Genomic DNA, 223,836 nt, shown 5'->3' with positions numbered 1-223,836 from the left:
AGAACGCAGTGCGACAGCACGGGCAGCTGCCTGCGCGTGCGTGCGACCTGCGCGGCGTCGACGTCGAACAGCACCACGCCCTCTTCGCTGGCCTGTTGCGCCACCACCGTGCCCCAGGGGTCCACCACCAGCGACTGGCCCCAGGTCTGGCGGCCGTTCTCGTGCGTGCCGCCCTGCGCGGGTGCGACCACCCAGGCCAGGTTCTCGATGGCGCGGGCGCGCAGCAGCACCTCCCAGTGCGCCGCGCCGGTGGTGCGCGTGAAGGCGCTGGGCACCAGCAGCAGGTCGGCGCCCTGTTTGGCGAGCGCGCGGTACAGCTCGGGAAAGCGCAGGTCGTAGCACACGCTCATGCCCACGCGCCAGCTGTGGCCGTCGCGCGAAGGCAGCTCGAACACCACGGGCTCGCTGCCCGGCGCGATGACGCGGCGCTCGTCGTAGCGCTCGGTGCCGTTGTCGAAGAAGAAGAGATGGATCTTGTCGTAGCGCGCCACGCACTTCCCTTCGGGCGAGAAGGCCAGCGAGCTGTTGAACACGTGCTCGGCGTCGGTGCTCTCGATGGGCAGCGTGCCGCCCACGATCCACAGGCCGAACTCGCGCGCCGCGTCGGCCAGGAAGCCCTGCACGGTGCCCGCGCCGGCGGTCTCGCGCAGGCCCAGCTTGTCGGTGTCGCGCGCGCCCATCATGCAGAAGTACTCGGGCAGCACCGCGAGCTCGGCGCCGGCCGCGGCGGCCTGCGCGAGCAGGTCGTGGGCGCGTGCGAGGTTCACTTCGCGGGCGATGGCGGACACCATCTGGATGGCTGCGACTTTCATTGGGTGGTCTCCGATTTCCTGCCTTCGTCCGCGGTGGCGGGGCCGCGCAGCCCAGGCAGCCCTGGCAGCGCGGGCAGCCCCGGCGGCAGCAGCTGCAGCGACCGCGGCACCTTCGCTATCTTGGGGTCGGCCCAGCTGCCTTCGATGTGGAACTCCTGCGTGGCGGCCGCCGACAGCGGCTTGCTCAGCACCCATTGGGCCAGGAAGGTGCCCAGGCCGATGGCGGGGTTGATGGCCGTGGCCACCAGCGCGGCCGTGCCGGCGGTGATCTCGGGCACCACCACCACGCGCAGGTCGGTGGTCTCGCGCACGATGTCGGCCGAGCCGTCCATCAGCGCGGCGGCGTTCACGCCCTTCATCTGCAGGTTGTTGGTGCTGGCGATGCCGTTGCTGATCTTGGCGTCGCCGCGCACGAAGTCGAACGCGAAGCCCTGGCTGAACACGTCGCGGAAGTCGAGCGTGAGCCGGCGCGGCAGCGCCTGCAGGCTCAGCACGCCGAGCAGCTTGGCCAGGCCGGGGTCGGCCTTCAGGAACTGGCCCTGCTCCACGTCGACCTGCAGCTGGCCGCCCAGGCTCGGATAGTCGAGCGAGAACGGCGAGCCGCGCCAGTTGACGTCGCCCTCCAGGCGGCCCTTGCCGCGGCGCAGCACGCCCGGCATGCCGAAGCGCGTGAGCAGCTCGCCGGCGTCGGCGATGTCGAGCTTGAAGGTCATGCCGGTGCGGCGCTGGCCTGCTGGACCGCCGCCCGCGCCGGGCGTTCCCGCCCAGGTGCCCTTGGCCGCGAAGCTGGCCTCCGGCGTGGTGAAGGCGAGCTTGTTGAGCGCCCATTCGCGGCCCGCGCCGCCGCGGTTGACGGCGTCGATCTCGGCGCGGCCCAGGCGCTTGCCCAGCAGCTCGAAGTCGTCCACCACGATGTCGAGCGCGGGCAGCGTGTCGGGCTGCTCGTCGAGCAGGGTCTCGACCTGCGTGGCCTCGCTCGGCGCGATCTTCAGCCGCGCAAGCCGCGCGTACAGCCGGCCAGCCTGCGCGTGGCGGTATTCGGCGTAGCCGCTGAGCTCGGTGGCGTCGATGTTGGCGCGCCACAGGGCGCCGTCGCGCGTGCCGCCGAGCACCACGTTGTGCAGCGTGCGGCCCGCAATGGCGAGCTGCTGCGCGCGCACGGCGATGCGCGTGGGCAGGTAGGCCAGCGCGGGGTCGTCGGCGCGCTCGGTGGCTTCCGCGGACGCGGCGCCGCTGGCCGCGGCCGTGGCTGTATCGCCGAGCAGCCCCTGCCAGGCGCCCATGTCGAGCTTGGCGACGTTGATGTTCGCGAACACGCCCTTGTCGGGCAGGCTGGCCGTCTCGCCGGCCGCCAGGCCCACGCCGATGCTGCCGCGCGCCACCCGCACCTCGTTGCCGGCCAGGTCGCGCACGTACTGCACGTTGCCGATGCGGCCGAGGTCGAGCGAGAGCTGGTCCAGCGTGGCGGTGCCCACGGGCATGGTGCCGCCCTGCCTGGCTTCCCGGGTTTCGCGCGCCAGCACCTTCTTCTCGATGCGCAGCGGCATCTGCTCCTCGGCGCTCTTCACGAGCGGCGGCGGCAGCTGCAGCGCCAGGCCCTGCAGGCTGCTGGTCAGCGAGAACTCGGGCGTGCCGTCGCGCATCGAGAAGGTGGCGGCATACGGCGTGCTGCCGGTGGCCTTCTTCGCGAGGCGGGCGAGCCAGTCGACCTCGCGCGCGTTGCGCAGGCCGTCGGCGGTGGCCGTGCCCTGCGCCTTCAGCGCCACCTCGCGGTTGGGACCCGTGAAGCGGCCGCGGCCCTCCAGGCGGATGTCGCCGCCCAGCAGCCTGGCCTGCACGTTGGCCAGCGCGAAGCCGGTCTCGGTGAAGTTGAGCGTGCCCTTGGTCTGCGTGAAGGTCGGCGCCTCGGGCACGATCTGCAGCTCGTTGTCGGCCAGCACCACGCTGGCCTGCACCTTGGCGTTGTCCATGGCCGCGAGCGGCAGCTCGAGGTGCAGCTTGTAGTCGGCCGAACCGGTGGCGCGCGCGCGCATCATGATCTCGCCGGTTTCGCCGGCCAGCGGCGCGCCCGCGCGCAGCACCTCGGCCAGCGGGCCCCTGGCCTGGGCGTCGACGCGCAGCAGCGAGGCGTGGTGCGACATGTCGGCGATCTGCGCCTCGGCCTTGGTCACCTCGACGCCGGACGCGCCCACCAGCCGCCCGCGCGCGTTGCGCACCAGCATGCCGGCACGCTCGAACACGAGCTCGCCCGACAGCGCGGTGAGCGGCGGCCACACGGGCGGGGGCATGCCGTTGCGCGCGGCAGTGGCCGATGCGCTCGAGCTGGCAGCGGTGGTCCCGGTGGTGACCGGCACGCGAGGCGGCGCGTAGGCGTAGTCGACATCGGCCACCTTGGCCACGATGCGGAAGTCGCCCAGCTTCGGGTCCATGAAGGGCATGTCGTGCAGGTCGCCGCGCACGCGGAAGTCGACGCTGCTGGCGGTGCCCTTGGTGACGGCGTTGCGCACGTAGTCGCGCGTGTGCTGCGGAATGTCCAGCGGCAGGTAGCGGAACACGCGCGTGCCGTCGGCGCGGGTCAGCTTGCCCTGCAGGTCGAGCACGCCAGGAAAGCGCGCCTTGCTGCTCGAGGTGGCCGGGTCGCTGGTGCGCCAGCTGGCCTGGGCGTCGCCTTCGGCGTCGGCGTTGGCGAAGCTCAACCTGGACAGCTGCAGCTGGGCGTTGCCCTTGTCGAGCTTCCATTGGAGCTGGGCCGTGAGCCGGTCGATGGGGATCACCGGCTCCTCGAACACGCCGGGGAATTCGAGCGTGCCCTGCGCGATGGCCAGCGCGGCGGTGCCACCGGTGTGGGTGGCGTCGAAGTCGACGGTGGCGCCGCTCAGGCCGGGCGTGCCGGGGTGGACCTTGGGCGGGGTGGCATTGGCGGCGTTAGCCGAGTTCGCCGCGTTTGCCGAATTGCCTGCGTTGGCCGTGGCGGTCGCAGCGATGGTGGTGGGCGTGGCGGTGGTGGTGGTCGTGGCTGGCGCGTCCGTCGCGCCGGGCTGCGAGGCCACGCGCAACCCGCTCACGCGGCCCTTGGCCTGGTAGCGCTCGGGCGCGCCGAGCGAGCCCTGCCAGTTGAGGTCGATGTGCTCGACCAGCCCGCGCGGCGCGTAGGCGTCGAGCATGCGGTGCGTGGCGGCCCCGAGCGGCAGCCGGTCGGCGATGAGCGCCAGCGCGGCCAGGTCGAGGCGGTCGGCGCGCAGCGCGCCGTGCTCGGGCGTGCGGCCCTTGTTGGGGGAGTGCTGCAGCCACAGGTTGCCGCCGGGCCAGCGCATGCCGTCGCTGGTGTCGAACTGCAGCGCGGTGGTCGAGAACTCGAGCGTGTCCGCGGTCAGCTGCCCGGCCAGGCGGCCGGTGACGGCGCGCAGCACCAGCGGCGGCAGGTCCTTGCCGAGCGAGACGTCGACCTTGTCCAGCCCGAGGTCGGCCGCGCCGCCCACGACCTGGCCGTCGTCCACGTCGGCCCACACGCGCAGCGCGCCGTTGCCTTCGCGGATGCGCGCGTCCAGCGACACGTACTGGCCGAGCCGTGTCACGTCGATGTAGGGCAGGTCGGCATAGAGCTGGCCGTCCCAGGTCTGCCAGTGGCCGGTGCGCATCGACAGCAGCGGCTGGCGGAACTGCCCGCGCAAGGTGAAGCGCTCGCCCCACCCGGCCGGCGGGGTGGCGTCCAGGCGCAGGCCGTGGCGCCGGCCGCCGTTGCGCGCGACGAAGCGCACGTCGGTCAGCAGCAGCGGCTCGGCCTGGCGCTGCTCGTCGGTCCAGCGCACGGTGCCGCCTTCGATGACCAGTTCGCGCTGCGCGAAAAACCAGTCGGCGCCGCGGGTTTCTCCGGTCGTGTCGGTCGCCATGTGCAAACCAGCCACATGGAGTTTTCCCTGAGTGTCGCGGCGCACATCGAGCTGCGGACCTTCGATGTAGAGCTGCTCGAGATTGAGCCGCCAGAGCGAGCGCGGCGACACGCTGGCCACCACGCGCACGAGGCGAAGCGCCTCGCGGTTGCCGGCATCCTGCAGCGTGACGTCGCGCAATTCGAAGGCCGGAAAAAGCCCTTCGGAGCGGGCGGTGATCGAGCCGATGCGAACCGGCACGCCGATGGCCTTGCTAGCCTGTGCCTCCAGAGCGCCGCGAAAATCACCGATTCGCGGCACAATCCACGCGTGTAGGACAACGACTGACAGCGCCAGCAGAAGCCATGCAGCGATCAACAGACCCAACAGCCAGCGCGCTGTCACAGCGGTGAATTTGAGCAGACGTGAAGGGGAAGACACCGTGTCGTTCATTGAGGATCGCGCTGTGTCGGGAATTATGACCGCCAGCATTCAGAGGGGTTCCACGGAAACCAGCATCAGTGTGAACCAGTTGCCAGCCACTCCAACGCCAGCCGCGCAGGTCGCGTCGTCTTCCTACTCACGCTTCGTGCAGCGCCTGCGTCGCAGGTATGCGGCCGAGCTTTCATTGCTTCCCCCTGGCGCGCCGCGGCGCGATTCGATGACTGTGGCTTACGAGGCATTGCGCCAACGTGGGGACAGCGTGGGCGATGCGCTTCGGATTGTGCGGCAGCTCGTGATGGAGCGGCTTGTAACTCTTGATTGCGACGCGCAGGCGCCGCTGGCCGTGGTGACCACGGCCGTCACCGAACTCGCCGAGTTCGCGCTCGACATCGCGTGCCAGGACGCCTGCCACGAACTCGACGCGGTGCACGGCGCGCCGCTCGGCCCCGAGGGCCAGCGCTCGCAGCTGTGGATCGTCGGCATGGGCAAGCTCGGCGCGCGCGAGCTCAACGTGTCGAGCGACATCGACCTGATCTATCTCTACGACGTCGACGGCGACACCCAGGGCGACGCCGTCGGCCGGGGCAAGCTGTCGAACCAGGAATACTTTGCGCGCGCCGTGAAGCGCATCTACGCGCTGGTGGGCGACACCACCGAGCACGGCTTCGTGTTCCGCGTCGACCTGGCGCTGCGGCCCAACGGCAACTCGGGGCCCAGCGTGGTCTCGCTGGACGCGCTGGAGGAATACTTCCAGGTGCAGGGCCGCGAATGGGAGCGCTTCGCCTGGATGAAGAGCCGCGTGGTCGCCCCGCGCGACATCGTGCTCGCCGGCCAGGCCCAGGGCCTGCGCGGCGCGGTGCTGCCCTTCGTGTTCCGCCGCTACCTCGACTACAGCGTGTTCGATTCGCTGCGCGTGCTGCACCGGCAGATCCGCGAGCAGTCGGCGCGCCGCAGCGCGGGCCGCCCCGAGCGCGCCAACGACGTGAAGCTGTCGCGCGGCGGCATCCGCGAGATCGAGTTCACCGTGCAGCTGCTGCAGGTGGTGCGCGGCGGCCAGTTTCCCGAACTGCGCACGCGGCCCACGCTGGACGCGCTGCAGCGCCTGGCGCGCGCCAACCTCATGCCGCAGGAAACCGCCGATGCGCTGGCCTCGGCCTACGAGTTCCTGCGCCGCGTGGAGCACCGCATCCAGTACCTGGACGACCAGCAGACCCACGTGCTGCCGGTGGCCGACGACGACCTGCGCTGGATCGCCCAGACCATGGGCTATGCCGACTGCTGCCCGTTCCTGGCGCAGCTCGACACGCACCGCGAGTTCGTCGCGCAGGAGTTCGACAAGCTGCTCGGCGGCGAGAAGCCCTGCAACGGCAAGTGCAGCGGCAAGAAGGCCGCCGCGCCCGCCGACCTGGCCGACCTGCTCGACGACCTGCCCAGCGCGTTCGCCGAGCGCATCCGCGACTGGTGCGAACAGCCGCGCGTGCTGGCCCTGCGCGAGGAAACCCGCGTGCGGCTTCGCCAGCTGGTGCAGCGCACCGGTGTCTGGCTGAAGGAGCCCGACGGCGACGGCGAAGGGCAGACGCCGCGCCACGTCGATGCCGCGCTGCGCTGGGCCGACTGGATCGAGCCGCTGATGCGCCGCGAGAGCTACCTGGCGCTGCTGGTCGAACGCCCCGCCGTGCAGGAGCGCCTGCTGCGCCTGCTGGGCTCGGCCAAGTGGCCCGCGCGCTACCTGATGCAGCACCCGGGCGTGATCGACGAGCTGGCGAGCGACGAGATGCTGTCGGGCCGCTTCATGGCCGCCGAGTTCGAGCGCGAGCTCGAGGCGCGCCACGCCTCGCTCACCCGCACCGGCGAAGCCGACGAGGAGCGCCTGCTGAACCTGCTGCGCCACGCGCACCACGCCGAGGTGTTCCGCACGCTGGCGCGCGACGTGGACGGCCGCATCACCGTGGAACAGGTGGCCGACGACCTGAGCGCGCTGGCCGACACCACGCTGCGCGTGACCGCGCGCTGGTGCTGGCCACATGTGCGCAACCGGCACCGCGAGGTGGCGCAGTTCGCGATCATCGGCTACGGCAAGCTGGGCGGCAAGGAACTGGGCTACGGCAGCGACCTGGACATCGTGTTCGTCTACGACGACGACGACGAGCGCGCCGGCGAGGTCTACGCGGCCTACGTGCGCAAGCTGATCAACTGGCTCACGGTGAAGACGCGCGAAGGCGACCTGTTCGAGATCGACACGGCGCTTCGGCCCAACGGCAACTCGGGCCTGCTGACCACCAGCTTCGAGGCCTACGAGAAATACCAGCTCGGGCGCGGCAGCAACACCGCGTGGACCTGGGAGCACCAGGCCATGACGCGCGCACGCTTCGTGCTGGGCAGCGAGGACCACGGCGCCGAACTGGGCGCGCGTTTCGACCAGGTGCGCGAAGCCGTGCTGGTGGCGCCGCGCGACCGCGAGGCGCTGAAGGCCGAGATCATCGCGATGCGCAACAAGCTGCGCGGCGCGCGGCCGGTGAAGGCCGACCGCTTCGACGTGAAGCACAGCCCCGGCGGCATGGTCGATGCCGAGTTCGCGGTGCAGTTCCTGGTGCTGTCGTCGTCGGGCGATCACCCCGAGCTGATTCCCAACGTGGGCAACATCGCGCTGCTGCTGCGCGCCGAACTGGCCGGCCTGCTGCCCGAAGGCGTGGGCCGCAGCGCCGCACGCGCTTACCGGGAACTGCGCCGCGTGCAGCATCGCGCGCGCCTGAACGAAGAACCGACGCAAGTCACCCCGCCCGCACTGGCCGCCGAGCGCGACGCCATGCTGGCGCTATGGAAGGCAGTATTTGGCTGACGGCATCCGCTCCCCCATGACCACCGCGCTGGCCGCCTGCGCGGTGGCCGTCGCCGTCTTTCTCGCGGGTTGCGCGAGCGGTCCGCGCGGCGGCGGCGGCGGCAGCAGCGGCGGTGGCGTGGCCAGCGGCCGCGACGGCCCCGGCGCGAACATTCCGCCGAACCTTGCCAGCGTGCCCGACGCCGAGCCCCGCATCGAACCCATCCGCACCAGCGGCGGCACCAGCAAGCCGTACGCGGTGCTGGGCCGCGGCTACGCGCCGCTCACCGACGACCGGCCGTTCCGCGAATCGGGCATGGCCTCGTGGTACGGCACCAAGTTCCACGCGGCCTCGACCTCGAGCGGCGAGCCGTACGACATGTACGCCATGACGGCCGCGCACAAGACGCTGCCGCTGCCGAGCTACGTGCGCGTGCGCAACCCGGCCAACGGGCGCGAAGTGATCGTGCGCGTGAACGACCGCGGCCCCTTCGTCGACGGCCGCGTCATCGACCTGAGCTACACGGCCGCGCTGAAGCTCGACCTGCTGCGCGGCGTGGCGCCGGTGGAGATCGAGCGGATCACGAACGAGGACATCCGCACAGGCGCCTGGCGGCGCGAGTCGGACACGGTGTATGCCGCTGCACCAAGCGCAGCAGCTGCAGCGCCGCTGGCCGTTCCCGTGCGCATGCCGCCCACGCGCGTGGCGAGTTCACAGCAGCAGGTGCAGGTACCGGCCCAATGGGCGGTACCGGTTGCGGCCACCTACAACGACATACCGCCGCCGGCCTCGACGATGCCGGTCGTGCCGCAGACGCCGATGAGCACGACCACGACCACGCCGCCCAACGGCGGCGCGGAATCGGCGCAGTGGCCGCCGTCCACTCCGCCGTCGCGCCCGGCCATCGTGGTGAACGAGCTGGCGCCGCTGGAAGCCGCGCCATCGTCGCCACCGCCGCTGCCGCCCGGCGCGCCCGCACCGTCCACCGCCTTGCAGGGTTTCTGGGTGCAACTCGGCGCGTTCCGCGAAGCGGACGGCGCGCAGACCCTGCTGAACCAGGCCGCGCGCGGCCTGCCGTCGCTGGCACCGCAGTTGCGCGTGTTCAGCGAGGCCGGCACGCATCGGCTGCAGGCCGGGCCCTTCCCGTCGCGCAATGCGGCCGGCGAAGCGCTCGCGCAGCTGCGCGACAGCCTGCACATCTCGCCGATGGTGGTGGAGCGCAAGTAGGCCGAGGTTCGGCGCAGCGCAGGCTTCAGGCCAGCGGCTTGACCGGCACCGGCAGGCGCATGCCGACGTTCAGGCGGTTCCAGGCGTTGATCTGCGCAACGGCCACCGACAGCTCGGCGATTTCCACGTCGCTGAAGTTGGCCTTCAGCGCGGCGAATTCCGCTTCGCGTTCGTCATGGCTGTCGGCCAGCCGCGTGAGCGACTCGGCCCAGGCCAGCGCGGCGCGTTCGCGCGCGTTGAAGAAGCTCACTTCGCGCCACGTGGGCAGGCTGTTGATGCGCTGCCACTCCTCGCCCTGCGCGCGCAGGTCGCGCACGTGCATGTCGAGGCAGTAGGCGCAGCCGTTGATCTGCGAGACGCGGGCGAAGACGTAGTCGACGAGCACCTTGCCGAGCGTGCTCGGCTCGAGGGTGGTGTTCAGCGACAGCAGCGCCTCGAAGGACTTCGGGACGAGCTTGAACCAGTTCAGGCGTGCAGTGGTGTTCATGAATTGCTCCAGTGGGTTGCGATGACATCTGCTTACCCAATGAAGACGGGCGACCTGGCCGCCCTGTGACACGCGCGCGATCTATTTCGAGGAAAGAAGCTGCGCGATGCGCGCGAGCTTGTCGGGGTTGCGCTGCACGCGGATGCGCACGATGCGGTCGTTCTCGATCTCGAAGGTCTGGGCCGATTCGAGTTCGCCGTCGATGAAGCGCAGCATGCCGGGCTCTCCGTTGATCTCGACGATGTCCATGTGCACCGCCGGCCCCATGCGGCGCCACAGCGAGAAATAAAGCTGCGCCAGGCGCTGGCTGCCGCACAGCACCTTGTCGAAGGTCTGCACCTTGCCGCCGCCGTCGCCGATGAGTTCGGCGTCTTCGCTCATCAGCGCCTTCAGCTCCTGCAGGCTGCCGCGCGCCGCGGCGTCGGCAAAGGCGCGCAGCAGGCGCTGGTGGGTCTCGCGCGGCACGCTGAAGCGCGGGCGCCCTTCCTGCACCTGGGCCTTGGCGCGGTGCACCAGCTGGCGGCAGGCCGCCTCGGTCTTGCCGAGGGTGCGGGCCACTTCGTCGTAGTCGGCGTCGAACACCTCGCGCAGCAGGAAGGCGGCACGCGCCTCGGGCGCGAGGCGCTCGAGCACGGCCAGGAAGGCGACGGAGATGTTGTCGGCGCGCTCGAGCAGCTGTTCGGGCGTGGCCGGGGAGTCGGGCATGCCGGTCAGCGTGGGCTCGGGCATCCAGGCGCCGATGTAGTGCTCGCGCTGGACCTTGGCGGCGCGCAGCCGGTCGATCGACAGCCGGGTGACCACGGTCACGAGCCAGGCTTCGGCGCTGTCGAAGGTGTCTTTGGCGGCCTCGTGCCAGCGCAGCCAGGCGTCCTGCACGACCTCTTCCGCCTCGGCCATGGAGCCGAGCATCCGGTAGGCGATGCCCTGCAGGCGCGGGCGATGGCGATTGAAGGTGAGGGTGGCGTCGTCCATTGGGGGTAGACGGCTGGCATCTTAGGTTTGTGACACGAGCCCAAAAAAAATCGCCCCGGGTTGCGGGGCGATTCTTCTTTTTGGCGTTTCCGCGTACGGACTCAGGCGCCCTGGTATTCAGCCTTGGGGCCGAGCGTGGCCGCGACTTCCTTGCGGTAGCGGTTGAGCTCCTGCACGGTCTTGAAGCTGCGGTTCATCAGCAGGCTCAGGTTGTGCAGGATGCGCTCGCCCACCTTGGTTTCCCAGACGGCGTCGAATTTGATCTGCTTGTCGAGCCAGTGCTCGAGCCAGTCGGGGTCGGGCATGCGGCTCTGGATGGTGTCGTTGGGGAACAGCGACTTGTTCACGTGCAGGTTGGTCGGGTGCAGGGCCTGGGCCGTGCGGCGGGCGCTGGCCATCAGGACGCCGACCTTGGTGAACGCGGCACGCGCCTCGTCGCCGAACTTTTCCATCGCACGCTTCATGTAGCGCAGGTAGGCGCCGCCGTGGCGGGCTTCGTCCTGGCTCAGCGTGGTGTAGATGTGCTTGATGACCGGCTCGGTGTGCCACTGGGCGGCGCGGCGGTACCAGTGGTTGAGGCGGATCTCGCCGCAGAAATGCAGCATGAGGGTTTCCAGCGGCGGGGCCGGGTCGAAGTCGAAGCGCACCTCGTGCAGCTCGGCCTCGGTGGGCGCGTGCTTGGGGCTGAAGCGCTTCAGGTACTCCATGAGCACCAGCGAGTGCTTCTGCTCCTCGAAGAACCAGATCGACATGAAAGCGGAAAAATCGCTATCGTGGCGGTTGTCGCGCAGGAACATCTCGGTGGCCGGCAACGCCGCCCACTCCGTGATGGCATTCATCTTGATGGTCTGCGCCTGCTCTTCCGACAGCAAGGAAGCGTCGAACGACTGCCAGGGAATGTCCTTGTCCATGTCCCAGCGGACGGATTCGAGTTGTCTGAAGAGTTCCGGATAGAGCATCAATGTCTTTCTTTGGCCGCCGATTTTAGTCGGCCCGTTTGGCGCGACCATGACAGACGCGCGATGATGCGAATACGTGCGCCGTGGCGACACGGATGCACACCCCCTTTTCGAACACTGGAGTCCGCCATGCGAACCCTCTCCCGACTGTCGACCTTGTGGCGCTGTGCCCCGGCGGTTTCCCTCGTGGCGAGCCTGTTTTCCGCCCTTCCGGCCAGTGCCCAGAGCACCCCCGCGGCGCCCGCTGCGGCAGAGGCTTCCGGGTGCCCCGTGATCCTCCAGCACACCTTCCCGCGGCTGCAGGATGAAAAACCCCAGTCTTTGTGCCAGTACTCCGGCAAGGTGGTGCTGGTGGTCAATACGGCCAGCTTCTGCGGTTTCACGCCGCAATACAAGGGGCTGGAGTCGCTGGACCTGAAATACCGCTCGCGCGGGCTCGTGGTGCTGGGCTTCCCGTCGAACGATTTCGCCCAGGAATCGGGCTCGAACAAGGAAATTGCCGACTTCTGCGAAAGCACCTTCGGCGTGAAATTCCCGATGTTCGCCAAGACCTCGGTGCGCGGCTCCGACGCGAACCCGCTGTTCAAGCAACTCGCCCAGGCCTCGGGCACCACGCCCAAGTGGAACTTCTACAAGTACCTGATCGGGCGAGACGGCAAGGTCGTGCAGGCGTGGTCGAGCATGACGGCGCCCGATGAAAACGGGTTCGTGAACGTCATCGAGAAGCAGCTCGGACCAAATTGAGACTGGGCAGTTCACAAAAAGACGGATCGGTAATATTATTTACCGATGCGTCCAAGCCATCGTGAACCCAGAGAAACAAACGTTTACTACTCCGGCGGGAACCGTGCCGCGGGCGCCGCGCTCCTAACTTGCGTGGGCAGTGAGTGCCCACCGGTTTTCATGTTGCGAGGTCTTCCGGGCGCCTGCCGTCCGGTCGAAATCCCGAGGCGATTCTTCTCCTCCTCCCTCCCTCCCTCCTTCGCGTCGGGGCGCCTCGCAGCATTTTTGTCTTCCAGCCGGCCGGGAGGCGTGCAGTGACGCACACCGCCCGCATCGCCGTCATCGGCGCCGGCATCTCCGGGCTGGCCGCCGCGCACGCGCTGCGCGACGTGGCCGCCGTCACCCTCTTCGAAGCCGGCGACTACTTCGGTGGCCATGCCCATACGGCAACGATCGAACTCCCGCGCTCCGCCGCCGACCCCACCCGCGTGGCGCACGGCGTGGACACCGGCTTCCTGGTCTACAACGACCGCACCTACCCGAATCTGATCCGCCTTTTCGCCGAGCTCGGCGTCGAGACGGCGCTGTCCGAGATGTCGTTCTCGGTGCAGGCCACGCGCGACGACGGCGGCGCGCTCGAGTGGAGCGGCAACAACCTGGGCACCGTGTTCGCGCAGCGGCGCAACCTGTTCGACGGCCGCTTCCTGGGCATGCTCGGCGACCTGATCCGCTTCAACCGCCTGACCACGCGCATCGCCCAGGCCGGCACCGAAGGCGAACTGGCCCAGCCGCTGGGCGAATTCCTCGACACGCATCGCTTCGGCGCGGCCTTTCGCGACTGGTACTTCCTGCCCATGATGGGCTGCATCTGGAGCTGCTCGACCACGCAGATGCTGGCGTTCCCGGTCGCGACCATGATCCGCTTCTGCCACAACCACGGCCTGATCCAGATCGCCAACCGGCCGCAATGGCGCACGGTGAGCGGCGGCTCGCGGAACTACGTCGAGAAGATCGTCGCCGGCCTGGCCGCCGGACACGCCAACCTGCGCCTGAACACCCCCGTGCGCCGCATCGGCCGCTCGGGCGTCGACGTGCACGTGACCACCGATGCCGGCACCGAGCATTTCGACCACGTGGTGCTGGCCACCCATTCCGACCAGTCGCTCGCCATGCTCGGCGACGCCAGCCCGGCCGAGGCCGCCGTGCTGGGCGCGATCCGCTACCAGGCGAACCATGCCGTGCTCCACACCGACGCCGCCGTGCTGCCGCAGCGCCCATCGGCCTGGGCCGCATGGAACTACGAGCGCGCGCCCGCCGGCGAGCGCGAGGCCGGGCGCGTCTGCCTGCACTACCTGCTCAACAAGCTGCAGCCGCTGCCGTGGGCGCAACCGGTCGTCGTGTCGTTGAATCCGGTGCGCGAGATCCAGCGTAGTCAGGTCATGGCCGAATACGACTACGACCACCCGGTGCTCGACCTTGCCGCCATCCGCGCGCAAGGCGAGGTGCCGCTGCTGCAAGGCCGCAACAACACCTGGTTCGCGGGCGCGTGGATGGGCTACGGCTTCCACGAGGACGGCCTGAAGGCCGGGCTGGCCGCGGCCAAGGGCCTGCGCGCGCGCCTGGCGGGCCAGGACGCCCCGCTCGGCGCCATGGGGAGCGCGCTGGTATGACCCCGGCGCAGCCGATGCCGACCCCGCTGATGGGCTTTGGCGAGGTGCGCCACACGCGCCTGCGCCCGGCGCGCAACGCCTTCGTCTACCCGACCTACTTCCTGATGCTGCCGATGCGCGCGCTGCGGGCCCGCGGCAGCGACGCGGTGGCGCTCAACCGCCGCGCCGCGCTGTCCTTCCACGATGTCGACCACGGCGACGGCCGCGCGAGCGAACGAGGCGGCGCGCTGGCCTGGCTCGACGAGCTGCTGGCGGCCCACCGGATCCACGACGCCACCGGCGAGGCCTGGCTGCACTGCTATCCGCGCGTGTTCGGCTACACCTTCAAGCCGGTGAGCTTCTGGTACTGCCACACACCCGAAGGCGTGCTGCGCGCCATCGTGGTCGAGGTGAACAACACCTTCGGCGAACGCCACTGCTACCTGCTCGATCGCCCCGTGTACGGCGCCGAGCTCAAGGCAACCAAGGCCTTTCACGTCTCGCCGTTCTGCGAAGTCGCCGGCGGCTATCGCTTCCGCTTCTTCGTCGACGCCGACCTCACGCGCACCGTGGTGCGCATCGACCACGACGACGCCGAGGGCCCGCTGCTGCAGACCAGCGTGAGCGGCGAACTCGTGCCGATGAGCGCGGCCAGCGTGCGGCGCGCCCTGTGGCGCTACCCCGCCATGACCTTCGGGCTGATCGCGCGCATCCACTGGCAGGCCGCCCGGCTCTGGCTCAAGCGCGTGCCCTTCGTCGCCAAGCCGGCGCCGCCCACCCATTTCGTTTCACGCGACAACCAGCAGCAGGCGAATCCATGACTTCTACGACCACGGCCTCCCGCTTTTCGCTCCCGCAGGACGCACCCGGCGCCGCGCGCACCGTGCTCGGCCTGCTGCAGCGGCTGGCCTACGGGTCGCTCACCGTGCGCCTGCCCGACGACTCGGTGCGCCACTTCGGCGCCACGCCGGGCAGCGGCCCGACGGCCTCGCTCACGCTGCGCAACTGGAACGCCTGCAAGGCCGCGCTCAAGTCGGGCGACATCGGCTTCGCCGAGAGCTACATCGCCGGCGACTGGACCACGCCCAACCTCACCGAGCTGCTGAAGGTGTTCATCGCCAACCGCCGCGCCATCGAGGACGTGGTGTACGGCAGCTGGTTCGGCCGCCTGCTGTACCGCGTGCGGCACGTGATGAACCGCAACAGCAAGGCCGGCAGCTCGCGCAACATCCACGCGCACTACGACCTGGGCAATGCCTTCTACAAGCTCTGGCTCGACGAGACGATGAACTATTCGTCGGCCTGGTTCGAGGGCGACCTGTCCAGGCCGATGCCCGAGGCGCAGCGTGCCAAGGTGCGCCGCGCGCTCGAGCTGGCGGGCGTGCAGCCCGGCGACCGCGTGCTGGAGATCGGCTGCGGCTGGGGCGCGCTGGCCGAGATGGCCGCCACCGACTTCGGCGCCTCGGTGACCGGCGTGACGCTGTCGACCGAGCAGCTCGCCTTCGCCCGGCAACGCACCGCCGGCATGGGCACCGACCTGCGCCTGCAGGACTACCGCGACATTGCCGACGCGCCCTTCGACGCCATCTGCTCCATCGAAATGGTGGAGGCCGTGGGCCGCGAATACTGGCCGACCTACTTCCAGAGCGTGAGCCGGCTGCTCAAGCCGGGCGGGCGCGCCTGCGTGCAGAGCATCGTGATCGACGACCAGCTGTTCGACCGCTACATCGACTCGACCGACTTCATCCAGCAGTACATCTTCCCGGGCGGCTGCCTGCCGTGCCCGCGTGAGTTCCGCCGCGAGGCCGAGGCCGCGGGGCTTGAGGTGGTGGACGAGTTCGCCTTCGGCACCGACTACGCGGAGACGCTGCGCCGCTGGCGCGAGAGCTTCCTGGCGCAGCGCGGCCACATCCTGCAGCAGGGCTTCGACGAGCGCTTCATGCGCATCTGGGAGTTCTACCTGGCCTACTGCGAGGCGGCGTTCTCGCAGGCCAACATCGACGTGGTGCAGTACACGCTGCGCAAGCGCTAGAAACGCGCGGTCTTCCGTGCCTTCCGTGCCGTCTTCCCCCTCCGCGTCCTCCGCCCCGCCCACGCCTTCCGCGCCTTCCTTCGGAACCCTCGACGGCCTGCGCTACGGGCTGCTCGGCCTGCCGCTCGCGTTCGTCGCGTTGCCGCTGTACGTGCTGCTGCCCAACCACTACGCGCGCGCCTTCGGCGTGCCGCTGGCCACGCTGGGCGCGGTGCTGCTCGGCGCGCGGCTGCTCGATGCGCTGACCGACCCGCTGCTCGGGCGGCTCAGCGACCGGCTGCATGCGCGCTCGCCGCGGGCGGTGCTGGGCGCCGGTGCCGTGGCGGCAGGCTTGCTGCTGCTCGGGTTCGCCTTGCTGTTCTTTCCGCAGCTGCTGGTCGACCCTGTGCACCACGGCGCGCTGCTGGCGGCGGCGGCCGTGCTGCTGGCGCTGACCTACGCGGGCTACAGCATGCTGAGCATCGCGCACCAGTCATGGGGCGCCATGCTCGGCGGCGACGCGCTGCAGCGCGGGCGCATCGTCGGCTGGCGCGAAGGCATGGGGCTGGTGGGCGTGGTGCTGGCCTCGGTCATTCCGACGGTGGCGGGGCTGCCCGCGATGGTCGCGGTGTTCGGCGTGCTGCTGGTCGTCGGATGGCTGCTGTGGACGCGCGCGCCGCGCCCGGCGCGCGACGACAAGGCCCTCCATGTGCCGGTCGACCTGCGCCTGCCGCTGCGCCGCCCCGCGTTCCGCCGGCTGCTGGCGGTGTTCGTGCTCAACGGCATCGCGAGCGCGGTGCCGGCCACGCTGGTGCTGTTCTTCGTGCAAGACCGGCTGCAGGCGCCGGCCTCGCTGGAGCCGGCCTTCCTCGGGCTCTACTTCGTGATGGCGGCGGTGTCGATTCCGGCCTGGCTGCGGCTCGTGCGGCGCTTCGGGCTGGCGCGGTGCTGGCTGGGCGGCATGTGCATGTCGGTGGCGGTGTTCGCCTGGGCCGGCGCCATGGGCGCGGGCGACGCGGTGCCGTTTCTCATCGTTTGCGCGCTCTCCGGTTTTGCCATCGGCTCCGACCTGGTGCTGCCGGGCGCCCTGCTGGCCGGCCTCATCGCCGAGGCCGGCGACCAGCCGCACGCCGGCGCCTACTTCGGCTGGTGGAACTTCGCGACCAAGCTCAACCTCGCGCTGGCCGCAGGCCTGGCGCTGCCGCTGCTCGGGCTGGCGGGCTACGCGCCCGGCGCGCGCGACGGCACCGCGCTGCAGGCGCTCTCGCTGGCCTACTGCCTGCTGCCCTGCGTGCTCAAGGTGGCGGCGGGGCTGGCGCTGTGGGCGCTGGTGATCCGGCCCGCGGCTGCCGCTGCGTCGGCTGCTGCCGCGCCGTTGCCGATTCCGAAAGTCTCTCCTTGAAACCACTCAATCCGCCGCTGACCGACTGGCACGGCAAGACGGCGTGGATCGTCGGCGCCTCCTCCGGCATCGGCCGCGCCACGGCGCTGGCGCTGCTGGCACGCGGCGCGCGGGTGGCGGTGTCGGCGCGCAACGGCGAGGCGCTCGAGGAACTGGCGGCGCCGTACAACGAGGCCGGCCAGCCGCCGCGCGTGATCGTGCTGCCGCTGGACGTGCGCGACGCCGCGGCGGTGGCCGCCGCGCACGCACGGTTGCTCGCGGCCACGGGCACGGTCGACTTCGTGCTGCACAACGCCGCCACCTACGACGCGCTGCGCGCGGACGCCTTCGCGCTCGAGACGATGCTGGCGCACCAGCAGGTCAACTACGTCGGCGCGCTCAACGTGCTGGCGATGGTGCTGCCCGGTTTCGTGGCGCGCGGCGCGGGGCACATCGCCATCACGGGCAGCGTGGCCGGCTTCCGCGGGCTGCCCAAGAGCCTGGCCTACGGGCCGACCAAGGCGGCGCTGACCAACCTGGCGGAGGTGCTGTACATCGACCTGCACGCGCGCGGCATCGGCGTGAGCCTGGTGCAGCCGGGCTTCGTCGACACGGCGCTCACGGCGAAGAACGATTTCAAAATGCCGGCGCTGATCACACCCGACAAGGCGGCCGAGGCGATGCTCGAAGGCTGGCGCCGGGGCGATTTCGAGATCCACTTTCCGCGCCGCTTCACCTTCTGGATGAAGCTGATGCGGCTGCTGCCCTACCGGCTGTACTTTCCGGCGGTAGCGCGGTTCACGGGGCTTTGAGCCGAGCCCTGAAATGAAAAAAGCGCCTTGCGGCGCTTTTTTCATGGCTTCACGGTTTCACGGCTTCGTATCGATGAAGCTGGGCCGAAGCATCAGCTTGTCGTACAGCTTCGCCAGGTTGCTGTGGTCGCCGCGCCAGTCGATTTCGGGGAAGCGCAGGTTCAGCCAGCCGAGCGTGCAACCCACCGCGATGTCCGACAGGCTCAGGTGGATGCCGCTGCAGAAGGGCTTGTCGGCCAGGCCCTTGGCCATGGCGGCAACGCCGTCTTCCACCTTGGCGCGCTGGCGCTCGATCCAGGCGGCGCTGCGCTCGCCGTCGTTGCGGCCGGTCCAGGTGGCTTCCAGGCGCCAGAGCACGCCGGCGTCCATGACGCCGTCGGCCAGCGCTTCCCAGGTCTTGACCTCGGCGCGCTCGCGGCCCTGTTGCGGAATCAGCTTGCCGACGGGCGACAGGGTGTCGAGGTACTCGACGATCACGCGCGAGTCGAACATCGCCTCGCCGCCTTCCATGATCAGGCAAGGCACTTTTCCGAGCGGGTTCGAGCTCGAGATCGTGGTGTCGGCAGACCAGACGTCTTCGATCACGAACTGGTAATCGAGCCGCTTTTCGGCCAGCACCACGCGCACCTTGCGCACATACGGGCTGGCGGCGGATCCGATCAGTTTCATGAAGGCTCTCTCCCTAAGCAATGGCTACGTTTGTTAATAGTCATTTTAGGTGAACGGGAAAACCGGAGCCCCAAAACAGTACCCAATGTGTCGGTACCGCCCCACGGACCGCCGGCCGCCTAAAATTGAGGCATGAGCTTTTCCACCGTTTCCGCCCTCTCCCCCCTTGACGGCCGCTATGCGGCCAAACTCGCGGCGCTTCGCCCGCTGATGAGCGAGCAGGGCTATATGCACCGGCGCGTGCAAGTCGAGGTGGCGTGGTTCATTGCGCTGTCCGACTGCGGCTTCGCCGAATTCAAGCCCCTCACGGGCGGCGCCCGCAAGTACCTGATGGGCCTCGTCTCCCACTTCTCCGAGGCCGACGCCCTGGCCATCAAGGAGATCGAGAAGACCACCAACCACGACGTGAAGGCCGTCGAGTACTGGATCAAGTCCAAGTTCGAAGCCCGGCCCGAGCTGCTGGCCGCCGCCGAGTTCGTGCACTTCGCCTGCACCAGCGAAGACATCAACAACACCAGCCACGCCCTGCAGATCCAGGCCGCGCGCGAAAAGGTGATGCTGCCGGCCATCGACGGGCTGATCGCCAAGCTGCGCGAAATGGCGCACCAGTTCGCCAACGTGTCGATGCTCTCGCGCACGCACGGCCAGACCGCCAGCCCGACCACGGTGGGCAAGGAAATCGCCAACGTGGCGGTGCGCCTGTCGAAGGCCCGCGCGCAGATCGCGTCGGTGCAGTTGCTTGGCAAGATGAACGGCGCGGTCGGCAACTACAACGCCCACCTGGCCGCCTGGCCCGACTTCGACTGGGAAGCCTTCAGCAAGAAGGTCATCGAGACGCCCGCGCCGCTGGGCCTGGGCCTGAGCTTCCAGCCGTACAGCATCCAGATCGAGCCGCACGACTACATGGCCGAACTGTTCGACGCGGTGGCCCGCGCCAACACGATCCTGGTCGACTTCTCGCGCGACATCTGGGGCTACGTGAGCCTGGGCTACTTCAAGCAGCGCCTGAAGAAGGGCGAGATCGGCTCCTCGACGATGCCGCACAAGGTCAACCCGATCGACTTCGAGAACGCCGAAGGCAACCTGGGCCTGGCCAACGCGGTGCTGCGCCACCTGAGCGAGAAGCTGCCCATCAGCCGCTGGCAGCGCGACCTGACCGACAGCACGGTGCTGCGCAACATCGGCGTGGCCTTCGGCTACGCCGCGCTGGCCTATGCGAGCCTGGCCACCGGCCTGGGCAAGCTGGAACTCAACGAGGAAGCGCTGGCCGAAGACCTCAACGCCTCGTGGGAAGTGCTGGCCGAGCCGATCCAGACCGTGATGCGCCGTTTCGGCGTGCAGGGCGCCTACGAACAGCTCAAGGAAGTGACGCGCGGCAAGACCGTGACGGCCGAGGCGCTGCATGGGCTGATCCGCTCGCTGGAGATTCCGGACGAGGAAAAAGCCCGCCTCCTGGCCATGACGCCGGCCAGCTACGTGGGCAAGGCCGCGGAACTCGCCAGTAGAATTTAAGGCTTCGTGTACCGATACACCAGCCGCCTGAGGGCGGCTGTTTCACGTCGGCCGCACACCTTTCCAGCCAACGCCCGCGCGAGCGCCAGCCAGCAACACGCCCCAGGGACTCGCCGTCCCTTAGTTGGTCATGCGCGCGCCTTCGAGACGCTTCTGGCTCAGGATTCACCGCTGGACCGGCCTCACGCTCGGCCCGGTCCTCGCCCTCACGGCACTGCTTGGCGCGGTGCTGGTGGTGGCGTTGCCGCTCGACCGCTACACGCACGAAGACCTCTTCGTCGCCCGTTCCGCGGGTAACGGCGCCGCGGGTGACGGCGCCGCGGCCACACGGCCCGCACCGCTGCTGGAGCCGCTGCGCCAGCGGCTGGCCGCAGAGTTCGGCCCCGACGCCAATTTCACGCTGCGCCCGCCGCGCCAGGCCTCCGACACGCTCTGGGTGCTGGTGCGGGGCAAGTGGGAGGGCACGCTGTACCTCGACCCCGCCACCGGCGCGGAGCAGGGCCGGCGCGGCACGCACGAGGGCGCCTACAACCTGCTCTTCGAGCTGCACAGCAGCCTGCTGCTGGACGGCACGGGCAAGGGCATCCTGGCCTTCGTGGCGCTGGCCTACCTGTTCCTGCTGGTCACGGGCGTGGTGCTGTGGTGGCCGGCGCGCTGGCCGCCGTCGCTGCGCATCGTGCTCGACCGCGGCCTGCTGCGCGGGCTGTTCGACCTGCACCGCACGGGTGGCGCGGTGCTCGGGCTGCTGATTGCGGTGCCGGTGGCCACGGGCGCCTACATGGCGTGGCGGCCGCTGGGCAATTTCATCTCCGGCGTGGCCGGGCAGCAGCCGGTGAAGCCACCAGTCATCGCCAAGGGCGCCGCCACCGGCCCGCGCCTGCCGCTGGACGACCTCGTGGCCCGCGCGCAGCAAGCCTACCCGGGCCAGCCCATCGGCTACATCCAGGTGCCCGGCAAGGCCGGCCGGCCGATGCGCGTGCGCTTCCGGCTCGCCGACGACCCGCACCCGAACGGCATCGGCTCGGTGTGGCTCAACCCGGTGACCGGCGAGGTGCTCGCCGCGCGCAAGTGGCAGGACCTCGACACCGGCAACGGCGTGGTGGCGGTGATCTATCCACTGCACACCGGCGTGCTGGGCGGCCTGCTGCACCAGGCACTCACCGTGGTGCTGGGGCTGGCGCTGGGCGGGCTGGGCCTGAGCGGCGTGTGGCTCTGGTGGCGCCGGCGCGCCGAGCGGCGGCGCGCGCAGACACGACAACACATTCGCTCGACAACATAAAAGAGGGTTTCCTTGATCTCGCACAAACACCGACACCGACACCGGCGCACGGCCTTGGCCCTGGCGCTGCTTCCCCTGAGCCTGCAGGGCTTCGCCGCCGAGGCGCAGCCCGCGGCCGACCCATCGAAATCGCTCGAGGCCATCACCGTCACCGGCGACTGGCTCGGCAGCCCCAGCGAAACCAAGGTGCTCGAGCACGCCGGCGCGCGGACCATCATCGAGCGCAAGCAGATCCAGGAAAGCGGCTCGTCCAGCGTGCGCGACGTGCTGCGCCAGGTGCCCGGCGTGCAGGTGCAGGAGAGCAACGGCACCGGCGGCAGCGACATCTCGCTGAACGTGGGCGTGCGGGGCCTGACCTCACGCCTGTCGCCGCGCTCGACCATCCTGCTGGACGGCGTGCCGCTGGCGTACGCGCCCTACGGCCAGCCGCAGCTGTCGCTGGCGCCGCTGTCGCTGGGCAACCTCGAGGCGGTCGACGTGGTACGCGGCGCGGGCTCGGTGCGCTACGGCCCCCAGAACGTGGGCGGCATCATCAACTTCGTGTCGCGCGCGATCCCCAGGCAATTTACGGCCGAAGCCAGCGTGGGCGTCGAAAGCGCCAGCCATGGCGGCGGCCTCAAGACCACGCCCAACCTGTTCATCGGCGGCACCAGCGAGAACGGGCTGGGCCTCGCGCTGCTGTACTCGGGCACGCACGGCGACGGCTTCCGGCAGAGCAACGACCACACCAGCATCGACGACCTGATGCTCAAGGGCGCCTACCGCATCTCGAAGACCGACGACGTCGCGATCACGCTGCATCACTTCGAGGGCAAGGGCACCATGCCCGGCGGCCTGACGACGGCGCAGTTCGCGGCCAACCCGTTCCAGTCGGACCGCCCCTTCGACGAGTTCACGGGCCGCCGCACCGACGGCTCGCTCAAGTACACGCACAACGACGGCGTGAACAAGTTCGAGATGCTGAGCTACTACACGGACTCGTACCGCAGCAGCTACCTCGAGCAGGAAGGCACCGGCACCAGCGCCGGCAAGCGCCGCCTGACCACCGCGCCGCGCAACTACAAGACCTTTGCCGTGGAGCCCCGCTACTCGCGCCTGTTCGATTCGGGCAGCGTGGTGCAGGAAGTCAGCGTGGGCCTGCGCTACCTCCGGGAAGAAGCCTCCGAGGTGGCGGCGCGCACCGGCTACTACACGCCGTCGCCTGCCGAGAACGCCTACACCCGCCCCCAGGCCCCGTACCAGACCAGCAAGGGCGGCACGGTGGCGCACGCCGTCTACATCGACGACCGGATCGACTTCGGCAACTGGACGGTCACGCCCGGCGTGCGCTACGAATCCTTCCGCTCGCACAACGACGTGTTCACCGTGGCGAACAACCGCATCACCAATGCGATCTACCCGAAGATCGACTCCAACGAGGTGCTGCCGACGCTGTCGGTGCTCTACCGCATGAGCGAGCGCTGGTCGCTGTTCGCGAATGCCGGCGTGTCGTTCGGCCCGCAGCAGTACGCCCAGCTCGCGCAGTCCACCACCAGCCTGCACCCCGAGAAGGCGAAGACCTACGAGATCGGCACGCACTACAAGGGCGAGGCCTGGAGCGGCGAGCTGACGCTGTTCAACATCAACTTCGACAAGGAGCTGCAGCTGGCGCGCTCCATCACCGGCGACGTGGGCCAGTGGACCGACCTGGGCGCCACGCGCCACCGCGGGCTGGAGTCGGCGCTGCGCTACGACCTGGCCGACCTGAGTCCGTCGCTCAAGGGCCTGTCGGTCTCCGGAACCTACACGTACACGCAGGCCATCTCGAAGGCCGGCGCCTTCGCCGGGCGCGACCTGCCGTTCTACTCGCGCCAGGTGGCCACGCTGGGCGCGCGCTACGAGCGCGGCCCGTGGACCTTCAATGCCGACGTGTACGCGCAGTCGAAGCAGCGCTCGCCGGGTTCGCCGGACGACGGCGCGACGTACGTGACGATCGAAGACTCGACCGGTCGCCTGGGCAACGTGCCGGGCTACGCGACGATGAACCTGCGCGCGGCGTACGACTTCGGCAAGAGCATGAGCAACCTGAAGGTGGCCGTGGGCGTGAAGAACCTGTTCGACCGCCGCTACTTCAACCGCTCGGTGGACAACAACGGCGGCAAGTACGTGGGCCAGCCGCGCACGGTGTACCTGCAGGCGTCGGTGGCGTTCTGACCCCAGAGGGCTCGCGAATGGGCGCGAGTGGGCATCGGGCCTAAACTCGCGCACCCATGGCCCTCAAATCCACCATCTTCAAGGCCACCCTCGCGGTGGCCGACATCGACCACGGCTACTACGCCGACCATGCGCTGACCTTGGCGCGCCACCCCAGCGAGACCGACGAACGGATGATGATCCGGCTCGTGGCGCTCGCGCTCAATGCACACCAGCTGCAGGACGTCTGCCAGGGCGACGGCACGCTGGCCTTCGGCGCGGGCCTGTCCAACGTGGACGAGCCCGACGTCTGGCTGCGCGACTTCACGGGCGAAGTGAAGATCTGGATCGAAGTCGGCCAACCCGAAGACAAGCCCATCATCAAGGCCTGCGGCAAGGCGGACGAGGTGATCGTCTACTGCTTCAACCACGCGGCCGAGATCTGGTGGCGCGGCATCGAGAACAAGCTCACGCGGCCGCAGAACCTCAAGGTCTACCGCGTGCCGACCAACGCCTCGCAGGCGCTGGCCGCGCTCGCGCAGCGCAGCATGCAGCTGCAGGCGACGATCCAGGAAAACACGTTGACGCTGGGCGACGGCACGAACAGCATCGACGTCGAGCTGCTGCGCTGGAAGTAAGCCCGGGCCGTCAGGCGGCCGGCATCATTTCGCCGCACTGCCAGCACTGCTCGAAGCCGCCTTCGACCTGCTCGCCGCACACGCACAGCCAGTTGCGCTGCGGGCGGTGCTGCAACTCGTGCAGCAACTGCTTGGCCAGCTCGTACTGGCTCTCGTCGTCGATCCAGATCTCGGGCAGGCACTGGTCGGGCGGCAGCTGGCCCATGACCGCGCCGAGGAACTCGCGCTGCACCGTGGCGGCCACGCCCTCCTCGCGAAGCGCGTGCGCCCACACGGTCGCGATGGCGAGGTTGGGCGCTTGCGCGAGGCGGCGCATGGTCAGGGTGCCCCGTTCTTTTCGTCGTCGGGGTCGAACTCGGGCTCGGCAGCTGGCGCCGGCGCATCTTCTTCCCGGGCCTCGCGGGCCCGTTCGGCATAGCGGTTGAAGCGCCAGGCCGTGTCTTCCATCGTGATGCGGCGCCACGTGACGCGCTTTTCGACCGGCGTCATGGCGGGCCACAACTGCACCTCGTCGAAGCTGCGGCCGCAGCCCTTGCATTCGTCGTCGCCCTGGCTGGTGGAACAGATCGCGATGCACGGCGTGTCTGGCGTGCTCTCGTACCAGGCCATCCAGGCGGCCCACGCCTTGGGGGGAAAGCCGACCTCGTCGACCTCGTCCTCGTGGTGGAAGACCATGAGCGCGTAGACCTCGGCCAGCGCGCGCAATTCGGGGCCGAGCGTGACGCCGTCAGGCGAAGGCGTCTTCTCGCGCCAGTGGTTGATGGCGGCCTCGATGTCGGTGATGTGTATGGCGGCCATGGAACGTGAAAAAACAGCGGACGGCGATCATAGTCCGGCAATGTCCCGAAGCGCCGAAGGGACAAGATTGCTATTAAAACAAGAGCGTCACACGCACTGTTCATCAGCGTTTCCAGAGCGTTCTCTTCAAGACCCTGAAAACTTTAGATTGCGCCTGCGCGGGCTTCGATGCTCTAATTCCGCCCACGAAGGGGAGTAGCTCCCGACCGCTGTCCACGGCAGCGCGAATCGTCAGGTCGTCAATACGAAGCAAAACACTTCCGGCCTGTCGGACAACGCATGCGCACCTGCGCGGGCGCTGTCGAGCGAGACCTTCGATTTGAACCTGTGCAGGTTTGGTCGAAGCGTTCGCGAGTCCCCGGTGTCATCCCGGCCTTCATTCCTCGCTTTCGACCCTCCCGCATGGGATGAATCGAAACGCATCGGTATGCGCCTTCCGTCGTCACCCCTGAATGGGCGAGGCAGGGGCGCGAAGACAAAGAGGAATCTATGGAACTGTTCATGACCCCGGAGTTCTGGGTCGCTGTCGGTCAGATCATCATGATCGACATCCTGCTCGGTGGCGACAACGCCGTCGTCATCGCACTGGCCTGCCGCAAGCTGCCGCCCGCACAACGCACCAAGGGCATTCTTTGGGGCACCGCCGGCGCCATCATCCTGCGCGTCATCCTGATCTTCTTCGCGCTCACGCTGCTGGCCATTCCGTTCCTGAAGCTGGTCGGCGCCATCCTGCTGGTGTGGATCGGCGTGAAGCTGCTGGCCCCCGAGCATGACGACGCGCACGGCAACATCACCGGCAGCGACAAGCTGTGGGGCGCCGTCAAGACCGTGATCATTGCCGACCTCGTGATGAGCGTGGACAACGTCATCGCCATTGCCGGCGCTGCGCAAGGCGCAGGCGAAGGCCACCAGATGCCGCTCGTGATCTTCGGCCTGCTCGTGAGCATCCCGATCATCGTGTGGGGCAGCCAGCTGGTGATCAAGCTGATGGACAAGTTCCCGATGATCATCACGCTGGGCGGCATGCTGCTCGGCTGGATCGCCGGCACGATGGCCGTGTCCGACCCGGCACTGGCCAACGCCGCTGCCTGGACCTGGGTGCCCAAGGTGCCGCAGACCGACGTGATCAAGTACGGCGCCGGTATCGCCGGTGCACTGCTGGTGCTGGCCCTGGGCAAGTGGGTGGCCGCACGCAACGCCCGCAACAAGCCCGAAACGGCGGTGACGACCGGCTGAGCCGGCGTCGCACCCTGGAAACTTCCTGCCCCGCGCAGTCTCTGTCACTCTAACTATCCGAAGGAGCACACCATGGAAAAGATCATTCTTTACGTCGACGACGCCGTGTACGCCAGCGAGCAGTTCGCCGAACTTGCGCCAGACGCGAACAGCGTGGTGGCGCGCCATTGGGTGCTCGTGTGCTGTGCGCCTCGCATGACGCATCGCATCAGCAAGTGGGTGAGCCACAGCGCGCGCGAGAACTGGCGCGCCAAGTGGTTCAGCAAGGTGCAGGCGCAGATGCTGCCGCTGCTGGAACGCAACGGCGGCGAGGTTACCCCGGTGCTGGCCAAGGGCCCGCTCGCCGAACTCACGGCGCAGCTCAAGCGCGAGCACGCCGCAGCGCACGTGGTCGATGCGCGCCGCCCGAAGATCGGTGTCGACCTCGAACCCGTCACGCCCGACCAGAAGCCCGCCCACCAGTCGGGCTGGGCCTTTCCCGGTGCCGTGATGGGCATGGGCGCGCTGCTGGTCATGGCGAACGAGCTGGCGGAGTGATGTTGTGCTGCGCGTGAGCGCAGCGACCCGCCTGAGACAGGAAACCCCGTCTCGACGAGCCCCGGCGTGGCAACACGCCGGGGCTCGTTGTTTTGGGAGCCCTGCGGTATCCTGAGCCGCATGCGCATCATCCTCAAATGGCTGCTCAGCGCCGTCGCGCTGCTGGCGGTGGCCTATCTCTACAGCGGCGTCCAGGTCAACAGCTTCGGCTCCGCGCTGATCGCGGCCGCGGTCATCGGCCTGCTCAACATGATCGTGCGGCCGGTGCTGGTGGTGCTGACGCTGCCCGTCACCATCGTCACGCTCGGGCTGTTCCTGTTCGTGATCAACGCACTGCTGTTCTGGGCCGCGTCGGGCCTGCTCGGCGGCTTCCACGTCAACGGCTTCATGGCCGCGCTGCTCGGCTCGCTGCTGTACTCGCTGCTGGGACTGGTGATCGAGTCCGCGCTGGGCGGACTGCTGTCCAAGCGCTGAGCGCGCGCCCGGCGGCTACTTCAGCGGCGGCTCCGCCGCCTGCTCCTTCACCAGCACTTCCACGGCGCGCGCGCGGGTGTCGACGATCGACGCCTCGTAGTGATCGACCACCTTCGACTGCCGGATGATTTCCTGCGCGGCCTTGAAGCGGTCGCGCGCGGCGGGGTAGTCGAGGATCGCGACGTTCGCCTCGGCATCGGCACGCACCGCGCGCAGCGTGTCGTTCTCGGCGCCGTACAGGTTGCCCAGCGCGTGCCACACCGTCGCGTCGCGCGGATTCGCGGCCACCCAGTCGCGCAGCACCGGGATCATCGGCGCCGGTTGGCGCATGGCCGTGGCGGCTTCGGCGGACAGCAGCATCTCGGGGCGCTCCTTCGACTTGGCGTCGAGCAGCGCGGCCGCCTTGGGCGCGGCGCCCGCGGCGAGTTCGATCTCGGCGCCGAGCCAGCGCGCCTGCTTCGCCGCGGCCGGGTTCTCCGCCGCGCGCGCAAGCAGGCGCTCGACCATCGCGCGCGCCGTCTTGTAGTCGCGCATCTCCCTGGCCGACAGCGCCGCCGCGTAGAGCGTGCCGGCCTGCTGGGCGGGCGTGCTCTTGGCGAACTCGCCGCTGGAGGCCGCATCGACCCACACCCGCAGCACGTCGACGCCGGGCCGCGTCAGCACGCGGGCGCGCGAGGCGATCATGGCGTGGTCCATCGCCAGCGGCAGCGGCGGCGTGGTGTCCATGCGGAACTGGAAGCGGCCCTGCATGTCGGAGATGCGCTCGGTGGTCAGCGGGTGGCTGCGCAGGTAGGGGAAGGAGCCGTTGTCGTTCAGGCGCGAGGCGTACTGCAGCTTCTCGAACATCGCGGCCGCGCCCTGCGGGGCGAAGCCGGCCTGCGTCATCACGCCGAAGCCGATGCGGTCGGCCTCGCGCTCCATGTCGCGCGAGAAGTTCAGCTGGTTCTGCGCGAAGAGCGCCTGGCTGCCCATGATCACCGCCTGGCCGGCGTCGCCGCTGCGGCTCTTGCCGGCGGCGATCATCCCGAGGATCAGGCCCGCGATCATCAGCGGCATCTGCTTGCCCTGCTTGTCCATGATGCGCGCGATGTGGCGCTGCGTGACGTGCGACAGCTCGTGCCCGAGCACCGTCGCCAGCTCGTCGCGGCTGCCAACCGCGGCCACCAGGCCGAGGTTCAGCCCCAGGTAGCCGCCAGGGAGCGCGAAGGCGTTGATGTTGCGGTCGCGGCCCAGCAGGATCGTCCAGGCGAAGCGTTCGTCGAGCTCGGGCGTGAGTTCGCCGCGGGTGCGCGCCGCCGCCAGCAGGCGCTGCCAGATCTCCTGCACATAAGCGGCGATCACCGGGTCGTCGATGTAGTCCGTGTCGCGGTACAGCTCGCGGGCGATCTGGTCACCGAGATGGCGTTCCGCACTGGCCGTCATCTCGCCGCCGTCGCCCATGCCGGGGAGCACCTGCATCTGCGCCAGCGCGGGCGTTGGCAACAGGAGCTGCGAAGCTATCAAAAAAGTAGCGCACAGCGAACGAAGGGTGGGCGTCAGCTGGCTTTTTCGGGGGCGTTGTGGAGTCAAGCGCGGCATTCCTCGTCAGTGGCTCGGGCTCGTATGATGCCTCTTCACACCCGATCGTTCACCCATGAGCACACTCACCCATTTCGACGCCCAGGGCCAGGCCCACATGGTCGACGTCGCCGGCAAGCCCGCCACCCACCGCGTGGCCGTCGCCACGGGGCGCATCGAGATGCAGGCGGCCACGCTGGCGCTGATCGAATCGGGGACGGCGAAGAAAGGCGATGTGCTCGGCATCGCGCGCATCGCAGGGATCCAGGCGGCGAAGAAGACGAGCGACCTGATTCCGCTGTGCCATCCGCTGGCGCTGACGCGGGTGGCTGTTGCATTTGCCTTGGCCGATGCCGGTGGTACGCCGCAGGTGGCTTGCACGGCAACGGTCGAGACCGTCGGGCCGACGGGGGTGGAGATGGAAGCGCTGACCGCGGTGCAGGTGGCGCTGCTGACGATCTATGACATGTGCAAGGCAGTGGACCGGGGGATGCGGATCACGGATGTGCATGTGGTGGAGAAGCATGGGGGGAAGTCGGGGAGTTGGGTGGCGGGGTGAGTTCGGCGTAAGTAAACGCCAACCTCACCACAAGACCCGCACACCAGACTAGCCGACGAAAGGCCGAAAACTCGTTCTTGTCCCACTCCTGTCCCAATAAGGCACGAGATGGCATCGATTCGAGAACGGTTTGGCACGTGGCAAGCACGCGTGCGGCGAGAAGGCTACCCGGCTCAAGTGAAGAGCTTCGCCACGCGAACAGAGGCGAAGAAATGGGCGCGTCACATGGAAACGTCCATGGACGCGGGCGGCTATCGGTCGCGTACCAGCATGGACAAGGCACTGCTTGGCGAGGCGCTGCTCCGGTATTCAGCGGAGGTATCGCCGACCAAGCGCGGACACCTAGACGAGGTCATCCGCATCAAGGCGCTTATGCGTTCGAAGATGGCCGCCTTTGCGCTGGAGAAACTGACGCCTACGGTCGTTGCTGCTTTCCGCGACGAACGGCTAAGGGAGGTCAAGGCCGGAGCAGTCATCCGGGACCTTTCGCTGCTTTCCAGCGTCATCAATCACGCTCGGCGGGAATGGGGTGCTGGCATCGAGAACCCTTGCCTACTAGTAAAGAAACCGCCTGCCCCCGCTGGCCGGACACGCGTGCTCTCTGCTGATGAAGAAGGGCGCTTGCTGGTGGCAGTGGCCCCAGTAGGCCGACGCAATCCAGACATGCTGCCGCTGGTGCAGCTTGCACTGCATACGGCCATGCGCCGGGGTGAACTGTTGGCCCTCGAATGGAAGCACATCGACCTCGCCGCACAAACCGCGTACTTGCCGATCTCGAAGAACGGGCATCCGCGCAGCGTGCCGCTATCCCGCGCCGCTGTCGCAGCCCTATCGGTATTGCCACAACATATGGAAGGTCCGATTTTCTCGATATCTGCGCAGGCACTGGCAGCAGCATTCAGGAAAGCTACGACGCGGGCACACATCCCCGGTTTCCGCTTTCATGACCTTCGACACACGGCCACAAGCCGCATGGCCGACAAACTGCCCAACGTCATCGAACTCGCGGCAGTGACAGGGCACCGCAGCCTCCAGATGCTGAAATGCTACTACCACCCGAGTGCCGAGGCACTGGCCAAGAAGCTTGGTTAGGTCGAAGGTCCTGCGCATTGCGTGCGGCTACGAAGGCCTCAAGGCGGCGCAGCCGCTAGGCACAACCTGACACTCAGCGAGCAACATGTCGGGTTCGTGCGCTGTCTGCAGACTTCTATGTTGCGGTACCTATCTTACGCAAGGAAAGTCGCGCTTCGCGGCAGCGCTCTGCTGTTGAAGAGTGCGACCTTTCTTGTCTTCACGCCAAGGTCCTCTTGGCATTCCAGGCACTAACGTGCTCACGCGTCACCTGCTCTAGCCCGAACCTGCGGCTCTGAGCTAACGCTCCCCCCCTCGCTCGCGAAACCGCATGCCCTTCCCGGCAGGCGCAGCCGTGGGCGCACGAAAGACCTACATGAACTCCAACTCCACGCCTTCGGCGCCCACTCCCCGCTGGTATGGCAATGCGACCAGTCCTTACACACCTCAAGACACGCAGAGGCTCCCACGCCTTGGTCGCATCAACGATTTTTATCCCATCAGCCACGGCGTTATCGGTGTGGTGCTGCAGGACGGCTCTGTCGTGCTTGTCGAAGAGCGGGACTACTCCCTCATGCAAGCGGCAGGCTGGAGTGGGCGCTGGACGCAACGCAAGGTCACGGGGAACAACTGCTACCCGAGCATCAACCACGGAGACAAGATCAGCCCCCTCGCACGAATCATCTTGGACGCCCACAAAGGCGAGACTGTTCGTTACCGAAACGGCGACCGCAACGACCTCACGAGGGAAAACCTAATCCTCAAAGCCAAGGGCGGTAAGGTGATGGGCTTCAGCGGTCGCACCTGCCCGCAGGCTCCCATACTTTCCCGCGATGAGCGGGGGCGGGTGATCGCTGCTGTAGCCACGTCAGTTGGCTCGGCTTCTATTGATGATCGGGTCAACGTCGGAGAAATGGCAGTTCGCGCGGCAGCGCCTCGCGTGGCCGCATATCGCGCCGCTCTGGGCGGGCAAGCATGAAGCGCGGTCCCTTCGACCCGGGCATTGCCGACGTCGCCGACGTTCGGGCTGGGCCGCTCCCTGCATCCGAAGAACTCGTCCAACTGGCGCACGCGCGTTGGCTGTCCTCGCTTCGTAAGAATGGCAATCAGCCCAGCCCTGAGCATCAGCATGCCGGATGGCAACTGCTGCGGGCTATGGTGGATCAACTCTACGGTGTCAGCCCCGGGCGCTACGCCTACGCCGTGCCGTGTGGTGGCGGTAAGACTCAGGCCGTAGTGGCTCTTCTGCTTGCTATGTTTGAGCTTCAGGTGCTCGGGGGCAAGACGGTGCTCGTGGTTGCTCAACAAGTGTCCGCGCTTTGCAGCATCAAGCGGCAGCTACTGGACTCAGCCATTCCTGAGCACGTAGTCGGCATCATTCATAGCCTGTCTGACGCTGAGTACCCAAATACGGGGAGCGATAAACGGCCGATCATGCTTGCGACACACGCCCGCCTTCAACGGGATGGCTCTTTGCCCGAGTGCTGCCGGAATAGACGCGGCGAACTGCATGACCTTGTGGTCTGGGATGAGGCGCTAATCAGCACCGAGGCTATTTGTCTCGACTTGGCTGAAACGCGTACATCGCTGGGACACTTTGCTGAGCGATGCTCCGCTGTTGCCAAGGTTCACGCGCGACTACGGGACGCCACTGAGCAGGAGCATGCAAGGCAGCAGGCCGGACAGGATGCTCGGGAGATTGCACCGCTAATAACTGAAGAAGAAACAGCCCCCTTGGAAGTCGAGCTGAAGAGCACAGGGTACTTGGCCGAGACCGGACGGAAGCTCCGAGAGCAGGCTCTCGCCGGAATTAGGCTCTTGCGATACCCGATCAGCATCGTTGACGCCCGCAACGGGAACTCCGCAGGGCTCATGCGCTATGTGGTCAGGGTGCCCGATGAGCTATCGAACATCGCCATCCTTGATGCCTCGCATGCCATTGACGAACTCAGACAGGCGGACCCGACCATTCGATCTGGGACGACTGAAGCCATGACGAACTTCAAGGACTTCGGCGCCGTCAAGGTCAAGCACTATCCGATACCGTCAGGGCGAGACGCCATGAGGACGGAAGGTAGAGCGATTCTTGAAGCAGTCCGCATCGCCAAGGAACTCCCGCACGATGAACCCGTTCTCTTCGTCACCTACAAAGATGATCTTGAACGCAAGCTCAGGAGGGAATTGCAGGCAGCAGGTGTCTCGGCAGAAGCGGCATCGCGGAGGGTAATCACTTGGGGCCGACATACTTCGGACAACTCGTACACGCACTGCAAGCATGTTGTCCTTGTCGGTCTACTCCGCTTGCCATTGCTAGCGACAGCGTCTCAACTCGCAGCGCAAACTCGAGATCTTACGCATCGACGGAACAAGCTTGGGCTGCTCGGCCTAGAACGATCAGTCATTGCTGGCGAAGCAATGCAGGCGATAAATCGAGGGTGCATGCGATTGACGGATGCAGAGGGCAAAGCTCACCCCATGACAGCACACATCATCGCTCTCGATGACCTGCAACCGCTCCTGGAGAAGGCAATGCCCGGTCTGCAATGGCAAACGGCTGCCGTGAAGGAACCTACCCGGGCCGAAGCCGCAGCGGATCAGATCGTTCAGCATGTACTGAGCTTGCCCGAGAGCCCGAAACCGGTGAGTAAGCAATCGATCTTCGCTAGCATTGGATTAGACCTCCGCAAGGACGCCAAAGCTGAGGCAATGCAGCAGGCACTGGTGCTGCTGACTATGCGGGAGCTGACCCGGGGGACCGGCTTCCGCTGGGAAGAAGTCGGGCGGTCGTTGGTGCGTCGGGCTATCAGCTAAAAGAAGGGGGGTTCTCTCAATAGACTTTCTTATGAGAAGCCCCCCGTTCTTTTTGGGCGGGACTGCGGGGACGGCAGATTCCGGGCGGCAGATGGGCCCGCATCTTTCTTATTTGCGCCCCGTCGAGACTACTTGGCGTTCATTCGCTTGATGAGGTCGTCCATTGCCCGCTGACGATCTACAGAACTGGTCTCCAAGTGCTGAACTGCAACATCCGTTTCAACGGCTGCTGGCGCAGAGTCTAGGATTTCTTCATGCCCCTCCCCGTTCGCCGGTCGAGGCGCGACAAAGAGCTTGTACGCGAAGTACATGGCAATCAGAAATATCGCTGGACCAAGAACAACTGAGTAATTGCGGTCGTAGCTTTCCTGCCAAAGAAATGACCCGACCATCCACGAGATGCTCAGGAATATTGCTAGCCTGAAGCCGTAGTCTGATTGCCACCATCGAGCTTTGACAGCTCTCACCGTTCTTTCCGAAGATCGCTTGCTCAGCCAACTTCCAATCAGGAAAACTATGACCCCTAGGGCGAGTAGGAGCACATGCATCATGACTCTTGATGGGCGACCGGCGATCGCGCTGAGCACGCCGTTGCCAACTGCCGCCATGCACCAGAACACGCATACGGACTTCAGCACCCTGCCGAACTTATTCATGAGCGGCAGGTTCCATGGTATTGCTCCGTTGTAGAAATGCTCTGTGCGAGCCAGTGCGTTGCATCCCTTATGGAAGAAAAGCGCGGCGATGACTCACCGGTTTCCGGCCTTCGCACCACGCCGCCAGCAACATACTTTCCGTTTCGGAACAGGTCCCACCCTGACTTGCGCAACGTCGCAGGCTTGTGAGCATTGACGGGGCAAGCAACGTGGCAGTTAAACGAGGCAGGCCGCGCGATGCAAGGCTCCGCCCCGCTGTCCACCAATACCTCCTCGAACAGTCGGGCTCCTTCAACGCTCGGAGCAACTTTCAATGACGAGCGTGTACGTCTCTGCAGCGCTGGCGGAACTGGCCTATGGGTTTGCCATTGTTGCTTGACCGCTTGGCTTCGCTCGCATGCTTCCTCGGGGCAGATGAGCAAAAGCAATGTGGCCCGCTCAAGCCGCACGCCGTCATAGCGGTACCCCAAAACCGCCGCGCCCTCTTTCCTGCGCCGTGCTCGAACCTCAATGACCATGCCTTGATGATTGAGCATTGCCATTCCTCGCACTCCGCCGCACTCCTCCTCGACCAGTTGCGCTATGGCTTCCGCTTCAAGCTCTTCGATCATCCTGACCTCCAAATTCAAACGCCCAAAGAAAATCGCACCGCGTTGCTGCAAGCTCTTTCGGGCTGCAGAACGGTGGTGCGACTAGGAGTGCGTAGCGTCGCAGATCTGGCTAGGGCAATCAATGGAGCAGGTTGTACTGCGGCAACGCGGGGGCTTGCAGACTTTTCCCCGATGTGTCTGCGTCAGGTCATGCGCACATACCGGGGTAGTGCTTACGCCGGGCGCGGAGCGGTTCTCGGTGTGACCTCAACTGTCCAGACACCCAGCATCCATGATGCACATGCTCGAACTACAAAAATTGTCTGCTATTTCGAGGGGGCACCTGCGAAGACGCATGCAGGCATAGCCCCCCATGGGGGGGCCTTGATCAACATTCTGTGCCGCGCAGAGCCCGCAGAATCACGGGCTTCGCGCCGAAGGCTCTACTTGCTAGGCCACTGCCTGTTCAACGCGGTCGCGCAGCCGCATGATCGTCTGCCGACTCGTTTTGAACTCGCGAGCTACGGAGGCCACTGAGAGCCCCGCAGAAAGCTTTTCTCGTGCAGCAACTGCATCGGCACCAACGATAGCCTGCGGCCGCCCCATCGGCTTCCCAGCGGCCCTCGCGCGTGCCAACCCCGATTGCGTCCGCTCGATGAGTAGGTCCCGTTCAAATTCCGCCACGGCGGCCAGCACACCCATGGTCATCTTGCCCGCCGCGCTGGTCAGGTCCACGCCACCTAGAGCAAGGCAATGCACCCGCACGCCAAGGCCCGTAAGCGCCTCGACGGTAGCCCGCACATCCATGGCGTTCCGTCCAAGGCGATCCAGCTTCGTGACCACGAGCACGTCACCAGCCTCCAGTTTGTTGACTAACTGCGAGAAGCCCTTGCGGTCGGCGGTCGGCACACTTCCCGAGACGGTCTCTGCAATCGTGCGCTGTGGCGTGACCTTGAAACCTGCAGCGTCGATTTCTCGAATCTGGTTGTCGGTTGTTTGGTCGAAGGTGCTGACGCGACAGTAGGCAAAGACTCGGGACATAGGACGACTCCTGTACGAAAAGGTAGTCCGATAGTCACACAAGTCCGAAAGTTGTTCAACCCTAGGTTATGGACATGCTAAAGATGGGTGTCCGCAACCGGTCGTTTTGGGACGTTTGCCCATATAGCGGTCTGTCCTGGATACCGTAGCAACCCCATAGCTAGTCCATAACCACTAGAGCACAATTTGTGACAAATGGCTAACGGACGACAAGATGCGCATCACATCCATAGAAATCAAGAAATTTAGATCGATCACCGATCTTCAATTTTCCAGCGGTCCCCTGACAGTGATTTGCGGCCCCAACAGCTGCGGCAAGTCAAACGTACTGAGGGCATTAAAACTGGCTTTTATGGCGCATCATGACCCTGAAAAGGTAGGGCTGAATCTGAGCAACACTGCCAACAGCCCAAATGAGGTTGCGCGGGTGAAACTAACATTTGATTCGCCTAACTCTCGTTTAAGGCAGGACCTTGATCTTAAGGCGGCAGAGCCGTTTACCTATTTAGTTCAATTCAAGCGCAACGGAAAACTTGATGCATACCTAAACGGTGTTTTGCTCACAACTGAACGCCGCTTTCTATTTCTTCAATCAATCTTAGTCGTGCACGTTCCGCCGATTCGAGACCTGTCGGCCGGAGGTTTGGACCCATTTCGGGAGGCGCTTGCAGCTGTAATTCGTAAAGCACGCGGCCCCACTTCACTAAACAACTTAAACAACGCCTTCAAACAAGCCATTGTTGCGAACGGGCAAAACTACCTGCTTCCAGCCCAAGCAACCGCAAAGACAATTCTGAACGTCGATAATCTTTTGATCGACGCGGACGCACTTAATTTAAATTTGCTGCTTCCACTCGCCGGAATTAAGTTCAAAGTAAATCAACGCACGCTGAGCCTTGATAAGCTAGGGACTGGGCATCAAAGCTCGGTCATACTGAGCCTTTACAGGCAGTTAGGCACTTCCAGTGGAAAGTATGTTCTCTATCTTTTCGAAGAACCGGACAATCATTTGCACCCGACCTCACTTACTGCCATTGCGGATGACCTAAAAAGCTGCGCTACCGGCGATACGCAATCCTTCATTACCACCCACTCACCGTACCTATTAAATCAATTTCCGATCAGCTCGGTATTGGCGCTGCAATCAAAAAAAGACCGAACTACTGCACTGCGACCACGAAATCTCCAACGGACCGACTATCAGATAAGAGTGGCACTAGGCAAATATGGGCTGAGACCAGCAGAAGCGCTACTCAGCAGAAAGGTCGTCATTGTTGAAGGTGCCAACGATGTTATTACACTTAGAACCCTCATCGAATGCTACGACGGAATCTCAGCGGAAAGGCAAGACGTTCTGATTGTGGCTGCGGGGGGCAAAGAACCCGCACTAGATTTGTGCTCCTTGCTGCAAGAACTTGGTGCTAATTGGTTCGCCTTTGTAGACTGGGATGCCACTCACGACACTCGTAGCCCAGCGTTTAAAAGTGTAGTCACGGCTCAAAAGAGAGCAGACCACTTAATTGAACTAACCAACATACTCTCGTCATTGAGCTCCGTTGGAAACAAAAAAACAACTGCACAAAAAGCGGTCGACTCTTTGATTAATGAACTATCGCAGCCGATTGCACCCTTTACCCCTGACTTTTCACATTCGGCATTAGGAAAACACCTACTGAAGAGCAAAGCACTAAACACTGCGAGCTTTTCCAAACTCAAGGCAGCGGTAAAATCCAAACGTAAGCGAGTAATTAGGAGTTTGCTGCAGCCTGTAGGGATTCAGCTTTGGAGCGACACTCCTGAAGCATTATTACTAGGCACCCCGCAGGCCGAGGATATTATTGAATCTCTGCTTATGCAACACGGCAAGCTCAAACAGCCCCCCGCTCTGGCAGTCCGTCGCACAACGCTCGCTAACAAGCTTCATAAACTTGCCCACGAGCCAGAGCTGCTTGAAGAAATGGTTCGCAGTCTTTGGGCGGCGGATGAATTGAGCGGTGTCGAATTTCGCGACGCAGTCAAGATGGCGACGGATTGAGGCGCCTAGTGCCTGTCGAGCCTTTATTGCCGCACATACGCACGACCAAGGGCGACCATAATTTCGAAGGCCGTCACAGTTATGTGGGTGTTTTGGTCAACAGTTACCCATGTTTCCAGCGTCCCGTAGCTAGGCCGTCCGTCCGCTGAAGATTTTATATACCTCACACCCCAGCAGTCGATTCCAAGAAATTCTGGAGCCTTAATTAAGGCGGCGGCTAAGCGGTGATGCTGAGAAGTGTCGTCGCGCCAACTCGTGCCTTTCACCACCACCCATCCAGTCGGCGTTGAATACCTGATCTTCGCCGAGGGTTTGATAAATCGCGGATCAAGATCTACGTAGTCAGGGTGAACGACGCCATAGTCCCCAAAAGCCACGTCAGCATTTCCCGCGTCGACGATATTCTTCCAAGCCAAATACTCTTCCCGCGGAATTCGATTAATCGTATTCTTTTTGAATGAGCCCATGCTCGCAACCATACTTGAACCGGCAAAAATTATCTTTGCGGGCTTCAACTGCCGAATTGCAGTCAGCGCATCCGCAACAACATCTTCGATATTTCCTCGTCGCCAGTGGAACGATCTAAAGTCCATCACCACATGAAGCGGAATCCCTCTCGCGCCGATCACATCGCCGATTCGAGAGATTCTTTCTGCCAAGCCATCGGGTAAGACCAAATCTTCTGCCTCTAGCCTTACCGCGATAGCCGGGGGAGGCAAATTTGCAATCTCTGCACGAAGAGCGAGTTGGTACGGAACATCGCGCTCCAACCCAAAAACAGGTATGGGTGTCACCTTTGCTGCGTGCAAATTGCTCATCACCAATGCAAGAGGGTGGACACCATTGATAGCTCGCGCAGCCGGATTCACATCAAAAAGGTCCACATAGCAAGGGCCCTGATTCGCCCAAGCAAGCGCAATCATCCGAGTTTGCTTCAATAGGTGCTTCTCGACGTCAGGCGCTGCTGTCACCCCCGATTCAAGCGCAAGCACGTCAAAGAATGGCCTCACAAGACTTTTCACCTCGTCATCCAGGTGAGCCAGAGCCTTAGCTTCACCGCGTTTGGTTTTGAAGAAAGGCGAATAAAAAACGTCGTTCATGGCAACTCCCTAAGAGTGAAGACCGAACAGCTCCCGAAGACCACCTGCAGTAACGAATTCTTTAAGAATTCTATAGTTATTTGTTTCTCTACGAATGCGCCCAGCTACGATTGCCGGATGAATCATTAGTGAACTGGCCAAAGCCTTCACTGAGTCAGCGCGTTTTAGCCTATATGCATCACTACTCTTCCAAATTTGCCGCGGAATGAATGCCTCCGCCGCAAAAATATCTGCCTCTGTTTCAGTCTTATCTCGGCCCGCAGATTCAGAATCGTCAACGAAAGCAGTCCCCTTCCCGAGATGACGTTGCACGTGCACCAACTCATGCATCAAGGTAAACCAAAAATTATCAACTCGATCATGACGTAACGTCATGCCAATGACTGGAGTTCCATCCTCATCTAACATTGCAGCGCCATCGAGGTGGGTCTTTGGAAGATGAGGCTCGACCACAAGCACAACGCCCTTCATCGCCAGAAACTCTCTCGCCAAAAGTGGACCTTGCTCAGAGCCACTTAACTTCGATAACTGCCGCAGAAATTCGTCAGTAATTGAACCGGACACGTAGCGAATATCACTGCGCTTCAACTCTCTCGCCCGAATAAGCACTCGTGCGATCCAAGCATAAAGAGCGTGCGAATCACTTGCGCCAGAATCTCCAGCCAAAGACCTTCGCAACATTACCGGCGCGGAATTCGAAGAAGTGCGGCTAAAAAAAGACTTGATTAGTTGTTCGCCGGTCTTTCCCTCTTCGTTTTCAAACCAACCACGCTTTTTCATTTCTTTAAGAGGGAATAGCGTCCAGTCCTCTTCGACTGTAACTCCGACTTCACGCGACTGCCCGATTAGAAGTTCGGCGGGAATATAAAGTCGCTCATGAATTGACCTAATCATCTCCAAAGTCAAAGGCCGCTTTCTAGCCAAAACTTCGGATGCGCGGCTACGACTGCCGATAATATCCGCGAAATCCTTTTGCTTTAATCCCAACTCGGCCATTCTATATACCACCGCATCGATTGGGTCCGGTCGTTCTAAGAGAAAGCGTGTGGACTCATAGTTCTCAAGCAACAACGAAATAACTTCCAGTCTTTCAGCGGAAGGCGACCCTTTCGAGGGGTCCGCCAAAGCGATTTCCTTTGCCTCATCAAGCAACGCAGCGTACTGCACCTCATCTTTAATTACTCGCAATTCCATGAAATTTAGTGTCACAGTCCGTTCCCGACAGTGTTCTCAAACGAATTAGCGGCCAAAACGATAACTACCCCAGAGTTAAACGCGATTTGCACAGTGAGAGTGCATCCCACGTTAATTAAATTGAATGTGGCAAGTGTTGGAGCCACGAAAACTGCGGCTGGGAAAGAAGCCATCACATCCGCATGTCCTTGCCAAGAAGAATGCTTTGCCACTGCCACCCATAGAGCGACAGCCGTGTGGGCACTAGGGACCTCACGGGTTAGCCTTGTCAGAAGATCGCAGCCGAGAACTACCATGCAACGATCCTAGCACAGTTCCCAAAATGGGAACAACGGTTCTCGGATTGGGAATCTTCTGGGGCAACCTGCTTCTACCTCCGCTATTGAAGCAACGTTAGAGCGGCGCCCCGTTGATGGTCTACCATTGGATACTGGCGCAGATTTCCTGTCCCAGTTTTGTCCCACCCAGTGGGGCGAGGATTGAGTTTTTTAGTCTTTAGGCACGCGTATGTGGGAAGCGTCGGCGCTTCTAACCCATTGATCCGGAAGGAAAATGATGGAGGCGCTGACCGCCGTTCAGGTGGCGCTGCTCACGATCTATGACATGTGCAAGGCAGTGGACCGGGGGATGCGGATCACGGATGTGCATGTGGTGGAGAAGCATGGGGGGAAGTCGGGGAGTTGGGTGGCTCAGGATTGAGGCCCATTGCCATCGTTGATTTGTATGATCCGAAGGTCTTTCTTCCTGGGTTCCAAATGCCGAAGTCTCTACTCCTGGTGAGCCTTGTCGCTCTCCTCTCCAATGCCGCCCTCGCCAACACGCTCAGCGACAAGGTGGACGCAATGTCCGACAACGGGCGCCGCAACTTCACCGCCGCACTGGTGCAGCAAAGCGGCGCGGAGTGCCCCGCGGTGCAGCGCGTGTTCTTCCAGGGGCTGCTCGACAAGGCGGCGGTGTGGAACGTGAAGTGCAGCGGCAAGAACGCGGACTTCGGCGTCATCTTCTACGACGACCAGGCCAATACCACCCGCGTGATGCCCTGTGCGCAACTCAAGGAAATGGGCGCGCCCAGCTGCTTCAAGAAGTTCTGACGCAGCGCGCGCTGTCCGCCGCAGGCGATCAGCGCGCAGGAGCCGACTGCTGCAACTGCGCACCGGTACCAGAGACAGTCGCCCCCATGCCCGTGGCGCTGTACTGAACGGCCACCCGCATGCGAGCCGCCACGGCTATGCCGGCTCGCATGCCTGGCACGAAACGCGTACCGACAAAGGCAGAGATGGCAGAGGCCTCGAATACGCCCACTGGCGTGGCCTCGATGATCTTGACATCCTCTACCGCACCGCTGGCGCCAATCAACAGATCCAACACGACTTGGCCCGAACGAAAGCCGGCATTGGTAGGGTACGCCAGCTGTATCTCGGTGAGTGGGCGCGGAGGTGGATCGAGCTCGGAAGCAGGCAGATAGACCGCTGCCGAAGCCGACGCAGCAACGCCAGTATCGGGGGCAACGGGTGTCGGTGGCGTCGGCTGGGCCGCCCGCGCCTGCGGCACCTCGGCGGGCACTTCCTTTTCCTGCTGCGGTACAGCAACAGGTGCCGGCTCCACCGGCGCCGTGCGGGCCTGCACTTGCGCACGCGGCTCGCCCAACGGCGGTACAGGTGCCGGACTCGCATTCGTCTGCGGCAGGCTCTCCGGCAATGGCAATGGCAATGGCGCAGACGGCTCGCTGACCGGAGCCTCAATCCGCGATGGAGGTGAGACCAGCAACCGCGCTTCGATCACCTTCACCTTCGACTGCGAGGCGACGTGCGGACGATTCCACACGCCCCACAGCAACACCGCGTGCAGCGCGACCGACCCCAGCACCGCGGCGGACAGGGACCGGCGCGGCGCCGGGACCAACCTCAACGCACGAGCTCGCGCCAGCTGATGCGCTTGCCTTGCGGCGGCGGGCTGCCGACCGGAATGTTCACCGAGCGGGTGTTGCCCGACGCATCGCGCCCAAGGGCCCGGAACGTGCCGTCGGGCAGTCCGATCACGCCCAGCCCCACCACCACCGAATTGCTGAAGAACGGCACCGACGTCACCCGGTTCTCGCTGGAGCTGACAGGCTCGCCCGTGATGAGGTCGACATAGTTCAGCCAGCTGTAGCCGCCGCCGGAGCACATCGTGTTGCTCGGCACATTGGACGCAAACACCAAGGTGCCGAGAACGCTTTGCATGTCCACGTTCACGCGCTCGCCGTTGTCGGGCAGGTCGATGTACCAACCCTTGGTTTGCGTGCATGCGCCCGCACCGGTGGCTGCGCACTGGACTGTGCGCGTCGCTGTACTGCCCGAGCCGGTCTGCACCATCTCCAGGCCCTTCAGCTCGGTACGCAGGTCGGTGTAGACCGACGGATTCGCAACCGCCAGGGCATCCTGGAACGCGTAGACGGTCTGCGCGCTGGTGTCGGTCAGGTCGTCCGTGGACAGCAGCCGCCCCGTAGCCACAATCACCATGGTGGTCCCATTGACCTCGGCCAGTTGCGGCCGCGTGGTGATTGGCTGCGGGTTGCTGCTCTTGTCCTTCGCCGTGGCGAGCAGCGCCGCTTCGTACCCCGTCGGCTCAATGACGTTGTTGATGTCGAAGCGCCAGACGTTGCCCAGCAGGTCGGTGCCATAGGCGCGCTCTGCCGTGTTGTTGAACGCGTAGTTGTTCACGAAGATATTGATCTCTCGCAGGCCGCTCGGTGTCGCCGTGTCGCCCGCCGAGGTCGCGATGCGCTGGATGATCTCACCGGTGCCGGCGTTCAGCACATACAGATAACCGCGGCCATCGCCCCTGACCGAGTTGTTGTAGCCGGACGTGACCAGCACCACCCAGGTGCCGTCGCGCAGCTTGGTGATGATGGGGCGTCCGTAGGTCAACCCCACGTTGCAATCCGCGGTCGAGCCGATTGCGGCGCTCGCGCATGCGGTGCTCATGTTGAACTCCCACATCGCCTGGGGCGCAGCGGGATTGGTGACGTCCAGCGCGTAGTAGCCGTTGCCGCCATGACCCAGGCCGGCGACAACCATGGTCTTCCACTGGCCGCCGGTGTACACGTCGCCGGAGATCGGCGAGCCATCCACGAAGAACTGGTGCTTGTCCGCATAGTTCATGTCGGCCAGATTCCACATGTTGGGCATGACCACCTGCGGAACGAAGGCCCATGCTTCCTGGCCGGCATTGGCGTAGTTCGAGTCTGTCGAATTCGCCGGTGCGTAGAAGGCGTGCAGCATGCCGTCGTTGCCACCCACGTACACCATGGGCGTACGTGCCTTGTTCGTGGTCTTGAAGGTGTCGTAGCCGGCGTCCTGGTAGAACTGGTTGGGAGCCTTCACGAAGGCCGGTTGCGAATTGACGATGTCGCCCAGCACATGCGCCCGCGCCCGATAGAGCTTGGTCGTGTTGTAGACGTAGCCTTCCCGCTTGCGCTGACCGCGCAGGTAGTTCACCAGGTTCGCGCCGGTGACAGCGCTGCGCTGATCGACGGTGCCGGAGCTGCCGTCGCTCATGAACGGGTACTGGCTCAGGCCGGTCGTGATGGCCGTGCTGGTGAATGCAGCCTGCATGGCGACGCTCAGCCCGGTAGTCGCGGTGCCCGTGGGCAGCCCGCTGGTGGTGTCACAGGCCTTGGTGTTCCAGGTGAAGTTGACCAGGGCGCGCGTCGCCGGATCGCGTGCGTAGATCTTCCGGTTATCGCACTCGTCGCCCACCTTGGCGTCAAGCAGCCCGCGGGCGGACCACCTTACCGTTGTCGACAGACTGCCGGTGACGGTGTCAAGCTCTTGTGCCTGCACTTCACCGGTCCAGTCCAACGTGGTGAAGCTGGCGGTGTAGGCAACGTTGTCACCCGCCGTCGGCGTGAGGCTGGAGACCGACGCGCCTGCGCCGGCACCGGCTTGCGCCTTGATGCCTGAGAGCGCTTCCTTCAGGCCGTCCACCACGGTCTGTGGATCGCGGGCGCTGAAGTACTTGCCTCGGCCGTTGACGGCGGCGTGCCAGAAGTCATCGATGGAACGCGGGTCGTTGTATTGCAGCTGTGACAGGTTGGTGCCGTTCGGCCAGATCGGCCAGTTCACGGGCGGCGTGTTCTCATAGCTGCGGATCTTCGAGAAATCGCCGGCGATCGCGCTCTTGTAATTCTCTTGATAGTTCAGGTTGCCGGAGACGCCCAGGCCCACGACGAAGGTCGTCATGTGTTGCCACGGCGCGCGGTCGTCCTCGATGCCTTCGCCCAGTCGCGGAATGTCGTTCGACATCCCAGGGCGCAGGTCGTTGATGTAGTAGTACTGCGCAACGTCCGCCAGCGAATCGACACTGCCGGCCGTGCCGCTGCCCGTCACCGGTCCCTTGCTCGTCGTCGTTCCACCCCATGCGCCCGACACATCGACCACAGGCGGCGATGCCGGACTGGCGTAGCAAATACCGACGTCAGCCCAGTCCGTCTCCGTGGTCGTCTTGTCGCGTTCGCTGGCCGTGATGGCGGTGTCGCCGCTCACGTCGTAGGTCGCGACCGTCGTCTGCGTGCGACGCTGCACCTTCGTGCCGGGGATGGCGACGCAAGCCGTCGTGCGATAGCCATTGGAGGCCGTCGGTGCAATCGCTGAGCAACTCGTCACGCGGTCCGGTCCGACCGTGTCCGTGGAACAGGTGGTCGTCAGGAAGTTGCCGTCCGTGCCTGGCGTACAAGCGGCCACCGGTGTGGGCGCCGTGCTGGCCGTGTCGCACGTCACGATGGGCAGCACACCACGCGGCGAAGGCACGCAAGCGCCCACGGCAACACCTACGGTGGTATCGCTTGCGTTGCAAGTGGTACGCGTGAAATTGTTGCCGCTCGTCGGTGCTTCGCTGGTGCACGCGGAACCCGGCGTCAGCTGCTGGGGCTGCGAGGTGTTGTACGAACAGGAGGTGGTCTTGAAGTTCGCGTCGACACCGTCCGTGCAAGCAGCCACCAGCGATGGGCCGGTGTTCACCGTGTTGCAGCTCGTGGTGGTGAAGTCCGCGCTCGTGCCGGCCGTGCAGGTGCCCTGGGCGACGAAGGTCGGCCCGGTGTTCACCGTGTTGCAGGTCACCTGCTTGAAGCCATTGCCCGCCGACGGGGTTTGTGCCAAGCAGCTGCCGGCAGCGACGCCAGCGGTGGTGCTGGAAGGCGTGCATTTCACCGTGGTGAAGCCATTGCCAGAAGTAGGCGCTTGTGCCGTGCACGACCCCGGGGTCACGTTGGTCACCGCCGAGTTGTTGGTGCTGCAGGTCGTCACTGTGAAATTGCCGCTGATGCCGCCCGTGCAGCTTGCCACCGGCGCGGGCGTCGTCGGCCCGTTCATCGCGCAGGTCGTTGCCGTCCACGCATTGGCATTGCTGGCAGCCACGGCCGTGCAACTGCCCAGCGCCACGCCTGTCGGTCCTGTCAATACCGGCGCGGGACAACTGATGGTCACCCAGTTGTTGCCGGCGTTGCCGGTCTGAGGCGCGCAAGAGTTGGGTGCCACGGGCACCGTCTGGGTGGCCGCGTTGCAGGTCGTGGTCGTGTTGCCATTGCCTGGGCCGGCGGCTTGCGGCGCGCAGGTCCCGACATTCTGGTCTGGCAGGTTTTCGGTCCTGCAGGCCGTGATGACGTAGTTGGTGCTTGCGTTGCCACCAGGCGTGCACGCTGCAACCAGCGTCTCAGGCGTGGTGACGGTGCGGCAGCTCACGAAGCTCGGGCCGGTGGTGTTGGGCACGCACGATGCCACGGGAACATCGGTCTGGGTCACCGCCACGCAAGTGGTCTTGGTGCCATTGCCGGAGGTACCCGCCGTGCACTGCGACGGCAGGACTTGCGTGATCACGGGTGCGCTGTCCTGGCATTCCCGTTCGAGGAAACCGTTGGCCGACGAAGGCGACTGTGGCGTGCAACTCGCCACATTGGACCAACCGGAGAAAGCGGTACCGCCGCAGGTCGTCGTCACGTAGCCGTTCCCGAGAGCGGCGGCCGCAACGGTGCAACTGGCGACGGCCTGGTTCGTGGTGATCTGCTCCGTCTCGCACAAGGTTGCGACGTAGGTGGGCGAGCTCCCCGAGCCCGCCGTGCAACTGGCCACGGCCGTTCGCGGGCTTGTGGTGGCCGTGTTGCAGGTCGTGGTCGTGTAGCTGTTGCCCGCGCTCGGGCTGTCCGCAGTGCAGGATGCCTTCGGCACGAAGCTGTTGACGGGCGTCGACGCGCACGTGGTCGTGGTGTAGCCGTTGGCCGACGTGGGCAACGAAGCCGAGCACGAAGCCACACCGGTCGGACCGGTCATTTGCTGGTTGCAGGTGGTGACAACCTTCGTCGAGGAATTGGTTCCGGGCGTGCAGGTGAGCACGCCCGTGGTCGTCGGCGTGGCATTGCAAGAGGTCGTGACGAAGCTGCCGTTGGTGCCCGGCGTGCACGAGGTCACAGCGGTCGGCCCGGTCGTGTTGGCCGAGCAGGTCACGTTCGCCCAGCCGTTGCTGGCGCTCGGGCTGGCAGCGGCGCAACTGGCGGCCGCCGTCGGGCCCGTCGTTTGCGTCGCGCAAGTGGTCGTGGTGTAGCTGTTGCCCGCGCCGGCGGATTGCGCGGAGCAGGTCTGCACTGCCGTCGGGCCGGTCAACACCGGCGCATCGCAGGTGCGCGTGAGGTAGTTGTTTCCGGAATTCGGCGACTGCGCCGCGCATGAAGCGACGGCCGTCGGACCCGTCGTCAGCGTCAGGCAGGTGATGTTGCCGCTGTTGGTGCACGACGCCACAGGCGTCGTCGTCTCGGTGGAACCGTTGTAGGCCAGTGTCTGCGTCGTGCGCTGGAACTCCTGGCGAGTCGATTGCATCTGGTAGCTCTTGGTCACCAGCGGCTGGTTGGTGGACAGCAGCGTCAGCGTGTCCGTCTTCTGCATCTGGCTCGTGCTCTGCAGTTGCTGCAACGTCGTCTTGGCCGTCTGCTCCTGGGTACGCCAGGCCCTCGTCTGCGTCTGAGTCTGCGTGCGCGTGCGTTGCTGGATCCGGACGACGGTCTTTTGCGTGAACGACGTCGTCTGCAGCACCTGCGTGGTGCTTGCATACACCCTGCTCATGCCTCTGACCAACCAATCGGACTTCTGCATTTCCTGTCGCGTCGAACGGGTCTGCTGCTGCGTGCTTGACAGGGCCTGCAGGCTCTGGCGAGTTTCAGCAACCGTGGTCTGACGGTCCTGGGTGGTCGAGCGGCTGGTCTGGGTGGTCGAGGCGAAGACCTGTTCGGTGATCTTGGTCAGCGATTGGGTGCGTTTGGTCGGCTGCGAGGTCGAGCGGGAAACAACGGTGCTCGTGCGGAAGAATTCGCCGCTGTCGCAAGGCTGGTAGCGGTTCATCGACGACGTGGTCGTGTCCGTGCGGCTACCGGAGGTTGTGCCGTCCCAGATCGGACGGTGCGTGTACAGCAAGGGGTCGAAGCGATCCAGGATCGTCTTGGGGGTCAGGTTGCCGTCCTGGTTGCCGACGCGCGTCGTGCCGTCAATGCCCACCGGACCGCGCGTTTCCTGCGCGGTGTTCCAGTAGCCGTCGGTGGTCATGATGGTGAAGTTCTGCTGGCAGGTATACCTCACCGGGTCCGGCGTCATGTCGATGTTGATGCCGTCCGCACGGCCGGCATAGTGGCGACCAACCCGGGCCAGCCCTTCGCGTGCCGGAGAAGAGCCGTCGGGCGTCTGCCCGTACAGCTTGGCGTACCACGCGGCCTTTTGCGTGTCGTTGAAGTCGTCGATGGCCAGGTACTTGGTGGGGTTCACGCCGCTGTCGGCATTGGCCGAGTCACGCAGCGGGTTCATGCTGACCAGGCCGACGCGGAAACCGTCGTTGATCGGGTTGAATGCGAGGCTGATACTGCTCTTCACCATCGCCATGCGGGTGCGGTAGAAGGTGTACCAGATCGCAAAGTTGCGTAGTTCGTCGGTGCCTGCTGCGCCGGTGCCAGAGCGGGACGTGACCAATTTGCGGCGCCACAAGCCGCCCGTGGTGTTGGCCGTGACATTCGATTGCTTCAGGTCGACGCCAGCGAAGCGCACGCTCTCCATGTCGGTGCAGGGCGCGGCGTCATAACGCAGTGCCTGCGTGCCTTCGTACGTGTAGTAGTAAGCGGGCTGCGCCGGGTCCTCGGCGTCGTTCGCGACCTGCAACTGACGCGTGTTGCGGTCGTAGGCCCTGAAACTGGTCGCGAGGTTGGTGTTGGTGGTGCCGGTCGAGTAGAAGTCGTAACGGGCCGCACCGAAATCGACGTTGGTCGGCGGGTTCACCAGGTAGTAGCCGTCGGCACCGCGCGGCACCTCGTAGACCTTGGCCGGATCGTAGTACAGGGCGTTGCATTGCGCGCTGCGGTAGCCGATGGGCATCTCATAGCTTGGGTTGCCGCCTGGAAACTCCAGCTCGTCGGGCATGTGCGTGAAGGCCATGGACCGCGATGTATCCATCAACAGCATGACGTTAGGCTTGGGCACGGCCTGCCCCGTGCCAGCAACGGGCACGGTGGACAGTTGCGTCTGCGCCGCCTGCACGTCAGTCGTCGACGCCCCGTTCCCCCACAGGAGCGCACCGGCAATGGCCGACACGACAACCGCAAAACCCTTGGAGCGATTCATTTCCCTGCCCTCATAGCATGATTACTTGTGTATAACTGACAGCGCCGCGTACCCCGTCTACGCGGGCGGTGATGCGGTAGTAGGGCGACTTGGGACGCGAGAAGCCACCGCCAATGCCGCCGCCCGTGCCCAGCCCGGTGGTTGATTGCGGAATGACGCACTTCTGTGTCGTATCGCTCGGCGGCCCCGGCAACGCACAGAGCCGGTGGATCACGTATCGCACGCGGTTGCCCGTGCCGTCATCGGCGGTCGCTTCCTTGGCGGTGGACCAATCGAAGGTCATCGGGTTGAACGCATCGTCCCAGGTAGCGAAGTACGCCGCGTCGGGAATGTCGGCGTTGAGCACGTTGGGGGTCGTGCGCTGGTCATAGACCCACTTGAAACCCGCCTCGGTACCCAGATCGGCCAGCGAGGTGGCGTTCTGCTTGAAACCGACGTTGCCGGCAATCTCCACGCCGGTGCTGGTGGTGCGGAACATCAGCAACCCGGAGATCGTCATGACCACCAGCACAACCAGCGCGATGATCAGGACAACGCCGCGTTGCTTGCCCGTGCGCGATTGCCCGCGCGCGCCGCTTGTTCTCATGGCACCACCCCCCAGATCATGTTTCGCAGCGGCACGACCGTGTCGTACACCCGGTATCGGTAGTTGCGCCAGTTGTTGGCGGCGGCTTCGCCAGCAATGGCAGAAGCACCCGAATCGTTGGTGTTGTCGACGTTTCTCATCGCGAAGGCGATCGAGCCGTTGGCCCACTTCGGCGCCGACGCGGTTACCGGCACCGGCGGGCTCGATTCCACGTTCGGCCGCTCGTACTGCCGGCTGCGAATCAGCAGGCCGAAGCGCACGGCAAGCAAGTGAACGTAGTCAGCACCGGTGGGCAGCGTGTCGTACCACTCACCAGCGCCGATGACGCCGTCGCCCGAGGCGTCATAGCCGTACTGCGCCTTGAGCGTGACGACGTCCGTGACCACGTCGGACGCGCTCACAGGGTTCTCGAAGAGACGGTTGTAGCGGGTGAGCGACTGGCGGCTCGGGTCGACCGACCACACCGTCAGGGAAGGCGCCAGCCCCAGGTTGAACATGACACCGGAGGCAATGTCGGTATCCGTGCCGCCCGTCTTGTTCATGACGGCCGTCTTGATCAGGCCCTGGTTGGTTGTATAGATCAAGCCTGACTTGTGCTCGATGGCATTCGGATCCGCAGTGGAAAGCCCGGTGATCTCGACCAGATGGCACACCTTGCCGGAGGCCGTACTGGCAACAATTGCCTTGTCGCCGATAAGAAAGCCCTCGCGCGACTTCAGCGAGTTCGACTCCGCCGTCGACGACACGATCGGCTGGCTGGAAACGAAATAGGAGGAGTTGCCGTAGAGCACATGGATCTCGTCAGGCTTGTCGGTCACCCTGACGATCTCGACCGGGATAAGCTTGAAGCCGATGTTTTGTTCCGTGAGGGTCGTGTTGACCGCATTCACATTGCAACCCATCACGCTGGTGGTGGGGTCGGCAGGATCGCCGCCCGCCGTGCCGATACCGAAGCCCGCCAGTCGAAGGTCGCGGTCGAGCGCGAAAGCGCCCAGGGTGCCGCTGATCTGAGCGTCGTTGCCTGCCCCGACAGTCCGCTTGCGTGCGTCCCACAAGGTCTGCAACTGCACGATGATGAGCACGCAGATCAGCCCGACAACCAGGCCGACCATCAGTTCCAGCAGGGACACGCCTCGTTGCCGACGCGCGTGGCCGGGCCGGGAAGGCGAACAGGTTTGCAAGTCGTCTTTGCGCACGGTGCTCATTTCAGTTGATCAGGGTGGCAAACACATGGCGACGCTTCTTCGGATTCGATGGCACTTGCCAGCACACCGTGATCGTCATCTTGTTGTGACCATCGGCGGTCGAATCGATGCGGATCTGCTGCATGGACTCCGTCGAGCCGGGCAAGCCGCCATTGGGCGCGTCACGCACCGCCGCCGCCCAGGAAGTCACCACCGCATTGATCGAAGGGCCGCCCGAGAAGTCGCAGTCATCTCCGAGCTTCTGATGTTCGAAGGTAGCCAGCGAGGCCAGCAACGCCGCGGCACGCGCATCGCGATCCACGCCTGCGCGGCTGGCACTGATCCAGGCTTCTTGACCGATCTGACTCGCCCACTGCGCAGCCAGGGTGCGGTACTCCGCATCGGACTGCGTGGAGACTGCCTGCGCGCTCAGCCCCACCATGCCGAGGATGCCGAGCATGAACAGCAAAATGGCAACCACGGCCTCGATGAGAAACATGCCGCGCTGGCGCACTGCGCCTCGCGCCGCAGGGATGCGACGCAGCATCGGGTTGGAATGCGACTTCAACATTTGCGTGTGTCCCCTGCGCTCGAGGCAGCCGGATCGCACAAGCGCACCTGGCCGCCCGCGCTGGCGACCACCCGCAGGCAGCGAGCCGAGCCGCCTTCTTCGACACAAGTGCCGCCCTGCTGCTCGAAGTTGACTTTGGTAAGCGCGCCGACCAACGCACCCGCCGCATTGAAGCGGATGCTGGAAAAATCCGCATTGATGACGACCGAGGTTCCCTGCCCGGCACGCCCGCCGCCTTCGGCGCCGACCTTGCCTTGGATGAACACATGCGGGTCTTCGGTCGTCTCGGGTGTCTGGCGCACCATCCAGTTGGGGCCACTGGTCGTCAACGCCGTGGTCTCGACATTGGCCTCCACCGGGGAAGCGGTGGTGAGGATCAGCTCCACGGGAATGTTCCTGCGAAGAGCCTCGGCACGCGCTTGTTGCAACGAGGCAGAGAAAGCCTCCGCAGCGGCGAGGGTCTTCATGTTCTCGGCGTACTGGCGCATCGATGGCGCAGCCATGGCAGCCATCACCGCGAAGATGACCAGCGTCACCATCAGCTCGATGAGCGAGAACCCGCTCTCGCGAGCGGATCTCAGCATGTTGCACCCTTGCTTGTGATCCAGCAGCCTTGGAGGGCACCAGTCCAGCCGGCGTCCAGGCCGGTGGTTTCCTTGGCTCCACTGGCTGTCAAGGTGTAAACGAACCCGCTGGTACTCGTGTTGTCCAGACCTGTAGCAGTCACGGTGTATGCGGTTGCACTGAGGCCCGAGCATGCGAACCCGAACCCCTTGGTGGCGCTGGGTGGCGTTGCAATCGTTCCGGGATCACAAGCCCCCGCGTACGTGCGATTGTCTTGAAAGAACTGCTCCATCCGCGGTCGCATGCCAGCCAGCAGCCCCAACGCTTCAGATACCCGCGCACGCCGCACGTAATCCGAGTACTGCGGGATCGCGATCGCGGCCAGAATGCCGATGATCACGACCACGATCATGACTTCGATCAGCGTGAAGCCGGCACTGCGGAAACGGGTTTTGTAGAAGGTCATGACGGGCCCAAGAGCGCTCTGAGAGCAGCAGACACAAATGTGTATCTTTGTGTCTTAGCTTACGCTTCTTTACGTTCCGTAAAAAACCGCTTATCCGGAAACAAATGCCGCTTGTCGCGTCGGTATGGCCTTAGGCATCGCCCTGAGAAGTTGCGCCGCAGCAGCGATCAAGGCGCCAGTGAATCGACGGACTTGCCCTCGATCCAAGACCTGTATTGATGCGGAAATGCAACGCTGAATCGCTCTGCCTCACGCCGGGCCTCGCTGTGCATGCCCAGCAACTCGGCGCTTTCGATCAGCTTGACGATCACGCGAGGCTCGGGGGAAAAGTGCAGGAGCCGCAGAGCCAGCGCATGAACTTCCAGCGCATTGGCGGGGGTCACCGCGGTGAGGGTGAGTTTGGCGAAAGCCACTTGATTGGCGAACAGCCACGAACCGCTCAACTTTTCGAGGGTGTCTTGCTCGTATGCGGGCAGCCGCTCCTCGCGAGGCAGGTAGATCTGGCTGATGCGAATGTAGTCCCAACTTGCATAGCAGACGATGGCAATCAACCCGACGGCCGGAGCCATCGACAGAGCCGATGCCCACCGCGAGGATCGAGCCGATTCAGTTCGCTTGGCAGACCAGAGCACCCCGAGGCAAAGACCGAAGACCATCTGGAATGGCCCGTACCACAACGGGTATTCGAGCAAACTGTGCAGCACGATCACACCCAGCAGTCCCCACACCATGAGGCGGAACGGATCGCGCTCGAGCCAAGGTCGCGAAGTGACCACCAACCAGAGAAATCCACCGCAAATCAGAACTGCGGCGGGAATGCCGAGTTCGACCGCCAGATGCAGCGGCAGGTTGTGGGCGTTGTCGAGGATCTCGACGAAGCGCGCCCCGGGATACAGCGTGCTGTGCATGTAGTGCGCAAAGCTCAGCTCGCCCCAGCCCCACCCGCGCCACGGATGCTCCGCGATGAGGGTCAGCACGTTGTGCCAAAGAATCAGCCGGCTGTGGCCCACTGGCGCGCCCTCGCTCAGGCGCTGCGCCATGCTCTCGCCCGCGCCGCCGACGAGTTGCGGCAGCGTCCAGGCGGACAGGAAGTACAAGGGGACCAAGCACAGCAGCGCCATCGGGACGGGCAGGCGGTATGGCATGTTTGGATTCGCCGCACTCCGGCACGGCTCGCGTCGCTCCCGCCGCGCCATCCAGGCCGTTACGCCGACGATGAGCAGAAATTCGAGCAGGCCCGTCCGCGACGTAGAAGCGGCGGCCGCCACCACCAGCAGGGCGATTGCCGCTAGCCAGGCAAGGCGCCTGAGGCGGCCCGTGCTTCTGCGTGCCGCATAAAGCCAGAGCGCGGAAATCAGGGCCATGCTGATCAAGCTGGCGAACTGATTGCGCTGGCGCAGATTGCCGAAAGCCTGTCCGACCGCAGGCGCGCTTGTCCAAGGCTCCAAGCGATCAGCCAACCCGAAGTACTGCAACAGGCCGAGCACGGCGCTGATGAGCCCTGCCCCCAACAAACCCTGGGCAAGAACCGCATGCCAGCGGGCGCCGTAGTGCGCGAGGCTCGAACCAAGACAGGCGGCCATAACGGCGGCAAAGATGGCGAGCACGGCGGGGCTGCGGGCACTGAGACCGAGCCCTGCTTCGAGAGAAGCGGCGACAAGGAGTGCGACCACGGCGAGGCAAGCCATTACCCGGCCGCTCAACTGGAGGACGCTCGCGTTGACCAGGATCAGCAAAAGCGCGATGGACAGCCACGACACCAACTGCTGCCAAACGTTGACAGAAGGGCCTGCAACGACCGGGAAGATGAAGGGCAACGCGATCAGAGCACTGCCGGAAGCCGAGGTGGCATCCAGCGAGGCACTCTCAGTGGCAAACCGTGGCAGCAGAGCGAATTTCATGGCCGATCTTGCTCACGAGCCTAGCGCTTCTTTGAAGCGATGCGCGTGACTTTCAGACCTTAGGTTCAATATCAAACGGAAACTGGTTTCCGACCAAGCGCTAGACGAGATAGAAAGCGAAAGCAAGCCCCCTCGGCTCGTCCGTAGGTAGGCAACGAGGGATTGCTCTCCCACCTGAATTAGCCAGCCGACTTGTTAAAGTTGATTTCCATTTTTTTAAATTAACACGACCCACTAAGGGCACTCAAACGAAAAAAGCCGCCCGGAGGCGGCTTAATAATTGACCAAGCTAATTAGACACCCGGGCATTCCTTAGGCGACAGCTTGACGGCCACCGAGGTAGCACAACCCCAAGTACCTGTCGTGCCACCAGTGCCTGCGGTGTCAGCGCCGCGAGTCCAAGTGATGGTTTGACCATTCACTTGGGCGTTGCCAATAAGCGTGCAAACGATGGTGCCACCCGAGTTTGCAGGGGCAGTGGCACCGGTGAAGCCAGTCATGGTAATCGCGCAGCGCTTCGTTGGCGTATTCAGGCCGATATCGGTGACATTGGCGGGCGGCGTGCCCGAGGCAATGCGGTCTTCGATGTTCACCTTGGCGGGAGTAATTTCCGCAAGGCCGCCAGCAACTTGCGACTTGGCAACGTAATCCTGATATGCCGGCAGAGCCACAGCAGCCAAGATACCGATGATCGCCACAACGATCATCAATTCGATAAGGGTAAAGCCGGCCTGTGCGCGGCGAGCGATGGTACGACGGTTCATTTAACTAACTCCAGGTTGGTTGGTTGTTACGCCCGGGAACCTGCCCGGAGCGGAGTACCTTCCGCAGCATCCGTGCCAGCCTGTTTTCAATCGCTTACATCTCGGGATTAGTGATTTTGTTCACACTTCAGTTACAGCGAGTGACACTTCTTGCTCTCGCACGAGACAAAAGGTGACAAGTTTGTCACCTCCTCTTTCCAACCAACTCAAAACGTCAACACCCCGTCCGCCCTCAACCACCGGATGTCCCTGTGCGCCAGCCCCGCGACCTGGTGATCCACCAGCGCGTCGATCTGGCTCATGATCTCCTCGGTCTCCGCGGGCTTCGTGTGCGTGATGTAGATCGGGAACTGCTTGCCCGGATCGATGCGCGCCAGTTCGTCGGCCAGCACCGCCGGCGACAGATGCAAGCTGCGTTCGGCCAGCGCCTGCTCCCTGCTGCTGAACGCCGTCTCGATCACCAGCATCGCCACGTCCAGCGCGTTCACCCGGTCCCAGAACGGCGCATTGCGCTCGGTGTCTCCGCTGAAGACCCAGTGAGCGCCCCCTTCGGCGCGCCGCACAGCGAAGCCGCAGGCCGGCACGGTATGCACCGCCGGCAGGACCTCGATGCGCTTGGGCTCGCGGCTCCCCAGATCCAGCACCTGGCCCACCACGATGTCGTGAAAACTGACGAACGGCGCATCCGCGCTCGGAATGCTCTCGAAATCCGGCCAGATGACGTTGTTGAACACATGCGCCCTTAGCGCCTCGATGGTGGCGCGCAGCGCATGCACGCGCAGGGGACGGGTGCGGCGGCTGCCGACGGCGTCGAGCATCAGGGGCAGCGCGGCGATGTGGTCGAGGTGGCAGTGCGTCAGCACGACGTCGTCGATGCCGGCCATTTCGTCGAGCGTGAGGTCTCCGACACCCGTACCCGCGTCCACGAGCAGGTCGGTGTCGACCAGGAAAGACGTGGTGCGGCAGCCCTTGGCGATGGCGCCCGAGCAACCCAGCACACGAACCTGCATTGTGAGAGACCCCTTGTGTGTGTCTGTCGTCATTTGGTTTCGAACCGGGTTGCGCCGTCCCAATTCGGGTCTTGCGGCCGCAACGCCATCGAGGCTAAACGCTGGGCGTAGAGCTGGTAAAGGACTTTTTTGGCATCGGCAACGAGCAGCGGGGCGAGCAGGTTGCGGCCCACGGCCCAGTCCTGGCGCCGGTACGCGGCAAGCACTTCGGCCCATCGGGCGAGCATCTGCTGTGCCTGTTCGACCGCCTCGGGCGTGCGCGCGGCCAAGGGGGTGAAGACGGCCACGGCCTGGGCTTTGCCCTTGACCAGCACGCTGTCCAGCTCCTGCCAGACGTAGTCCGGCGCCAGCTCGCGTGTCGCGCCGCTGGCCACGATTTCCACCCCGTAGTGTCCGCTCAAGCCCTCCAGCCGGGAAGCGAGATTGACTGCATCGCCGACCACGGTATAGCTGCGGCGCGCGGTCGAGCCCATGTCGCCCACGCTCATCACGCCGCTGTTGATGCCGATGCCCACGCTGATCTCGGGCCGGCCGCTGGCGCGGTGGGCCTGGTTGATGTCGCGCACGGCGTCGGCCATGCCCAGGGCCGCCCGCACGGCAAGGGTTGCGTGGTCGGGCGTGTCGATGGGTGCGCCCCAGAAGGCCATGACGCAATCGCCCATGTACTTGTCGATGGTGCCCCGGTGGGCGCTGATGACGTCGGTAAGCCGGCTGAACACGGTGTTGAGGAAGGCCTGCAGCTCCGCCGGCGCCATCTGCTCCGACAGGCGCGTGAAGTCGCGCATGTCGCAGAACACCACGGTCATCGGCTTGCTCTCGGCGCGCATGCTGTAACGGTCGGGGTGCACCATCATCTCGTCGACCAACTGGGGCGGCACGTAGGTGCCGAAGAGCCGCACCAGCCCTCGCCGCGCATGCGACTCGACGAAGTAGCCCCAGCTCATGTTGAGCGCGAAGGCCAGCGCGGTCATCGCGAGCGCCGACGCCAGCGGCAGGACGAGCCCATGGCCTAGGTAGAGGCAGACGTTGACGCCTGTGAGCGCGGCGATCGTGCCCGCGGCCAGCAGCAGCGCGCGCGGCGCCGACAGCATCGACAGCCCGAACGCGAGCACCAGTCCCGCCGCCAGGATCAGCAAGACTTCGTAGCCGGGCGCGTAGTCGGGCACGCTGAGCAGGCGGTGGTCGAACAGGGCCGAGACGATGTTGGCGTGCACCTCCACGCCGGGAAACGCCGCTTCGACGGGCGTGGCGCGCAGGTCCTGCAGCCCCGGCGCGGTGGCGCCCAGGAGCACGATCTTGTCTTTCAGTTCGCCCGCTGCAAGCCGGCCTTCGAGCACGTCGGCCGCCGGCACGTAGCGGAACGACCCGCCGTCCGCGCCGCCGGGTCCGCGAAACGGCACCTGCATGCTGGCGGTCTGGTCGACCGGAATGCGCAGCCGGCCGAGCCGCAGGGACTCGAGCCGGGCCGGTGCGCTGCCTGGCGCGAAGGCGGGCCGCACCGCGGGCTCGCCGTTCGCCAGCCTGTAGACCGCGAGGCCCAGCGATTCGTAGTACCCGGGCTGCGCCTGGGCGCCTTCGTAGCGGGCCAGCAGCGGCACGCCGCGAATCACGCCGTCGCCGCTGGCGCCGACCAGCGTGTTGAGGAAACCCGCGGCCGGCGCGGCCTGCGCCAGCGCGGGCAGGCTGGCGCCGAAACCGTTCCAGGCCGTGGCATAGACGCCGCCGGCCGGGAAGGCGTCGCCGGCCACCAGCGGCGCCACGGGCAATCGGCCCTTGGCGCTGGGCGTCTCCGACCGGGTGAAGTAATAGCCCAGCACCACGCGCTGGCCCTTCAGGGCTTCGGCGAAGGTGGCGTCGTGGTCCAGCGTCGGGGCCAGCCGCTCGACTTCCGATGCCAGGCCGGGCATGTCCTTCAGCGGCCCGCTCGCGATCTGGCGCAGCCGGTCGAGGCCCGAGCTGCGGTCGGGCTCGAGGAACATCACGTCGAAGCCGATCACGGCCGCCTGCTGGCGAGTCAGCAGCTCGGTGGTGAGACGTGCGATCTTGTCGCGCGCCCAGGGCCATTGGCCCTGGCGCGACAGGCTGTCGTCGTCGACGTCGACGATCACCACGCGCGGATCGGGCGTGCGCGGCATGGTGGCGCGCAGCCTGATGTCGTAGATCAGCCGGTCAAGGCGTTCGATCGCGCTCAGTTGCCAGAGGCCGGTGGCATGCGCCAGCGCCAGCAGCACGGGCAGCAAGGTGACGGCAATGCGCGGCCAGTGCCGCCGCAGCTCGCTCACGGCATCCCGTCCAGGCGGGCTTGGCCGCGGCAAGCCAAGGAAAAAGACTCAGATGCGAACGAACTGCATGCGGGTGGCACCGCTGAGCTCGAGCACGTCGCGCTCCTGCAACGCCACTGCCTCGGTGCCGAGCTGCAGGCCGTTGAGCGTGACATTGCCCTCGACGCCCGCGGCCACGTAACCCTGGCGCCGGCGCGTGACGACCGCCACCGCGTCCCCGGACTTGCCGATGGTGGTGACGACCTTCTGCAAGGCGACGTCCTGGCCTTCGTTGACGCCGGAAAGCACCCGCAGCACGGGGATGCCGAGCTCGACCAGCGCGCCCGACTCCGTGGGCGCCGAAGACATCGGCATGCCGGCGCCGCCCCCGCCACCAGGGAACTCGGGCGTTGCCGAGCGCGCCGAACCGGGGCCGACGGCCAGGTTGCTGCGCGCGCGGAAATGGATGCGGCAGCCACCAACCTCGATGACATCGTTGTCCTTGAGCGCTTGCTTCTGGATGGCGAGCGCATTGACGTAGGTGCCGTTGGTGCTGTTGAGGTCTTCAATTTCGACTTCGCCGCCACTCATGTGCAGCACGGCATGCTCGCCGCTGACCGCCAGGTTGTCGATCACGATGTCGTTGTAGGCACGCCGGCCGAGGGTCGTGCGTTCCTTGGCGAGCGCCACTTGCCCGATGACAACGCCATCGACCGAGATGATCATCTTCGGCATTGCCGACTCTCCGAGTGCAAAGCTTGAACGAAATCGACCAGGACGGCGGGGTGCCGTCCGGGCTTGCTACTTGGCCGCGCGGGAAGTTTCCTCAACGCTGGCCCTTGCCAGAACAACCGAAATATTGTCACGGCCGCCATTGTCGTTTGCAATTGCAACCAAAAGTGAAGCTTTTTTCTGCAGCCCGACATCGTGCATCAGAAGCGTGAAAAGCTGCTCATCCGTGATCATCTCGCTCAGACCGTCGGAGCAAAGCATATACAGATCGTCCGGCCTTGCGCTGTGCTCGTGCATTTCGAGCGACACCTGGGCTTCCACGCCGACCGCGCGGGTCACGAGGTTGCGGGTGGGCGAATTCAGTGCTTCCTCGGCCGTGATGGCGCCCGCGTCGAGCTGTTGCTGGCGCAGCGAATGGTCGCGCGTGAGCAGTTCCAGCTTGTTGTTGCGCAGGCGGTAGCAACGCGAATCGCCGATGTGGCCGACCACCACGCGCTGCGGCCGGAACGCCGCCAGCACCAGCGTGGTTCCCATGCCCTGGAGCTCGGGGTTGGTCGTGCTGGCGTGCAGGATGGAGCCGTTGGCCTCGTCGGTGGCGGCCTGCAGCGCGCGCCGGACCACACGGGACGGCGCCTGCATGCCGGCCTGGGCGAACCACCGGCCGAAGCTGGCGTGCAGCAGCGAGACGGCCATGGCGCTCGCCACCTCGCCGCCCTTGTAGCCGCCCATGCCGTCGGCCAGCAGGGCCAGCCCCAGCGCGGAATCGACGTGGACGGCGTCTTCGTTGTGCGAACGCAATCGCCCGACATCGGTCAGGGCGGCGAATTCCCAGCTCAGCGGTGGACGGGTGGAGAACAGGGAAACGCCGACACTCGCCATGGTTTGCTAGCGCCGACTTCTGTGTGACTCAGTGCGCAGCGGCGTGCGCGCGCCGTTGCAGCATGCGGCCGACGGCCACCACGAACAAAGCACCGGCGGCAGCTGCCGCGTAGTGCAACCAGGGGTTGGCCGCGAGGGTGTCGCGCAGTGCCACGTCGCTCACGATGGTCTCGCCGCCGACCCAGCCGATCAGTGCGGCGCCCAGCATGACGATGATCGGGAAGCGTTCCATGAGCTTGATCATGAGGGTGCTGCCGAAAATGACCAAGGGAATACTGATTGCCAGGCCCAGGATCAGCAGGACCATGCTGCCCTGCGCGGCGGCCGCGACGGCAATCACGTTGTCCAGGCTCATGACCAGGTCGGCCAGCAGGATCGTGCGCACGGCGACCATCATGCTGCCGTATTCCTTCGATTCGCCTTCGCCTTCGTCGTCGCCGCTGAGCAGTTGCGTGCCGATCCACAGCAGCAGCAGGCCGCCGATGACCTGCAGGAACGGCAGCGCCAGCAGCTTGGCCGCCACCACCGTGAGCACGATGCGCAGCACCACGGCCGCGCCCGAGCCGAACATGACGGCTTTTTTCTGTTGCGCGGGCGGCAGCGATCGCGCCGCCATGGCGATCACGACGGCGTTGTCGCCCGACAGGATGATGTTGATCCAGACGATCTTGAGCAGACCTATCCAGAAATCTGTGCTTTGAAGGAGTTCCATGTCTCTGATCCCACTGTGTTTTATTTGAAAAAAGCGCCCGCAATCCAGTGCGGGCGCTTTTTTATTTCTGCGTGGTCCTCTCATGACCCGGCTCTGCGGCCGGTGTCGTGAAGCCGATTCTTACAGCTTGCCCTTGAGCAGCTTGGCCAGTTCCGAGAAGTTGCGCGTCACGGTGAAGCCGCACTCTTCCATGATGGCGAGCTTGGCGTCGGCCGTGTCGGCACCGCCCGAGATCAGCGCGCCGGCGTGGCCCATGCGCTTGCCGGGAGGGGCGGTGACACCGGCGATGAAGCCGACGACCGGCTTCTTCATGTGTTCCTTGCACCAGCGGGCTGCGTCAGCCTCGTCGGGGCCGCCGATTTCGCCGATCATGATGACCGCGTCGGTGTCCGGATCGTCGTTGAAGGCCTTCATCACGTCGATGTGCTTCAGACCGTTGATCGGGTCGCCGCCGATGCCGACTGCCGACGATTGGCCCAGGCCGATTTCCGTCAGTTGAGCCACGGCTTCGTACGTCAGCGTGCCCGAGCGCGAGACCACGCCGATGCGGCCCTTGCGGTGGATGTGGCCGGGCATGATGCCGATCTTGATTTCGTCGGGCGTGATCAGGCCGGGGCAGTTCGGGCCCAGCAGCAAGGTCTTCTTGCCGCCGGCCGCTTCCTTGGCCTTCATCTTGTTGCGCACTTCGAGCATGTCGCGAACCGGGATGCCTTCGGTGATGCAGATCGCCAGGTCCAGGTCGGCTTCGACGGCTTCCCAGATGGCGGCCGCGGCGCCTGCCGGCGGCACGTAGATCACCGACACGGTGGCGCCGGTTTGCGAAGCGGCTTCCTTCACCGAACCGAAGATCGGGATGTTGAAGATCGACTCGCCGGCCTTCTTCGGGTTCACGCCCGCCACGAAGGCGTTCTTGCCGTTCGCGTATTCCTGGCACTTTTCCGTGTGGAACTGGCCGGTCTTGCCGGTGATGCCTTGGGTGATGACTTTGGTGTCTTTGTTGATGTAGATCGACATGACTTGTTCCTTAGGCCTTCTTGACTGCTGCCACGACCTTCTGGGCCGCGTCCGCCATGGTGTCGGCGCTGATGATCGGCAGGCCCGAATCGGCCAGCAGCTTCTTGCCTTCGACTTCGTTGGTGCCCTTCATGCGCACGACCAGCGGCACTTGCAGGTTCACGGCCTTGCAGGCTGCGATCACGCCGGTGGCGATGGTGTCGCACTTCATGATGCCGCCGAAGATGTTCACGAGGATGGCTTCCACGTTCTTGTTCTTCAGCATGATCTTGAAGGCTTCGGTGACCTTCTCGGGGGTGGCGCCGCCGCCCACGTCCAGGAAGTTGGCCGGCTCGCCGCCGAACAGCTTGATGGTGTCCATGGTGGCCATGGCCAGGCCGGCACCGTTCACCAGGCAGCCGATGTTGCCGTCCAGCGAGATGTAGGCCAGGTCGAACTTCGAGGCTTCCACTTCGGCCGCGTCTTCTTCGTCGAGGTCGCGCAGGGCCACGATTTCGGGGTGGCGGAACAGCGCGTTGCTGTCGAAGTTGAACTTGGCGTCCAGCGCCATGACGTTGCCCTTGCTGTCACGGTTGAGCGGGTTGATCTCGACCAGCGAGGCGTCCGTCTCCATGTAGCAGGTGTAGAGCTTCTTCAGGATGTCGACCGTTTGCGCGGTCGAGTCGGCCGGCATGCCGATGCCGTCGGCGATCTGCTTGGCCTGTTCGTCGGTCAGGCCCTTTTCGGGGTCCGCGAACACCGTGATGATCTTCTCGGGCGAGGAGTGGGCCACTTCCTCGATGTCCATGCCGCCTTCGCTCGAAGCGATGAACGCCACCTTCTGGGTGGCGCGGTCGGTCACGGCCGAAATGTAGTATTCCTTGTTGATGTCGGCGCCGTCTTCGATGTACAGGCGGCGGACCTTCTGGCCTTCGGGGCCGGTCTGGTGCGTCTTGAGCTGCATGCCGAGGATTTCGCCGGCGATCCGCTTGACGTCTTCGATGGTCTTGGCGACCTTGACGCCACCGCCCTTGCCGCGGCCACCCGCGTGGATCTGGGCCTTGACGACCCAGACCGGGCCTCCAAGTTTCTGGGCGGCTTCGACCGCCTCCTGGACCGTGTAGGCCGGAATGCCGCGCGGCACCGGCACGCCGAACTTGGCAAGAATTTCCTTGCCTTGGTACTCGTGAATCTTCATGAGGGATGTCTCTCGGAAGGAGGAGGTTGAGAACGGGAGATCTGGGCTGAGAGTGTTTCTGCTCTGTTGCTCGCGGGCGACGGCAGCCTGACGGCTGGGGGCGGCGAACAACCGCGGACTGTATCATGGTGCGCCGCACCAATACTGTACGTGGGGTTGCGGTCAATACGTACTTTCTTCTAGACACTCCCCCGGATTCACAGCGAGCATCCCACCATGGCCAAGGTTTTCATCGACGGCGAAGCCGGTACCACCGGCCTGCAGATTCGCGAGCGGCTCCAGACGATGCCGCACATCGAACTCGTGAGCATCGCGCCCGAGCTGCGAAAGGACGTCAACGCCAAGCGCGACCTGATGGCCGGCGTCGACCTGGTGGTGCTGTGCCTGCACGACGACGCGGCGCGCGAATCGGTGGCGCTCATCGACCAGCTGCCGGGCAAAAAGCCCAAGATCATCGACGCCTCCACGGCGCACCGCATCGCCCCGGGCTGGGTGTTCGGTTTCCCCGAACTGGTGGAAGGCCACTGGCAGGCCGTGGCCCAGGCCGACCGCGTGGGCAACCCCGGCTGCTACGCCACCGGCGCCATCGCCATGGTGCGCCCGCTGGTCGACGCGGGCATCCTGCCGGCCGACTTCCCCCTCTCGCTGCCTTCCGTGAGCGGCTACTCGGGCGGCGGCCGGACCATGATCGAGGCCTACGAAAAGGGCGAAGCGCCCCTGTACGAGACCTACGCGCTGGGCCTGAAGCACAAGCACATCCCTGAAATCATGGCCTACACCGGCCTCACCCGCCGCCCGGTCTTCATTCCGGCGGTAGGCAATTTCAAGCAGGGCATGCTGGTGCAGTTGCCACTGCACCTCGACCTGCTGCCCGGCAAGCCGAAGGCCGGCGACCTGCAGGACGCCCTGGCCGCGCACTACGCGCGCAGCAACACACCCGAACAGTTCGTGAAGGTGCTGCCGCCGACCGACGACGGCAAGCTCGAGCCCCAGGCGCTCAACGACACCAACAACCTTGAGATCCGCGTGTTCCCCAACGAGGACCACCACCACGCCGTGGTGATCGCCCGCCTGGACAACCTGGGCAAGGGCGCCAGCGGCGCCGCGGTGCAGAACCTGAAGCTGATGCTGGCGCTCTGAGCGCCACCCCTTCAGCTTCTTCGCTTCTTCGCTTCTTCGCTTCTTCGCTTCTTCAGGTTTTCAGTTCACCAGCCAGAGCCCGACGCCCAGCAGCGCCGCATGCGCGCCCAGCGCGATATACAGCGGCGTGCGCGAGGGCTCGGCCATTTCCTGCAGCGTTTCGTTGATGCGGCGCGTGAGCAACGCGCGCAGTGCCGCATCCTGCACCGGGCCTTCGCCGGGTGCGACGAGCGGCTCGCCGTGCGCGGCGCGGCTTTCCTGCCATTCGGCCATCATCTCGCTCAGCGGCAGGCGGTTCAGCACGAAGCCCACCACCGAGCGCACCGCCCTGCCCTCGCCCAGCACCGGCGCCACCTGCTTCGTCAGCGCGTCGACCGACAGCCAGTCGGCCGCGCGGTGCAGCGTGCCGTGCGCGCGCGGCATCGCCTCGATGCGCCCGGCAATCGCCCCGCCCAGGCGCTGCGACACCGCCTCGCCGCGGGCCGCCACCAGATGCTGCATGGCGCGTGCACGCCCTTGCGCCACGCCGAGCATCACGTAGACCACGACGAACAGCAGCAGCAACACGGCCACCAGCACAGCGGGTGTGGTGATCAGCGCCACGATGGCGCCGGCCCCGCCGGCGCGCGCGGCGACATTGCCCGGCCCGTTCAGCTGGCTCAGGTAGAAGAAGAAAACGCCGCCGCCCAGGATCACGCCGAGCAGGCCGCCCTTGATGACGGAGCCCGCAAACGCCAGGCCGGCCTTGGCGCCGGTGCGAACGAGGGACGGTTGGCCGGTGGGATCTGTAGACATGCGGGGCTCCTCCAACTGATTTATTAGGTGAATTCCGCGCCACTCCTTCGAATTCCCTTCGGGTCGTCGCGGACTGGCGCTGAAAAATTCGGCGAATGCGAAGAAGTGCCGCATGGCACCGAACGCGTTGAATCATGCCATCGGCCCGGCCCACCAAAATCGCGGTCCATAAACACAAAGGGAGGAATTTCAATGGACCACAGGTTTCAAAAGCCCACGGGCGCATTTGTCGCGGCGTCATGGGCCGCACTGCTCGCAGGCGCCGTCGTTTACCTGATCGGGCTGTGGAACGCCACGATGCTGCTCAACGAAAAAGGCTACTACTTCACCCTGCTGATGTACGGCCTCTTCGCCGCCGTGTCATTGCAAAAGAGCGTGCGCGACCGGCTCGAGGGCACGCCCGTGACGGGCATCTACTTCAACCTGTGCTGGGTCTCGCTGCTGCTGGCCATCGGGCTGCTGGCCGTCGGCCTGTTCAACGCGACGCTCGCGAACAGCGAAAAAGGTTTCTACGCCATGGCGTTCCTGCTGAGCCTCTTCGGTGCCGTGGCGGTACAGAAGAACGTTCGCGACGTCTCGGCCCAGAAGAGCGGCACAGCGCCTGTCGGCGACATCCCCGAAGCCGGCTGACATCGGCAGCAAATCGGTGGGAAGGCGGGCGCCCTACTCGTTGTCGTTGTACCCGCTCGCCCCCATCAGCGCCGACAGCCGCGCGGCGATGTTGCCGACGATGCCGCGCACCTGCACCACGTCGGGCGCCGACTTCTGGTCGATGCGCTCGATGTACGGCACGTTGATCGACGCGATCACGTGGTCGGCCGCGCCCATCACCGGGAACGCGATGTTGGTGATGCCGCGCGTCTGCTGGCTCGGCATGGCAGAGTAGCCGCGCGCACGCACCTCCTGAAGAATGGCGAACAGCTCGCCCGGGTCCATGTCGAGCTCGCCTTCCACGTTGCTGTGGGCGCGCAGCATGCGCGCGCGGTCGATCTCGTCGCGAAACGCCAGCAGCACGTGGCCCGACGAGGTGTCCGTGAGCCCCATCACAACGCCCACCTTGAGCCCGAACGACCAGCGCTCCGGGCTCTCGACCTGCGCGATGACGACCACGCGCCCGCCCTGGTACATGGTCAGGTGGCACGACTGGCGCGCCCGGTTGGCCAGCTCGCGCAGCAGCGGCAGCGCGGCGCTCACCAGGCTTTTCAGCGGCTGCTGGCGGTGCGCCAGCTCGAACATGCGCAGCGTGAGCGTGTAGCGGTCGTTCTCGTCGACCTGCACGTAGCCGCGCCGCTGCAGGGTCACGGCCATGCGGAAGATCTCGCTGACCTTGCGCCCCACCTTCTGCGCCAGTTCGTTGAGCGTGTAGCCCGTGGCGCTGTCGGCCAGCGCCTCCAGGATGTCCAGCCCCTTCTCCAGCGCCGGCGCGGCATAGCGCAGCGCGCCCTCGCCTTCCGGCGCGGCTTCGGCCTCCGGGCCCGTGCTCTGGCCCTGGCTTTGTTGTTCTTCCGGCGCTGGTGCTTGCTTCATTGTTCCCTGCTCAGTTCGACCATCCACCGTCGATCATATGGATCGCGCCGGTGGTGAAGGCCGATTCGTCGGACGCCAGGTACACCACCAGCGCCGCGATCTCCTCGGGCTTGCCCACGCGCCCGAGCGGCTGGCGCGCCACGAAGGCGGCGCGCACGGTGGCCTCGTCGGCGCCGGCCTGCTCGGCCTGCGCCGCGATGCGGTCGCGCAGCGAGGGCGATTCCACCGTGCCGGGGCAGATGGCATTGCAGCGCACGCCCTGCTGGATGAAGTCGGCCGCCACCGCCTTGGTCAACCCGATCACCGCCGCCTTCGACGCGCCGTAGACGAAGCGGTTGGGCACGCCCTTCACGCTCGACGCGGCCGAGGCCATGTTGATGATCGAGCCGCCGCGCTCGAGCATCGCGGGCAGGAAGGCGCGGATGGTGCGGTACATCGACTTCACGTTGAGGTCCATGCTGAAGTCCCAGTCGGCTTCCTCGCAGGCCAGGATGTTGCCGCTGTGCACGAAGCCGGCGCAGTTGAAGAGCACGTCGAGCCGCCCCGCGGTCAGCGCGAAGGCCTGCAGCGCGGCGCTGTCGCGCACGTTGAGCGTGGCCGTCTTCAGGCCCGCCAGGCCTTCTTCTCGGGCCAGCGCCGCCAGTTCGGCCAGCGCCGCCTCGTCCACGTCGGTGGCCCACACGGTGGCGCCTTCGCGCGCCAGCGCCAGTGCGCTGGCCCGCCCAATGCCCTTGCCGGCGGCGGTGACGAGGGTGTTCTTTCCTTGAACGCGGGATGTCATTGGAGCGGTGTCCTTCAGGGGTGTTTGCCGGGTGTTGATTCGCACATGTGAAATATTAATTTCACTGATGAAATCAAATATACGCGACCACCGGACGCGGGATGCTCCTCAAAAACCCGTGGGTGCCCGCATGAAGATGAGTGATTACCCTCGAATTCGCGCAAACCCCAGCTTCCATCCAAAGCCATGCCGTTAACCTCAACGGTGAAAACTAGTTTTACCTAAGAAAACGAGATTCACCATGCCCCACGATCCCGCACTGCTCGCCCGCCTGCAAGCCTGCTACTCCGGCATCCTTCACGACGTGATGCGTGCCGCGGGCATGCGCGACTTCACGCTGCCGCCCACGCTGCGCCCGCTGATCGCCGGCCAGAAGCTGTGCGGCCCGGCCTTCACCGTGAACGGGCGCGTCGACCCCGCGGCCGATCCGCACGAGACGCTGATGGCGTGGACCGGATTCCTGTCGCGCGCCAAGCCCGGCCACATCGCCGTGATCCAGCCCAACGACTCCACCGTGTCGCACATGGGCGAGCTGTCGGCCGAGACGCTGGGCCGCAAGGGCGTGCTGGGCGTGATCGCCGACGGCGGCGTGCGCGACGCCGAATTCATCCTGCGGCAGGGCTTCCAGGTGTGGCACCGCTACTTCACGCCGCGCGACATCGTGGGCTACTGGCTGCCCGACGCGATGGACGTGCCGGTGCGCATCGGCGAGGTCACCGTGAACCCCGGCGACCTGCTGCTGGCCGACACCGACGGCGTGATCTGCCTGCCGCTGGCGCAAGCCGACGCCGTCATCACCGAGGCCGAACACATGATGGGCCGCGAGAACCTCGTGCGCAGCGCCATCCTCGCGGGCACCGACCCGCAAGAGGCCTACCTGAAGTACCGCAAGTTCTGAGCGCCGGATGCCGACCGCTCAAACCATCGACGCCCGGCTGGTGCTGCTCTCGCCCGCCGACAACTGCCTGATCGCCTGCACCCACCTGGGCGCCGGCACCGTGGTGCGGCTCGAAGGCGGCCCCGTCGCGCTGGCAAAGGACATCGGCCTGGGCCACAAGCTCGCGCGCCACGCCATCGCGGCCGGCGCCAAGGTGCTGAAGTACGACGCCGTCATCGGCAGCCTGCGCACACCGGTCGAGGCCGGCGCGCACATCCACACGCACAACCTCGACAGCGACTACACCCCGACCTACACGCTGGACGAGGGCAAGACCTTCGTCGGCCACGGCTGAGGCGCCCTTCCCCATGAACGCTCCCAACCTCCAGATCCATGGCTTCCCGCGCGCCGACGGCCGCAAGGGCATCCGCAACGTCGTGGTCGTGGCCTACCTGGTCGAGTGCGCGCACCACGTGGCGCGCGAGATCACGCTGAACTTCCGCCAGCAGGACGGCGAGAGCGAAGTGCACCTCGTCGGCTTTCCCGGCTGCTACCCCAACGCGTATGCCGAACGCATGATGGAAGCGATTGCCACGCACCCCAACGTGGGCGCGGCGCTGCTCATTTCGCTGGGCTGCGAGAGCATGAACAAGCGCAAGCTCGAGGAGGCCGTGGCCGCCTCGGGCCGGCCGGTGCACACGCTCACCATCCAGCAGAAGGGCGGTACGCGCACCACCATCCGCGAGGGCACGCAATGGGTGCAGTGGGCGCTGGCCGAACTCGCGCAGCAGCAGCGCGTGCCGATGGAGCTGAGCGAGCTGGTGGTGGGCACCATCTGCGGCGGCTCCGACGGCACCAGCGGCATCACCGCCAACCCCGCCGTGGGCCGCGCCTTCGACCTGCTGATCGAGCAGGACGCGCGCTGCATCTTCGAGGAAACCGGCGAGCTGATCGGCTGCGAGTTCCACATGCAGCGCCGCGCCGCCACGCCCGAACTGGGCGAGGCCATCGTCGAATGCGTGAACAAGGCCGCGCGCTACTACAGCACCATGGGCCACGGCAGCTTCGCGCCGGGCAATGCCGACGGCGGCCTCTCGACCATCGAGGAGAAGTCGCTGGGCGCGTACGCCAAGAGCGGCGCCTCGCCCATCAACGGCATCGTGAAGCCGGGCGACGTGCCGCCGCGGGGCGGCCTGTACCTGCTGGACGTGGTGCCCGACGGCGAGCCGCGCTTCGGCTTTCCGAACATCAGCGACAACGCGGAAATCGTGGAGCTCATCGCTTGCGGCGCGCACCTCATCCTGTTCACCACGGGGCGCGGCTCTGTGGTGGGCTCGGCCGTCTCGCCGGTCATCAAGGTCTGCGCCAACCCCGACACCTACCGCCAGCTCGGCGAGGACATGGACGTCGATGCCGGCCGCATCCTCGAAGGGCGCGGCACGCTGCAGGAGGTGGGCCAGGAGATCTTCGACGCGGTGCGCGGCGTGGCCGCTGGCGCCGCAACCAAGTCGGAGGCGCTGGGGCACCGCGAATTCATCCTGACCTACAAGGCCTTCGAACCGCTCGGCCCTTCGTGCCTGCCGCTCGCCAGCATCGCGCGCGCCGCTTGACCGGTGCAGGCGGCGCCATCGGCGCGCTTCCCGTCCTTACCGCCTTTATCGCCCTCTCCTTCCTGGACTCCCGGAGCCCCATTCCTTGAACTACCAGTTCGATTTCGCGCCCGTGCTCGCACAGTGGCCGCTGCTGCTCGAAGGCGCATGGACCACGGTGCAGCTGTCCTTCATCGCGACCGTGCTGGGCTTTGCGCTCGGCACCGTCTGCGCACTGGGCCGCAACAGCCGCCATGGCTGGCTGCGCAACCTCACGGGCGGCTATGTGGAGGCCATTCGCAACACGCCGTTGCTGATCCAGAGCTACTTCCTGATCTTCGGCCTCTCGAGCGCGGGCGTGACGATGCCGATCATGGTGGGCGCGGTGCTCGCGCTGGTGGTGAACATCGGCGCGTACAGCTGCGAGATCGTCCGCGCGGGCATCGAGTCGATCCACAAGGGCCAGCTCGAGGCGGCGCAGTGCCTCGGCCTGTCGAAGGTGCAGGTGTTCTGGCATGTGATCCTGCGGCCCGCCGTGGAGCGCGTGTACCCGGCGCTCGCGAGCCAGTTCGTGCTGCTGATGCTGGCCTCCAGCATCATGTCGTCGATCGGCGCGGAAGAGCTCTTCGGCGTGGCCAACCGCATCCAGTCGGACACCTTCCGCAACTTCGAGATCTTCATCGTTCTGTGGGTGGTGTACCTGGCGCTGTCGTACGCCATGCGCCTGGGTTTCTGGCTGCTGGGCATGCTGATCTTCCCGCGCCGGCGCAAGCTCGGCACGCCGTTGTGAAGAGGATCTGGACATGACGTTCATGCCGGTCGAACACCTCGGCTTTCTCGTGATGGGCGCGTGGGGCACGGTGCAGCTCTCGGCGCTCGCGTTCGTGGGCGGCGGGCTCATCGGCCTGGCGGTGGCGCTGGCGCGCGTGTCGCCCATCAAGGCGGTGCGCGTGGCCGCCGCGGGCTACATCCAGGTCATCCAGGGCACGCCGCTGCTGGTGCTGATGGGCGTGTGCTTCTTCGGGCCGAACATCGTGGGCATCGGCTCGGTGCCCGCGCTGGCCGCGGCGGCGCTGGCCATCACCATCTACGCGAGCGCCTTCCTCGGCGAGATCTGGCGCGGCTGCATCCAGGCCGTGCCGCGCAGCCAGTGGGAGGCCGCCGAATGCCTGGCGCTCACGCGCTGGGAGCGCATGCGCCGCGTGATCCTGCCGCAGGCGCTGCGCATCGCGACGCCGCCCACCGTGGGCTTCCTGGTGCAGATCATCAAGAACACGTCGATCGCCTCGCTGGTGGTCGGCTACGCCGAGCTTTCGTACAACGCCAAGGTGCTGAACAACTCGACGTTCCAGCCCTTCCTGTATTTCGGGTGCGCGGTGGTGCTGTATTTCGTTCTCTGTTATCCGCTGTCGCGATGGAGTCGCGCCCTTGAAAGGAAGCTCAATGCAGCCCGTGGTTGAACTCAACGGCGTACACAAGCACTTCGGCAAGCTGCATGTGCTGAAGGGCGTGTCGTTCTCGGTCGCGCGCGGGCAGGTGGTGGCCATCATCGGCCAGAGCGGCTCGGGCAAGAGCACGGCGCTGCGCTGCATCGACCGGCTGGAGACCATCGACAGCGGCACCATCCAGTGCTGCGGCCACGCGGTGCACGACACGGCGCTGAACCTGCGCGACCTGCGCAAGGACGTGGGCATCGTGTTCCAGAGCTACAACCTGTTCCCGCACCTCACGGTGAAGCAGAACATCACGCTGGCGCCGCAGTCGGTGAAGAAGATGAGCGCGTCCGAAGCCGGCGCCGTCGCCATGGAAGTGCTCGAGCGCGTGGGCCTGGCCGAGAAGGCCGACGCCTACCCCGAGCAGCTCTCCGGCGGCCAGCAGCAGCGCGTGGCCATCGCGCGTTCGCTGGCGATGAAGCCGCAGCTCATGCTGTTCGACGAAGTGACTTCCGCGCTCGACCCGCAGCTCACCGGCGAAGTGCTCAAGGTGATGGAGAAGCTCGCGGCCGAGGGCATGACCATGATCCTGGTGACGCACGAGATGGCGTTCGCGCGCGGCGTGGCCGACAAGGTCATCTACATGCACCAGGGGCTGGTGTGGGAGCAGGGCGACGCCAGCATCCTGAGCAACCCGCAGACGCCCGAGCTGCGCAACTTTGTCGGCACCGGGCTCTGAGTCGGGCCGCGGTCTTTCTTCTTTCCTTCCCCACAACTCCAGGAGACATTCGATGACCCGTTCCCTCTCGCCCAAGCGCCGCGGTGCCTTGCTATCTACCCTGATGCTGGCCCTGCCGCTGGCCTTCGCCAGCGCCTCGGCGCAGGCCGACCAGCTCGACACCATCACCGCCGCCAAGAAGATCCGCGTGGCCATCGACCTGGCCGTGCCGCCCTACGGCCTGAAGGACGAGAAGCTCAACGCCACCGGCTCCGACGTGGAGACCGCGCGCCTGCTCGCGAAGAGCCTGGGCCTGGAGCTCGAGATCGTGCCGACCACCGGCGCCAACCGCATTCCGTTCCTGCAGACCGACAAGGCCGACATCGTCATCTCCAGCATGTCGGTGACGCCCGAGCGCGAGAAGGTCGTCGACTTCTCGGTGCCCTACGCCGCCATCCTGGCGGTGGTGGGCGCGCCCAAGAGCATGACCATCACCGGCCCGGGCGACCTGGCCGGCAAGAAGGTGATTGCCACGCGCGGCACCACCAACGACCAGGAACTGACCAAGGTGCTGCCGGCCGGCGCGCAGGTGATTCGCTTCGACGACGACGCCACCTCCATCACCGCCGTGGTGAGCGGGCAGGCCGACATCTTCGCAACGGCGCCGCCGCTCCTGAAGACCATCAACGAGAAGAGCCCCGCCAAGCAGATGGAGCCGAAGTTCACCATGAAGGTCAACATGCTCGCCATCGGCATGCGCAAGAACGAGCCGCGCCTGAAGGCCAGGCTCGACGACTTCGTGAAGGCGCAGCTCAAGAGCGGCGAGCTCAACACCATCTACAAGAAGTTCCACGGCGCCGACCTCCCGGCCGACGTGATGCGCAACGGAGCCTGACATGCCGGCCTCCCGGCTTTTCACTTCGCTTCGCTCCGTGTCCGTGTAATTCGCCACCTCCCGAGGAGGAGGCGCGGCTCGCCTTGGGGCGGCCCGGCGGCGGCCGCCTCGTCGGCTCTCTCAGCAAAAAGGTATTCATGGCAAAGATCGACCAGGTCGAGATCGCGCAGATCGACATCGCGCCCAAGGTCAAGCGCACCGACGCCATCCAGTCCTTCGTGACGCAGGAGACCGTGATGGTCACCGTGCGCTGCGACGACGGCTCGGCGGGCACGGGCTACACGTACACCATCGGCACGGGCGGCTCGTCCATCGTGGCGCTGCTGCACGACCACCTGGTGCCGCGCCTGATCGGGCGCGACCCGCAGCAGTACGAGGCCATCTGGCGCGACCTGTTCTTCCACACGCACGCCACCGCCGTGGGCGCCATCACCAGCCTGGCGCTGGCGGCCGTCGACACCGCGCTGTGGGACCGCAACGCGCGCGCGGCGGGCCTGCCGCTGTGGCGCCTGGCCGGCGGTGCGCAGCCGCGCGTGCCGGTCTACACGACCGAGGGCGGCTGGCTGCACATCGAGCCCGCGCAGCTGGTGGAGCAGACGCTGGCCGCGAAGGCCGACGGCTTCCTCGGCGCGAAGATCAAGGTCGGCAAGCCGCACGTGGCGCAGGACATCGCGCGCCTGTCGGCGGTGCGCGAGGCCGTGGGCGCCGACTTCGAGCTGATGGTCGACGCCAACCAGAGCTTCACCGTGGCCGAGGCCATTCGCCGCGCGCGCCAGTACGCGCCGCTCGACCTTGCATGGTTCGAGGAGCCGATGCCGGCCGAGCACGTGCGCGGGCATGCGCAGTTGCTGGCCAGCACCAGCGTGCCGATCGCGGTGGGCGAGTCGATGTACCACCCCTCGCAGTTCGCGGAATACATCCAGCAGGGCGCCTGCTCGATCGTGCAGGCCGACGTGGCGCGCGTGGGCGGCATCACGCCGTGGCTGAAGATCGCGCACCTCGCGGAGGCGCACAACATCGCGATGTGTCCGCACTTCCTGATGGAGCTGCACGTGAGCCTGTGCGCGGCGGTGCCGAATGCGCGCTGGGTGGAATACATCCCGCAGCTCGACGACCTCACGACCAGCCGGCTGCGCATCGAGGGCGGCCATGCGGTGGCGCCGGAGACGCCGGGGCTGGGCATCGAGTGGGACGCCGACCAGCTGAAGGCGCGGCGCAAGTTCGCGCCGATCGTGGTGCGCGAAGGCTGAGGGCGAAGGCTGAAGAGGAGGGCGGCTCAGCCCGCTTCGAGCAGGCGTTGCAGCGCCTTGAGATCGCGCGCGATCCATTCGGCGTCACGCGCGAAGGCCGCATCGTCCATGTGCGGCTGGCGCAGCAGCGTGAACTGGAATTCGCAGGTGCCGGGCGCCACGCCGATCACGCGGAACGGCAGGTAGACCTCGGGCACGCCTTCGGGCGCGACCCAGTGGTCGAGCACGCCGAGCTCGTTGGGCGGCGCGAAGCGCATGCGGGCGTCGCCGCTTTCGGGCGTGCGCACGCTCCAGTGGTCGCCGTGCGGCACCAGCGCGCTCTTCGCGAGGCCGCTGGCCCAGTCGGGCAGCCGCGCCGGGTCGGCCGCCAGCGCGTAGGCGCGGCGCCATTCGCAGTTCACGCGCTGTGTGACGACGCGGGACTGCGCGGAAGGGTTGTCATTCGTCGGTTTCATCGAAATCGCTCCTGAGCACCTTGGAAACGACAGCGCCCGAGAAACCGCGCGCCATCAGGAATCGCATCTGCCGGGCCCGCTCCTTCGCGTCGGCGGGCGGGGCGTCGAAGCGGCGGCGCCACAGGGCCGTGGCGCGCTCGACTTCGGTCTCCTGCAAACCGGCCACCGCCTCGGCGATGGCCTCGGGCGCGATGCCCTTGGCCTGCAGTTCCTGCTTCACCCGCAACGCGCCCGAACGGGCCGCGCGCTGGTTGAGCACCGAGGCCACCACGCGCGGCTCGCTGATGAAGTCCTTGGCGGCGAGCTCGTCGAGCGCCTGGGCCAGCGTGCCGGGCTCTTCCTCGTGCCTGGCCAGCTTGCGCTCCAGCTCCGTGCGCGAATGCTCGCGCTGGCTCAGCAGGCGCAGGGCGCGGCCTTTGAGGGAAGGGGCGTTGAATGCCATTCGGGGGGACGCTCGCGCGGCCCCGAAGAGCCGCGCCTGGGCTTACTCGCCCTTGTCTGCCTTCTCGGCCTTGTCCGCCTTGGCGGCCTTCTGCGGCTTCTCGGGCGTGGCGCCGGCATCGGCGGCCAGCAGCGGAATGCCCAGCGACTCGCGCACCTTGTTCTCGATCTCGCGCGACAGCTCCGGGTTCTCGCGCAGGAACTCGCGGGCGTTGTCGCGGCCCTGGCCGATCTTCTCGCCGTTGTAGGCGTACCAGGCGCCCGACTTGTCGACGATCTTGGCGGTCACGCCCATGTCGATGATCTCGCCTTCGCGGCTGATGCCCTCGCCGAACAGGATGTCGAACTCCGCCGTCTTGAACGGGGGCGACACCTTGTTCTTCACCACCTTCACCTTGGTTTCGTTGCCGATGGCCTCGTCGCCCTTCTTGATGGTGCCGATGCGGCGGATGTCCAGGCGCACCGAGGCGTAGAACTTCAGCGCATTGCCGCCGGTGGTGGTTTCGGGCGAGCCGAACATCACGCCGATCTTCATGCGGATCTGGTTGATGAAGATGACCATGCAGTTGGTCTTCTTGATGGTGGCCGTGAGCTTGCGCAGCGCCTGGCTCATCAGGCGGGCCTGCAGGCCGGGCAGCGAGTCGCCCATTTCGCCTTCGATTTCGGCCTTGGGCGTGAGCGCGGCGACCGAGTCGACCACGATCAGGTCGACGGCACCGGAGCGCACCAGCGAGTCGACGATTTCCAGGGCCTGTTCGCCGGTGTCGGGCTGGCTGATCAGCAGGTCCGACAGGTTCACGCCGAGCTTCTGGGCGTATTGCACGTCGAGCGCGTGCTCGGCGTCGACGAAGGCGCAGGTGCCGGCCTGCTTCTGCATGGAGGCGATGACCTGCAGCGTGAGCGTGGTCTTGCCCGACGATTCAGGGCCGTAGATTTCCACGACGCGACCGCGCGGCAGGCCGCCGACGCCCAGGGCGATGTCCAGGCCCAGCGAGCCGGTGGAGACCACCTGGATGTCTTCGAGCGCCTCGCCTTCGCCGAGCCGCATGATCGTGCCCTTGCCGAACTGCTTTTCGATCTGGGCCAGCGCGGCCTGGAGGGCCTTGGCCTTTTCACTGTTGGCGACCGAGATGCTTGCGCCCTTGACGACTGCGTCCATGTGGAAATCTCCTTGAAAATCAATGGTTTGTGTGAAGTGCGGGTCCATCTGCTTTTAACCACAGGCTGGATGCTTGAACAGTAGTGTAGGGGCTGATGCTTTGGTGAAAGCCCATTTTTTGGTCAGTTTGCTTTACCATTTCGAGCCATGGTTGATGCCGCCTTTCCGACCGATCCCGACGCCTGGCGCCAGACCCACCTGGGCCGCCTGCTGGGCCATGCGATGCGCCGTTTCGACGAGCGCGTGCTCGAACTCATGGCGCACGACGTCGACGTGCCGCTGGCCCTGTCGAACCTCGCGGCGCGCGCGCAGATCAGCGCCGCGCACATCCACATCACGCGGCACCTCGCGCGCGAAGGTTCGCGCCTGACCGAGCTGGCCGAGCGCGCCGGCATGACCAAGCAGGCGATGGGCGCGCTGGTCGACCAGTGCGAGGCCTGGGGGTTGGTGACGCGCGGCCCCGATCCGCTCGACGCGCGCGCGCGGCGCGTGCTCTTCACGGCCGACGGGCTGGCCTGGCTGGACGCCTTTCGCGGCGCGGTGACGCAGGCCGAACGCGAGTTCCGCAGCAGCGTGGGAAACGACATTGCCACCGTGGTAACCATCGGACTCGAAGCCTATACGGCGGGCTAGACTCGCCGCAGAGACAAATGTGAACGGCGCCGGCGTGGCGCCCGACACCTGAAACAGGCCGGAGGTGGCGCATATGCGGATTCTGATTGCCGAAGACGACCAGGTGCTGGCCGATGCCCTGCTGCGCAGCCTGCGCACCTCGGGCGCGGCGGTCGACCACGTGGCCAATGGCTCGCAGGCCGACACCGCGCTCATGACCCATGACGAGTTCGACCTGCTGATCCTCGACCTCGGGCTGCCCAGCCTGCACGGCATCGAGATCCTGAAGCGCCTGCGCGCGCGCGGCTCGCAGCTGCCGGTGCTGGTGCTCACCGCGGCCGACAGCGTGGAAGAACGCGTGAAGGGCCTGGACCACGGCGCCGACGACTACATGGCCAAGCCCTTCAGCCTGCAGGAGCTCGAGGCGCGCGTGCGCGCCCTCACGCGCCGCGGCATGGGCACCACCAGCAACGCGATCCGCCACGGCCCGCTGGTCTACGACCAGGCCGGCCGCGTGGCGACCATCGACGGCAAGATGATCGAGCTGTCGGCGCGAGAGCTCGGCCTGCTCGAGGTGCTGCTGCAGCGCGCCGGCCGGCTGGTCAGCAAGGACCAGCTGGTCGACCGGCTCTGCGAATGGGGCGAGGAGGTGAGCCTCAACGCCATCGAGGTGTACATCCACCGGCTGCGCAAGAAGATAGAGAAGGGGCCGGTGCGCATTGCGACGGTGCGCGGGCTGGGCTACTGCCTGGAGAAGATCCAGAACTGAGGCCAGGGCTCGCCGGCCTCGGTTGCCTCGGTTGCGTTGTGCCGCGCGGTCAGGGCTGCTTGCGCAGGCCCGCCGACAGCATCGCCCCGTCGCCGGACTTCACCAGGAACATGATGCTGCGGAAGAAGCCATTGCTGTCGTAGGTGCCCGCAGGCACCAGCCCGATGGCGGCCGGGCCCGCATAGGGGAGGCCGGTGCGCAGCTGGCAGGCATCCTTCGCGTCGGTGCCTGCATTGACCGCGGCCATCTTCAAGCCGTACATGTTCTTCGCCGTGCCGGCTTGCGCCAGCGCGATGGTGCCGGAGAGGGTGCAGGTGCCCACCCGCACACCCGACGTGGTGCCCGTGAACGCGCCCTTCGCATCGACCTCGATCGACACGCCGATGCCGAAGCTCCTGTCCGCATTGGCCCACTTGCCGGCCACGCTGTCCTGCGAAACCGCCAGGGCGTTTTCCGCGGCGTAGCCCAGTGGCCCGAAGGCCGTGCTTTCACGCGAGCCGTAGGCGTAGCTGCCCTTCATCGACTTCTTCGCCTCGAAGGTGCCCGAGCCCGTGACGGGCGAGGCATCGGTGAAGTCGTACTGCGTGTCGGGGTTGAAGGACCAGTCGGGGCCCGTGACCTTGAGCGAGCCCCACAGCGTCCCGACGTTGAACTTGGTGGCGATCGACCCGTCGGCGCCGACGAAGGTGAGGTTGAGCAACGCGCCGTAGATGCCTTCGCTGTCGTTGCCCACCGCGGCGGTGGAGCCGGGCTGCGGCGCGCTCAGCAACGGCAGCGGCTCGCTGCCGGCGACCGGATCGCGGTTCGGTGCGGGCACCGGCGCGGGCGCGGGTGAAGGCGCGGGGGCAGGGGCGTTCGCGGCCAGCACCGGCAGCATCGGCATGCCGCCCCCTGCGCCGCCGCCACCGCCTCCTCCGCAGCCCGCGAGCCCTGCGGCGCACACGGACGCGACGATCCACAACGGCTGCGCACAGCCGCCCAATGAATGGGTCTTCATGACTCTCTCCCTGAGGTTTTTTTATTTGCAGAAACTGCACGCAGAGACTACAACCGGGCAGCCGCGCCGACGCCCGCCGGGCACGGCGGCGCCTCCCACTAAATCACGCCCGCCGACGATTTCTCTCGGCTCCCAGGAACCGATTCTTGAAGCTCTTCCAGCGCGCCCAGCGCTCCCTGTTCGGCGAAATCCTCGACTGGATGCTCACGCCGCTGCTGCTGCTGGTGCCGGTGAGCATCGGCGTCACGTACCTGGTGGCGCAGGGCATCGCCAACGCGCCCTTCGACCGCGCGCTCGAGCACAACGTGAAAGCGCTGGCCGAGCTGGTGACGGTGAAGGAAGGGCACACGCAGTTCGTGCTGTCGCAGTCGGCGCGCGAGATATTGCGGGCCGACGACGCCGGCCACGTGTACTACCAGCTGCTCGACGGCCACGGCACGCTGCTGAGCGGCGAGCGAGACATTCCGCAGCCCAACCTCGACGAGCCGCTGCCGCCCAACCAGGTGTTCCTGCACAACAGCGACGTGCACGGCCTGCCGGTGCGCGTGGCCTCGCTGTGGCTCGCCAGCGGCGTGGACGACGTGCCGCCCACGCTGCTGCAGCTGGCCGAGACGCGCGAGAAGCAGTCGGTGCTGGCGGCCGAGATCATCAAGGGCGTGCTGCTGCCGCAGTTCGCGATCCTGCCGCTGGCGGTGCTCTTGATCTGGCTGGCGCTGGTGCGCGGCATCAAGCCGCTGTCGGTGGTGGAGGCGCGCATCCGCGAGCGGCGCCCGGGCGACCTGAGCCCGCTCGACGAGTCGTCGGTGCCGCTCGAGGTGGTGCCGCTGGTGTCGTCGGTGAACGAGCTGCTCGACAAGCTCAACGACTCCATCGGCACGCAGAAGCGCTTCCTGGCCGACGCGGCGCACCAGCTGAAGACGCCGCTGGCGGGCCTGCGCATGCAGGCCGACCTGGCGCAGCGCGAGGGCGCCAATGCCGACGAGCTGAAGCAGTCGCTCAAGCAGATCGGCCGCGCCAGCAAGCGCGCCACGCACACGGTGAACCAGTTGCTGTCGCTGGCGCGCGCCGAAGGCAACAGCGCCAACGCGCACCACCAGCCCTGCGACCTGGCGCGGCTCACCATCGAGGTGGTGCGCGAGGCCGTGCCGCGCGCCATAGAAAAGCGCATCGACCTGGGCTACGACGGCGCCGAGGCGGGCGCGCCGGGCGTGATGTTCGACGGCAACCAGACGCTGCTGAAGGAGCTGGTGCGCAACCTGGTCGACAACGCGATCAACTACACGCCCTCGACGCCGGAGCGCCCCGGCCTGATCACCGTGCGCGTGCTGGCCGACCCCTTCGGCCACGTGCTGCTGCTGCAGGTGGAGGACAACGGCCCGGGCATCGCCGAGGCCGACCGCGAGCTGGTGTTCGAGCCGTTCTACCGTGTGCTCGGCAACGAGGCCGACGGCTCGGGGCTGGGCTTGCCGATCGTGCGGGAGATCGCCAACCAGCACCGCGCGCGGGTGAAGCTGGAGGACGCGCACCCCGGCAAGCATCCGCCGGGCGCGCTGTTCACGGTGCGCTTCGAGGGCGAGACGCCCGCCTGATCCGCGCGTTCAGGTCAAGGTCAAGGTCAAGGCGCCGGGGCCGGGGCCAAGGCCGGTGCCGGCGCTGCGGTCTTCGCTTCCTTGCGCAGCTGCAACCACTCGGGGTGGATCTGGCGCGACAGGCGCTGCGGCTCGCGCTCGTTGATGCTGGCGGGCGCCAGGCCGAAACCCGCGAGGTCGCCGCGCGCCCACAGGAAGTAGCCGGCGTTGGCCAGCAACACGACGATGAGCAACAGGCGCAGTTTCATGGGAGGTTCAGAAAGCCATGCCGCGAGGGCGCACGCTCACTTCGTCGCTGGAGATCAGCTGCAGCCCGGCGTCGGTGCGCACCTGCAGTTCGCCGCCCCAGGCCACGCCTTCGCACAGGCCGGCGGTGCCGTCGCTGAGCGCCACTTCGCGCCCGCGCAGCACGTCGCGCGTGGCGAAGCGTTCGGCAAACGGCCCGAAGCCGCGGGCTTCGAACGCGAGCACGCTGCGCACCAGCGGCGCGGCCAGCTCGGCCAGCACCTCGGGCGCGCGGGCGTCGGGGCGCCACTGGCGCAGCCAGGCCGGCGGCGTGCGCATGCCGTCGCCTTCGCGCGCGCCGATGTTCAGGCCGATGCCGATGACCAGGTAGCGCGCCGCATCGGCGCGGCCGGTGGAGGGCATGGCGGTCTCGATCAGGATGCCGGCCAGCTTGCGGTCGTTCACCCACACGTCGTTGGGCCACTTGAGGCCGACCTTGTGTTCGCCCGTGGGGTCGAGGCTCTCGGCCACGGCCACGCCCACGGCCAGCGACAGGCCCGACCAGTCGGCGGGTGCCAGCGGCATGCCCAGCGAGAACACGAGCGAGGCCGACGCTTCCTGCTGCGGCGCGCTCTGCCAAGGGCGCCCGAGCCGGCCGCGGCCGGCGGTCTGGCGCTCGGCCACGAGCAGCACGGGCTCGGCACGGCCGGCGCGCGCGCGGCGCATGAGCTCGGTGTTGGTGGAATCGATCTCGGCCACCGCCTCGACCGCGAAGCCGGGCAGCAGCGGTGCGACCGACGCGGCGATCCGGTCTTCGAACCAGGCGGCCGTGGTGCTTGTCATGGTCAGTCCTTGGCGGACTTTTCCTTCTTGGCGGATTTCTTCTCCGCCTTCTTTTCCGATTTCCTGTCGGCTTTCTTTTCGGCTTTCTTTTCGACCTTTTTCTCGGCCTTCTTTTCAGCCTTCACTGCTTCCTTCTTCTCGGCCTTTTTCTTGTCGGCCTTCCTGGCCTTCTTCTTTTTCTTCTTCTCGTCCTCGTCGTCCTTGGGCGTCAGCAGCGTGCCGCGGCACTCTTCCGAACCGCACCAGCAAGGAAATTCAGACAGGAGTTTCGGCGTGTACGGCTCGTCGATGATCAGGCCGTAGTCGTAATTGAGTTCTTCGCCTGCAGCGATGTTGCGCAATGCCTTGATATAAACGCGCCCATCGACTTCGTCCGCTTCGCAATTCGGCTCGCACGAGTGATTGATCCAGCGCGCGTCGTTGCCCTTGACGTTGCCGTCGATCACACGTCCGTCATCGATATGGAAGTAGAAGGTGTGGTTGGGCTGGGCCGGGTCGTGCGGATGGCGGCGCAGCGCTTCCTTCCAGTTGATGACCTCGCCCTTGTATTCGATCAGCGTTTCGCCTTCGGCCAGATCCTGCACGGCGAACACGCCGTTGCCGTGGACATCGGAGCGCCGCATCTGGATGCGGCGGCCTGCGGAAAGTGGGGATTTGGAAGGCATCGCCGAAGTCTGTTAGGTTGAATATGCACACATGCGCGTGTGCGCGTGCGCACACGCGGGAAGCCGCAGATTGTATGTGGCCCCCACGCCCCCGCACTGCGTGTCGTCGCTGCCCCCCGAGGGGGCCGCAAGCCGCCATGAGGCGGCTCGGCGGCGGCCTGAGAACTTTTTAGGAATTGTTGATGAAGACCTTGGTAATCGCAGAAAAGCCGTCGGTGGCACAGGACATCGTGCGTGCCCTCACGCCGGTGGCCGGCAAATTCGACAAACACGACGAGCATTTCGAGAACGACAGCTACGTCGTGACCAGCGCTGTCGGTCACCTGGTCGAGATCCAGGCGCCCGAGGAGTTCGACGTCAAGCGGGGCAAGTGGAGCTTCGCCAACCTCCCCGTGATTCCGCCGCACTTCGACCTGAAGCCGGTCGACAAGACGAAGACGCGCCTGAACGCCGTGGTCAAGCAGGCCAAGCGCAAGGACGTGACGCAACTCATCAACGCCTGCGACGCGGGCCGCGAGGGGGAGCTGATCTTCCGGCTGATCGAGCAGTACGCCGGCGGCAAGACCGGGCTGAACAAGCCGGTCAAGCGCCTGTGGCTGCAGTCGATGACGCCGCAGGCCATCCGCGACGGCTTCGACGCGCTGCGCACCGAAAAGCAGATGCAGGGCCTGGCCGACGCCGCGCGCTCGCGCTCGGAGGCCGACTGGCTGGTGGGCATCAACGGCACGCGCGCCATGACGGCTTTCAATTCGCGCGACGGCGGCTTCTTCCTCACGACCGTGGGCCGCGTGCAGACGCCCACGCTGTCGGTGGTGGTGGAGCGCGAGGAGCAGATCCGCAAGTTCGTCTCGCGCAACTACTGGGAAGTGCACGGCAGCTTCGCGGCCGAGGCCGGCGAGTACCCGGGCAAGTGGTTCAACCCCGACTGGAAGAAGGCCAACGCGCCGCTGCAGGCCAACGGCGAGCCCGACTCGGAACAGCGGGCAGACCGCGTCTGGAACGAACAGGAGGCCGTGGCCATCGCCAATGCCTCGCGCGGCAAGCCCGCCACCGTCACGGAAGAAAGCAAGCCCACCACGCAGGCCTCGCCCGCGCTGTTCGACCTGACCTCGCTGCAGCGCGAGGCCAACGGCCGCTTCGGCTTCAGCGCCAAGACCACGCTGGCGCTGGCGCAGAGCCTGTACGAACGCCACAAGGCGCTGACCTACCCGCGTACCGATTCGCGCGCGCTGCCGGAAGACTATCTGCCGGTGGTGAAGGACACCATGGTCATGCTCGCCGAGAGCGGCATGAAGCACCTGGCGCCGTTCGCCAAGCAGGCGGTCGACGGCAACTACGTGAAGCCCAACAAGCGCATCTTCGACAACGCCAAGGTGTCGGATCACTTTGCGATCATTCCGACGCTGCAGGCCCCCAGCGGCCTGAGCGAAGCCGAGCAGAAGCTCTATGACTTCGTGGTGCGCCGCTTCATGTCGGTGTTCTTCCCGAGCGCCGAGCACCAGGTGACCACGCGCATCAGCACGGTGGAGCAGGGTGGCAAGAAGTACCCCTTCCGCACCGACGGCAAGGTGCTGGTGAAGCCGGGCTGGCTCGCCATCTACGGCAAGGAAGCGCAGGACGACGAGAAGGAAGACGACAAGGACGGCAAGCGCCTCGTGCCGGTGAAGCCGGGCGAAGTCGTGAAGACCGAGTCGGCCGACATCAAGGGCCTGAAGACGCGCCCGCCGGCACGCTACTCCGAAGCCACGCTGCTCGGCGCCATGGAAGGCGCGGGCAAGACCATCGACGACGACGAGCTGCGCGAAGCCATGCAGGAGAAGGGCCTGGGCACGCCAGCCACGCGCGCGGCCACCATCGAAGGGCTGATCGCCGAGAAATACATGCTGCGCGAAGGCCGCGAGTTGATTCCCACGGCCAAGGCCTTCCAGCTGATGACGCTGCTGCGCGGCCTGGGCGTGGAGGAACTCTCCAAGGCCGAGCTCACCGGCGAGTGGGAATACAAGCTCGCGCAGATGGAGAAGGGCGCGCTGAGCCGCGACGCCTTCATGCGCGAGATTGCCGCCATGACGGAGCACATCGTCAAGAAGGCCAAGGAGTACGACCGCGACACCGTGCCGGGCGACTACTCGACCCTGCAGACGCCGTGCCCCAACTGCGGCGGCATCGTGCGCGAGAACTACCGCCGCTACGCCTGCACCGGCAAGAGCGGCACGGGCGAGGACGCCTGCGGCTTCTCGTTCGGCAAGTCGCCCGCCGGGCGCACCTTCGAAGTGGCCGAGGCCGAGGCGCTGCTGCGCGACAAGCACATCGGCCCGATCGACGGCTTCCGTTCCAAGGCCGGCTGGCCCTTCACTTCCGAGATCGTCATCAAGTACGACGAAGAGGCGAAGAACTGGAAGCTGGAGTTCGACTTCGGCGACGACAAGAACGCCGACACGGGCGAGATCGTCGACTTCAGCGAGCAGGACACCGTGGGCCCGTGCCCGGTGTGCGGCGCGCCGGTGTTCGAGCACGGCAGCAACTACGTGTGCGAGAAGTCGGTGCCGACCAATGCCCAGCCCACGCCGAGCTGCACCTTCAAGACCGGCAAGATCATCCTGCAGCAGCCGGTGGAGCGCGCGCAGATGGAGAAGCTGCTGGCCACCGGCAAGACCGACCTGCTCGACAAGTTCGTGAGCATGCGCACGCGCCGCGCCTTCAAGGCCTTCCTGACCTGGAACGCCGAAGAGGGCAAGGTGACCTTCGAGTTCGCGCCGCGCGAAGGCGGCAGCAAATTCCCGCCGCGCAAGACCTTCGGCAAGCCGGCGGCCAAGACCGCGGCCGCCAAGAAGGTGGCGGCGAAGAAGACGCCCGCCGCCAAGAAGGCACCGGCCGCGAAAAAGGCCGCCGCGCCGCGCAAGCCGGGCGCGGGCCTGAAGCCCAGCGACTCGCTGGCCGCGGTGATCGGCGCCGAACCGGTGGCGCGCACCGAGGTCATCAAGAAGCTGTGGGACTACATCAAGGCCAACGGCCTGCAGGACGCGACCAACAAGCGCGCCATCAATGCCGACGCCAAGCTCAAGCCCGTGTTCGGCAAGGACCAGGTGACGATGTTCGAACTAGCGGGCATCGTGGGCAAGCACCTCTCGGCGCTCTGACCATGCGGCGCAGGCACTTTCACGCGGGCGTTGCCGTCGCCCTCCTGGCCGCCGCCGGCCTGGCGCAGGCGGCGGCGTGGCCCGACAAGCCGGTGAAGCTGGTCGTGCCTTTCCCCCCGGGGCAGGCCACCGACATCTTCGCGCGCGCCGTGGCCGAACAGCTCGGCAAGCGGCTGGGCCAGCCGGTGATCATCGACAACAAGGCCGGTGCCGGCAGCAACATCGGCACCGAGTTCGTGGTGCGCGCGCAGCCCGACGGCTACACGCTGGTGGTGGCCGGCAGCGCGATGGCGGTGAACCAGACGCTGTACGCCAAGCCGGGCTTCGACCCGCGCAAGGACCTCACGGGCATCTCGCTGATCGCGAAGGTGCCGCTGGTGTTCCTGGCCACGCCCGAGAGCGGCATCCGCACGCTGGCCGAACTCACCGCGCGCGCCAAGGCCGAGCCCGGCCGGCTGAGCTACGCGAGCGCCGGCATCGGCGGCACGCAGCACCTGTCGGGCGAGATGTACAAGGCGGCGGCGCACGTGTTCGTCACGCACATCCCGTACCGCGGCAGCGGGCCGGCGCAATCGGACTTCCTGGGCAACCAGGTGCCGCTGATGATCGACTCGGTGACGGCCGCGCTGCCGCACATCAAGTCGGGCCAGGCCGTGGCGCTGGCCGTGACCTCGGCCACGCGCTCCTCGCAGCTGCCCGACGTGCCCACGGTGCGCGAGAGCGGCGTGGCCGGCACGAAGAACTTCGAGGCCGTGGGCTGGCTCGGCCTGATGGCGCCGCGCGGCACGCCGGGCGACATCGTCGAGCGCCTGAACCACGAGGTGACCGACATCCTGAAGAGCGAGCAGATGGCGCGCTTCATCCGCGAGCGCGGCGCCGAGCCCTCGCCCACCACGCCGGCGGAGTTCGACCGCTTCGTGGCGAGCGAGATCGGCGTCTGGGGCGCGGCGGTGAAGGCCTCGGGCGCCAAGCCCGAGTAAGCCGGCAGCTCAGGCCGGCGGCGCCAGCGCCTGCGCGCCGCGGTCGACCTCCGCGAGCAGCCAGCTGCGGAAATGGTCGAGCGTGGCCAGTTGGCCACGCCCTTCGGGGTAGCAGAACCAGTAGCCCTCGTTGCCGCGGTAGCCGCCGCCGGGCAGCGGCTCGTCCACCAGCCCGGACGCAATCTCGTCCTGCACCAGGCAGCGCGGCACCAGCGCCACGCCCATGCCCACCATCACCGCGCGGATCATGGTCTGGAACTGGTCGAACTGCGGGCCCGCCAGCGGGTCGAGCCCGCGCACGCCGTGCGCCTCGCGCCATTGCACCCACGACTGCGGCACCGTCACGTGGCGCAGCAGCGTGCAGCGCGCCACGTCCTGCGGCGTACGGATGACCACCTCGGCCTGGCCCGCGCGCGGCGCGATCAGCGCCACCTCCTGCCCCGCGAGGTAGTGCGAGCGGGCGCCGGGCCAGTGGCCGTCGCCGAACAGAATGGCGCAGTCGAGCTCGGGCCGCTCGAAGTCGTAGCCGTGCACGAAGGGCACGAAATGCAGCGTGATCTGCGGATGCAGCCGCTGGAACTCGGGCAGCCGCGGAATCAGCCACTTGGCGCCGAAGGTCGGCAAGGTCGACAGGTGCAGCGCGCCGCCGCCGTCGCCGCTGGTGATGAGCTCCAGCGTGGCCGCCTCCAGCTGCGCGAGCGTGGCGCGCACCGCCTTCTCGTAGCGCTCCCCGGCCGGCGTGAGCGCCAGGCGCTTGCGGCTGCGCTCGAACAGCGGCGCGCCGATCCAGCGCTCGAGCTCCTGCACCTGCTTGCTGACCGCGCCCTGCGTGAGGTGCAGCGCCTCGGCCGCGCGCGAGACGCCGCCGAAGCGCACCACGGTCGAGAAGGCACGCAGCAGGTTCAGGGGAGGGTTGAGACGGCGCAGCGACATGGAAGGATGCCCATTAAAACATTCCAGATCGGAATGTTAGCTGGTCTATCCTTTGCTTCAGTGAAGTGGCAAATCGCTTCTTCACTCTCAATGCACATTGGAATACACCCCATGCAACGTCGTCATTTCATCTCCACGCTGGCCGCTGCTTCTATCCTTCCAGGAATATCCTTTGCCCAAGGCAAGCCCATTCGCCTGGTCGTTCCCTTCCCACCCGGCGGCGCCACCGACATCACGGCGCGCGTGCTCGGCGAGCCCCTGGCCAAGATCCTGCAGCAGCCCGTGGTGATCGACAACCGCGCCGGCGCCGGCGGCTCCATCGGCATGGCCGAGCTGGCCCGCGCCACGCCGGACGGCCTGACCTTCGGCATTGCCACGCTGTCCACGCACGGCGTGAACCCGGCGGTGTACCAGAAGCTGCCGTACGACCCGATCAAGGGCTTCACCGCCGTGACCGAGATCGTCAAGGCACCGGGCGTGATCGTCATCAACCCGGCCAAGCTGCCGGTCGCCAACTTCGCCGAACTGGTGAAGTACCTCAAGGCCAACCCGGGCAAGGTGTCGTACGCCACGCCGGGCAACGGCACCATCGGCCACATGTGGGGCGAGCTGTTCAAGAGCAGCACCGGAACCTCGATGGTGCACATCCCCTACCGCGGTGCGGGCCCGGCCATCAACGACGTGCTCGCGGGCGAAGTGCCGGTGTACTTCGACCAGGTGGCCTCGTCGCTGCCGCACGTGAAGGCGGGCAAGCTGAAGGCGCTGGCCGTGTCCTGGAGCGGCCGCCTCGACGTGCTGCCCGACGTGCCGACCTACGCCGAGCTGGGCTACCCCGCCAACAACGACCCGTCGTGGTTCGGCATGATCGCGCCCGCCGGCACGCCCGCCGAACTGGTGCTGCGCATGCAGCAGGCCGTGGCCACCGCGCTGAAGGACGCCTCGGTGCGCGAGCGCCTGTCGCTGCAGGGCCTCTACGCCTCGGGCACCACGCCGGCGCAGTTCACCAAGCAGATCGCCAGCGAGATCGAGAAGATGAAGAAGGTGGCTGAATTCGCGCGCGTCCGATTGGACTGACCGACACCTGCCTATGCATCCAGTCCTGAAACTGATTCAAACCCGCGCCCAGGTGACCAGCGTCGCCGGGCAAACGCCGCTCGTGCTGGACTCCCCGCACAGCGGCACCGTCTACCCCGAGGACTTCGGCACGGTGCGCGAGCTCGCCACGCTGCGCCGCGCCGAAGACACCCACGTGGAGAAGCTCTACGCCTTCGCGCCCGCGCTGGGCGTGGCCTGGGTGGAGGCGCATTTCCCGCGCAGCTACCTGGACGCCAACCGCGACACCACCGAGATCGACACCACGATGCTCGACGGCGAGTGGACCGACCCGGTCTCCATCGACCCGCGCGTGCTGTCGAAGGTGCGCCTGGGCAAGGGCCTGATCTGGAAGCTCACCGACGAAGGCCTGCCGATCTACGACCGGCAGCTGCCCGTGGAAGAAGTGCGCCAGCGCATCGACAGCTGCTGGCGGCCATACCACGCGGCCGTGGCGCAGGCGATCGACGAGGCGCATGCGCGCCACGGCTACAGCATCCACATCAACTGCCACTCGATGCCCGCCATTGCGGCCAGCCACGCCACCGACTTCCCGGGGCTGGCGCATGCCGACTTCGTGATCGGCGACCGCGACGGCAGCACGGCCGACCCGGCGCTGTCGCAGAAGATCTGCGCACACCTGCGCGCCTTCGGCTACAGCGTGGACTACAACCACCCCTACAAGGGCGTGGAGCTGGTGCGCCGCAACGGCAAGCCGGCCGGCAACCGGCACAGCATCCAGGTGGAGATCAACCGCAAGCTCTACATGGACGAGGCCACGCTGGCGCTCGACGAGGCCGGCGCGGCGCGGCTGCAGGGCCACCTGCGCTCGATGGTCGAGATGCTGCTGGCCACGGACCCGCGCTGATCCCGCGCTGATCCCGCGCTGGTCTCTCGTGATCAGGCCGTGGCGGGCGTGAAGTCGGTCGACACCGACAGCGCCTCCCACGCCTTGATCTCCTCCTGCAGCGCGCCGAGCTTCTCGCGCACCACCTTCACCGCGTCCGGGCCCAGCAGCAGGTGCGCCGGCGGGTGGGCGGCTTCGGTGATGCGGATCATGGCGCGCGCGGCCTTCACCGGGTCGCCGTCCTGCTTGCCGCTGCGCGCCAGCCGCCGCTCGCGCACCGGGCCCATCACCGGCGCGTAGTCGTCGATGGTCTGCGGCGCGCGCACCATCGAGCGGCCCGCCCAGTCGGTGCGGAAACCGCCGGGCTCCACCGCCGTCACGTGGATGCCGAAGCTCGCCACCTCCTTGCCCAGCGTCTCGCTGATGCCCTCGAGCGCGAACTTGCTGCCGTGGTAGTAGCCCAGCCCCGGAAAGGTCACGAAGCCGCCCATCGAGGTGATGTTCAGGATGTGGCCGCGCCGGCGCGCGCGCATGAACGGCAGCACCGCCCGGGCCACGGCCACCGCGCCGAACACGTTCACCTCGAACTGCTGGCGCAGCTGGTCGAGCGACGATTCCTCGACCGTGCCTTCGTGCCCGTAGCCGGCGTTGTTGACCAGCACGTCGATCGGGCCGACCGAGGCCTCGACCTCGGCCACCACGCGCGGCACCTCGGCCTCGTGCGTGACGTCGAGCAGGCGCCCGAACGAGTGGCCGGGCTGCAGCGCGTCGAACTCGGCGCGCGCGGCCTCGTTGCGCAGCGTGCCCACCACGCGGTGGCCAGCGGCCAGCGCCTCCTGCGCCAGCGCGCGGCCGAAGCCGCTGCTGGCGCCGGTGATGAACCAGATCTTTGGGGAAGTCGAAGAAGCAGGCATGGCGAATGTCCTTGGAAGGGGGTGGAAGAAGCGATGACCTGACTGTGCGCGCGCCGCATCGCTTTGATAATCCGCCCAATCGACGAAGCACCTTGAAGCTTTTCTTCAAGATCAAACGGAAGCCACTCCATGCGCCAGGACCAGCTCGACGGCCTCGTCACCTTCGTGGCCGTGGCCGAAACCCGCGGCTTCTCGGCCGCCGCGGTGCGCCTGGGCGTCTCGCCCTCGGCCGTGAGCCAGGCGGTGCGGCTGCTCGAAAAGCGCGTGGGCGCGCCGCTGTTCAACCGCACCACGCGCAGCGTGAACCTCACCGAAGCCGGCGCTCGCTTTCTGGAACGCATCCGCCCGGCGGTGCAGGAGCTCGCCTCGGCCTCCGACGAACTGAGCGACAGCGCCGAGCGCCCCTCGGGCCTGCTGCGGCTCACGGTGCCGCGCGCGGCGTACCTCTTCGTGCTGCAACCGGCGCTCGCGGGCTTCCTGCGGGCGTACCCGCAGATCGATGTCGAGGTGTCGATCGACAGCGCGCTGGTCGACATCGTGGGCCAGGGCTTCGACGCCGGCATCCGCTTCGGCGGCATGGTCGAGCGCGACATGGTGGCCGTGAAAGTGGGCGCGCCGCTGGCCAACAGCATCGTCGCCGCGCCGCGCTACCTGGCCCAGCGCGGCACGCCCGTGCACCCGCGCGAACTGCTGGCGCACGACTGCATCGGCTTTCGCTTCGAGAGCTCGGGCCAGCTGGAGCGCTGGGAGTTCGAGAAGAACGGCGAGGCGATGACGCTGGCCGTGAGCGGGCGCCTGGTGATGAACGACGTGGCCGTGATGCTCGACGCGGCGGTGGACGGCATCGGCATCGCCAACCTGATCAGCAGCTACACCGAGCGCCACATCGCCGACGGCCGGCTGGTGCAGCTGCTGGCCGACTGGACCACGCCGCTGCCCGACCTCACGCTGTACTACCCCGACCGCCGGCGCGTGCCGCCCAAGCTGCGCGCGCTCATCGACTGCCTGCGCGCAACAACCCTGCCGGCGCCGGGCGTGTTGTTACAGGGCGGACGGGACGGCGGCCTATAGTGGGCCGCTATCCCTCAACCACCTCTTGGAGTTTCCAGTGAAGCCATTCATTGCCGCCGTGTTCGTGATCGCAATGGGCGCGCTGGTGTCGGGCTGCGCGGGCACCGGCTCGGCCGGCAGCGGCGCCAATGCATCGGGTGCGACCGGCGGCAGCGGCGTCACGGTGTTCGGCACCATCGACGCCGGCGTCAGCGGCACGACGAACAAGTCGTCGCGCTGAGCGCCCAGCGGTGTTGCCCGCTCAGGCCACGCCGGCAGTGCTGGCCAGGTAGCCGTGCAGCGCGCCCCGCAGCTGCCGTGACAGCGCCTGCAGATCGGGCCGCCCGCCGGTGCCGATGTGCGTGTGCGCCACCAGGCCGTAGATGATGGTCTGGCACACGCGGGCCACCTCCTTCACGTCCTTCTTCTGGCCATCGGCCGCCAGGTCGTTCGCGGCCTCGAGCACACCGACCCACTCGCCCACGAAGCGGTCGTACATCTTGCGGTAGGCCTCGGGGCTGGAGAGGTGCCGCTCCAGCAGGTAGTGCGCGCCCCAGGCCAGCGGCTGCGCGCGGTGCACCTCGAGCTGCGCGTCGATCACCGCGTCGACGATCTCGCGCAGCGGCCGGCCCGCATGCGCGGCGACGGCCGCGCGCATGTCCAGCAGCAGCGCCTTGGAGCGCAGGTGCAGGCAGACGCGCGCCAGGTCTTCCTTGTTCTCGAAGTACTCGTAGAAGCTGCCGAGCCCCGTGCCGGCCACGGCGGCAATCTCGCGGATGGTGATGGCCGCGTAGCCCTTCTCGACCAAAAGCCGAACAAAGGCCTCCTGCAGGGCCTGCGAGGTGTGACGGGCGCGGGACTGGCGCGGCTTTCTCCTCGGGGCGGCGGCCGGTGCGCGCGCGGCCGTCATGCGCGCCGAACCCGAACACCTTGCGCGCGGGTTGTTCCTAGAATTTTGAGTCCCATCGAATGGATTCTGCAATGGCCCCCGACGAAAGCCGCCCGGACGATTCCCACCCCGCCGTCTTCACGGCCCAAGGCGCCGATGCATGGCTGCCCAGCGCGCTGTCGCGCGGCCCCTGGGACCCGCGCGCGCAGCACGGCGGCGCGCCCTGCAGCCTGCTGGCGCACGTGGCCGAACGCGCGGCGCCCGGCCCGGGCTGGCAGCTGGCGCGGCTCACGGTCGAGCTGGTGAAGCCGGTGCCGGTGGCGCCGTTGACGACGCGCGCGCAGGTGCAGTCTTCGCGCGCCACGGTGCGCGTGGGCATCGACCTGCTGGCGGGCGAGGCGGTGGTGGCGCGCGCGCATGCGCTGCTGCTGGCCAAAAACCCGCTGGCGCTGCCGGCCGGCCTGCCGGGCTGGCCGCAACAGCAGCTGCGGCCGCTGCCTGGCGAGTGCAGCGAGCGCGTGCGCATTCCGGGCCTGCCCGACGGCGTGTCGTTCTACGGCAGCGCCGTGGAATCGCGCGTGGCCGAAGGCGACTCGGCGCAGCCCGGCCCGTGCAGCGCGTGGTTCCGGCTCGCGGTGCCGCTGGTGCGGGGCGCGGCCAACTCGCCCGCCATGCGCGCCGCGGCGGCGGCCGACTTCGGCAACGGCCTGAGCTGGGTGCTGCCGGCCGAGCGCTTCCTGTTCACCAACGCCGACATGAGCCTGAACCTGTTCCGCGCGCCCGAGGGCGAATGGATCGGCTTGCGCTCCGCCACCGAGGCGCACGGCGACGGCGCGGGCCTTGCCGTGTCCCACCTGTACGACGAGCGCGGGCCCGTCGGCATCGCCACCCAAACGCTGGTGCTGCGCGAACGCGCCGGCGCCTGACCCTTTTCACGGACAAGGAAGAGAAGAGAGACAGCGGCCATGACCACCACCGGCATCCACCCCGACAACCAGGTCCCCGAACTCAAGGACTACAACGTCTACACCAGCGACCCCACGCTGCGCGGCATGATCGCCAACGGCGGCGCCGCCTGGCGCGACGACGAGCTGGTGCGCCAGGGCGCGGAGTACGGCGCCGAGGCCACGCTGCGCGCCGCCGAACTCGCCAACCGCCACGAGCCCGAGCTGCACACGCACTCTCGCATCGGCGAGCGCATCGACCAGGTCGCGTTCCATCCCGCATGGCACACGATGATGATCGTCGCGCGGCGCAACGGCATCGCCAACCTGCCGTTCTTCGACGAGCGGCCCTCGGCCTGGGTGGGCTACGGCGCCTCGCTGTACATGCACAGCCAGATCGAGTCGGGCTCGACCTGCCCGACCACCATGACCAAGGCCTGCATTCCGGTGATGCGCCGCAACGCCGCGCTGTACGCCGTGCTGCGCGACAAGCTGGCGTCGAACGAACACGATGCGCGCGACATTCCGCTGGAACGCAAGACCTCCGTGACCGTCGGCATGGGCATGACCGAGAAGCAGGGCGGCAGCGACGTGCGCAGCAACACCACGCGCGCCGTGCCCGCGGGCAGCGGCCCGTGGGGCGAAGCGTTTCTTCTCACCGGCCACAAGTGGTTCTTCTCGGCGCCGATGTGCGACGGCCACCTGGTGCTGGCCAAGACCGACGAGCACGGGTCGTCGTGCTTCTTCGTGCCGCGCTGGCGGCCCGACGGCAGCAAGAACCCCATCCACATCCAGCGGCTGAAGGACAAGGTGGGCAACCGCTCCAATTCCAGCAGCGAGGTGGAGTTCAAGGAAGCCTGGGGCGTGCTGGTGGGCGACGAGGGCCGCGGCATCCCGACCATCATCGAGATGGCGACCGTCACCCGGCTGGACTGCGCGCTGGCCAGCGCCGGCTTCATGCGCCAGGCCTTCGCGCAGGCGCTGCACTACACGCGCAACCGCCATGCCTTCGGCAAGGCGCTGGTCGACCAGCCGGTGATGACCGAGCTGCTGGCCGACATGGCGCTCGAGTCGCAGGGCGCCACGCTGCTGGCCATGGGCCTGGCCTCGCGCTTCGGCTCCGCCGCGCCCATCGACACGGCCTGGCGCCGGCTGCTCACGCCCGCGGCCAAGTTCTGGAACTGCAAGCGCGCGGTGGCGCTCACAGGCGAGGCGATGGAGGTGTTCGGCGGCAACGGCTACGTGGAAGACGCGCCCATGGGCCGGCTGTTCCGCGAGGCGCCGGTCAACTCGATCTGGGAAGGCTCGGGCAACGTGATGTGCCTGGACGTGCTGCGCGCCGTCTCGCGCAACCCCGACGACGTGCACCTGGTGCTCGACCAATTGGGCGACATCGCCACCGGCGAGCCGCGCCTGCAGGCCGAGCTGCAGGCGGTGCGCCGGATGGTGCAGCTGCCGCCGCAGGACCTGGAGCGCCAGGCACGCCGCTTCACGCAGCGGCTGGTGCTGGCGGCGCAGGCCTGCCTGATGCTGGAGCACGCGAGCGCCGAGGCCTCGGCCGCCTTCCTGTCGAGCCGCTTCGATCCCGACTGGGGCGCGGTGACGGGCATCAGCGCCGGCACCAGCGATCCGGGCGCGCTGGTGCGCGCGGCCTGGCGTTGAAAGAACAGGAGTTGATGAAAGGGCGCTGAAAGCGCGCCGCGCTCAGCGCCGAAGCAGCGCCTGGCGCAGCAACCGCGCCGCGCGGTTGCGAATGCGCCCCGGCATGTCGCGCATGCTGCCCGTGCTGGTGCGCGGCGCCACCTTGGCGGTGGCGCAGGCCCACAGGAAGTCGTGCAGGATGGGCGTGTCGTCCACCGTCTCGGTGCTGCCGTACTTGTGGAACTCGGGGTGCCACTGGGTCGCGGAGATGTAGCTGCGGCCGCGGTCGGACCGGCGGCGAATGGCCTCGGGCACACGGTCGGGCAGGCTCCAGGCCTCGACGTCGAAGCCGGGGGCGATGTCCTTCACGCCCTGGTGGTGGATGCTGTTGACGCGCGCGCTCCGAACCTCGGGGTAGAGCTTGGCCAGCCGCGTGCCCTGCACGATCTCGATCTGGTGAAAGTTCTGGTCGTAGGTCACCGGGTCGCGGTGCTTCAGCGTCTCGGGGTGGCCGTGCTGCTCCTCGATGTCCTGGTACAGCGTGCCGCCGAAGGCCACGTTGATGAGCTGCAGCCCGCGGCACACGCCGAAGATGGGCTTGCCGGCCTGCTCGAAGGCCTCGACCAGCGCCAGGTCGTAGAGGTCGCGGATGCGGTCGCCGACCCAGGCGTCCTTCAGCGGCACCTCGCCGTAGCTGCCGGGCCAGACGTCCGCGCCGCCGTGCATCACCACGCCGTCGAGCCACTCGGCGTAGTGCGACAGCTTGGTGTCGCCGCGCGCGGTGTCGCCGGTGGGGCAGGGCACCATCACCACCATGGCGCCGGCGGACATGAGCCAGTGCGCGATCGATTGCTCGACGTACTGCAGCGTCTTGTTGGAGAAGAGCGAGCGGGCCGGGTCGGCGTGCGAGAAGCAGGCGGACAGGCCGATCTTGAGCCGGGCGGAAACAGGTTGTGTCATCACGGGACCGTCGTCGGAGGGAGCCGGACGCGGTGTGCGCAAAGGTGTGCCGAAGGAGCGGAAATGAAAGTCCATTGTGGCTCGTTGGCCTCTCGCACGGGGTCGGACGACACGCCAAGTATGCTTTCAACGCCACCAGGACCAAGAAGGAAGACAAGCCGATGAAAACGATCAAGGGCCCGGCCATTTTTCTGGCCCAGTTCGCCGGAGACACTGCCCCGTTCAACACGCTCGACGGCATCGCCGGATGGGCCGCGGGGCTGGGCTACAAGGGCGTGCAGATCCCCAGCTGGGACGCGCGACTGTTCGACCTGAAGAAGGCCGCGCAGAGCCGGACCTACTGCGACGAGGTGAAGGGCACGCTCGCGAAGCACGGGCTGGAGATCACCGAGCTCTCGACCCACCTGCAGGGCCAGCTGGTGGCGGTGCACCCGGCCTACGACGCGGGCTTCGACGGCTTCGCGGCGCCCGAGGTGCGCGGCGACCCGGTGCGGCGCCAGCAGTGGGCGGTGGAGCAGCTGCACTTCGCGGCGAAGGCCTCGGCCAACCTGGGCCTTACGGCGCACGCGACCTTCTCGGGCGCGCTGGCATGGCCGTACCTGTATTCGTGGCCGCCGCGCCCGCCGGGCCTCATCGAGGAAGCCTTCGACGAACTGGCGCGCCGCTGGCGCCCGATCCTCGATGCCTTCGACGCCGCGGGCGTGGACGTGGGCTACGAGATCCACCCCGGCGAAGACCTGCACGACGGCGTGAGCTACGAGATGTTCCTGGAGCGCGTGAACAACCACCCGCGCGCCTGCCTGCTGTACGACCCGAGCCATTTCCTGCTGCAGCAGCTCGACTACCTGGCGTACATCGACCACTACCACGAGCGCATCAGGATCTTTCACGTGAAGGACGCCGAGTTCAACCCGACCGGCAAGCAGGGCGTGTACGGCGGCTTCCAGAGCTGGATCAACCGGGCCGGACGCTTCCGCTCGCTGGGCGATGGACAGGTCGACTTCAAGGGCATCTTCTCGAAGATGGCGCAGCACGACTTCCCGGGCTGGGCGGTGCTGGAGTGGGAGTGCTGCATCAAGCACCCGGAAGACGGCGCGCGTGAAGGCGCGAAGTTCATCGCCGAGCACATCATCCACGTGGCGGACCGGGCGTTCGACGACTTCGCGGCCGGCGCGGTGGATGTGGCGGCAAACAAGCGGATGCTGGGAATCGGCTGAGGCGAGCCATCGCTCTGCGAATACTTCGAATATTGCGTTTATTTCGTTTAAGCCTAATATGGGTCCTGAAACCCTGCGTCCCGGATGCATTCGCATCGGGCGGCGGCGGCAAAGGACCTCCATGAACGAGCACGACGTACTAGACCCTGCAAGCGCGGCAGAAGCCGAGATGGCGGCTGTCGCTCACCAATGCCTGGTGTCCGCGCTGGACCACTCGAATGCCGATCACATCAAGATGATCCTCGACCTCTCGGGAAGCGACGGCGAAACCCGGGAATCTCCCGTCCTGGAACTGCCGCCGCGCGCGCTGAGATTCTTCGCCGACGTTCTGCGTCAGATGGCGAAGCGCGAACCCATGCTGCTCATGCCTCAAAAGCACGAGCTGACGACGCAGGACGCGGCCAACTTCCTGAATGTCTCCCGGCCCTTCATCGTCAGCGAGATCGAAGCCGGACGTCTGAAGTGCCGTCTTGTAGGCACCCACAGGCGCATCGAGTACGACGAACTTCGCCGATACCGTGCCGAGCAGAAGCAGCGGTCGGAGAAGTCGCTCCAGGAGGTCACGAAGCTGTCCGAGGACCTGGGGCTGGAGTTCTAGTTGGCGGGATCGTCGCGCTGCACGGCCGTGCTGGATGCCAATGTCCTGTATCCGACGTTGGTGCGCGACATCCTGATGAGCCTTGCCGTTGCCGACCTGTACCACGCGCGCTGGAGCGCCACGATCCAGGCGGAGTGGATGCGCAACCTGTCATCCCAACGGCCCGATATCGCAGCCCGTTTGCCGGCATTGGCCGATGCGATGAATGCGGCGGTGCCGGACAGCGTGATCACCGGCTACGAATCGCTGATTTCCTCGATCGAGCTGCCCGACGCGGACGATCGCCATGTCGTGGCGGCGGCCATCGTCGGCCACGTCGATGCGATCGTCACGTTCAATCTCGACGACTTTCCGTCGAGCGCGCTCGACCGGTTCAACATCGAAGTCCAGCATCCGGACCGGTTCGTGATGAACCAGCTTCACTTGCACAAGCTCAAGGCACTGACCGCGCTCAAGCAGATGCGCGCGCGGTGGAAGCAGCCGGAAAGAACCGCACGGGAGCTGGTGGAGGCACTGGACAAGCGAGGGCTGCCGCTGACAGCGGATCTTCTTAGCGAAGCCATCGACCTGATCTAGTTGCCGCCTACAGCAGCGCGACCAGCCGGCGCACAGCGCCGTCGATCTGCGCCTCCCCGATCAGCCCGTACCCGAACGCCAGTCCGTTGGGCACGCCCGGCGCGTTGGCATCGAGCGCGAAACGCGACAGCGGCGGCAGCACGATGCCGGCCGCGGCGGCGCGCTCGACCACCGCATCGGCCCGCGTGGCACCCAGCAGCCGGGCCGACAGGTGCAGCCCCGCGTCGGACGCAACGGCTTCGAGCCGCCCCGCGCCGTGCCGCGCCAGCGCCTCGAGCAACGCGGTGCGCCGCGCGCCGTACAGCTTGCGCATCTTGCGGATGTGGCGCGCCAGGTGCCCTTCGGCGATGAACGCGGCCAGCGCCTCCTGCGCCAGCACCGGGCCGTGCCAGTCGGCCAACTCGCGCGCCCGCACCAGCGCGGCGCGCGCCCAGGGCGGCGCCACCACGAAACCCAGCCGCAGCGCGGGAAACAGGCTCTTGGAAAAGGTGCCGACGTAGAAGACCGACTCGGCCCGGTCGAGCGTCTGCAGTGCGTCGAGCGGGCGGCCGGCAAAGCGGAACTCGCTGTCGTAGTCGTCCTCGATGACGACCGCGTTGCGCGCCCGCGCGAAGGCCAGCAGGGCGGCACGGCGCGGCGGCGACATCGCCACGCCGGTGGGGAACTGGTGCGAGGGCGTCACGCAGACCACGCGGGCCTCGGGCGGGATGCGGTCCACGCACATGCCTTCGTCGTCGGTCGGCACGGTCACCACCCGGGCGCCAGCCGCCAGCATGGCCTCGCGCAGCGACGGATAGAACAGCTGCTCGACCGCGACCACGGTGCGCCCAGGCACCACGAGGATGCGCGCCAGCAGCCCGAAGGCCTGCTGCGCGCCGGCGGTGACGACGACGTCGGCGGCGGTGCAGCCGACCGCGCGCGTGAACGACACGTGCCCCGCGATCGCCTCGCGCAATGCGGCCTGGCCCTGCGGGTCGGCGTAGTCCGCGAAACGAGCGGCCTGTCGCGCGGTATGGCGCAGTGCGCGGTCCGACAGGCGGCGCCAGATGTCGAAGGGAAACAGGCTCACGTCGGGCAGGCCGACGCGGAAGTCGTCGCGCGCGGCCTGCGGCTGCAGCGTGGGCGCGAGGTCGGCGCCGGGCACGTCGAGCGGCACCAGCCGGGGGTCGCGCCTTGCTGGCGTCGAGGCTTTCGGAGCGCGGCCACTTCGACTGCCACGACCGCCATGACCGCCGCGAGCAATCGGCAGCGTGTCGGCCACGTAGGTGCCGGCGCCGGGGCGGGCCAGCAGGTAGCCCTCGCTCAGCAGCAGGTCGTAGGCCGCGAGCATGGTGTTGCGCGACACGCCCAACTGCTGCGCCAAGGCCCGTGTGGCGGGCAGGCGCGCGCCGGGCTGCAGCCGGCCGTCGAGGATGGCGCTGCGCAGTTGCCGGTGCAGTTCGCGCAGCAGGTCGCGCGAGCCGGCGCCCGGCAGGCGGAGGGCGAGTTCGAAAAGTGGCTCCATGAACTTCGCCGATTGTGGTTCTTTTGAAGAGCCAATTGCAAACCTATCCTGAAGGCATCGAACACCCTCCAAGGAGCCCTTCATGCCCACCGATCCCGCTGCGCCCCGGCCCGACACGCTGCCCGCGAGCCTCGCCTGGCTCGCGCTGGGCGCCTTCGCCATCGGCACCGAGAGCTTCATCGTCGCGGGGCTGCTGCCCGTGCTCGCGGCCGACCTGCAGGTGAGCGCCGCGCGCGCCGGGCAACTGGTGCTGCTGTTCGCGCTGAGCTACGCGATCGGCTCGCCGCTGATGGCCGCGCTGTTCGCGCGCTTCGACCGCCGGCCGCTGCTGGTCGCGAGCCTCGCGGCGTTTTCGGGGCTGACGCTGGCGGCGTCGATGGCGCACGGCTTCACGCAACTGGCGTTGGCGCGGGTCGCGCTGGGGCTGGTGGCGGGCGTGTTCTTGCCGACCGCGAGCGCAATGGCGGCGGCCATGGTGGCGCCCGCGCTACGCGGCCGGGCGCTGGCCATCGTGAGCGGCGGCGGCACGGTGGCGGTTGCGCTCGGCGTGCCGCTGGGCGCGTGGATCGCGGGCTGGGGCGGCTGGCGCACGGCCTACCTGCTGATTGCCGCGGTGGCGGTGCTGGCGACCGCCGGGCTCGCGCTCGGCCTGCCGCGCGATGCGGCACGGGCGCCGGCCCCCACGCAGCGCGCTCCCGCCTTCGCCGTGGCGCGCGAACCGGGCGTGCTGCCCGCGCTGCTGGTGACCATGCTCTGGGCGACGGGCGGCTTCAGCTTCTACACGTACATCGCGCTGTTCCTGTCGGGCACGCTGGGCTTCGGCGCCGAAGGAGTGAGCGCGGTGTTCTTCGCGATCGGCGTGGCGGCGGCGCTGGGCACGGCGGCCGGCGGCTGGGCCACCGACCGCTTCGGCGCCGACCGCATGGCGCAGGGCTTCGCGCTGATGCTGGTGGTGGTGCTGGGCGGGCTCTCGTTCGCCGCGCAGATGCTGCCGCGCGGGCTGGCGCTGCCGCTGGTCGTGGCGCTGTCGGCGCTGTGGGGCTTCGCGGGCTGGGGCTTCGGGCCGGCGCAGGCGGTGCGGCTGATCCGGCTGGCGCCGGAACGCGCGCCGATGACGCTGTCGCTGCACGCGTCGGCGGTCTACCTCGGCATTGCGGCCGGCTCGGCGCTGGGCGGCGCGGCGATCGAACTGGCCGGCGTGGGCGCGGTGGGCTGGGTGGGCGCGGCCGCTCAATTCGCGGGGCTGGTGCTGCTGCTGCGTGCGGCACACCATGCACGAAAGGCACGCGCGGCCCGTTGCGCTGCGACGGAGCTATGTTTTTGATAGCAAATAGCGCTTGATCAATGGCCCTTCGGGGCCTTTTTCATGGAATCGTTGTAATTAAGACAAGCAGCTGTCATGCCTCGCAAGCTATAATGTCGGGTTCGTTTCGATACCACGACGAAGAATTTCGTCAATACCGCCGGCTGACCTGCACTGTCCCTTGGATTCTTCAGGCCCCTCATTCCCAAGCCGGCTTCACAGTGTGTTGGAGCGCCAGACCGGGCGCCCATGATTGCCACCACTGCCTTCGTTCTTGTTGAAGCGAATAGCGCGTTCGCCGCGCCATTCCGGCCGGCCCACGCCCGTTTTCAATTGTTTTTCAGGCACTTCGCGCTTTGCATCTGCGCGCTGTGCCAAGGCTTCATGGACATCATTCAACACAGTATCGCGGTGGGCAAGTACCTTGTTTCCCCGCTCATTCGACACCAGGACGACGGCAACTTCGCCGCTTCCGTCTCGATCCGCTCCGGCCACGGCAGCGGCATGCACGACCGCGTGATGCGTTTCACGCCGCGCTTTGCCAGCCATGCCGCCGCCCTGGGCTATGCCATCGACCAGGGCCTCGGCTGGGTGCGCGAACGCGCCCCCCAGGTCTCGAAGACGGCCCCTCTCGCGCTTGCATGCGCGGGCTGAAACAATCACGCCCAAATCCATCTCCAACACACATCGAACGATTCAGAGGTAACCACACATGCCCAAGGAAGAACTGATCGAAATGAACGGCGCAGTGACCGAAGTCCTGCCCGACTCGCGCTACCGCGTCACGCTCGACAACGGCCATCAGCTGATCGCCTACAGCGGCGGCAAGATGCGCAAGCACCACATCCGCATCCTGGCGGGTGACAAGGTGTCGCTCGAACTCTCGCCCTACGACCTGACCAAGGGCCGTATCACCTTCCGTCACCTGGAACGTCGCGGCCCGCCGCCGACCGGCGGCAACAACTCTCCCCGCCGCTGATCCGCGATTGACGAAGGCCTTGCGGCGCCCCGCGAAGGGCGCTGGCAAGGCTTTTTGTTTTTCGTGGGCCACGGCTGCTGAACGAATGACCACACCCACTCCCACAGCCGGCGGCACCCCAGCCGACAACGGCTTCGCCACGCTGGCGCTTTCGCCCCAGATGCTGGCCAACCTCACCCAGCTCGGCTACACGCAGATGACGGCCATCCAGGCCGCCGCGCTGCCGCCGGCGCTGCTCGGCAAGGACCTGATCGCCCAGGCCAAGACCGGCAGCGGCAAGACCGCCGCCTTCGCGCTGGCGCTGCTGTCCAACCTGAACCCGCGCCGCTTCGCCATCCAGGCGATGGTGCTGTGCCCCACGCGCGAACTGGCCGACCAGGTCACGACCGAAATCCGCCGCCTGGCGCGCGCGGAAGAAAACATCAAGGTCGTCACGCTGTGCGGCGGCGTTGCACTGCGCGGGCAGATCGCCAGCCTGGAGCACGGCGCGCACATCGTCGTGGGCACGCCGGGGCGCATCATGGACCACCTCGAGCGCGAGAACCTCGACCTCGGAGCGCTCAACACGCTGGTGCTCGACGAGGCCGACCGCATGCTCGACATGGGTTTCTTCGAAGACATCGTGAAGGTGGCGCGCCAGTGCCCCAAGGAACGCCAGACGCTGCTGTTCTCGGCCACCTACCCCGAAGGCATCGCCAAGCTCGCGCAGCAGTTCATGAAGAACCCCGAGCAGATCACGGTGCAGGCGCAGCATGAAGGCAGCAAGATCCGCCAGCGCTGGTACCAGGTGAAGGACAGCGACCGGCTGCACACCGTGAGCCTGCTGCTCGACCATTTCCGCCCCGTCAGCACGCTGGCCTTCTGCAACACCAAGCAGCAGTGCCGCGACCTCGTCGAGGTGCTGCAGGCGCAGGGCTTCAGCGCGCTGGCGCTGTTCGGCGAGCTGGAGCAGCGCGAGCGCGACCAGGTGCTGGTGCAGTTCGCCAACCGCAGCTGTTCGGTGCTGGTGGCCACCGACGTGGCGGCGCGCGGCCTCGACATCTCGCACCTCGAAGCCGTGATCAACGTCGACGTGACGCCCGACTCCGAGATCCACATCCACCGCGTGGGCCGCACCGGCCGCGTGGGCCAGCAGGGCGGCTCGGAAGGGCTGGCGCTGAACCTGGCCAGCATGAACGAGATGGGCTTCGTCGGGAAGATCGAGCAGCTGCAGGGCCGCGAGTCGGAATGGCACGACCTGGCCGAGCTCACGCCGGGCAAGGGCGCACCGCTGCAGCCGCCGATGGCCACGCTGCAGATCGTGGGCGGGCGCAAGGAAAAGATCCGCGCCGGCGACGTGCTGGGCGCGCTGACCGGCGACTGCGGCTATGCCAAGGACCAGGTCGGCAAGATCAACGTCAACGAGTTCTCGACCTACGTGGCGGTGGACCGCGCCATTGCCGAGGAAGCGGCGCGCAAGCTCTCCAGCGGCCGCGTGAAGGGCAAGTCGGTCAGGGTGCGGATGCTGACGCTGCAGTCCGAGTAACTGCCGCTGCAGGCTGCGGCGTGGCAAGCGCCGCGGCTTCGGCATGCGCCGAGGTTGGCGCCACGGGTGCATCGAGCACCGGGGCCGGTGCCGCATCGGGCGCCTGCTGCCGCGCCAGCTTTGCGGCCAGCCTGAAGGCCACCACCACCGCCAGCAAGCCGAAGATCGACGAGCCCACGGCCTGGCCGATCAGCACGCCGGCCGCGCCGTAGTGCGAGCCCCACCACGCGAACGGGATCGTGCCCAGCGTGGCGCGCCCCCAGTTGAACCCGGTCGACAGCAGCGGATGCCCGAGGTTGTTGAACGACGCGTTCGCCACGAACAGCCCGCCCGCGAAGAAGAAGCTCGCGGCCAGCCAGCTGCAGAACAGCGAGATCAGCTCGGCCGCCAGCCCGTCGGCCGAGAACGCGCGGATCAGCACGCCCTGGCCCAGCGCCAGCACCAGCCACGCCACCGCGACCGACGCCACCATGAACAGCAGGCTGTCGCGCAGCCCCTCCTGCACGCGCTTGTATTGCCCCGCGCCCAGGTTCTGCGCCAGGATCGGCCCGACCGCGCCGCTGAGCGCGTAGACCAGCCCGAAGGCCACCGGCGTGAGCCGGTCGATGGTGGCCGCGCCCGCCACCGCCGACGGGCCGAACTGCGCCACCGCATGCGTGACGAAGGCCGCGCCCACCGGCGTGGCCAGGTTGGTCAGCACCGCCGGCCCGGCCACCGTGCCGAGCGCGCGTGCGTCTCCGGCCAGGCGCGATGCATCGAAGCGCCCGAGCATGCGGTGCTTCACCATCACGCCGTGCAGCCCGATGGCCGCCAGCACCGTGCGCGAGACCACCGCGCTGATGGCCGCGCCGTCGAGCCCCAGCCCGAAGCCGAAGATCAATATCGGGTCGAGCACCGCCGTCACGAAGGCCGCCGCGAGCGTCACCGTCATCGAGCGGCGCGCGTCGCCCACCGAACGCAGCAGCGCCGAGGTCGCCATGCCGACGCCCAGCAGCGGCAGCGTGTGCACCGTCACCGACAGGTAGCGCTGCGCGAGCCGCGCCGTCTCGCCCTGCGCGCCGAGCGCGTGCAGCGCCGGGTGCAGGAAGAAGGCCGTGCCCGTGCCCACGACCACCGAGAGCGCCGCCATCAGCACCAGGCTGGAGGTGCCGATGCGGCGCGCGTCTTCGGTGCGCCCGGCGCCCACCGTGCGCGACACCACCGCCGCGATGCCGATGGTCAGCCCGATGCACAGCGACGCGTGGAAGAACCCCACCACGCCCGCGAAGCCGACCGCCGCGGCCGTCTCCTTTTCGCCGAGCAGCGAGATGTAGAACAGGTTGATCAGATCGACCGCGAACACCGCGATCAGGCCGATGGCGCCGGTGCCCGCCATCACGCAGACATGGCGCAGCAGCGACCCCGAAACGAAGCGTGCACGCGCGACACTGCCGGTTGCTTCCGTTACCGGCATGTGAAATCCATGGTGTGGCCTAATTGCGGGTCGAACATTCATCACTTTTACCCGAGCTTTTCATGCCCAAGACATTCCGTACCGAAGCCGAACGCGTTGCCACCCCCAAGCCGACGCCGATGCCCGGCTACACCGCGCCTCGCTCCGGTGGCGGCCAGAAGGTCAGCCTCGAACGCGGCACCGCAACGCGCAGCAAGAAGAACCCTGGCAAGCGCCCCACGAAGGGCGGCTGATCCAGCCCCGCTGGCTCCCCGCAGCCACGACGAACGCGCCCACGGGCGCGTTTTGTCGTTGGGGCGGCAGTTCATGCAGCTATAAGCAAGCGATGTCCGACGACAACCAGATCTTTATTCCCCCCTCGTTCTTCGCGGTGTACAGCGACGCGCGCCAGCGCCTGAGCGAGCCCATCGCCGTGGTGCGCGCGCGCTACGAGATCTGCGAAGACCTCGCCAACCACCTCGTGGGCCACGCGCAGATCCAGCACCACACCGAGGTGCCGGTCGAAAGCGAGATCCTGCGGCGCATCCACGCCGGGCTGGACACGCCAGAGTCGGGCGTATCGAACGCCGAGGCCACGTGGATCGTGCAGCGGCTGGCCGAGCTGCTGGGCTGGGACAGCCCGGAGCCCACGCCGGCCCCGGCGCCCGAAGCCGACTGACCGCCCGCAGCGGCGATCCGTGCTGCTCAAGGTCGGAGAACTCGCCAGGCACACCGGCCTCACGGTGCGCACGCTGCACCACTGCGACGCCATCGGCCTGCTCGCGCCCTCGGCGCGCTGCAAGCGTAATGCGGCGGCCGGCCCGGTGTGCTTCGCCGCAGCCCTCGTGCTGCTGCGCGCATCGCGTGGCGCCAATGGCTCGGCGCCGCATCACCTTCCCCACGCCGCGTTCTGGATCGCCTTCGCCTGCAACGCGGCCGCGCGGCTGTGGAGCTTCGCGCTGATCGGCGGTTTCTTGCGCTACCTGCCGCGCCAGAACGCCGCGTTCGTGGCGCTCGCCAGCTACCAGTTGCGGGTGCGCCGCACGCGCATCGGCACGCTGCTGAACGGTCAGCGCGCCGACAGCCGTTCCACCAGGAAGTCGACGAAGACCCGCGTCTTCGCCGCCAGGTGACGCGACGGATAGACCGCGTACACCGGCGTCCTGTCGGCCTCCCAATCTTCCAGCACCGCCTGCAGCCGGCCGGACGCCAGCTCGCCCTCGACATAGATGCGCGGGATCAGGCTCAGCCCGAAACCCGCGAGCACCGCGTCGCGCACGGCGATGCTCGAGCTGACCTTGTAGCGCCCGTCGATCGGCACGGCCACGCTGCGGCCGGCGCGCGTGAAGGTCCACTTGTTCGCGTGGTCCGACAGCGTGAACTGCACGCACTCGTGCGCCTTCAGGTCTTCGGGCTGCGCGGGCCGGCCACGGTCGGCGAAGTAGCCGGGCGCGCCGCACAGCACGTGCGCCATGGTCGTGAGCCGGCGCGCGACCAGGCTGGAATCTTCCAGCCGGTCGCTGCCGCGGATGACCAGGTCGTAGCCCTCGCCGATGAGGTCGCTGCGGCTGTCCTGCAGGTTCAGCTCGAGCCGCAGGTTCGGGTAGCGGCGCATGAACTCGGCGATGGCGGGCGACAGCGCGGTGAGCGTGAAGGTCATCGGCGCGCTCACGCGCAGCACGCCGCCGGGGCTGCTGCCCATGGGCGCGAGCGCGGCGTCGGCCTCGCTCAGGTCGTCGAGGATGCGCGACAGCCGCTCGACATAGGCCGCGCCCGCCTCCGTGAGGCTCATCTGGCGCGTGGTGCGGTTGATGAGCCGCACCTTCAGGTGCGCCTCCAGCTCGGCGATGTTCTTGCTGACGGCCGCCGCTGATAGCCCCATCTGCCGCGCGGCGCCGGCGAAGCTGCCCGCGGCTGCGGTGGTGCGGAAGACCTTGAGGGCCGTGAGATGGTCCATGCGCGATTGACGACTGTCGGTAAAGAATCAATTCATTATTCGAGCATTCACAACCATGGGTCAACTACTTAGATTCGACCCATGACACGCCGCACAAGCCCTGCCAGCCCCGCCAGCCCCGCCAACCCCGCCAACTCCGCCAACTCCGCCAGCCGCACGAGCCGCACCACCGACGTCCTCCTCACCGCGACCGCACCCGCCATCTGGGGCAGCACCTACATCGTCACCACCGAGTTGCTGCCGGCCAACTACCCGCTGACGGTCGCGCTGCTGCGCGCATTGCCTGCCGGCCTGCTGTTGCTGCTGATCGTGCGCAAGCTGCCCGAGCGCGCGTGGTGGGGCCGCATCTTCGTGCTGGGCGCGCTGAACTTCTCGGTGCTGTGGGCCATGCTGTTCCTCGCGGCCTACCGCCTGCCGGGCGGCGTGGCGGCCACCATCACCTCGGTGCAGCCGCTGATGGTGGTGTTCCTGGCCAGCGCCTTCCTGGGCGCGCCGGTGCGCGCGCTGTCGGTGGTGGCGGCGGTGGTCGGCATCGGCGGGGTGGCGCTTCTGGTGCTCACGCCGAACGCGGCGCTCGACGCCATCGGCATCGCCGCGGCCGTGGCCGCCGCCGTATCGATGGCCTTCGGCACCGTGTTGAGCCGCCGCTGGCAGCCGCCGGTGTCGGCACTGGCCTTCACCGCCTGGCAACTCACCGCGGGCGGCCTGCTGCTGTTGCCGTTCGCGCTGCTGCTGGAGCCGCCGCTGCCCGCGCTCACGCTGCACAACTGGATCGGCTTCGGCTGGCTCGGCCTCGTGGGCGCTGCGCTGACCTACATCGTGTGGTTCCGCGGCGTGGCGCGGCTGGAGCCCTCGGCGATCGCGCCGCTGGCCTTCCTGAGCCCGGTGACGGCGGTGATCCTGGGCTGGGCGCTGCTGGGGCAGGCGCTGTCGGCGTGGCAGGTGGCGGGGATCGGCATCGTCATTGCGAGCATCTGGCTCAGCCAGCGCGCGCAGCGCGGGGCGCAGCCGGTGGTGCGCGCCGTGCCGGCGGCGCGTCAGGCCGGCTGAGCCGAGGGTGAGGTGGCTTGCCTGAGCAGGCTCAGGTAGCCGGGCTGCACTTCCATGCGCGCCGTTGCGCCCTGGCGCCGCAGCAGGCGGTGCGCCTTCGGCAGGGCCCAGCAGGGCAGGTTGGTGAACATGTGGTGCTCGCAGTGGTAGTTGACCCAGTAGGGCGCCACCAGCAGGCGTTCGAGCCAGCCGGCGTGCGTGGTGCGCGCCTGGCGCATCGGGTCGACCTCGTTCTGCGCGACCAGCGCATGCTCGGCAATGTTGCGCACGCGGCTCACCAGCGGCAGCCAAGTGGCCATGGGCAGCAGCCACATCAGGAGCCAGGCCCACCCATGGCCCGCGACGGCGAAAGCCAGGAAGCCGAGGCCGTTGGCGACCAGGAAGCGCTTGTCCTTCGCCAGCTCGCGGCCGAACACTTTCAGCGCCGACTCGCCCGGCGCACGGTTGCGCATGCCCTCGGCGATGTGGCCGAAGCGCTGCTTGTAGAAGGTCTGCCCGCTCAGGTCGCGCACGACCTTGCGCCACATCGACGCGCGCGTGATGGGAAAGGGCGCCGACAGCACCAGGTCGGGGTCTTCGGCCTGCTGCACGAAGCGGTGGTGCTGCAGGTGGTACGGCCGGTAGTCGCGCAGCGTCGACGAGCACAGCCAGTAGCCGACCCAGTCGTTCACCTTGCGGTTGCGGTGCAGCCCGGCATGCGCCGCGTCGTGCATGAGGATGAACAGGCCCAGCTGCCGCGTGCCGACGATCGGCACCATGAGCGGCACGGTCCACGGCCACACGATGCCCACGAGCATCGCCGCGCCGATCGTGCCCCAGCAATGCAGCACCAGCCACAGCCCCCTCCACGACGAACGCGTGGTGAGCGAGCGCCACTCTTCGGTGCTGAAGAAGTCTTCGGGTTGGGCGCGGGGGGCGACGGCCATGCGTTTCAGTATGCGCCGGCATGCCGCGCAGGACACGCGGAATTCCCCGGGTACGGGCTTGGCAGAATCGCGCAGCCTCGGCCGATCGCTCCGAGAAGGACGCCCGCCATGCCCCTCGTGACCATCCGCCTCGCGCGCCGCGAGCCCCCCGCTTCGAAGGAACAGAAAGCCGCGCTCATCGCCGGCGCCACGAAGCTCATGCAAGACGTCCTGGGCAAGCGACCGGAAGACGTGACCGTGTTGATCGACGAGATCGACCCCGACAACTGGGGCCAGGGTGGGGAAAGTGCGACGGTGCTGCGGCAGCGCCGGCGCGAGGAAAGCGTCGACGGAGGCGCCCGGGCGGGCGGTGAACCGCCCGGCTAACGCCCCCGCTTACTTGTCGATGATCTTGCGCGCGAAGACTTCGAGGTAGTCCATCAGCCGCTCGGCGCCCGCGATGGCGGCGGCCTCGTCGCCGGTGGCGATGCCCTGCGCCAGCTCGAGGTGCGCGTTCGCCCCCTCGACGATCTCGCCTTCGTGCTGGTAGGCGTACCAGAAGCGCCGGCACTGCACGATCGGCGGAATCACGGCCTTCACCGCCGAGTCGTTGTGGCTCGCCTGGTGGTTGACGAGGTCGAGCGCATGGTCGGCGCGCATGTAGTCGGTGAGGTCGCCGCGGCCCGCGGCCTCGACCATCAATTCGGCGCAGCGGACGATGCCGGTGCGCTGCAGCGCGGTGGCGCGGCGCGCCGAGCAGGCGGCAATCAGCCGCTCGAGCACGCGCCGGGTCTGGATCACGTCGAGATGGTCCGCCAGGTCGATGGCCGACACCAGCAGCCCGCGGCGCGGCTGCTGCACGATGAGGCCGATGGACACCATGCGCATCAGCGCCTCGCGCACCGGCGTGCGGCCCAGGCCCGTGCGCTCGGCCAGTTCGGCCTCGACGATCTGGCTGCCGGGCAGGATCTGCAGGGTGGACAGCAGCGCCTCGATGGCGTCGTAGGCCACGTCGGCGGCACGGCGCTTGGGCAGGGGTCGGGGGTCGGGGGTCGGGGGTCGGGGCGGCCATGGTGTTCTTCTGCGGATGCGGCGTCATTGTCGGGCGTCGTCCCGGGCCGCGAGCGCCGCCAGTGTCCCGATGCGGACCGGCGACAGCGGCGGGCGCGGCACGGGCGGCGCCCAGCCGAAGAGAAACTGCGCCGCGTCACCGCACACGCGGCCCTGGCAGGCGCCCATGCCGCAGCGGCGGTGCAGCTTGGCGTCGGTCCAGCCCGTGCATGCCGCGAGCGCGGACAGGGGTACGTCTTCGCAGCGGCACACGAGCGTGTCGGGCTGCGGCATCGACTTGATGTCCGGCGCCAGCGCGAAGCTGCGGTGCAGCTGCGCGGCGAAGGCGTCCCAGCGGGCGCGCTCGCCTTCGTGCGCCTTGGCCTCGCGCGCATTGCCGGCGGCCGCATGGCCCGCGATGGTCCCCTGCGCCAGCGCGCGTTCGCTGCCGCCGAAGCCCGTGCACTCGCCGGCCGCATAGACGCCCGCGACGCTGGTGGCTTGCAGGGCATCGACCGACAGCGCTTGCGCCGTGAGCGCGCAGCCGAGCAACTGGCCAAGCTGCGTGTTGGGCGTGAGGCCGAAGCCGCAGGCGATGCGCTCGCATGCGATCTCGACCTCGCGGCCGCCTTGCAGCAGCCGCACCGACTCGACCTGCGTGGTGCCCTGCGCGGCAACGATGCGCGCCGAGGTGCGGTACTGCGCGTCGGCCAGCGTGACCGCCTGCGCTGCCTTGCCGGGCCAGCGCACAAGGCTGGCGCCGAAGCGCGCCACCGCGGCGAAAGAGGCCTGCTCGGCGACGCGCAGCACCTTCGCGCCCGCGGCGCGCGCCGTGGCCGCGGCGGCCAGCAGCAAAGGCCCGCTGCCCGCGACGACGATGCGCTCGCCCTCCACCGGCAAGCCGGCCTTGACGAGCGCCTGCAGCCCGCCCGCGCCCGTCACGCCGGGCAGCGTCCAGCCGGGAAAGGGCAGCAGCAGCTCGCGCGCGCCGGTACAGAGGATGAGCTTGTTCCACCGCATGCGCGTGGCGCCCTCGGCGTCTTCGAGCAGCAGTTCGTTCGCGAAGGGCGCGGCCACGGTGCGCGTGCCGTTGCGCACGCGGATGTTGGCGTGGCATTCGAGCGCCTCCCGCCACTGGCGCGCCGCCGCTGGCAGCGCCGCGCCGGGGCCGTCGCGCCAGATCTGACCGCCGGGCGCGGGGTTGTCGTCGATGACGACGACCGATGCGCCACTCGCCGCAGCCGCCACCGCGGCGGCCATGCCGGCCGGGCCCGCGCCCACGATCAATATGTCGCAATGGTTCATCGCCATGCCGTTCATTCCGTCGTCTCCACGCGCATGCCTTCGGCGCATACCGTCTGGCAGGCGAGCCGGCGCCGGCCGTCGACCAGCACGCGGCATTCCTGGCACACGCCCATGCCGCAGAACGGCGCGCGCGGCTGGCCCGTGACCGAGGTGCGCGCCACACCCATGCCGCCGGCCATGCGCAGCGCTGCGGCGACCGAGCTGCCCGCTTTCACGCGCACCAGGTGGCCGTCGATGTGCAGCAGGGTGTGGGCGCTCATGCCATTTCTTTCAGGCTGCGCGGCGCATAGGGCGCCGCGTCGAAATCGGGTGTCGCGCCGGTCATCAGCGCCGCCAGCAGATGCGCGCTGCCCGGCGCGGTGGTCACGCCCAGGCCTTCGTGCCCGACGGCCAGCCACAGCTTCTCGCGCCACGGGTGCTTGCCCAGCAGCGGCAGTCCGTCGGGCGATGCGGCGCGCAGGCCGGTCCACGAACGCACCGCGTTGAGGTTCGCGAGCCCCGGCAGGTAGTCGAGCGTGCGCTGGAGCATGCGCGCCAGCATCGGCGCCTCGACCGCGGGGTCGGTCGTGTCGAACTGGCGCGACGAGCCCACCAACAGCTGCCCGGTGGGGCGCGGCTGCACGTTGAAGGCGACCGAGTCGCCGTCGCTGTGGTGCGCGCTGGTCACGTAGCCGAGCTCGACGAGCTGGTGATGCACCGTGCCCGGGTAGCGGTCGGTGATGAGCAGGTGGCCCTTCTTCGGACGGATCGGAAGTTCGGGGCACAGCGCGGTCGCCTGGATGCCGTTGGCCAGCACCACCTGCGGCGCGCTGCGGCGGCTGCCGTCGGCCAGGCGCAGCGTGCCGTCGTCTTCGATGGCCTCGACCATCGCCTGCTCGACGCGGATCGATTCGCCGTTCTGCGCGAGCAACCAGCGCGCCGCGTTCGGTGCGTAGAGGATGCCGTCGCCCGGCACTTCGAGCGCACCCGCGAGGCCCTTGCGCAGCGCGGGCTCGGCGCCGGCGAGTTCGCCGGCGTTCAGCAGGCGGCTGTCGATGCCATGCGCGCGCAGCCGCTGCTGCTTGCGCTCGGCCTCGGCCATTTCTTCGTCGTTGGCCGCGATCCACAGCGTGCCGCACGCGCTGTACGCGCAGTCGGCGCTCATGCGCGGCGCCAGCGCGCGCCATTGCGCGACCGAACGGCGGCTCAGTTCGAGCTCGGCCGGGTTGTCGTCCATCACCACGAGGTGGCCCATGCCCGCGCCAGTGGCGCCGCCGATGCGCGCGTCCAGCACCCGCACGCGGGCACCCGCTTGCGCGAGCGCCTGCGCGCAGGCCGCGCCGACGATGCCGGCGCCGATGACGATCACATCCGCGTCCATGCCGCGCGGCGTCAGAGCCGGATGCCCCAGCCGAAGGGGTCGTCTTCTTCGATCAGCAGCGTGGCCTCGGCGCTGATGTGCGCGCGGCCGCGCAACGTGGGAATGACCTGGTCGCCGTCCATCGCGTAGCTGGCCTCGAAGCGGCTGCCGATCACGCTGGCCTGCGTCCACACGGCGCCGGGCGCGAGCTTGCCGTCGGCCGCCAGGCAGGCGATCTTGGCGCTGGTGCCGGTGCCGCAGGGCGAGCGGTCGTAGGCGTTGCCGGGGCACAGCACGAAGTTGCGGCTGTCCGCGCCCTCGCTGTCGTCGGCGAAGAGCTCGATGTGGTCGATCTCCGCGCCGTCCGCGCCCGTGATGCCCTGCGCCGCCAGCGCCTTGCGCAATGCGGCGGTGTAGCCGGTCAGCGCCGCGAGGTTGTCGCTGGCCACGCGCTGCCCATGCTCGCTCACCAGGAAGAACCAGTTGCCGCCCCAGGCGACGTCGCCGCGCACCACACCATGGCCGGGCAGGTCGACCGCCACCTGGTGCAGATGCCGGTACGCGGGCACGTTGCGCACGCTCACCGAGCCGTCTGCGTGCAGCGTGGTCGTCACGGTGCCCACGGGCGTCTCGATCTTGTGCTCGCCCACGCCGATGCGCCCCATGTGCGCCAGGCTCGCGACCAGCCCGATGGTGCCGTGCCCGCACATGCCGAGGTAGCCGGCGTTGTTGAAGAAGACGACGCCCGCCGCGGCATCGGGCGAGACCGGCTCGCACAGCAGCGCGCCCACCACCACGTCGCTGCCGCGCGGCTCCAGCACGGCGGCCGCGCGCCACTTGTCGTGCCGCTCGGCCAGCAGCGCGCGGCGCTCGGCCATGGAACCCTTCCCCAGGTCGGGGAAGCCGCCAATCACGAGGCGCGTGGGTTCGCCGCCGGTGTGCGAGTCGATGACCTGGATGCGTTGCATGGGCGGGGTCCGGTCAGTAGCTGGCGATGGGCACGGGGGCCTCGTTCTTGAACGTGAAGACGGTGATGGGCGCCTGCTTCATGTTGCCCTTGTCGTCGTACGCGTAGGTGGCGGCCACGCCCTTGTAGGTGGTCTTGTAGAGCTCCGCGCCCACCTTGTCGGGATCGATGGAGTTGGCCTTCTTCATCGACTCGCCGATGAACAGCACCTGGTCGTAGTACGAGGCGGCGTACGCATCGGGGTCGGCGTTGAAGCGCTTCTTGAACTTCTCCTTGAAAGCCGGGCCGGTCTGCGCCTTCTCGAGCATGGAGCCGCCCTGCGCGCAGAACACCAGGTCGTTGACCGCGTCGCCGCCGAGCTTGCCGGTGGCCGGGCTGCACACGGTGTCGCCGCCCAGCAGCTTGCCGGGCACGGCCAGCTGCTTCATCTGGCGCGCCATGGGCGCGGCCTGCGGCGCGTAGCCGCCGAAGAAGATGGCCTCGGGCGCCTTGGACTTCATGTTGGTCAGGATGGCGGTGAAGTCCACGGCCTTGTCGGTGGTGAACTCCTGGCCGACCACGGTGAGGCCCTGCTTCTTGGCTTCCTTGGTGAACTCCTCGGCGAGCCCCTGGCCGAAGGCGGTGCGGTCGTCGATGACGCCGACCTTCTTCACCTTCAGCACCTTGGCCGCGTACACCGCCATGCTGGAGCCGATCTGGTTGTCGCTGGCGATGATGCGGTACAGGTTCTTGTAGCCGCCCTGCGTCACCTTCGGGTTGGTGCCCACGGTGGAGACCATGGTGCCGCCGTCGCTGTAGATGCGCGAAGCCGGAATGGCCACGCCCGAGCAGTACGGGCCCATGACGAACTTGACGCCGTCGTCCACGAACTTCTGCGCCACGCTCACGCCGGTCTTGGCGTCGCACTGGTCGTCTTCGGAGACCAGCTCGAACTTGAGCGTCTTGCCGCCCACGCTGAGCTTCTTCGCGTTGAGTTCTTCCACGGCCAGGCGCACGCCGTTTTCATTGTCCTTGCCCGCGAAGGCATTGGGGCCCGACAGCGGACCGCTGTGACCGATCTTGACCACCTGCTCCTGCGCGTACGCCTGGCCACCGACGGCCAGGGCCACGAGGCCAGCGATGCCGGCGAGGCTGGAAACCGAAACCATGCTTGCTCTTGTCTTCATGCTTCTTCCTAGGTTGGGGACGATGAAAAGCGGCGAATGCGCGCGCTGCGACTACATGACCGACTGGTACTTCGCGGGCCGCGTGGCCAGCGCCTTCTTCACGACGCCCTCGATGAACGCGCGCTCCTCGCCGACGAGCGGCAGGCGCGGACGGCGCATGTGCTCGCTGCCCACGCCCACCAGCACGTCGATCAGCTTGAGGTTCTGCACCAGCTTGGTCGATACGTCCAGGTGCAGCATCGGCGTCATCCACTGGTAGAGCTTGAGCGCCTCGGCGAACTGGCCGGCCTTCATCAGGTCGTACAGCGCCACCGTTTCGCGCGGGAACGCGCAGCCCACGCCCGCCAGCAGCCCGTCGCAGCCCAGCGCCAGGCCTTCGTAGGCCAGGTCGTCCACGCCCAGGAACAGCTGGTAGCGGTCGCCCACCGTGTTGCGCAGGTCGGTGATGCGGCGGATGTCGTCGGTGCTTTCCTTGATAGCCGCGATCCATTCGCAGTCGGCCAGCTCGACCATGTGCTGCGGCTTCAGGTCGACGCGGTAGGCCACCGGGTTGTTGTAGACCATGATGGGTTTCTGCGCCGCGTTGGCGATGGTGCGCACGTTGAGCATGGCCTCGCGCGCGTCGGCCACGTAGATCACCGAGGGCATGACCATGAAGCCGGCCACGCCGAGCTTGTTGGCGCCGTCCACGTAGCGCAGCGCCTCTCGCGTGCTGGTTTCCGACACGTTGGCCAGCACCGGGATGCGGCCGTCGGCGGCGTCCAGCGCGATCTTCGCGACCTGCAGCTTTTCTTCCAGCGACAGCGTGCTGGCTTCGCCGAGCGAGCCGCAGGTGACGAGGCCGTGGATGCCGTTGCGGATCTGGAAGTCGATGTGGCGCGCCGTGCCCTCGGCATCGATGCTTTCGTCGGCGTGGAACTTGGTGGTGACGGCGGGGAAGATGCCTTGCCAGCGGGGATTGCTCACTTGATCGCTCCTTGTGGATGTGCGGTGTGGAAGCGTCGCACTTTAAATATATTAAGGATATATCGTCAAGATATTCGTAGTGCAAGCGCGCTTCCGCGCTCGGGCCTTGTGTGATACGCGGGATACGGGAGCGGAAGAAGGCCGCTACTTGCGGCCGTCGGCCGGGCGCAGCACGCCGCGCTTGAGGGTGACCGGCTTGCCGACCGGCGGCGCGGACTTGGTCTCGACCGTGCGCAGCGCGCCGTTGTCCATGCGCACCGCGACCTCGTAGACCGTGACGGTGCGCACGTGCTTTTCGATCTCGTTGCCCGCGAAACCGCCGCCGACCGCGCCCAGCACCGTGGTCGCGGCACGGCCGTTGCCATGGCCGAACTGGTTGCCGACCAGGCCGCCCACCACCCCACCGGCCACGGCGCCCACGCCCGAGGTGCTCTGAAGGCGCTTCTGCACAGGGCGAACCGATTCGACGTGGCCGCAGACCGCGCAGGGCGGCGGCGCGGGTGGCGCGGCGGCCATCGGGGCGGGCGAAGGTGCGGGCAAAGGTGCGGGTTGAGCGCCCTGGGCCTGCATCGGCACGGGCGCAGGTGCAGGCATGGGTGCCGCCGCCATCGCTTGCGGCGCCGGGCCCGCGGCCGTCGGCGGCACGGCCGGTGCCGCCGGCATCGCTTCAGGCTTGAAATCGTCCGGCGCCATGGGTGACGCGGCGGCAACGACCGGCGCCGGCGCGCTGGCGGCGGTGTCCGGCCCCTGCCGGTGCAGCAGCACGCCACCCAGCGCCACCACGGCCACGGCGAGCACGCCGATCGCGGCCCACAGCGCCTTCGGCGACTTGCTCACGGGCGAGCCCGCGGGTTGGTTGAACGGCGGCGTCGGATCCATGGGAAACCTCTTTGCTGTCCGGGACGGAATGCCCCGGAATCCAGCAGGAAGCATGAGCGCGGCCGGCGCGTTGTCAATTGACCGGCGTCCTACATGGGTCGCCGGGCATGGGCCGCCGGGCGCTAGGGTGCCCTGCCGATCGCCGCGACGCCCGAGAGAAATCGCTTCGTCTCGCTTCGCATGCCCTGCGAGACGGCCTCCCAGGTTCGCGGCGGAAAATCCGCGGGCAGCAGCGCCTCGACTTCGCCCAACGCTTCGTCCACCGATTCCGCCATCTCCAGCATCGCGTCCCACGCGGCGATGCCGCCGTTCTTGATCGCAAGCTGGTGCCAATGACGGGCCTGGATGGTGTGCAGCACGTAGTGCGCATTTTTCGAGCGAACCGCCATGGCCAGTCTTGCCTCGCGCTTGTGCAACTGCTGGGCGCCGTTGCCGAAATAGGGCCACATCGAAAGGATGTCGTAGAGCGGCGTCATCTCGTAGGCGTCGCCCGGTTGCAGGCGGATCGAGAAATTCTTGGCGTGACCGTCCGTTGCCGCGAGCAGAAAGAAGGCGAGTTGCGCGCGCAGAAACGTTGTGCCGTCGCTGCGTTCCCGGCTGCCCTGCAGCAGTTGCAGGCACCTGAGCATGCCGGGGCCGCCGTCCTGCTCGTACTTCCTGTCTGCGGGCAAACCCATCGCCTGGCAAAAATCTTCCTGCGGCAAGCGTGCAATCCATTCGCCGCCGGCCATCCGCATCCGGTCGAACCGCTCGACCACCAACACCCGCTGGTCGCCGAAGGTCTCCGTCGTCGTTCTCGCAACGGGCAATCCGAGCGCTTCGACGATCTGCGCGCAAAGCCACTCGTTCTGCACGGAGTCCGAGGCGTCCACGCGCCTCGACCCGCCGATCAGGCCCAGCGGAAGCTTGAAGATGTGCGTGGTGGGCGTCGCGCCTTGCGGGCGGCACCACCGGCCTTGCCACTGGGTCAGCGCCGTCTTCTCCTGGGCGCCGGCGATGGAGATGCGAAACAAGTCCTCGCCGCGCATGCTGCGCGTGTGTGCATCGGAGGGCACGGCGCGCAGCAGTTCGGCAATCTGCGCTTCGTCCAGCGCCTCGCAGTCCACGCGGTCCCAGCCCTGCGGGGCCATCCCCTGCGGCAGCAATTGCACGGCGCCGACGCAGTCGCGACCGATGGCCTCGAGCAGGTCGAACGCCTTGGTGCCCTTGACGTTGAAGCGGCGGCCCAGCCGGGCGCGAATCCTGTCGTTGTCGGGCAGCAGGTTGTCGAAGTAGTTCCTGACCACGTCGCCCCGCACCTCGCGCGCGGCATTGATCGGGATCGACAACGACAGCGAGCGGTGCCGCGGCAACGCCAGCCATTGCGGGTCGTACCGGAACGAATGAGCATCGCGGTCGACCGACCAGGTGCCGACGAACTCGCCGTTCATCCATGCATTCAGTGCTTGTGTCACCAGGCGTCTTCCCTCGTCCGGACCACGAAGTTCCGCCGCGATGTCGGCTTGACGTCCTTGTCCGGGTTCAGCGCCTGGAGCGCGCGCAGCAACTCGCCCGGGCCCGCGCTTCGCGCAGGGACAGCGCCAGCGGCATCCTGGACCACCAGGCTGACCAACACGGATTGATCGTTCATTCTCCGGACGGCCCAGCGCCCTGGGCCTTGCGGGAGTTTCACGTCGGTGTCCGGCAGCGTGCCGTACGCCCGCGCAGGCTCGTCGACAACGTGGAGCACGGGGGTCGAAGGCGCGTCTTCGCGCACGGCAAACGAGCCGCCCAGCGCCGACAACAGCCTCATCAGTTGTTCGAAGTTCACTGCGCCCGGATTGGCTTCGATCTCGGCAATCCGGGCCTGGCTGACACCGACGAGCGCGCCGGCCTGGGCCTGCGTCAGGCCGCGCTTTTTTCGCAGCGCCTTGAGGTGCGGCCGCAACTGATCGACGAAGCGCAGTGGATAGTCCATCTTGAGATCAAGATATCGGCCCTGGCTTGTTTTGTCAATATATTGGCCCTAGCCTATATCTTCAATATACAAGCCTGGACTTGTATTTGCGCAATACAAGCGCAGGGCTTTTGAAGCGCAGCCGGATGATGCAGCCAAGTGATGCAGCCGGCCTCAATCGATCTTCGCCCCCGAAGCCTTCACCACCGCCCCCATCGCGTCCCAGTCCGAGCGCAGCAGCTTCTGGAATTCCTCCGCGCTCTGGCTGCGCGGCTCCACGCCCAGGCGCTTGAAGCGCTCCTGGATCACCGGGTCCGCCAGCACCTTGTTGGCCGCGACGTTGATGCGTTCCACCTCGGCCTTGGACGTGCCGGCCGGCGCGAGCAGGCCGATCCACGAGTCGAAGGCGTAGCCCGGCAGGCCGCTCTCCGCCACGGTGGGCAGCTTGGGCAGGAAGGGGCTGCGCGACTGGCCGGTGGAGGCCAGCAGCTTCATGCGCGCGTCGTCCTGGAAGCCGATCACGCCGATGCTCGACGAGATCACCGCCTGCACGCGGCCCGCCAGCACCTCGTTGACGGCCTCGCCGGTCGACTTGGTGGGAATGTGCGTCATCTGCAGGCCGGCCTTGGCCAGGAACGAGGCCATGGCCAGGTGCGTGGCGCTGCCGTTGCCGGCCGAGGCGTAGTTGTACTTGCCGGGGTTGGCCTTGACCTCCTTGATGAAGTCGGCCGTGGTCGACACGCCCATGCCGCCCGCCACCGCCAGCACGTAGCCCGCGTTGCCGACGTTGGCCACGCCCACGAAGTCCTTCAGCGGGTCGTAGCTCAGCTTGTTGTACAGGAAGCCCGCGATGTTGTGGCTCGCGGCCGCCAGCACCAGCGTGCTGCCGTCGGCCGGCGCGCGCGCCACCATCGCCGCGCCCACGGTGCCGCCCGCGCCCGCGCGGTTCTCGACGATGGCGCTGGCGTTGAGCGCCGCGCCCAGTTCGTTGTTGAAGGCGCGCGCCACGGTGTCCTGCACCGCGCCGGTGCCGAAGGGCACGACGATGTGGATCACGCGCTGCTGCGCATGCACCGGGGCGATGGCGCACAGCGCCGCTGCGGCGGCGGCCAGGGCGGCCAGGGAACGTCGGGTGAACAGGGTCGTAGGCATCTGGGTGGCCGCTTTCATCATCGTCATCGACAGGGAGACAGGGAGGGAATCTCAGGAGCCCGACGGCAGCCAGCGCTGCACCAGCTTCACGAAGTAGCTGGCACCGATCGGGATGATCTCGTCGTTGAAATCGAACGAGGTGTTATGGATGATGCAAGGGCCGGGCCCGTGCCCGTCGAGCCGGTGGTCGCCGTCGCCGTTGCCCAGGAAGGCGTAGCAGCCGGGCCGCGCGATCAGCATGTGCGCGAAGTCTTCGGCGCCCATCACAGCGGGGAAGTCGTCGGTGACCATGTCGTCGCCCACCACCTCGCGCATCACGCCGGCCGCAAAGCGCGCCTCGGCCGGGTGGTTCACGGTCGGCGGCGACGAACGGTTGAAGAACACCTCGGCCGTACAGCCGTGCGCCGCCGCCACGCCCGCGGCCACCTCGCGCAGGCGGGCCTCGATCTTGTCGATGGCGTCGATCGAGAAGGTGCGGATGGTGCCGCCCACCGTGGCCACGTCGGGAATGACGTTGGGCGCATCGGAGCCCTGCAGCTGCGTGACCGCCAACAGCGCGCGCTCGGTGCTTGGAATGGTGCGCGCCACGATGGTCTGCAGCTGCTGCGCCAGCGTGACCACCGCGGCCACCGGGTCGATGCCCGTGTGCGGCATCGATGCATGCGTGCCGCGCCCGCGCACGGTGATCCTGTAGGTGTTGCTCGAGGCCATGAGCGCGCCTTCGTTCAGCGCGAAGCGGCCCACGTCACCCACCGGGAAGTTGTGCAGGCCGAAGACCGCGTCGCACGGGAAGCGCTCGAACAGGCCTTCGTCGATCATCTTCCTGGCGCCGGCCTTGCCCATCTCCTCGGCGGGCTGGAAGATGAAATGCACCGTGCCGTCGAAGTCGTCGCCGCCTTGCTGCGACAGGTGCCAGGCGGCGGCCAGCAGCATGGTGGTGTGGCCGTCGTGGCCGCAGGCGTGCATGCGCCCGGGGTTGGTCGACCTGTGAGCGAACTCGTTGGCCTCGTTCAGCGGCAGCGCGTCCATGTCGGCGCGCAGGCCGATGGTGCGGGCGCCCGTGCCCTTGCGAAGCACGCCGACCAGGCCGGTGCCCGCAATGCCGCGGTGCACCTCGATGCCCCAGCCCGTCAGCAGGTTCGCCACCTTCTCGGAGGTGCGGTGCTCCTCGAAACCGAGCTCGGGGTGGGCGTGGATGTCGCGTCGGATCTCGACGAAGCGCGCGGCATTGGCAAGGAAGGAATCGGCGATGTTCATGGCGGGGCGGGCTGCGAAAAAGTCGTTCGAATGAGGAGCGAACGATTCTGGCGCAGCCACCCGCTGTGTGCACATCGGGATTGCGAGGCTTGCCCGAGCACACCTCGAGCTGGCGAGGCTTGCCCGAGTACGCCTCGAGCTGACGAGGCTTGCCCGAGTACGCCCGGAGCTGACGAGGCTTGCCCGAGTACGCCCGGAGCTGGCGAGACCTACCCGAGCCGGCCTTCCTGCCGCAGCTTCGCCCCGATGCGCCGGATCTCGGCCTCGCCCTGGTCCAGCGTGGTTTGGCTGGTGTGCACCGAGTAGTGCCCCATCACCAGCTCGTGCGGGTGCCTGGCGGCCGAGCCCAGCACGAAGCGCGTGTCGCCATGGGCGACGAAGTCGATCGCGTCTTCCGACTCCTCGAACACCGCGAGTTCGCCGGTGCCGATCGGGCCGCCCTTGTCGTCAGCCACGCCGACCGCGCCCGCGCTGACCGCCAGCCACCCCACCGTGTGGCCGGCCGGCGGCACGTAGCGCCAGCGCTCGCCGTCCTTCAGCTCGACGGCCAGGTAGTTCATCGGCGACGGTGCCGCGATGGCGCTTTGCGCCGCGCCATGGCGCCCGAGCAGCACGCGCACCGGCCCCTCTTGCGGCACCTGCGAGGGCGCGAGGTACAGGCTGTGCGCCGGCGCGTTCTCTTCGGCGGCCGGCAGCGCCACCCACAGCTGGAAGCCGCTCACGCGCGTCACGCCCGGCGCGGGCCCGCCCGTGTGCCACACGCCGTTGCCCGCGCGCATCCACTCGACGCCGCCACCGTGCAGCGTGCCGCGCTCGCCGGTCGTGTCGTCATAGAGCGTGTCGCCCTCCATCAGGTAGGTGAGCGTGGCAATGCCCGAGTGCGGATGCAGCCCGAAGCCCTTGTGGCCGCCCGAGGTGTCGAAGCCGAACAGGTCCAGGAACACGAAGGGCTTCAGGAATTCGCCCAGGTCGCCCGGGCTCATGAGCCGCGTGATGCCGCCGTGGCGCGAGCCGCGCGTGCGATAGACGACGGGGCGGGTCCGCGTATCGACAGCCGTGGTCATGCGGCCTCCCGCGCGGTCTTCAGCGCCCGGGTCCACCAGGCCATGTCGTCGAGCATGGCGGTGGCGGCCTGCGCGAGGTGCGGGAAGTCGCCGAAGCTCTTGCCCTGCTGCCAGATGCCCATGAACTCCACCATGCCGATGTGCACCGCGTGGCGCACCGGCGCCATCTGCATCTCGACCGCCACCAGCCGCAGCTGCTCCACAGCGCGTGCCGCGCCCACGCCGCCGTAGCCCACGAAGCCGATCGGCTTGCGGATGAACTCCTTGTAGGCCCAGTCGATCGCGTTCTTCAGCACCGCGCTCGGGCCGTGGTTGTACTCGGGCGTGACGATGACCAGGCCGTCGAAGGTGGCCAGCTTGGCCTGCCAACGCTGGGCGGCTTCGTTCTTCACCGGACCCCAGGCCGGCGCGCCGGCTTCGTTGAAGAAAGGCAGCGGGTGGTCGCGCAGGTCGACCAGTTCGAACGCGAGGTCGGTGCGCTGATTGGCGATCTCGTGGATCCACTGCGCGGGCTTTTCGCCGAAGCGGCCTTCGCGGGTCGAAGCGATGACGATGCCGATGCGGGGTTGTGCTTGCTGGGTCATGGGGAAAGCTCCTGAATGAGGGAAGAAGAGAGCAGAAAAATGGGGAATGAAGGAAATCAGGCGGTCGTGCCCGCCGCCCGCGGCACCGGCCGCAGGCGCCAGGCCACAAAGGCCGACAGCAGTGCCAGCACCACCGCCGGCGCCGGGTTGCCGCCGATCAGCACCAGGTGCGTGGCCACCGCGCACACCATGGTCGCGGCCAGCAGCAGGCCGCCGAGGAAGCCGGTGGCGGGCACCAGCAGCAGCACCGCGCCGCCGACCTCGACCAGGCCGGTCAGGTAGCGGAACCACTGGCCGGCGCCGATGGCGTCGAACACCTGGACCATCTGCGGCAGGCCGGCCAGCTTGGCCGCGCCGGCGGCGCCGAAAGCCAGGGCGAGCACGATGCGCACGCCCCAGACGATGCGGCGCTGGGCGGGGGAAGAAGGGAGTGAGGAAGTCATGGCCTGAAGGTTAGGCACGCACCCATTGATCGACTAGACGGTAGAGTCGGATTGCACTCATCCAGAATTCAAAGGAATCAGCCCGCCATGATCGACCTCAACGACATCGCCATGTTTGTGCAGGTGGTGCGCTACGGCAGCTTCGCCGAGGCCGGCAGGCGGCTCGGTCTGCCGCCGAACACCGTGAGCCGGCGCATCCAGCAGCTCGAGGCGCAACTGGGCACGCGGCTCATGCAGCGCTCCACGCGCAAGCTCACGCTGACCGGCGCGGGACAGGATTTTCATGACCGCTGCGCGGGCGCGGTCGACGGACTGGTGGCGGCCGGGCAGGCGCTGGTAGCGGGAGGGCAGGAGCCCAGCGGGCTGGTGCGGGTGGCCGCGCCGGCGGACTTCTTCGATTTCTTCCCGATGGAGTGGGTGTCGGACTTCCTGGCGGCGCACCCGCTGGTGAAGCTCGACTTCGTGCTCAGCGACGCGGCCGCCGACCTGATCGCCGAGCAGATCGACGTGGCGTTTCGCGGCGGCGTGCTGCGCGACTCGGGCTACATCGGCCGCCGGCTGGCCACCCGCAGCGGCGGCCTGCTGGCGAGCCCCGCGTACCTCGCGCGGCACGGCGAACCCGCGACCCTGCAGGAGCTGGCCAACCACGACTGCGTGACCCCGCCGCATCCGACCGGCCACACCACATGGCGGCTGACCGGGCCGGACGGGGCGCAAGAAGAGGTGCAGGTCACCGGGCGCTTCACCGGCAACACCGCGCAGGCGCTGCGCAAGGCGGCACTGGCCGGGCTGGGCATCACGCAGCTGCCGCCGTCGATGGCGACGCGCGACGAGCAGGACGGGCTGCTGGTGCGGGTGCTGCCGCAGTACCGCGATACCGGGCGGGGGCTGAGCGTGGTCTACCCGAGCCGCGAGCACTTGCCGCTGGCGGTGTCGGCATTTATTCAGCTTGTGACGCAAAAGCTGGGCAGCATGGGGATCCTGTCCGACGTTGCACCGTAAGCTCATTTCCTCGCGCGCCGCCCCCACTCGACCTGGCGCATCCGGAAAGCAACAAAGCAGGAAAGCTGATGGCCATCTACTTGAAAGAGCTTGCCCATGCGTGACGCGGCAGATGAAGCAGAACCTTCGGGCCAGGGAGAGCTGGTGCTGTACACCACGGAAGACGGCAGCGCGCGGTTTTTTCTGCGGACGGAAGACGGCACCGTATGGCTGACGCAGATGGAACTGGCGGCGCTGTTCCAGACCTCGGTTCCGAACATCAACATCCACATCAGGAACGTGCTCGACGAGGACGAACTGTTGCCCGAGGCAACTATTAAGGAAGACTTAATGGTTCGAATCGAAGGCAAACGCGAGGTGCGGCGGCCTCTGAAGCTCTATAGCCTGGACATGATCCTGGCCGTCGGCTACCGCGTGAAATCCCCTCGCGGCACCCAGTTCCGCCAATGGGCGACGGCACATCTGAAGGAATACCTCGTCAAGGGCTTCGTCATGGACGACGCCCGGCTCAAGGACCCGGGAAGCTGGGACTATTTCGACGAGATGCTGCAACGCATCCGCGACATACGGGCATCGGAGAAACGCTTCTACCAAAAGGTGCGCGACGTCTTTGCGTTGTCGGTGGACTACAAGGACGACCCGGAGGCCGTGGGTCTGTTCTTCGCCGAAGTACAAAACAAGATGTTCTATGCGGTCACGCAGCACACCGCCGCCGAGATCGTCGTGCAGCGCGCCGACTCCGGCGCACCCAACATGGCGCTGACCGCATGGAAAGCAGGGCGCGTGCGCAAGGCCGATGTGATCGTTGCCAAGAACTACCTCAACGCCGACGAGATCGACCATCTCAACCGCATCGTCACGCTGTTCCTGGACTTTGCGGAGCTTCGCGCCGAGAGGCGCAAGGACCTGCGCATGACGGACTGGCGGGCCTATGTCGACACCTTCATCGAATTCAATGAAAGCCCGTTGCTCAAGGGCACCGGGCGCATGAGCCACGACGAGATGGTCGAGATCGTGCACGGAAGGTATGAGAAGTTCGACATCCGGCGACGCGAGATGCAATCGCAGGAAGCCGACGCCGAAGACCTCAGGGAACTGGAGCGGGCAGAACGCCAGCTGTCGCAAAACAAGGGCGAGCGCGACGCTTCCTGATACCGGGTCTCGCGGAGATGCCACGCATCAGAATGCGTGAAAATCCGTCGAATCGCATCCGTCAGGTCATCACTTCATGAAAATCGAAAAAGACACCGTCGTCACCATCAAGTACAAAGTCTCCGACGCCCAGGGCAAGCTCATCGAGGCGAGCCCCGAGCCGATGGCCTACCTGCATGGCGGGTACGAGAACACGCTGCCCAAGATCGAGCAGGCGCTCGATGGCAAGGAGAAGGGCTACCAGACCGTGGTGGACCTCTCGCCCGAAGACGCCTTCGGCCAGCGCGACGAGGCACTGGTTCGCAGCATCCCCAAGACCGACTTCCCGCCGGGCGTGAAGATCGGCGGCCAGCTGCAAGGCCGGCTCGACGACGGTACCGAGCATGTCTTCACGGTGATGAAGATCAAGGGCCCGGTCGTGCTGCTCGACGGCAACCACCCATGGGCCGGCAAGGCGCTACGTTTCAGCCTGCAGGTGACGGACGTGCGCACGGCGCTGCCGGTGGAAATCGAGCACCGGCATGTGCATGGGGCGCACGGGCACCATCACTGACAAGGCGCCAGCAGGCTGAGGCCGACGCGCTCGGCGGCCGCCTGCTCCGCCTGACTACTTCTTCCAGAACCTCGGCGCGTCCTCGATCTTCTCCAGCGCCTTCCGGCACGCCTTCGCGCCCGCCGGATGCCGCGCGGTGAACCACCCCACCGCAAACCACGCACGCGCATCGCGCCCGGTGGCTTCGCGGTACAGCGCCATCGCCACCGCCTCGTCGTTGAAATCGCCCAGGGCGTCCTGCGCGGGGCGCAGCGCCTTCAGGTAGCGCTCGGCCGCGTCCTTGTCCTGCGCATCGAACAGCGGCGCCACGAACTCGGCGAGGTAGCGCAGGCGCTTCAGCCGCTTGCGCACGCGGTGCTGAAGTTCGGTGTCGAGCGACTCGAAGCGCTCGCCGTCGTGCAGCACCTGCTTGTGCAGATGCTGCAGGCGCTTGCGCAGCAGGCGGCGAGCGTCGTCGGCGCTTGCCGGGCCAGCCTCCGCGGCCTCCTCAGATTCAGCATGTTCCACCGCAGTGAATGCGATCAGCGACACCAGCACGCCCTGGAACGCCGATGCGCGCACCGCGTCGCCGGGTGACGGCGCGCTGGCCGCCGTGTCGTCGCCCGCCAGCGGGTCGAACGCCGGCGCGCCCGCTTCAGTCAGCCGCGGCTGCGCGAGCTTCACGACCTGCTCGCGGTCGCGCAGCGCGCCCAGTGCGCGGAAAGCCTCGACCAGCGGCGGCTCCCATTCGGCCGGCTGGAAGTGTTCCGACGACGCATCGAGCGCCGCCAGTTCGCGCAGCGCCGTGCGCAGGCGGCGGATGCCGATGCGCAGCTGATGGACCTGCTCTTCGTCGCTGCTTCCCGCCGCGATCTCGCTCGCGTTCGGCAGCATCTGCGCGAGGCACGATGCGACCACGGCCTGTTGGACGGCGCGCCCGTCGGGGTGCGGCGTGGCGAAGCGCGGCGCTTCGGCCTTCACCGCGCCCGCGGTCTCCTTCGCCGCCAGCAGCCGCGCGCCGCGCTCGGCCTTCGACACGGTGCTGAACCACAGCCCGTGCTGCTGCGACCAGCGCCGCGCGAGCGACACCAGGCCGCGCACATCGCCGCTTTTCAGCTCCAGTTCCAGCTCGCACACCGGCGATTCGCGCTGCTCGGGCGTGCCTGCGAACGCGACGACCTTGCCGACATCCAGCGCCATCTCGACCACCGCGCCGCCGGGCCCGGTGACGCGCACGTCGCGCGTGAGCCGCACGATGTCGGTGGATTGCCGCTCGACCAGCGGTGCAGGCGCTGCGTCGCCCTCGCCGCCATGCCCCAGCAGCCTGGCCAGCCGCTCGCCCACGGGCGTGCCCTGGTGGCGCAGCGGATCGATCTGCGGTGCGGCGCCCGCCGTGCCCAGGTCGACGTTGTGCTCGAGCCGGTGCAGCGCGTTGTCGCCGGTGGCCTTCACGGTCTGCACCCAGCGCGGGCCCTCCTTGCGCAGCCGCAGCACCATGCCGTCGGCGGCCAGGCGCAGGTCGGCGGTGTCGAAGTAGCGGGCCTGCAGGCGGGTGCGCTCGACGGCGCCGCGTTTGAGGGCGGTTTCGACGGCCTTCAGGCGGCCGGCGGGAATGCAGAACTTGAACTCGATTTCCATGGCAGCCATGATGCCCCGTCTTCTCCGGCCCCCGCAACACGGAAGCACCGGGCGCACCGGGTCCATCGAGCGAGACGAGAAAGGGCACGGACCATGGCAACGACGAACCCGACCGAACTGCTGTCCGCCGGCGCGGCGCGCTGCGCCGAGGCACTGGCCTCAGCGCAGGTCAGCGCGGCCGCGCTGTGCGAGGCCGCCATCGCGCGCATCGAGTCGCTCGACGGCGCGCTCAACGCGGTGGTGGTGCGCGACTTCGAGCGCGCCCGCCGGCAGGCCGCGCAGGCCGACGCGGCGCTGGCGCGCGGCGAGCGGCGCGCGCTGCTCGGCGTGCCGATGACGGTGAAGGAGGCCTTCAACGTCGCCGGCCTGCCGACCAGCTGGGGACTGCCACCGTTTCGCGGCTCCGTGCCGGCGCAGGACGCGGTGGCCGTGCAGCGGCTGAAGGCGGCCGGCGCGGTGATCCTCGGCAAGACCAACGTGGCCGCCGCGCTGGCCGACTGGCAATGCGACAACCCGGTGTACGGGCGCACGGTGCACCCGCTCGACGCGCACCGCACGCCGGGCGGCTCGTCGGGCGGCGCGGCGGTTGCCGTGGCAACGGGCATGGTCGCGCTCGAACTGGGCTCGGACCTGATGGGCTCGCTGCGCATTCCGGCGGCCTTCTGCGGCGTGCACGCGCACAAGCCGAGCCACGGCCTGCTGCCGACGCGCGGCTTCGCGTTCCCGGGCACCGAGGAGCCGCCGGCGGGGTTGCCGTCGGTGATCGGGCCGATCGGCCACTGCGCGCAAGACCTGGCGCTGGCGCTCGACGTGCTGGCAGGCCCCGACGCGATGTGCACGGCCGACGGCCACGGTCGGCTGCCCGCGCCGCGCCATGCGGCGGCCAGCGGCTGGCGCGTGCTCGTGGTCACGTCGCATCCGCAGGCCGCCGTGGGTGCCGACGTGCGCGCGGCCGTCGAATCGGCCGCGCGGCGGCTTGCCGACGCGGGTGCGGTGCTGGCTCACCAGTCTGAGCTGCTGCCCGACCTGGCCGAGGTCGGCGACACCTACGGCGGCATCGTGCAGACGGTGCTCGCCCACGCCGAACCGGGCGGCCAGTCGCCGCTGTCGCTGCGCGCGTGGTTCGACCTGCTGGCCGCGCGCACCCGCATCCGCGCCCAATTGCGCACGCTGTTCACCCAGTTCGACGCCGTGCTGTGCCCCGTCTTCGGCTGCGCCGCTTTCGAGCACGTGAGCGAGCCGGACTGGTCGCGCCGCACGCTCGCCATCGACGGCCGCGCCACGCCCTACGGCGCGCAGGGGGCGGCCTGGTCGAGCCTCGCCAGCCTCGGCGGGCTGCCCGCCACCGTGGCACCCGCAGGCCGCACCGCCGGCAGGCTGCCGCTGGGCGTGCAGATCGTCGGGCCGTACTTCGAAGACCGCAGCACGCTCGCGCTGGCCGCGCTCCTGGCCGATCCACCAGTCAATCGGCCCGGCTGAAAAATCATGTGGACGGCGTCCAGTTTGTTTGGTATCTTTTGTGGACGGCGTACACAAGACGCCGGCAAAACCCATCATTCCCCTCACCGACACAGGACGACACCATGGCCACCAAGCAGATCTTCGTGAACCTTCCCGTCAAGAACCTCGACAAGACCAAGGCGTTCTTCGCCGCGCTGGGCTACACCTTCAACCCGCAGTTCACCGACGCCAACGCCGCCTGCATGGTGGTGCAGAAGGACAGCATCCACGTCATGCTGCTGGTCGAGGCGTTCTTCAAGACCTTCACCACCAAGAGCCTGGCGGACACCGCCACCAGCACCGAGGTGCTGCTGTGCCTGTCGTGCGAGAGCCGCGCCGAGGTCGACGAGCTGGTGGCCAAGGCCAAGGCCGCGGGCGGCACCATTCCGCGCGAGCCGCAGGACTACGGCTTCATGTACGGCCACGGCTTCCAGGACATCGACGGCCACCTGTGGGAGCTGGTGTTCATGGACCCGAACGTCGAGATGCCCAAGCAGTAACCAAGTCACCGGGCAAACGAGACGACCCCGCGGCAGGCACCAAGGACGAAAGACGAAGGAAAGAACGATGCCGATCGTTCCATACGCGCTCTTCACTGTTGCAGGCAAGGCATCTACCGGACGGCGGCGGCGCCCCGATATTCCAGTCACCGGCAAGGCAACATCGGCCATGCCCCACGTGCAAAGGAATATCGATATGTCCGAAGACAACAACAAGAGCCTCAGCCCCATCGTGCAGATCGCGCCCCTCGGTTTCCCGTGGCAGACGATCGACCCGTTCCTGTTCTGCGTCTACCACGACGACGCCTACCCGCAGGGCAACGGCCGCATGGGCCCCGAGGCGTCGCTGGCAGGCCGCCAGATCGGCCAGGACTTCAGCCGCAAGGACGGCTGGAGCATGTACCACGGCGACACGGTGCCGGGCTTTCCCTCGCACCCGCACCGCGGCTTCGAGACGGTGACCATCGTGCGCAAGGGCCTGGTGGACCATTCCGACTCGCTGGGTGCCACCGCGCGCTTCGGCGGCGGCGACGTGCAGTGGCTCACGGCCGGCAAGGGCATCGTGCATTCGGAGATGTTCCCTCTGCTGGACGCCGGCGCGCCGAACCCGCTGGAGCTGTTCCAGATCTGGCTGAACCTGCCCGCGAAAAGCAAGATGGCCGAGCCGCACTTCACCATGTTCTGGTCGGACGCGATTCCGCGCTTCGGCTCCGACGACGCGAAGGGCGGACGCACCGAGGTCGCGGTGATCGCGGGGCGCATCGGTGGCGACGCCGCGGGCGGCCAGGAACCGATCCAGCCGCTGGCGCCGCCGCCCGACTCGTGGGCCGCGCAGGCCGACGCCGACGTGGCCATCTGGACGCTGAAGATGACACCCGGCGCGCAGTGGACGCTGCCCGCTGCGGCCGGCGAGGGCACGCGGCGCATGCTGTACTTCTTCAAGGGTACGGTGGCGCATGTGGCGGGCCAGCGCGTGGAAGGCCCGGTGGCCATCGAGCTGCGCGCGGACATGCCCGTGGAGCTGGCCAACGGCCCCGACGACACCAGCGAGTTCCTGGTGCTGCAGGGCCGCCCGATTGCCGAACCGGTGGTGCAGTACGGCCCCTTCGTGATGAACACGCAGGCCGAGATCAGCCAGACCATGGCCGACTACCGCCGCACGCAGTTCGGCGGCTGGCCCTTCGGCGACTCGGCGCCGGTGCACGGCATGCAGACGGCGCGCTTCGCGAAGCACCCGGGCGGGCGCGAAGAGCTGCCGGCGCAGCCGGCGGCTGTTGTGGCTACTGCAGCTGCGGTGGCTGCAGCGGGTACGGTCAAAGGCTCTTGAGGGCCTCCGCGCCCGGCGCGGTCATGCTGGGCACGAACTCCAGGATGTCGGCGCGCGCGGCGCCGTTCAGCACGAACGGGTCGCGCGCCAGCACCGCCTGCAGCCCGTCGCGGTCGCCCGAACGCGCCAGGATCACGCCGCCCTTGCGCGGCACCTGTCGGCCCGAGGCCAGGAACAGACCACTTTCGTAGTGCTTCTTGAGCCAGGCGATGTGCGCGTCCATCAGCACGTCGAGTTCGTCGAGCGGCCGGATGTAGGTCAGTGTGACGATGAACATGGTGGTGACGCAGAGTCGTGGAACCACCATCCTATGGGCTTGGCGCCGCGCGCGCAGCGCCAAGGTGTGCACACCGGTAACCGGTGGTGAGAGCCTGTCCGGGCAAGGGGTGAACAGGCCCTAGTCGATCGCCACGCCGCCTTCCTTCACCAGCTTCGCGAACTTGGCGGTCTCCTCGCGGATCTGCCGCGCCATCTCTTCCTGCGTGCCGCCCAGCGGCTCGGCGCCGATGGCCTGCATGCGCTGCGCGAAATCGGGCGAGTGGATGATCTTCACCATCTCCGCGTTCAGCCGCGCCACGATGTCCTTCGGCGTGGCCGCCGGCGCCAGCACGCCGAACCAGGTGCCGATGTCGAAGCCCTTGAGCCCCGCCTCTTCCAGCGTGGGCACGTCGGGCAGCACCGACGAGCGGCGCGCCGTGGTCACGGCCAGCGCGCGCAGCTTGCCGCTCTTGATGTGCTGCAGCACCGGCGTGATGGTGTCGAAGGACATCGCCACCTGCCCGCCGAGCAGGTCGGTGGTGAGCGGGCCGCTGCCCTTGTAGGGCACGTGCAGCAGCCTGGTGCCGGTGCTGGCCTGGAACTGCGTGCCGATCAGGTGCTGCGCCGTGCCGTTGCCGTTGGAGCCGTAGGCCAGCTTCTCGGGCGACATCTTGGCCAGCGCCACCAGCTCGGCCACGGTCTTCGCGGGCGTGTTGGCCGCGTTGATCACCAGCACGTTGGGCACCATGGCCACCACGGTGACGGGCGCCAGGTCTCTCTGGAAGTCGTACGGCAGCTTCTTGTAGACGCTGGTGGCGATGGTGTGGTGCACCGCGCCCATCAGCAGCGTGTAGCCGTCGGGCTTGGCCTTGGCCACGTAGTCGGCACCGAGCGTGGCGCCGGCACCGGGCCGGCTCTCGACCACCACGGGCTGGCCGAGCGACTGCGAGAGCTTGTCGGCCAGCGCGCGCGCCAACACGTCGGTGGTGCCGCCGGCGGGGAAGGGCACGACCAGGTTGATGGGCCGCGCGGGCCAGCCGGTGGGCTGCTGCGCGAAGGCCAACGCTGTCGCGCCGAGCCCCAGTGCGAGGGCCGCGGCCCGCAGCACGGTGCGCCGGCGGCGCGCGTTCAAGGAAGAAGCGTTCATGGTTTTGTCTCCGGCTCGTTGTTTAGGTGCGCGCATCGAGGCGCGCGGATACCGTGGAAATCGCTCGTATCGCTCGAATCGCTCAGGCCGCAAGCCGCAAGGGCTCGCCGGCAATGTGCGCGCACACCGCGCGCGTCACCTGCTCGGTGGTGGCGTGGCCGCCCAGGTCGCGCGTGTGCAGCGACGGGTTGGCCGTGACGTGCTCCACCGCCTGCATCACGCGGCACGCGGCCTCGGCCTCGCCCAGGTGCTCCAGCAGCATCACCACCGACCAGAAGGTGCCCACCGGGTTGGCCAGCCCCTTGCCCATGATGTCGAAGGCCGAGCCGTGGATGGGCTCGAACATCGACGGGTAGCGGCGCTCCGGGTCGATGTTGCCGGTAGGTGCAATGCCCAGGCTGCCCGCCAGCGCGGCGGCAAGGTCGCTGAGGATGTCGGCGTGCAGGTTGGTCGCGACGATGGTGTCGAGCGTGGCCGGGCGGTTGACCATGCGCGCGGTGCAGGCGTCGACCAGTTCCTTGTCCCAGGTGACGTCGGGGAACTCCTTGGAGATCTGCAGCGCGATCTCGTCCCACATCACCATGGCGTGGCGCTGCGCGTTGCTCTTGGTCACCACGGTGAGCAGCTTGCGCGGCCGCGAACGGGCCAGCGCGAAGGCGAAACGCATGATGCGTTCGACGCCCGCGCGGGTCATCATGCTCACGTCGGTGGCGGCCTCGATCGGGTGGCCCTGGTGCACGCGGCCGCCCACGCCGGCGTATTCGCCCTCGGAGTTCTCGCGCACGATCACCCAGTCGAGCTGGCCCGGCGCGCAGCGCTTGAGCGGGCCGTCGATGCCCGGCAGGATGCGCGTGGGCCGCACGTTGGCGTACTGGTCGAAGCCCTGGCAGATCTTCAGGCGCAGGCCCCACAGCGTGATGTGGTCGGGAATGTGCGGGTCGCCCGCGGAGCCGAAAAGAATGGCGTCCTTCTTGCGCAGTGCGTCCAGGCCGTCGGCCGGCATCATCTCGCCGTGCGCGCGGTACCAGTCGCCGCCCCAGCCGAAATCTTCGAACGAAAACTGCAGGGCACCGCCGGAGGCCGCGGCCAGCGCTTCCATCACCTGGCGCCCCGCCGGGATCACTTCCTTGCCGATGCCGTCGCCGGGAATGGTGGCAATGCTGTAACTGCTCATCGATGTCCTCTTGAATGTGCTGTGCGAAAGGGCCACTGTAGGATTCGATGCGACGAACGATTCATGCCGAAAGTGAATCCATCCTTAACTTCAATTCAACAGTGAGGTGGCCATGGTTTCCCCCGTCCAGCCCGCCGACCTCGGCTTCTTCTCCACGCTCGCGGCCTGCGGCAGCCTGAGCGCCGCCGCGCGCGAGCTCGGCATCAGCACGCCGGCCGTGAGCAAGCGGCTCGCGCAGATGGAGACTCGCCTGGGCGTCACGCTGGTGAACCGCACCACGCGGCGCATGAGCCTCACGCCCGAGGGCGAGCTCTACGTGGCCAGCGCGCGGCGCATCCTCGGCGAGATCGACGACATGGCGCAGCTGCTGGGCGGCGCCAAGGCAGAGGCGCAGGGCCTGCTGCGCGTGAACGCCACGCTGGGCTTCGGGCGCAGCCACGTGGCGCCGGTGATCTCGAAGTTCGTGCGCAAGCACCCGCAGGTGGAAGTGCAGCTGCAGCTGTCGGTGAACCCGCCGCCGCTGACCGACGACGCCTTCGACGTCTGCATCCGCTTCGGCGCGCCGCCCGAGGCGCGCGTGATCGCGCGGCGCATCGCGTCGAACCGGCGCCTGCTGTGCGCCTCGCCGGCCTACCTGGCGCGCGCCGGCCAGCCCAAGGTGCCCAACGACCTCACGCACCACCGCTGCATCGGCATCCGCCAGGGCGACGAGGCCTACGGCGTGTGGCGCCTGAGCACGGGCCGCGGCGCGGCGCAGCGCACCGAGGCCGTGAAGACGCGCGGCGCGCTGAGCACCAACGACGGGGAGATCGCGGTCAACTGGGCCTTGGACGGCCACGGCATCCTGATGCGCGCCGAGTGGGACATTGCGCGCTACCTGCGCAGCGGCCGGCTGGTGCAGGTGCTGGCCCACTGCCGCACGCCCGATGCCGACATCTACGCGGTGTACCCGCAGCGCCACCAGCTGTCGGCGCGCGTGCGGGCCTTCGTCGACTTCATCGCGCAGGCGCTCGGCAAGGACGAGGCCGAGCCCAAGCCCGAGCCTGTATCGGCGCTCAGCCGCCGCTGAGCACCGACGCCACCAGCCACACGTTGGCCGCGCTGATCACGCCGAACAGCAGCCACGCCAGCGACTTGATGACAGGCCCGTTGGCGAACGCGCCCATCATGTCGCGCCGGCTCGTGAAGCGGATCAGCGGCCACATCGCAAACGGCAGCTGAAAGCTCAGCACCACCTGGCTGAGCACCAGCATCTTGCCCACGCCGCCGTCACCGAACCACCACACGCCGAACCAGGCCGGGCCCAGCGCCAGCAGGCGCGTGATCAGGCGGCGCTGCCAGCACGGGATCTTCAGGTCGAGAAAGCCTTCCATGATGATCTGGCCCGCGATGGTGCCGGTAAAGGTCGAACTCTGCCCCGAGGCCAGCAACGCGATGCCGAACAGCGTGGCCGCCAGGGCACTGCCCACGATGGGTTCGAGCAGCCGGTAGGCGTCGTCGATCTCGGCCACTTCGCGGTGGCCGGTGGCGTGGAAGGCGCTGGCCGCCAGCACCATGATGGCCGCGTTGACCAGCAGCGCGAGCGACAGCGACACCACCGCGTCGAGCGTGCAGAAGCGCACCGCCTCGCGGCGCGCCGCGTCGGTGTCGGCCACCAGGCGCGTCTGCACGATGGACGAATGCAGGTACAGGTTGTGCGGCATCACCGTGGCGCCGACGATGCCGATGGCCAGGTACAGCGCGCCCGGCTGGTGCAGCCGCTCCAGGCTCGGCGCGAAGCCCATCGCCACGCCGAACCAGTTGGGAGGCGCCATCGCGAGCTCGACGACGAAGCAGCCCGCGATGGTGAGCACCAGCCCGAGCACGATCGCCTCGACGCGGCGGAAGCCCGCGCCCTGCAGGCCCAGCACCAGCAGGGTGTCGAAGGCCGTGATGCCGATGCCCACCGGAATCGACACGCCGAACAGCAGGTGCAACGCCAGCGCGCTGCCCAGCACCTCGGCCAGGTCGCAGGCCACGATGGCCAGCTCGGCGCCCAGCCACAGCAGGCGGTTCACCAGCGGCGAGTAGTGCTGGCGGCAGGCGCGCGCCAGGTCCTTCTGCGTGACCAGGCCCAGGCGCACGCACAGCGTCTGCAGCAGCATGGCCGCGAGGCTGGCGAGCAGCACCACGAACAGCAGCCCGTAGCCGAAGCGCGAGCCGGCCTCGATGTCGGTCGCCCAGTTGCCCGGGTCCATGTAGCCCACCGACACCAGCAGGCCGGGGCCGGCGTAGCGCATCAGCTTCTTGAAGAAGGGCAGGTCTTGCGCGACGGCGACGCTGCCCTTCACCTCGGACGGGCAGAAGGGCGCGGTGGCCGTGCGGGGCAGCGGGAAGAACATGCGCGCGATGATAGGGACAAGTCCGTGGTGTTGTCGCCGACCGGACCGGCGCGGCGGGCCCGAATCTCTTAGGCTCTGGCGTCGCACCCATCAACCACTGGAGACTCTTTCAAATGATTCACGTCGTCGCCGTCATCACCGCCAAGCCCGGCCAACGCACCAGACTGCTCGAGGCTTTCGCCGAGAACCGCGCGGCCGTGCTGGCCGAAGCCGGCTGCATCGAGTACGGCGCCACGGTCGATGCGCAAGGCATCCCCCCGTCGAAGGCCAGCTTCGGCCCAGAGACCTTCGTCGTGATCGAGAAGTGGGAAACGCTGGCGCACCTGCAGGCACACGCCGTGGCACCGCACATGGCGGCGCACGGCGCGAAGACCAAGGAATTCGTCGAGAGCAAGCTGATCCACGTGCTCGAACCGGTCTGAGCCGGCGCGCCGAGGCGCCGAGGCGCTGAAGCGCTGACTCGAGCGAACACGCGCGCAAGCCCGGCTTCGCGCGCGGCGCGATGCGTGCTACCTTCGCGCCGGGAGCACGCGCCACCGATGCACCATGCATGCAATCCGGGGCCTCGTGGAGAGAGGGGACTGAAGACATGGCGATCTTTCGTTCGCAAGATTTGCGCTTGCGGTTGCACCCGCTCTTGCGCTTGCATTCGGGCTGGCTTTGTCGCGCTCTGCCCGTGTCCGGCGCACTGGCTGCCGCCGTTCTGGCCGCTGGCTGCGCGCCGCTGCTGGCACCGCCCTACGCGGCCGACTACGAAGCGCTCGACCGGCTCGAGGCCGCGCGCCCCGGCATGGTGGCCCTCGCCAAGGCACAGCCCACCGACCCCGAAGAACCGGTCAACACCGTGCAGCTGCGCCGTGCGAAGCTGCTGTCGCCCAGCGGCAGCTTCGCGCAGTACCTGCAGGACGCGCTGATGCGCGACCTCAGCGAAATTTCCGTCTACGACCCCAAGGCGCCCACGCGCATCGCGGCGCGCATCCTCGTGAACGACATCGACCTGGGCGTGATCAACGGCACGGGCCGCATGGACGTCGAGGTCACCGTCACGCGCGACAACGCGCAGCGCCTGCGCAAGACCTACCGCGCCGAGACCGCCTTCGATTCGAGCTACGCCAACATCGTCGCCGTGCCGGCCGGCCAGGCCGCTTACCCGCGCCTCGTGCGTGCGCTGCTGCGCAAGGTGTATGCCGATCCGCAGTTCGTGGCCGCCATCGGCCGTTGACCCGACAGGCCAGGAGGCGCTTCGATGCAGTTCACTCTTCCGATGACCGCGGTCCGGCGTGGTGCGGCCGTCGCCGTTGCAACGCTGCTGCTTGCAGGCTGCGTGCACCCGATCACCATGATCACCGAGACCGCGCCGCCGCGTTCGCAGGCGCACCTCGTGCCGAAGAAGGTCGCCTACGTGATGACCGACGCCGACCGCGACCTGGAGGTCGTCACGCCTGGCGGCAGCGGCGACCGCGTGAGCTACTACCCGTACCGCGACCTCGAAAAGTCGATCCGCGATGCGCTGCGCGCGGTGTACCGCGACGTGGTCGTGCTGCGCACCGCGGGCGACGCGAAGGCGAACGAGACGGCGGGCGTGTCGCTGGTGTTCGCGCCGCGCATCAGGACCGAGTCGAGCTCCTCGTCATGGATCAGCTGGCCGCCGACTTCGTTCATAGCCGAGGTGTCGTGCGTGGTGACCGATGCCGCGGGCGCCGAGGTCACGCGCGTGCGCGCGGCGGGCAACGGCACGGCGGAGTTCGGCGAGTTCAAGGGCGACTTCGGGCTCGCAGCGCGAAGGGCCGCGACGCGGTTGACGTCGCAGTTGAGCAGCGAGATCCGCAGGGATGAGAAGCTGCGATGAGCTTCTCGCATGCAGACGTCAGTCCAGACGTTGGTTGATCACTCGCGCCACGAAGTTCTCGAGCGACACGCGCACGGCTTTCTCCGTCGCCTTCCCCAGCGCTTCGGCGCCAGCAGGGCAGTCCCCGTCGATGGACTCCTGGCCAAAGCCACGAACCGTCGTGGTCGCGAGCTCTCGCCCCTCGGCGGACACGGCGGTGGTCCTGATGGAGAGTTCAACGCTCGCGTCCGCCGTGCCTGCGAAGAAGCCTGGCTGAAAACGCAGTCGCGGATTGAAGTCGTCGAGAGCGAAGGTGTACAGCACCCCGTCCTTGCCGGACTCCCCGGCGGTCTGAACTGGCACCACCGACTGATGCGCCGCGGAAACGGTACGCACGATAGACGTCTTGATGGCAGGCCCCACGCTGACGGGGTAGCTGTGCGCGCCGCAGATCTGTCCCGGCTTGACGACTTTCTCGAGGTTGGCGAGATCGCTGGATACCGCCACGTAGGCCTTGGTGGGCTGCACCCTGTCGCGACGCACTTCGTACGCAGCCGATGTGCTTCCGACTTCCACTTTGTGGGCGCAGCCGACAAGCAAAAGGGCGCCCAAACCAATGGCAAGCAATTTTCCGATCACACGCTTCTCCTCGTAATAAATTGTTATTCGATTCTAGAAGCGCACGAGAGCCCTTCGCCGCTGAAGTGAAACGTATCGCGGGCCGAACGAGAACATGGCGCTGGATCGGCACGGCGCTCAACCGACAATTCAAGCGATGCAAAAGACCGAAGCCCTTTGGGAGGACGCCGAACGCCGCGCACCGGAGCTTGCGCGGGAACTGGCCCGCATGGAGTTGGCGTTCTGCAACCGGGGGCCAGTCACCACATCTGTGGATGCGCTCGAGGCCGCCATTCGGTGCGGATGGCGCAGCGTTGTGGCATCGGCAAGGGAAGGCACAGTTTCTCTCGAGCCGTCATTCGTCGCCTCGCTGCACGCATCGGTCGCGCATCCCATTGATGCGCCGGGTGCGGGGGTCTTTCACGAAGGGCCATCCCCGATGGATTGGGCAGAGTTCAAACGCGCCCTCGACGATGCCGCGCTGGAGTACGGCATGGCCGACAACACGGAAGCATGGCTCCTTGCCCAGCTGTACTGGGGGCCGCACCTGGAATCGCTGAAGCTGTCCGTGGCATGGCTGCTCGGCAATGGGTTCCGGTTGCAGGAAGGGGCCCGCATGGTCGTGCCCAATGCCAGCCACGATGAGAAGTTGAAGGAGCGCCTGAAATGGGCAGGCCCCGGCGCCTGCGACGCAGAGGGCCTGCGCGGCTTTTTCGGATGGTACGAAACGCAACGAACGCCAGGCTAGTGCCGCAGCTTCCATCGGCACCATGAAAAAACGCGCCCTCGGGCGCGTTGTTCATTGAAGCCGCGAAGTCTTACTTCGACACGACCTTCACCATTTCCAGGCACTTGTTCGAGTAGCCCCATTCGTTGTCGTACCAGCTCACGAGCTTCACGAAGGTGCTGTCCAGTGCAATGCCGGCTTCGGCGTCGAAGATCGAGGTGCGCGGGTCGCCGCGGAAGTCGGTGGCCACCACCTTGTCTTCCGTGTAGCCCAGCACGCCCTTCAGCGCGCCTTCGCTCTGTGCCTTCATTTCGGCGCAGATTTCCTTGTACGTGGCTTCCTTCACCAGCTCGACCGTCAGGTCGACCACCGACACGTCGGAGGTCGGCACGCGGAAGCTCATGCCCGTGAGCTTCTTGTTGAGCTCGGGGATCACCACGCCCACGGCCTTGGCGGCGCCGGTGCTCGAGGGAATGATGTTTTCCAGGATGCCGCGGCCGCCGCGCCAGTCCTTGTTGCTCGGGCCGTCCACGGTCTTCTGCGTGGCGGTGGCGGCGTGCACGGTGGTCATCAGGCCACGCTTGATGCCCCACTTGTCGTTCAGCACCTTGGCCAGCGGGGCCAGGCAGTTGGTGGTGCAGCTGGCGTTGCTGATGATGGCTTCGCCGGCGTACTTCTTGTCGTTCACGCCGTAGACGAACATGGGGGTGTCGTCCTTCGACGGTGCCGACAGGATGACCTTCTTGGCGCCCGCGTCGATGTGCTTCTGCGCCGTTTCCTTCGTGAGGAACAGGCCGGTCGATTCGAGCACCACGTCGGCGCCGACTTCGTCCCACTTCAGCTGCGACGGGTCGCGCTCCTGCGTCAGGCGGATCTTCTTGCCGTTCACGACCAGCGTGTTGCCTTCGACCGTGACTTCACCCTTGAAACGGCCGTGCACCGAGTCGTACTGGAGCATGTAGGCCAGGTAGTCGGGCTCGAGCAAGTCGTTGATGGCAACGATTTCGATGTCGTTCTTGAAGTTCTGCACCGCTGCGCGCAGCACGTTGCGACCGATGCGGCCGAAGCCGTTGATACCGAGTTTGATAGCCATCTGACTTGCTCCTAAGGTTGAAAAACTTGTAGTGAACCGGCGAGAAGAAACGCTGCGACGCGATCAGTCGCGCAGTGCGGCTTCCACCGTGGCGGCCACGTTCTCCGCCGTGAACCCGAAGTACTTGAACAGCTCCGGCGCGGGGGCCGACTCGCCGTACGTGTCGATGCCCACGACGGCGGCGCAGCCGTACTTCCACCAGCCGCCCGTGCAGCCCATTTCCACGGCGATGCGCGGCAGCTTCTTCGGCAGCACGGCCTTCTTGTAGGCCAGGTCCTGGCGGTCGAAGGTGGTGGTCGAGGGCATCGACACCACGCGCACGGCGATCTTCTTCTCGGCCAGCAGCTTCTGCGCGGCCAGTGCGAGCTGCACTTCGGAACCGGTGGCGATGATGACGGCGGCTGTCTTCTTGCTCTTCAGGCCCACGGCCTCCGGCTCGGACAGCACGTAGGCGCCGCGGCTGATGTCGCCGAGTTCGCTCTTGGGTGCGTAGGCGATGTTCTGGCGGCTCAGCAGCAGCGCGGTCGGGCGCGACTGGTTCTGCAGCGCCACGGCCCAGGCCACGGCGGTTTCGGCCGTGTCGCCCGGACGCCAGACGTCCAGGTTGGGAATCAGGCGCAGCGAGGCGGCGTGCTCGATCGACTGGTGCGTCGGGCCGTCTTCGCCCAGGCCGATGGAGTCGTGCGTGAACACGTGGATCACGCGGCGCTTCATCAGCGCGGCCATGCGGATGGCGTTGCGGCTGTAGTCGCTGAAGGTGAGGAAGGTGCCGCCGTAGGGGATGTAGCCGCCATGCAGCGCCACGCCGTTCATGATGGCCGCCATGCCGAACTCGCGCACGCCGTAGTTGATGTGGCGCCCGATGGTGCCGTGCGGTGCCTCGAGGGGTGCGGCGGGCGCTGCTTCGTCTTCGGCGCCTTGCTTGGCTTCCACCGCGGGCATGGTCATGACCACGTGACCCTTGGCGTCGAAACGCAACGCCGGGGTGCTCTTGGTGTTGGTGAGGTTCGAACCGGTCAGGTCGGCGCTGCCGCCGAGCATTTCGGGCAGTGCGGCGGTGAAGGCTTCCAGCGCGAGCTGGCTGGCCTTGCGGCTGGCCACGGTCTCGGCCTTGGTGTGGGCGGCGACCACGGTGTCGAACGCGACCTGGTGGAAGTTCTTGGGCAGCTCGCCCTTCATGCGGCGCGTGAAGTCGGCGGCCAGCTCGGGGTAGGCGACGGCGTAGGCGGCGAACTTCTCGTTCCACTCGGCTTCGGTCTTGGCGCCGGCGTCCTTGTGGTTCCAGTCGGCATACACCTCGGCCGGGATCTCGAAGGGCGGGAAGTGCCAGTCGATGGCGTCGCGCGTGAGCTTGATTTCCTCGGCGCCCAGGGCTTCGCCGTGGGCCTTGGCGGTGCCGGCGCGGTTCGGGCTGCCCTTGCCGATGACGGTCTTGCAGTTGATCAGCGTGGGCTTGTCGGTCGACTGCTTGGCCTTGGCGATGGCCGCGGACACCGCGGCGGCGTCGTTGCCGTCGATCGGGCCGATCACGTGCCAGCCATAGGCGTGGAAGCGTTCGGCCACGTTGTCGATGTACCAGGGCTTGACCTGGCCGTCGATGCTGATGCCGTTGTCGTCGTACAGGGCGACGAGCTTGTTCAGGTGCCAGGCGCCGGCCAGCGCGCAGGCTTCGTGGCTGATGCCTTCCATCATGCAACCGTCGCCCAGGAAGGCGTAGGTGTGATGGTCGACCACGGCGTGGTCCTTGCGGTTGAACTCGGCGGCCAGCAGCTTCTCGGCCAGCGCGAAGCCAACGGCATTGGTGATGCCCTGGCCCAGCGGGCCGGTGGTGGTCTCGACGCCGGGGGTGACGTCGATCTCGGGGTGGCCAGCGGTCTTGCTGTGCAGCTGGCGGAAGTTCTTCAGCTCGCCGATGGGCAGGTCGTAGCCGGTGAGGTGCAGCACCGCGTACAGCATCATCGAGGCGTGGCCGTTGGACAGCACGAAGCGGTCGCGGTCGAACCAGTGCGGGTTCGCGGGGTTGTAGCGCAGGTGTTCGCCCCAGAGCGCGACGGCCATGTCGGCCATGCCCATCGGTGCACCCGGATGTCCGGAATTCGCTTGTTGGACGGCATCCATGGCCAGCGCGCGAATCGCGTTGGCCATCAGGGCTTGGTTTGCCATGGGCATGGGGCTTTCGGGGGAAAAGGGGTGGGTGGGATTGGGGGGAACCCGCGATTTTACCGGGCGAGCCCAAACCACTGCCGATACGGGCCGAACACCCCGCCGATGTTCTCTTGTGCAGCGCCCGAGCTCGACGCCCGGACTGCTAGAGTTGCGCCCCATGCACGGGCTGCACCTCACCGCCGACCTCCACGACTGCCAATGCGGCCTTCAATGGCTCACCGACCGCGAGGCGCTGGGCGCGGTCTGCCTGAAGGCGGTGGCCGCCGCCGGCCTGCAGGCGGTGGGCACGCTGGTGCACGGATTTCCCGCCACGCCCGCGGGGCCGGGCGGCGTCACCGCCACGGTGCTGCTGGCTGAATCGCACCTGTGCATCCACACCTGGCCCGAGCAGCGCGGCGTGACGCTCGACGTGTACGTGTGCAACTTCGGCGGCGACCACTCGGCCAAGGCGCATGCGCTGATGGAATGCCTGGTGTCGCTGTTCAAGCCGCTGCACAGCGAACGCAACGCGCTGCAGCGCGGCCGGGTCGCAGCTTGAGCGCAAAGATCGAAGTGAGCGCAGCCAGCGCAGTGCCCCCGGTCCGCGCGATGGTGCTCGCCGCCGGCCGCGGCGAGCGCATGCGGCCCTTGACGGACACCTGCCCCAAGCCCCTGCTCGAGGTGCGCGGCAAGCCCCTGATGCAATGGCCCATGGAGGCACTGGCGGCCGGCGGCTTCACCGGGCTGGTGGTCAACACCGACTGGCTAAGCACCCAGATTTCAGGCCATTTCGGCCCGACACCGTTGCTGGACAACGGCATCGCGCTATCAATTTCATACTCCGACGAGGGCCGCGACTTCGGCGGCGCGCTGGAGACGGCCGGTGGCATCGTGCGCGCGCTGCCCTTGCTGGGCGAGGTGTTCTGGGTGGCGGCGGGCGACGTGTTCGCACCCGGCTTCGAATTCACGCAGGCCGCGGCCGAGCGCTTCGTCGCCAGCGGCAAGCTCGCCCACCTGTGGCTGGTGCCGAACCCGGCGCACAACCCGAACGGCGATTTCGGGCTTTCCGCCGACGGCCTGGCGCTGAACACTGCCGCCGAGAAGTTCACCTTCTCCACCATCGGCCTCTACCGCGCCGCGCTCTTCGCGCCGCCGTACTGCGACATCCCGGCCGGCAACCCCGCGGGCGTGAAGGCCGCGCTGGCGCCGATCCTGCGCGCCGCCATGAACGACCGGCAGGTGAGCGCCGAGCTCTACACCGGCCCCTGGACCGACGTGGGCACGCCGCAGCGCCTGCAGCAACTCAACACCGGCGCTCCTTCGGCACCGCCTGCATGACACTCGCGCCGCTGCCCGACGCCTTGCGCCTGCTGCCGCAGCGCCTGCACGACCTGGCCCTGCAAGCGGCCGCCGAGCGCAACGACGGCGAGCCCGAAGACCCGCTGACAGTGCCGCTCTGCGAGAGCGACTTCACGCGCGTGAGCCTCGCGCCCATGCGCCAGGGCTGGCATGTCGAATACTTCGGCGACATCTGGGGCGAGGCCTTCGATGAAACCCTCGCCTGCCTGAGCCGCCAGGACGTGGCCGACTGCATCACTTCGCTGTCGTTCAGCGGCCCCGACAGCGGGGCCAACGGCACGCGCGAATGGACTTTCGCGCCGCTGCTCGACAGCGCGGTGAGTTTTCCCCGCCTGCGCTCGCTGTTCATCAAGCCGACGCAGCCGGAGGACCACAACCAGTCGCTGGTGTGCGCGAGCGGCCAGATCCTCGAAGAGGCCGGCGACATCGCGCGCTGGGTGCGCAAGACCCCGCGCCTGAGCGAACTGACGGTGCCGAACCCGCCCAACGCCGACTTCTTCGCCGTGCCGCTGCCGCAGCTGCGCTGCCTGTGCGTCGGCGCCCATTTCGACACCCAGCAGTTCATTCGGAACCTTGCCGCGGCACAGAACCTGCCGCAGAACCTGCCGGCCCTGACGCTGCTGGACTTTGCCGAATCCACCGAGCAGCAGATGGTGTGGCCGGCCGACCGGGCGCCGGGCGGCATCACGGCCTTCGAGGACTACGAGGCGTTGTTGAACGGTCCGCTGGGCGCGCGGCTGCGCGTGCTCCGGTTGCGCAACACCTGCCTGGACCTGGCGCAGCTGCAGCGGCTGCAGGGCCTGCGGCCGTCGCTCCAATTCATGGTCATCCAGTCAACGATCGGCGGGTATGTCAGCCACTTTGCACAGGATGTGTTCCCATGGCGGCACCTGGTACCCGCGGACCCCGGACTTGCACCGTATCGAAAGTGAAATCCCATGCTCAATGACACCCAGATCTACGCCGAGCGCCGCGCGCGCCTCGCCTCGCAACTCGGCAAGGACGGCATTGCCATCGTGCCGACCGCGCCCGAGCGCCAGCGCAACCGCGACAGCGACTTCCTGTTTCGCCACGACAGCTACTTCTACTACCTGACCGGCTTCACCGAGCCCAACGCCTGGCTGGTGCTGGCGGGCGACGGCCGCGCCACGCTGTTCTGCGCACCGAAAGACCTCGAACGCGAGATCTGGGACGGCTACCGCCTGGGCCCCGACGCGGCCCCCGCCGAGCTGGGCCTGGACGAGGCCTTCTCCGTCAGCGACCTCGACGCCAAGCTGCCGAAGCTGCTGGAGAACCGCTCGACCGTGTGGTTCCCCTTTGCCACCCACAAGGGCCTGGAGACGCGCATCGACGGCTGGCTGCAGTCGGTGCGCGCGCGCGTGCGCTACGGCGCGCTGTGCCCCGAGGAACAGCGCGACCTGTGCGGCCCGCTCGACGAAATGCGCCTCGTGAAGGACGTGCACGAGCAGGACATCATGCGGCGCGCCGCGCAGATCAGCGCGCGCGCCCACATCCGCGCGATGCAGCTGTCGGCACGCATGCTGCGCGAAGGCCAGGACGTGCGCGAGTACCACCTGGACGCCGAGCTGCTGCACGAATTCCGCCTGGGCGGCTCGCAGTACCCGGCCTATGGCTCCATCGTCGCGGCCGGCGCCAATGCCTGCGTGCTGCACTACCGCGCCGACGCCGCGCCGGTGCGCCCCGGCGAGCTGGTGCTGATCGACGCGGGCTGCGAGCTCGACGGCTACGCCAGCGACATCACGCGCACCTTTCCGGCCGACGGCAAGTTCAGCGGCCCGCAGCGCGCGCTGTACGACCTGGTGCTGCAGAGCCAGTACGCCTCGGCCGCCGCCACCAAGGCCGGCAACCGCTTCAACGACCCGCACGACGCGGCCGTGAAGGTGCTGGCGCAGGGCATGCTCGACCTGGGCCTGCTCGACGCCAACAAGGTCGGCGGCCTGGACGACGTGATCGACTCGCGCGCCTACTTCCAGTTCTACATGCACCGCACCGGCCACTGGCTGGGCATGGACGTGCACGACTGCGGCAGCTACGTCGAGCCCACGCAGGTCGGCGAGGTGAGCGAGCGCAAGGACCCGCTGTCCAACGAGCTCATCAAGAACCGCCCGAGCCGCATCCTGCACCCGGGCATGGTGCTCACGCTGGAGCCCGGCATCTACGTGCGCCCCGGCGAGGGCGTGCCCGAGCAGTTCCACCACATCGGCATTCGCATCGAGGACGACGCGATCGTCACGGCCACGGGCTGCGAACTCATTTCGCGCGGCGTGCCGGTGGACGCGGACGAGATCGAGGCGCTGATGCGGGCTTGACCGCGCGCTGCGACACCGGTGGCGGCGCGTGCCGCGCCTGCAGGAAGTCGATGAACACCCGCAGCTTGCGCGGCATCTGCGCGCGGCTCGGGTGGTACAGGTAGAAGCCCGGAAAGGTCGGCCACCAGGGCTCCAGCAGCGGCACCAGCCGGCCGCTCCTGAAGTCGTCGCGCACCGCGCCCTCGAAGGCCGAGGTAATGCCCGCGCCCGCGCGCGCCGCGGCCAGCAGCACCTCGCTGTCGTTGCTCACCAGCGGCCCTGACAGCGCGATGTCGAGCACGCGCCCGTCCTGCGCGTATTCCCAGCGATAGAGACCGCCCGTGGTCAGCCGGTAGTTCAGGCAGCGGTGCGCGCGCAGGTCTTCCGGCACGCGCGGCGGCGTGCGGCCCTTCAGATAGCGCGGCGCCGCGAAGGTGACCATGCGCAACGGCCCGCCCACCGGCACGCCGACCACGTCCTGCGCCAGGCTCTCGCCGAGCCGGATGCCGGCGTCGAAGCCGCCTGCGACCAGCTCGACCATGCGGTTGTCGCACACCACCTCGAGCGTGATGTCGGGCCAGGCGTCCGCGAAATCGCCCAGGTACGGAAACAGCAGCAGCTCGGCCGCCACGCGCGAGACGTTCAGGCGCAGCAGCCCGGCGGGCTTGTCGCGCGCCTCGTCGATGCCCGCGACCGCCTGCGCCAGCGCATCGAGGCCGGGCCGCGCCCCGTCGAGGAACTGCTGGCCCAGCTCGGTCACGCCCACGCGGCGCGTGGTGCGGTCGAGCAGCCGCACGCCGAGCTTGCGTTCCAGCGCGCGCACCGTCTGCGAAAGGGCCGAGGGCGACACGCCCAGTTCTTCCGCCGCGCGGGTGAAGCTGGCGTGGTGCGCCACGCGGGCGAAGGCGGCAATGGCGGGGAGCAGTTCGGGCGACATGGCTTTCATTATGAAGACCAGCTTCACAAAGCATCAACCCGACCGGGCTTTTTCCAAAGCAATGCGGCCACTACCTTCAAGGCCATGGCGACGCAACCGCGCCGCCGCACCCCTGAAAGGACATTCACCATGAAGCTCGACAACTACCTCACCCTCGGCCGCTCGGGCCTGCGCGTCAGCCCGATGTCGCTGGGCACCATGACCTTCGGCAGCGACTGGGGCTGGGGCGCCGACGCCAGCGAATCGCGCCGCATGTTCGACCTGTACCTGGAACGCGGCGGCAACTTCATCGACACCGCCAACTTCTATACCAACGGCAGCTCGGAGAAGCTGCTCGGCCAGTTCATGGCGGACCGGCGCGAATCGGTGGTGCTGGCCACCAAGTACACGCTGAACATGCAGCCCGACAACCCCAACGCGGGCGGCAACCACCGCCGCAACATGGTGCGCTCGGTGGAGGCCAGCCTGAAGCGCCTGGGCACCGACTACATCGACCTGCTGTACCTGCACATCTGGGACAACCTCACGCCCATCGACGAAGTGATGCGCGGCTTCGACGACCTCGTGCGTTCGGGCAAGGTGCTGTACGCGGGCATCTCCGACACGCCGGCCTGGCAGGTTGCGCGCATGCAGACGCTGGCCGACCTGCGCGGCTGGACGCCGCTGGTGGCGCTGCAGATCGAGCACAGCCTGATCGAGCGCACCGTGGAGCGCGAGCTGCTGCCGATGGCGCACGAGCTCGGCCTGGGCGTGATGGCGTGGTCGCCGCTGGGCAGCGGCGTGCTGTCGGGCAAGTACACGCGTGCCGACCTGGGCCACACCGAGGGCGCAGCGTCCGGCGTGACGGGTACGCGCAAGGACGTGGCCGTGGGAAGTGGCGCGCTGAGCGAGCGTTCGCTGGCCATCGCCGAGACGGTGGCGCAGGTGGCGAAGGAGCAGGGCCGCTCGTCCGCGCAGATCGCGCTGGCGTGGCTGCTGCACCGCACCGCGCCGGTGGTGATGCCGATCATCGGCGCGCGCACGCTCGCGCAGTTCGAGGACAACCTGGGCGCGCTCGACGTGCAGCTCGACGCCGAGACGCTGCGCCGGCTCGACGCGGTCAGCGCCATCGCGAAGGGCTTTCCGCACGACTTCATGGCACTGCCGATGACGCAGGGCGTGGTGTTCGGCGACACCGTGGCGCGACGCCCGGCTTGAAAGACGAAGCGGGCGGTCAGGCCATCAGCAGGCAGACCAGCCCGCCGCCCACGGCGATGGCCGCCGCGGCCGAGCCGATCCACGTGAACCGCCGCGGCGCACAGCCCAGCAACGCGACGGTCGCCAATGCCGCGGCCGTGAGCGCGCCCAGCCACAGCACCCAGCCGATCGAGCTGCCCGCGGCCTGCAGGCTCGCGCCGAGCGACAGGCACAGCAGCACCGTGCCGCCCAGCTGCAGCCAGCGCCGCCACGGCCCCGGTGTGCTGCCGCGGCCATAGACGTCTTCGCTGTGGCGGTCCATGGCCAGGCTCAGCGCGCAGAAGCCCGCGAGCGAGGCGGCGAACACGAGGGCGAGGAGCAGCGAATCCATCACGAGCCCTGTTCCGAAGTGACCAGCGCCTGCGGCACCTGCGAAGGCTGAAGGGTTTGCGCAGCCTGCGCCGCCCGCCTGGCCGCCGACGTGCGGCGCTTGCGCTCCACGATCCACACCGCGGCCGCGAGCCCCAGGCCGAGCGCCAGCGCGACGAGGTCGAAACCCGCCACCGCGCTCGGGCCCGAACGCAGGCTCACGCTCAGCGGCGCGGGGCCGGTGAAGGCATTGAGCACCGGCAGCAACGCGAACAGCAGCGCGCCCAGCGCCAGCTGCGCCTGCCACATGCGCAGCGTGGGCCGCAGCAGGCCCAGCACGGCGGTGGCGCCCCAGGCGGTGAAGAACCAGGTGATCTCCGCCTCGCCACGGTTGGCCACGTCCAGCGGCAGCAGGCGATTGGCCCAGAAGAACGACGCCATGGCCACCGGCAGCCCGGCGATCGCGCCAAGGTTCAGCCCGTCGACCAGCCGCAGCCCGAAGCCCACGCGCCCGCCCTGCTTGAGCGTCTTGGCGAACTTCTGGCGCTCCTTCACGGCCCACAGCAGCAGCCCGGTGGCCACCATCAGGCAGCCCGCGAGCCCCGAGAGGAACAGCAGCGCGCGCACCAGCGGAGCGCCGAAGCGGCCGATGTGCAGGCCATAGAGCACGCTGCGCGTTTCGGCGGCGGGCCTGGTGGTGTCGCCGAACGCGCCGATCATCGCGCCGGTCACGCCGTTGAACTGCATCGTCGGCTGCTCGTACGACAGCTGCGGGCCATCGGCGCGCCGCAGGATCACCACGGCATTGGCGTCGTTCGGCGAATTGACCGTGATGCGCCCGACGCCCGCGCCGTCCCAGTGCGCGGAGGCCTGCGCGAGCATCGGCGCGATCGGGGCCATCGGCGCGGGCTGGCCCGCGGCCTTGAACTGTTCGCGCACGCCGCCGGCAAACGCCTCGGCGAAGAAAGCCTGCGTGCCGCCGCTGTCCTTGTAGGCGGCCTGCGGGCCCCAGGGCATGTACATGAACATCAGCGTGACCAGGCCGGTGTACGTGATCATCGCGTGATAGGGCAGCGCCAGCACCGCCGTCACGTTGTGCGCATCGAGCCACGAGCGCTGGCCCTTCTTCGGGCGGAAGGTGAAGAAGTCCTTGAAGATGCGCTTGTGCGTGACGATGCCGCTGAAGATGGCCACCAGCATGAACATCGCGCAGAAGCCCACGATCCAGCGCGCCCACAGCGCGGGCATGTAGTGCAGGTCGAAGTGCAGGCGGTAGAAGAACTCGCCGCCGCGTGTCTCGCGCGCCGCGGCGCTGGCCTGGCCGGTGGCCGGGTCGAGCATCGCGCGGCCGAAACGGTCGCGGCGGTCGACCGGCGGCGCGCCCTTGGGCGGCGGCGGCTTGTTCCAGAAGAGGCTGGCCGACGGCTCGCGCCCGGTCGGCAGCGTGATGAACCAGCGCGGCGAGTCGGCCGCGTGCTGCTGCAGGTAGGCGTAGGTCGCCTCGGCCGACTGTGCTGTCGGCACCGCGGTGCGCGAGAGGCCGTGCAGCTCCGGCTTCATCCAGACGGTGATCTCGTCCCTGAAGTACGAGGCCGTGCCCGCCATGAACACCATGAACAGCACCCAGCCGACCAGCAGGCCCGACCAGGTATGCAGCCACGCCATCGACTGGCGGAATCCTTCCTTCATGCGGCGCCTCCGGCGGATCGCATGAGCAACGCGAGCAGCAGGCCCATCGGCACCGCGGCAATGGCGAGGCCCGACCACGCGCGCAGCGCCGTGCGCGCGGCGAAGACCCACATCACGGCAATGGCGAAGACGAGGAAGGAGGCCAGCGTGCCGGTCATCGCGGCTTCGCTGCGTGCCATGCCGAAGAGAGCGGGCAGGCACAGCGCGAGCAAGGCGGCGGACAGCGCCGCCACCCCGTAGCCGCCGGCAATGGCAGCCACCGCGCGCGACGCCACGCCGAGGCGATAGCGAACGCCGGCGGTCACGACGCGCGCCGGACGGCGCGCGGGGTCGTTCGGAAATTCATGGCGAAGGGGAGGAGAGACTTCAGAAGATGAGAATGATACGCATCTTGAAAAGCCTCTTCAGCCCCAGCCAGCTCGGACGCGGACGAAGAGGGACCTGCGGCCCGAGCGGCTTTTTCTTCTAGGGCACTGGCCCCGCCGGATGCCAGCGCGCCGAAGAGGCCCTCCACTCGAACTGCCGGGCTCCGATCCGCACCGCGGAGCCGGACGTCGGGTTGGCCGGAAAGTCCTGATCGTAGGCCCGCATGCGATAGCCCGTGAAGACGGCTGCACCGGTCGGCTGACCCGAGGAAGAAGCGACCGCGCCGCTGGCGCCGGCGAATTGCGCATTCAGCCCGAACGTGCCGCCCGCATTCCACGCAGCGGCTGCCTTTGCCGTCAGGGACGCGGACGTTGACGACGTTCCCGAGGTCAGGAACATCGCGACCAGGCGTCCGTCCGTGCGGACCGAATTCAGCAAGCCTGCGCCCGTTGCAGCGACACCCGAGCCCTGCCCGTCGACCTGCACTGCACCCGTCGGCGATCCCGACGCGTCGAAGATTAGACGCCACACTGCAGGGCTTGCGCCCAACAGCAGCGAGGCGAACGAAGTGGTGCCGAACATGCTCAGCTCCTGTTGTGGCCCGGCGCGTCGACCACGCGATGCGAAAGCATGCGCTTCATGCTTGCCCGCTCGGCCAATTTGCCAGGATGTTGTATTGCTCGATCCCGGAAACATCGAGTGCATCGATGGCTTCGTGATGCGAACGCTCTGCCTCGAAGCAGGCGCGCACGTGCGAAGCGATTGCGTTCTGCAGCGTGGCCATCTGCGCCGACGTCAGCGTGAGCCACCCTGACTCGGCCTTGAAAGGAACGTCCGCGTGGCCGTTGGCCTCCATGCCCCGGATGGCCTGCGCGATCCGCGTTTGATCGTCGATCCCCGTCTTGACCTTCATGCCGCCGGCCAACGCGATGCCGCCCGTTTCGATCACCCAGCGGTGCGCGGTGACCGCCACCTTCAGCCGTGCCCGACGCTCTTCTTCCGTAAGGACCGGTTCCGGCTCCGGTTCGGGATCGGCGGGCAGTGCTTCCAGCACCCACGCCCCCGCGACGGCGAAAGGCCATTTGCCAGGCGTCGGGGCGGGGGGCTGCACTTCGAGGCAGTCGCCTGGGATCAGGTACACACCCCCTTCCAGCGGAGACAGATCGCCGCTGGAGAGCGCCAGCTCTGACACGAACGCTCGCGTGCTTGGGTCGAATGAATAGACAGTCTTGCTCATGCGAGGCCTTCAAAACTTGATGATGGGAAGGTAGGCGACGTTGCTCGGTCGGGTCTCGGCGGCGACACGCACAGGGGTGTAGCTTGCATGCGTGCCCGGAATCGCCAGCGCACCGCGTTGCGACGCAGCGTTGCTGGTGTAGATGGAGCCCACCGTATAGCCCTGGTTGTCGCCACCGACGATCGTGCTGATGCTCATGCTGTTGTCGTGGACGTGCCCCTGCAGCGCATCCGGCTGCTTCGTGCCCCGTATACGTCCCGGGTCGATGCCGCGGCCTTCATCCCAGCCGCGATCGAATTCGCCGCGCGCCTCCGGGAGGTTGAAGGTGGTCGCTCCATTGCCAGCGCCGTAGTCGATGCCGATGGCCTGGAACAGTGCCGCGTAGATGGTGCGCGAGACCGCCGCGCCATTGCGCTTGAGCCAGCCCGACGGAGGTACGGAAGCCGCCGTGTAGCCCACGACGCCAGGCTCGACTTGCGCACCGATCACCTCTCGCCAGTCGGTCCTGACGACGGGGGTCGTGGGAGCCAGCACCGTCAAGGACACGCGCTTGTTCGCCTGCGCAAAGTTGACCACGGCGCCGGCGTTGCTCGAAGCCACGACCGTATCGCGCGAGATCGTGTTGGCCGCTACGTAGGTGCCTCGGCCAAGTTCGAACTCTCCGGTTGGACGGCCTACCGCATTCACGCTCTCGCAGAGGTAATGGACGGTCGAACCGACAGGGACTTTCTCGGCGAAAGTGAAATAGCCCAGGTCCGCGCCGGAGGTCACGAGGTTGCCGGTCCCGAGCGTGACGCACGCTTCGATGACTCGATTTTCGAAGACGACAGCCATCGTTCAGACCTCGAAAGTGACTTTGGTCGCGGTCTTCAGCCGCGGGGCGACACCGGCCTGGATCGGAATGACGGGGTCGAGCGCGCCGTACGTCAGGAGGATTCCGTTGCCAGCAGCGGCAGTGCCAACACCCAGATGCGTGGCGGTGGAAATGCCGGTGCCCGAGACCTCGACGAATTCCATTGCAGCAACCAGGTTCGCGACGTTCCCCGCCACGGTCCAGCCCGTCGGCCCTCGCGTGATGGCGACCCGCGCGTAACCAGGGTAGGCCACCTCATTGGTGGACTGGTTCGCTCCCGCGCCAGGCGCGGCCGTGTGGAGGCTGGCATAGACGACCGTCAGCGGTGCGGTCACCGCGTTGTCGGCAAGCCCTGAAATCGGGGTTGCCTGAAGAATCAGTTTGAGAAGTGCGTTGGCTGATGCAGTGGTGTAAGGCATGTGATGCTCCGGAGTTGAACGGGTTTAAGCAAGCTGGCCGATGGCGTCCGGCACAGCGGGGAAATCGGCGACGGGGTAATGCAGCAGGACGCTGCGGTCGGCGATGGAATCGATGAGCGCGGCATGGGCAGCCTCCGCGGAAAAGCAGCGCTGCACGTGCACCGTGACGACGTTGGCGACGGCCTGCAGGGCATCGCGCGTCATGCGACGAAAGCCGCCTGGCATCTTGAAATCAATCTCTTCGATGCCGGCCTGCGCCATGTCGACGATGGCTGCAGCCAGCGCGGCGCGGTCCTCGCGGCCCGTGCCCATGCGCAGACCGTCGGGCAGGCCGAGGCCCCCGACCTCGCACGCCCAGCGCCGGCGCGCGATCTCGGCCTTCAGGCCGGTACGGAGATCCTCGATGGAGCGCGGGTCGCACCAGGCATGCGTCGTCCAATCGAAGACGTGATCCGCACTCGGTCGTTCGGGCATCGGAACCGGTTCGCTGTCGACGATGTAGTGGCCGCGAGGCACCTCCCGCAAGAGCAGGGCCTCGGCAGGCGTCTGCAGTTGCGCGTCGCACCATTCGCGTCGAGCGACGGTGCCCCAGCGAAGCACTTCGCCGGTATTTCGGGTGTAGATGGTGAAGGAGAACATGGTCAACGGCGCGTGGACAGCGCGTAGATGGAAGTGCCGGCCTCGCCGGCGGAGGAGGCGAGCGAAAACATCGTCACGGTGTGAGCGCCGGGGGCCAATGGAATGACGATGCCGCCCGAGACCGTGCTCAAGGCAAAACCCGCGCCCCGCCACCTCTCCTGGCCGTCAACGATGATGAGAGCGAAGGCCGTCTCCCATACGAACGTGCAGCCGAAGATGAAGGTCTGCAGCGTGTGCTCCCCCGGGATCACGTGCGTGATCGTGACGGATTTGCCGGGAGACGCCGCCGCCGTAGGAACCGTCACCGCTTGGCCGCGCAGGTTGAACGTGTCGATCACGTCGACCTGGTTGATCGTCAGTCCCTCGTTCTGGAGATTGAACCCGGGTCCGGCGAGCCGGAACCGGCCGTCGGCCGTACTCATCTGCAGCAGCATGTTGCCGGCGTTCAACTCGACAACGGCCTGCCCGCTCTGGTGTCGCGCAAGGAGCCAACCGGGACCGCCGTCGCCGTGCCACTTGCCCTTGCTGCGGATGTACCCCCAGCCCCCTACGCCGTCGCCGGAAATATCGACCTGGCCCGCCGTCACATACCCCAGCCGGGACGTGATCGCCGACAGCTGATTCACGTTGATCGATCGCGCGGTGATCGTTCCATCGACCACCAGGTTGCCGTCGATGCCCACCGTCGAGACGCCCGACACCGACCCGACGACGAAGGGGTACTTGATCGCGCCCTGGGCATCGATGGTGCTGATGGCGAATCGGTCGACCAGCACGACCATGTCGCTGTCCTTGCCGTCGTTGTTCAGCAGGATGCCGGCCGTCTTGTTGCCCGCGACCACCTTCAGCCCCCACTTCGCCGAAAGGCGGCCCGTCTCATCGGCGCGCACCGCCGATTCCTGCGCAATGGACGCCTCGGCGCCGTCCACGCGCACCGCCAGCGTGGTGCGGGCGATGGCCTCGGCCTCGATGGCCGACGCGCGCGCGGTGCTCTCCTGTCTCACCGCGGCAATCGCGCCACGGTCGCTGGTTTCCGCGCTGTACGGCGTGACCGGGAATCTTCCCTGTTCGGCCTTGGCATAGCGAAGCCCGAGCATGCCGCCGGCGGTGTAGCCCGACCAAACGAAATTGACGCTCGCGGCCGCAGCACCATTCGGCGCCGCCGCCTCGACCGCGAGTTCGTTGCGGCGCTGCTGCGAGTTCAGAAAATCGTGCCCCCCGGCCTTCAGGCTTGCGGCGGTGCCCAGCGAATGACCCGCGCTGTCGAAGAACTCGAGAACCAGACCCGACTCGCCCGTGTCGGTGTTGAAGCGCGTGTCTGCGGACCCCGCATACCAGTTGCCGGGGCTGACCGGAAAACGAGGACTCGCAAACCAGCCGTTGGCGGGAACGTCGGACAGCAGCCGCGCCGAGGCGCCCCAGTCGTCCTGCGCCATCGTCCATGCGCCGGCACTCGCGGTCCATCCGTCGAGGTCGAACTCGAAACCGCCGTTGAACACCAGGTTCGCCCGCACGTAACCCACGGCTTTCGCCGCCACGGTGTCGATGCGCTGCGCCAGTTGCTCGTTGCCCTCGGTCACCAGGTGCTGCACCTGCGTGATCGCGGTGCCGCGTTCGATGGTCTCGTCGAGCAGGCGCTCCGCAATGCCGGAGTTGACGTTGAGCAGGTCCGCGACCATGCCGTCCAACCCTTCCTGCAGTTCAGCCAGGGCATCGTCGATCGACGGCAGCGAAGCAAGCTGTACATACCCCGCATCGCTGGCATTGCCGGCCATGTCGAACGCCGTCACCCAGTAGATGCGCGTGGCGGCCACCGGCTCGGTGCGCACGAAGTTCAGCGAGCCCGTGTGGCCGATCTCGACCGCCTCCGCCAGCGTCGCTCCCACCTTGACGATGTACGCCGAGACCGGCTGCGTGGTGCCGCAGGCCTGCCAGGCCAGCTCGATCTGCGCGCCCCAGACTTCGCCGCGCACGATGGGCTGGGCGGGCTGCGCGATGTCGATGGTGGCCGAGATCGGAACACCCCAGACCCCTTGTGTATTGCCATGCTGGGCCCAGACCTTCACCGTCCCGGCCGGCAGCCAGCCGATGTTGGCGGCCAGGGCCTTGCCGGTCCATCGCTCCACCGCCGTCTCGAACGTGGCGCCGATGAAGATGCGCGTCGCGCCCCATTCGAGCAGGTCGATGCCGGTGGGCGCCGACCAGCGTGCCACCACGCCAGCCGATTCGACGACGAGGCTCAATCCCTCGACGTCGCCCGGCTTCACGCTCGCGCCCTGCAGCGTGTGCGTCACCATCGTCCAGTAGCTCGACGCATAGGCCGTGATGAACCGCACGCGTACCTGGTACTCGCCATGCACCTCGAGGCCGAGCAGGAAGGTCTCGGTGGCCGTACCCGGCAAGGTGACGGACTGCCAGTCGCCGACCGGCGTGGTCGTGCGCCACTGCACCTGCACGTTCCCGCCGCGCAGCACTGCGTCGTCCACCGACGCAGACCAGCTCACCCGCGCGCGGATCACCAGCGTGCCGCCCTGCTGCACCATCTGCTCCTGGCCGCTGCGTACCTGCAGATCGAGCGGCGGCTGTGGCAGCAGGAACGGGTTCGGCAGGTTGGTGTTCGGAGAAGGGTCGCGCAGCACCTCGTCGGCCGTGTCGTAGAAGGCTTCCTCGTCCTCGATGACCTGGAACGACAGCGGCGAGCTCATCGAATAGCTCCAGTCCTGCACGCGGAACGGCTTGTTGGCAAAGCCGTACAGCACGCTCGTGAGCACGATGCGGTCGCCCGGCTGCAGGTGCCACGCCAGCATCTTCGGATGGATCTGCAGCACGAAGCCGCCCCGGCTCTGCTCGACGAGCACACGCGCGATCTGGTGGGTGCGTGCATGCGCCGTGGTGAACGGGAGCACGAGATCGAGGAACTTGTCCTTCTGGTCGTTGGCGCGGAAGACCGCGTTCTGGTACTGCTTGAAGTCTTCCGAGACGCCGGTGCGCGTCAGGTTGACGTAGGTGCCCCTCGCGCCGTTGTAGCGCGCGGTGCCGGGGTTGCAGGTCTGCACCACGGTGATGGGCGCCAGCAGGTCGTCGTCGGTCAACGCGAGCACCGGCGTGGTCCACGCGCCGGCCAGGATGCGCCAGACACCGCCCGATTCGAGGCTGTAGCCCGCCATCGTGTCTTCGAGCTGCTGGCGCGTGCTGTCGCGGTCCTGGTCCGAACGGAACATGCCGTCGCAGGTGTAGCGTGCGGCGCTGCTGCCGTAGTTGGCCCGGTCGGCCATGGCCGTGCCGGGGTCGTAGACAGGCGTCTCGCAGGCGTTGGCTGCAACGATCAGCGCGTTCTGGTCGATCTGGTCGTTGGAGGCCAGGTAGCCTTCTTCCGAGCGCAGGAAGTCGGCCAGGCACAGCGCGGGGTTGCGGCTGTACACCGTCGCTGCGCTGCGCGGGTCGTAGACCTTCTTGCCCTTGACGCTCGCCGTGATCGACGGCAGGCCGCCCTGGAAGCGTTCGACGAACAGGTTGAGCGTGACGACGATGTACGTGTAGCCGCTGAGCTTGTGGGCTTCGGTCCACAGGCCCTTGCTGGACGGCCACGGATCGAGGTTGTCGCGCATGTACGCATCGGCGGTGTCGACTCCGCCGGGCGACAGGTGGACCTGCACGTTGACGCCGGGCACGCCGCCGTTGATCGACTCCGAATCCGTGACGATGAATTCGGGATTCGAGGCATACCCGTTCGCATCGAGCGCGCCGAGCGAGACACCTTCGATCTGGATGTCGGTCACGGCTTCGCACGGGTGCGCGGCCAGGACCATGACGACGTGCTTCAGGTGGTTGTACTCGCCACCGGTGAGCACCGCCACGACGGCACCACCGACCGGTGCGGGCTCGCCGTAGATGACGGCATGCGGTGCATCGGACGCGATGATCGTGGTGGTGCGTTCCTTGAGGTTCGCGACGTCCTCGGCGAGCTTGCGGGCCGCGGCAGCCTTGGCCTGCTTCTTGGCTTGCATGTTGCCGTAGGCGCTTGCCACGATGGAGATCGCCGTCGAGACGATCATGCCGCCCACGGCGGCGGCCCCCGTAGTCGCGCCCGCCGCAGTTCCGATCCAAGCAAGAAATCCGGAAACAGGCTCTGCCATAGCAGCAGTACAGACCCCGGATAGCGCCCCAAGGACAAAAGCGAAACGAATCAAACGCGCCATGTGGCAACCCCCGAAGTAAGTGGCAAGAACACAAGCCGGTCGGCCGCCGGTGCCGCGATGTGCGACCCCGTGCAGATCCCGAAGCTGTAGCCCGACACGCGCCCGACCTTGCCGCCGCTGCGCGCCAGCACCACGTCGCCGCGCTGCGCCATCGCACCGGGCAAGGGTGGGCCGAGCCGCGCGGTGGCGGCCGGCATGAATCCGCCGGCAGAGCGCACCGCGCGCAAGGCAGCCAGCAGGCTTCTTCTGCCGATGGGCGCATCGGCCGCACGCAGGTCCGCCAGCGGGTCCTTGCCGGTGCGCTCGATGACCCAGTCGGCCGCGATGTGCGCGCAGTCGTGCCGGAAGTACTCGAAGGGTGCGTTTCTTCGCACCGCGATGAAATCGTCTAGGTTCTGCATGGTCATTTGCCTCGTGCCCGGGCCCAGTAGTTCAGTGCCATCTGCAGGTACTTGTTGACCCACACGGTGGGCGACCCGATCATGGAATTCAGGTATTCGAAGCCGCGCTCGCCAGGGTGCTTGACCTGGTGCTGGGCATCGTTGGTTCGAAGAGACGCGGGGTTGGAGCGCACGTCGTAGGAGGCGGTGCGGCACTCCATCGAAATCTTCGCGGTGGGGCCGTCGCGCTCGACCTTCATCTGGTCCATCACGCCCGCGAAGCGCAACACCGGTTCGCCGCTGACCTGCAGCGTGGCGGCGTCGAGCAGCGCGATCCACACGCGCACGCCGCGGTCCTGGTAGTCGCTCGGGTCGCCCAGTGCAAGCGCGCGCGTGCCGATGTCGACGGGCGACAGCGTGAGCGTCAGCTTCTCCGCGGCGCCGTCTTCGCTTTCGTGAAGCTCGCCGATGGAGCCGAGATTGCCCACGCCTTGCCACGTCTGGCCCATCAGCTGGAGCGTCAGCGGCCAGTTCGTGAAGCGCGCGGTGCCGCTCTGGAGCTTGAGCTCGACGAGGGCCAGCTGGCCGTAGGTCTGGGAGCGCGCGGCTGCTTGAAAGCCGGAGCTGGTCTGGATGGTCATTGTTCCCACGACTCCATCAGGTCCAGGCTGAAGCCGCCTTGCGTGCGCGACTCCGAGGCCCAGGTGGTCTTGGTGTCGACCCGCCGCATCAGGCAGGTCGGGCGGTCCCAGACGACCGTGCTGCCCGCCACCACCGGCGTGCGCAGCACGGGCTCGAACTGCACCGTGATCAGGCCGGCCGCATCGGCCACGGCATCGGACTGGACGTGCAGCATCTGGCGATGGTTCGAGCCCTGGTTGACGCCGATCCAGTCGCCCTGCAGCAGGGTCTTGCCCGCTTCGGAGGCGCCCAGGCGGATCGTCAGCCCGGAGGCGCCGGCCGCGGCCGGCGTCGCGGTCCACGCGCCGCGTGCCGTGCCTCGCGGCACGGGCTGCAGCATGTCGTGGACGGCCAGCACGTTGACCTGGCCGCGCATCGAATGCACCAGGGCGCGCCAGGCGGCGGCGTCCCGCATCAGCGGAATGCGCTCCTCGCTCACGAGCGCGCAGGTGCGGCGCGCGGGGCCGAGCACGGCCACCTGCATCGAACCCGATTCGCTGTTGCTGAAAGTCAGGTCGAAGACCTGGAGGCCGAAGTCCTGCCGCTTGACCGGCAGGTCGGACGGAAGTGTCACGATAGTCATTGGGGGAGCACCTTCACGCGCTTGAGTTGTTCCATCTGCCCGCGGTTGTTTTCCGCGAGCAGGCGTTGCATGTCGGCCATCACCGCGCCGCGATCGGAACGGGCGTCGATGTGGAAGACGTTGGAGGGCGCGAACTGGATGGTCGGCACGCTGTTCGCACCGCCTGGCGCACTGACCCCCAGGCGGCCGTCGGAGCCGCGGCGCAAGGGCATGATGGCTTCGGGGCCTGCTTCGCCCATGAGGCCGATGCCGTTGGCGAACGGGAAGAACGTGGGCTTTCCGACCACGCTGTTGGCGTAGGCATGCAGACCGGGGGAGGCGAAGACGTTGCCGTTGGCACTCTTGACGCCGAAGAAGCCGAGCACGGCGCTCACGGCGCTGCCGATCCAGCTTCCGCTGGAGCCGGAACCGGTTGCACCGCCGCTGCTGCTACCGCCGCTCGGGAAGACTCCCTTGATCGCACCGGAGAGCCAGTTGGAGAACCCCTCGACGCCCGGCTTCAACGTCGCTTCGTAGAGCGCGTCGGCAACCGACGCGGTGAGCTTCTTCTTGAGGGATTCACCCATCTTGTCGATCGCACTCTGACCACCGCCCTCCAACAGATTCACGAACCCATCGCGGAACACGCCGCCGATGTCGTCAGACATCTTCTTCGACGCTTCCTTGTTCGTGTCTTTTTCTTTCTTCTGCTTCTCTTCAGCGGTCTTCAGGCCCTCGGATTTCTGAGTGACTTGTCGCAAGTCCTGCTCGGCCTTCAAACGATCACGCAAAGACTGGATATAGGCAGGATCGACACTCTCGGTTGCATCCAGTTCGATGACCTGTCGCTCGAGCTGCGCGATGTTCAGCTTCTGGATTTCGTCCTTGGACAAACCAAACACGGCGTTCTGTTCCTCCAGCGCGCGCGTCTGCTCGCGGATCCTGTCGGTGGCTTGCTGCGAAGTCTTGAGCACCGCGTTCCGAGGCGTCGCATCCATCTCCGCGTAGGCGCGTTCGGTCTCGTCATTGACGAATCCGCGTTGCTGCTCGACGGTTCTCGAGCGAACCTCCAGCTTCTGCCTGTCGGCGGCCGAGCCCTTCTTGGAGCCCAGCAAACGCAGTTCCGCCTGGATGGCATCGTCCTGGTCCTTCAGATCCTTCAGGCGCAGGTCTCGCTTCTGGCGGACGACCGCATAGTCGTCGAGCAGGTCGCGCTTGCGCAGGCTGTCGATGTTCTTGAAACCTTCGGCGGTGACTCGCGCCTTGGCGTTGTAGTCTTCGCGGACAGCTTCGATGCTCAGCCGAAGACCTTCGTCTTCGGCGCGACCGACGCCAGAAGCGCCTGCTCCAACTTTGCGCTTTGCATCCCCCTTCTCTTCGTTGGCCTTGACGCTCTTGGCGAGACCTGCATCTCGCCGGCGAACTTCGTCCGCCTTGTTCAATGCGCCCGACGACGCGATCCTTCGACTCTCCTCGAGAGTCGCCAACCTGGCGACGGCGATATCTCGATCCTGATCCAGCTTCGCGCCGGCTTTGCCTCGCCCGAAAGCCGCACCGCCTCCGTTGCTGACAAAACCCCCGCCTTGTTGAATGACGTCGATATCGGCAATCTCCTTGCGGGCCGCTTCGATCTGTTTCTGAAGCGTGACCGGACGCCCGACATTGAGCATGGCGTCCCAGGCCTTCTGCGCGAACCCCGTGACGCTCAGCCAACCACGTTGAAGACTGCCAAGATTGGCGACGACCTCGGCGGTGCGCTCTTTCATCGCGATGGCGAAAGTCTTCTGCGCGAGCGCCGCCGCCTCCTCTGTCTTTCCTTGTTTCTCCAGGGAGACGATGCGCTCGTAGGTACTTGCGCTCAGGTAGTGATAGCTTTCGTTGAGCTTGACCGAAGCTTTGGACGGCTCGTCGGAAAGCTTGACGAAGTTCTCGACTGCTTCGTTGATCGAGGTGCCCAGCACACGGTTCATTTCAGCCGTCGCACCAGCCACCTCACTCACGACACTGCCCCCGATCCTGCCGGTGCTGACCACCGCTGTGATGGCCTCGGCGGCCTTGGCCTGCGTGCCTTGCGTGCCGGCGATCTCCACGGCTTTGGTCTGGAGCTGGTCGGTCGTGAGGCCAACGTAGTTGCCGGTCATCGTCTTCGCCTTGGCGTAGGCCACGGCTTCCTTGCTGCCTTCGACATACGCCTCGGTCAGCAAGGTCACGGCGCGGGTCGCCAGGTTGAACGGCGTCGCGATGTTCTTGACGTAACCGGCGACGCCACTCAACGTCGCTCCGACGCCGCCGAGCGAAGACACCAACTTCGAACCGTCTTCCGCCAAAGCGCTGAGCGGCGACTTTCCGCTCTGGATGCTGGCGTACAGGCTGTCGACAGAGGAGGAAACTTCCTTGATGGCGTTCGCGGCCTTCTCCTGGGCCGCCTTGGCTGCAGTTGCAGCTTTCGTCTTGGCCTCTTCGGCCCGGCTCGCGCCGCTTGAAATTTCGTCGATGAACTTCCCGAATTCGTTGACGACCCGAGAGAGGTCCGCATTCACCGACGACGCGTTCATCGTCATCTGAATCGCCATTTGTTGTGTTGCAGCCATGTCTGTATGGTCCGTTTGAGCTAAGAAAAAAATAAGGCCGACATCTGCCGGCCCCATGCTTCTTCGATGGCCTGAGGCCTCGCGATGCCGCTAGACGTTCAGCACCGCGATGCCTTCGTCTTCCATCACCTGCAGCTGCAGGAACACCTCGCGCTGGCGTGAGCGCGCGATGCCCAGGCGCTTCATGGCGACGTCGACGGCGCCGAAGTCCAGCCCCTGGAACCACGCGCCTGCCGCCCCCGCGACGACCCGCCACTGCGTTCGGCAGGCATGGAACACCTCGAATGCTTCCTGGTGTTCGGGCCATAGCTCGAAGGGTGGCGGGCCGCCGCCGTTGGCCGTCGAAGAGACGAGCCGGGTCGGGTCGAGACCGAGCGACGCGCACTGGCTGCGGAGATCGTCGTCCAGCTCGTCGTGGACGCGATGCCCTGCTCCGAGCACAAGGCGCGCGGCGCCTCTCAGTTTTTTACCGCGGCCGGGTAGGCATGCTCGAAGTAGCTGTAGGCAATGGCGGCCTCGAAAGACGGCCACTCCTCCACCGCCGCCGCGCGGTTCTCGGTGGTGCAGATGAACGGCGCGCCGTCGTCGCCCTCCAGCTCCTTCCAGTCGGCCAGCACCATGTCGAGCAGTTCCCTGTCGGTGAGGTTGCGCCCCTCCAGGCGCGACTGCAGGGTGTCGTTGTCGGACTTGGTCAGGCGCTTGAAGACGGCGCTGAAGCGCACTTCCTCGATCTGGCCGTCGCCGGGCACGCGCATCACGACCGGTGCGACGAAGGTCGGCTTGATGGCGATCTTGAGTTTCTGGGGCATCTCTGTGTGTTCCTCTGGTTGCGTGCCGCGAAGCTCAGCGAACGACGATCAGCCACTCGTCGTTGCCACCGCCGGTGGGCACGAACTCGAGCGGCACGGTGATCATCTGCACGCCGTCGACGTCGCTGAAGGTCGGCTTGCCGATCTGCGCATGCGGCGACACGAACTCCACGACATTGGTCGCGCCCTGGCCGTGCTTGAGCATCAGGTTCACGCGCTGGCTCGCGCGCGCCATGCCGATCCAGTCCTTGGTTGCGATCGAGGTGTTCTCGAAGGTGACGGAACCGGTCGAGACGCGCGCGGTGATGTCGACCGCGTCCACGGTCATCAGGTCGCGCTTGATCACGGTGTTGCCGGCGTCGAAGCTGAAGGCGTTGGCGGCCACGCCGAGGCCGTCGAGCGCGAGCGTGGTGTTGGCCTTGTTCACGCCCAGCGGGTCCATGAACCTGGTGTAGTCGGCCACGGGCAGCGGCGCGTCTTCGGCGGGCACGAACAGGCCGGTGAACTCGAACTGCCACTTCGGGATGCCCTTGGCATTGATGGTGGCCTTCACGTTGCCGTGCGCGTCGGTCATCTTGTAGACGGTGCCGTCGACGTTGCCGTAGATGGTGAGCGACTCGAGCGCGTCGGTGGCGGGCGCGAAGGTGGTGCTGACGCCGGGCGCGGAGATCACGCTGATCGCGCAGCCGCGCATCAGCGTGGCATATGCCGGCACGTCGCCGGCGGCGGCGACGCCCGCGATCTCGACCGAAAAGGCGATCTTGCTGTACTGCGTGACCAGCACCGAGCCGCGCGAGCCGAAGTACGGACGCACGTTGTCGCGCTGGACCACGTCGCCCTCGATGGGCGTCAGCGTGACTTCGCTGACCAGGATCGCATTGGCCGCGCCGGTGGGCGCCGCGTCGGTACCGCGTACCGTTTCAGCCTTGGCCAGGATGGCCATCTTGCGCATGAGTTTTGCCATGTCGGCGTTCTCCGTTGGTTGGTTGGTTGCTTGGGTTGTCGAAGGGAAAAGAGCTGCCCGTCGATGGGCAGTCAGAGGTAGCGCCAGGTCCGCAACTGCAGCGCGACGCCGTGACAGTGCACGCCGCAGAAGGTGACGAGGCCGGTGCCGTCGACCTGCACGCCGTCGGTGCGCTTGTCGTCGGTGAGCGGGCCGGTGGCGCATGCGCCGCCGAAGGTGGGATCGCCGCGCACGGCGTCGCGGATGTCTTCGACGAGCGCGTCGAGCACCAGCTCGGAAGCGGCGGCGTCGTCGAACGCGAGGTGGCCCTGCAAGGTCCAGCTGTCGACGCTCATCGCGCGGGCGGTGTCGACACTGCGCTCTTCGGTGGCGGTGCGCCGCAGCCACCAGCCGCGCAGCTGCTGGCCGCCGGCCGGCAGGTCGTAGAGGTAGAGCGCGCGCAGCGCGGCTTCGTCGGCCAGCGAGCGTTCGCGGTCGTGCACGCGGCCGATCTGCGGCACGGTGTTCAGCGTCAGCACGATGGCGCTGCGAAGGGTGTCGAGACGGCTCATGCCAGGGCTCCGTGGGTTGTGCGGGTTGTGCGGGAGGTCGAGCGCTTGCGGTTCTGGAAGTGCATCTGTCGCTTCGTTGGTTGGTGAATGAACTGTCGCGGCGAAGGCCCGGATGGCTGAGGCCGACATCTGCCGGCCCCGCGCTTCAGTTGATGCCAGGCCCGCTGCGAAACCACTGCTTGATGGCCTCGGCGAGCAAGGCCGTGCCGATGGCCATGGCGCCGCCCGAGGCGGCGCCGAACATCGCGGCGCGCTGCTCGACCGAACGCAGCCGGCCGTCGAGTGCGTCGAAGCGCGTGTCGAAGCTGTCCATGCGGCGGTTCTGCTGGTCCTGCCCGTCCTTCAGGGCCTGCACCAGGCCGTGAATCTGGCCGAGCAGCAACAGCTCCTGCGTGCGTACGTGGGGTTCGCTCATGGGGTGGGTCTTTCTGTAAGGAACTCGATCAGCGCGCGGTGCCGAAGCCGGTCCGCGGCGCATGACTTCGCGTTGATGTCGTGGTTGGTCCAGGCGTCTTCGACCGTGAGGCCGGCATCAGCAGCACAGGCCTCGCCGGAGGTGTCAGCAAGTCCGCAGGCGCCTGCGGGTACGTCGGCGCCCGCAAGGGCGCTGTTCCACATCCACACAGCAGCAAGGCTGAGGCGATGAGGGCCGCCGCCAGCGTCGTGCGGCTCGGCGGCGTCCGGCTTGGCTTGAGGCGCGGCATGCGGCACGGGACTGTCGTGCCGCACCCGGCCGGCAGGGGGAAGAACGAGGGCGATGCGCCGGCGCAGTTCATGGGTCGGTCCTTCGAGGGAGAGATAGCTGGCTTGCAGGGCGCTTGCGCCCAGCTGGTATCGGCCGGAAGCGGCGCGTCCGCGCTCGTACTCGGCTTGCATGTCGCTGGCGATCTGCGCCGCGCGCCGTGCTTCCTTCTGCTGCCAGGCCGCGCGTTCCTGCATGCGGCCGGCACCGTGGATGGCGGACGCGGCGGCGGCGAGCAGCAGCGCGACCGCAACGCCCACGACCAGGGCCGCCCCGGCCTTGCCCATCGGGGTCATGGCGCATTCCCCGTGCACTGCGCGTGCAGCTGGAGACGGTCTTTCCAGATGCCGGCGCAGGTCTTGTTGCCGGGCGCGGAGCAGTCGGTCTTGCCGACGTACTTCCAGCCGAGGATGGCGTCGCAGGCGCCCGTGTAGTCGCCTGCGTTCAGGCGCTGCACGAGCGTGGACGTGCGGCCTTTCTGTCCGCCGGTGCAGAAGTTGAAGGCGCCGATGTTGTAGGCCAGGCTCACGTACGCGTCGTACTCGTACGGGTGCAGCGGCACCTTCACGCATTGCTTGAGCGCGCTCTCGTAGGTCTGCACGTCGCGCCACGCGCGCTGCAGCGCGGGCACGGGCGTGGTGGTGTCGCCCATGCGCACGCCGCCGGTGGTGCCGAAGCCGATGGTCGGCACCGCCGTGCCGTGCACGGGATCGGGGTAGGCCTTGTCGCTGTAGCCCTCGCGCGCGACGATGCCGATCAGCCCCGCCGCGCTGAGCGCGAGCACGGCCAGCAGCTGCCGGGGCGCTTCGCCGCGCTCACGCGCGCTGCGCCGCGGCCGCTGGAAGAAGGAGGTTCGAGAGATGTCGTTGCCCATGTCCCGAATGGTCGGGCGAAGGGGTCGAACGACTGAGGCCGACATGAGCCGGCCCCTTGTTCAGGAAGCGCGGCTCCCTGGGTTGCGGTGCTTGTTGCGCTTGTTGCGCCGCGTCAGATCTCGCCGCCGTGCCAGACGACGCGGCCGCTGATGTGAAGCTCCGCGGCCTGCTCGGCGCTCAGCACCTGCGGCTTGTACGCGGGGTTGTAGCTGATGATCTGCAGCCCGCCGGTGGAGAAGTCGCGCTGCAGCACCTTCACGTAGTCGTGGCCGTCGAGCTGGATGACGTACACGCCGTCCTGGTCGAGCGACTTGGTGGCGGTGTCGACCAGCAGGATGTCGCCGTTGTTGATCTTGTCGGCCATCGAGTCGCCGCGCGCATGAACGATGCGCGCGTGCGCCGGCTTCACGCCCTTGCGCGCCATCCATGAACGGCTGAACGCGAAGCGGCCCATGTGTTCCTGCGAGGTGTTGACGGCGCCGTTGCCCGCGCTCACGCGCACGTCGAGCAGCTCGACCAGCACGAAGACCTCGTCGTCCAGCCCGCTCGACAGCTGGTTCGGCGGCTGGGCCGGCTGGAAGGGGTTGAGCTCCGACGGATCGACGCCGAGCGCCAGCGACATCACATAGAGCTGCTCGAGGCTGGCGTCGCTGACGCCCCGCTCGATGCGGCCCACCGTATTGAAGTGAAGCCCGCTGCGCTGCGCGAGGTCGTCGATGGTGAGCCCCTTCTGCTTGCGCAGGTCGCGCAGCCGCGCGCCTTGCGCGAGCGCCAGTTCGCCGACGCGGGTCTTCACATGGTCATCGTCGGGTGGGGTGTTGATTTGCGGCGTCACGATAACTTTGATTTGTGCGAACGCGCACATCCTAGACACCACGAGGTCTTTTTACAACCCACATCGTGTCGAAGGCAAAGTAAATATTCGTTTTCATGTTCTTCTTGATTGTGAAAACCTGATTTGTGTGCATAATCAATTCCATCGACACGAAACGAGATATTTCGATGGATTGGCACCCCGCCCAGGTTAAAGCAGCACTGGAAATGAGGGGAACCAACCTGTCCAAGTTGGCAAAACAACACGGATACGCGCATATCAACGAGGTTCTGCACCGACCGTGGGTTGCGGCGGAGCACATCGTGGCGCGTGCATTGGGGCTTGCCCCCGAAGCCATCTGGCCGGGCCGCTACCAGCGGCCGCGCAACAGGGGCATCGCGCTGACGCGCAATCCGAACGGCCTGGCGCGTCGCGGGCCGGTGGAAAAGAAAAGTGTCGAAGAGTGCCCGATGGCGGTTGCAGCCGTCACCGGGCGTGCCAGTGAACTGAGCAGTGCCACAAGCGAGGAGGAATGTACGGTGAAAAAAGGCTTTGTCGAATCCAGGGGCCAAGCGCGCCCGGCGGGAGGTGCCTGATGGAAAACACGATGTCCGAATGGTTCGTCGCCAAGGCGCTGATGGCGCTGTCGGAGCGCCGCGCCGAAGCGGCACAGGGCGAGCCGCCCGTTCCCACGGCCGCGCCCGACGCGGTGGTGTGCAACGCGGATCCGTTCGCCACCCGCCTGTGGAACCTGCTGCGCATTCGCCGCGCGCTGACGGCCGACGAGGCCGCCGCGTTGCTGGCCGATACGCACGCCGGCGATGAAAACGGCATGGCGCTGGGCCGCCGCCAGGCCGGCGCACTGCTGCTGTCCTGGTCGCGGCAATGCCCGCAGGCGGTGCGCGTCGATGCGCGCCGCGTCGACGGCATGAAGCGCTATGCGCTGCTGCGCGACATCGGCGCCACGCCGCCGGCGCCGCGAGGAGAAGCCCGATGACCGGCGTGCCCCCCGCCTACATGAGCGAGCCCTGGTTCGCCTTGCTGCAGGCGGCCTGTGCGCAGCGCCTGCGTTCCGAGGTCGCCGCGCAGCTGCGCCTGAGCCCCGCCGCGGTGAGCCAGGTGCTCAACGCCAGTGGCAAGTACGGCGCGGGCAAGGCCCGCACCGACCGCATCGCGCGCCGTGTGCTCGACACCTTCGGCGCGCCCGCGGCCCACGAGGAGGCCGGCGCATGAGCACGACCCCCGATCACGCACTGGCCGGCGAGGTCCGCCGCGCCGTGGCCTCGCACCTCGAAACGCACGAGGCGGCCTCGGCCAAGGAACTCGAACGCATGCTGGCCCAGCGCGTCGCGGGCTACCGGCCCGAGCCCGGCAGCACGGCCCTGCGGCAGCAGCTGGCCCGGCTGGAGGACGGCGGCCACGTGCACAGCGTGGCGGTCGGCGGCCGTGCGTGCTGGAAGCAGGGCCCGGCACCGCTGGCCGGCCGCATCGCGGCGGCGCGCCGCGTGCTGCGGCTCGACAGCAGCGTCTACGCGCCCGAAGCCGCCACGGTCGTGCGGCCCGGCGCGATGGACTTCGCCCGCATTCCGAGCCTGCTGCTGGGCCAGCGCTCCGGCTACTGGGGCACATCGCGATGAGCGGCGCCGCGCCAGCACCTTCGGACCACAACAACGCCAACGACAACGTCAACTCCTGAGAGGACATTCCATGCAAGAAGCCATCGCACACCACCCGGGTTACTGGAAAGACGCCAACGACGCACTGATCCCGGTGTCGAAGATCAAGCCGATCGACAAGGACCGCCACGCCGTGGTCAGCGAACTCTGCGAGCAGGCGCGCCGGCAGAGCGCGGCGCTGATCGGGTTCAAGCTGTCGGCCATGAATGCGGTGCACGAGTTCATCGAGCGCAGCCTGGCCGCCTACGACGTGAAGAAGGGCGGCAAGAAGGGCAACGTCACGCTGCTGAGCTTCGACGGCAAGCACAAGGTCGAGCGCCGCATGCAGGACACCGTGGTCTTCGACGAGCGCCTGCAGGCCGCCAAGGCGCTGATCGACGAGTGCATCCAGGGCTGGAGCAGGGGCAGCAACGCCAACATCAAGGTGCTGGTGAACGACGCGTTCCAGGTCGACCAGCAGGGAAAGATCAGCACCGCGCGCGTGCTCGGCCTGCGCCGCCACGACATCGCCGACGAGAAGTGGCAGCAGGCCATGAAGGCGATCGGCGACAGCATGAAGATCGCGAGCACCAAGCCCTACATCCGCTTCTACGAGCGCGACGACGCCACGGGCGAGTACACGCCCATCAACCTGGACGTGGCCGCCGCATGAGCCCACCGGAATTCATCGCCATGACACCCTTTCCACCGAACAGGATCGCGCCGGGGCTGCCGCCGCCGTACCGGCAAGGAGGCACCGGCCTGCGGCAGGCGGTCACCGCACTGGCAAGCGAACTGGCAAGCGAACTGCTGCCGCCCCGGCTGCGCGAGTTCGTGCGGCTGATCGGGCTGCCCGCCACCCTGCGCCTGATCGAGCGCTATGGCGGCCTGCGCATCTACATTCCGGCCCACCCGACGCCGGAGCACCCGATTGCGGGGCTGATCGGCTTCGACAAGCTGCGCGCGCTGAGCGCGGAGTACGCCATCGACGGCACCGGGCTGCGCTTCGTGCTGCCCAAGGCGCAGCGCGCGTTCGATGCCATCCGCAACGAGCGCATCCGCACGGACTTCAGCACCGGCAAGTCGGTGCGCGCGCTTGCCGCGGAGCACCGCCTGGTCGAACGGCAGGTGGCCCGCATCGTCGCGGACATCACGTACTAGAAAGCGAAAACGGCGGCCGGGCTCGCAGGCCCGGCCGCCGTGCCTGGCTCTTTACTTCGCCTGCAGCAGCGCGCCGGCTTCCAGCAGCACCAGCTCGTTGTCGTCCGCCTTGTTCGGCTCGCGGCTGCTCGAGAAGGGCAGGTTGTTGTCGTTGCCGACCACGATGTGCGTGGCGTCCACCACGTCGACGTTCTCGATGGTGAAGAACGGGAACTTCAGCACGCCGTCGTTCAGCGGCTTGCGCGCGAGCTTGTCGGGGTCGGCGATGTTCAGCAGGTCGATGTAGCCGATCTTGCGCGCCGCACCACCCACGTTCGCGTCGCTCAGCTCGACCTTGTAGACGCGCTTGAACCTGGCGATGTCGTGGAAGCAGTCGGTGCGCTTCTGGCCTTCGGGGCAGGCCTTGTCGCTGGTGCCTTCGCCGTTGTCGCGTTCGATGATCAGGCCCGTGGTGCCGTCGATCATGTTGAAGTCGCCGATGGCGTTGCCGTTGGCTTCCAGCACGTACTTCCAATGACGCCCGGTCCACTTCTCGGTGGCCACGTCGAACTCCAGCACGCGCAGCGCTTCCTTGCCTTCCACGCGCTCGTAGTCCTTGGCTTCCGCGTTCCACACCGGGCCTTCGAGCAGCGCGTAGAGCTTGCTGCCGTCCTTCGAAGAGGCCATGCCCTCGAAGCCCTTGGAGCGCTTGATCTGGAAGTCGACCGCGCCGCCGGGCGCGCCCGGCGTGGTCACGGCAGGGTGGTCGGGCGAGCGCACGGCCTTGCCGTCGACCAGCGTGTCGAACACCGCGAGCACCTTGCCCTTGAGGTCGGCCTTGATCAGGAAGGGGCCGAACTCCTCGCCGATCCACAGCGCGCCGCCGGCGAACTGGAAGCTCTCGGGGTCGAAGTCGGAGCCCGTCAGGTAGCGCTGCTTTGTGCCTTCGTGGACGATGCGAAACGGCACCTTCTTGTCGGGGTCGTGCAGGAACACGGTCTCCAGGCGGTTGAACTTGCCGCTCTTGAAGTCCACCTTGTAGTGGTTCAGGTAGAGCATGAAGTCGGGCGAGTTGGCCTTGGCGCCGGCGCCGTTGTCCGTGAGGATCCAGAACGAGCCGTCGTCCATCTTCTTGATGCCCGAGTGGCCCTGCAGCGGCTGGCCCTTGAAGGGCACCGACACGCCCGTGCCGCGTCCGGCCGAAAGACCCTCGACCGAGCCGATCGCCTCCACGCGCTTGGCCGTGGTGAACTTGCCGCTGACCTGCAGGTCGGCCGGCGCGTCCTTCGGTGCGGCCACGAAGCTCTGCGCGGGCAGCACGGCGTGGCCGGCGAGCGTGGCGGGGAAGGCGGTCTGCGCCGTCACGCTGCCGCAGGCGAGCGCGGTGGCCAGGGCGATGAAAGAAAGGGAGGCGAGACGCGTCATGGGCGGGAAAGTTCCAAGTCGAAAACGCGTGACCATGCCGGGCAGGCATGACGCAGCCATGACATCCGTTCAGGGTGCGATGTCTACCGTGACCTCGCGCGATTCGGCGCGCCCCTGGTCGTCGACCGCGCGCAGCACGTAGCGCCGGCCCGACTCCGCAAGGTCGGGCATCCACGTGATGCCTTCGCCCGGCGCGGCGCGGCCGATGAGCGCGTCGTCGGCGAACCAGTAGACGGTTTGCGTGCCGGCGGCGGCCTCGGCGCGCAGCACCAGCGGCTCGGGTTTCTTCACGCGCAGCGTGTGGCGCACACCGCGCAGCGGCGAGGTGATGAGCGGCGCGCCCTCGGGCGCGTTGCCGTCGTTCTCGCAGCCGTCGGACGGCGCGCTCGCGCGCGGCAGGCCGGCCTGGCGGAACAGGCGGCGCATGTCGCTGCCCCATTGCTCCACCACCTGCTGGCGCGCGTTGGGCTGCGGGCCGCACACCACCTTGCCGGTGGTCTCGTCGACCCACACCGCGCGGTGCAGGTTGCTGACCTGGATGGGCGACTTGCCGGCGATGAACCACGTCATGGCGCGCACCGGGCACAGCGCGTCGGGCAGGCCGCCCGTGGCCGCGCACACCTCGACCTGGCGCAGGTCGGGCGGCTGGCGCGACACCACCTCGCCGGGGTCGAGCCGCTCGGCGCGCAGCGCATCGACCATGCGCAGGAAAAGCGGCGCGGCCGCATCGACGCCCACCAGCGCGGGGTTGCTGCTGCCGTCGAAATTGCCCACCCACACCACCAGCACGTGGCGGCCGAACACGCCGGCCGTCCACGCGTCGCGAAAGCCCCATGACGTGCCCGTCTTCCATGCGATGGCGGGGCGCGCGGGCAGCGTGGTGTCGGGGCGCGGCGTGTGGCGCAGCATGTCGAGCGTGATGAAGGAGGCCTCTTCGCTCAAGAGGCGCAGCGGCTGCACCGGGCGCTCGTCGGGCGCGGGCTGCGTGTAGCGAATGGGCTGCGAGATGCCGCCATTGGCCAGCGTGGCGTACATGCCTGCCAGCTCCTCGGGCGTGACCTCGCCGCCGCCCAGCACCAGCGCCAGGCCGTAATGCGATTCGCTCTGCAGCTTCTGCACGCCCGCCAGGCGCATGAAGTCGTAGAGCCCGGGCTTCGAGAGCTTCGCCGCCACGGCCACGGCGGGAATGTTGCGGCTGCGAATGAGCGCCTCCTGCGCCGACAAGGGGCCGGCGAAGCGGTGGTCGAAGTTCTCGGGCGTGTAGGGGCCGAAGGAGGTGGGCGCGTCCTTCAGCATCGTTCTCGGGTGCAGCAGCCCCTGGTCGAGCGCGAGCGCGTAGATGAAGGGCTTGAGCGTGGAGCCCGGCGAGCGCTTGGCCAGCACGCCGTTGACCTGGCCCGCGATGGCGTCGTTGCGGAAGTCGGCCGAGCCGATCATCGCGCGCACCTGCATGGTCGAGGCGTCGAGCAGCAGCGCGCTCGCGTTGGTCATGCCCACGTCGGCATGCGTGCGCAGGTACTGGCCCATCACGCGCTCGAGCGTGGCCTGCATGCGCAGGTCGAGCGTGGTGCGCACCTCCTGCACGCCGCGTTCCTGCGCGAGCAGCATGTCGGTGGCGTGCGGTGCGAGAAAGGGCAGGCTGCCGCGCGACTGTGCCGACAGCGCCAGTTGCGCATCGGGCGCGTGCTGCTTCGCGGTCGGGTCGCGCTCGGCCCACAGCGCCCACAGGCGTTCGCGCGCCGATTGCAGCTCGGCATTGCGGCCGCGCTCGGCGATGCGCTTCACGGGGTTCTGCGGGATCACCGCGAGCGTCAGCGCCTCGGGCAGGCTGAGCTTGGCGGCGTCCTTGCGGAAGTAGATGAGGCTCGCGGCCTGCACGCCTTCGATGTTGCCGCCGTAGGGCGCGGTGTTGAGGTAGGCCTCGAGGATGTCGTGCTTGCTGAAGCGCGCCTCCAGCCACAGCGCGGCGAAGATCTGCGCGACCTTGCCGGTGGGCGTGCGGCTGTCGATGCCGTACACGCGGCGCGCCAGCTGCATGGTGAGCGTGGAGCCGCCCTGGCGGCGCTCGCCGCTGGCAATGCGCCACGCGCTGCGTGCCAGCGCGGCGGGGTTCACGCCGGGGTGCGCGTGGAAGCGGCGGTCTTCGTACAGCAGCACCGCGTCGACCAGCGTGGGCGAGATGCGTTCGAGCGGCACCCACAGGCGGTACTGCTCGTCGCCCGCGAGCGTGAGGCGCAGCAGCTCGCCGCCTTGCGCGTAGACGGCGCGCGAGCTGCCGACGGTTTCGCTGAGTTGCGCGTGCGGCCAGAGCCGCAGCAGGGCGAGCAGCACGGCGAAGACCGCGAGGGTGATCAGCGCCTTCCTTCCCCGGCTGCTGCTCCCTCTCCCGCTTGCGGGAGAGGGTTGGGGTGAGGGCGGCGGCGACGGATCAGGCACGGTGGTCATACGAAGGCCGAGCCCTCACCCTGCCCCTCTCCCCGAGCGGAGAGGGGAGAGGGGACAAGCAAGGTCACCTGCTTTTTCAATTGCCCACCACCTGGAAGCGCGCACCGGCCGAGCGCGAGAACACGCGCCGGTCGTACATCGCCTCGCCATACGCCGCCGGCACCACGTAGTCGCCCACGTTGGTGGCGCGCGCCTTGTAGGTCACCTCGAGCAGGTCCTTGCCCACGCCGCCGTAGAACACGACGCGGTCTTCGCGGATGTCGGCGTACTGCACCTTCCACGAACCGCCGCCGCCCAGGCGCTTCTTCCAGATCGGCGCATCGGCATTGGCATCGTCGTCGTCGCCCACCGCGTTCAACACCGGCTCCAGCCCGCCGGGCAGCACGTCGACCAGCGCCACGTCGTTGATCTGCGCGCGCTCCAGGCTGCGCACGCGCACCCGCACCGTGACCTCGTCGCCGAGCTTCACCTTGGTGACCGGGTTGCCCTTGGCGTCGAGCACCTCGTGGGAGATCTCCATGCCCTGGTTCACCGGCGTGGCGGGCACGTTGCGTTCGAAGCCCTGTTCGGCCCAGCTGTAGTAGAGGTTGAAGTCGCTGTCGTTCGACAGCTTCAGCTTGGCCGTGCCGGCCGGCACGGCGGCGCGGGTGATGGGGTTCACCGCACCCAGCGCGAGCGCGGCGGCCTGGCCTTGCGCGTTGACGGCGCTCGCCGTGAGCTTGCCTTCGGCGTTCTGCCCCACGGCCTCGAAGTACGAGTCGACCGCCAGCAGCATCGAGGCCGACGACAGGCTGTTGTACCAGCCGTCGCGCACCATCCCGGCCATGCCTTCCCACACCGCGGGCTTCAGCGTCTTCAGGCGCGCGGGGAAGTGGCGGCCCACCAGGTGCAGCGTCATGCTGTCGTGCACCAGCGGGTCGTAGTAGGCGCCCCACACGTTGCGGCGCTGCTTCTTCTCGGTGCGCGCGAGCAGGTCGCTCCACACCGGGTCGAGCAGCTCGTTGGCCACCTGCTCCTGCTTCACGAGCTGGTAGCTCGCGGCCAGGTACACGGCGCCCAGGTCGTCGTTCCAACCCTGCGCCTTCTTCGTGCGCCAGGCTTCGCGCAGGTTGGCCAGCGCGGCCGGCGCGATGATGCCCTGGCGTGTCAGCAGGTAGGCCGCCTGCGTGCGCTGGCGCCAGCCGTCGAGCGAGCTGTCGCCGCTGCCGAGCCAGCCCTGCAGGTAGGCATTGGCCTGCTGCAGCAGGTCTTGCGGCACGGGCAGCTTGTGGTCCTTCGCCTCGACCAGCAGGTGCACGGCGTACAGCGTGGCGAAGGCGTCGGTGCCGGCGCCGGGCCACAGCGAGAAGCCGCCGTCGGCCGTCTGCCGCGCGCGCAGTTGCACCAGGTAGCGCTCGAAGGTCTTGCGCGCCTCCGGCAGCGGGCCCTGCTCGGCCGTGCGGCCGCGCGCCATTTCCTTCACCAGCTCGGGGCGGCCCGCGAGCAGCACGGCCGGGAAGGTCTGGCTCGTGATCTGCTCGGTGCAGCCGTGCGGGTAGGCCTCCAGGTACTGCATGAGGCCGGTGGCAAAGGCCCACGGCGCGGCCGACACGGCCACATCGCTCTGGCGGAAGTTCGGGTACAGGTCGGCCTTGCTGCTCAGCTCCCCCGCGCGCTGGAAGCTGCCCGCCTGCACCAGCGTGACGAAGGGCGACGCCGGCCGCACGCTCACCTCGGTCGACAGGCGCGCACTGAAGGTCTTGTGCGTCGATGTGAACACCAGCGCGGAAGAACCCAGCACCGCCTGCTCGCCCGGCTTGGCGCGCACGTTGAATTTGGTGCTGGCTTCGCCGCGCTCGTTGACCTTCAGCGTCTGCGTGGCGTCGCCCACCACCTCGAGGCCACCGGAGGCGGTGAGCGTGAGCGCAATGGGCGCGTCCTTGCCCGAGCCCGCGATGTTGTTCGCCAGGCCCACGCCCACTTCCACGGTGTCGCCGGGCGCCATGGCCAGCGGCGCGTTCGGCAGGATCACCATGTCGCCGCGCACCACGGTGCGCGTGGTCTTGGCGGCGGTGGTCTCGTCGTTCACGGCCACGGCCATCACGCGCAGGCTGCCGTTGAAGCTCTCGGGCACGGTGTAGCTGAACTCGCGGCTGCCGTTCACGTCCACCAGGCCCGACCAGTAGGCCACCGGCTTGTCGCGCTTGCGCTTGAACGGGTTCAGGTGCTTGCCGAGCTCGCCTTCGCCGTCGCCGCCGGGCGCGGCGCCCTGCATGAGCTTCTTGAACTCCGGCAGGATCAGGTCGAGCGTCTGCAGCGTGCCCACTTCGAGCGCGCGCTTCTGGAAGAAGTGCTTCAGCGGGTCGGGCGTCTTGTAGCGCGCCACCTGCAGGATGCCTTCGTCCACCGCGAACACCACGGCGCGCGTGGGCTTGTCGCTGGTGAGCTTCATCTTCACCGTTTGCCCCGGCTTCACCAGCTCGGTGCTCGTGAGCTGCAGGTTGGCGGTGCGTTGCGTGAGCGCGGTGGCGAACGGCACGATGCCGTACGACAGCGGGCTCATGTAGACCTCGTCGGAGGCCGGGTCGCGCACGAAGTGCACGTTGATGTAGCCCGTGCCCTCGAAGCCCTTGGGCAGCGTGATCTTCTGCACCGAGGCGGTCTTGTCGGTCTTGAACCACGCATGCGCGTAGACCTTGTCGCGCTCGATGGTGATGAGGCCCGCGCCCACGTACGGCGCGCGGATGCTCACCGCGATCTCCTGGCCCGGCTCGTAGTCCTTGCGGTCGAGCGTGAGCTGCAGCTCGGCGTTGCGGTCGAGCGAGCGCGACACGTTGGCGTTGCCCGCCACGCTGTATTCCACGCGGCCGAGCTCCACCCCTTGCGCGTTGCGCACCACGTACGCGAAGTTGCCGGGCGCGCCGGTGTCCAGCGCCACGTTGTTGCCGGCGGCGGCAATGGCGAAGGGCTTCTCGTCGAGCACCACTTCCTTGCGGCGCGACTCGTAGCGGTACAGGCCGTTGTCCTGCTTGATGAGCACCGACAGCACCTTGCGCTCCACGCGCTCGAGCTTCAGCTCGGCCACGGCCGTCTTCTTGGCCTGCGGGTCGATGGCGATCACGGTGGCGTTGCGCGCGGCGCCCTTGCTCACGTAGCTGGTGTCGCCGTCGACCTTCACGCCCACGAGGTAGGGCATGTCGCTCACCAGCGTCTGCGCCTCGGCCGACACGCTGCGCCCGCCCTCGGGCTCGAAGGCCTTGGCCAGCACGTGCACCTGGTAGGTGGCCGCGTCGAAGCGCGACAGGCGCAGGTCGAACTCGGCCTTGCCCTCGGCGCTGGTCTGCACGCTGCCCAGGTCGTCGACCTGCTTGTCGGAGGCGCGCTGCGGGTCGAAGAAGGCGTAGTCGGTGAACGCGCGGAACACCGGGAAGCCGGGGCTCAGCGTGAGCGTGCCTTCCACCTTGCGGTCGGGCGCGGGCGTGCCGAACAGGTTCTGCACGTCGACGAGCGCCTTCAGGTCTTTCGGCCTGACCCAGCCTTCGGCGGCTTCGCTGCTGAGCTTGGCCGTGACCTTGGTGCGGTCGGGCAGGAACTCCTGCACCTTCACCGTGGTGCTGCCGATCAGCAGGCCCTCGACCTCGGGCGCGCCGGGCGAGGATTCGCGCGGCAGGTAGAGGTTGACGGTGTAGTTGCCGGTGGGCGAGGTGTCCTGCGTGGTGTGGGCGATTTCCGCCGCGCCGCCGGGGCCGAGCTTGAGCTTCTCGCGGCGCACGCTGAGGCCGCGCGCGTCGATGATCTCGGCTTCGAGCGGCAGGTCGCGCAGCGAGGTGGCCCAGTTGCCGGCCTTCACCAGCATCGCGATGTGCATGGTGTCGCCGGGGCGGTAGATGCCGCGGTCGCTGAACACGTAGCCCGTCATCTGGTTGGGCACGCCGGCCGCGCGCAGGCCGCCGACGTCGAAGCGCGAGATGTCCAGCGTGCGGTCGTTGCGGTTGAAGGGCAGGAAGCTCAGGTCGCCGTCCTTGCGCACGACCAGCACCACCGGCGTCTTCTCGCGCTGGTAGCCGGCCAGGTTGGGCAGCTTGGCGGCGCCGGTTGCGTCGGTGGCTTGCGACGCGACGATCATGCCGTTGCGGCCCCACACCTCCACCAGCGCGCCGGCCACGGGCTGGCCGGTGGCGATGCTCTGCACGAACACGTCGCGCGTGCCGTCGAGCGATTTCTTGGCGACGATGCCCAGGTCGGTGACGAGCACCAGGCGCTGGTCGATCTGCTGCGCGGGGTCGCCGCCTTCGCCGTTGCCGTCCGCATTGCCCTCTTCGTCGGACGACTGCGCCTGCTGCTGCTCGTCTTCGGACTGGCCTTCTTCGGCATTGCCTTCCGGTTTCTTCTTGGCCTGCGGGTCGTAGCCCTGCACCTTGAGCAGGAACACGCCGCGGCGGTCGGCCACGTCGCTGCGCAGGTACTCGGCGAAGTCGACGGTCTCGTAGTGCGCCTTGCCGGCGGGAATGCTGAGCGGGATCTCCTTCTGGAAGCGGTCGACCAGGTTGTCCGAGGTGAGGCCGCCGTAGAACTGCGGATGCGAAAAGTCGCCGCTGGTCTGCGTCACCAGGTGCTGCAGCTGCTGCGGCAGCAGGCGGCCGATTTCCAGGCGGATGCCGGGCAGGTCGCGCACGAGAATCGGCAGCTTGCGTTCGCCCGACAAGGCGAGCAGCGAGCCCTGGCTCATGATGGTGAGCTCGGGCGCGAAGGTCTTGAGCAGGCGCACGTCCTGGCGCGCGGCGCCGAGCTGGTAGCCGCCGGGCGTCTTCAGGCCCTTGGCCACGCGCACCAGCAGGTAGCGCCCACCTTCGGCTTGCGGCATGCGGAAGCTGACCATGTCGCTCACCTCGCGCTCGCTGGCGATGGGCTGCAGGTTGAGCTTCTTCGCGCGGCGCAGCACCGCGTCGGTCACCTTCGCCGGGTCGGCCGACCAGTCGAACTTTTCGTCGCTGTCGTCCTTGTTGCCCCTGGCTTCTTCCGTGGCGGGCAGCAGCCAGGCCTGCACCACGCGCGCCATTTCGCGCTCGTGCACGGGCATCGAGGCGGTGACGTGCATCACGTGCTCGGGCTCGCCGTTTTCACCGGTGACGATGGTGGGGTCGATGCTGGCGATGCTCAGGCTGAAGAGGCCGGGGATGTCGACCGCGCGCGACTGGTCGTTGCGCAGGGCCGGGCCGCCCTTCTGCGCGAGCGCGCCGGCCGTGAGGCTCAGCACCACGGGGCGCGTCTTCTCGGGGATGGACAGCGGCTCCGACTGCAGGGTGGCGTTGAGGCGCAGCTTGTCGTAGCTGACCGTGAACTTCTCGCTCGCGCACTTGCCCACGCCGAAGAACGAACTGCTGCAGGCCTGGTCGTAGGTGAGCACCAGGCGCTTCTCGAGCTCGGCGGTGTTCACGGGGTGCGAGAAGCGCAGCTGGAACAGCGCGCGGCGCACGTTGGGCTGCACCGGGTCCTGGTAGAACTCGGCCGCGGCGATCTGCGCGGTGAACTCGGGCGAGGTGAATTCGTACTTGCGCTGTGCCATCTCGATGTGCGGCGCGAGCGCGCCGCTGGCGAGCTGCACCTTGTACGGCTGGCCGATGGGCCAGTCCTGCGCGGGCAGGAATTCGAGGCGGTTCTGTTGGGTCCAGGTCCAGCGGCCGGCGATGGTGGGCTCGATGGTGACGCCGGTCGCTTCCTGGCCGATGCGCGCAATGGGCGCCACCGAAGCCGAGAAGGTCATGACGAAGGGGTTGGGCCCCCGGTCGAATTCGATCTGCGTGCGCTGCGGCGGCTCGATCTTCGCGGTGGCGACGACGGGCTCCACGCGGTCAGGCGTGAGGCCGTGCCACCACTTCAACACGGAGGGGCTGGCCATCCAGCCGGCCAGCACGAGCAGCAGGAGCAACACCAGCCAGGCCAGGCGCTGCTGCAGCCACTGCAAGCCGAGCAGCACGAACGCACCTGCGATGCGCAGCCACCCCGGGGGTCGCCAGGAACCGATGAGCCCGCGGGCCACCGGACGCAGGAAGCCGAGCACGCGGCCCAGTCCGGTGAAGAGCACGTCGCTGAGCGACGCGAGTTTTCGATTGGCGACTTGAAGCATGGATGCTCCCCACTGTGTTTTTGTTGGCGTCCGCGAGTGTGCGGACTGTCTGTGAAGCGCTGGCGCTGTGTGTGAAGTCTTCGTGAAAACTGCACAAGGCCCGCTGCCGGCAGGGCCGCGCCGTGAATCGGAACGTCAGAACGCCAGCTGCGGCTTGTTCACCATCAGATAGAACACCACGACCATGGCGACGAATGCCGGGTAGCCGAGCAGCTCCCAACAGCGCTGGTAGCGCGCATAGAGCGGCGGCAGCGGCGTGGCCTCGCGGTGCGCCTGCGCCGCAAGGGCCGCCATGCGGATCTGCAGCCACACCACCGGCAGCCAGCAGATGCCCGCGAACACGAACAGCGCGAGCGACACGGCGAGCCAGGGCGTGGACATCGGCCAGCCCGCCATGTGCGCCAGCGCGAAGCCGGTGGCCGGCTGCAGGATGACGGTGGGCGTGGTGAACCACCAGTCGGCCCGCACCACCAGCCGGCTGACCACGGCCTGCGCGGGCACGCTGCCGCTGCGGTTGGTGAAGAACATGTAGAACGCCGAGCCCAGCCCGGTGCCGACCATGAGCACGCTGGAGACGATGTGCAGCCACTTGAGGACGAGGTAGGTGTTCATGGCGCGGCGCGTCGATGGAGATGCCAGAGCAGGGCGGCAATGGGAAGGTTCTTGAGCAGCGGGCCGAGCGGGTGCAGCCACAGGCCCGGTTGCAGCACGGTCGCCACGAGGGTCATGACGGCCATCAGCGCGAGGGCGCAGGCGTAGCTGGCGCGGCCGGGCCGGCACCACAGCGCGAGGCCGATGGCGAGGTCCGCCGCGGCACCGCCGGCGATCAGCCACTGCACCAGCCAGGGCGGCGATGCGATGCCGGCCGCGGCCAGCACCTCGCGGCTCTGGCCGTTCAGTTCGATGAGGCTGGCGATGCCGGTGAACAGCCAGACGGCGACCAGGCTCCAGCGCAGCAGGCGGTCATCGCCGGGGCCCGTCATGCCGCGCTGCCCGCTTGCTGCGCGCGTTGCCACTCGGCGACCTCGTGCGCGTTCGCGGCAAGGAACGCCCGCATGCGCGCGAACCGGCGCTGCGTCTGCCGCGCGAAGACCCATGCGACCACCGGCTCCATCAGCCAGCGCAAGGCGCGCGGCCCCGACTCGATGGTGTAGACATAGATGAGCACCGAATGCCCCGGCGCGGTGTCGCGGTGCCGCATGGACGCAGCCCAGCGGCTGAAGGGAAACGAGCGGCCGACCATCGTCGCGGCCGCCACGTGCGGCCGGTCGAACGTGACGAAGCGCGTGCGCATCGACAGGCCGCGCAGCAGGCCGCCGCCGGTGTTCTCGGTTTCCGCGCCGACGAAGGGGCAGGGCGCGCCGCCCACCACGCGTGCCTGGCCGACCAGCGAGTCCCAGCGTGCGCGCCAGAGGTGATAGTGGAAGGTGTCGAACACCACGCCGGACGGTGCCGGCATGTCGAACTCAAAGCGACGGTGTGCCATTGCGCGGGTTCTCTTCGACCACGTCGGTCACCATGCCCCAGCGGGCGAACTCGGGTTCGAATGCGGGCAGCGCGAGCAGGCCGGCGCAGGCGTGCGCGCCGGCGGGCAGCGCATCGCCACGCGCGAGCCGGCGCGCCAGCAGGATGGCGGCCATGCACGGGATCTCGGGGCCGTGGTTGTCGTCGGCGGCAATGTGCCAGGCGCGCCGTGAGGCCTTGCCTTGCGCGTCCGTGCCTTCGACGCGCACCACCATGCCGCCGAGCGCGGTGCCGAGCGCGTCGAACACGCGGCCGGCCGAATGCAGCAGCGGCGCCAGCTTCTGCGGCGCGGGCAGCAGGCCGATGCGGCGCATGAACGCCATGACGGCGAAGGCGCGTTGCGCCAGCCCGACTTCGAGCGCGGCGCGGAACATGACCGATTGCACGCCGGCGTAGCGCGACGGAAAAAGCTCGAGGTCGGGGATGTCGCACAGCGCGCCACGGCGCTGCTTCATGCGCGCGAACGCGACCTTCACCGGGCCGGCCCAGCCGGGCATCTCGGTCCATCGGCCGCCTTGCCAGACGCGGATCGGCTCGCCGCAATAGGCGAGCACGCCGGCCAGCGTGGCCTCGCCGCGCGGTGCGCCTTGCGCCGGCGCGATGCAGATGTCGATGCTGCGAATGCCTTGCCAGCCGGCCGCGAGATGGTCGACCACCGCGGACGACAGCGCGGGCACGGTGCTCGCGCCGCTCACCGCCGTGCGGCCCGCGGCGTGAAAGGCCGCCTCGAGCGCCGACGGAAAGTCGCACACGAAGCGCCGGCCGTCCGCCAGGTCGATGTAGTGCGCGCCGGCTTCTGCAACGGCTTGCGGCACGCGGTAGTCCTGGCTCTGGAACGGGCCCGCCGTGTGGATCACGAGTTCCGCGCCCAGTTCGCGCAAGCTGCCGGCGAAGCCGGGCGCCTGCGCGTCGATGCGCACGCCACGCGCGTTGCCGCCGATCGACGCGGCGAATGCCGTGGCGCGCTGCGCGTCGCGTCCGGCCACCAGCAACTCGATGGCGGGGTCCGCGGCCAGCGCGCGGCAGATGCGCGCGCCGAAGTTGCCGTAGCCCCCGAGCACCAGCGTCTTCACGCCGCCACCCCTGCCACCCCGGTGCCCGCGACGTGGCCGCGCGTGAACGCCTCCTCGAAGATCGAGTAGCCCGACCAGTCCGCGTGCGCGAACGACAGCCGCCCCGCGACGACGCTGCCGCGGTGCGCGCCGTCGGGCGCGGTGCGCTGCGGACCGATCTGCGCGAGCAGGCCCGGCCGGGGAATGGACATCGCGTGCCCGTAGCGCGTGATGTCGATGCGCGTGGCCAGCGAGGGCAGGTCGGGGTGCGGCACCGACAGCTCGGCCAGCAGCTCGTCGCGCCAGCCGGTCCAGGGGCGCTCGAGCAGCAGCTTGCGCCCGTCTGCCGTGTCGTAGCCGCTCGGGCCCAGCGGGCGGTACCAGCTGAGCACGGTGCCGCGCGGCGTGGGGTCGAGCGACTGGTGGCGCGCATCGACGTAGCCGAGGCCGCGCGTGCCGTAGATCACGTTGTCCCAGCTCGGCGCGGCGCCGGCCCGGTCGGCCAGCGGGCCGCGCAGGTGCACGTTGGCCACGAGCCAGGGCGCGTAGCGCACGTGCGCGGCGGCGGTCTTCAGCACCTCGGGCGGGTTCTCGACCACGCGCGCGGCGATGAACACCGGCAGCGCGACGATGCAGCGCTCGGCCTGCCAGCGCACCAGCGACTTCGTGGCCGCGTCCCACGCGTCGACCTCGACGCCGCCGCGCACCTCGGCGATGCGCGTGACGACCTGGCCGGTGCGCAGGCGCTCGCCGAGCGGCCTGGCCAGCTGCTTCGTGAGCCAGCCGTTGCCCTCGGGCCAGGTGAGGATGCCGTCGCGCTCGGGGCTCGCGTCGTTCACGCTGCCGGTCGGGTCACCGGGCGCATGGAAGCCGTGGCGGCTCGCGAAGTAGTGGATGCCGGCCCAGGCCGACACCTGCGCGATGCCGGCGCCGTAGTCGTCGCGGCAGCAGTAGTCGAGGTACCAGCGCAGCTGCGCGTCGCTGAAGCCTTCGCTGTCGAGCCAGCCGGCGAAGGTGAGGGCGTCGAGCGCCAGCAGCTCGGGCGTGACGGCGACCTTGAGCGTGGGAATGGCGAAGTGCGCGGCGTGCTGCAGGGCGTCGATGCGCTGCGCGAACTTGCGGTACTGCGCGAGCGTGGGCTCGCCCACGCCGTGCACGGGCAGCAGGCCGTCCTGCCATTCGCCGCGGAAGAACAGGCGCTCCTGCGGGCTGTGGCAGAGGGTGACTTCGTCGTACTCCCAGCGGCCCGCCACGCGGCGGCGCAGGCCGAGTTCCTCGAGAAGGTCCTGCACCTCGCGGGCGTCGTCGCCGGGCACGGGCAGGTAGTGCGCGCCGAGCGGGCAGGCAATGCCGTTGACGCTGCCGCCACGCGCGTTGCCGCCGGCGGCGTCTTCGAGTTCGAGCAGCGTGAAGTCGTCGATGCCCGCGAGCCGCAAGGCCCGCGCGGCGCCCAGCCCCGCGACGCCGCCGCCCGCGATGACGACGCGCGTGCGCTTCACCGTGGCGGGCTGCGAGTTCTTGAGCGCGCCGTCGCGCATCGCGTGGCCGCGCGCCACGTCGATGCCGGTGAAGCCGCCTTCGATGGGAGGTGGCGGCGACTCGCAGCCGGCGAGCGCGAGCGCGCCTGCCGCACCCGCCGCAACGCCGAGGAATTCGCGCCGTTGCATGGGAGGCTAGTGCGCCATCACCTTGCCCCACTCCTGTTCGTAAGTGGTGACAAGGGTCTGGTTGGACAGGCGGTTCACTTCGGCCGGCACGCGCGCCATGTCGAGCGGGAAGTCGAACATCAGCGGCAGCGTGGAAGGCGACAGGAAGCGCAGGCCCGAGGGCAGCGCGTCGGGCATGCGGTACGGCCGGCGGCTCGCGATGATGTAGCCCCACTCGCCGAAGCTGGGCACATGCGCGTGGTACGGCGTGGCCGTGAGGCCGACCGACTCGATGGTGGTCGCCACGGTCCAGTAGCTCTTGCGCGCCACCAGCGGCGAGGTGGTCTGGATCACGGCGTAGCCGCTGGCCGACAGGCGCTTCTCGAGCAGGGAATAGAAGCTGTTGGTGTAGAGCTTGCCGATGGCGAAGTTGGTCGGGTCCGGAAAGTCGACGACGATCACGTCGAACATGTCGCCGGGCTGCTGCAGCCACTGGAAGGCGTCGGCGTTGACGATCTTCACCTTGGGCGACGACAGCGAATGGCCGTTGAGCGCGGCCAGGGTCTCGTGCGTGGTGAAGAGCTGGGTCATGTTCGGGTCGAGCTCCACCAGCGTGACCGACTCGACCGACGGGTACTTGAGGATCTCGCGCACCGCCATGCCGTCGCCGCCGCCGAGCACGGCGACCTTCTTCGGCGCGCCTTGCGCGGCCATCACGGGGTGCACCAGCGCCTCGTGGTAGCGGTACTCGTCGCGCTCGGCGAACTGCAGGTTGCCGTTCAGGAACAGGCGGTGGCCCAGCAGGCCGCGCGTGACCACGATGCGCTGGTAGGGCGAGGTGGCGCTGAAGACGATGCGGTCCTGGTAGAACTTGTCCTCGGCCAGCGTGGTGATGTGGTCGGCCCAGACGAAGGCCGCGACCAGCGCGGCCAGCGCCAGGAAGCAGGCCATGGCGTGCGCGCCGACGCGGCGCAGCTCATGGCGGAACAGCCACAGCGCCCACACGGCCACAGCCGCGTTCATGAAGCCGAACAGCAGGCCGGTGCGGATCATGCCGAGCTGCGGCACCAGGATCAGCGGGAACGCCACCGACACCGCGAGCGCGCCGAGGTAGTCGAAGGTGAGCACCTGCGACACCAGGTTCTTCAGCACGATGTTGCGCTTGAGGATGCGCATCACCAGCGGGATCTCCAGGCCCACCAGCGTGCCCACCACCATCACCAGGCCGTACAGCAGCAGGCGGAAGGCGCTGGGCACGTAGGCGTTGGCCAGGAACAGGATGGCCGGCAGCGCGCCGCCGATGAGCGCCACCATCAGCTCGATGCGCAGGAAGTGCGCGGGCAGCTGGCGGTCGAAATAGCGCGACAGCCACGAGCCGACGCCCATGGCGAACAGGTAGGTGCCGATGATGGTGCTGAACTGCAGCACGGAGTCGCCGAGCAGGTAGCTGCTCAGCGCGGCCGCGCTCAGTTCGTAGACCAGGCCGCAGGCCGCGACCACGAAGACGCTGGCGAGCAGCGCGATCTCTACGGGTTGCGGCCCCTTGGGCGGCAACGCCGTGCTGTTTGGAATGTCCATGGATCAGGCGGTCGCCGCCGGGCCGCCCCGAGGCGGCCCGCGCCTCCCCCGCGGGGGATGGCGAACGACACGAAGCGAAGCGAGGGGCAAGGCCGGCAGGCTAGTGGATCGCCGCGGCAACGATGATGCTGATGCCCAGGCTCATCGCCGCGACGACGAGGCCCAGCGCGACGTTCTGCTTCTCGACGATCTCGCCCCACAGGTCATAGGGGGTGATCTTGTCGATGATCAGGAAGCAGAGCCAGAAGATGATCACGCCGATCAGCGCGTACACGAGCGATCCGAGGACCACGCCCGGTTTCAGCCATTCAAATCCCATGGGGACCTCCAGTCGTAGTAATGAGAGACATCGCGAAAAACGTGACGCCTGCGGTGGACATCTTCGCCGTCATTTGTGGCCGCCGCCACTCGAGTAACCGCCATACGAACCGCCCGAGCTGCGCGAGCCGCCCGACGAGCCGCCGCTGCAGGTGCTCAGGATGATCAGCACGATGATGATCACCACGACGATCAGGATGATGGTGCCGCAGCCCATGCCCGAGGCGGCGCTCACGGGCAGCGCGTCGCCGCGCTTGAACATGTCCTTCTTGGTGTCGAGCTTGAAGGCGGTGGCCACGGCGCCGCTGTCGATCTTGCTGCCCGACGACCAGGTGAGCTCGTTGGCCGAGCGCTCCATGGACAGCAGCGCGCCGCCGCTGGCGAAGTCGCGGTTGAAGGTCTTCTGCCCGCGCTCGACCTGCCAGTAGAACTCGCCCGCCACGTAGGTGGTCTCGGCGTTGTAGGCGTACTGCTGCTGGTAGCGCTTGCTGAGGTAGGTGGCGCTGCTGCCGTTCTCGGCCATCACCGGCGCGCCGGTGGTCGGCTTGACCATGCTCCAGCCGTCCTCGGCGTCCACCAGGAAACTGAAGCCGCGCTTCTTGTTGAAGAGCAGGTACTCGTCCCAGCCGAACATCTCGTCGTCGCCGGGCTCGCTGCCCATGCGGTGCTGGAAGCCGACCACCTGCCACTGCACGCCCTGCAGCTGGCCCATGCTGCCCAGCGCGATGAGCGGGCGTACGGGCTCGTTCTGCGTGGCGTGCTTGAGCTCGCCGCCGATGCCCTGCGACAGGTCGATGATGCTGCTGCACGAGCGGCAGGTGATGGTCTTGCTGTCGGCCAGGTTGACGGTGACCGGCGAGCCGCAGTTGGGGCAGTTGAAGCTGCGGCCCTTCTCGTCCTTGGCGGATTCGTCGCGCAGGCCGGTGAGCTGCAGGTCGTCCAGCTGCACCGAGCGGCCCAGGTAGGCCGTGGGCGGCGCGGTGCCGTAGTCCAGGCTGAGCACCAGCCCCTTGTCGTTGCGCAGCTCGACCATGGCGAACGACTTGCCCAGCTCGGGCAGGTGCGGCAGTTCGCCCTGCGCCGAGGTCAGCGCGACCTGCTCGTTCGAGGTGACGGTGTAGCTCTGCCCCGCGAAGGCGGTGGTGGCGCCCACGCGCAGCTCGCTCCACGGCGGCGCGGCGCGCTGGATGTCGAAGGGCAGCGCGAACACGTAGGCGCCGTTGTCCTCGCTGAGCACGCCGGTGCGATCCGCGTCGAGCGCGGCAATCCACTCGGTCCAGCGCCCGCCCGGGTAGGTGTACTGCAGCCGGCCGATCAGCGTGAACGGCTTGTCCTGGATGCGGCCGGCGGCGAACAGCTGCAGCGGGCTGAAGTCGTCGAACAGCTCGGCCATCTTGCCGGTGCGCGCGAGCGTCTCGCCCTGGCGCACGACGGTGCTCTGGCAGTACGGGCAGACCGCGTGGGTCGATTGCGCCGAACGGAATTCGACGGGCGCGCCGCAGCCGGGGCAGGGCGCGCGGTAGTAGCGTTGGTTGCCGGTTTCCTCAGCCATGGTGCGCTGCGGAAAAAACGACGAACGAAGCGGGGGACACCGTTGAGCCGGCTAAGCCGGGCCGCCGGTATCGCCCCCTGCCAGGGGGGAGGAGGAGCGACACGAAGCGCGCGAAGCCTGGGGGTTAGACCAGCTTCTTGAGCAGCTCAACCTTCTTGGCGTCGAACTCTTCCTGCGTGAGGATGCCCTTGGTCTTGAGCTCGCCGAGCTTCTCGAGCGTGGTCATCACGTCGGTGGGGCTCACCACGGCCACGGCCGGTTGCTGCTGCGTGGCGGCGGCCTGCGCGGCCACGTTGGGGCTGAGGCCCTGCGCGAGGTTCTGCGCCAGCACCTGGCCCAGCGCCACGCCGGCACCCAGGCCCATGGCGTCGCCGGCAATGCCGCCGCCGCCCGCCGCGCCTTCGGCGAACTTGGGGATCGCCTGCGCTGTCTGGTACTGCATGAACTTGCCCATGTCGTTGCCGACCATGCCCATGCCGATCTTCTGGTCGAGGATCTTCTGCAGCTCTTCGGGCAGCGAGACGTTCTGGACCGTGATGTTCTCGAGCTTGATGCCGATCTTCTCGAACTCGGGCACCAGTTGGGCGGCGAGCGCCTGCGCGAACTGGATCTGGTTGGCCGCGAGGTCGAGGAAGGGCACGCCGCTGGAAGCGATGGCGTTGCTGATGTTCTGCAGCACCAGGCCGCGCAGCTGGCCGTCGAGGTCGGCCACGCTGTAGATGTCGCGCGTGCCCGAGATTTCGGTGTGGAACAGCTTGGCGTCGCCGATGCGGAAGCTGTAGTTGCCGAAGGCCCGCAGGCGCACGGCGCCGAAGTCCTTGTCGCGAATGGTGATCGGCTGGGGCGTGCCCCACTTCTGGTCGACCTGCTGGCGCGTGCTGAAGAAGTAGACGTCGCTCTTGAAGGGGGACTCGAAGAGCTTGTCCCAGTTCTTCAGGTACGTGAGCACGGGCAGCGTCTGCGTCGTGAGCTTGTACATGCCGGGGCCGAACACGTCGGCGACCTTGCCTTCGTTGACGAAGACGGCCACCTGGGATTCGCGAACGGTGAGCGAGGCGCCGTTCTGGATTTCCATCTCCGCCATCGGGAAACGCCAGGCCAGCGTGCCATCGCCGGTCTCCGTCCACTGGATGATGTCGATGAACTGTTTCTTGATGAAATCCATCAGCGCCATGGTCGCTCCTCTCGAGGTTTTTTCAGGTTTTGTCCGAACTGTGCATATTGCCACAGCGACTTGACGCCGGGCCCGTGCTTTTAGTCATGCTCGACCCCACCATGCGGCGTATGGCCTCTGCGCAAGGCCTTCCGAGCGAGGTCTACAATCGGCGCCCCCAGAAGAAGCGCCACCAGGAGCTACAGGCACATGTCCGATTCGACCCCCTCGACCCCCTCGACGTCCTCGACTCCCACGCCCGAAGACAAACGCGCCGAACTGCGCCGTGCCGCCCTCGAGTACCACGAGTTTCCCGTCCCCGGCAAGATCGCCATCGCGGCGACCAAGCAGATGGTCAACCAGCGCGACCTGTCGCTGGCCTACTCGCCCGGCGTGGCCGCGCCCTGCGAGGAAATCGTCAAGGACCCGGCCAACGCGTTCAAGTACACCTCGCGCGGCAACCTGGTCGGCGTGATCAGCAACGGCACCGCCGTGCTGGGCCTGGGCGACATCGGCCCGCTGGCCTCCAAGCCGGTGATGGAAGGCAAGGGCGTCCTGTTCAAGAAGTTCGCGGGCGTCGACGTGTTCGACATCGAGATCGACGAGAAGGACCCCGCCAAGCTGGTGGAAATCATCGCGTCGCTGGAGCCGACCTTCGGCGCCATCAACCTGGAAGACATCAAGGCACCGGACTGCTTCTACGTGGAGCGCGAGCTGCGCAAGCGCATGAAGATCCCGGTGTTCCACGACGACCAGCACGGCACGGCCATCACCGTGGCGGCGGCCATGGTCAACGGCCTGAAGGTGGCGGGCAAGAACATCGCCGAGGTCAAGCTCGTGACCTCGGGCGCGGGCGCCGCGGCCCTGGCCTGCCTGAACCTGCTGCTGAAGGTGGGCCTGAAGCGTGAAAACGTGTTCGTCACCGACCTGGCCGGCGTGGTCTACGAAGGCCGCGAAGAGCTGATGGACGACGACAAGCGCGCCTACATGCAGAAGACCGACATGCGCAAGCTGTCGGAAGTGATCGTCGGCGCCGACGTGTTCCTGGGCCTGTCCGCCGGCGGCGTGCTGAAGGCCGACATGGTCGCCAAGATGGCGGCCAAGCCGGTGATCTTCGCGCTGGCCAACCCGAACCCCGAGATCGCGCCCGAGGACGCCCACGCGGTGCGCGACGACGTGATCATGGCCACCGGCCGCACCGACTACCCGAACCAGGTCAACAACGTCCTGTGCTTCCCGTACATCTTCCGCGGCGCGCTCGACTCGGGCGCGACCACGATCACCGACGAGATGGAAATCGCGGCGGTGCACGCCATTGCCGACCTGGCGCAAGCCGAGCAGAGCGAGCGCGTGGCCGCAGCCTACGTCGGTGAAAAGCTGTCCTTCGGCCCCGAATACCTGATTCCGAAGCCCTTCGACCCGCGCCTGATGATGAAGATCGCGCCGGCCGTGGCCAAGGCGGCCGAGGAAAGCGGCGTGGCGCAGCGTCCGATCAAGGACATGGACGCCTACCGCGACAAGCTGCAGAGCTTCGTCTACGCCTCGGGCACCACGATGAAGCCGATCTTCGAGACGGCCCGCCGCGCCGCCAAGAAGCGCGTGGCGTACTGCGAGGGCGAGGAAGAGCGCGTGCTGCGCGCCGCGCAGATCGTGGTCGACGAAGGCCTGGCGCGCCCGACGCTGATCGGCCGCCCGGCCATCATCGCCCAGCGCATCGAGAAGTTCGGCCTGCGCCTGAAGGAAGAACTCGACTACGACATCGTCAACGTCGAGCAGGACCACCGCTACCGCGACTTCTGGCAGACCTACCACCGCATGACCGAGCGCAAGGGCATCACCGCCCAGGTCGCGAAGATCGAGATGCGCCGCCGCCTCACGCTGATCGGCGCGATGCTGCTGCACAAGGACGAGGTGGACGGCATGATCTGCGGCACCTGGGGCACCACGCTGATCCACCTGCACTACATCGACCAGGTGATCGGCAAGCGCCCCGGCGGCTGCGAAAGCACCCCGCAGGACGTGCCGGTGTACGCCTGCATGAACGGCCTGCTGCTGCCCGACCGGCAGGTGTTCCTGGTCGACACGCACGTCAACTACGACCCCTCGCCCGAGGAGCTGGCCGAGATCACGACGATGGCGGCCGAGGAAATGATGCGTTTCGGCCTGAAGCCGAAGGCCGCGCTGCTGTCGCACTCGAACTTCGGCACCAGCAACGAGCCCAGCGCCATCAAGATGCGCAAGACCCTCGAACTGCTGCGCATACAGGCGCCCTGGCTCGAGGTGGATGGCGAAATGCACGGCGACGTGGCGCTCGACAGCAAGCAGCGCGCGGTCGTCATGCCGCACAGCGCACTGGCCGGCGACGCCAACCTGTTGGTATTTCCGAACATCGACGCGGCCAACATTTCGTACAACCTGCTCAAGACGGCGGCAGGCGGCAACATCGCGATCGGCCCGGTTCTGCTCGGCGCGGCCAAACCTGTGCACATTCTCACGGCCAGTGCCACTGTTCGACGCATCGTCAACATGACAGCCTTGACAGTGGCTGACGCAAACGCCGAAAGATAGGCCCTTCGGCGAGAGTGGCCGCCAACTTAAAGCGCCACTCGAAGCCCCTGCGACTGCTCAAACTTTGGGCAGTCGCTTGCTATTTTCGCCAGCGTGGTGCACACTCGCGGGCTTGAATTTGCGGGTTAACCCCGAGGTTGATCGCCGATTCGGAACCCCCGCTCTTTTCTCTTGTGGTGCCCCATGGCGGCTTACGCCTCGATCACGTCCTCTGTCACAAAGTTTGCGCTCACCGGCCTGATGCTGGCGGCGTTGACGACCGGGGCCGAGGCCCGCGGATGGTTCGGCACCGGGAAAACGTCCAACGAAGGAACGATTGCACTGTCCGAATTGCCGGTTCAGGGCCAGCGAACCTATCGAGCCATTCTCGACGGTGGCCCCTTCCGGTACGACAAGGACGGCTCGGTTTTCGGCAATCGCGAACGTATCTTGCCGCCGGCCCGGCGTGGCCACTACCGCGAGTACACGGTGACGACACCGGGCTCGCGCAATCGTGGTGCACAACGGATCGTTTGCGGCGGTGAACAACGCACCACGCCCGAGGCCTGCTGGTACACGGCAGACCATTACGCGAGTTTCAGACGGATTGCGCCATGAGCGATGAAAACGACCTGAGCGGCGCCCCGAAGCGCCCCGAAGAAATGATGATGACTATGGAAAGACCAGCGGAGATGACTTTATCCCTTCGTGCCGTACGCCCGAACATCGTGCAATCGATCCGCGCGTTCCGCGTGAACGACCTGCAGGACGCTGCCAACGCAGCCGGCCAGCACTTCCTGTACGCCAACCTGGGCAACGCCCAGACCAAGCAGGACGTGCTCGACCTGATTGCGCAGCAGTTCACGTTCCCGTCCCATTTCGGGAAGAATTTCGACGCGCTGTACGACTGCATGACGGACCCGTTGCATAAATCGGGCCCGCAGCCTGGTTTCGTCATCGTCCTGGAACAGATTCCGGCCAACGCCAAGTTCGACAAGGAAGCGCGCGAGCAACTGCTCGACATCTTCCGCGACGCCTCGGACTACTGGGGCGACCGCAAGGTCCCGTTCCGGTGCTTCTATTCTTTTCTGTAGCCCGTTCTGCATCTACCAGCCAAGCAGAACGGGCGAACGAGGCTCAGCCGAAAGCTGAAACCCTCGACGGCATCGAAGTGAACAACACCAACGCAGCAGCAGCCACCGCCAGCACCGAGCCGGCAGGCGAAAAGATGCCGACCGACAAACTGGTCGACGTGTCGCCGCTGGCACTGCGCATGAGCAGCCCCTTCAACGCGGGTTACTGGCTCGCCGCTGCCTGAGCACCATCAGGCAACGCCCGTTGCGAGCGGTTCTTCGAACGAGTTCGCAACCCCCATGAAAAAAGCCCGTCTGTGACGGGCTTTTTTCATGGGGCGACGGATTGTGCCAACGCGACATATTCGTCGACGGGCACTTCCTCGGCCCGCCGCTGGGTGTCGAAATCGCCTGAAAAGCCGTGCTCCTGCAGCCACTTGCCCAGCGTGTGGCGCAGCAGCTTGCGCCGCTGGCTGAAGGCAACCTGCACGATTTCGCCCAGCCGCGCGGCATCGACGGCCGGCGGCGTGGCCAGCGGCACCATGCGAACCACGGCGCTGTCCACGCGCGGCGGCGGATCGAAGCTCTCGGGCGGCACGAACAACACGTTTTCCATGTCGTAGCGCCACTGCAGCATCACGCTCAGCCGGCTGTAGTCCGACGTGGCGGGCTTGGCCACCATGCGGTCGATCACCTCTTTCTGCAGCATGAAATGCTGGTCGGCCACGAGATGGGCGCAGCCCAGCAGGTGAAAGAGGATGGGCGTGGAGATGTTGTAGGGCAGGTTGCCGACCACGCGCAGCGGCTTGCCGGGGAAGCGTCCGGCCACCTCGGCGAAGTCGACCTTGAGCACGTCGGACTCGATGACATCGAGCTGCGGATGGTCGCGCAGGCGCTTGGCCAGGTCGCGGTCGAGCTCGATCACGGTGAGCCGGCCGAGCCGCTCGACCAGCGGCTGCGTGAGCGCAGCGAGCCCCGGGCCGATCTCGACCATGGCGTCGCCGGGCTGCGGGGCGATCTCCCGCACGATCGCATCGATGATCCCGCCATCGGACAGGAAATGCTGTCCGAACCGCTTCCGGGCGATATGTGCCATCAGGGAATCAGGACTGCGGTGGTTCGCGGTACTCGACGTACGCGCGGGCACGCACTTCCTGCACCCAGGTGCTGAAGGCTTCCTCGATGCGCTGTTCACGCAGCGCGGCACGCGCGGCTTCCCGCTGCTCGCCCTGGCTGAGCTTGGCATCGCGGCGGCCGACCACCTGGATCAGGTGCACGCCGAAGCGCGAGACCACCGGATCGCTGATCTGGCCCGGCGTAAGCCGGTCCATGGCCTCCTCGAACTCGGGCACGAACTGGCCGGGGCGCGACCAGCCGAGGTCGCCGCCGGCCTTGGCGCTCGCATCCTGCGAGTTGTCACGGGCCAGCCCGGCGAAATCGGCGGTGCCGGCCTGCACGCGGCGCTTGAATTCCGCCAGCTGGGCCACCGCCTGCGCGGTGGTGCGCTTGGGATCGTTCAGCAGCAGGATGTGGCGCACCTGCGTCTGCGTGACGGTGGCATCGCCCGAACCGATCTGTGCCTTGGCCAGCACCTTGAACACGTGGAAGCCGGCGCTGGAGCGCACCGGACCCGCGATGCCGTTGACGGCCGTCGATTGCGTCGCCTCGACGAACAGCGAGGGGTAGCGGTCGGCGCTGCGCATGCCGATGGCGCCGCCGTTGGCGCGGTCGGGCGAATCGGAGTTGTCCTGCACCAGCTTGGCGAAATCTTCGCCGGAACGGGCGCGCTGGGCCAGGCCCTGCGCCTTCTGCTGCGCGGTGGCGATCTGGGCGTCGGTGGCGTTCTCGGGCACGGCGACCAGGATCTGCGCCAGGTTGAGGTTTTCCAGCGCGACGTTCTTGACGGCCTGGTTGCGCTGGTCGCGCAGGTACTCGTCGGCCTCGGCATCGCTGATCTTGACCTTGGCCTCGACTTCGCGGTCACGCAGGCGCGTGAGCAGCAGCTGGTCGCGCAGGTCGTTGCGGAATTCCTTCAGCGAGATGCCTTCGGCGGCCACGCGGCGGCGCAATTCGACCAGGCTGATCTCGTTCTGCCGCGCCACGGTCTGCTCGGCCTGGTCGATCGCCACGTCGTCGACCTTGATGCCGCCTTCCTTGGCAAGCTGGAGCTGCGCACGCTCGGTGATCAGGCGATCGAGCACGAGCCGCGTGAGTTCATTGCGGGGCACGCGCTCGGCGTCGGGGTTTTCCTTCACCAGGCGCGCCACGCGGGTCAGCACCTCGGTGTTGGTGATCGGCTCGGAATTGACCAGGGCGACGATGAACTCGGCCGAGCGCTGCACAGGCGCCGCGGCAGGCGCGGCCGCAGGGGGGCGTGCCGCCGGCGGGCCGAGGCGCGGACCGGCGCGCATGATGTCCGTGATGCCGCTGCCAGAGCGGAAGCCCTGCGCACCCGCCGTTGCAGCCATTGCCGCAAGGCAACCGAGGGTGATGATGGAACGGATGTGTTTCATGGCTCTGGGCTCTGTCGATCGACTCAGTCGTAATTGGTGAAGCGGCTCGGCGCCTCGCCGGGTTGGCGCAGGGGTTCGTAGCGCTGGATGTTCTGCCGCAGGGCCTGCATCGGGCTCGAGCCGATGCTGGAGAACCCGACGAATTCGAGCTGGAACATGATGCGGGTGTTCGCCGTGACCTGGCCCGTGGTGATGCGCTGCAGCACCACGCGGCCGATCCAGCAGCAGCCGTCGTACTCGAAGCCCAGCACGCCGTCGGTGAGCTTCTTGTCCTGCAGACTGTAGTTCAGGCGGCCGACCGCATACCAGCGTCCGCCGCCCTGACCCTTGCCGGGACCGAGGTTCTTGCCCTTGTCGCCCCACAGGTCGTTGACGGGCCATTGCCAGCCCACGTCGATGGACTTGTTGCCGTCGGTCGCCGTCGGGGTCGTCGGCGCCTGGTAGCGGAAGGCCGCGCTCAGGTTGTGGTACGGCTCGGGGTTGTAGCGCGCGCTGATGGCCGAGCGCTCCGAGCGGCGGGTGTCGGGGTTGTACTGCACGACCGTGTCCAGGCTCCACTTGGGCGTCCAGTTGATCTGGGCGCCCACCAGCAGGTCGCTGGCGCGGTCGGTGACCGGCGTGCCGCCGGGCAGCGTGACCTTCTGGTCGCTGAAGCGCAGACGCTGCGCGATGCCGAAGCGCGCCGCCTCGACGCCGGTGGCCGGATCGATCAGGCGCGAGGTCACGCCGAGCGTGAGCGCATTGGTGTCCGACACGCGGTCGCCGCCCGAGAACGCGTTCTCGGTGTAGATGGTCGCGAAGCTGAAGTCGTTGGCCGCCGAATCGTAGTTCGGCAGCATGCTCTGGTTGCGGTACGGCGTGTAGACGTAGTACGCGCGCGGCTCCAGCGTCTGGCGGAAGGCACGGCCGAAGTAGCTGGCGTCGCGCTCGAAGATCAGGCCGCTGTCCAGGCTGAAGGTCGGCACCGTCCGGTTGCTGGAGGTCGGGAAGAAATACAGCGAATTCGGGTTGTAGGGAATGCCGCCGACGTACTGCACGCCGTTGATCGTCAGCTTCGGAATGTCCGCCTGCGGCACGTAGTAGTTGTACGAGGCCGCGTTCAGCATCAGCTTGGGAATGACGAACGTGCTTGGTGTGATGAACGGGCGGCTGATCGAGGCAACCGCCGATGCGCGATCGCCGTCGGGCTGCGACTGTTGATTGATGTCGAAACCTGGCTGGCCGCTCAGGATCGTGTTGACCCGGAAACGCGTGTAGTCCAGGTTCAGCGACACGTCGAAACCGTGCCAGTCGTACTTGCTGTAGTTGGCCGTGATCTGCGGCATCCGGTCGTACGCGGGAACGATCGGCGACAGGTTGTACTGCAGGTTCTGGTACTTCAGCGCACGGATGCTGCCGCTCCAGTCACCCTTGACCCAGCTGAGCGACGCATCATTGCCCAACTGGCGCTGCGTGAGCGACGGCGTGCGCGTGAAGTCACGCCAGTAATCGTTGTCGCTCACCCGGTTGATGGTGATGTTGGCCGCCAGCGAATCCAGGCCCAGCGCCTTGGCGTCGAAATCCTGGTGGTGGGTGAGCCAGAGGCCCCAGCGCTTGCTGCTTCCAGGCGCACTGGTCAGATCCTTGGCCTGGATCTCGCCATTCGCCAACTGCTGCAGCTGGCTCGTGCGCAGTTCGTTGTAGCGCTGGCCCACGAGCCGGTCGCCGCCCATCAGGTCGAAGCGGACGGTTCCGTTGTATTCCTTCTCGAGGTAACGGAACTCGTTGCTGAAGTTGACGCCGCGCTTGCTCATGACCGTGGGCGTGATCGTGGCGTCGCGGTTGGGCGCGATGTTCCAGTAGTACGGCTGCGCGATCTCGATACCGTTGACGTTGTCGATGCCGATGGTGGGCGGCAGCAGGCCGCTCTTGCGCTCGTTCGACAGCGGGAAGCTCACGCTCGGGAACGGCGGCGTGGTGATGCCCATGAAGCTCAGGCGCGCATTCTTCGCGACGCCTTCGTCTTCTTCGGTGTCGGTGGTCAGCGTGGCGGCGGTGAGCATCCAGGCCGGCATCCAGCCAGGAAAGTCTTCGCGGCGGCAGGTGGTGTAGGTGGCTTCGCGCGCCACCGACACGTTGGCGTCGACGAAGTCGATGCGCTTGGCCTCGCCGTGCGCTTCGTTCACGAGGAACTGGTAGCGCACGTTGTTGAAGAAGCCCTCGAAGGTCTCGAGCTTGAGCTGCAGCTCGGGGCCTTCGTAGATGTTGCCGCCCTGGTTGACCCGCACGTTGCCCGTGGCCTTGGCCCGGTCGTCGGGCTGGTAGTACTCGAGGCGATCGGCGGTGATGGACACCGGGCCGCGCCTCAGCGTGGCGTTGCCTTCGACCACGGTCTCGAGGTCGGGCCGCCCGGAGATGCGGTCACCGGTGACCAGGCTGGGCATCTGGCCGCGCTCGGCGGGCGTCAGCGTTTCGGTCAGCAGCGGCGTGCGCTTCAGCGTGAGCGGGCCTTCAAGGTTGCCGGCCGGCTGGGCGGACACGCCATGCACATGCATCAGGGCCAGAGACAGCAGGGCGAGCGGCAGCGGCGGGCTGGAGCGCCGCGGGGCGGCACGTCGGACGCGTCGGCTCATCAGGCGTCCCGCCCGGGCGTTCCGAGGGAAGCCGGCGACTCCCCGCGGGAAAGCTGCAGCGAGCGCACAAGGTGCCAAGCGTGAGGGCGTTGGGTCGTAGGCATCGGTTCGGAACGAAGGATCGTCGGGGGGGACGGCGCGGCAGGCCGGCGGGTTGCAGGGGCCGGCAGCAACCCGGCCCGGCCGGAAGCCGGCCGCGAGGGGATGCCGCGCCAGGCGGATTTGTAGAATCGATTATCCATGACAGCACCCCTGCCCCCCGCCTCTTTGGCCCCGAGCCCCGCCGAGACCATTCTCTGGACCGATCCGCAACGCGCCGACGCGTTCCGGGCCTGGCTGGCCGGCCTCGCGCCTGCCCAGGGCCTGCTGCCCGACACTGTGCGCCTCGCCTCGGCCGACGCGAGCTTCCGCCGCTATTTCCGCGTCGACACCACCGACCCCGCGGCCCCCACGCGCATCGTGATGGACGCGCCGCCCGACAAGGAAAACAGCGACCCCTTCGTGCAGGTGGCCCAGCTGATGACCGGCGCCGGCGTGCTGGCCCCCACAGTGCTCGACTGGGACCGCGCCAACGGCTTCCTGCTGCTCGACGACCTCGGCCGCCAGACCATGCTGGACATGATCGACCCGGCGCGGCCCGACGCGAGCCGCCCGCTCTACGACCAGGCCATCGGCGCGCTGATCAAGTGGCAGCTGGCGTCCAGGCCCGGCGTGCTGCCGCCCTATGACCGCGCGCTGCTCGAGCGCGAGCTGTCGCTGTTCCCCGAGTGGTACATCGGCCGCCACCGCGGCGTCGCCGTCGAAGGCAAGCTGAAGGAGCGGCTGGACCGCAGCTTCAAGCTGATCGTCGACAGCAACCTGGCGTCGCCCAGCGTCTACGTGCACCGCGACTTCATGCCGCGCAACCTGATGGTCGGCAACGGCCAAACTCTCGACGGGCACGGCGGGCACGGCGGGCTCGGCGGGCTCGGTGGACTCGGCGTGCTCGACTTCCAGGACGCCGTCTACGGTCCCATCAGCTACGACATCGCCAGCCTGATGCGCGACGCCTTCCTGAGCTGGGACGAGGAGTTCGTGCTCGACATCACCATCCGCTACTGGACCGCGGCGCGCAAGGCCGGCCTGCCGGTCGACGAGGATTTCGGCGCGTTCTACCGCGCGGTCGAGTGGATGGGCCTGCAGCGGCACCTGAAGGTGGCCGGCATCTTCGCGCGGCTGACGCTGCGCGACGGCAAGCCCAAGTACCTGGCCGACACGCCGCGCTTCATCGCCTACATCCGCGCCACCGCCGGCCGGTACATGGAACTGACGCCGCTGGTGCGCGTGATCGACGAGATCGAAGGCACGTCGGCGCTCACGGGCTTTGCCTACGGCCGGGTCTGAACCAAAAATACCTCTGAAAAAGCGCTCTTGCGCACGTCACACGTGCGCATGTCGCTACTGAATTAATAGCATGCCCCGTTTTCACTGCTCCGTGCCGCTGACCGCCGGCGCCAGCCTGGCGTTGCCGCCCGGCGCCGCGCGCCACGTCCAGGTGCTGCGCATGCAGCCCGGCGACGCGCTCACGCTGTTCGACGGCGCGGGCGGCGAGTACGCGGCCACGGTCGAGCGCATGGGCCGCAGCGACGTCGCCGTGACCGTCGGCGTGCACCTGCCCGTGGAGCGCGAGGCACCCCGCGCCGTGCACCTCGCGGTCGGCATGCCGGCCAACGAGCGCATGGACTGGCTGGTCGAGAAGGCCACCGAGCTCGGCGTGGCGAGCATCCAGCCGCTGGCCACCGCGCACGGCGTGCTGCGCCTGTCGGGCGAACGCGCCGAGAAGAAACGCGCGCACTGGGAAGCCATTGCCGTCGCCGCCTGCGAGCAGTGCGGGCGCAACCGCGTGCCGGTGATCCACCCGGTGCAGCCGTTCGCCGCTTGGGTCGAGGCGCAGGCCGAGGCCGGCGCGGTGCGCCTCATCCTGAGCCTGGCCGAGGGCACGCGCGGCATCGCCAGCGTGCAGGCGGCGGACAACGCGGGCGCCCTGGTGCTGAGCGGCCCCGAAGGCGGCCTGAGCGCCACCGAGGAGCAGCAGGCCATCGCCCGCGGCTTCGCGCCCGTCACCCTCGGCGCGCGCGTGCTGCGCGCCGAAACCGCGGCACTGGCTGCGCTGGTGTCGCTCGCCGGCCTCTGATTTCGGCCGGATCGGCCAAATCGGGTCAAATCGGGTCAAATCGCTCGGCCAATGGCCGAACTGGGACCGAAAAGGCGGTGTTTTCCGCGACGCGCGCGCGTACAGCATGAGAAACAATCGTTACTTCTTTAAGACAAAAGAAGGACTTTTGCCCCATGTCCCGCTTGCCAGGCGCCCGGCGCCTTGCCCACACGACCTCCGTCGCCCTCGTTCTTGCCGCGCTGTGCACGGCACAGGGCGCGCTGGCGCAAAGCCCGCCCGTCGCGCCCACGCCCACCCAGGTCAGCCCCGAGGTCGACAGGGCCTACGCGCAGCTGATGGCTTCGCCCGCCATCCAGAAGCTGCTGGACGCGGTCAAGGCCGACCATGAGCGTTCGGTCGACGACCTGAAGACGCTCACGGAGATCGAGGCGCCGCCCTTCAAGGAGCACAGGCGCGCCGAGGCCTTCCTCGCCCGCATGAAGGCACTGGGCCTGAGCCACGCGAAGATCGACGCCGAGGGCAACGTGGTCGGCCTGCGCAAGGGCACCGGCGGCGGCCCCCTGCTGGTGGTTTCGGCGCATCTGGACACGGTGTTCCCCGCCGGCACCGACGTGAAGGTCAAGGAGCGCGACGGCAGGCTCTACGCGCCGGGCATCGCCGACGACACGCGCGGGCTTTCCGTGCTGCTGTCGTGGCTCAAGGTGCTCAACGACAACAAGGTGCAGACCGTGGGCGACCTGCTGTTCGTGGGCAACGTCGGCGAGGAAGAGCTCGGCAACCTGCGCGGCATGAAGGCCATCTTCAACGAGCACCTCGACATCGACGGCATGGTCGGCCTGGAGCCCTCGCCGGCTGGTTCGGTGCTGGTGCTCGGCACCGCGAGCCACCGCTATGAGGTCACGTTCCAGGGCCCGGGCGGCCACAGCTTCGGCGCCTTCGGCCTGGTGCCCAGCGCGATCCACGGCATGGGCCGCGCCATTGCGAAGATCGCCGACGTGCGCACGCCGAGCTTCCCCAAGACCACCTTCACCGTGGGCACGGTCGGCGGCGGCACCTCGGTGAACACCATCGCGCCGGACGCGCGCATGGCCATCGACATCCGCTCGGACGACATGGCTTCGCTGCTCGAGGCCGAGAAGAAGATCCTGGCCGCCATCGACGAAGCCGTGACCGAGGAAAACAAGCGCTGGGGCGTGACCTCGCTGAGCGCCAGCACCAAGCTCATCGGCGACCGGCCCGGCGGGCGCACGCCGGCCGACTCGGTGATCGTGGAGGCCGCCACGCGCGCCAACGCGGCTTTCGGCCACCGGACGCTGCTGCGCGGCGGCAGCACCGACGCCAACGTGCCGATCTCGCTGGGCATCCCGGCCATCATCGTCGGCGGCGGGGGCAAGGCCTCGGGAGCCCATTCGCTCGCCGAGTCCATCGACGTGACAGACGGCTGGAAAGGCGCGCAGAATTCGCTGGTGACGGTGCTCGGTCTGGTGGGGGTGCAAGGGGTCAGCCCCGCACTCCTGCCCAAACGCACAGCGCGTACCAAGTAATTTGTCACGTTGCCAGTCCGAAAGTGGCTGTGCAACTTTCCCCTTAAGGTCCGCGGCATTTAACAATGCTGTCGGTTCTGTCACACACCAAGGAAACGGCCATGGGATTGCTCGATTCGGTACTCGGTCAAGTGCTGGGAGGCGCTGCACAACAGCAGCAGCCGCAAGGCGGAGGGCTCGGGGGGCTGGGCGATCTCGGCGGCCTGGCCGGCGCGCTGGGCGGCCTGCTGGCGAACAACGGTGGACAAGGCGGCCTGGGAGGGCTGGTCACCAAGTTCGAGCAAGCAGGCATGGGCGATGTCATCGGCTCGTGGATCGGCAAGGGAGAAAACCAGCCGGTCTCGGGCGACCAGTTGCAGAACGCGCTGGGCGGCGACACCATCGCCGCGATCGCCGCCAAGCTCGGCATCAACGCGCAAACGCTGCTGCCGATGCTCGCCACCATGCTGCCGGCGCTGATCGATCACCTCACGCCGCACGGCCAGGTGCCAGAGCAGGGCGTCGGCAACCACGACGACCTGCTGGGCTCGCTCAGCAGCTTGCTGCAAGGCAAGCAGCCCTGAACGGCTGCAGCCTCTTTCGAGAATTCGGGCGCCCGCGAGGGCGCTTTTTTTGCCCGTCGTTTTGCACCGCGCCCGGTCCGCCGCGCCGCCCGACGCATTGGCCGACAATGCCGCTCGCATCAATTCGAGGGAGAGCGTGGCATGGCGGTGGGTCGCAAATCGAAGGCGGAGGAAGGTCTGGCGGCGCAGCCCGACGGCACCGTCCGCTGGTCCAAGGGCATGCGCGAGGCGCTCGCGCGGTTCAACGACCGGGCCTGCGGCCATTGCGGCGGCCTGCTGTCCGCCGAGCGCAACCTGGCCGACAGCCTGGACTTCTATCGCCGCCACCGCGCCAGCTTCTACCCGCCACGCGCGGCGCGGCTGCGCATGCTCGAGATGCACGGCGCCGCGGCGGCCGAGCTGTTCTTCGAGCCGTCCCCGCACAAGGAGGCCGTGACCGACCTGCTGGCCATGCACGACGAGGCCGTGGTGCGCTTCTTCGTGACGCAGGTCAAGCAGATCGATTGCAAGAACGCGCTGGCCAAGCAGGCCGCGCGCTGGCCGATGTTCGTGCTGCGCGAGTTGCTCTCGGCCAACCCCGCGCGCCACCAGGCCGGCGCCGCGCTCGTGCTCGAGCTGCTGGCCGCCAACCCCGAATGGCAGGCGCCGCTCGAAGCCGCCTGCGACGACGCCCAGCGCAAGACCCTCGCGCGGCTGCAGGAAGACGGCTCCGACGGCGTGACCGACGCGGCGCCCGAGGCCTGGCCCGCGCTGCTGCGGCGTCCGCCGTGGAAGAACCGGCAGGCGCTGCCGGTGGTGCCCACGCTGGCCCTGCAGCCGCTGCAGCAGACCGCGGTGCTGCACTGGAACGACCTGCCGCCGCCGCAATACGTGCAGGCCACGCAGGGCGCGGCCGAGTCGGCCGACTGGCTGGCGCAGGAGGTGCGCGTCGCGCGGGAGCGCTCCGACGACTGGATACGCGAATTCGCGCGCAAGCAGCCCGCGGCGCCGGCGGCGGTGCAACACGGCGACGCCGTACGCAAGGCCTTGTGGATGCTCGGCATGCACGCCGAATGCATCGAGGCGGTGGCGGCCGGGCGCGCCATCACGCCCGACGACTTCGGCAAACCACCCGCCGAAGCCTGGACCGTCTCCGAATACCTCTGGCAACTGCCCGTGGCGCTGGCCGTCGGCGTGCTCACGCACGGCCCGGCCATGCCGCTGTACGTGGGCGACGCCACGCGCATCCGCCCGATGCTGCGGCACTTCGGCGTGGCCCTGCTGCCGGCGTTGCCGCGCTACCTCCGGCAGGGGTCGCGCGCGATGTTCGAGCTGACCTCGGTCGTCGAGTGGGACCAGCTCGCCGACTGGATCGCCAAGGGCTTCCACACCAACCGCTGGGTGCGCGGCGAGGCCGGCGACTGGCTGGCCCGCTACCCGGACGCCGCCGCGCGCGGACTCATTCCCGCCGCCCTGGGCGAACCCGGTGCCGCGCACGAAGCCGCCCAGGCCGCGCTGCGCTGGCTGCATGAAGAAGGCCATGCCGACGCGGTGCGCAGCCAGGCCCTGGCCTACGGCACGGAAGCCGCGCAGGCCGTGGAGCAGCTGCTGGCCATCGCGCCCGAAGACCTGCTGCCCGACGTGCTGCCCGTGCTGCCCAAGGCGTTGCCGCTCGCGGCGCTGCCTCGGCTGGTGCTGAACGACGGCGAAGGCAAGGGCCACGCGCTGCCGCAAGCCTGCGTGCCCGACGTGCTGATGGCGATGATGCTCGGCCGCGCCGACGCGCCCTACCCGGGCCTGCCCGCGTTGCTGGAGACGCTCGCGCCCGATTCGCTCGCCCGCTTCGGCCGGGCCCTGCTGGCCTGGTGGATCGGCAACGGCCGCCCGAGCAAGGAACGCTGGATGTTCACGCTGCAGGGCCGCCTGGGCGACGACGAAACCGCGCGCCAGCTCTACGGCCTGCTGCGCCAGTGGCGCGCCGCGCTCGACCGCGTGCGCGCCTACGACGCGATGGCGATGCTCGGCGACATCGGCAGCGACGCCGCCCTGATGCACCTGGCCGAACTCGCGCGCCAGACCCGCTACGACGACCTGCGCACCCGCGCCGACCGCATGCTCGGCGAGGTGGCCGAGCAGCGCGGCCTGAGCCTCGACCAGCTGGCCGACCGCACCGTGCCCGACCTGGGCCTGGACGCGCGCGCCCGGCTCACGCTCGACTTCGGCCCGCGCAGCTTCGAGGTGCGCATGGACGACCACTTCCAGCCCGTGGTGCACGACGCCAGGGGCAAGCCCCTGAAGACGCTGCCCAAGCCCGGCGCCAACGACGAGCCCGGCAAGGCCGCCACCGCAACCGCCCAACTGCGGGACCTGCGCAAGCTGGCCAAGACCGTCACCACCACGCAGCTCAAGCGGCTCGAAGCGGCCATGTGCGCGCAACGGCGCTGGGGCGCCGGCGAGTTCGTGCCCTTCTTCGCCAACCATCCGGTGCTGCGGGTGTTCAGCCGGCCGCTGGTGTGGGGCGTGTTCGATGCGTCCAACCGGCTCGAAGCCAGCTTCCGCCTCAGCGCCGAAGGCGAGCTGACCGACCTGCACGACGACCCGGTGAAGCTGCCCGGCACCGCGCGCATCGGCCTGCCGCACCCGCTGGAACTCGCGGCGCTCGACCCGTCGCTGGCCGCCGCCTGGGGCGCGGTGCTGGCCGACTACGAAATCATGCAGCCCTTCGAGCAGCTGACGCGCCAGACCTTCGCGCTCGACGAGGCGCTGCGCACGCGCCGCGACCTGCCGCAGTGGGCCGGCCGCCAGGTGTCGAACGCCGGGCTCATGGGCCTGGAAGCGCGCGGCTGGCTGCGCGAGGTGGGCGAGGGCGGCATGGTCGACAGCTTCAACAAGGCGCTGCCCGGCGGGCGGCGCCTGTGCGTGCAGCTGGAGGAAGGCTGGTTCGTTCAGGACATCCCCGACGGCAAGACGCTGCAGACCGTGCGCGCGGTGGCGCTGGACGGCACCGACAAGGCCGGCGGCACGCTGGGCGACATCGCGCCCATCGCCTTCAGCGAGATCGAGCGCGACCTGCAGCGCGTGATCCGGGACGCCGCATGAACCGCAACCTCTGGCTGCTCGCCATCTGCCAGGGCCTGTTCCTCACGAACAACGTCACCTTCATCGCCATCAACGGGCTGGTGGGGCTGGGCATTGCGCCGCACGGCTGGATGGCCACGCTGCCGGTGATGGGCTACGTGGTGGGCGGCGCGCTCACCACCGGCCTGGTGGCGCGCACGCAGCAACGCTTCGGGCGGCGCGGCTCGTTCCAGATCGGGCTGGCGGTGGCGCTGGCCTCGGCGCTGCTGTGCTGCTACGCGGCCGTCACCAGGAACTTCTGGCTGCTGTGCTTCGCCACGGTGGTCGCGGGCTACTACAACGCCAACGCCGGGCTCTACCGCTTCGCCGCGGCCGAGCTGGCGGCGCCAGCGTGGCGCGAAAAGGCGGTGTCGGTGGTGATGGCCGGCGGGCTGATCGGCGCGGTGGCCGGGCCCAACCTCGCGTCGGCCACGCGGCAAGCCTTTGCCGTGCCGTTCGCGGGCGCCTACGTGGCGCTGGCCGCGGTGGCGCTGCTGTCGATGGCCGTGATGCGCTTCATCGAATTCCCGGCTGCCGCCATGCGCAAGGAAGCCGCGGGCGGACGGCCGCTGGGCGAGATCATGCGCCAGCCGGTGTTCATCGTGGCGGCCGCCGCGGGCGCGCTCAGCTACGGCGTGATGAACCTGCTGATGGCCGCCACGCCGATCGCCATGCAGATCTGCAGCCTGCCGTTCTCCGACGCCGCGCTGGTGCTCGAATGGCACGTGATCGGCATGTTCGCGCCGGGCTTCTTCACCGGCCACCTGATCCGCCGCTTCGGCGCGCTGCCGGTGATGGGCGTGGGGCTGGTGCTCAACCTCGGGTGCATCGCCGTGGCGCTGTCGGGCGTGGAGCTGCACCACTTCATCGTGGCGCTGTGCCTGCTGGGCGTGGGCTGGAATTTCCTGTTCACCGGCAGCACCACGCTGTCGCTCACGGCGTACACCGCCGAGGAACGCGACCGCGCGCAGGGCGCGCTCAACTTCTGCGTGTTCGCGACGCTGGCCGTGACCTCGTTCGCGTCGGGCGTGCTGGTGACCACGCAGGGCTGGCGGCTGCTGAACTTCGGCTCGCTGGTGCCGGTGGTGCTGACGGGCGCGGCGCTGCTGTGGCTGGCGCGCAAGCGCGCCATCTAGATCGGGGAGGCCGCCGGGAATCGCCGATCGAGCCAGCCCCGCAGGGCGGCGAAGACCGGCTCGGTGTCGAGCTCGTTGAAGATCTCGTGGTACAGGGTGTCGAAGCGGTGCGCTTCGACCCTCCCGCCGGGCGCGGCGGCCTCGGCAAAAGCACGGCTGGCGGCCGGCACCACGAGGCGGTCGTCGCCCGCGTAGAGCAGCAGGGTCGGCACGGGCCAGGTTGCGGCGCGCTGCAGCACCGTGGCGCCCTCGCTCGCCAGGAAGCGCGCGAGGCGGCTGCCGATGCGGTCGTGCGTGAGCGGATCGTCGCGGTAGGCCTGCACCACGGCCGGATCGTGCGAAAGGTAGTTGTCGTCCAGCCCGTTGCCCACGCGCAAGTTGGGCGCGATGCGCGGCAGCACCGCGAGCAGCGCCTTCTGCAAGCCGCTCAGGCCCGGGTCGAGTCCCGGCGACGACAGCACCAGCCCGTCGACCGGCCGCACGCCGCGCGCCACCAGGCTCGCCGCGACCAGCCCGCCGAGGCTGTGGCCGAGCAACACCAGCGGCAGCCCGGGGTTCAGGCGGCGCGCATCGTCGACGGCCAGCGCGAGGTCGTCCACCAGCCGCAGTTCGCTCGGCAGGCCGCCGCGCGCGCCGCTCGATTCGCCGTGGCCGTGGTGGTCGTGCGCCCACACGGCAAAGCCCCACTCGTGCAGGCATTCGGCCACCGCGTGATAGCGGCCCGCGTGCTCGCCGAGCCCGTGCACCACCACGATGACGGCCCTTGCCGCGCCGGGCGCCGGCAGGCGGCGCAGCGCCAGCGTCTCGCCGTCCGGGGTGGACAGCGACACGCGCTGCGGCAAGGGCAGAGGCTGGGGCTCGCTCAAGCCGCGACAGGCTCCGACGCAGCGGCGCGGTGCGCCACCGGCAGGGCGGCGATCACCTCGGCCACGGCCGCTGTCAGCTTCTTGGCGTAGGGCACATGCAGGAACTCGTTCGGGCCGTGCGCGTTGCTCTTCGGGCCGAGCACGCCGCAGACCATCATCTGGGCCTTGGGGAAGCCGGCGCTGAGCATGTTCATGAGCGGAATGGTGCCGCCCTGGCCGATGTAGCCGCACGACGCGCCGAAGTGCGCCTGCGAAGCCTTGTTGAGCGCGTTCTCGAACCACGGCGTGATGGTCGGCGCGTTCCAGCCGGTGGCGCCGCCGCTGCTCTCGAAGGTCACGCGGGCCTGGTAGGGCGCGTTGTCTTCGAGCAGGGCCTTGAGCTTCTGCACCGTCTCGGCCGCATCGACCAGCGGGGGCAGGCGCAGCGACAGCTTGAACGCGGTGTAGGGGCGCAGCACGTTGCCCGCGTCCTTCAGCGCCGGGAAGCCTTCGGCGCCGGTCACCGACAGCGTGGGCTTCCAGGTGCGGTTGAGCAGCGCTTCCACCGGGTCGGTGGTGGTGGGCAGCGCGAACATGGTCGAGCCGCCGCAGTCGTAGTGCGCCCACGGAAAGCGCTTGTAGACCTCTTCGCCGAGGATCGCGGCGGTGGCCTTGGCCTGCGCCAGCCGGTCGGCCGGCACTTCGCAGTGGAAGCTCGCGGGCAGCAGGCGCCCGGTGGCGCTGTCTTCGAGGCGGTCGAGCACCTGGCGCATGATCCGGAAGCTCGAGGGCACCAGGCCCGAGGCGTCGCCCGAGTGGATGCCTTCGGTCAGCACTTCCACCTTCAGCGTGCCGCTGGCCATGCCGCGCAGCGAGGTGGTGAGCCACAGCTGGTCGTAGTTGCCGGCGCCGGAATCCAGGCAGATCACCAGCTCGACGTTGCCCAGGCGCGGACGCAACGCGTCGACGTAGGGCAGCAGGTCGTAGGAGCCACTTTCCTCGCAGGTCTCGATCAGGCCGACGATGCGCGGGTGCGCCGCGCCCTGAGCCTTGAGCGCCTGCAGCGCGGCGATGCTGGCGTACACCGCATAGCCGTCGTCGGCGCCGCCGCGGCCGTAGAGCAGGCCGTTCTCGTACTTGGGCGTCCAGGGGCCGAGGTCGTTGCGCCAGCCGGTGAACTCGGGCTGCTTGTCGAGGTGGCCGTACATCAGCACGGTCTCGCCCATGTCGGTGCCGGTGGCCGGCACTTCGAAGAACAGCACCGGCGTGCGGCCTTCGAGGCGCACGATTTCCAGCTTCAGGCCTTCGACCTTCTGCGCCTCGACCCAGGCCGCGGCGTTGCGCAGCACGGTCTCCAGGTAACCGTTGGCCGACCAGTCCTTGTCGAAGCCGGGCGACTTGGCGGGAATGGCGATGTAGTCGGTGAGTTGCTTGACGATGTCGCCGTCCCATCGGGCGGTGACGTCAGACAGGGCGCGCGCGGCGTCGAGCGTGCCGGCGGGCATTTCGCGGTGCAGGGGGGCGTTCATCGGGGGGTTCTCCGCGGGTGGACGAAAAAAAACGCATTTTGCGCCTTGAGGCGACCGCGCGTAGAGTGCGGGCGATCTCAACCCGGAGGGTCATGTGAGCAAGGCAGACATCAAGGTGGGCATTGGCGGCTGGACCTACGAACCCTGGCGCGACAACTTCTATCCCAAGGGGCTCGCGCACGCGAAGGAGCTGAACTACGCGAGCCGCAAGGTCAGCTCCATCGAGATCAACGGCACCTACTACAGCACCTTCAAGCCCGAGACGTTCAGGAAGTGGCACGACGACACGCCGGCCGACTTCATGTTCTCGCTCAAGGCCTCGCGCTTCTCGACCAACCGCAAGCTGCTGGCGGGCGCGGGCGAGTCGATCCAGCGCTTCATCGACAGCGGCGTGGCCGAGCTCGGCGACAAGCTCGGGCCGATCGTGTGGCAGTTCATGCCGACCAAGCAGTTCGATGCGGAAGACTTCGAGGCTTTTCTTTCGCTGCTGCCCGGGAAGGAAGGCAGCCGCGTGCTGCGGCACGTGATGGACGTGCGGCACGAGAGCTTCATCACGCCGGCCTACCAGGCGCTGGCGAAGAAGCACAAGGTGTCGACGGTGTTCACCGACGCCGACAAGTTTCCGTCGTTCGAGGAGCCCGAGGGCGACGTCGCCTATGCGCGGCTCATGATGGCCGACGCCAAGCTCAAGACGGGCTACGGCCCGAAGGCGCTGGACACGTGGGCCGAGCGGGCGCAGGGCTGGACCACGTCACCCACGAAGAAAACCGGGAAGCGCGACGTGTTCGTCTACTTCATCAACGGCGCCAAAGAAAAAGCACCGGCCGCGGCCGGTGCCTTGCTGGAGCGCCTGGGGTGGACCCCGCCGACTGCTTAAGTCCTAAGCAGCGGCGAGCGGCCTGGACTCAAGCCGCCTGGAGCGACGGCTTGGTGCCGTGGCTGATCTCGCCGGAAAGCTGGCCGCCTTCCTCGATCACGATCTTGCCGTAGCGGATCTTGCCGGTGACCTTGCCGGTCGAGTGGATCACGAGCTTCTCGCGCACCGTGAGGCTGCCGTCGAACACGCCGCGAATCTCGGCGATGTCGATCTCCGCGGAGCCCTTGAACTCGCCCTGTTCGGCGATCTGCATCAGGCGCGAGTCCATCGTGGCCTCGACCAGGCCTTCGACCACGAGCGTGTCGCAGTCGGTGATCTCGACGCCCTTGAGCTTGATGTTCGGGCCGACGGTGAGCTTGCTGCCGCCTTCCTTGACGGCGGGTGCAGCAGCGGCTGCGGGGTTCAGGCCGCCCTGCTGTGCGGTCAGCGACGATGGATTCACGGGGGTACCCGAGAGATTGGTGCCTGCGCCGACCAGCGGCGCGGGGCGGGAATTCAACGAATCGGTGTCTCGATCACGCTTGCCGAAGAAGGGGGACTGTGTAGCCAATGGGGAGCTCCTCAAGAAAGGGACTATCGTAAGAACGCGCTCACTGCATGCGGCACTTCATTGCGCAAGAAGCGTAACCGAATAAGTCGTGCGGACACATGACAATGGCGCTTCATGACCCGTTCGAACACCGAAGTTTCCAGTGGCGCGCCCACCATGCCCGCCATGCGCGCCATCTCGTCCGCCACCGACTCGCGCTTCGACAAGCCCGCGCACGGTTGGCGCCGCACGCTGTTCACGGTGATCTTCGAGGCCGACACGCGCGCGGGGCTGGTGTTCGACCTGGCGCTGATCGCGGTGATCGTCACCAGCGTGCTGGTGGTGATCCTGGACAGCGTGCAGTCGATCCGCGAACAGTGGCGCCCGCTGTTCAACGCGCTCGAATGGGTGTTCACCATTCTGTTCACGCTGGAGTACATCGCGCGGCTGTGCTGCGTGAACAAGCCGCTTCGCTATGCGCTGAGCTTCTACGGCGTGATCGACCTGCTCGCGCTGCTGCCGACGTTCCTGGTGGCGCTCGCGCCGGAGATGGCCTACCTGATCGACGTGCGCATCCTGCGGCTGCTGCGCGTGTTCCGCATCTTCAAGCTGTCGCGCTACTCGGTGGAGTACCGCGCGCTGGTCTCGGCCGTGGCGTCGAGCCGGCGCAAGATCATCGTGTTCGTCGGCTTCGTGATGCTGGTGGTGCTGGTGATGGGCACGCTGATGTACGTGGTCGAAGGGCCGCAGCACGGTTTCACCAGCATTCCGGTGGCCATCTACTGGGCCATCTCGACGATGGCCACGGTGGGCTTCGGCGACCTCGTGCCCAAGACCGACCTGGGCCGCGCGATCGCCTCGGTGATGATGCTGCTGGGCTGGGGCGTGCTCGCGGTGCCCACGGGCATCGTGACCGCCGAGATGGCGCGGCGCGGGCCCGACGACGACGAGACGGTGGTGGCAGCGGTGCCGCCGCGCGGCATTCTCGGGCTGACGCCGCCTCGGCCCGAGGTGCCCGCGGTGCCTGCAGTGCCCGCGAAACGCATCACTCCCGCGGCCAGACGGCGCGCCCTTGCGCAGCATCGCCGAGGCGCACGATGAAGGCGTCGGCATCGGGCTCGGGCAGCGAGAAGGCGAAGGCCACGTCGTCGCCGTGCTGCACGCTGTCGAGCGTCGCGCCCGCCGCGGCAAGTTCACGCCGCACCAGGCCTTCGAGCGCATAGGGCACCGAACAGCGCAGGCTGCGCTGGCGCACCAGCGGCACGAGCGTGGCGCCGAGCAACGCTTGCGCCACCGCATCGGTGTAGGCCCGCACCAGGCCGCCCGCGCCGAGCTTCACGCCGCCGAAGTAGCGCACCACCGTTGCGAGCGCGCCTTCGACCTGCTGGTGGCGCAGCACTTCGAGCATCGGCCGGCCGGCCGTGCCGCCGGGCTCGCCGTCGTCGTTGGCGGCCGACTGGCCACCGGCCATCAGGGCCCAGCAGACGTGCGCCGCGGCGGGATGCTCGGCGCGCAGCGACGCCACGACGGCCACTGCGGCCGCGCGGTCGGGCACGGATTGCACGCAGCCGATGAAGCGGCTCTTCTTGATGAGCAGCTCGCTGTGGACCGGCTCGGCGAGCGTGAAGCTCATCGCCTGTTCAGCGAGCGGCTCAGCCGCCGCCGCGCTCGAACTTGAACACCGCCGTGCCGGCGCGCGCGTTGGGCAGCCAGCGCACGCCGCGCCCGTCCTGCAGGCCGAAGGCGTCGAGCACGCGCAGGTTGTTCTTGCCGGCCAGCACCTCGAAGTCCTTGAAGGTGCCCACGCGGATGTTCGGCGTGTCGTACCACTGGTAGGGCAGGCGGCGCGTCACGGGCATGCGCCCGCGCGCAATGCTCAGCCGGTTGGGCCAGTGCGCGAAGTTGGGGAAGGCGACGATGCCGATGCGGCCCACGCGCGCGGTCTCCCGCAGCATCACCTCGGCATTGCGCAGGTGCTGCAGCGTGTCGATCTGCAGCACCACGTCGAACGAGGCGTCGTCGAACATCGCGAGGCCTTCGTCGAGGTTGAGCTGGATCACGTCGACGCCGCGGCGGATGCACTGCAGCACGTTGCCGTCGGCAATCTCCACGCCGTAGCCGGTGCAGCCGCGCTCGCGCTGCAGCAGGTCGAGCAGGGCGCCGTCGCCGCAGCCGAGGTCGAGCACGCGCGCGCCCTGCGGCACGAGTTCGGCGATCAGCCGCTGGTGGTCGAGGTCGCTCATTGCTGGAACTCCTTGGCGACGCGATCGAAATAGGAACGCACCACGCCCATGTAGCGCACGTCGTCGAGCAGGAAGGCGTCGTGGCCGTGCGGCGCGTCGATCTCCGCGTAGCTCACGTTGCGGCGGTTGTCGAGCAGCGCCTTCACCAGCTCGCGGCTGCGCGCGGGCGAGAAGCGCCAGTCGGTCTTGAAGCTCACGAGCAGGAACTTGGCGCTGGCCTGCGCGAAGGCGGTGCTGAGCTTGCCGCCATGGCTGCGCGCGGGGTCGAAGTAGTCGAGCGCGCGCGTGATCAGCAGGTAGGTGTTGGCGTCGAAGTACTCGCTGAACTTGTCGCCCTGGTAGCGCAGGTAGCTCTCGATCTGGAACTCCACGTCCTGCGTGGAATAGCGGTAGTCGAGCGCCGCGGCCTCACCTTCGACGGCGCTGCGCAGGATGCGGCCGAACTTGGTGTTCATCACGTCGTCGCTCAGGTAGGTGATGTGGCCGATCATTCGCGCGATGCGCAGGCCGCGCTTGGGGATCGCGCCGTGTTCGTAGAAGTGGCCGCCGTGGAAGTCGGGGTCGGTCACGATGGCGCGGCGCGCCACCTCGTTGAAGGCGATGTTCTCGGCCGTGAGGTTGGGCGCGCTGGCCACTACCACGGCGTGGCGCACGCGCTGCGGGTACTGCAGCGTCCAAGACAGCGCCTGCATGCCGCCGAGGCTGCCGCCCATGACGGCCGCGAGCGTCTCGATGCCCAGCGCGTTCAGCAGCTCGGCCTGGGCGTCGACCCAGTCTTCGACGGTCACCACCGGGAAGTCGGCGCCGTAGACGCGGCCGGTGGCGGGGTTCACGTGCATCGGGCCGGTCGAGCCGAAGCAGGAGCCGAGGTTGTTCACGCCGATCACGAAGAAGCGGTCGGTGTCCACCGGCTTGCCCGGCCCCACCATGTTGTCCCACCAGCCCTCGGAGCGGGCCTGGCCCTCGTAGACGCCCGCGACGTGGTGCGAGGCGTTGAGCGCATGGCACACCAGCACCGCATTGCTGCGCTCGGCGTTCAGGGTGCCGTAGGTTTCGTAGGCGAGCGTGTAGTCGCTGATCGATGCGCCGCTGCGCAAGGCCAGGGGGCCCGCGAACTGCATCGACTGCGAGGTGACGACCAAAGGTGGTGACGACGACATGAATGAAAAAACCCGGCCTCGCCAAAAACGAGCCGGGTCTGCCGCGCCTGTCTTTAGCTGAATTTATAAAGCGCCCGCAAGCTGTAGCAAATCGGCGCGAGGGGCAGTATATCGCCCCGTCTCATCGGCAGCCTACCAGCCGATGATCATGATGATGCCCAGCACCAGGAAGATCGCGGCCGAGATGCCGTGCACCAGCTTGATCGGCACGCGCCGCACGATCTTTTCGCCGAGCCACACCACCGGCGCATTGGCCAGCATCATGCCCAGCGTGGTGCCGGCCACCACCCAGAAGTAGTCGTGCGTGAAGCGCGCGGCCAGCATGACGGTGGCGATCTGGGTCTTGTCGCCCATCTCGGCCAGGAAGAAGGCGATCACGGTGGTGCCGAAGACGCCGAACTTCGACACGCCGGGGGCGTCGTCGTCGTCGAGCTTGTCGGGAATCAGCATCCAGGCGGCCATGGCGATGAACGAGCCGCCGAGGATCCAGCGCAGCACCTCGGGCCCGAGCCAGCGCGTGATGTAGTTGCCGACCGCACCCGCCAACGCGTGGTTGATGATGGTGGCAACGAAGATGCCGAGGACGATGGGCCAGGGTTTCCTGAAACGGGCCGCGAGCAAGAGTGCCAGGAGTTGGGTCTTGTCGCCCATTTCGGCGAGCGCAACTACGCCGGTTGCAACGAGAAAAGCTTCCATGATGAACGTGGGGTTCCTTAGGCCGAAGGACGCAATTGACCATGCAACACCCTTCGGCCATTTTTTTCCGAAGTTGCATGGTCAAAGGTCTCGCCAGGTATGTTCACTGCACGCGCCATGTCCCGTGTGGGGCAGGACAAGTCTGTTGACGCGGGCCCTTCTCGCAGATCGGAAGGCGGCTACTCCCCAATGACGGGGCGGATTCTACACACCGTATCGAAAGCGCCCCTCCAAGCCGTAAGCGTGCGCTAGCTTCCAGGTGCTTTTGAAGGTGCTACCTCAAGACGCAATTTCCCGCTTGCATTTTTGATATTTCCCCCATAATGCACGAGCCTCCCTCTTCATTTTGGTCGGGAGTCAGTTCGGTGATCGGTCAGTTTCGCGCGACTCGACGGCTCTCGTTTGAGTGATGCTTTCGGGACTCCATCGCTTTTCTTGATGTGTTTATAGGAGTCCCTCGATGGGCAACAAACTGTACGTCGGCAACCTGCCTTACTCGGTGCGCGACGGAGATCTCGAACAGGCCTTCGGGCAGTTCGGCGCAGTGACCAGCGCCAAGGTCATGATGGAACGTGACACCGGCCGCTCGAAGGGCTTCGGCTTCGTCGAGATGGGCAGTGACGCGGAAGCACAGGCAGCCATCACCGGCATGAACGGCCAGCCCCTGGGCGGCCGCAGCGTCGTCGTCAACGAAGCACGTCCCATGGAAGCACGTCCCCCGCGCAGCGGTGGCGGCGGCGGCTACGGTGGTGGCGGCGGTGGTTATGGCGGCGGTGGTGGCGGTGGCTACGGCGGCGGCGGTGGTGGCTACGGTGGTGGTGGCGGCGATCGCAGCGGCGGCGGCGGTGGCCGCTCCGGCGGTGGCGGTTACGGCGGCGGTGGCGGTGGCCGCAGTGGCGGCGGCGGCGGTGGTGGCGATGGCGGTTTCCGCAGCCCCTACGGTGCCGGTCCCCGCGGCGGTGGCGGCGGTGGTCGCAGCGGTGGTGGTGGTGGTGGCGGCTATGGCGGCGGCAACAGTGGCTACTGAGCCCTGCGCTTCCAGGCCCCCAAAGACGAAAGGCTCCCTCGGGAGCCTTTTTTCATGGCCGGCAGCCTGTGCGGCCCGCCAGGCCCGGCCTGGTCCGGCGCGCCCTCAGGCTTCGCCGCTGCGCTTCTTGCGCTCGCGGCCTTGCACGGCGCGGTCGAGCACGGCGTTGGGCAGCATGCGCATGATCTTGGCGACCACGCCCATCTGCCACGGGATCACGCGGTAGCTCGTGCCCGCCTCGATGGCGCGCAGCGCCTGGGCCGCGAAGTCCTCGGCCGTCATGAGGAAGGGCATGCCATAGCGGTTGCCCTGCGTGAGCGGCGTGTCGATGTATCCGGGGCAGAGCGTGACCACCTTCACCCCGCTCTTGAACAGCTCGCCGCGCAGGCTCTCGCAGTACGCGACCACGCCCGCCTTGCTGGCGCAATACGCCCCGTGCCCCGGCAGCCCGCGGATCGACGCCACGCTGCCGATGCCCACCAGCCGGCCGGTGCCACGCTGCTCCATGGCCCGCACGAACGGATGAAAGGTCGCGGCCAGGCCGACGTTGTTGGTGGCGAAGGTCTGCGCCAGCACGTCGAGGTCGGAGCGCTCGCCGGTGTCGATGCCGACGCTGATGCCGGCATTGGCGATGACCACGTCAGGCAGCCCCTGCTGCGCGATGCAGGCATGGCCGGCGGCCACGATGCTGTCGGTCTGCGCCACGTCGGCGCTGTAGATTTGATAGCGGTCCGCGCTGATCCGGCGCGCCTGAGCCCACGATTCGATCTCCGCCGTGCGGCGCGCGACCAGCGCCAGCCGGTACCCCGCGTCGTGGAAGCTCGCGGCCAGGGCCTGGCCGATGCCGCTCGAGGCGCCGGTGATGAAGACAAGCGGGGACGTGGTCATGCAGCGGTGGTTTTCTTTTTTCTTCTTCAGCGTTTCTTGGCGGGTGCGGCCGGGGCCGCCTTGGCGGCCGACGGAATCAGCACCCCGCGCACGCGGCCGTTCAGGTTGGCCACGCCGCTCAGGTTGTCGTAGTCGAGCGTGTCGCCGGTGAATTGGTCGGTGCCGCGCATGAGCGTGACCGGCTTGTTCGACGTGACCCGCTCGGTGTCGACATAAGCATGCAGGAAGTCGCCGCGAAACTCGAGCTGCGGCGTGGCCTTGCCGTTCGGGCTCACCGACGGTTCGCGAATGACGATGGCGTTGCCGAACAGCTGGATCTCGCTGCCGTCGGAGTTCGACAACCCGCGGTCGGCCGTTGCGCGGGTCACGAGGCCCTCGGGCGACACCGAGCGCATGCGCACCTTGTCGACCTCCATGGTGTCGGTGTCCGGGTAGTGCCGCCCTTCGACGCCGTGCAGTTCGCTGCGCAGGTCGCCGTTGGGCAGGAAGTTCTTGATGACGAAGTCCCGCATGAAGTAGTCGGGCTCGTGCGTGGGCGCGACCTTGGCCGTGGGCTCCAGCAGCTTGGGCGCGTTGCGCACCAGCCAGTAGGTGCCCAGCGCAACGGCGGCCGTCAGGATGATCGGCAGGTAGATCGTGGTGCGGTCGATGACGTCGCGCGCCATGCCCCACGCGCGTTTCGCGGTGCTCATGCGTTCGGGCTCCGGTTCGGTCCCAGCGCCGCGTCGAGCATGGCGCGGTACTGGCCGCAGGCCGTGAGCAGCAGGTCGCAGAACTCGCGCGCCGCGCCTTCGCCGCCGCGCGCCTGGGTCACGTAGCGCGCAATGTTGCGCACCTCGGCATGGGCGTTGGCCGGCGCCGCCGCGAAGCCGACGCGCGTGAGCACGGGCAGGTCGGGCCAGTCGTCGCCGATGGCTGCGGCCTGCGCCCAGCTGAAGCCCAGCTGGTCGAGCATGGCCTGCGCGGCGGGCAGCTTGTCTTCGGTGCCGTAGCGCACATGCTCGATGCCCAGCGCCTCGAGCCGCACGCGCAGCGGCTTGGAGTCGCGCCCGGTGATCACGGCAGGCACGATGCCGGCCTTGCGCAGCAGCTTCAGGCCGTAGCCGTCGAGGATGCTGAAGCGCTTGAGCGTCTCGCCGTGCTCGGTGAAGTACACGCCGCCGTCGGTCAGCACGCCGTCGATGTCGAAGAAAACAATGCGCACGTCCTGTGCGGCGAGCAGGGTCTCGGCCTGGAACTCGAGCGGCATCAGATGACCTTCGCGCGCATCAGGTCGGTGGTGTTGATCGCGCCCACGATCACCCCCGCGCCGTCGATCACGAACAGGCGGGTGATGCCGCATTGCTCCATGAGCTCGGCGGCTTCCACCGCCAGCGCGTCCACGCGGATGGTGCGCGGGTCGTGGTGCATCACGTCGGCGGCCCTGGGGCTGCGCAGGTCGGCGCCGGCCTCGATCAGGCGGCGCAGGTCGCCGTCAGTGAAGATGCCCAGCGCGCGGCCGTCGGGCGCGACCACCGCCGCGGCGCCGAAGCCCTTGTTGCTCATGGCGCGCATCAGCTCGCTGACGTTGGCGTCGGGTGCCACGCGCGGCACGTCGTCGCCCGAGCGCATCACGTCGCTCACGTGCGTGAGCAGCTTGCGCCCGAGCGCGCCGCCCGGGTGCGAGCGCGCGAAATCTTCCGAGCCGAAGCCGCGCGCGTCGAGCAGCGCCACGGCCAGCGCGTCGCCCATCGCCATCTGGGCGGTGGTGCTCGCGGTGGGGGCGAGGTTGAGCGGGCAGGCTTCCTTGGACACGCCGGCGTCGATGACGATGTCGGCATGGCGGGCCAGGGTCGATTCGAGGCGGCCGGTCATGGCGATCAGGGGCACGCCCTGGCGCTTGACGACCGGCAGGATGACGGTGAGCTCGTCGACCTCGCCGCTGTTGGAGATGGCCAGCACCAGGTCGACCGACTTGATCATGCCGAGGTCGCCGTGGCTGGCCTCGGCCGGGTGCACGAACATCGCGGGCGTGCCGGTGGAGGCGAGGGTGGCGGCGATCTTGCGGCCGACGTGGCCGCTCTTGCCCATCCCCATCACGACCACGCGGCCGCGCACCTCGAGGATCTTGCGCACGGCGTCGACGAAGCTCGGACCGACGCGGGTCTTCAAGCCGTGAACGGCTTCGGCTTCGATGTCGAAGGTGAGGCGTGCCCGAGCGAGGATGGCTTCGGGGTCGACCACGGGGGCCGGGGCGGGACGGGAGCTCATCGGGCGATTTTACGGGCCGGGCCATGCAGGGGCATGCCATGTCCCGTGGAAGCCCGGGGCACGGACATTGCTCTAGCATCGGCGCCCATGTCTTCGTTCGATCTCACGCTGTTGTATCTCCTTGCCGCGGTGATCGGCGTGGTGGCCTGCCGTTCCCTGAAATTGCCGCCGATGCTCGGCTATCTCTCGGCGGGTGTGCTCATCGGACCGCACGCGTTCGCGCTCGCGCAGAACACCGAAGGCATCCAGCACCTGGGCGAGTTCGGCGTGGTGTTCCTCATGTTCGTGATCGGGCTGGAGTTCAGCCTGCCCAAGCTGCGCGCGATGCGCAAGCACGTGTTCGGGCTCGGCCTGCTGCAGGTGCTGCTGACGATGACCATCGCCACCATCGGCGCGCTGGTCATCGCGCACTGGCTGCCGCCGTCGTGGCGGCTGGGCTGGCAGACCGCGCTGGCGCTGTCGGGCGCGCTCACCATGAGCAGCACGGCCATCGTGGTCAAGCTGATGGCCGAGCGGCTCGAACTCGAGAGCGAACACGGCAAGCGCGTGATGGGCGTGCTGCTGTTCCAGGACCTGGCCGTGGTGCCGCTGCTGGTGCTGATTCCCGCGCTGGGCGCGCCGCCCGAGGCGCTGGCCAAGGCGCTGGGCTTCGCGCTGCTGAAGGCGAGCTTCCTGATCGGCGTGCTGCTGTACGGCGGCCCGCGCGTCATGCGCTGGTGGCTCACGCTGGTGGCGCGGCGGCGCAGCGAGGAGCTCTTCATCCTGAACGTGCTGCTGATCACGCTGGGCCTGGCCTGGCTCACCGAGCTGGCCGGCCTGAGCCTGGCGCTGGGCGCCTTCATCGCGGGCATGCTGGTGTCGGAGACCGAATACAAGCACCAGGTCGAGACCGACATCCGGCCCTTCCACGACGTGCTGCTGGGCCTGTTCTTCATCACCGTGGGCATGTCGCTCGACTGGCACATCGTGGTCGAGCGCTGGCTGCTGGTGGGCGTGCTGCTGCTGGTGCCGCTGGCGTTCAAGCTGGGGCTGGTGACGGTGCTGGCCAAGGTGCTGGGCGCCACGTCGGGCGTGTCGCTGCGCACCGGCCTGTACCTGGCGCAGGCCGGCGAGTTCGGCTTCGTGCTGCTGACGCTGGCGCAGGAGCGCAGCCTGCTGCCGCCGTGGCTGGCCAACCCGGTGCTGGCGTCGATGGTGCTGTCGATGCTGGCCACGCCCTTCATCATCATGTACAGCAACGCCATCGTGCGAAAGCTGGTGGCCAGCGATTGGCTGCAGCAGTCGCTGCAGATGACGAGCATCGCGCGCAAGACCATCAACACCGCGCAGCACGTGATCATCTGCGGCTACGGGCGCTGCGGCCAGAACCTGGCGCGCATCCTGGAGCGCGAAGGCATCCCGTACATGGCGCTCGACCTCGACCCCGACCGCGTGCGCCAAGCCGCCGCCGCCGGCGACTCGGTGGTGTTCGGTGACGCCGCGCGCCTGCAGGCGCTGATGGCCGCGGGCCTGGCGCGCGCCAGCGCCGTGGTGGTCACCTACCTCGACGTGCCGGGTGCCATGAAGGTGCTGGCCAACACGCGCGCGCATGCGGCGCACGTGCCGGTGATCGTGCGCACGCAGGACGACCACGACCTGGAGAAACTGCAGGCGGCCGGCGCCACCGAGGTGGTGCCCGAGGCCATCGAGGGTTCGCTGATGCTCGCCAGCCATGCGCTGGCGCTGGTCGGCGTGCCGATGCGCCGCGTGATCCGCGTGGTGCAGGACCAGCGCGACGCGCGCTACAACCTGCTGCGCGGCTACTTCCATGGCGCCGACGACGACAACGCCGACGAAATCGACCACGAGCGGCTCAACAGCTTCACCCTGAGCGCCGGCGCGCGCGCCATCGGGCAGACACTGGCCGGGTTGGCGCTGCACACGCTGGGCGTGCGCGTGGCCAGCCTGCGCCGCCAGGACGGCCAGCCGCGCACGCTGGCCGACGACACGGTGCTGTCGGACGGCGACACGCTGGTGCTGTCGGGCAAGCCCGCCGCCTTGTCCATGGCGGTCGAGCGGCTGCAGAAGGGCTGAAGCACCTTCCGGGGTACCGCGCGGAGCCGGCCTAGCCTGGCCTGGCCGCTGGTGTCGGCTGGTGTCGCCTTCCGGCAGGGTCAGGCGAAGCGGCACGAAGTGCGCGCAGCCTGGGGCCGGGATCAGTTGATCAGCGTCGGGTTGCGCTTTTCTTCTTCCAGGCGCTGCTGGCGGCGCACGGCTTCGCACTGCGCATGCGACTTGAACTCGGCCTTCAGGCACTGGGAGGCCATGCACTGCGCCTTGGCGATGAAGTTGCGGTCGCCGCACGCGGCCGAAGGCTCGGCCGGCGGTGCGGGAGCCGCCGGCGGCGGGGCCGACGCGGCAACGGGTGCCGCGGGTTCGGGCGCACTGGGTGCCGGCGTGGCGGCGGTGGCCTGCTTGCGGGTCTTGGCCACCGCGGGCTTGGCCGGTGCGGTGGGCGTTGCCTCCGCCGACGCAGCGGAGGCATCGGGCTCGGCGGCGGGCGGGTCGGTCACGGCGGGTGCCGCGGCTGGCGGCTCGGGCGGGACGGCGGGCGATGCTGGCGCCGGTGCGGTCATTGCAGCCGGCACCTCGGCGGCCGGTGCGGCTTCGTCGGCCACCGCGGGCGCCTTGCGCGTCCCGTAGCCCGACCAGCCCGCCACGACCATCGCCACGGCAACGGCCAGCAGGCCCAGCCACAGCAGGATCACGCGCTTGCGCGGCGGCGCCGGCTCGACCGGCACGGAGCGGCGAACCTTGACCCGCGCCTTCTTGCGCTCGGCGCCCGGCGCCCGCGCGTCATCCGGCGCCGGGGCAAACGCGCGCGCGGCCGAGGGCGAGGGCGGCAGCTCTTCGTCGTCGTGCACCATGAAGACGGTCTGCTCGTCGTCGTCGCGCGGGCCGCCGCTCAGCCTGCCGAAGAACGACGGCCGTGCCGGCGCCCGGAAACGGGCGAAGACGGGCGCGGGCGCCGGGGGCGGCACCGGCTTGCCCTCGTCGAACAGCGGCGCCGGAATGGTCGGCGCGCGCAGCTGGGCGGGGGCGGTGGTGGCCCATTCGCGCTCGGGGCTCGGGGGTGGGGGGATCCGGTCGGGCGCGGCGGGCAGCTCGATGCCGCAGCCCCGGCAGAAATTGGCGCCGTCACGGTTTTCCGTGCTGCAGACCGGACAGATCAAGGCCATGGCTTACTGACTACTCTCGGGGATCCAAGGGGAAAACGGGGCTGGCCGATGGCGCGCATGGCCGCATCTGCGGGGTCTGGAAATTTCGGGCGGGTTGCGTGGAGCAGGCCGATTTGCGCTTCAGGTCACGGCCACGCGCTTGGAGCGGTGCGCCATGCGCTTGGCGATCACGGCGCCCAGCGCCAGCGCGATTTCCAGCGCCGTGTTCGGCTGGCGGTTCGACATTTCCACGAAACGCACCGAGGTGAGCCGCCACACGCGACCCGCGCCGGTGACCACCACGTTGGCCGAATGCGGCTGGCGCGAGAAGAACGCGCCTTCGCCCACCACCGAGCCGGCGGTGAGCACGGCGAGCTTCATCTGCTCCTTGCTGCTGACGCGGTGCACGCTGACGGCACCGCTTTCGATGAAGAACACCGAGCGGTCGGGCGTGCCCTGCTCGATCAGCACGTCGCCGATGCTGGTGTCGATCGGCTGCAGGTAGCCCGCCAGCGTCTCCCATTGCTGGACAGTGAACGTCAACGCAAAGGCGTCGCTGCTCAGGTTCTCCGCGATGACGCGGCTCAGGTTCTGGATGGACATGTTTTTTTCGACCCCCGCATGTGTGCCGAAGTATCCGCGAAGCTCGCAAGATTCGGCTACAAGTGTTTACGCTTTTGCGCGCGCGTGTCGCTATTTCCCAATGCAGAAGCGCGAAAAGATGACGCCCAGCAGGTCGTCCGCCCCGAACTCGCCGGTGATCTCGTTCAGCGCGTTCTGTGCCAGCCGCAATTCCTCGGCCAGCAGGTCGAGCAACTGGGCCTGAGCCGCAAGGTGGCCGGCCGCCAGCGCCAGGTGGTTTTCGACCTGCGCCAGCGCCTGCACGTGGCGCGCCCGCGCGAGGTACACGCCCTCGGGCACGGCCTGCCAGCCAGCCATGGCCAGCAGCTGTTCGCGCAGCGCCTCGATGCCCAGGCCGGTCTTGGCGGACAGGGCGATGCCTTCTTCGGGGTGCGCGCCGGGTGCCGCGTCCTGCTTGTTCCACACGTCGAGCACCGGCACGCTGGGCGGCAGCTTGCGGCGCAGGCCGGCCAGGATCTCGGCGTCGGCGGCGGCGTAGTCGCCCAGGTGGGCGCGCGTCAGGTCGTGCAGGAACAGCACGGCATCGGCGCTTTCGATCTGGCCCCAGGCACGCGCCACGCCGATCTGCTCGACCTCGTCGCTGCTCTCGCGCAGGCCGGCGGTGTCGGCCACGTGCAGCGGCACGCCGTGGATCTGGATGGTCTGTGACACCACGTCGCGCGTGGTGCCCGCCACCGCGCTCACGATGGCCAGCTCGGCACCGGCCAGCGCGTTGAGCAGCGAGCTCTTGCCCGCGTTGGGCTGCCCGGCGATCACCACCTTGATGCCCTCGCGCAGCAAGGCGCCCTGGCGCGCGCGCTGTTGCACGGCGCCCAGCTGCGCCTGCAGCCTGTCGAGCTGGCCGGCGGCATCGGCCTTCTGCAGGAAATCGATTTCTTCTTCGGGGAAGTCGAGCGTGGCCTCCACCAGCATGCGCAGGTGGATCAGCGCGTCGCGCAGCGTGTGGATCTCGCGCGAGAAGGCGCCCGACAGCGAACGCCCGGCGCTGCGCGCGGCCGCTTCGGTGCTCGCGTCGATCAGGTCGGCAATGGCCTCGGCCTGCGCCAGGTCGATCTTGCCGTTCAGGAAGGCGCGCTGGCTGAACTCGCCGGGCTCGGCCACGCGCAGGCCGGGCAGGCGCGGGCGGCCAGTGACCGGGTCGCTCTCGGCCGCGGCCTCCAGGCAGCGCGCCAGCAGCAGCTGCAGCACGACCGCGCCGCCGTGGGCCTGCAGCTCGAGCACGTCTTCGCCGGTGAAGGAGTTCGGCGACGGAAAGTGGATCGCCAGGCCGTGGTCGACCGGCTCGCCGGCGGCGTCGCGAAAGGGCAGGTAGGTGGCCTCGCGCGGCTTGAGCGCGCGGCCGCAGATCGCGTCGATCAGCGGCGCCAGCCTGGCACCCGACACCCGCACGATGCCGACCGCGCCGCGTCCCGAGGCGGTGGCGATGGCGACGATGGGATCGGTGGTAAGGGCGAGCATGGTGCGGATTCTTTCAGCAAAAAGGGCCGCTTTCGCGGCCCTTCGAGGGATGACTGGGGTGTCGTGCGGCTACTTCTTGGTGCCGAGCACGCCCAGGCGCTTGTTGATGAACCACTGCTGCGCGATCGACAGCGTGTTGTTCGTGATCCAGTACAGCACCAGGCCGGCCGGGAAGAAGATGAACATCACGCTGAACGCGAGCGGCATGATCCACATCAGCTTGGCCTGCATCGGGTCCGGCGGCGTCGGGTTGAGCCAGGTCTGGAACAGCGAGGTGGCCGTCATGACGATCGGCAGGATGTACCAGGGGTCCGGTGCCGACAGGTCGGTGATCCAGAGAATCCACGGTGCGTGGCGCATCTCGACCGACGACAGCAGCACCCAGTACAGCGCGATGAACACCGGGATCTGGATCACGATGGGGAAGCAGCCGCCCATCGGATTGACCTTCTCGGTCTTGTAGATCCGCATCATTTCCTGCTGCATCTCTTGCGGCTTGTCCTTCAGCCGCTCGCGCATTTCCATGATCTTCGGGTTGATGGCCTTCATCTTGGCCATGCTGGCGTACGCCTTGGCGTTGAGCCAGTAGAAGGCCGCCTTCAGCAGCACCACCAGCGCCACGATCGACCAGCCCCAGTTGCCCAGCACGCCGTGCAGCTGGTTCAGCAGCCAGTACAGCGGCTTGGAGATGATCGCGAAGATGCCGTAGTCCTTCACCAGGTCCAGGCCGGGAGCGATGGCTTCGAGCTTCTTTTCTTCCTCGGGGCCGGCGAACAGCGTGCTGTTCACGACCTGCGTGGCGCCCGGGGCGATCTTGGGCAGCGTGGCGACCATGGCCACGGTGAACAGGTTGTCGCCCAGGTCCTTCACGCGGAACTCGCGGCGCAGCTGTTCGCTGACCGGGTCGCCCTTGAGCAGCCAGGCCGACACGAAGTAATGCTGGACCATGGCCACCCAGCCGTCGTTGGCCGGCGGCGGCGGTTCGATCTTGCCCTTGGCGATGTCCTTGAAGTCGAGCTTGTGGAACTTCTTCTCGTTGGTGTACGCGGCCGGACCGGTGAAGGTGTTGGTGCCGAACATGGTGCCGGCGGCCACGGTGCCGTGGCGCAGCAGCTGCATGTACAGCTGCGCTTCGCGCGGCTGGTCGCTCACATTGACCACTTCGTGGCGCACGCCGATGGCGTAGTCGCCGCGGTTGAACACGTAGGTCTTGACGTACTTCAGGCCGCCGACCGGGGCGCTCTCGAAGCTCACTTCCAGCGTGTTCTGGCCGTCGGCCATCTCGCGCGGACCGGCCTTCGGCGTCATCGGCGTCAGGTGGTTGGGGAAGCGTTCACCGGTGTCGACCTGGTTGAGCAGGCCGGTCTGGGCGACGTAGCGGGTGGCGGGCGAGCCGTTTTCGAACAGCACCACGTGCTTGGTGCGATCGGCTTCGTCGTACTTGCGCAGCTCGAGGTGGTTGACCGTGGCGCCTTCGCTGTCGATCGTGGCCTTGAACAGGTCGGTGGTCACGCTGACCTGCTCGCGCGGTGCGGCCGCAGCCGCCTGCGTGGGCACGGCGCCGGCATTGCCGGTGGTGCCGGACGCGGTCGGCACGCCGTTGGCCGCGGGTGCGTTGGCGGGCGCCGCGGCCGTGGCGGCGGGCTTGCTCGACGGCAGGAAGGTCGGCTTGTTGCCGTTGAAGACCTGCCATTGGTCCCACAGCAGCACCAGCGAGAACCCAAAAATCACCCACAGGATCGTGCGGCGGATATCGTTCATGACGAAGACTTCTTGTCGGAGGAGAGAAGAGACGAAAACAGCGATCCTGACTTGTCAGTGCGACGCTGTGATTTCGGTGGAACCGGGTCGTGCCCGCCGTCGCACCAGGGCTGGCAACGCGCGATGCGGTGCAGCGTGAGGTAGCTGCCCTTGAGCGCGCCATGCACCTCGAGCGCCTCGATCGAATACACCGAGCAGGTCGGCGTGAAGCGGCACGACTGCCCGAGCCAGGGGCTCAGCAGCAGGCGGTAGCCCTTCACGAGGCCGATCAGCAGGCGTTTCATGACGAGGCAGGCGGCGAAGTGGGTGAACGCTCAGGCGACGGACGTGCAGGCCGCGCGGCCCGCGCCAGCAGTTGCTGGAGCTCGGCGCGCACCGCGCCCTTGAGCTTGTCCGAGGTGGCGCTCACGAACTCCTTGCGGTCGAAACCGGCGCGCAGACGCACCACGTGCGCAGCACGCGGCAAAGCGACGCCCGGTGCGGCGCTCACTGAATAGATCTGGCGCTTGATC

General features: G+C 67.6%; 215 protein-coding genes, 2 pseudogenes and 1 riboswitch (2 of these 218 running past the window's edge). Of the genes and pseudogenes, 91 read left to right on the top strand and 126 right to left on the bottom strand.

Annotated elements, in window-relative coordinates; genetic code table 11:
* Positions 1-812, bottom strand: partial view of a carbon-nitrogen hydrolase family protein gene (locus BM013_RS18150; protein WP_093129026.1) — the 5' portion only. It extends 4 nt beyond the left edge of the window; the window shows 812 of its 816 coding nt (coding positions 1-812); it begins with the start codon at positions 810-812; its stop codon lies off the left edge, out of view.
* Complete coding sequence (locus tag BM013_RS18145; protein WP_093129025.1) at positions 809-5,134, bottom strand: YhdP family protein; 4,326 nt, start codon at positions 5,132-5,134, stop codon at positions 809-811. The genes BM013_RS18150 and BM013_RS18145 overlap by 4 nt, the downstream gene beginning before the upstream one ends.
* Positions 5,135-5,159: 25 nt before the next feature.
* Here BM013_RS18145 and glnE point away from each other — a divergent pair, with 25 nt between their 5' ends.
* Positions 5,160-7,964, top strand: a complete 2,805-nt coding sequence (gene glnE, locus BM013_RS18140) for a bifunctional [glutamate--ammonia ligase]-adenylyl-L-tyrosine phosphorylase/[glutamate--ammonia-ligase] adenylyltransferase (protein WP_093129024.1) — start codon at positions 5,160-5,162, stop codon at positions 7,962-7,964.
* Complete coding sequence (locus tag BM013_RS18135; RefSeq protein ID WP_093129023.1) at positions 7,957-9,171, top strand: septal ring lytic transglycosylase RlpA family protein; 1,215 nt, start codon at positions 7,957-7,959, stop codon at positions 9,169-9,171. The genes glnE and BM013_RS18135 overlap by 8 nt, the downstream gene beginning before the upstream one ends.
* Positions 9,172-9,196: 25 nt before the next feature.
* On the opposite strand, the gene BM013_RS18130 is transcribed toward BM013_RS18135, so the two are convergent.
* From BM013_RS18130 to BM013_RS18120, 3 genes are all read right to left on the bottom strand, one after another.
* Complete coding sequence (locus BM013_RS18130; RefSeq protein WP_093129022.1) at positions 9,197-9,658, bottom strand: carboxymuconolactone decarboxylase family protein; 462 nt, start codon at positions 9,656-9,658, stop codon at positions 9,197-9,199.
* An 81-nt stretch (positions 9,659-9,739) separates the two neighbouring features.
* Entirely contained in the window at positions 9,740-10,630 is an 891-nt protein-coding gene (locus BM013_RS18125) for an RNA polymerase sigma-70 factor (protein WP_093129021.1), read from the bottom strand.
* A gap of 101 nt (positions 10,631-10,731) precedes the next feature.
* Entirely contained in the window at positions 10,732-11,589 is an 858-nt protein-coding gene (locus BM013_RS18120) for a ferritin family protein (RefSeq protein ID WP_093129020.1), read from the bottom strand.
* A gap of 129 nt (positions 11,590-11,718) precedes the next feature.
* Between BM013_RS18120 and BM013_RS18115 the strand changes: the two genes are divergently transcribed.
* The 6 genes from BM013_RS18115 (at position 11,719) to BM013_RS18090 (ending at position 18,165) form a co-directional block, all read left to right on the top strand.
* Positions 11,719-12,333, top strand: coding sequence for a glutathione peroxidase (locus BM013_RS18115; protein WP_093129019.1), 615 nt, complete (start codon positions 11,719-11,721; stop codon positions 12,331-12,333).
* A 293-nt stretch (positions 12,334-12,626) separates the two neighbouring features.
* Positions 12,627-13,982, top strand: coding sequence for an NAD(P)/FAD-dependent oxidoreductase (locus BM013_RS18110; RefSeq protein WP_093129018.1), 1,356 nt, complete (start codon positions 12,627-12,629; stop codon positions 13,980-13,982).
* 14 nt (positions 13,983-13,996) lie between these two features.
* Positions 13,997-14,782, top strand: coding sequence for a DUF1365 domain-containing protein (locus BM013_RS18105; protein ID WP_177225504.1), 786 nt, complete (start codon positions 13,997-13,999; stop codon positions 14,780-14,782).
* A complete protein-coding gene (locus BM013_RS18100) occupies positions 14,779-15,993 on the top strand; it encodes an SAM-dependent methyltransferase (protein WP_093129016.1) in 1,215 nt (404 codons plus the stop codon). Before BM013_RS18105 ends, BM013_RS18100 begins: the two co-directional genes overlap by 4 nt.
* Before the next feature lie 16 nt (positions 15,994-16,009).
* Positions 16,010-17,374 (top strand): MFS transporter, encoded by a 1,365-nt coding sequence (locus tag BM013_RS18095; RefSeq protein ID WP_371280324.1) that lies wholly within the window; start codon positions 16,010-16,012, stop codon positions 17,372-17,374.
* On the top strand, positions 17,371-18,165 hold the full coding sequence (locus BM013_RS18090; protein ID WP_093129014.1) for an SDR family NAD(P)-dependent oxidoreductase: 795 nt from the start codon (positions 17,371-17,373) through the stop codon (positions 18,163-18,165). Before BM013_RS18095 ends, BM013_RS18090 begins: the two co-directional genes overlap by 4 nt.
* A gap of 57 nt (positions 18,166-18,222) precedes the next feature.
* Here the strand turns inward: BM013_RS18090 and BM013_RS18085 are convergent, their stop codons facing one another.
* Positions 18,223-18,834, bottom strand: coding sequence for a glutathione S-transferase N-terminal domain-containing protein (locus BM013_RS18085; protein ID WP_093129013.1), 612 nt, complete (start codon positions 18,832-18,834; stop codon positions 18,223-18,225).
* Between the two features lie 132 nt (positions 18,835-18,966).
* On the opposite strand from BM013_RS18085, the gene purB reads away from it, so the two are divergent.
* The 4 genes from purB to BM013_RS18065 all read left to right on the top strand — a co-directional run bounded on the left by purB (position 18,967) and on the right by BM013_RS18065 (position 24,435).
* Positions 18,967-20,346: an adenylosuccinate lyase gene (purB, locus tag BM013_RS18080; protein WP_093129012.1), complete on the top strand. Its 1,380-nt coding sequence runs from the start codon at positions 18,967-18,969 to the stop codon at positions 20,344-20,346.
* Between the two features lie 130 nt (positions 20,347-20,476).
* Positions 20,477-21,625: a PepSY-associated TM helix domain-containing protein gene (locus tag BM013_RS18075; RefSeq protein ID WP_093129011.1), complete on the top strand. Its 1,149-nt coding sequence runs from the start codon at positions 20,477-20,479 to the stop codon at positions 21,623-21,625.
* Positions 21,626-21,637: 12 nt separating this feature from the next.
* Positions 21,638-23,818: a TonB-dependent receptor family protein gene (locus BM013_RS18070; RefSeq protein ID WP_218153664.1), complete on the top strand. Its 2,181-nt coding sequence runs from the start codon at positions 21,638-21,640 to the stop codon at positions 23,816-23,818.
* 56 nt (positions 23,819-23,874) lie between these two features.
* Positions 23,875-24,435, top strand: coding sequence for a YaeQ family protein (locus BM013_RS18065; RefSeq protein WP_093129010.1), 561 nt, complete (start codon positions 23,875-23,877; stop codon positions 24,433-24,435).
* Positions 24,436-24,445: 10 nt separating this feature from the next.
* On the opposite strand, the gene BM013_RS18060 is transcribed toward BM013_RS18065, so the two are convergent.
* Together BM013_RS18060 and BM013_RS18055 are read right to left on the bottom strand one after the other, a co-directional pair.
* Positions 24,446-24,751, bottom strand: coding sequence for a putative signal transducing protein (locus BM013_RS18060; protein WP_093129009.1), 306 nt, complete (start codon positions 24,749-24,751; stop codon positions 24,446-24,448).
* 2 nt (positions 24,752-24,753) lie between these two features.
* Positions 24,754-25,233, bottom strand: coding sequence for a DUF3717 domain-containing protein (locus tag BM013_RS18055; RefSeq protein ID WP_093129008.1), 480 nt, complete (start codon positions 25,231-25,233; stop codon positions 24,754-24,756).
* A gap of 489 nt (positions 25,234-25,722) precedes the next feature.
* Here BM013_RS18055 and BM013_RS18050 point away from each other — a divergent pair, with 489 nt between their 5' ends.
* From BM013_RS18050 to BM013_RS18040, 3 genes are all read left to right on the top strand, one after another.
* On the top strand, positions 25,723-26,469 hold the full coding sequence (locus BM013_RS18050) for a TerC family protein (RefSeq protein ID WP_093129007.1): 747 nt from the start codon (positions 25,723-25,725) through the stop codon (positions 26,467-26,469).
* 72 nt (positions 26,470-26,541) lie between these two features.
* Positions 26,542-27,006, top strand: a complete 465-nt coding sequence (locus BM013_RS18045) for a hypothetical protein (RefSeq protein WP_093129006.1) — start codon at positions 26,542-26,544, stop codon at positions 27,004-27,006.
* A 120-nt stretch (positions 27,007-27,126) separates the two neighbouring features.
* The gene (locus BM013_RS18040) at positions 27,127-27,480 is read left to right on the top strand and encodes a phage holin family protein (RefSeq protein ID WP_093129005.1); all 354 of its coding nucleotides are present in this window, start codon (positions 27,127-27,129) and stop codon (positions 27,478-27,480) included.
* Positions 27,481-27,495: 15 nt separating this feature from the next.
* Here BM013_RS18040 and BM013_RS18035 read toward each other — a convergent pair whose 3' ends face one another.
* Positions 27,496-29,058, bottom strand: a complete 1,563-nt coding sequence (locus BM013_RS18035; protein WP_093129004.1) for a M48 family metalloprotease — start codon at positions 29,056-29,058, stop codon at positions 27,496-27,498.
* Between the two features lie 55 nt (positions 29,059-29,113).
* On the opposite strand from BM013_RS18035, the gene moaC reads away from it, so the two are divergent.
* The 4 genes from moaC to BM013_RS18020 all read left to right on the top strand — a co-directional run bounded on the left by moaC (position 29,114) and on the right by BM013_RS18020 (position 33,478).
* Entirely contained in the window at positions 29,114-29,596 is a 483-nt protein-coding gene (moaC, locus tag BM013_RS18030) for a cyclic pyranopterin monophosphate synthase MoaC (RefSeq protein ID WP_093129003.1), read from the top strand.
* A 108-nt stretch (positions 29,597-29,704) separates the two neighbouring features.
* The gene (locus BM013_RS18025; protein ID WP_093129002.1) at positions 29,705-30,688 is read left to right on the top strand and encodes a site-specific integrase; all 984 of its coding nucleotides are present in this window, start codon (positions 29,705-29,707) and stop codon (positions 30,686-30,688) included.
* Between the two features lie 355 nt (positions 30,689-31,043).
* Entirely contained in the window at positions 31,044-31,646 is a 603-nt protein-coding gene (locus tag BM013_RS40540) for a hypothetical protein (protein ID WP_143098297.1), read from the top strand.
* Positions 31,643-33,478: a hypothetical protein gene (locus tag BM013_RS18020; protein WP_143098296.1), complete on the top strand. Its 1,836-nt coding sequence runs from the start codon at positions 31,643-31,645 to the stop codon at positions 33,476-33,478. The genes BM013_RS40540 and BM013_RS18020 overlap by 4 nt, the downstream gene beginning before the upstream one ends.
* 128 nt (positions 33,479-33,606) lie before the next feature.
* On the opposite strand, the gene BM013_RS18015 is transcribed toward BM013_RS18020, so the two are convergent.
* From BM013_RS18015 to BM013_RS18010, 3 genes are all read right to left on the bottom strand, one after another.
* Positions 33,607-34,134: a hypothetical protein gene (locus BM013_RS18015; protein ID WP_093129000.1), complete on the bottom strand. Its 528-nt coding sequence runs from the start codon at positions 34,132-34,134 to the stop codon at positions 33,607-33,609.
* On the bottom strand, positions 34,131-34,745 hold the full coding sequence (locus BM013_RS40535) for a hypothetical protein (protein ID WP_143098295.1): 615 nt from the start codon (positions 34,743-34,745) through the stop codon (positions 34,131-34,133). Before BM013_RS40535 ends, BM013_RS18015 begins: the two co-directional genes overlap by 4 nt.
* A 429-nt stretch (positions 34,746-35,174) precedes the next feature.
* Positions 35,175-35,765, bottom strand: coding sequence for a recombinase family protein (locus tag BM013_RS18010; RefSeq protein ID WP_093128999.1), 591 nt, complete (start codon positions 35,763-35,765; stop codon positions 35,175-35,177).
* A 214-nt stretch (positions 35,766-35,979) separates the two neighbouring features.
* Here BM013_RS18010 and BM013_RS18005 point away from each other — a divergent pair, with 214 nt between their 5' ends.
* Positions 35,980-37,800, top strand: a complete 1,821-nt coding sequence (locus tag BM013_RS18005) for an ATP-dependent nuclease (protein WP_093128998.1) — start codon at positions 35,980-35,982, stop codon at positions 37,798-37,800.
* Between the two features lie 23 nt (positions 37,801-37,823).
* Here the strand turns inward: BM013_RS18005 and BM013_RS18000 are convergent, their stop codons facing one another.
* From BM013_RS18000 to BM013_RS42210, 3 genes are read right to left on the bottom strand one after another with little or no spacing between them, the layout of a single operon-like run.
* Complete coding sequence (locus BM013_RS18000; protein WP_093128997.1) at positions 37,824-38,900, bottom strand: beta family protein; 1,077 nt, start codon at positions 38,898-38,900, stop codon at positions 37,824-37,826.
* A gap of 9 nt (positions 38,901-38,909) precedes the next feature.
* Complete coding sequence (locus BM013_RS17995) at positions 38,910-40,094, bottom strand: ImmA/IrrE family metallo-endopeptidase (RefSeq protein WP_093128996.1); 1,185 nt, start codon at positions 40,092-40,094, stop codon at positions 38,910-38,912.
* An 11-nt stretch (positions 40,095-40,105) separates the two neighbouring features.
* Positions 40,106-40,390 carry a type II toxin-antitoxin system HigB family toxin gene (locus tag BM013_RS42210; protein ID WP_093128995.1) on the bottom strand — a complete coding sequence of 95 codons (285 nt, stop codon included), beginning with the start codon at positions 40,388-40,390 and terminating at the stop codon, positions 40,106-40,108.
* A gap of 259 nt (positions 40,391-40,649) precedes the next feature.
* Here BM013_RS42210 and BM013_RS17985 point away from each other — a divergent pair.
* Positions 40,650-40,793, top strand: a pseudogene (locus BM013_RS17985) (cyclic pyranopterin monophosphate synthase MoaC); the annotation flags it as partial.
* 56 nt (positions 40,794-40,849) lie between these two features.
* The gene (locus BM013_RS17980; protein ID WP_143098294.1) at positions 40,850-41,185 is read left to right on the top strand and encodes a hypothetical protein; all 336 of its coding nucleotides are present in this window, start codon (positions 40,850-40,852) and stop codon (positions 41,183-41,185) included.
* Positions 41,186-41,213: 28 nt separating this feature from the next.
* Here the strand turns inward: BM013_RS17980 and BM013_RS41255 are convergent, their stop codons facing one another.
* The 16 genes from BM013_RS41255 to sucC all read right to left on the bottom strand — a co-directional run bounded on the left by BM013_RS41255 (position 41,214) and on the right by sucC (position 62,545).
* Positions 41,214-41,960: a TonB family protein gene (locus BM013_RS41255; protein ID WP_177225495.1), complete on the bottom strand. Its 747-nt coding sequence runs from the start codon at positions 41,958-41,960 to the stop codon at positions 41,214-41,216.
* Positions 41,961-41,998: 38 nt separating this feature from the next.
* Positions 41,999-48,724 carry a PilC/PilY family type IV pilus protein gene (locus BM013_RS17970; protein ID WP_093128993.1) on the bottom strand — a complete coding sequence of 2,242 codons (6,726 nt, stop codon included), beginning with the start codon at positions 48,722-48,724 and terminating at the stop codon, positions 41,999-42,001.
* Positions 48,725-48,734: 10 nt separating this feature from the next.
* Positions 48,735-49,310 (bottom strand): pilus assembly PilX family protein, encoded by a 576-nt coding sequence (locus BM013_RS17965; RefSeq protein ID WP_093128992.1) that lies wholly within the window; start codon positions 49,308-49,310, stop codon positions 48,735-48,737.
* On the bottom strand, positions 49,307-50,506 hold the full coding sequence (locus tag BM013_RS17960; protein ID WP_218153663.1) for a PilW family protein: 1,200 nt from the start codon (positions 50,504-50,506) through the stop codon (positions 49,307-49,309). Before BM013_RS17960 ends, BM013_RS17965 begins: the two co-directional genes overlap by 4 nt.
* Positions 50,507-50,516: 10 nt before the next feature.
* A complete protein-coding gene (locus tag BM013_RS17955) occupies positions 50,517-51,041 on the bottom strand; it encodes a PilV family protein (protein ID WP_143098293.1) in 525 nt (174 codons plus the stop codon).
* 17 nt (positions 51,042-51,058) lie between these two features.
* Entirely contained in the window at positions 51,059-51,649 is a 591-nt protein-coding gene (locus tag BM013_RS17950; RefSeq protein WP_093129149.1) for a GspH/FimT family pseudopilin, read from the bottom strand.
* A complete protein-coding gene (locus BM013_RS17945; RefSeq protein WP_093128989.1) occupies positions 51,643-52,095 on the bottom strand; it encodes a type IV pilin protein in 453 nt (150 codons plus the stop codon). Before BM013_RS17945 ends, BM013_RS17950 begins: the two co-directional genes overlap by 7 nt.
* Positions 52,096-52,262: 167 nt before the next feature.
* Positions 52,263-53,996, bottom strand: coding sequence for a PglL family O-oligosaccharyltransferase (locus BM013_RS17940; protein WP_093128988.1), 1,734 nt, complete (start codon positions 53,994-53,996; stop codon positions 52,263-52,265).
* A gap of 293 nt (positions 53,997-54,289) precedes the next feature.
* Positions 54,290-54,760 (bottom strand): pilin, encoded by a 471-nt coding sequence (locus BM013_RS17935; protein ID WP_093128987.1) that lies wholly within the window; start codon positions 54,758-54,760, stop codon positions 54,290-54,292.
* Between the two features lie 206 nt (positions 54,761-54,966).
* On the bottom strand, positions 54,967-55,770 hold the full coding sequence (locus BM013_RS17930; protein WP_093128986.1) for a 3',5'-cyclic-nucleotide phosphodiesterase: 804 nt from the start codon (positions 55,768-55,770) through the stop codon (positions 54,967-54,969).
* 29 nt (positions 55,771-55,799) lie between these two features.
* On the bottom strand, positions 55,800-58,052 hold the full coding sequence (locus BM013_RS17925; protein ID WP_093128985.1) for a CHASE2 domain-containing protein: 2,253 nt from the start codon (positions 58,050-58,052) through the stop codon (positions 55,800-55,802).
* A 48-nt stretch (positions 58,053-58,100) separates the two neighbouring features.
* Positions 58,101-58,766, bottom strand: a complete 666-nt coding sequence (locus BM013_RS17920; RefSeq protein ID WP_093128984.1) for an FHA domain-containing protein — start codon at positions 58,764-58,766, stop codon at positions 58,101-58,103.
* A 66-nt stretch (positions 58,767-58,832) separates the two neighbouring features.
* Complete coding sequence (locus BM013_RS17915; RefSeq protein ID WP_093128983.1) at positions 58,833-59,642, bottom strand: Stp1/IreP family PP2C-type Ser/Thr phosphatase; 810 nt, start codon at positions 59,640-59,642, stop codon at positions 58,833-58,835.
* A gap of 28 nt (positions 59,643-59,670) precedes the next feature.
* Complete coding sequence (locus BM013_RS17910; protein ID WP_093128982.1) at positions 59,671-60,354, bottom strand: TerC family protein; 684 nt, start codon at positions 60,352-60,354, stop codon at positions 59,671-59,673.
* Positions 60,355-60,474: 120 nt separating this feature from the next.
* Positions 60,475-61,368: a succinate--CoA ligase subunit alpha gene (gene sucD, locus BM013_RS17905; RefSeq protein WP_093128981.1), complete on the bottom strand. Its 894-nt coding sequence runs from the start codon at positions 61,366-61,368 to the stop codon at positions 60,475-60,477.
* 10 nt (positions 61,369-61,378) lie between these two features.
* Positions 61,379-62,545, bottom strand: coding sequence for an ADP-forming succinate--CoA ligase subunit beta (sucC, locus tag BM013_RS17900; protein ID WP_093128980.1), 1,167 nt, complete (start codon positions 62,543-62,545; stop codon positions 61,379-61,381).
* A gap of 216 nt (positions 62,546-62,761) precedes the next feature.
* On the opposite strand from sucC, the gene argC reads away from it, so the two are divergent.
* Positions 62,762-63,685, top strand: a complete 924-nt coding sequence (argC, locus tag BM013_RS17895; RefSeq protein ID WP_093128979.1) for an N-acetyl-gamma-glutamyl-phosphate reductase — start codon at positions 62,762-62,764, stop codon at positions 63,683-63,685.
* A gap of 60 nt (positions 63,686-63,745) precedes the next feature.
* On the opposite strand, the gene BM013_RS17890 is transcribed toward argC, so the two are convergent.
* A complete protein-coding gene (locus BM013_RS17890) occupies positions 63,746-64,480 on the bottom strand; it encodes a hypothetical protein (protein WP_093128978.1) in 735 nt (244 codons plus the stop codon).
* Positions 64,481-64,672: 192 nt separating this feature from the next.
* Here BM013_RS17890 and yiaA point away from each other — a divergent pair, with 192 nt between their 5' ends.
* Complete coding sequence (gene yiaA / locus BM013_RS17885) at positions 64,673-65,110, top strand: inner membrane protein YiaA (RefSeq protein ID WP_093128977.1); 438 nt, start codon at positions 64,673-64,675, stop codon at positions 65,108-65,110.
* A gap of 33 nt (positions 65,111-65,143) precedes the next feature.
* Here yiaA and BM013_RS17880 read toward each other — a convergent pair whose 3' ends face one another.
* Together BM013_RS17880 and BM013_RS17875 are read right to left on the bottom strand one after the other, a co-directional pair.
* Positions 65,144-66,007 carry an IclR family transcriptional regulator gene (locus tag BM013_RS17880; RefSeq protein ID WP_093128976.1) on the bottom strand — a complete coding sequence of 288 codons (864 nt, stop codon included), beginning with the start codon at positions 66,005-66,007 and terminating at the stop codon, positions 65,144-65,146.
* A 10-nt stretch (positions 66,008-66,017) separates the two neighbouring features.
* Positions 66,018-66,788 carry an SDR family oxidoreductase gene (locus BM013_RS17875; RefSeq protein ID WP_093128975.1) on the bottom strand — a complete coding sequence of 257 codons (771 nt, stop codon included), beginning with the start codon at positions 66,786-66,788 and terminating at the stop codon, positions 66,018-66,020.
* A gap of 241 nt (positions 66,789-67,029) precedes the next feature.
* On the opposite strand from BM013_RS17875, the gene BM013_RS17870 reads away from it, so the two are divergent.
* From BM013_RS17870 to BM013_RS17835, 8 genes are all read left to right on the top strand, one after another.
* Positions 67,030-67,686, top strand: a complete 657-nt coding sequence (locus BM013_RS17870) for an RraA family protein (protein WP_093128974.1) — start codon at positions 67,030-67,032, stop codon at positions 67,684-67,686.
* 7 nt (positions 67,687-67,693) lie between these two features.
* Positions 67,694-68,020, top strand: coding sequence for a UxaA family hydrolase (locus tag BM013_RS17865; RefSeq protein WP_093128973.1), 327 nt, complete (start codon positions 67,694-67,696; stop codon positions 68,018-68,020).
* Between the two features lie 13 nt (positions 68,021-68,033).
* On the top strand, positions 68,034-69,275 hold the full coding sequence (locus tag BM013_RS17860; RefSeq protein WP_093128972.1) for a UxaA family hydrolase: 1,242 nt from the start codon (positions 68,034-68,036) through the stop codon (positions 69,273-69,275).
* Positions 69,276-69,360: 85 nt separating this feature from the next.
* Entirely contained in the window at positions 69,361-70,044 is a 684-nt protein-coding gene (locus BM013_RS17855) for an amino acid ABC transporter permease (RefSeq protein WP_093128971.1), read from the top strand.
* A 22-nt stretch (positions 70,045-70,066) separates the two neighbouring features.
* Positions 70,067-70,714, top strand: a complete 648-nt coding sequence (locus BM013_RS17850; protein ID WP_218153668.1) for an amino acid ABC transporter permease — start codon at positions 70,067-70,069, stop codon at positions 70,712-70,714.
* Positions 70,698-71,426 carry an amino acid ABC transporter ATP-binding protein gene (locus BM013_RS17845; RefSeq protein ID WP_093128969.1) on the top strand — a complete coding sequence of 243 codons (729 nt, stop codon included), beginning with the start codon at positions 70,698-70,700 and terminating at the stop codon, positions 71,424-71,426. Before BM013_RS17850 ends, BM013_RS17845 begins: the two co-directional genes overlap by 17 nt.
* A gap of 52 nt (positions 71,427-71,478) precedes the next feature.
* Positions 71,479-72,300: a transporter substrate-binding domain-containing protein gene (locus tag BM013_RS17840; protein WP_093128968.1), complete on the top strand. Its 822-nt coding sequence runs from the start codon at positions 71,479-71,481 to the stop codon at positions 72,298-72,300.
* Between the two features lie 137 nt (positions 72,301-72,437).
* Positions 72,438-73,550: a mandelate racemase/muconate lactonizing enzyme family protein gene (locus BM013_RS17835; protein WP_093128967.1), complete on the top strand. Its 1,113-nt coding sequence runs from the start codon at positions 72,438-72,440 to the stop codon at positions 73,548-73,550.
* 26 nt (positions 73,551-73,576) lie between these two features.
* Here BM013_RS17835 and BM013_RS17830 read toward each other — a convergent pair whose 3' ends face one another.
* Genes BM013_RS17830 through recA form a run of 3 tightly spaced genes read right to left on the bottom strand, consistent with a single transcriptional unit; the run spans position 73,577 to position 75,605 of the window.
* Complete coding sequence (locus BM013_RS17830) at positions 73,577-74,005, bottom strand: polyketide cyclase (protein ID WP_093128966.1); 429 nt, start codon at positions 74,003-74,005, stop codon at positions 73,577-73,579.
* Complete coding sequence (gene recX, locus BM013_RS17825) at positions 73,989-74,447, bottom strand: recombination regulator RecX (protein WP_093128965.1); 459 nt, start codon at positions 74,445-74,447, stop codon at positions 73,989-73,991. The genes BM013_RS17830 and recX overlap by 17 nt, the downstream gene beginning before the upstream one ends.
* Positions 74,448-74,489: 42 nt before the next feature.
* Positions 74,490-75,605 (bottom strand): recombinase RecA, encoded by a 1,116-nt coding sequence (gene recA / locus BM013_RS17820; protein ID WP_093128964.1) that lies wholly within the window; start codon positions 75,603-75,605, stop codon positions 74,490-74,492.
* 147 nt (positions 75,606-75,752) lie between these two features.
* Here recA and BM013_RS17815 point away from each other — a divergent pair, with 147 nt between their 5' ends.
* The gene (locus BM013_RS17815; protein ID WP_093128963.1) at positions 75,753-76,238 is read left to right on the top strand and encodes a MarR family winged helix-turn-helix transcriptional regulator; all 486 of its coding nucleotides are present in this window, start codon (positions 75,753-75,755) and stop codon (positions 76,236-76,238) included.
* Positions 76,239-76,311: 73 nt separating this feature from the next.
* Positions 76,312-76,986 (top strand): response regulator transcription factor, encoded by a 675-nt coding sequence (locus BM013_RS17810; protein ID WP_093128962.1) that lies wholly within the window; start codon positions 76,312-76,314, stop codon positions 76,984-76,986.
* A 49-nt stretch (positions 76,987-77,035) separates the two neighbouring features.
* Here the strand turns inward: BM013_RS17810 and BM013_RS17805 are convergent, their stop codons facing one another.
* The gene (locus tag BM013_RS17805; RefSeq protein ID WP_143098292.1) at positions 77,036-77,983 is read right to left on the bottom strand and encodes a hypothetical protein; all 948 of its coding nucleotides are present in this window, start codon (positions 77,981-77,983) and stop codon (positions 77,036-77,038) included.
* A 146-nt stretch (positions 77,984-78,129) separates the two neighbouring features.
* Between BM013_RS17805 and BM013_RS17800 the strand changes: the two genes are divergently transcribed.
* The gene (locus BM013_RS17800) at positions 78,130-79,572 is read left to right on the top strand and encodes a sensor histidine kinase (protein ID WP_093128960.1); all 1,443 of its coding nucleotides are present in this window, start codon (positions 78,130-78,132) and stop codon (positions 79,570-79,572) included.
* A 26-nt stretch (positions 79,573-79,598) separates the two neighbouring features.
* On the opposite strand, the gene BM013_RS17795 is transcribed toward BM013_RS17800, so the two are convergent.
* Genes BM013_RS17795 through BM013_RS17785 form a run of 3 tightly spaced genes read right to left on the bottom strand, consistent with a single transcriptional unit; the run spans position 79,599 to position 81,305 of the window.
* Positions 79,599-79,820, bottom strand: a complete 222-nt coding sequence (locus BM013_RS17795) for a sporulation protein (protein ID WP_093128959.1) — start codon at positions 79,818-79,820, stop codon at positions 79,599-79,601.
* Between the two features lie 7 nt (positions 79,821-79,827).
* Positions 79,828-80,640 (bottom strand): biotin--[acetyl-CoA-carboxylase] ligase, encoded by an 813-nt coding sequence (locus tag BM013_RS17790; RefSeq protein ID WP_093128958.1) that lies wholly within the window; start codon positions 80,638-80,640, stop codon positions 79,828-79,830.
* 2 nt (positions 80,641-80,642) lie between these two features.
* A complete protein-coding gene (locus tag BM013_RS17785) occupies positions 80,643-81,305 on the bottom strand; it encodes an SET domain-containing protein (RefSeq protein ID WP_093128957.1) in 663 nt (220 codons plus the stop codon).
* Positions 81,306-81,487: 182 nt separating this feature from the next.
* Between BM013_RS17785 and BM013_RS17780 the strand changes: the two genes are divergently transcribed.
* Both BM013_RS17780 and BM013_RS17775 read left to right on the top strand, forming a co-directional pair.
* A complete protein-coding gene (locus tag BM013_RS17780) occupies positions 81,488-84,442 on the top strand; it encodes a DNA topoisomerase III (protein WP_093128956.1) in 2,955 nt (984 codons plus the stop codon).
* Between the two features lie 2 nt (positions 84,443-84,444).
* Positions 84,445-85,422, top strand: coding sequence for a tripartite tricarboxylate transporter substrate binding protein (locus BM013_RS17775; protein WP_093128955.1), 978 nt, complete (start codon positions 84,445-84,447; stop codon positions 85,420-85,422).
* A gap of 9 nt (positions 85,423-85,431) precedes the next feature.
* On the opposite strand, the gene BM013_RS17770 is transcribed toward BM013_RS17775, so the two are convergent.
* Complete coding sequence (locus BM013_RS17770) at positions 85,432-86,355, bottom strand: LysR substrate-binding domain-containing protein (protein WP_093128954.1); 924 nt, start codon at positions 86,353-86,355, stop codon at positions 85,432-85,434.
* A 111-nt stretch (positions 86,356-86,466) separates the two neighbouring features.
* On the opposite strand from BM013_RS17770, the gene BM013_RS17765 reads away from it, so the two are divergent.
* Both BM013_RS17765 and BM013_RS17760 read left to right on the top strand, forming a co-directional pair.
* A complete protein-coding gene (locus BM013_RS17765) occupies positions 86,467-87,429 on the top strand; it encodes a tripartite tricarboxylate transporter substrate binding protein BugE (RefSeq protein WP_093128953.1) in 963 nt (320 codons plus the stop codon).
* Positions 87,430-87,442: 13 nt separating this feature from the next.
* Positions 87,443-88,315: an N-formylglutamate amidohydrolase gene (locus BM013_RS17760; RefSeq protein ID WP_093128952.1), complete on the top strand. Its 873-nt coding sequence runs from the start codon at positions 87,443-87,445 to the stop codon at positions 88,313-88,315.
* 32 nt (positions 88,316-88,347) lie between these two features.
* Here the strand turns inward: BM013_RS17760 and BM013_RS17755 are convergent, their stop codons facing one another.
* Positions 88,348-89,208: an oxidoreductase gene (locus BM013_RS17755; RefSeq protein ID WP_093128951.1), complete on the bottom strand. Its 861-nt coding sequence runs from the start codon at positions 89,206-89,208 to the stop codon at positions 88,348-88,350.
* 129 nt (positions 89,209-89,337) lie between these two features.
* On the opposite strand from BM013_RS17755, the gene BM013_RS17750 reads away from it, so the two are divergent.
* Positions 89,338-90,279 (top strand): LysR family transcriptional regulator, encoded by a 942-nt coding sequence (locus tag BM013_RS17750; protein ID WP_093128950.1) that lies wholly within the window; start codon positions 89,338-89,340, stop codon positions 90,277-90,279.
* A gap of 37 nt (positions 90,280-90,316) precedes the next feature.
* On the top strand, positions 90,317-90,499 hold the full coding sequence (locus BM013_RS17745; protein ID WP_093128949.1) for a hypothetical protein: 183 nt from the start codon (positions 90,317-90,319) through the stop codon (positions 90,497-90,499).
* Positions 90,500-90,520: 21 nt separating this feature from the next.
* Here the strand turns inward: BM013_RS17745 and BM013_RS17740 are convergent, their stop codons facing one another.
* On the bottom strand, positions 90,521-91,168 hold the full coding sequence (locus BM013_RS17740) for a TetR/AcrR family transcriptional regulator (RefSeq protein ID WP_093128948.1): 648 nt from the start codon (positions 91,166-91,168) through the stop codon (positions 90,521-90,523).
* Between the two features lie 71 nt (positions 91,169-91,239).
* Here BM013_RS17740 and BM013_RS17735 point away from each other — a divergent pair, with 71 nt between their 5' ends.
* Together BM013_RS17735 and BM013_RS17730 are read left to right on the top strand one after the other, a co-directional pair.
* Positions 91,240-92,073 carry a thioesterase family protein gene (locus tag BM013_RS17735; RefSeq protein ID WP_177225494.1) on the top strand — a complete coding sequence of 278 codons (834 nt, stop codon included), beginning with the start codon at positions 91,240-91,242 and terminating at the stop codon, positions 92,071-92,073.
* A 39-nt stretch (positions 92,074-92,112) separates the two neighbouring features.
* Complete coding sequence (locus BM013_RS17730; RefSeq protein ID WP_093128946.1) at positions 92,113-93,753, top strand: acyl-CoA dehydrogenase family protein; 1,641 nt, start codon at positions 92,113-92,115, stop codon at positions 93,751-93,753.
* A gap of 42 nt (positions 93,754-93,795) precedes the next feature.
* Here BM013_RS17730 and BM013_RS17725 read toward each other — a convergent pair whose 3' ends face one another.
* On the bottom strand, positions 93,796-94,692 hold the full coding sequence (locus BM013_RS17725) for a gamma-glutamyl-gamma-aminobutyrate hydrolase family protein (protein WP_093129148.1): 897 nt from the start codon (positions 94,690-94,692) through the stop codon (positions 93,796-93,798).
* Between the two features lie 161 nt (positions 94,693-94,853).
* On the opposite strand from BM013_RS17725, the gene BM013_RS17720 reads away from it, so the two are divergent.
* The 3 genes from BM013_RS17720 (at position 94,854) to BM013_RS17710 (ending at position 97,083) form a co-directional block, all read left to right on the top strand.
* Positions 94,854-95,909 carry a sugar phosphate isomerase/epimerase family protein gene (locus tag BM013_RS17720; protein ID WP_093129147.1) on the top strand — a complete coding sequence of 352 codons (1,056 nt, stop codon included), beginning with the start codon at positions 94,854-94,856 and terminating at the stop codon, positions 95,907-95,909.
* Between the two features lie 121 nt (positions 95,910-96,030).
* The gene (locus BM013_RS17715; protein ID WP_093128945.1) at positions 96,031-96,507 is read left to right on the top strand and encodes a helix-turn-helix domain-containing protein; all 477 of its coding nucleotides are present in this window, start codon (positions 96,031-96,033) and stop codon (positions 96,505-96,507) included.
* Positions 96,508-97,083, top strand: coding sequence for a PIN domain-containing protein (locus BM013_RS17710; protein ID WP_093128944.1), 576 nt, complete (start codon positions 96,508-96,510; stop codon positions 97,081-97,083). It begins immediately after the preceding gene.
* 7 nt (positions 97,084-97,090) lie between these two features.
* Here the strand turns inward: BM013_RS17710 and BM013_RS17705 are convergent, their stop codons facing one another.
* Complete coding sequence (locus tag BM013_RS17705) at positions 97,091-98,587, bottom strand: MocR-like pyridoxine biosynthesis transcription factor PdxR (protein WP_093128943.1); 1,497 nt, start codon at positions 98,585-98,587, stop codon at positions 97,091-97,093.
* A gap of 82 nt (positions 98,588-98,669) precedes the next feature.
* On the opposite strand from BM013_RS17705, the gene BM013_RS17700 reads away from it, so the two are divergent.
* The 4 genes from BM013_RS17700 (at position 98,670) to dbpA (ending at position 102,394) form a co-directional block, all read left to right on the top strand.
* A complete protein-coding gene (locus tag BM013_RS17700; protein WP_093128942.1) occupies positions 98,670-99,911 on the top strand; it encodes an MFS transporter in 1,242 nt (413 codons plus the stop codon).
* A 363-nt stretch (positions 99,912-100,274) separates the two neighbouring features.
* A complete protein-coding gene (locus tag BM013_RS17695; protein WP_093129146.1) occupies positions 100,275-100,544 on the top strand; it encodes a hypothetical protein in 270 nt (89 codons plus the stop codon).
* 58 nt (positions 100,545-100,602) lie between these two features.
* On the top strand, positions 100,603-100,869 hold the full coding sequence (infA, locus tag BM013_RS17690; RefSeq protein WP_093128941.1) for a translation initiation factor IF-1: 267 nt from the start codon (positions 100,603-100,605) through the stop codon (positions 100,867-100,869).
* An 85-nt stretch (positions 100,870-100,954) separates the two neighbouring features.
* Complete coding sequence (gene dbpA / locus BM013_RS17685; protein ID WP_093128940.1) at positions 100,955-102,394, top strand: ATP-dependent RNA helicase DbpA; 1,440 nt, start codon at positions 100,955-100,957, stop codon at positions 102,392-102,394.
* Here dbpA and BM013_RS17680 read toward each other — a convergent pair.
* A complete protein-coding gene (locus BM013_RS17680; protein ID WP_093128939.1) occupies positions 102,360-103,847 on the bottom strand; it encodes an MATE family efflux transporter in 1,488 nt (495 codons plus the stop codon). The genes dbpA and BM013_RS17680 overlap by 35 nt on opposite strands.
* A gap of 62 nt (positions 103,848-103,909) precedes the next feature.
* On the opposite strand from BM013_RS17680, the gene BM013_RS41250 reads away from it, so the two are divergent.
* The 3 genes and pseudogenes from BM013_RS41250 to BM013_RS40530 all read left to right on the top strand — a co-directional run.
* Positions 103,910-104,080: a hypothetical protein gene (locus BM013_RS41250; protein ID WP_177206526.1), complete on the top strand. Its 171-nt coding sequence runs from the start codon at positions 103,910-103,912 to the stop codon at positions 104,078-104,080.
* Positions 104,081-104,172: 92 nt separating this feature from the next.
* Positions 104,173-104,505: a hypothetical protein gene (locus BM013_RS17675; protein ID WP_093128938.1), complete on the top strand. Its 333-nt coding sequence runs from the start codon at positions 104,173-104,175 to the stop codon at positions 104,503-104,505.
* A 19-nt stretch (positions 104,506-104,524) separates the two neighbouring features.
* A pseudogene (locus BM013_RS40530) lies at positions 104,525-104,623 on the top strand (MerR family DNA-binding transcriptional regulator); the annotation flags it as partial.
* A 272-nt stretch (positions 104,624-104,895) separates the two neighbouring features.
* On the opposite strand, the gene BM013_RS17665 reads toward BM013_RS40530, so the two are convergent.
* A complete protein-coding gene (locus BM013_RS17665) occupies positions 104,896-105,783 on the bottom strand; it encodes a LysR family transcriptional regulator (protein ID WP_093128936.1) in 888 nt (295 codons plus the stop codon).
* An 81-nt stretch (positions 105,784-105,864) separates the two neighbouring features.
* Here BM013_RS17665 and BM013_RS17660 point away from each other — a divergent pair, with 81 nt between their 5' ends.
* On the top strand, positions 105,865-106,833 hold the full coding sequence (locus BM013_RS17660; protein WP_256221544.1) for a DMT family transporter: 969 nt from the start codon (positions 105,865-105,867) through the stop codon (positions 106,831-106,833).
* On the opposite strand, the gene BM013_RS17655 is transcribed toward BM013_RS17660, so the two are convergent.
* Entirely contained in the window at positions 106,821-107,759 is a 939-nt protein-coding gene (locus tag BM013_RS17655; RefSeq protein WP_093128935.1) for a fatty acid desaturase family protein, read from the bottom strand. The genes BM013_RS17660 and BM013_RS17655 overlap by 13 nt on opposite strands.
* Before the next feature lie 108 nt (positions 107,760-107,867).
* On the opposite strand from BM013_RS17655, the gene BM013_RS17650 reads away from it, so the two are divergent.
* On the top strand, positions 107,868-108,125 hold the full coding sequence (locus BM013_RS17650) for a tautomerase family protein (RefSeq protein ID WP_093128934.1): 258 nt from the start codon (positions 107,868-107,870) through the stop codon (positions 108,123-108,125).
* A 9-nt stretch (positions 108,126-108,134) separates the two neighbouring features.
* On the opposite strand, the gene BM013_RS17645 is transcribed toward BM013_RS17650, so the two are convergent.
* From BM013_RS17645 to BM013_RS17575, 15 genes are all read right to left on the bottom strand, one after another.
* Positions 108,135-108,749, bottom strand: a complete 615-nt coding sequence (locus tag BM013_RS17645) for a GntR family transcriptional regulator (protein ID WP_256221543.1) — start codon at positions 108,747-108,749, stop codon at positions 108,135-108,137.
* Between the two features lie 84 nt (positions 108,750-108,833).
* Positions 108,834-110,108, bottom strand: coding sequence for an NAD(P)/FAD-dependent oxidoreductase (locus BM013_RS17640; RefSeq protein WP_093128932.1), 1,275 nt, complete (start codon positions 110,106-110,108; stop codon positions 108,834-108,836).
* Positions 110,105-110,353, bottom strand: a complete 249-nt coding sequence (locus BM013_RS17635; protein WP_093128931.1) for a (2Fe-2S)-binding protein — start codon at positions 110,351-110,353, stop codon at positions 110,105-110,107. The genes BM013_RS17640 and BM013_RS17635 overlap by 4 nt, the downstream gene beginning before the upstream one ends.
* Entirely contained in the window at positions 110,350-111,453 is a 1,104-nt protein-coding gene (locus tag BM013_RS17630; RefSeq protein WP_093128930.1) for an NAD(P)/FAD-dependent oxidoreductase, read from the bottom strand. Before BM013_RS17630 ends, BM013_RS17635 begins: the two co-directional genes overlap by 4 nt.
* Before the next feature lie 11 nt (positions 111,454-111,464).
* A complete protein-coding gene (locus tag BM013_RS17625) occupies positions 111,465-112,400 on the bottom strand; it encodes a 4-hydroxyproline epimerase (RefSeq protein WP_093128929.1) in 936 nt (311 codons plus the stop codon).
* Between the two features lie 13 nt (positions 112,401-112,413).
* Positions 112,414-113,565, bottom strand: coding sequence for a branched-chain amino acid ABC transporter substrate-binding protein (locus tag BM013_RS17620; protein WP_093128928.1), 1,152 nt, complete (start codon positions 113,563-113,565; stop codon positions 112,414-112,416).
* Positions 113,566-113,616: 51 nt separating this feature from the next.
* On the bottom strand, positions 113,617-114,531 hold the full coding sequence (locus tag BM013_RS17615; protein ID WP_093128927.1) for a dihydrodipicolinate synthase family protein: 915 nt from the start codon (positions 114,529-114,531) through the stop codon (positions 113,617-113,619).
* A gap of 144 nt (positions 114,532-114,675) precedes the next feature.
* Entirely contained in the window at positions 114,676-115,410 is a 735-nt protein-coding gene (locus BM013_RS17610) for a glycine zipper 2TM domain-containing protein (protein ID WP_093128926.1), read from the bottom strand.
* A 122-nt stretch (positions 115,411-115,532) separates the two neighbouring features.
* Entirely contained in the window at positions 115,533-116,840 is a 1,308-nt protein-coding gene (locus tag BM013_RS17605; protein WP_093128925.1) for a type II toxin-antitoxin system HipA family toxin, read from the bottom strand.
* 20 nt (positions 116,841-116,860) lie between these two features.
* Entirely contained in the window at positions 116,861-117,367 is a 507-nt protein-coding gene (locus tag BM013_RS17600; RefSeq protein ID WP_093128924.1) for a helix-turn-helix domain-containing protein, read from the bottom strand.
* Between the two features lie 153 nt (positions 117,368-117,520).
* Entirely contained in the window at positions 117,521-118,516 is a 996-nt protein-coding gene (locus BM013_RS17595) for a tripartite tricarboxylate transporter substrate-binding protein (RefSeq protein WP_371280367.1), read from the bottom strand.
* A 33-nt stretch (positions 118,517-118,549) separates the two neighbouring features.
* A complete protein-coding gene (locus BM013_RS17590; protein WP_093128922.1) occupies positions 118,550-119,755 on the bottom strand; it encodes a M20 aminoacylase family protein in 1,206 nt (401 codons plus the stop codon).
* Positions 119,756-119,964: 209 nt separating this feature from the next.
* Complete coding sequence (locus BM013_RS17585) at positions 119,965-120,819, bottom strand: pirin family protein (protein WP_093128921.1); 855 nt, start codon at positions 120,817-120,819, stop codon at positions 119,965-119,967.
* Complete coding sequence (locus BM013_RS17580) at positions 120,816-121,403, bottom strand: NADPH-dependent FMN reductase (RefSeq protein ID WP_093128920.1); 588 nt, start codon at positions 121,401-121,403, stop codon at positions 120,816-120,818. Before BM013_RS17580 ends, BM013_RS17585 begins: the two co-directional genes overlap by 4 nt.
* Positions 121,404-121,459: 56 nt before the next feature.
* Positions 121,460-121,846 (bottom strand): DoxX family protein, encoded by a 387-nt coding sequence (locus BM013_RS17575; RefSeq protein ID WP_093128919.1) that lies wholly within the window; start codon positions 121,844-121,846, stop codon positions 121,460-121,462.
* Positions 121,847-121,933: 87 nt separating this feature from the next.
* On the opposite strand from BM013_RS17575, the gene BM013_RS17570 reads away from it, so the two are divergent.
* From BM013_RS17570 to BM013_RS17560, 3 genes are all read left to right on the top strand, one after another.
* A complete protein-coding gene (locus BM013_RS17570) occupies positions 121,934-122,848 on the top strand; it encodes a LysR family transcriptional regulator (RefSeq protein WP_093128918.1) in 915 nt (304 codons plus the stop codon).
* A gap of 96 nt (positions 122,849-122,944) precedes the next feature.
* Positions 122,945-124,000 (top strand): virulence RhuM family protein, encoded by a 1,056-nt coding sequence (locus BM013_RS17565; protein ID WP_093128917.1) that lies wholly within the window; start codon positions 122,945-122,947, stop codon positions 123,998-124,000.
* A 76-nt stretch (positions 124,001-124,076) separates the two neighbouring features.
* On the top strand, positions 124,077-124,553 hold the full coding sequence (locus tag BM013_RS17560) for an FKBP-type peptidyl-prolyl cis-trans isomerase (protein WP_093128916.1): 477 nt from the start codon (positions 124,077-124,079) through the stop codon (positions 124,551-124,553).
* Positions 124,554-124,607: 54 nt separating this feature from the next.
* Here BM013_RS17560 and BM013_RS17555 read toward each other — a convergent pair whose 3' ends face one another.
* Positions 124,608-126,179, bottom strand: a complete 1,572-nt coding sequence (locus BM013_RS17555; protein ID WP_093128915.1) for a CYTH and CHAD domain-containing protein — start codon at positions 126,177-126,179, stop codon at positions 124,608-124,610.
* Between the two features lie 84 nt (positions 126,180-126,263).
* Here BM013_RS17555 and BM013_RS17550 point away from each other — a divergent pair, with 84 nt between their 5' ends.
* The 3 genes from BM013_RS17550 to BM013_RS17540 all read left to right on the top strand — a co-directional run bounded on the left by BM013_RS17550 (position 126,264) and on the right by BM013_RS17540 (position 129,497).
* The gene (locus tag BM013_RS17550; RefSeq protein WP_093128914.1) at positions 126,264-127,649 is read left to right on the top strand and encodes an amidase family protein; all 1,386 of its coding nucleotides are present in this window, start codon (positions 126,264-126,266) and stop codon (positions 127,647-127,649) included.
* A 104-nt stretch (positions 127,650-127,753) separates the two neighbouring features.
* Complete coding sequence (locus BM013_RS17545) at positions 127,754-128,170, top strand: VOC family protein (RefSeq protein ID WP_093128913.1); 417 nt, start codon at positions 127,754-127,756, stop codon at positions 128,168-128,170.
* A 196-nt stretch (positions 128,171-128,366) separates the two neighbouring features.
* Positions 128,367-129,497, top strand: coding sequence for a pirin family protein (locus BM013_RS17540; RefSeq protein ID WP_256221541.1), 1,131 nt, complete (start codon positions 128,367-128,369; stop codon positions 129,495-129,497).
* Here BM013_RS17540 and BM013_RS17535 read toward each other — a convergent pair.
* The 3 genes from BM013_RS17535 to BM013_RS17525 form a co-directional block, all read right to left on the bottom strand.
* The gene (locus tag BM013_RS17535; protein WP_093128911.1) at positions 129,484-129,774 is read right to left on the bottom strand and encodes a YciI family protein; all 291 of its coding nucleotides are present in this window, start codon (positions 129,772-129,774) and stop codon (positions 129,484-129,486) included. The two genes, BM013_RS17540 and BM013_RS17535, sit on opposite strands and share 14 nt — an antisense overlap.
* A 120-nt stretch (positions 129,775-129,894) precedes the next feature.
* A complete protein-coding gene (locus BM013_RS17530; RefSeq protein ID WP_093128910.1) occupies positions 129,895-130,902 on the bottom strand; it encodes a tripartite tricarboxylate transporter substrate binding protein in 1,008 nt (335 codons plus the stop codon).
* 82 nt (positions 130,903-130,984) lie between these two features.
* A complete protein-coding gene (locus BM013_RS17525; protein ID WP_093128909.1) occupies positions 130,985-132,076 on the bottom strand; it encodes a tartrate dehydrogenase in 1,092 nt (363 codons plus the stop codon).
* A gap of 112 nt (positions 132,077-132,188) precedes the next feature.
* Here BM013_RS17525 and BM013_RS17520 point away from each other — a divergent pair, with 112 nt between their 5' ends.
* Positions 132,189-133,145: a LysR family transcriptional regulator gene (locus BM013_RS17520; RefSeq protein WP_093129144.1), complete on the top strand. Its 957-nt coding sequence runs from the start codon at positions 132,189-132,191 to the stop codon at positions 133,143-133,145.
* Here BM013_RS17520 and BM013_RS17515 read toward each other — a convergent pair.
* Positions 133,132-134,457, bottom strand: coding sequence for an Nramp family divalent metal transporter (locus BM013_RS17515; RefSeq protein WP_093128908.1), 1,326 nt, complete (start codon positions 134,455-134,457; stop codon positions 133,132-133,134). The genes BM013_RS17520 and BM013_RS17515 overlap by 14 nt on opposite strands.
* A 113-nt stretch (positions 134,458-134,570) precedes the next feature.
* Here BM013_RS17515 and BM013_RS17510 point away from each other — a divergent pair, with 113 nt between their 5' ends.
* From BM013_RS17510 to BM013_RS17500, 3 genes are all read left to right on the top strand, one after another.
* Positions 134,571-134,879 (top strand): putative quinol monooxygenase, encoded by a 309-nt coding sequence (locus BM013_RS17510; RefSeq protein ID WP_093128907.1) that lies wholly within the window; start codon positions 134,571-134,573, stop codon positions 134,877-134,879.
* 254 nt (positions 134,880-135,133) lie between these two features.
* Positions 135,134-135,679, top strand: coding sequence for a YajG family lipoprotein (locus BM013_RS17505; protein ID WP_256221540.1), 546 nt, complete (start codon positions 135,134-135,136; stop codon positions 135,677-135,679).
* A 24-nt stretch (positions 135,680-135,703) separates the two neighbouring features.
* Complete coding sequence (locus BM013_RS17500) at positions 135,704-136,306, top strand: hypothetical protein (protein ID WP_093128905.1); 603 nt, start codon at positions 135,704-135,706, stop codon at positions 136,304-136,306.
* Between the two features lie 18 nt (positions 136,307-136,324).
* On the opposite strand, the gene BM013_RS17495 is transcribed toward BM013_RS17500, so the two are convergent.
* Entirely contained in the window at positions 136,325-136,924 is a 600-nt protein-coding gene (locus BM013_RS17495; RefSeq protein WP_093128904.1) for a hypothetical protein, read from the bottom strand.
* Between the two features lie 136 nt (positions 136,925-137,060).
* Here BM013_RS17495 and BM013_RS40525 point away from each other — a divergent pair, with 136 nt between their 5' ends.
* Positions 137,061-137,651 carry a hypothetical protein gene (locus tag BM013_RS40525; RefSeq protein WP_143098291.1) on the top strand — a complete coding sequence of 197 codons (591 nt, stop codon included), beginning with the start codon at positions 137,061-137,063 and terminating at the stop codon, positions 137,649-137,651.
* Between the two features lie 70 nt (positions 137,652-137,721).
* On the opposite strand, the gene gap is transcribed toward BM013_RS40525, so the two are convergent.
* Entirely contained in the window at positions 137,722-138,723 is a 1,002-nt protein-coding gene (gene gap, locus BM013_RS17485) for a type I glyceraldehyde-3-phosphate dehydrogenase (protein WP_093128902.1), read from the bottom strand.
* A 63-nt stretch (positions 138,724-138,786) separates the two neighbouring features.
* Entirely contained in the window at positions 138,787-140,886 is a 2,100-nt protein-coding gene (locus BM013_RS17480) for a transketolase family protein (protein WP_093129143.1), read from the bottom strand.
* Between the two features lie 160 nt (positions 140,887-141,046).
* Between BM013_RS17480 and speD the strand changes: the two genes are divergently transcribed.
* The 4 genes from speD to BM013_RS17460 are packed head-to-tail and all read left to right on the top strand — an operon-like array spanning position 141,047 to position 144,557.
* On the top strand, positions 141,047-141,427 hold the full coding sequence (gene speD / locus BM013_RS17475) for an adenosylmethionine decarboxylase (protein WP_093128901.1): 381 nt from the start codon (positions 141,047-141,049) through the stop codon (positions 141,425-141,427).
* 50 nt (positions 141,428-141,477) lie between these two features.
* Positions 141,478-142,206, top strand: coding sequence for a nucleotidyltransferase family protein (locus tag BM013_RS17470; protein WP_093129142.1), 729 nt, complete (start codon positions 141,478-141,480; stop codon positions 142,204-142,206).
* Positions 142,203-143,159 (top strand): hypothetical protein, encoded by a 957-nt coding sequence (locus BM013_RS17465; RefSeq protein ID WP_093128900.1) that lies wholly within the window; start codon positions 142,203-142,205, stop codon positions 143,157-143,159. Before BM013_RS17470 ends, BM013_RS17465 begins: the two co-directional genes overlap by 4 nt.
* A 6-nt stretch (positions 143,160-143,165) precedes the next feature.
* Positions 143,166-144,557 carry an aminopeptidase P N-terminal domain-containing protein gene (locus tag BM013_RS17460; RefSeq protein WP_093128899.1) on the top strand — a complete coding sequence of 464 codons (1,392 nt, stop codon included), beginning with the start codon at positions 143,166-143,168 and terminating at the stop codon, positions 144,555-144,557.
* Here BM013_RS17460 and BM013_RS17455 read toward each other — a convergent pair.
* A complete protein-coding gene (locus BM013_RS17455; RefSeq protein WP_093128898.1) occupies positions 144,499-145,473 on the bottom strand; it encodes a LysR family transcriptional regulator in 975 nt (324 codons plus the stop codon). The genes BM013_RS17460 and BM013_RS17455 overlap by 59 nt on opposite strands.
* 129 nt (positions 145,474-145,602) lie before the next feature.
* Here BM013_RS17455 and BM013_RS17450 point away from each other — a divergent pair, with 129 nt between their 5' ends.
* Positions 145,603-146,670: an aldo/keto reductase gene (locus tag BM013_RS17450; protein WP_093128897.1), complete on the top strand. Its 1,068-nt coding sequence runs from the start codon at positions 145,603-145,605 to the stop codon at positions 146,668-146,670.
* Between the two features lie 16 nt (positions 146,671-146,686).
* On the opposite strand, the gene BM013_RS17445 is transcribed toward BM013_RS17450, so the two are convergent.
* From BM013_RS17445 to BM013_RS17350, 21 genes are all read right to left on the bottom strand, one after another.
* The gene (locus BM013_RS17445) at positions 146,687-147,040 is read right to left on the bottom strand and encodes a DUF3325 domain-containing protein (RefSeq protein ID WP_093128896.1); all 354 of its coding nucleotides are present in this window, start codon (positions 147,038-147,040) and stop codon (positions 146,687-146,689) included.
* Positions 147,040-148,707, bottom strand: a complete 1,668-nt coding sequence (locus BM013_RS17440; RefSeq protein WP_093128895.1) for a PepSY-associated TM helix domain-containing protein — start codon at positions 148,705-148,707, stop codon at positions 147,040-147,042. The genes BM013_RS17445 and BM013_RS17440 overlap by 1 nt, the downstream gene beginning before the upstream one ends.
* Entirely contained in the window at positions 148,704-149,012 is a 309-nt protein-coding gene (locus tag BM013_RS17435) for a DUF3649 domain-containing protein (RefSeq protein ID WP_093128894.1), read from the bottom strand. The genes BM013_RS17440 and BM013_RS17435 overlap by 4 nt, the downstream gene beginning before the upstream one ends.
* A 160-nt stretch (positions 149,013-149,172) precedes the next feature.
* On the bottom strand, positions 149,173-149,655 hold the full coding sequence (locus BM013_RS17430; protein ID WP_093128893.1) for a hypothetical protein: 483 nt from the start codon (positions 149,653-149,655) through the stop codon (positions 149,173-149,175).
* Positions 149,656-149,710: 55 nt separating this feature from the next.
* A complete protein-coding gene (locus BM013_RS17425; protein WP_093128892.1) occupies positions 149,711-150,310 on the bottom strand; it encodes a DUF4376 domain-containing protein in 600 nt (199 codons plus the stop codon).
* A gap of 9 nt (positions 150,311-150,319) precedes the next feature.
* Complete coding sequence (locus BM013_RS17420; protein WP_093128891.1) at positions 150,320-151,144, bottom strand: phage tail protein; 825 nt, start codon at positions 151,142-151,144, stop codon at positions 150,320-150,322.
* A gap of 3 nt (positions 151,145-151,147) precedes the next feature.
* Positions 151,148-151,582: a phage tail fiber protein gene (locus BM013_RS17415; protein WP_143098290.1), complete on the bottom strand. Its 435-nt coding sequence runs from the start codon at positions 151,580-151,582 to the stop codon at positions 151,148-151,150.
* Positions 151,583-151,606: 24 nt separating this feature from the next.
* Positions 151,607-152,221: a DUF4376 domain-containing protein gene (locus BM013_RS17410; RefSeq protein WP_093128889.1), complete on the bottom strand. Its 615-nt coding sequence runs from the start codon at positions 152,219-152,221 to the stop codon at positions 151,607-151,609.
* 2 nt (positions 152,222-152,223) lie between these two features.
* On the bottom strand, positions 152,224-156,276 hold the full coding sequence (locus tag BM013_RS17405) for a phage tail tip fiber protein (protein WP_143098289.1): 4,053 nt from the start codon (positions 156,274-156,276) through the stop codon (positions 152,224-152,226).
* Between the two features lie 131 nt (positions 156,277-156,407).
* Positions 156,408-156,821 carry a DUF6950 family protein gene (locus BM013_RS17400; protein ID WP_143098288.1) on the bottom strand — a complete coding sequence of 138 codons (414 nt, stop codon included), beginning with the start codon at positions 156,819-156,821 and terminating at the stop codon, positions 156,408-156,410.
* A gap of 2 nt (positions 156,822-156,823) precedes the next feature.
* Positions 156,824-157,441: a hypothetical protein gene (locus BM013_RS17395; protein ID WP_093128886.1), complete on the bottom strand. Its 618-nt coding sequence runs from the start codon at positions 157,439-157,441 to the stop codon at positions 156,824-156,826.
* Positions 157,438-158,064 (bottom strand): hypothetical protein, encoded by a 627-nt coding sequence (locus BM013_RS17390; RefSeq protein ID WP_093128885.1) that lies wholly within the window; start codon positions 158,062-158,064, stop codon positions 157,438-157,440. Before BM013_RS17390 ends, BM013_RS17395 begins: the two co-directional genes overlap by 4 nt.
* A complete protein-coding gene (locus BM013_RS17385; protein ID WP_177225492.1) occupies positions 158,061-160,634 on the bottom strand; it encodes a phage tail tape measure protein in 2,574 nt (857 codons plus the stop codon). The genes BM013_RS17390 and BM013_RS17385 overlap by 4 nt, the downstream gene beginning before the upstream one ends.
* Before the next feature lie 90 nt (positions 160,635-160,724).
* Positions 160,725-161,075, bottom strand: a complete 351-nt coding sequence (locus BM013_RS17380; protein ID WP_218152704.1) for a DUF1799 domain-containing protein — start codon at positions 161,073-161,075, stop codon at positions 160,725-160,727.
* Between the two features lie 17 nt (positions 161,076-161,092).
* A complete protein-coding gene (locus BM013_RS17375; RefSeq protein WP_093128883.1) occupies positions 161,093-161,443 on the bottom strand; it encodes an SAM domain-containing protein in 351 nt (116 codons plus the stop codon).
* A gap of 34 nt (positions 161,444-161,477) precedes the next feature.
* Positions 161,478-162,407 carry a phage tail tube protein gene (locus tag BM013_RS17370; RefSeq protein ID WP_093128882.1) on the bottom strand — a complete coding sequence of 310 codons (930 nt, stop codon included), beginning with the start codon at positions 162,405-162,407 and terminating at the stop codon, positions 161,478-161,480.
* A gap of 71 nt (positions 162,408-162,478) precedes the next feature.
* The gene (locus BM013_RS17365) at positions 162,479-162,958 is read right to left on the bottom strand and encodes a hypothetical protein (protein ID WP_093128881.1); all 480 of its coding nucleotides are present in this window, start codon (positions 162,956-162,958) and stop codon (positions 162,479-162,481) included.
* 145 nt (positions 162,959-163,103) lie between these two features.
* Complete coding sequence (locus BM013_RS17360; protein ID WP_256219934.1) at positions 163,104-163,373, bottom strand: UPF0500 family protein; 270 nt, start codon at positions 163,371-163,373, stop codon at positions 163,104-163,106.
* Positions 163,370-163,996, bottom strand: coding sequence for a hypothetical protein (locus tag BM013_RS41795; protein ID WP_256221538.1), 627 nt, complete (start codon positions 163,994-163,996; stop codon positions 163,370-163,372). The genes BM013_RS17360 and BM013_RS41795 overlap by 4 nt, the downstream gene beginning before the upstream one ends.
* Entirely contained in the window at positions 163,993-164,574 is a 582-nt protein-coding gene (locus tag BM013_RS17355; RefSeq protein WP_093128880.1) for a lysozyme, read from the bottom strand. The genes BM013_RS41795 and BM013_RS17355 overlap by 4 nt, the downstream gene beginning before the upstream one ends.
* 113 nt (positions 164,575-164,687) lie before the next feature.
* On the bottom strand, positions 164,688-165,410 hold the full coding sequence (locus BM013_RS17350; protein ID WP_256219932.1) for an XRE family transcriptional regulator: 723 nt from the start codon (positions 165,408-165,410) through the stop codon (positions 164,688-164,690).
* Between the two features lie 167 nt (positions 165,411-165,577).
* Between BM013_RS17350 and BM013_RS17345 the strand changes: the two genes are divergently transcribed.
* The 6 genes from BM013_RS17345 to BM013_RS17320 all read left to right on the top strand — a co-directional run bounded on the left by BM013_RS17345 (position 165,578) and on the right by BM013_RS17320 (position 168,205).
* Positions 165,578-165,985 (top strand): helix-turn-helix domain-containing protein, encoded by a 408-nt coding sequence (locus BM013_RS17345; protein ID WP_093128878.1) that lies wholly within the window; start codon positions 165,578-165,580, stop codon positions 165,983-165,985.
* On the top strand, positions 165,985-166,386 hold the full coding sequence (locus BM013_RS17340; RefSeq protein WP_143098287.1) for a hypothetical protein: 402 nt from the start codon (positions 165,985-165,987) through the stop codon (positions 166,384-166,386). The genes BM013_RS17345 and BM013_RS17340 overlap by 1 nt, the downstream gene beginning before the upstream one ends.
* Positions 166,383-166,622 carry a hypothetical protein gene (locus BM013_RS17335; RefSeq protein ID WP_093128876.1) on the top strand — a complete coding sequence of 80 codons (240 nt, stop codon included), beginning with the start codon at positions 166,383-166,385 and terminating at the stop codon, positions 166,620-166,622. The genes BM013_RS17340 and BM013_RS17335 overlap by 4 nt, the downstream gene beginning before the upstream one ends.
* Positions 166,619-167,026, top strand: a complete 408-nt coding sequence (locus tag BM013_RS17330; RefSeq protein WP_093128875.1) for a hypothetical protein — start codon at positions 166,619-166,621, stop codon at positions 167,024-167,026. Before BM013_RS17335 ends, BM013_RS17330 begins: the two co-directional genes overlap by 4 nt.
* A gap of 70 nt (positions 167,027-167,096) precedes the next feature.
* On the top strand, positions 167,097-167,717 hold the full coding sequence (locus tag BM013_RS17325) for a DUF3164 family protein (RefSeq protein WP_093128874.1): 621 nt from the start codon (positions 167,097-167,099) through the stop codon (positions 167,715-167,717).
* A 20-nt stretch (positions 167,718-167,737) separates the two neighbouring features.
* A complete protein-coding gene (locus BM013_RS17320) occupies positions 167,738-168,205 on the top strand; it encodes a Mor transcription activator family protein (protein ID WP_256221537.1) in 468 nt (155 codons plus the stop codon).
* A 51-nt stretch (positions 168,206-168,256) separates the two neighbouring features.
* Here BM013_RS17320 and BM013_RS17315 read toward each other — a convergent pair whose 3' ends face one another.
* The 12 genes from BM013_RS17315 to BM013_RS17260 form a co-directional block, all read right to left on the bottom strand.
* Positions 168,257-169,609 carry an esterase-like activity of phytase family protein gene (locus tag BM013_RS17315; protein ID WP_093128873.1) on the bottom strand — a complete coding sequence of 451 codons (1,353 nt, stop codon included), beginning with the start codon at positions 169,607-169,609 and terminating at the stop codon, positions 168,257-168,259.
* Positions 169,610-169,678: 69 nt separating this feature from the next.
* Positions 169,679-171,940 (bottom strand): penicillin-binding protein 1C, encoded by a 2,262-nt coding sequence (gene pbpC / locus BM013_RS17310; RefSeq protein ID WP_093128872.1) that lies wholly within the window; start codon positions 171,938-171,940, stop codon positions 169,679-169,681.
* A gap of 190 nt (positions 171,941-172,130) precedes the next feature.
* Positions 172,131-178,160: an alpha-2-macroglobulin family protein gene (locus tag BM013_RS17305; RefSeq protein ID WP_093128871.1), complete on the bottom strand. Its 6,030-nt coding sequence runs from the start codon at positions 178,158-178,160 to the stop codon at positions 172,131-172,133.
* Between the two features lie 135 nt (positions 178,161-178,295).
* On the bottom strand, positions 178,296-178,772 hold the full coding sequence (locus BM013_RS17300) for a DUF2269 family protein (RefSeq protein ID WP_093128870.1): 477 nt from the start codon (positions 178,770-178,772) through the stop codon (positions 178,296-178,298).
* Positions 178,769-179,143 carry a DoxX-like family protein gene (locus BM013_RS17295; RefSeq protein ID WP_093128869.1) on the bottom strand — a complete coding sequence of 125 codons (375 nt, stop codon included), beginning with the start codon at positions 179,141-179,143 and terminating at the stop codon, positions 178,769-178,771. The genes BM013_RS17300 and BM013_RS17295 overlap by 4 nt, the downstream gene beginning before the upstream one ends.
* Positions 179,140-179,646 (bottom strand): SRPBCC family protein, encoded by a 507-nt coding sequence (locus BM013_RS17290; RefSeq protein ID WP_093128868.1) that lies wholly within the window; start codon positions 179,644-179,646, stop codon positions 179,140-179,142. Before BM013_RS17290 ends, BM013_RS17295 begins: the two co-directional genes overlap by 4 nt.
* Complete coding sequence (locus BM013_RS17285) at positions 179,627-180,757, bottom strand: saccharopine dehydrogenase family protein (RefSeq protein ID WP_093128867.1); 1,131 nt, start codon at positions 180,755-180,757, stop codon at positions 179,627-179,629. The genes BM013_RS17290 and BM013_RS17285 overlap by 20 nt, the downstream gene beginning before the upstream one ends.
* A complete protein-coding gene (locus BM013_RS17280) occupies positions 180,754-182,403 on the bottom strand; it encodes an FAD-dependent oxidoreductase (RefSeq protein ID WP_093128866.1) in 1,650 nt (549 codons plus the stop codon). The genes BM013_RS17285 and BM013_RS17280 overlap by 4 nt, the downstream gene beginning before the upstream one ends.
* 6 nt (positions 182,404-182,409) lie before the next feature.
* Entirely contained in the window at positions 182,410-183,960 is a 1,551-nt protein-coding gene (locus tag BM013_RS17275; RefSeq protein ID WP_093128865.1) for a polyamine aminopropyltransferase, read from the bottom strand.
* A 100-nt stretch (positions 183,961-184,060) separates the two neighbouring features.
* The gene (locus BM013_RS17270) at positions 184,061-184,279 is read right to left on the bottom strand and encodes a DUF350 domain-containing protein (protein ID WP_093128864.1); all 219 of its coding nucleotides are present in this window, start codon (positions 184,277-184,279) and stop codon (positions 184,061-184,063) included.
* Between the two features lie 69 nt (positions 184,280-184,348).
* Positions 184,349-185,830, bottom strand: coding sequence for a DUF4178 domain-containing protein (locus tag BM013_RS17265; RefSeq protein ID WP_093128863.1), 1,482 nt, complete (start codon positions 185,828-185,830; stop codon positions 184,349-184,351).
* A 124-nt stretch (positions 185,831-185,954) separates the two neighbouring features.
* Positions 185,955-187,004 (bottom strand): SPFH domain-containing protein, encoded by a 1,050-nt coding sequence (locus BM013_RS17260; protein ID WP_093128862.1) that lies wholly within the window; start codon positions 187,002-187,004, stop codon positions 185,955-185,957.
* 189 nt (positions 187,005-187,193) lie between these two features.
* On the opposite strand from BM013_RS17260, the gene BM013_RS17255 reads away from it, so the two are divergent.
* The 4 genes from BM013_RS17255 to BM013_RS41790 all read left to right on the top strand — a co-directional run bounded on the left by BM013_RS17255 (position 187,194) and on the right by BM013_RS41790 (position 190,848).
* Entirely contained in the window at positions 187,194-189,551 is a 2,358-nt protein-coding gene (locus tag BM013_RS17255) for an NADP-dependent malic enzyme (RefSeq protein ID WP_093128861.1), read from the top strand.
* A gap of 183 nt (positions 189,552-189,734) precedes the next feature.
* Positions 189,735-190,148, top strand: a complete 414-nt coding sequence (locus BM013_RS17250) for a guanyl-specific ribonuclease (protein ID WP_093128860.1) — start codon at positions 189,735-189,737, stop codon at positions 190,146-190,148.
* 50 nt (positions 190,149-190,198) lie between these two features.
* Entirely contained in the window at positions 190,199-190,624 is a 426-nt protein-coding gene (locus BM013_RS17245) for a barstar family protein (RefSeq protein ID WP_093129139.1), read from the top strand.
* Positions 190,625-190,701: 77 nt separating this feature from the next.
* Positions 190,702-190,848, top strand: a complete 147-nt coding sequence (locus BM013_RS41790; RefSeq protein ID WP_177206518.1) for a hypothetical protein — start codon at positions 190,702-190,704, stop codon at positions 190,846-190,848.
* A gap of 86 nt (positions 190,849-190,934) precedes the next feature.
* Here BM013_RS41790 and rsmA read toward each other — a convergent pair whose 3' ends face one another.
* From rsmA to BM013_RS17230, 3 genes are read right to left on the bottom strand one after another with little or no spacing between them, the layout of a single operon-like run.
* A complete protein-coding gene (gene rsmA / locus BM013_RS17240; protein ID WP_093128859.1) occupies positions 190,935-191,699 on the bottom strand; it encodes a 16S rRNA (adenine(1518)-N(6)/adenine(1519)-N(6))-dimethyltransferase RsmA in 765 nt (254 codons plus the stop codon).
* Between the two features lie 7 nt (positions 191,700-191,706).
* The gene (locus tag BM013_RS17235; RefSeq protein ID WP_093128858.1) at positions 191,707-193,116 is read right to left on the bottom strand and encodes a peptidylprolyl isomerase; all 1,410 of its coding nucleotides are present in this window, start codon (positions 193,114-193,116) and stop codon (positions 191,707-191,709) included.
* 23 nt (positions 193,117-193,139) lie between these two features.
* On the bottom strand, positions 193,140-195,728 hold the full coding sequence (locus BM013_RS17230) for an LPS-assembly protein LptD (protein WP_093128857.1): 2,589 nt from the start codon (positions 195,726-195,728) through the stop codon (positions 193,140-193,142).
* Positions 195,729-195,968: 240 nt separating this feature from the next.
* On the opposite strand from BM013_RS17230, the gene BM013_RS17225 reads away from it, so the two are divergent.
* The 6 genes from BM013_RS17225 (at position 195,969) to BM013_RS17200 (ending at position 204,222) form a co-directional block, all read left to right on the top strand.
* On the top strand, positions 195,969-197,111 hold the full coding sequence (locus BM013_RS17225; RefSeq protein ID WP_093128856.1) for an aminoglycoside phosphotransferase family protein: 1,143 nt from the start codon (positions 195,969-195,971) through the stop codon (positions 197,109-197,111).
* A gap of 70 nt (positions 197,112-197,181) precedes the next feature.
* Positions 197,182-197,901 carry a 16S rRNA (uracil(1498)-N(3))-methyltransferase gene (locus BM013_RS17220; protein WP_093128855.1) on the top strand — a complete coding sequence of 240 codons (720 nt, stop codon included), beginning with the start codon at positions 197,182-197,184 and terminating at the stop codon, positions 197,899-197,901.
* 155 nt (positions 197,902-198,056) lie between these two features.
* Positions 198,057-199,427, top strand: coding sequence for a M20/M25/M40 family metallo-hydrolase (locus BM013_RS17215; RefSeq protein ID WP_093128854.1), 1,371 nt, complete (start codon positions 198,057-198,059; stop codon positions 199,425-199,427).
* Positions 199,428-199,528: 101 nt separating this feature from the next.
* Entirely contained in the window at positions 199,529-199,990 is a 462-nt protein-coding gene (locus tag BM013_RS17210) for a YidB family protein (RefSeq protein ID WP_218152702.1), read from the top strand.
* A 141-nt stretch (positions 199,991-200,131) separates the two neighbouring features.
* Positions 200,132-203,068: a DUF4132 domain-containing protein gene (locus BM013_RS17205; RefSeq protein ID WP_093128852.1), complete on the top strand. Its 2,937-nt coding sequence runs from the start codon at positions 200,132-200,134 to the stop codon at positions 203,066-203,068.
* A complete protein-coding gene (locus tag BM013_RS17200; protein WP_093128851.1) occupies positions 203,065-204,222 on the top strand; it encodes an MFS transporter in 1,158 nt (385 codons plus the stop codon). Before BM013_RS17205 ends, BM013_RS17200 begins: the two co-directional genes overlap by 4 nt.
* On the opposite strand, the gene BM013_RS17195 is transcribed toward BM013_RS17200, so the two are convergent.
* Together BM013_RS17195 and BM013_RS17190 are read right to left on the bottom strand one after the other, a co-directional pair.
* The gene (locus tag BM013_RS17195; RefSeq protein ID WP_093128850.1) at positions 204,219-205,088 is read right to left on the bottom strand and encodes an alpha/beta hydrolase; all 870 of its coding nucleotides are present in this window, start codon (positions 205,086-205,088) and stop codon (positions 204,219-204,221) included. The two genes, BM013_RS17200 and BM013_RS17195, sit on opposite strands and share 4 nt — an antisense overlap.
* Positions 205,085-206,596, bottom strand: coding sequence for a M20 family metallopeptidase (locus BM013_RS17190; RefSeq protein ID WP_093128849.1), 1,512 nt, complete (start codon positions 206,594-206,596; stop codon positions 205,085-205,087). Before BM013_RS17190 ends, BM013_RS17195 begins: the two co-directional genes overlap by 4 nt.
* Positions 206,597-206,690: 94 nt before the next feature.
* Between BM013_RS17190 and BM013_RS17185 the strand changes: the two genes are divergently transcribed.
* Positions 206,691-207,473: a DUF72 domain-containing protein gene (locus tag BM013_RS17185; protein WP_093128848.1), complete on the top strand. Its 783-nt coding sequence runs from the start codon at positions 206,691-206,693 to the stop codon at positions 207,471-207,473.
* A 28-nt stretch (positions 207,474-207,501) separates the two neighbouring features.
* Here the strand turns inward: BM013_RS17185 and BM013_RS17180 are convergent, their stop codons facing one another.
* Positions 207,502-208,023 carry a bactofilin family protein gene (locus tag BM013_RS17180; protein ID WP_093128847.1) on the bottom strand — a complete coding sequence of 174 codons (522 nt, stop codon included), beginning with the start codon at positions 208,021-208,023 and terminating at the stop codon, positions 207,502-207,504.
* Between the two features lie 114 nt (positions 208,024-208,137).
* Here BM013_RS17180 and BM013_RS17175 point away from each other — a divergent pair, with 114 nt between their 5' ends.
* Positions 208,138-209,103 (top strand): ion transporter, encoded by a 966-nt coding sequence (locus BM013_RS17175; RefSeq protein ID WP_093128846.1) that lies wholly within the window; start codon positions 208,138-208,140, stop codon positions 209,101-209,103.
* On the opposite strand, the gene BM013_RS17170 is transcribed toward BM013_RS17175, so the two are convergent.
* The 4 genes from BM013_RS17170 to BM013_RS17155 all read right to left on the bottom strand — a co-directional run bounded on the left by BM013_RS17170 (position 209,048) and on the right by BM013_RS17155 (position 212,101).
* Positions 209,048-209,635: an IMPACT family protein gene (locus BM013_RS17170; RefSeq protein WP_093128845.1), complete on the bottom strand. Its 588-nt coding sequence runs from the start codon at positions 209,633-209,635 to the stop codon at positions 209,048-209,050. The two genes, BM013_RS17175 and BM013_RS17170, sit on opposite strands and share 56 nt — an antisense overlap.
* A 19-nt stretch (positions 209,636-209,654) precedes the next feature.
* Complete coding sequence (metW, locus tag BM013_RS17165) at positions 209,655-210,245, bottom strand: methionine biosynthesis protein MetW (RefSeq protein WP_093128844.1); 591 nt, start codon at positions 210,243-210,245, stop codon at positions 209,655-209,657.
* Positions 210,242-211,405: a homoserine O-succinyltransferase MetX gene (locus tag BM013_RS17160; RefSeq protein ID WP_093128843.1), complete on the bottom strand. Its 1,164-nt coding sequence runs from the start codon at positions 211,403-211,405 to the stop codon at positions 210,242-210,244. The genes metW and BM013_RS17160 overlap by 4 nt, the downstream gene beginning before the upstream one ends.
* A 132-nt stretch (positions 211,406-211,537) precedes the next feature.
* Positions 211,538-212,101, bottom strand: coding sequence for a TMEM165/GDT1 family protein (locus BM013_RS17155; protein WP_093128842.1), 564 nt, complete (start codon positions 212,099-212,101; stop codon positions 211,538-211,540).
* Between the two features lie 34 nt (positions 212,102-212,135).
* Positions 212,136-212,301, bottom strand: a riboswitch (yybP-ykoY riboswitch).
* A gap of 260 nt (positions 212,302-212,561) precedes the next feature.
* Here BM013_RS17155 and BM013_RS17150 point away from each other — a divergent pair.
* Positions 212,562-213,128, top strand: a complete 567-nt coding sequence (locus BM013_RS17150) for an RNA recognition motif domain-containing protein (RefSeq protein ID WP_093128841.1) — start codon at positions 212,562-212,564, stop codon at positions 213,126-213,128.
* Positions 213,129-213,233: 105 nt separating this feature from the next.
* Here BM013_RS17150 and BM013_RS17145 read toward each other — a convergent pair whose 3' ends face one another.
* The 4 genes from BM013_RS17145 to BM013_RS17130 are packed head-to-tail and all read right to left on the bottom strand — an operon-like array spanning position 213,234 to position 216,266.
* Positions 213,234-214,016, bottom strand: a complete 783-nt coding sequence (locus BM013_RS17145) for an SDR family oxidoreductase (protein WP_093128840.1) — start codon at positions 214,014-214,016, stop codon at positions 213,234-213,236.
* Between the two features lie 26 nt (positions 214,017-214,042).
* A complete protein-coding gene (gene lptC, locus BM013_RS17140) occupies positions 214,043-214,708 on the bottom strand; it encodes an LPS export ABC transporter periplasmic protein LptC (protein WP_093128839.1) in 666 nt (221 codons plus the stop codon).
* Positions 214,705-215,265, bottom strand: a complete 561-nt coding sequence (locus BM013_RS17135) for a KdsC family phosphatase (RefSeq protein WP_093128838.1) — start codon at positions 215,263-215,265, stop codon at positions 214,705-214,707. Before BM013_RS17135 ends, lptC begins: the two co-directional genes overlap by 4 nt.
* A complete protein-coding gene (locus BM013_RS17130; protein WP_093128837.1) occupies positions 215,265-216,266 on the bottom strand; it encodes a KpsF/GutQ family sugar-phosphate isomerase in 1,002 nt (333 codons plus the stop codon). Before BM013_RS17130 ends, BM013_RS17135 begins: the two co-directional genes overlap by 1 nt.
* 87 nt (positions 216,267-216,353) lie before the next feature.
* Between BM013_RS17130 and BM013_RS17125 the strand changes: the two genes are divergently transcribed.
* Positions 216,354-218,339, top strand: a complete 1,986-nt coding sequence (locus BM013_RS17125; protein ID WP_093128836.1) for a monovalent cation:proton antiporter family protein — start codon at positions 216,354-216,356, stop codon at positions 218,337-218,339.
* Positions 218,340-218,461: 122 nt separating this feature from the next.
* Here BM013_RS17125 and BM013_RS17120 read toward each other — a convergent pair whose 3' ends face one another.
* The 6 genes from BM013_RS17120 to BM013_RS17095 all read right to left on the bottom strand — a co-directional run.
* Positions 218,462-219,484 carry a zinc-ribbon domain-containing protein gene (locus tag BM013_RS17120; RefSeq protein WP_093128835.1) on the bottom strand — a complete coding sequence of 341 codons (1,023 nt, stop codon included), beginning with the start codon at positions 219,482-219,484 and terminating at the stop codon, positions 218,462-218,464.
* A 120-nt stretch (positions 219,485-219,604) separates the two neighbouring features.
* Positions 219,605-220,066, bottom strand: a complete 462-nt coding sequence (locus BM013_RS17115; RefSeq protein ID WP_093128834.1) for a Crp/Fnr family transcriptional regulator — start codon at positions 220,064-220,066, stop codon at positions 219,605-219,607.
* Positions 220,067-220,156: 90 nt separating this feature from the next.
* Complete coding sequence (gene mnmE, locus BM013_RS17110; protein WP_093128833.1) at positions 220,157-221,563, bottom strand: tRNA uridine-5-carboxymethylaminomethyl(34) synthesis GTPase MnmE; 1,407 nt, start codon at positions 221,561-221,563, stop codon at positions 220,157-220,159.
* 69 nt (positions 221,564-221,632) lie between these two features.
* The gene (gene yidC / locus BM013_RS17105; protein ID WP_093128832.1) at positions 221,633-223,324 is read right to left on the bottom strand and encodes a membrane protein insertase YidC; all 1,692 of its coding nucleotides are present in this window, start codon (positions 223,322-223,324) and stop codon (positions 221,633-221,635) included.
* Positions 223,321-223,608 carry a membrane protein insertion efficiency factor YidD gene (gene yidD / locus BM013_RS17100; protein WP_007834832.1) on the bottom strand — a complete coding sequence of 96 codons (288 nt, stop codon included), beginning with the start codon at positions 223,606-223,608 and terminating at the stop codon, positions 223,321-223,323. The genes yidC and yidD overlap by 4 nt, the downstream gene beginning before the upstream one ends.
* Positions 223,605-223,836, bottom strand: the 3' portion of a protein-coding gene (locus BM013_RS17095; protein ID WP_093128831.1) for a ribonuclease P protein component. 197 nt of this gene lie beyond the right edge of the window; 232 of the gene's 429 nt are visible here — the last part of the coding sequence; its start codon lies off the right edge, out of view; it ends in the stop codon at positions 223,605-223,607. Before BM013_RS17095 ends, yidD begins: the two co-directional genes overlap by 4 nt.

The sequence above is a fragment of the Variovorax sp. OK605 genome, assembly GCF_900115445.1.
Classification (GTDB): Bacteria; Pseudomonadota; Gammaproteobacteria; order Burkholderiales; family Burkholderiaceae_C; genus Variovorax.
The sequence above is the reverse complement of the archived record's forward strand: the minus strand, read 5'-3'. Positions and strand labels throughout refer to the sequence as shown.

Excerpts from the sequence above, each read along its gene's own strand:
- BM013_RS17650 (WP_093128934.1), top strand. The coding sequence starts at position 107,868 with ATGCCCCTCGTGACCATCCGCCTCGCGCGCCGCGAGCCCCCCGCTTCG.
- BM013_RS17805 (WP_143098292.1), bottom strand. The coding sequence starts at position 77,983 with ATGAAGACCCATTCATTGGGCGGCTGTGCGCAGCCGTTGTGGATCGTC.
- BM013_RS18100 (WP_093129016.1), top strand. The coding sequence starts at position 14,779 with ATGACTTCTACGACCACGGCCTCCCGCTTTTCGCTCCCGCAGGACGCA.
- BM013_RS17300 (WP_093128870.1), bottom strand. The coding sequence starts at position 178,772 with ATGAACACCTACCTCGTCCTCAAGTGGCTGCACATCGTCTCCAGCGTG.
- BM013_RS17155 (WP_093128842.1), bottom strand. The coding sequence starts at position 212,101 with ATGGAAGCTTTTCTCGTTGCAACCGGCGTAGTTGCGCTCGCCGAAATG.
- BM013_RS17230 (WP_093128857.1), bottom strand. The coding sequence starts at position 195,728 with ATGAGCCGACGCGTCCGACGTGCCGCCCCGCGGCGCTCCAGCCCGCCG.
- BM013_RS17510 (WP_093128907.1), top strand. The coding sequence starts at position 134,571 with ATGATTCACGTCGTCGCCGTCATCACCGCCAAGCCCGGCCAACGCACC.
- BM013_RS17250 (WP_093128860.1), top strand. The coding sequence starts at position 189,735 with ATGGCGGCTTACGCCTCGATCACGTCCTCTGTCACAAAGTTTGCGCTC.
- BM013_RS17625 (WP_093128929.1), bottom strand. The coding sequence starts at position 112,400 with ATGCAACGCATCCAGGTCATCGACTCGCACACCGGCGGCGAACCCACG.
- BM013_RS18085 (WP_093129013.1), bottom strand. The coding sequence starts at position 18,834 with ATGAAACTGATCGGATCCGCCGCCAGCCCGTATGTGCGCAAGGTGCGC.
- BM013_RS17570 (WP_093128918.1), top strand. The coding sequence starts at position 121,934 with ATGATCGACCTCAACGACATCGCCATGTTTGTGCAGGTGGTGCGCTAC.
- BM013_RS18020 (WP_143098296.1), top strand. The coding sequence starts at position 31,643 with ATGAAGCGCGGTCCCTTCGACCCGGGCATTGCCGACGTCGCCGACGTT.
- BM013_RS18120 (WP_093129020.1), bottom strand. The coding sequence starts at position 11,589 with ATGCTCTATCCGGAACTCTTCAGACAACTCGAATCCGTCCGCTGGGAC.
- BM013_RS40535 (WP_143098295.1), bottom strand. The coding sequence starts at position 34,745 with ATGATCGAAGAGCTTGAAGCGGAAGCCATAGCGCAACTGGTCGAGGAG.
- BM013_RS17445 (WP_093128896.1), bottom strand. The coding sequence starts at position 147,040 with ATGGATTCGCTGCTCCTCGCCCTCGTGTTCGCCGCCTCGCTCGCGGGC.
- BM013_RS41795 (WP_256221538.1), bottom strand. The coding sequence starts at position 163,996 with ATGACCCCGATGGGCAAGGCCGGGGCGGCCCTGGTCGTGGGCGTTGCG.
- BM013_RS17520 (WP_093129144.1), top strand. The coding sequence starts at position 132,189 with ATGGTTTCCCCCGTCCAGCCCGCCGACCTCGGCTTCTTCTCCACGCTC.
- BM013_RS17930 (WP_093128986.1), bottom strand. The coding sequence starts at position 55,770 with ATGCAGGTTCGTGTGCTGGGTTGCTCGGGCGCCATCGCCAAGGGCTGC.
- BM013_RS17295 (WP_093128869.1), bottom strand. The coding sequence starts at position 179,143 with ATGACGGGCCCCGGCGATGACCGCCTGCTGCGCTGGAGCCTGGTCGCC.
- BM013_RS18055 (WP_093129008.1), bottom strand. The coding sequence starts at position 25,233 with ATGGCCGCCATACACATCACCGACATCGAGGCCGCCATCAACCACTGG.
- BM013_RS17360 (WP_256219934.1), bottom strand. The coding sequence starts at position 163,373 with ATGAGCGAACCCCACGTACGCACGCAGGAGCTGTTGCTGCTCGGCCAG.
- BM013_RS17430 (WP_093128893.1), bottom strand. The coding sequence starts at position 149,655 with ATGTTCGGCACCACTTCGTTCGCCTCGCTGCTGTTGGGCGCAAGCCCT.
- BM013_RS17935 (WP_093128987.1), bottom strand. The coding sequence starts at position 54,760 with ATGAACCGTCGTACCATCGCTCGCCGCGCACAGGCCGGCTTTACCCTT.
- BM013_RS17320 (WP_256221537.1), top strand. The coding sequence starts at position 167,738 with ATGACACCCTTTCCACCGAACAGGATCGCGCCGGGGCTGCCGCCGCCG.
- BM013_RS17400 (WP_143098288.1), bottom strand. The coding sequence starts at position 156,821 with ATGCAGAACCTAGACGATTTCATCGCGGTGCGAAGAAACGCACCCTTC.
- BM013_RS18010 (WP_093128999.1), bottom strand. The coding sequence starts at position 35,765 with ATGTCCCGAGTCTTTGCCTACTGTCGCGTCAGCACCTTCGACCAAACA.
- BM013_RS17910 (WP_093128982.1), bottom strand. The coding sequence starts at position 60,354 with ATGGAACTCCTTCAAAGCACAGATTTCTGGATAGGTCTGCTCAAGATC.
- BM013_RS17920 (WP_093128984.1), bottom strand. The coding sequence starts at position 58,766 with ATGCCGAAGATGATCATCTCGGTCGATGGCGTTGTCATCGGGCAAGTG.
- BM013_RS17545 (WP_093128913.1), top strand. The coding sequence starts at position 127,754 with ATGGCCACCAAGCAGATCTTCGTGAACCTTCCCGTCAAGAACCTCGAC.
- BM013_RS17705 (WP_093128943.1), bottom strand. The coding sequence starts at position 98,587 with ATGGAGCCACTTTTCGAACTCGCCCTCCGCCTGCCGGGCGCCGGCTCG.
- yidC (WP_093128832.1), bottom strand. The coding sequence starts at position 223,324 with ATGAACGATATCCGCCGCACGATCCTGTGGGTGATTTTTGGGTTCTCG.
- BM013_RS17550 (WP_093128914.1), top strand. The coding sequence starts at position 126,264 with ATGGCAACGACGAACCCGACCGAACTGCTGTCCGCCGGCGCGGCGCGC.
- BM013_RS17160 (WP_093128843.1), bottom strand. The coding sequence starts at position 211,405 with ATGTCGTCGTCACCACCTTTGGTCGTCACCTCGCAGTCGATGCAGTTC.
- BM013_RS18130 (WP_093129022.1), bottom strand. The coding sequence starts at position 9,658 with ATGAACACCACTGCACGCCTGAACTGGTTCAAGCTCGTCCCGAAGTCC.
- BM013_RS17390 (WP_093128885.1), bottom strand. The coding sequence starts at position 158,064 with ATGACTATCGTGACACTTCCGTCCGACCTGCCGGTCAAGCGGCAGGAC.
- BM013_RS17735 (WP_177225494.1), top strand. The coding sequence starts at position 91,240 with ATGGCCCCCGACGAAAGCCGCCCGGACGATTCCCACCCCGCCGTCTTC.
- BM013_RS17600 (WP_093128924.1), bottom strand. The coding sequence starts at position 117,367 with ATGGACTATCCACTGCGCTTCGTCGATCAGTTGCGGCCGCACCTCAAG.
- BM013_RS17215 (WP_093128854.1), top strand. The coding sequence starts at position 198,057 with ATGTCCCGCTTGCCAGGCGCCCGGCGCCTTGCCCACACGACCTCCGTC.
- yidD (WP_007834832.1), bottom strand. The coding sequence starts at position 223,608 with ATGAAACGCCTGCTGATCGGCCTCGTGAAGGGCTACCGCCTGCTGCTG.
- BM013_RS17880 (WP_093128976.1), bottom strand. The coding sequence starts at position 66,007 with ATGAAGCAAGCACCAGCGCCGGAAGAACAACAAAGCCAGGGCCAGAGC.
- BM013_RS18045 (WP_093129006.1), top strand. The coding sequence starts at position 26,542 with ATGGAAAAGATCATTCTTTACGTCGACGACGCCGTGTACGCCAGCGAG.
- BM013_RS17955 (WP_143098293.1), bottom strand. The coding sequence starts at position 51,041 with ATGCTGCGTCGCATCCCTGCGGCGCGAGGCGCAGTGCGCCAGCGCGGC.
- BM013_RS40525 (WP_143098291.1), top strand. The coding sequence starts at position 137,061 with ATGCAAAAGACCGAAGCCCTTTGGGAGGACGCCGAACGCCGCGCACCG.
- BM013_RS17535 (WP_093128911.1), bottom strand. The coding sequence starts at position 129,774 with ATGTTCATCGTCACACTGACCTACATCCGGCCGCTCGACGAACTCGAC.
- BM013_RS17595 (WP_371280367.1), bottom strand. The coding sequence starts at position 118,516 with ATGAAAGCGGCCACCCAGATGCCTACGACCCTGTTCACCCGACGTTCC.
- BM013_RS17500 (WP_093128905.1), top strand. The coding sequence starts at position 135,704 with ATGCAGTTCACTCTTCCGATGACCGCGGTCCGGCGTGGTGCGGCCGTC.
- BM013_RS17260 (WP_093128862.1), bottom strand. The coding sequence starts at position 187,004 with ATGGCGCTGATGGATTTCATCAAGAAACAGTTCATCGACATCATCCAG.
- BM013_RS17275 (WP_093128865.1), bottom strand. The coding sequence starts at position 183,960 with ATGGACATTCCAAACAGCACGGCGTTGCCGCCCAAGGGGCCGCAACCC.
- BM013_RS17120 (WP_093128835.1), bottom strand. The coding sequence starts at position 219,484 with ATGGCCTTGATCTGTCCGGTCTGCAGCACGGAAAACCGTGACGGCGCC.
- BM013_RS17210 (WP_218152702.1), top strand. The coding sequence starts at position 199,529 with ATGGGATTGCTCGATTCGGTACTCGGTCAAGTGCTGGGAGGCGCTGCA.
- BM013_RS17315 (WP_093128873.1), bottom strand. The coding sequence starts at position 169,609 with ATGACGCGTCTCGCCTCCCTTTCTTTCATCGCCCTGGCCACCGCGCTC.
- BM013_RS17530 (WP_093128910.1), bottom strand. The coding sequence starts at position 130,902 with ATGAACGCTTCTTCCTTGAACGCGCGCCGCCGGCGCACCGTGCTGCGG.
- BM013_RS17245 (WP_093129139.1), top strand. The coding sequence starts at position 190,199 with ATGACTATGGAAAGACCAGCGGAGATGACTTTATCCCTTCGTGCCGTA.
- BM013_RS17785 (WP_093128957.1), bottom strand. The coding sequence starts at position 81,305 with ATGCCTTCCAAATCCCCACTTTCCGCAGGCCGCCGCATCCAGATGCGG.
- BM013_RS17205 (WP_093128852.1), top strand. The coding sequence starts at position 200,132 with ATGGCGGTGGGTCGCAAATCGAAGGCGGAGGAAGGTCTGGCGGCGCAG.
- BM013_RS17660 (WP_256221544.1), top strand. The coding sequence starts at position 105,865 with ATGACACGCCGCACAAGCCCTGCCAGCCCCGCCAGCCCCGCCAACCCC.
- yiaA (WP_093128977.1), top strand. The coding sequence starts at position 64,673 with ATGGACCACAGGTTTCAAAAGCCCACGGGCGCATTTGTCGCGGCGTCA.
- BM013_RS17525 (WP_093128909.1), bottom strand. The coding sequence starts at position 132,076 with ATGAGCAGTTACAGCATTGCCACCATTCCCGGCGACGGCATCGGCAAG.
- recA (WP_093128964.1), bottom strand. The coding sequence starts at position 75,605 with ATGGACGCAGTCGTCAAGGGCGCAAGCATCTCGGTCGCCAACAGTGAA.
- BM013_RS17790 (WP_093128958.1), bottom strand. The coding sequence starts at position 80,640 with ATGACAAGCACCACGGCCGCCTGGTTCGAAGACCGGATCGCCGCGTCG.
- BM013_RS17750 (WP_093128950.1), top strand. The coding sequence starts at position 89,338 with ATGCGCCAGGACCAGCTCGACGGCCTCGTCACCTTCGTGGCCGTGGCC.
- recX (WP_093128965.1), bottom strand. The coding sequence starts at position 74,447 with ATGGCATTCAACGCCCCTTCCCTCAAAGGCCGCGCCCTGCGCCTGCTG.
- BM013_RS17335 (WP_093128876.1), top strand. The coding sequence starts at position 166,383 with ATGACCGGCGTGCCCCCCGCCTACATGAGCGAGCCCTGGTTCGCCTTG.
- BM013_RS17325 (WP_093128874.1), top strand. The coding sequence starts at position 167,097 with ATGCAAGAAGCCATCGCACACCACCCGGGTTACTGGAAAGACGCCAAC.
- infA (WP_093128941.1), top strand. The coding sequence starts at position 100,603 with ATGCCCAAGGAAGAACTGATCGAAATGAACGGCGCAGTGACCGAAGTC.
- BM013_RS17890 (WP_093128978.1), bottom strand. The coding sequence starts at position 64,480 with ATGTCTACAGATCCCACCGGCCAACCGTCCCTCGTTCGCACCGGCGCC.
- BM013_RS17190 (WP_093128849.1), bottom strand. The coding sequence starts at position 206,596 with ATGAACGCCCCCCTGCACCGCGAAATGCCCGCCGGCACGCTCGACGCC.
- BM013_RS17425 (WP_093128892.1), bottom strand. The coding sequence starts at position 150,310 with ATGAGCAAGACTGTCTATTCATTCGACCCAAGCACGCGAGCGTTCGTG.
- BM013_RS18025 (WP_093129002.1), top strand. The coding sequence starts at position 29,705 with ATGGCATCGATTCGAGAACGGTTTGGCACGTGGCAAGCACGCGTGCGG.
- dbpA (WP_093128940.1), top strand. The coding sequence starts at position 100,955 with ATGACCACACCCACTCCCACAGCCGGCGGCACCCCAGCCGACAACGGC.
- BM013_RS17770 (WP_093128954.1), bottom strand. The coding sequence starts at position 86,355 with ATGTCGCTGCGCCGTCTCAACCCTCCCCTGAACCTGCTGCGTGCCTTC.
- BM013_RS17620 (WP_093128928.1), bottom strand. The coding sequence starts at position 113,565 with ATGAAGACAAGAGCAAGCATGGTTTCGGTTTCCAGCCTCGCCGGCATC.
- BM013_RS17865 (WP_093128973.1), top strand. The coding sequence starts at position 67,694 with ATGCCGACCGCTCAAACCATCGACGCCCGGCTGGTGCTGCTCTCGCCC.
- BM013_RS17780 (WP_093128956.1), top strand. The coding sequence starts at position 81,488 with ATGAAGACCTTGGTAATCGCAGAAAAGCCGTCGGTGGCACAGGACATC.
- BM013_RS17145 (WP_093128840.1), bottom strand. The coding sequence starts at position 214,016 with ATGACCACGTCCCCGCTTGTCTTCATCACCGGCGCCTCGAGCGGCATC.
- BM013_RS40540 (WP_143098297.1), top strand. The coding sequence starts at position 31,044 with ATGAACTCCAACTCCACGCCTTCGGCGCCCACTCCCCGCTGGTATGGC.
- BM013_RS41250 (WP_177206526.1), top strand. The coding sequence starts at position 103,910 with ATGCCCAAGACATTCCGTACCGAAGCCGAACGCGTTGCCACCCCCAAG.
- BM013_RS17765 (WP_093128953.1), top strand. The coding sequence starts at position 86,467 with ATGCAACGTCGTCATTTCATCTCCACGCTGGCCGCTGCTTCTATCCTT.
- BM013_RS18075 (WP_093129011.1), top strand. The coding sequence starts at position 20,477 with ATGCGCGCGCCTTCGAGACGCTTCTGGCTCAGGATTCACCGCTGGACC.
- BM013_RS17795 (WP_093128959.1), bottom strand. The coding sequence starts at position 79,820 with ATGAAACTGCGCCTGTTGCTCATCGTCGTGTTGCTGGCCAACGCCGGC.
- BM013_RS17815 (WP_093128963.1), top strand. The coding sequence starts at position 75,753 with ATGGTTGATGCCGCCTTTCCGACCGATCCCGACGCCTGGCGCCAGACC.
- BM013_RS17980 (WP_143098294.1), top strand. The coding sequence starts at position 40,850 with ATGCCGAAGTCTCTACTCCTGGTGAGCCTTGTCGCTCTCCTCTCCAAT.
- BM013_RS17995 (WP_093128996.1), bottom strand. The coding sequence starts at position 40,094 with ATGGAATTGCGAGTAATTAAAGATGAGGTGCAGTACGCTGCGTTGCTT.
- BM013_RS17130 (WP_093128837.1), bottom strand. The coding sequence starts at position 216,266 with ATGAGCTCCCGTCCCGCCCCGGCCCCCGTGGTCGACCCCGAAGCCATC.
- BM013_RS17135 (WP_093128838.1), bottom strand. The coding sequence starts at position 215,265 with ATGCCGCTCGAGTTCCAGGCCGAGACCCTGCTCGCCGCACAGGACGTG.
- BM013_RS17585 (WP_093128921.1), bottom strand. The coding sequence starts at position 120,819 with ATGACCACGGCTGTCGATACGCGGACCCGCCCCGTCGTCTATCGCACG.
- BM013_RS17460 (WP_093128899.1), top strand. The coding sequence starts at position 143,166 with ATGCTCAATGACACCCAGATCTACGCCGAGCGCCGCGCGCGCCTCGCC.
- BM013_RS17355 (WP_093128880.1), bottom strand. The coding sequence starts at position 164,574 with ATGGGCAACGACATCTCTCGAACCTCCTTCTTCCAGCGGCCGCGGCGC.
- gap (WP_093128902.1), bottom strand. The coding sequence starts at position 138,723 with ATGGCTATCAAACTCGGTATCAACGGCTTCGGCCGCATCGGTCGCAAC.
- BM013_RS17115 (WP_093128834.1), bottom strand. The coding sequence starts at position 220,066 with ATGTCCATCCAGAACCTGAGCCGCGTCATCGCGGAGAACCTGAGCAGC.
- BM013_RS17560 (WP_093128916.1), top strand. The coding sequence starts at position 124,077 with ATGAAAATCGAAAAAGACACCGTCGTCACCATCAAGTACAAAGTCTCC.
- BM013_RS18065 (WP_093129010.1), top strand. The coding sequence starts at position 23,875 with ATGGCCCTCAAATCCACCATCTTCAAGGCCACCCTCGCGGTGGCCGAC.
- BM013_RS17655 (WP_093128935.1), bottom strand. The coding sequence starts at position 107,759 with ATGGCCGTCGCCCCCCGCGCCCAACCCGAAGACTTCTTCAGCACCGAA.
- BM013_RS17440 (WP_093128895.1), bottom strand. The coding sequence starts at position 148,707 with ATGAAGGAAGGATTCCGCCAGTCGATGGCGTGGCTGCATACCTGGTCG.
- BM013_RS17375 (WP_093128883.1), bottom strand. The coding sequence starts at position 161,443 with ATGCCCCAGAAACTCAAGATCGCCATCAAGCCGACCTTCGTCGCACCG.
- BM013_RS17605 (WP_093128925.1), bottom strand. The coding sequence starts at position 116,840 with ATGAACGGCGAGTTCGTCGGCACCTGGTCGGTCGACCGCGATGCTCAT.
- BM013_RS17450 (WP_093128897.1), top strand. The coding sequence starts at position 145,603 with ATGAAGCTCGACAACTACCTCACCCTCGGCCGCTCGGGCCTGCGCGTC.
- BM013_RS17575 (WP_093128919.1), bottom strand. The coding sequence starts at position 121,846 with ATGACTTCCTCACTCCCTTCTTCCCCCGCCCAGCGCCGCATCGTCTGG.
- BM013_RS17555 (WP_093128915.1), bottom strand. The coding sequence starts at position 126,179 with ATGGCTGCCATGGAAATCGAGTTCAAGTTCTGCATTCCCGCCGGCCGC.
- BM013_RS18035 (WP_093129004.1), bottom strand. The coding sequence starts at position 29,058 with ATGCCGCGCTTGACTCCACAACGCCCCCGAAAAAGCCAGCTGACGCCC.
- BM013_RS17970 (WP_093128993.1), bottom strand. The coding sequence starts at position 48,724 with ATGAATCGCTCCAAGGGTTTTGCGGTTGTCGTGTCGGCCATTGCCGGT.
- BM013_RS17200 (WP_093128851.1), top strand. The coding sequence starts at position 203,065 with ATGAACCGCAACCTCTGGCTGCTCGCCATCTGCCAGGGCCTGTTCCTC.
- BM013_RS17225 (WP_093128856.1), top strand. The coding sequence starts at position 195,969 with ATGACAGCACCCCTGCCCCCCGCCTCTTTGGCCCCGAGCCCCGCCGAG.
- BM013_RS17125 (WP_093128836.1), top strand. The coding sequence starts at position 216,354 with ATGTCTTCGTTCGATCTCACGCTGTTGTATCTCCTTGCCGCGGTGATC.
- BM013_RS17835 (WP_093128967.1), top strand. The coding sequence starts at position 72,438 with ATGGCAAAGATCGACCAGGTCGAGATCGCGCAGATCGACATCGCGCCC.
- BM013_RS17755 (WP_093128951.1), bottom strand. The coding sequence starts at position 89,208 with ATGCCTGCTTCTTCGACTTCCCCAAAGATCTGGTTCATCACCGGCGCC.
- BM013_RS17385 (WP_177225492.1), bottom strand. The coding sequence starts at position 160,634 with ATGGCTGCAACACAACAAATGGCGATTCAGATGACGATGAACGCGTCG.
- BM013_RS18060 (WP_093129009.1), bottom strand. The coding sequence starts at position 24,751 with ATGCGCCGCCTCGCGCAAGCGCCCAACCTCGCCATCGCGACCGTGTGG.
- BM013_RS18040 (WP_093129005.1), top strand. The coding sequence starts at position 27,127 with ATGCGCATCATCCTCAAATGGCTGCTCAGCGCCGTCGCGCTGCTGGCG.
- BM013_RS17760 (WP_093128952.1), top strand. The coding sequence starts at position 87,443 with ATGCATCCAGTCCTGAAACTGATTCAAACCCGCGCCCAGGTGACCAGC.
- BM013_RS17480 (WP_093129143.1), bottom strand. The coding sequence starts at position 140,886 with ATGGCAAACCAAGCCCTGATGGCCAACGCGATTCGCGCGCTGGCCATG.
- BM013_RS18115 (WP_093129019.1), top strand. The coding sequence starts at position 11,719 with ATGCGAACCCTCTCCCGACTGTCGACCTTGTGGCGCTGTGCCCCGGCG.
- BM013_RS17700 (WP_093128942.1), top strand. The coding sequence starts at position 98,670 with ATGCCCACCGATCCCGCTGCGCCCCGGCCCGACACGCTGCCCGCGAGC.
- BM013_RS17345 (WP_093128878.1), top strand. The coding sequence starts at position 165,578 with ATGGATTGGCACCCCGCCCAGGTTAAAGCAGCACTGGAAATGAGGGGA.
- BM013_RS17840 (WP_093128968.1), top strand. The coding sequence starts at position 71,479 with ATGACCCGTTCCCTCTCGCCCAAGCGCCGCGGTGCCTTGCTATCTACC.
- BM013_RS17640 (WP_093128932.1), bottom strand. The coding sequence starts at position 110,108 with ATGAACGGCATGGCGATGAACCATTGCGACATATTGATCGTGGGCGCG.
- BM013_RS17305 (WP_093128871.1), bottom strand. The coding sequence starts at position 178,160 with ATGCTTCAAGTCGCCAATCGAAAACTCGCGTCGCTCAGCGACGTGCTC.
- BM013_RS17725 (WP_093129148.1), bottom strand. The coding sequence starts at position 94,692 with ATGACACAACCTGTTTCCGCCCGGCTCAAGATCGGCCTGTCCGCCTGC.
- BM013_RS17715 (WP_093128945.1), top strand. The coding sequence starts at position 96,031 with ATGAACGAGCACGACGTACTAGACCCTGCAAGCGCGGCAGAAGCCGAG.
- BM013_RS17330 (WP_093128875.1), top strand. The coding sequence starts at position 166,619 with ATGAGCACGACCCCCGATCACGCACTGGCCGGCGAGGTCCGCCGCGCC.
- BM013_RS17845 (WP_093128969.1), top strand. The coding sequence starts at position 70,698 with ATGCAGCCCGTGGTTGAACTCAACGGCGTACACAAGCACTTCGGCAAG.
- speD (WP_093128901.1), top strand. The coding sequence starts at position 141,047 with ATGCACGGGCTGCACCTCACCGCCGACCTCCACGACTGCCAATGCGGC.
- BM013_RS17270 (WP_093128864.1), bottom strand. The coding sequence starts at position 184,279 with ATGGGATTTGAATGGCTGAAACCGGGCGTGGTCCTCGGATCGCTCGTG.
- BM013_RS17665 (WP_093128936.1), bottom strand. The coding sequence starts at position 105,783 with ATGGACCATCTCACGGCCCTCAAGGTCTTCCGCACCACCGCAGCCGCG.
- BM013_RS17255 (WP_093128861.1), top strand. The coding sequence starts at position 187,194 with ATGTCCGATTCGACCCCCTCGACCCCCTCGACGTCCTCGACTCCCACG.
- BM013_RS17540 (WP_256221541.1), top strand. The coding sequence starts at position 128,367 with ATGTCCGAAGACAACAACAAGAGCCTCAGCCCCATCGTGCAGATCGCG.
- sucD (WP_093128981.1), bottom strand. The coding sequence starts at position 61,368 with ATGTCGATCTACATCAACAAAGACACCAAAGTCATCACCCAAGGCATC.
- BM013_RS17915 (WP_093128983.1), bottom strand. The coding sequence starts at position 59,642 with ATGGCGAGTGTCGGCGTTTCCCTGTTCTCCACCCGTCCACCGCTGAGC.
- BM013_RS17940 (WP_093128988.1), bottom strand. The coding sequence starts at position 53,996 with ATGAAATTCGCTCTGCTGCCACGGTTTGCCACTGAGAGTGCCTCGCTG.
- sucC (WP_093128980.1), bottom strand. The coding sequence starts at position 62,545 with ATGAAGATTCACGAGTACCAAGGCAAGGAAATTCTTGCCAAGTTCGGC.
- metW (WP_093128844.1), bottom strand. The coding sequence starts at position 210,245 with ATGAGCGACCTCGACCACCAGCGGCTGATCGCCGAACTCGTGCCGCAG.
- BM013_RS17370 (WP_093128882.1), bottom strand. The coding sequence starts at position 162,407 with ATGGCAAAACTCATGCGCAAGATGGCCATCCTGGCCAAGGCTGAAACG.
- BM013_RS17635 (WP_093128931.1), bottom strand. The coding sequence starts at position 110,353 with ATGAGCGCCCACACCCTGCTGCACATCGACGGCCACCTGGTGCGCGTG.
- BM013_RS17465 (WP_093128900.1), top strand. The coding sequence starts at position 142,203 with ATGACACTCGCGCCGCTGCCCGACGCCTTGCGCCTGCTGCCGCAGCGC.
- BM013_RS17150 (WP_093128841.1), top strand. The coding sequence starts at position 212,562 with ATGGGCAACAAACTGTACGTCGGCAACCTGCCTTACTCGGTGCGCGAC.
- BM013_RS17850 (WP_218153668.1), top strand. The coding sequence starts at position 70,067 with ATGCCGGTCGAACACCTCGGCTTTCTCGTGATGGGCGCGTGGGGCACG.
- BM013_RS17590 (WP_093128922.1), bottom strand. The coding sequence starts at position 119,755 with ATGAACATCGCCGATTCCTTCCTTGCCAATGCCGCGCGCTTCGTCGAG.
- BM013_RS17340 (WP_143098287.1), top strand. The coding sequence starts at position 165,985 with ATGGAAAACACGATGTCCGAATGGTTCGTCGCCAAGGCGCTGATGGCG.
- BM013_RS17235 (WP_093128858.1), bottom strand. The coding sequence starts at position 193,116 with ATGAAACACATCCGTTCCATCATCACCCTCGGTTGCCTTGCGGCAATG.
- BM013_RS17415 (WP_143098290.1), bottom strand. The coding sequence starts at position 151,582 with ATGCCTTACACCACTGCATCAGCCAACGCACTTCTCAAACTGATTCTT.
- BM013_RS17775 (WP_093128955.1), top strand. The coding sequence starts at position 84,445 with ATGCGGCGCAGGCACTTTCACGCGGGCGTTGCCGTCGCCCTCCTGGCC.
- BM013_RS17455 (WP_093128898.1), bottom strand. The coding sequence starts at position 145,473 with ATGTCGCCCGAACTGCTCCCCGCCATTGCCGCCTTCGCCCGCGTGGCG.
- BM013_RS17420 (WP_093128891.1), bottom strand. The coding sequence starts at position 151,144 with ATGGCTGTCGTCTTCGAAAATCGAGTCATCGAAGCGTGCGTCACGCTC.
- BM013_RS17395 (WP_093128886.1), bottom strand. The coding sequence starts at position 157,441 with ATGACCATCCAGACCAGCTCCGGCTTTCAAGCAGCCGCGCGCTCCCAG.
- BM013_RS17695 (WP_093129146.1), top strand. The coding sequence starts at position 100,275 with ATGGACATCATTCAACACAGTATCGCGGTGGGCAAGTACCTTGTTTCC.
- BM013_RS17870 (WP_093128974.1), top strand. The coding sequence starts at position 67,030 with ATGCCCCACGATCCCGCACTGCTCGCCCGCCTGCAAGCCTGCTACTCC.
- BM013_RS18000 (WP_093128997.1), bottom strand. The coding sequence starts at position 38,900 with ATGAACGACGTTTTTTATTCGCCTTTCTTCAAAACCAAACGCGGTGAA.
- BM013_RS18015 (WP_093129000.1), bottom strand. The coding sequence starts at position 34,134 with ATGAATAAGTTCGGCAGGGTGCTGAAGTCCGTATGCGTGTTCTGGTGC.
- BM013_RS17630 (WP_093128930.1), bottom strand. The coding sequence starts at position 111,453 with ATGGACGCGGATGTGATCGTCATCGGCGCCGGCATCGTCGGCGCGGCC.
- purB (WP_093129012.1), top strand. The coding sequence starts at position 18,967 with ATGAGCTTTTCCACCGTTTCCGCCCTCTCCCCCCTTGACGGCCGCTAT.
- moaC (WP_093129003.1), top strand. The coding sequence starts at position 29,114 with ATGAGCACACTCACCCATTTCGACGCCCAGGGCCAGGCCCACATGGTC.
- BM013_RS17675 (WP_093128938.1), top strand. The coding sequence starts at position 104,173 with ATGTCCGACGACAACCAGATCTTTATTCCCCCCTCGTTCTTCGCGGTG.
- BM013_RS17580 (WP_093128920.1), bottom strand. The coding sequence starts at position 121,403 with ATGACCCAGCAAGCACAACCCCGCATCGGCATCGTCATCGCTTCGACC.
- BM013_RS17875 (WP_093128975.1), bottom strand. The coding sequence starts at position 66,788 with ATGACATCCCGCGTTCAAGGAAAGAACACCCTCGTCACCGCCGCCGGC.
- BM013_RS17860 (WP_093128972.1), top strand. The coding sequence starts at position 68,034 with ATGAACGCTCCCAACCTCCAGATCCATGGCTTCCCGCGCGCCGACGGC.
- BM013_RS17280 (WP_093128866.1), bottom strand. The coding sequence starts at position 182,403 with ATGCAACGGCGCGAATTCCTCGGCGTTGCGGCGGGTGCGGCAGGCGCG.
- BM013_RS17740 (WP_093128948.1), bottom strand. The coding sequence starts at position 91,168 with ATGACGGCCGCGCGCGCACCGGCCGCCGCCCCGAGGAGAAAGCCGCGC.
- rsmA (WP_093128859.1), bottom strand. The coding sequence starts at position 191,699 with ATGGCACATATCGCCCGGAAGCGGTTCGGACAGCATTTCCTGTCCGAT.
- BM013_RS17365 (WP_093128881.1), bottom strand. The coding sequence starts at position 162,958 with ATGAGCCGTCTCGACACCCTTCGCAGCGCCATCGTGCTGACGCTGAAC.
- BM013_RS17170 (WP_093128845.1), bottom strand. The coding sequence starts at position 209,635 with ATGAGCTTCACGCTCGCCGAGCCGGTCCACAGCGAGCTGCTCATCAAG.
- BM013_RS17515 (WP_093128908.1), bottom strand. The coding sequence starts at position 134,457 with ATGTTCTTCCCGCTGCCCCGCACGGCCACCGCGCCCTTCTGCCCGTCC.
- BM013_RS42210 (WP_093128995.1), bottom strand. The coding sequence starts at position 40,390 with ATGGTAGTTCTCGGCTGCGATCTTCTGACAAGGCTAACCCGTGAGGTC.
- BM013_RS17410 (WP_093128889.1), bottom strand. The coding sequence starts at position 152,221 with ATGTTCTCCTTCACCATCTACACCCGAAATACCGGCGAAGTGCTTCGC.
- BM013_RS17610 (WP_093128926.1), bottom strand. The coding sequence starts at position 115,410 with ATGGATCCGACGCCGCCGTTCAACCAACCCGCGGGCTCGCCCGTGAGC.
- BM013_RS17830 (WP_093128966.1), bottom strand. The coding sequence starts at position 74,005 with ATGAAACCGACGAATGACAACCCTTCCGCGCAGTCCCGCGTCGTCACA.
- BM013_RS17810 (WP_093128962.1), top strand. The coding sequence starts at position 76,312 with ATGCGGATTCTGATTGCCGAAGACGACCAGGTGCTGGCCGATGCCCTG.
- BM013_RS17720 (WP_093129147.1), top strand. The coding sequence starts at position 94,854 with ATGAAAACGATCAAGGGCCCGGCCATTTTTCTGGCCCAGTTCGCCGGA.
- BM013_RS17565 (WP_093128917.1), top strand. The coding sequence starts at position 122,945 with ATGCGTGACGCGGCAGATGAAGCAGAACCTTCGGGCCAGGGAGAGCTG.
- BM013_RS18050 (WP_093129007.1), top strand. The coding sequence starts at position 25,723 with ATGGAACTGTTCATGACCCCGGAGTTCTGGGTCGCTGTCGGTCAGATC.
- BM013_RS17290 (WP_093128868.1), bottom strand. The coding sequence starts at position 179,646 with ATGGCACACCGTCGCTTTGAGTTCGACATGCCGGCACCGTCCGGCGTG.
- BM013_RS18105 (WP_177225504.1), top strand. The coding sequence starts at position 13,997 with ATGCCGACCCCGCTGATGGGCTTTGGCGAGGTGCGCCACACGCGCCTG.
- BM013_RS17730 (WP_093128946.1), top strand. The coding sequence starts at position 92,113 with ATGACCACCACCGGCATCCACCCCGACAACCAGGTCCCCGAACTCAAG.
- argC (WP_093128979.1), top strand. The coding sequence starts at position 62,762 with ATGGCCAAGGTTTTCATCGACGGCGAAGCCGGTACCACCGGCCTGCAG.
- glnE (WP_093129024.1), top strand. The coding sequence starts at position 5,160 with ATGACCGCCAGCATTCAGAGGGGTTCCACGGAAACCAGCATCAGTGTG.
- BM013_RS17265 (WP_093128863.1), bottom strand. The coding sequence starts at position 185,830 with ATGGCTGAGGAAACCGGCAACCAACGCTACTACCGCGCGCCCTGCCCC.
- lptC (WP_093128839.1), bottom strand. The coding sequence starts at position 214,708 with ATGAGCACCGCGAAACGCGCGTGGGGCATGGCGCGCGACGTCATCGAC.
- BM013_RS17950 (WP_093129149.1), bottom strand. The coding sequence starts at position 51,649 with ATGCTGAGATCCGCTCGCGAGAGCGGGTTCTCGCTCATCGAGCTGATG.
- BM013_RS18005 (WP_093128998.1), top strand. The coding sequence starts at position 35,980 with ATGCGCATCACATCCATAGAAATCAAGAAATTTAGATCGATCACCGAT.
- BM013_RS17405 (WP_143098289.1), bottom strand. The coding sequence starts at position 156,276 with ATGATCGTCTCGACGGCGATCTCCATCGTGGCAAGCGCCTACGGCAAC.
- mnmE (WP_093128833.1), bottom strand. The coding sequence starts at position 221,563 with ATGCTCGCCCTTACCACCGATCCCATCGTCGCCATCGCCACCGCCTCG.
- BM013_RS17470 (WP_093129142.1), top strand. The coding sequence starts at position 141,478 with ATGGTGCTCGCCGCCGGCCGCGGCGAGCGCATGCGGCCCTTGACGGAC.
- BM013_RS18145 (WP_093129025.1), bottom strand. The coding sequence starts at position 5,134 with ATGAACGACACGGTGTCTTCCCCTTCACGTCTGCTCAAATTCACCGCT.
- BM013_RS18125 (WP_093129021.1), bottom strand. The coding sequence starts at position 10,630 with ATGGACGACGCCACCCTCACCTTCAATCGCCATCGCCCGCGCCTGCAG.
- BM013_RS17965 (WP_093128992.1), bottom strand. The coding sequence starts at position 49,310 with ATGAGAACAAGCGGCGCGCGCGGGCAATCGCGCACGGGCAAGCAACGC.
- BM013_RS17680 (WP_093128939.1), bottom strand. The coding sequence starts at position 103,847 with ATGCCGGTAACGGAAGCAACCGGCAGTGTCGCGCGTGCACGCTTCGTT.
- BM013_RS17220 (WP_093128855.1), top strand. The coding sequence starts at position 197,182 with ATGCCCCGTTTTCACTGCTCCGTGCCGCTGACCGCCGGCGCCAGCCTG.
- BM013_RS17175 (WP_093128846.1), top strand. The coding sequence starts at position 208,138 with ATGACCCGTTCGAACACCGAAGTTTCCAGTGGCGCGCCCACCATGCCC.
- BM013_RS17945 (WP_093128989.1), bottom strand. The coding sequence starts at position 52,095 with ATGACCTTCTACAAAACCCGTTTCCGCAGTGCCGGCTTCACGCTGATC.